We start from the raw sequence: 228,925 nt of genomic DNA on the forward strand, positions 1-228,925 counted from the left end.
AAGTTGGCCTCTGTTACGGCGCGTGCAGTCATGTGTGTCTCCTTCTTGGGTAACTTAGTACTGGTAAACTTAGGTTTTAGTAAAATCAGACGAGTTCGGGTTCACTGGCCGAGGCCAGCAGGTCCTGGGGAAGAGTGCTGAGGTAGTGCTCTGCATCGAGGGCGGCCGCGCAGCCGGAGCCAGCAGCCGTGATGGCCTGGCGGTAGCTGGAGTCGATCACGTCACCGGCCGCGAAGACACCGGCCTGGCTGGTCAGGGATGACCGGCCCGCGACGGCAATGGTGCCCTCGGGGGTGAGGTCGAGCTGCTTGTGCACGAGGTGCGTGCGCGGGTCGTTGCCGATCGCCACGAACACGCCGCCGACCGGAAGGCTGCTCTCGGTGCCGGAGACGGTGTCGCGCAGGGTCAGACCATCGACGGCCTCGGTGCCGGTGATACCGACGACTTCGGAGTTCCAAGTGAACTCGATCTTGTCGTTGGCGAAAGCACGTTCCTGCATGATCTTGGAGGCGCGCAGTTCACCCTTGCGGTGAATGACGTGCACCTTCGAGGCGAATCGGGTGAGGAAGGTGGCTTCCTCCATGGCGGAGTCGCCGCCACCGATGACGGCGATTTCCTTGCCCTTGAAGAAGAAACCGTCGCAGGTGGCACACCAGGAGACACCGCGGCCGGAGAGACGTTCTTCGTCGTTGAGGCCGAGCTTGCGGTAGGCGGAACCGGTGGCAAAAATAACCGTGAGTGCCTGCTCCACGTCACCATTACCGAGGGCGACCGTCTTGATCGGGCCGGACAGGTCGACCGATTCGACGTCGTCGTAGACGACCTCGGTGCCAAAGCGCTCTGCCTGCTCCTGCATCTTGGTCATCAGATCGGGTCCCTGGACGCCCTCCGGAAAGCCGGGAAAGTTCTCAACGTCGGTCGTGTTCATCAACTCACCGCCAGCCTCCACCGAACTGGCAATCAGAAGCGGTTTGAGGTTAGCCCGCGCGGCGTAGATTGCCGCGGTATAGCCGGCCGGTCCGGAACCGATGATGATGATCTGACGCACGCGCACACTCCTTGCAGTGGTGGGCAAGACGGGCAATATCCCGCCTCACGCTTCGATACAACACATCCTAATCCGATGCTATTCCGCGGCCTCCCAGCAAGAGCCGCCGGTACCCAGCCACCGCCAGCGAGGCGCACCACTCACAGGGGCGCTGAGCCGCGTGTCAGGCCGGGAACGCATCAGCGGCCGAAGCGGCGCTGCAGGGGCGCCAGAAAGGCCGTGAGCTCGCCGCTGCGCATGACCAGGAGCAGTCCGAAGTAGGCCGCGGACATGACGACCCCGATCAACACCATGGAGACCATGGCCGTGAGCCTCGAGGACACGGCGAATCCGCCGTCGACATTGCCCCCCAGGAGGGTCGTGAGGGTCAGGCCGGCAGCCACTGGAATTATCACAGCGACCAGATATTTCACGAGACTGCGCAGAATGCGTCGTCCGTCGATACCGTGCATTCGGCGGCGCAGGAGAATGGCGGCCAAGATTGCCTGCAGCGTACCGGTCACCGTGATCGACGCGGCGATGCCAACGGCGATCCATTCCGTGGGCAGCCACGCGCAGGCCAGCACGGCGCAAATCAGCAGAACGACCTGGAACAGGGTGAAAAAGAACGGTGTGCGCGTGTCACCGAGGGCGTAGAAGGTGCGCTGCAGAACGAACAACACGCAGAATGGCACCAGCCCCAGAATGAACGCGATGATGACGTTGCCGATCGACTGCACCTGGTCGAACGGTGTCACGAAGATCGCCGCAAACGGGTAAGCGCAGACCGCGATGACGGCCGCGGCGAGCACAATCACGAGCGACGTTCCCCGAATCGCGCTCGAGGCATCCGTTCGCACCAGTGACCAGCTTCCGAGTGCGGCATGTTCGCTCATGCGGGTGAAGTACGCCGTCGCGACCGACACCGTGATCACGGAGTGCGGCAGCATGAAAATTAGCCAGGCGGTGGCGAGAACGGCAACGGATGCCTCACCGTGTGCGAGCGTCACGACCTGCGTTTCGACAATGCCCGCGAAAGTCGTGAGCAGAAGCATCCCGAAGGTCCAGCTCGCCATTTTGCCGGCGGCACCGAGACCCACGCCGCGAAAATGGAAATCCGGGCGGTAGTGCAATCCGATGCGGCGCCAGAAGTAGAACAGCACGACGGCCTGGGTGATCACGCCGAGGGTGGCACTGCCGCCCAGTACGGCGACCATGGCCGACGTGATCTCGGCGGCCGATCGAGCACCGAACGGGTCAGGGCTGAACAGCGTCGCGAAAACGATCAGGCCGATAATGGCCACCAGGTTGTTGAGCACTGGCACCCAGGTGAACGGTCCGAAAGATTTGCGGGCGTTGAGCACTTCGCCGAGCAGGGTGTACAGCCCGTAGAAGAACATTTGCGGAAGGCACCAGTAAGCAAATGCCACGGCCAGTGCCTTCTCGTTCTGGGGGAGGTTCAAGCCGATGAACCCGGTGATGGTCGGGGCCAACAGGGTAGCGATGAGGGTCGTCGCAAACAGCACGACCAGGGCGAGGGTGAGCAGCTTGTTGATGTACGCCGTGCCACCGTCGGCGTGGAGGCTGGCTCGAACGATTTGCGGAACCAGAACGGCGGTCAGGATTCCGCCGGCCACGATCACATAGATGGTGTTCGGCAGCTGATTGGCGATCGCGAACGTGTCGGCCGCGGCACCGAACTGGCCGATGATGGCGGCCAAAACGATGACCTTCACGAAGCCGAGAATGCGCGACACGATCGTGCCGGAGGCCAAGAACGCACTGGCCCGGCCGATACCTCCACTGCCGCTGGGAGCCGGGTCAGGCATCGGGCACCGCCGTGGGTAACACCGTCTCTTCACTGACAGCGGATGCCTCGGCCGATTTCTCGCGGCGTCGGCGCACGATGTTGCGCCAGATACCAAAACCGAAGAAGCCGACGACGAGAATGGCGAAGATACTCGCGCCAACACCTTCCCAGTCGGCGCGCACGCTGACATCAATCGGAGCCGGCTGGCCGAGCGGGGTGCCATTCAGGGTGAACAGGGTGACCCGCAGGACGACATCGCCGTTACCGACAGCGGCGCTGAGGGGTACGGAGACGGCCTGCGCGGAGTTCGGCTGAATGGTCGTCTCGAGGGTTTCACCGACCACGAGTCGCCCGTTGGACGGCACGATCTCGGTGCGCACGGTGACGGCCTGGTCCAGGGCGTTGTTGAGCGTTATGCGCAGGTCGACCTTGCTGCCCACCACAATGATCGGCCCGCGGGTGGTCACGGTCACGGCGTGGATCAGGTCGAAGGAGGCAGCGAGGTTCGCCCGCACCTGGTCAGCCCAGGCCTCAGTCTGCGAGGCCCAGGTTGTGTCCAGAAGGGTCAGCAAATCCAATCGCGCCGGCGCGGTGAACGCCAGCGGATCGGCCAGAATGGTCGCGAATTCGGCGATTGCCGCCTCGCGCTGCAACAGCGATCGGGCGAGCGTGACCCGGTTGCTGTCAATGGCCTGGTCCCGAAAAGTCACCGTAGTGCCCGGGGCGGAATCCAGGGCAGCCTGCAGCGGGGCCGCGTTCGACCAGGTCGTCGAATCGAGGGCCGCAAGCGTCTGAGCGACCCGGGTCGCGCTTTCCGGACTGCTGCGGTTGAAGGTGACCAACAATGTGCGTGCCGAGTTGGGGTTCTCCGCAGACACGACCGCGAGCAGCGAAGCCGCCTCGGAGACGCTGACCCGCCACTCGTCCTCGGTCGTGGCTTCGGCCGCGGTACGGATGGCGGCCGACAGTGCGGAGTCGCTGACCAGACCAAGCCCGCCCGGAAGAGCGAACGCGGTATTCGGCGTGAAGACGTCTGACTGTTCGACGTTCCCGCTGGAGAGGATGGTCGTGGTCAGGCCGCTCGCGGCAAAGACGTCAAGATCGGCGCGCGCAACCTGCCCGGCGACCGGCCAGCCGATAGCGGTGCTCGTGTAGTTCCAGGCCAGCAGGTCGCTGGTCGAGGGAATGACCGTTGCGCCGGGTTCCGGCGTGGGTGTCGGGGTGGGTGTCGGAGACGCGGTGGCTTGGGCCCTGGCTCGTGACGTGACGCTGGGCACATCGGTCGGGTCGGTGGTGTCTTCCGGGAGCGGTGTGGCCGAGGGCACGACGAACAGGCTCGCGTCGATCGCCGACACGAAAGAGGTGGGCGCGAGCAGCGTCGTGGCGCCCGCCTGCGCTTGCAACGCGATGTCGGCATCCGCGTAGCCGAGCGGGAAGATGTCATTGCTCGCACCGGCCAGACGGTCGAGCCAGGCCACGGCCGACGCCGGAGCGGCCGTGCCGAGCACTCGAATCGAGGCGATGATCTGCGGATCTATGGCGATCGTCGCGGTGGGCGCATCAATGGCGACATCCAGTTGGCGCGAGAGCAGACCGACCGAGCTCGTGTACGACTCGAGTGCCTTCGAGGTGATCAGGCCGGTCGCGCTTTCCGGGGTCGTGATCGGCAAAATAGCGGCGAGAGCGACCGGGGTGATCGCGCTGCCCTGGGACCAGACAAACGTGCCGCGGCCCTCAGCTTGAATCACGTCACCCGCAACGAGAATCGCGGCGATCCCACGCGCTCCCCACGCGTTGTCATCTGTCAATCCCACGGCCGCAGCCGGAACCGTGACGCTCAGGTTCGTGCTGGCACCAGCCGGAATACCTTCCGTGGTGGGCACGCTCACCAGCTGGTCGCCGGAATTTGCGTCGTCATCGGGCCGGAGCCAGCTATCGAGTGCCGCCCGGGTGGTCAGCGCGAGCTGCGCGAGGTACACATCGACTCGGCCGATCGGAATGTCGGCGCTGGTGTTGTTGTGCACGGTCACCGTCAGAACCAGGTCCTGGCCAGGTACCAGCTGCGGCGACGTGGTCGGCGCGACCGTGACGCCGACGGTGTCAGCGGGGGTGGTGGCGCTCGCGACGGAGCCGGTCGCCGGGTCGGCCTGAGCCGACGCTAGAACGAAGATCGGTGCAAAAATCAGCGACGCCAGGGTCAGAGCTCCCACCAGAAACGCCGTAATCGGCCCGGGCCGGCGACGACTCATCGCGCGCCGTGCCGGGCGCACGGCGCTGCACGCGGCAGCCGGGAGCGCGGGCCGATGCGCGGAATCTGACTCGGCCACCATAGGGGGATTCTACGGCGTGTCAGCCTAGAGCCGCCTGCACCGAGTCTGCGTGCCCCCCTGATGGCAACTAATATGGGGCATATGCAGAGCGTCGCGGCAGCCCTCGCACGACTGGGCGACCTGGCTGCCACCCCCACCGTTTCTCGTCTCGCGAACGCATTTGCTGCGGGCGGCCACGAGCTGGCCCTGGTCGGCGGCCCGGTTCGCGATGCGTTCCTGGACCGCCCGCTGCACGACCTTGATTTCACCACGGATGCGACACCGGATCAGATTCTCGCGCTCGCCAAACCCCTCTCCGAAGCGCAGTGGGACATCGGTCGGGCGTATGGCACGATCGGTGCGAGCCTCGCCGGTGAAACCGTGGAGATCACCACCTATCGGGCGGACAGCTACGACGGCACCACCCGCAAACCCGACGTGGTGTTCGGTACCAGGCTGGAACCCGACCTGCTCCGCCGGGACTTCACCGTCAACGCCATGGCCCTGCGCCTGCCCCAGCTCACGCTCGTCGACCCGGCCGGCGGCATCGATGACCTGCTCGCCGGGCGCCTCCGCACCCCGAGCACTCCGGAGGTGTCCTTCGGTGACGACCCGCTGCGGATGCTGCGCGCGGCTCGGTTCACGGGCCAGCTGGGTTTCACGCTGGATCTGGATACCGCAGTGGCCATGGAGAAGATGCGGGAAAGCATCCGTATCGTGTCGGCCGAACGCATCGGCGACGAACTCTCGAAGCTGTTGGTCTCCAGGGACCCGCGCGCCGGCATCGAGGTACTGATGGAATCGGGCCTGGCCGAGATCGTGCTGCCGGAGATTCCCGGCCTGCGGCTCGAGATCGACGAGCACCACCACCACAAGGACGTCTACCAGCACACGCTCACGGTGCTGGAGCAGGCGATGGGCTACGAGACCTCGCGCGGCAACCTGGAGGCCCCAGACCTGATCGTGCGTCTCGCCGCCCTGCTGCACGACATCGGCAAGCCGGCCACCCGCAAGCTGGAACCCGGCGGCGTCGTGAGTTTCTACCACCACGACGTGGTGGGTGCCAAGCTCGCCAAGAAGCGCCTGCGCGCCCTGCGCTTTGACAACGACACCATCAACGCCGTCGCCCGTCTGATCGAGCTGCACCTGCGATTCTTCGGCTACACGGAGGGCGCCTGGACCGACTCGGCCGTGCGCCGGTACGTGCGCGACGCCGGCGACCAGCTGGAACGGCTGCATATTCTGACCCGCGCCGACGTCACGACCCGCAACCGGCGCAAGGCCGACCGTCTCGGCTTCGCCTACGACGACCTGGAACAGCGCATTGCCGCGCTGAACGAGCAGGAAGAGCTCGGAGCCCTGCGTCCCGACCTTGACGGCGAGCAGATCATGGTGGTGCTCGGCCTGAAGCCAGGCCGCGAGGTGGGAGAGGCCTACCGGTATCTGCTCGAGCAGCGTCTCGATGATGGCCCGCTGGGTGAGGAAAAAGCCACCCGCCGGTTGGTTCAGTGGTGGGCGGAGCGTGCGGAGTAGAGGGAGGCTCCGTCGACGCAGTGCGATCACCGGCTATGCCCTTCTCGCCCCCAGTTTGTTCGGTGTGGTCTGCTTTCTCCTACTCCCGGTGCTGGTCGTGCTCTGGCTCAGCTTTCAGAGCTGGGACCTGATCGGTCCGATCACCTTCGTCGGTCTCGACAACTACCAGTCCGTACTCAGCGACGGTGTCTTCGGCAATTCCCTGCTGGTCACGCTGATCTTCGTTGCCCTCGTCGTGCCGATTCAAACCCTGATCGGGCTCGGCGCGGCGACACTGCTCACCCGAGGTCTGCCGGGGTCGGCCTGGTTTCGCACCATCTACGTGTTGCCGTGGATTTGTGCTCCGCTGGCTCTCGGAGTCGTGTGGAAGTGGATTCTCGCGCCGACCGACGGAGCCCTGAACACCCTGCTCGGTCAGCGCGTTGAGTGGCTCAGCGACCCAGCGCTCGCATTGCCGGCCGTGGCTGCCGTGGTGATCTGGACCAACGTCGGCTACGTCACGCTGTTCTTCATGGCCGGGCTGCTCAACATTCCAGGGCAGATTCTCGAGGCGGCCCGCATCGACGGTGCCGGCGCGGTAAAGATGTTCTGGCACATCAAGCTGCCACTGCTGCGTCCGACCATGTTCTTCGTGCTCGTCACCACGGTCATCTCGGCCTTTCAGGTCTTCGACCAGGTGTACGCGCTCACCCAGGGCGGCCCGGCACGATCAACGGATGTCGTAGCGGCGCGCATCTACTACGAAGCTTTCGACGCCTTCGACCTCGGTCGTGCGGCCGTCATGGCGGTCGTTCTGCTGGTCATCCTGGTGGTCATCACCCTCGCCCAGCAGTTCTATTTTCGCCGGAGGGTCACCTATGAAATGGACTAGATTCTCCTCAACGGCCGCCGTCTACGTGGTGCTCGTGCTCGGTGCCCTGTTCACCCTCGGGCCGTTCCTGCTGAGCATCCTGACGGCGTTCAAGACCCGGGAGCAGTTCGCGCAGGAGCCAGCCCTGAGCTGGCCTGCCCCATTCACGCTCGACAATTTTGCGCTGCTGCTGACCGGACCGGCACAATTCGGTCGTGCCATCGTGGTCACGATCCTGGCGGCGGTACTGATTCTGGTCGGGCAGCTGATCTGCTCGATTCTCGCCGCCTATGCCTTCGCTCGGGTTGATTTTCCGGGCCGCCAGGTGTTGTTTTGGGTATACCTGTCGACCCTGATGATCCCACCCGTCGTGCTGGTCATTCCCCTGTACCTGATGATGACCGAGGCCGGGCTGCGCAACTCGTTCTGGAGTCTCGTGCTGCCGTTCGCGTTTGCTTCCCCCTACGCGATCTTCCTGCTGCGCGAATACTTTCGTGGAATCCCCCAGGAACTCATCGATGCTGCCCGGCTCGACGGTGCGAACACCCTCGACGTGCTGGTCGAGATCGTCGTGCCACTGTCGCGTCCGATTATTGCCACGGTGACCCTGATCACGATCGTGAGCCACTGGAACAGTTTCATGTGGCCGCTCGTGGTCACGACCGGAAGTGAATGGCGGGTCGTGACCGTCGCCACAGCGAGCCTGCAAAGCCAGTTCAATGGCAACTGGACCCTCGTCATGGCGGCCACGACGCTCGCCCTAGTGCCGCTGCTCCTGTTGTTTCTCCTGTTTCAGCGCAGCTTTGTGCGGTCGATCACCATCTCGGGATCTGCGTAGGCTGGTTCACTGGGGAAGGTTCGATCCGTCAATAAAGGACATCATGGCCAAGCGTTCCACCATCATTGCTGCCGGCGTTGCCGGCGTGTTGCTCGTCATTGCCGGGGCCGTCACGGCCCTGAACTTCTCCAGCTCCGAATCATCCAGCGATGTTACCACCGTGACCGTGCGTCTCTGGGATGAACAGGTCGCGGCCGCCTACGAGAAGTCCTTCTCCGCCTTCGAACGGGACAACCCCGACATCCAGGTCGGCGTCGAAATCGTGCCGTGGGACGACTATTTCGAGAAGCTTCGCACCGACGTCGCCGGTGCTGGGGCGCCCGACGTCTTCTGGGTCGACGGCGGCAGCTACCCCGCCTACGCCGACGCGGGGGCGCTGCTCGACATTACGACGGCCCTGCCAGCGGATGCCCAGGCCGGCTGGTCCGCACCCGTCGTCGCCCAGTACACCAGGGACGCCACGCTGTGGGGAGTGCCGCAGCTGGCCGACCCCGGCATTGCGGTGTATTACAACGCTGACCTGCTCGGTGATGCCGGCCTGACCGCCGACGACGTGTCCGCACTCACCTGGGATCCCACCGGTGACAACGACACCCTCATTGGCGTGCTGCAGAAACTCACCAAGGACTACAACGGGAACACGGCCGACAGTGCCGAGTTCGACGGTTCCAACCTCAGCCAATATGGCTACAACGCCGGCTACGACCTGCAGGCGATGGTGCTGAATTACCTGGCCTCCAATGGTGCCCAGTTTCAGGACGAGTCCAACCAGTATGCCTTCGCGTCCGACGCCGGCATCGCCTCGTTCCAGTACCTGGTCGATCTCATGAACAAGTGGCAGGTCGCTCCGTCGGCCGCCGATACGAACACCAACGGCGACTTCAGCCGCGAGCAGTTTCTGCAGGGCAAGATGGCCCTGTTTCAGAGTGGTGTCTACAACCTCGCCAACGTGAGCGCCGGGGCGAACTTCGATTGGGGCGTTGTGCGCCTGCCCAGCGGCCCGGCCGGTGCGATCAGCGGTGTCGATGGCATCGCGGCCGCCGGTAATGCGGCATCCCAGCATCCGGCCGAAACGCAGCGGGTCTTGGAATGGCTCGGGAGTGCCGCCGGATCAGAATTCATCGGGGCATCCGGTGCGGCGTCTCCGGCCGTGCTGGCCGCGCAGCCGGCCTACGCGGCCTATTGGGCTTCGGAGAATGTCGACATCAGCCCGTTCTACGACGTGCTGGCCGCCGGAACGGCGCCGGCACCGCGGGGAGCCGGTTGGCCGGCCGCCGAAAACGCCATGCGGCCGCTGCTCGACGAGGTATTCATCGGCCGCACGCCAGTGGACTCCGGTGTCCGTGCCGCCCAGAATGCCGCTAATGCCACTCAGACCGAGTAGGTCGACCCAACGACGGGCAGGTCGACTGGCGTATGCGCGCGGCATCCGGTAGTCTGGGCAGGCTGCCTGCGTGCCGGATTCCCGGCCTCCGCCTGCAGCACATGCACAACCCTCCTGTTGCAGAAATTCTGCAGCCGTTTTAGTCCGAAGGAGGTGGGTTAGTCATGCATCAGTACGAACTTATGGTTATCCTCGATCCCGAGATCGATGAGCGCACCGTTGCTCCCAGCCTTGACAAGTTCCTCAACGTTGTTCGCAACGATGGTGGCAGCATTGACAAGGTTGATGTCTGGGGTCGTCGTCGTCTCGCTTACGAGATCAACAAGAAGACCGAAGGCATTTATGCCGTTGTTGACTTCACCGCGAACGCCTCAGCCACGGTCGAGCTCGACCGTCAGCTGAAGCTGTCCGAGGCCGTCATGCGCACCAAGGTGCTCCGCGCCGAAGAGGGCATCGCCCAGGTCGTCGTCGCCACCAAGCTGGCCGCAGAGAAGGCTGCTCGCAAGGCTGCCAACCCGAAGGTCATCGCTGCCAAGGCTGACGCTGCTGCTGCAGCCGCTGCCGCTCCGGCCGCCAAGGTCGCCGCTGCTGCCAAGCCTGTCGTAGCAGAAGCCGTCGTTGCAGAGGCTCCGGCCGCTGCTGCGAAGGCCGATGCTGCTGCTCCGGTTGCTGCTGCCTCCACCGCGGTTCCCGCCGCAAAGGTTGCCGCTGCCAAGCCTGCGGCTGCCAAGGCGACTCCTGCGCCGGCCGCTGCCGACAAGGCAAGCGACAAGTAGCCCATGGCTGGCGAGACCGTAATCACCGTGGTGGGCAACCTCACCAGCGATCCGGAACTGCGTTACACGCAGAACGGGCTGGCGGTTGCCAACTTCACCATCGCTTCCACTCCGCGTACGTTCGATCGTGCGGCCAACGAGTGGAAAGATGGCGACGCGCTGTTCCTGCGTGCGAGCGTTTGGCGTGAATTCGCCGAGCACGTTGCAGGTTCACTGACCAAGGGGTCGCGTGTCATCGCTTCCGGGCGTCTCAAGCAGCGTTCGTATGAGACAAAGGAAGGTGAAAAGCGCACGAGCATGGAGCTCGAGATCGACGAAATTGGTCCTTCGCTGCGCTACGCCACCGCTTCCCTCACTCGTGCGCAGTCCTCCGGCCCTCGCAGTGGTGCACCCGCTGCCGGCGGCCAGGGCAACGATGAGCCATGGGCACCCAGCGCCCCCGCCAAGACTGCTGCGCCAGCAGCATCTGGTGGAGACGTCTGGAACAGCCCAGGTAACTTCAGCGACGAGACCCCCTTCTAAGCTCGCCTAGCGCGTAGCTAACACCTCTTTTTAGAAAGTAAGGAAATCATGGCTGGAAAGTCGAGCGGCGACCGCCGCAAGCCGCTTCGCGGAGCTAAGGGTGGCAAGAACGCTGCTCCCGCGAAGTCGATTCGGGTTGGTGTCATTGATTACAAAGATGTCCCCACCCTGCGCAAGTTCATCTCCGAGCGTGGAAAGATCCGCGCCCGCCGCATCACAGGCGTTTCCGTTCAGGAACAGCGCCTCATCGCCCGTGCCGTCAAGAACGCCCGCGAAATGGCTTTGCTGCCCTACGCAGGCTCAGGCCGGTAAGGAAACCAAATGTCGAAATTGATTCTGACGCATGAGGTCTCCGGCCTCGGTGCACCCGGCGACGTCGTAGACGTCAAGAACGGGTTTGCTCGTAACTACCTCGTTCCCAAGGGCTTCGCTGTAGCGTGGACCCGCGGTGGCGAGAAGCAGATCGAGCAGATCAAGGCAGCCCGCGCTGCGCGAGAGCACGCCACCTTCGAAGAGGCTGAGGCGCTCAAGGTCAAACTTGAGAACACCAAGGTCACCCTGGTCGTCAAGGCCGGCGCCGGCGGACGCCTGTTCGGTTCGGTCAAGACCACGGATGTGGCTAACGCCGTTGCAGCCGCAGGTCTCGGCACGGTCGACAAGCGCAAGATCGAACTCACCGCCATCAAGCTGACCGGTGAGCACACGGCAACGGTTCGTCTTCGTGACGAGCTCAGCGCCACGATCACTCTCGTGGTCGTCGCTGCCAAGTAGCATCGCACCTCGGCAGGCCGGGCTTTTTGGTCGGTCGCCTGTACCACTCCCATAGCGGGGGGTTCCGTAAGGAATCCTCCGCTATGGGGCGTTAAGAGCCACTTTTGGGGCATTGACCCACCGCTTTTGTGCACAGGTGAGCATTCCTATCGGCAAGGTTCAAGGGTTGATTGAGGCTACTTTATTCACACCCATGTGCAGAACTTAAACTCCTGATCAACCAGCAGTTATTTGCAAATATTTAAAATCTGTCCACAAGTGAGTGCACAGGTTCTGCACAATCTCCACGGCGTTTCCCGCAGATTTTCCACAGAGTTATCCACAGGGGTGTTTGTGGGTCGTGCTACTGGCTCCTTAGGGTGATCCAGTAGCGGAATCTGGCTCGGGCTGGGTGAGTGCGTCCCGTGTCGGTGGGTCCTGATACACCTAGAGTCACGACAGAGAAAGAGGTACCGAGTGTCGATCGCCCATTTGGGCCTGGCCAACCAGCCAGCGTCAAACGAGTACGGTTCGTCGACCGGTGGTGGGCAGGGCCGTCTGGAGCGGCCCGCTGAAGCGTGGAAGTCGGAGCGGGCGCTGCCCCACGACCTTCTCGCCGAGCAGAGTGCCCTCGGGGGCATGATGCTCAGCAAGGACGCCGTCGCTGACGTCGTCGAAACCGTGCGGGGCGGAGACTTCTACATCCCCAAGCACGAGATCATCTTCGACGCGATTCTCTCCCTCTACGCCCAGGGCGAGCCGACCGACGTCATCACGGTCACCGATGAGCTCACCAAGGTCGGTGAACTGTCCCGTGCCGGTGGCGCGGACTACCTGCACACCCTGACGAGCCTGGTGCCCACCGCTGCCAACGCGGGGTTCTACTCCACCATCGTCGCCGAACGCGCGCTGCTGCGCCGTCTGGTGGAAGCTGGTACGCGCATCGCGCAGATGGGCTACGCCGCCGAGGGTGAGGTGCTCGACCTCGTCAACACGGCTCAGGCCGAAATCTACGCCGTCACCGGGGGTACCCAGACCGAGGACTACGTTCCGCTCACCGACGCTGTGACGGCGGCCATCGAAGAAATCGAGGCCGCCAAGCTCAAAGACGGCCAGATGAGCGGCGTACCCACCGGCTTCGCCGACCTCGACGAACTCACCAACGGGTTCCATGGTGGCCAGCTCATCATCGTGGCCGCCCGTCCGGCACTGGGTAAGTCCACCCTCGCCCTCGACTTCGCGCGGTCGGCCTCGATCCACCACAACATGCCGAGCATTTTCTTCTCCCTCGAAATGGGGCGCAGTGAAATTGCCATGCGCCTGCTCGCGGCGGAGGCATCCGTTCCCTTGCAGAGCATGCGCAAGGGCACCGTCGAGGCCCGTGACTGGACCACTATTGCGGCCACCCGCGGTCGCATCAACGACGCGCCGCTCTACATCGACGACAGCCCGAACATGACCCTGGTCGAGATTCGAGCCAAGTGTCGCCGGCTCAAGCAGCGCGTCGGGCTCAAGATGGTCATCATCGACTACCTGCAGCTGATGACCAGCGGCAAAAAAGTCGAGTCGCGACAGCAAGAGGTCAGTGAGTTCTCCCGAGCGCTCAAGCTGCTTGCCAAAGAACTGCAGGTTCCGGTTATTGCGCTGTCCCAGCTCAACCGAGGTCCGGAGCAGCGCGCCGACAAGATGCCGGCCATCTCCGACCTTCGTGAGTCGGGTTCGCTCGAGCAGGACGCCGACATGGTGATTTTGCTGCACCGCGAGAGTGCCTACGAGAAGGATAACCCGCGCGCCGGTGAGGCCGACCTCATCGTGGCCAAGCACCGGAACGGCCCCACCCGCACCGTCACCGTTGCCTTCCACGGCCACTACTCCCGGTTCGCTGACATGGTGGCCGGCGGGTAGCTCGGCACTGCTTCATGCAGGAGCCTGATCGTGCCGGGCCCGGTTCGTCGCGGCCAAGCGCACCGCGTGCAGCCCGCTCGCAGATCCGCACGGTCTCGCCGCGTAGACTGAGCCTGACAAATTTTGCAACGAAAGAGGTCGTGCGTGGCAAACGCCCAGGCACCATCACACGTCGGTTCCGGGTACTGGTCCGTGGCCGTTGGGCGCGCCCTGATCGCCGTGGTTCCCGCAGCGATCATCACTTTCAACCGGGACCACTCGGCTCAGCTTGGTCTGCTCGTATTCGGTGTTTTCGCGCTCGCGAGTGGCCTGCTCCTCGTTCTCACCGGCCCGCGTACCCTTACCGTCGCTGCCGACCGCAGCCTGTTTCTGATCCAGGGCATCGTGAGCATGGTCGCCGGCGCGGCAGCGCTCGGTTTTCACGCCGGAGGCCACGGGTTCTTTCTCTTCATCGTGAGTGTCTGGGGAGCCGTCACCGGCTTTCTCGAGATCTATGCCGGCATCCGGGTGCGCAAACGCCCGCTGCCAGCCAAAGACTGGCTGTATACCGGAATCGGCACCGCGATCCTCGCCCTGCTCTTTCTGCTTCTGCCGCCCAATCCGGTCGTCTCGGTCGGCCTCTTCGGTGCCTACCTGGTCTTTCTCGCTGTTTTTCTGCCCATCGCCGGCCTCTCCATCAAATGGGATTCGCCCAGGCAGCGCCGCGACGCCGCCGTACCAACGAACACCGCACCAACGAACACCGCGCCTAAAGATTTGGACTCACTGTGACCAAGAAGACCCCTGGCACGCCCAACTCGGCGCACCAGCCCAGCCGCTCTGACCGACTGAAGCCGGTCGAATTGCTCGCCATTTCGGCCGGAATGGCCCTGTTCGTCGGGCTGACCATTCTGGGCACCACGCGCGAGGTCATGCTCTCCGTTATCGGACTCGGCGTGACGTTCATCGTGGCGCTCGTGGTGATCGCCATGCTCGTGCTCGGCATGAAGCCCAATGCCTCGGAGCAGACCGACCTCGACGAGCAGAACGGGCACTAGCCGGCACCGCAGCGCCAAAAAAGCACCTTCGTCCCTGTGGGCGAAGGTGCTTTCCTGTAACTGGTGACGACTACGGCAGGTAGTCAACCAAGGCGGCGGCGAGGCCGACGTAACTACCAGGGGTCAGGGCCCGAAGGCGGGTCTTGGCCGCTTCGCCAATATCGAGGGCCGAAACGAATGCCGCCAGGTCCGCGCTCGTGATGCGTTTGCCGCGGGTCAGCTCCTTGAGAAGGGCATATGGGTCTTCGATGGACGAGTGGCCGGCCGAGACTTCAGCGCGAATCACGGTCTGAATCGCCTCGCCCAGAATCTCCCAGTTGGAGTCGAGGTCGCTCGCCAGCAGCGCACGGTCTATGTCGATCTCGCCGAGGCCCCGCAGGATATTGTCGAGCGCGAGCAACGAATGCCCGAAGCCGACTCCGATGTTGCGCTGGGTGGTGGAGTCGGTGAGGTCGCGTTGCAGGCGGCTGGTCACGAGGGTAGCCGCGAGTGAGTCCAGGATGGCGCAGGACAGTTCGAGGTTGGCTTCCGCGTTCTCGAAGCGAATCGGGTTGATCTTGTGCGGCATCGTCGAGGAGCCGGTGGCACCGACCTGGGGAATCTGGCGGAAGTAGCCGATTGAAATGTAGGACCAGATGTCGGTGGCAAGGTTGTGCAGAATGCGGTTTGCGTGGGATGCGCGGGAGTACAGCTCGGCCTGCCAGTCGTGCGACTCGATCTGCGTCGTGAGCGGGTTCCAGCCGAGGCCGAGACCCTCGACGAACTCGCGCGAGACGGCCGGCCAGTCAACGGACGGATCGGCGACCACGTGGGCGGCGAAGGTTCCGGTGGCGCCACTGAATTTGCCCAGGTATTCGCCGGCCTCGATCTGCCGCACGATGCGTTCGAGGCGGTAGGCGAACACGGCGAGTTCCTTACCCATGGTGGTCGGCGTCGCGGGCTGCCCGTGGGTACGGGCCAGCATCGCATCCGCTCGAAATTCCAGCGCGTTGCTGCGAAGTGCTTCGATCACGAGGCGCAGCTTGGGCAGCCAGACGGTCTGCACGGAATCCCGCACGGTGAGGGCATAGGAGAGGTTGTTGATGTCCTCGCTGGTCGCCGCGAAGTGGGTGAGCTCGCTGATGTGATCGAGGCCCAGTGTGCCGAGGCGTCGGCGAACGAGGTATTCGACGGCCTTCACGTCGTGGCGGGTGGTGGCCTCGAGCTCGGCCAGTTCGTCGATCTCGGGCTGACCAAAGTCGGTCACGAGCGTGCGCAGGGCGAGTTTCTGCTCGTCATTCAGGGGCGCGGAACCGAACAGGCTGCGGTCGGTGAGGGTGATCAGCCACTCCACCTCGACGCGCACGCGGGCCCGGTTGAGACCGGCCTCGGACAGGAACTCGCCCAGATCGGAAACGGCGGCTCGGTAGCGGCCATCAAGCGGGCTCAGAACCTGTACGGGTAGGTGACTCATCGGACTCCCTGTCGAATTGCGGGTGCAAGTTGTTTCACAAGTGCGTGACTTGCCCTCTCAATCATGCCTAATACGGCGTCAAACAACGCATCGTCGGAATAGTAGGGGTCAGGCACGTCGAACAGGGCGGCCTGCTGGGCGTCAAAGCTCAGCAGCAGGCGCACCTTGGCGCGATCGCGATCCTCCAGGGCCCAGTTGCGCAGAATGCGCTCCTGGCTGCGGTCGAGCACGACGACGAGGTCGTGCTCGGCGAACCACAGCGGGTCAAACTGGCGGGCCCGATGGTGGCTGCCGTCGTAGCCGCGCTTGGCCAGGGCCGTGATCGTGCGACCGTCGGCTTGCTCACCCACATGCCAGTCTCCGGTGCCGGCCGAGCTGCTCGCGATGAGACGTCCGAGTCCGAGTTTCGTGACGAGGTCGCGCAGCACAACCTCGGCCATGGGCGACCGACAGATATTTCCGGTGCAGACGAAAATGATTCGAAACGGCGTCGACTCGTCGGGGGTGAGTGACGCGAAGGACATGTCTTCCATTCTGGAGCAGTTTCGCCTTCTCCACACGCCCAGTATTCGGTCTCTGTGCACAGATGGCGCGACGGGCAGCCGGATGCGTCGCGGATTCTGCGACGATTGTCGCGACCTGGAGGTGTCATGAACGCAGTGGGGCGGATGCCGGGTGGGCCATATAGTCCTGAGCACCTGGCGATGATGCATTCCCAGCGCGATCTCCTGCTCGGCCTGCATGCCGAAATCGAGGGCAAACGTCGCCAGTTGCTCGCCCTGGACCCCAGCGAATTCTGGAGTTCCAAATCTCAGCGGGCTTACTCGGGCTGCGTCGCAGACATCGTGCAACACCTCGATGTTGTGCTGCACTACCTGCACGAGGCGCTGGCCAGCGTGCGAAACCAGATCTACCTCGAGGAGGAGCTCTGTCCGGCGTGAGGGACGGCCTCGCTGACGGCGACCTGACCGTCTCGGTCGGAGGTACGACCATCGTTGCCACCGATGAAGTGTTGGCCCAGGCACAGTTCCTGAACGTTCTGCGAGATGATTTGGCCGACTGGGTGGGTCGCGCGTATCGGATCCGCAATCTGGACCCGTACTGGCCGACGAACTGGCTGGGCCAGGACTCCTGGCCTGATCTGCTCCAGGTGGCCGGCCGGCTGAATTCGCTTCACGAGTACTGCGGTGTTATCGCGGACAATCTCGTTGCAGCGGCTAGAAGTTACGGATACGTGGAGCGTGTCGCCCGGGAGGCTGCATTGATGGGTGCCGCAGATCTCGCGTATGGCCTGGGCCGGTTACTTCGAGGTGGCGTTTTTGCCCTTGCAGGCACGCCGTTCGGTGTCTCCATGGCCGGTGTTGCCAGCGTCGGGCACATAGGGCTTCATGGAAGTCTGCGTTCGCCCTCCCGGTCGCCGGCCGCCCGCAACGGTGCGGACGAGCTCGACCCCCGCCTTCTCACGAACCCGAACGTGGTAGCCCTGGTACGAGCTGCGGCCTCGTCGCTCGACGACGTAGCTTGGGGCCTGGCCGGTACACCGCGATCCGTTGGTCGGGCTTTCGGTGACGAAGGGCTGGGTGTCATCGGCATCTCACGCACAGCGCTCGGCGTTTTGGCCGTGGCGCGCAACGGAGGCGTGTTCCGGGAAAGTCCGGTGAGCGTGGCTGCCGTGGGAACTCCAACCCAACCGACGCCACCCACTGGTGTCGGTGACCTTGCTGCGCGAATCCCGAAGGCCGTCGCAGGGAAGCCGCAGGTGCGCATCGAGAATTATGGCGACGCCGAGCATCCGTCGTGGGCGGTCTACATCAGTGGAACCGTTGAATGGGATGCCATCGCCAAAACGGACCCCTTAGACCTCACCTCCAACATCACCGCGATGGCCGGGCAGACCGCGGGTTCATTCGAGACCGTGATAAGCGCCATGAAAGCGGCCGGAATCGCACCGTCCGACCCTGTTGTGCTTGCCGGCCATTCCCAGGGCGGCCTGATCGCCACCCAGGTGGCTGCGTACAGTTGGTTCAACGTGCAGGCGGTGGCCACCTTTGGGGCACCCGAATCCAAGGTGCCCGTGCCGGACGGCGTAGCCACCCTGACGGTCGAGCACAGCGACGACATCGTACCTGCGATGGGCGGAGACAGCCTGACCGACTCCGATGACCGGGTGACCGTGCGCCGTGAGGCATTCGCCTCCGAACCGCTGCCAGCCGGGGCCGCCCTGCCGGCTCACAACCTCGACACGTACCGCGAGACAGCGCTGCTCATTGATGCATCTCCGGAGGCGAACCTGCAGGGCTTTCGGGACACCGTGACCGACGTTCTGGGGAGCGAAGCGGGCGAGGCGGTCTTGTGGCGCGGCAGCCGCGTGCCGGAAGGGCCTGCGCCGCAGTAGGTTTCTTCCTGCCGCAGCTCAGTCGCGTGCGGTGACCGGGCGCAGAATCAGCCCGAGCAGCCAGGAGATGATGCCGAGTACGAGGGCACCCAGTACGCCCCACCAGAAGCTGTCAACGACGAGGCCGAAGCCCAGGAAACCGGAAAGCCAACCCACGAGCAGCAGGAGCAGGCCGTTGACGATCAACGCGAACAGTCCGAGCGTCAGAATGTAGAGCGGAAACGCAATGACGCGCAGCACCCCGCCGACAACGGTGTTCACGAAGCCGAAGATGAGCGCAATCAGAAGATAGGTGAGCACGCTGGCACCGGCATCCGGCGCGTAGGGCGTGACGTGCACCCCCGTCACGAGCAGGGCGGTGAACCACAGGGCTACCGCGTTGACGATCAGTTGGATCAGGAATCTGGCCATGCCCCTACTATCTCACTGGCTCGGGCCATGCAGGTCGTGGCGGCCGAAAGTCAAGCGAACATTCATTCTCAACAGCGAATATATCCGGGCGTAGACTCACCGAGTGAGCCTCTCAGACCGCCCCTCAGTCCGACTGCGCCCGGAGATCATCGCCCTCCCGGCCTACAAGCAGGGCAAACCGGCCGCCGCCAGTGCCTTCAAACTCTCCAGCAATGAGAACCCGTTCGACCCCCTGCCCGGTGTAATCGCGGCAGTCACGGCCGAAACGGCCTACAACCGCTACCCGGACGCCTCGGCGCTGGTTCTGCGCGAACGCCTCGCCGCCAAGTACAGCCTCGACCTTGACCAGGTGCATGTCGGCTCCGGCTCGGTGGCCCTGCTGGCCCAGCTCATTCTCGCTGCCGCCGGCCCCGGCGATGAAGTGCTCTACTCCTGGCGGTCGTTTGAGGCCTACCCCTCCCTCGTGGCCGTCGCCGGTGCTACCAGCGTGCGCGTGCCCAATCGCAGCGATCACGGCCATGATCTGCCCGAGATGGCCGCCGCGATCAGCGACAACACCCGGGTCATCATTGTCTGTTCGCCGAACAATCCCACCGGCACGATCGTCACGAAGGACGAATTCGAGGCCTTCATGGCCGTCGTGCCGACCGACCTCCTGGTCATTCTCGATGAGGCATATATCGAGTTCGTCACCCAAGCGGATGCCGTGAATGGCCCGCCACTGCTCGCCCGCTACCCCAATCTGGTCGTTCTTCGCACCTTCTCCAAGGCCTACGGCCTTGCCGGGCTGCGGGTTGGCTATGCGCTCGGCCCGGTGGATATTCTGAACGCCGCCCGATCGACCGCGATTCCACTCTCGGTCACCGCGCAGGCCGCAGCCGGCGCGATCGCGTCCCTGAAAGCGGAGAAGGAGTTGCTCGAGCGGGTTCGCGTCATCGCCGCGCGTCGCGATGCGACCTGGCAGGAGCTGACCCGACAGGGTTGGAACATCCCTGCGCCCCAGGGGAACTTTCTGTGGCTGCCGACCGGTGCTGAAACGACCACTGTGGCCGAGGCGCTGGGTGAGGCCGGCCTCGTCGTTCGTCCGTTCGCGCCCGAAGGTATTCGAGTTTCTATCGGTGAGGAGCAGGCTGTGGCGACACTCCTACTAATGAGCGCGGATCTTGTCGACGCTCTTCCCGCCGATCACCCAGCTCGGAAGATAGGTTAGTACGGTGTCAGCCACCCGAAACGACGCGACTGCGCCACGCCTTGCAGCATCCGCTCCCTTTGGCCTCGATGGGGCCGAGACCTGCGTGCGGATGATCTCTCCGAACGGCGCGTTCGAACCCAACGCCGCCGCCGAGGAGTTTCTTCCCTATCTCAACCGACTCACCGAGGCCGACCACCGCAGGTTTTACCACGACATGGTCGTGGTGCGTAAGTTCGATACCGAGGCGGCCAACCTGCAGCGCCAAGGCCAGCTGGCCCTCTGGGTGCCAAGCCACGGCCAGGAAGCCGCCCAGGTCGGGTCGGCCTACGCGACCAGGCCGCAGGACCACGTGTTCCCCTCCTACCGGGAGCACGTCGTCGGCATGATCCGCGGCCTCGACGTTGTGGACATCCTGCGCATGCTGCGCGGAGTCACCCTCGGCGGCTGGGTACCCGAAGAGCACGGAAACTTTCACCTCTATACCCTCGTGCTCGCCTCGCAGACCCTGCACTCCACCGGCTATGCCATGGGCATGCAGCTCGACGGGTCGACCGCGACCGGCAACCCAGAGACCGACCAGGCCGTCATCGTCTACTACGGCGACGGTGCATCCTCGCAGGGCGACGCCAACGAGGCGCTCGTCTTCGCGGCGAGCTACCAGACCCCGCAGGTGTTCTTTCTGCAGAACAACCACTGGGCCATCTCGGTGCCGGTCGCACGGCAATCCCGCACTCCGCTCTATCTGCGCGCCGGCGGCTTCGGCATGCCGGGCACCCAGATCGACGGTAACGATGTGCTCGCGAGCTTCGCCGTCACGGCAAAGTCGATGGATGACGCTCGCTCCGGCCAGGGCCCGTCCCTGATCGAGGCGCTCACCTACCGGGTCGGTGCGCACACCACCGCCGACGACCCCACCAAGTACCGCGACCCGGAGGAACTCGCCTACTGGGTGGCCCGCGACCCGATCGTGCGCTTTCGCAGCTACCTGCAGGGCCGGGGCATCGAGCAGGAATTCCTCGACGCCGTCGATGAAGAAGCGGCCGACTTCGCGGCCGATGCCCGTCGTCGCGCTCTGGAAATCACCGGCCCAGAGCAATCGGTGATCTTCGACAACGTCTACGCCGAACCGCATCCGCTCGTGGCTGAGCAAAAGGCCTGGCTGGAACGCTACGAAGCGTCTTTTGACGAGGGTAAGAACTGATGAACGCTGCGACCGACACGAGCGTGGCATCCGCTTCGCTGCCCATGACGAAGGCTCTGAATGCCGGACTGCGTCAAGCGATGCAGGATGACCCCAAGGTGCTGCTGATGGGCGAGGACATCGGCCCGCTCGGCGGCGTTTTTCGGGTGACAGAGGGGCTCATCGCCGAATTCGGCGACAAGCGGGTTCTTGATACCCCGCTCGCCGAATCCGGCATCATTGGCACCGCCATCGGCCTGGCCATGCGCGGCTTTCGCCCGGTTTGCGAGATCCAGTTCGACGGATTCGTTTTTCCCGGTTTCGACCAGATCACCAGCCAGCTGGCCCGCATGCGCAATCGCCATGAGGGCGGCCTGATCATGCCGGTGGTCATCCGCATTCCGTACGGCGGACACATCGGCTCGATCGAGCACCACCAGGAGAGCCCGGAGGCCTATTTCGCGCACACCCCCGGTCTGCGCGTGGTCAGCCCGTCCAACCCGCACGACGCCTACTGGATGATGCAGGAAGCTATCGCGAGTGACGACCCGGTAATCTTCTTCGAGCCGAAGAGCCGCTACTGGCCCAAGGGCGAGGTGCGCTTCGGTGAGAGCGGAACGCCGCTGCACGCCAGCCGCGTCGCGTCCGCCGGCACCGACGTCACCGTCGTCGGTCACGGCGCCATGGTGAGCGTGCTGCTGCAGGCCGCCGAACTCGCCGCCACCGAGGGCATCAGCCTCGAGGTCATCGACCTGCGCTCGATCTCCCCGATCGATTACGGACCAATCCTCGGTTCGGTGGCGAAAACCGGTCGCCTCGTCGTCACCCAGGAAGCGCCCGGCTTCGTGAGCGTCGGCAGCGAGATCGCCGCCACGGTCGCCGAGCGCGCGTTCTACACGCTCGAAGCGCCCGTGCTGCGGGTCTCCGGCTTCGACACACCGTTTCCACCGGCTGCCGTCGAGACGCACTTTCTGCCCAGCCCCGACCGGGTGCTCGAAGCCGTCGACCGCGCTCTCGCCTACTAATGAACGTCAGGAAAGGCCTCTTATGAGCGTTTCTAAATTCACCCTCCCCGACGTCGGGGAAGGCCTGACCGAGGCCGAGATCGTGGAATGGAAGGTCGCCCCCGGCGACACCGTGACGATCAACCAGGTGCTGGTCGAAATTGAGACGGCCAAATCGCTGGTCGAGCTGCCGTCACCGTTCGTCGGCGTGGTCGGGGAAATCCTGGTCGCAGCCGGAACCACCGTCGACGTGGGCACCCTCATCATCACGATCAACTCCGACGTCTCGGTTTCTCAAACGGATGCCGTTGCCCCCGTCGCCGAGACCACCGACGTCACCGACTTGGCCACCGACACCGGCAGCAGCATCAGCGATGAGGCGCCCGAACCCGTGCTCGTGGGCCGCGGCGCCGCCGCGACCATGCCGACCCGGCGTCGGCGCCACACCTCGAGCGTCGCCCACGAAACCCTGGCGCCCCAAGCGCCGGTGCGTGCGCGGGCCGAGCCGCTGGAACCGACGCGACGCGCGGCATCCGCTGGGCCGGTCATGGCCAAGCCGCCCATTCGTAAACTCGCCAAGGACCTCGGCGTCGACCTGTCTCTGGTCGAGGCGACCGGTCCGGTCGGCGACGTGACGCGGGAAGACGTGCTGCGCGGGGCGACCCAGGCCAGTGTGTTCCGCAACATTCAGACACCGGAATGGCCGACGGATCGCGACGAACACATCCCGGTGAAGGGCGTGCGCAAGGCCATTGCCCAGGCGATGGTGAAGAGCGCGTTCACCGCGCCGCACGTGAGCTTGTTCGTTGACGTGGATGCCACGCGCACCATGGAATTCGTCAAACGCCTCAAGGCCTCGACCGACTTCGCGGGCATTCGGGTGTCGCCGCTGCTGATCATGGCGAAGGCCATGATCTGGGCGGTGCGCCGCAACCCCACGGTGAACTCCACGTTCACCGATGAGGAGATCATCGTGCGGCACTACGTGAACCTCGGTATCGCCGCGGCCACACCGCGCGGGCTGATCGTGCCGAACATCAAGGAGGCGCAGGACATGAGCCTGCTCGAACTCGCTGCGGCGCTCGAGAAGCTCACCATAACCGCTCGTGACGGCAAGACCAGCCCGGCCGAGATGAGCAATGGCACGATCACGATCACCAATATCGGCGTGTTCGGCATGGACACCGGTACGCCCATTCTCAACTTTCCCGAGGCCGGAATCGTGGCCCTCGGCACGATCAAGCAGAAGCCGTGGGTGGTTGACGGTGAGGTGCGTGCCCGGTTCGTGACCACGATCGGCGCGAGCTTCGACCACCGCGTCGTCGATGGTGATGTCGCGAGCCGTTTTCTCGCCGACGTCGCGAGCATCATCGAGGAGCCGGCCCTGCTGCTCGAGTAATCGCAACGACCCGCTAATGGTTTTGACAATCATTATCAGCAAGGCTATTCTCGGGGGATGCACAAGAGATCCTTTATCGTTCCCGCACTCCTCGCGTCGACCGCCCTCGCCCTCTCGGGGTGCTCGGCTGGCACGACCGCGAGCGCCGACGGCGCGGACGCCGACCTCCAAATCGTCGCGACGACCACCCAGGTCGCCGACTTCACTCGTAATGTCATCGGTAACGCCAGCGGCGTGGATCTCACCCAGCTCATTCAGCCCAACCAGAGCGCCCACAGCTACGACCCGTCCGCGGCCGACCTGACCGCGCTCGGTGCCGCGGACGTGCTCGTCATCAACGGCGTCGGACTCGAAGAGTGGCTCGACGACGCCATCGCCGCCTCGGGCTTTGACGGCGTCACGATCGACGCCGATACCGGCATCACCATCTCAGAGGTCGGCGCCGGCGAGGATCACACCGCCGACGAAGCGGATGCCCACACCGATGAAGCCGATGCGCCCGCCACAGACGACGCGCACGCCCACGACGGCGACGACCCGCACATCTGGACTGACGTGCACAACGCCGAGACCATCGTGCAGACGATCACCGACGGCCTCGTGACCGCCGACCAGGGCAATGCAAGCGCCTTCGAAGCCAATGCCACCGCGTACACGGCACAGCTCACCGACCTTGATGAGTGGATCCGCACCAACGTCGACACCGTACCGGAGAGCGAGCGCCTGCTCGTGAGCAATCATGACGCCCTCGGGTACTTCACCGCGGCGTACCACATCGACTATGTCGGCTCCGTGATTCCGAGCTTCGATGACAACGCCGAGCCGAGCGCCGCCGAGATCGACGCCCTGGTCGCGGCCATCAAGGCCACCGGCGTCACGGCGGTCTTCTCCGAGGCGTCGCTCAGCCCCAAGACCGCCGAGACGATCGCGACCGAAGCCGGTGTCACCGTCTACTCCGGCGACGAAGCTCTCTATGTCGACTCGCTCGGCCCGACCGGAAGCGCCGGAGACACCTACATCAAGGCGCAACTGCACAATGCAACGCTCATGCTCGAATCCTGGGGCGTTACACCCTCGCCGCTGCCCGCCGACCTGCAATAGTTAACACGTGATCGAGAACACTTCTCAAGTAACCCCCCCAGCGAACGCTGCCGCCGCTCTTCGAGTGGTGGCAGCGTCGTTCGCGTACGGTCCCGAGGCCGCGTTGACCGGAATCGACTTCACCGTGTCGCCCGGCCAGGCCGTTGCCCTGATCGGCCCCAACGGCTCGGGCAAGTCCACCGTGCTCAAAGGCATTCTCGGGCTCATCACCCGCACGGCTGGCACTGTCGAGGTGCTCGGACAGTGGCCGGCACCGGCCGGCTACATCGGCTACGTACCGCAGACCGACCAACTCGACCCGCATTTTCCGGTCTCACTCGAGCAGGTCGTCATGATGGGCCGCTACCGGTCCCTCGGCTGGTGGCGCGTGCCCGCTCGGGCCGACCGCCGGGCCGTGACCGAGGCGCTCGAGACCGTCGGCCTGGGCAACCGCGCCAAGACACGCTTCGGTGAGCTGTCGGGCGGGCAGCAGCAGCGCGGTCTGCTGGCGCGCGCCGTGGCATCCGCCCCGCGTCTGTTGTTGCTGGATGAGCCGTTCAACGGCCTCGATCAGGTCAACCGGGACGCCCTCATCGAAACGGTGAAACGCCTCAAGCAACAGGGTGTCGCGGTGCTCGTGTCCACCCACGACCTCGACCTCGCTCGGGCCGTGTGTGAGAGCGTTCTGCTGCTCAACGGCGCCCAGGTGGCCTTCGGTCCGCGCGATGAGGTGCTGACCCTGGCCAACGTGCAAAGGGCGTTCGGCTCGGTCGGTGTGGAAATGGACGAGCACACCATCGTGGTTCCCGGCCACGGAGGTCACTGAGTGGATGCCCTCATCACAGCCTTCGACCTGCCGTTCATGGCCAGGGCGCTGCTCGTGCTCGTCGTGCTCAGCCTCGTGGCCGGGCTTGTCGGTGTGCTCGTCAACCTGCGTGGGCTCGAGTTCATCAGTGACGGACTCACGCACGCGGTCTTTCCCGGCGTGACCATCGGATTCGTCTGGGGCGGGCGCGACGGTCTGTTCGTGGGAGCACTGATCGCGGCCCTTCTTGCCGCTGTCGTGCTCACGGTGATCGTTAGACGGGCCGTCACCTCAGACGCCGCGATCGCGATCGTCTTCACGGCCATGTTCAGCGTGGGAATCATCGTTGTTTCACGGGAAACAAACTACGTCGGCCAGCTCGACGCACTGCTCTTCGGGCGTTTGCTCACCGTCAGCCCGGCCGAGGTCAACCAGACCGTCGTGGTCTGCCTGATCGCGCTGATCATCGTGGGGTTCACGCTCAAGGAGCAGGTGTTTCGCGCCTTCGACCTGGAGGGCACCGCGGCGGCCGGCTATCGGCCGCTCGTACTCGACATTCTGCTCAACGTTGCCATCGCCCTGGTCGTGGTGGCGGCCAGCAGCGCCGTGGGCAACCTGCTCGTGCTCGCCGTGCTGATCGTGCCGGGCGCCGTGGCGCGGCTGGTGACCAATCGCCTGTGGCTGCTCTTTCCGGTGGCCGCCGGCTTCGCGATCCTGGCCGCCTGGGTGGGGCTCGCGCTCGGCTACGAAGCGTCGGTGAACGGCGGAGTCGACCTGCCGAGCGGAGCCACCGTCGTACTCGTTCTTGTCGCCGGCTACGTGCTGGCCCTGGTACTACGGCTCGTCTTCGACCGAATCGGCGGCCCGCGTCGAACGCGGGTTGTTGCGGGATCGGCGGCGCACTGATGGGTTACTTCGAACAGGCTCTCCTGGCCGCGTTGCTGATCGGGGCACTCAGTGGCCTGGTCGGCACGCTCGTCGTGCTGCGCCAGCGCACGTTCTTCGCCCAGGCCCTCACCCACGCGACGTTTCCCGGAGCGGTCGGCGCGGCCATCCTGGGCGTGAGTATCCCGCTGGGGGCCGCGGTGGCGAGCGTGTTCATCGTGGGCATCATGACCATGATCGGGCGGGTGAAACGTCAGGGCAATCAGGTCGCCTCCGGCATTCTGCTCACCGCCGGCTTCGCTCTCGGGGTTCTGCTCCAGGGGCTCAACCCCTCGCTGCCGGTCAAGGTCGACTCCTACCTGGTCGGCTCCATCCTCACAGTGACCGACCAGGACGTGACCCTCGTGGCCGTCGTGCTGGGTCTCGCCGTGCTCTGCATCGTGCTGTTCGGCCGGCAAATCATGTTCTCGACCTTCGATGTTGGCGGTTTTCGCGCGGCCGGATATCACGAATGGCCCATGGAACTGCTCACGCTCGTGCTCATCACGGCCACGGTCGTCACGGCGATGCCGGCCGTCGGCGCCATCCTGGCCATCGCCCTGATCGCAGCCCCCGCTGCGGCAGCCCGCCTCGTGTCACGCACGACCACCCAGATGTTCGTCATCGCGCCCGTAATCGGCGCGGTGGCCGGTGTCGTTGGCGTGCTGCTGTCCCGCTCCCTCGACGTGGCGGCCGGCCCGGCGATCGCCCTGACGGCTGCCGCCCTCTTTCTGCTCGCCCTGGTTCTTCGACGGCTGGTCGCTGCAGCAGGCGCGCCCGGCCAAACGGATGCACGCCGACCCACGCGAACATCGTTACGGTTGAAAGCATGAAGCGAAACACCTGGCAGCGTGAGGCCGTACGGGGCGCCCTCGATGCAAACGACGGCTTCGTCAGTGCCCAGGCCCTGCACTCCGCTCTGCACGCCACCGGATCTCCGATCGGCCTGGCCACGGTCTACCGCGCTCTCGCCGACCTCGCCGTCAAGGGTGACGCCGACTCCCTGCAGTCGCCGGAGGGCGAGAGCCTGTACCGCGCCTGTAGCACCAATCTGCACCACCACCACCTGATCTGCCGCAACTGCGGCCTCACGGTCGAGATCGAAGCGGATGCCGTCGAGCGGTGGGCCAAAGACGTCGCCGCGAAGAATGGGTTCACCCAGGCCGCCCACGTCGTGGACGTCTTCGGGCTGTGCGCCGCCTGCACGGCCAAGGCCGCGGCATCCGAATGAACCGTTTCGCGAAAGCGGCTGCAGTGTTGCTTCGACCTCGCTGAAGCAACACTTCACCCGCCTCGCGGCCAGTTCAGTTTGCGAGAGGTGCGGGAATCTAGTAGCGTTGAGATCTGCTACGCCTGTGTGCGTACATTGCGGGCGATTCTCCCCCGGTTCTGAGTTTGCTCGGAGCTGATGTGGTTCTGCCCGTCGACAAGGGATCTTGGGAAGAGCAGTCGCTCTTCGGTAATGGAGGTAACCATGGCATCTGTATGCCAGGTGACCGGAGCTGTTCCCGGCTTCGGACACAACATTTCGCACTCGCACCGACGCACCAAGCGTCGTTTCGACCCGAACGTTCAGAAAAAGACGTACTACGTGCCGTCGCTTCGTCGCAAGGTCACACTGACCTTGTCCGCAAAGGGCATCAAGGTTATTGATGCTCGTGGTATCGAGAGCGTCGTCAAGGACGTTCTCGCTCGTGGGGTGAAGATCTAATGGCTAAGGCTCATGACGTACGTCCGATCATCAAGCTTCGTTCCACGGCTGGAACCGGTTACACCTATGTGACCAAGAAGAACCGCCGTAACGACCCCGACCGTCTGGTACTCAAGAAGTACGACCCGGTCATCCGTAAGCACGTTGACTTCCGTGAGGAGCGCTAAACATGGCGAAGAAGAGCATGATTGCCAAGAACAACCAGCGCAAGGTCATCGTTGAGCGGTACGCCGTCAAGCGCCTTGAGCTCAAGAAGGCCCTGGTCGACCCGGCCGGCACCGACGAGTCGCGTGAAGCCGCTCGCAAGGGCCTGCAGAAGCTGCCGCGCAACGCGAGCCCGGTGCGCCTGCGCAACCGTGACGCCGTTGACGGTCGTCCCCGTGGCCACCTCTCCAAGTTCGGCATCTCGCGCGTTCGTTTTCGCGACATGGCGCACCGCGGCGAGCTGCCCGGCATCACCAAGTCCAGCTGGTAACTTCTGCTGGCAGCCGCTGAAGCTTGTCTTCGACGGCCTCTGAATCATCCAAACGGGATGTCGACTTATTGTCGGCATCCCGTTTTGTGTTCGCGGATGTTTCGCGGAGAGCGAAAATCGAGTGCTCGAGAGGGTGAAACTGCCCTGAAATGGTCGAAAATCGCCGTAAATCCGGGGATTTTGGCGGATCAATGCTAGATTTCAACTCGGTCGAACCGACCAACGGGGCTTCTCTCTCGAGGAGCATCCGTATTACGAATATCGCTGTTTATACAGACGAAGGTCCGAGGAGGACACTCAATGGCTGACAAGTCGCTGAACAAGACCGAGCTCGTTGCCAAGGTTGCCGCTGACTCCGGACAGAGCCAGGCCGCCGTTGACGGCGTTCTGAACGCATTCTTTGCAACCCTGGCCGAGACCGTTGCCGCTGATGGCAAGGTCACCATCCCGGGATGGTTGGGCGTCGAGCGCACCGCAACCGCTGCTCGCACCGGCCGCAACCCGCAGACCGGCGAAGAGATCGCCATCGCTGCCGGCCACCGCGTCAAGCTGACCGCCGGAAGCAAGCTCAAGGCTGCCGCCAAGTAGCTTTTGCTGTAGAGAAGGGGCGTCGACTACGGTCGGCGCCCCTTTTTCAGGCCCGTGGCATCCGTTTCGCGTGTTCGGGTGGCTGCCTGGGTCCCCGGGCACTCTTCTGACGCCGAGCTGTGAGTTACCGACGCCGAGCCGTGAGTTTCGACCCAAGATGAGCGGCAAACTCACCGCTCGGCGTCCTCGTTGCTGCCCATGAACGCACCAGGCGCGACGGATGCCCAGGGTCGGGCGAATAAGCTGGGCAGGTGCCCCGTCTCGTCCGCGTTCTCGGACCGGCAGCCCTGCTGCTGGTCGCTGTGTTGTCCACCCTTGTTGCCCTGGCCTATGGCGGCGGAGCTTCGGCCCAGCTACTGGCCGACCCGGGACCGGTGGTGCGCTGGGGGCTCCCCATCGCCAAGCTCGTGGTCAACCTCGCGGCGGCCGGCACGATCGGTGCCCTCGTGCTCACTCTCTTCGCGCTCAGCCCCAAGGAACGCGAGTTCGGCACCGCCCTGGACTTCGCCGCGGCGTCGGCGGCCGTGTTCGCCGTCGCATCCGCTGTCACGGGCTTTCTGACCTTTCTGCAGGTCACCAACGTGCCCTTCGGAATCAGCGATCAGTTCAGCGCCACGGTCGGCCAATTCTTCAGCCAGATCGAACTGGGGCAGGCCTGGCTCGCCACCACACTGATCGCCGCCGGCGTCACGGTGCTGTGCTTCGCCGTGCGCAACCAGACCGCGTTGGTCTTCGTGACCGTGCTGGCTCTCACCTCGCTGCTACCCATGGCCCAGCAGGGGCACTCCGCGGGCGCTGCCGGGCACAACGCCGCTATCACCGCCCTCGGCCTGCACCTCGTCTTCGCGGCGATCTGGTTGGGCGGCCTGCTCACCATCATCGTGCTGCGCACCCAACTGGACGGCGAACGAATCCGCTCGGTGATTGGGCGGTATTCTTCGCTCGCGCTGATCTCCTTCATCGTCGTGGCTGCGTCGGGCTACGTCAGCGCCGAGCTGCGCATCGGTAGCTGGGACAACCTGTCGAGCCCCTACGGTATTCTCGTGCTGGTCAAGGTCACCGCCCTCATCGCCCTCGGTGGCTTCGGCATTCTGCACCGCCAATTCTTCATCAAACGGATGCAGCGCTCGGGACCGGCGCGCAGCCCGTGGTTCTGGTGGCTGGTCGTGACCGAGCTCGGTTTCATGGGCCTCGCCTCCGGTGTCGCCGCAGCCCTCGCCCGCACGGCCACTCCGGTCGCCCAGGTGGTCGCAACGGAGATTCCCCAGTCGACGCCGGCGCAGATTCTGACCGGTGAACTGCTGCCGCCCGAGCTGACTTTTTCGCGCTACTTCACCGAGTGGAACTTCGACCTCGCCTGGATTCTGTTCTGTGCCTTCGGCATCTTCTTCTACCTCGCCGGAGTCTGGCGACTGCATCGTCGCGGTGACGCCTGGCCGATCTACCGCAGCGTGCTCTGGATTCTCGGCATGCTCACCCTGTTCTACATCACCAACGGTGGCGTGAACGTCTATGAGAAGTACCTGTTCTCCACCCACATGCTCATGCACATGATGCTGACCATGCTCGTACCCCTGATGCTCGTGCCGGGCGCCCCGGTGACGCTCGCCGCGCGGGCCATCGCCAAACGGCAGGATGGAAGTCGTGGCGCCCGCGAGTGGATCCTCACCGCGGTGCACTCCCGCTTCGCCGGCATCGTCGCCAATCCGATCGTCGCCGCCATACTGTTCGGGGTCTCGCTCTGGGTGTTCTACTACACCTCGATCTTCAGCTGGGCGACCACGGACCACATCGGCCACCAGTGGATGATCGTGCACTTTCTCATCACCGGCTACCTGTTCGTGCAGTCCCTGATCGGCATCGACCCGGTGCCGTACCGGCTGCCCTACGCCTTCCGTCTGCTGCTGCTGCTCGTGACCATGGCCTTCCACGCCTTCTTCGGCCTCGCCCTGATGAGCGGCACCGGGCTGCTCCTGGCCGACTGGTACGGCGCCATGGGTCGCACCTGGGGGCTTTCGGCCATCGCCGACCAGCAGATGGGCGGCGGCGTCGCCTGGGGAATCGGCGAACTGCCCACCTTCGTGCTCGCCGTCGTCGTGGCCGTCATGTGGAGCCGCGATGACACCAAGGTCACCAAGCGGCTGGACCGCAAGGCCGACCGCAACGAGGACGCCGAGCTGATCGCCTACAACGCGAACCTGGCCCGTATCGCCCAGCGCGACGCTCAGACCCCGAGCAACTAGCCGGACCTAGTGCAGCTGGATGGCGAGGGCGCCGCTCGGCTGCACGACCACGCTGAGCCCCATCGTGAACGGTACGTCTTCGTCACGGGTGCTGACGTCGCCGTCGAACAGTGACTGCACGTCGACCACGATATGGGCCTGCCCGGGGGTGGCACCCATTTCAAACGACAGCTCGCCGGGCGTGAGCGCGACGGTGGGGTACGCGGTGATCGACCAGGCCGGAGTGCTCTCAATGCGGTCGTCGATGGTGATGCCCCACGGGCAGCTGGTCGGTTGCAGCACCGTCTGGGTGGCGCAGTCGTCGAGGAACTTGTTCAACTCCGACTGCACCTGGCCCACCATAGCCTCGTTCGGCAAGGCGTTGACCTCGACGGCGGTGGGACCGGCCACCGTCGCGCGCACGGTGGCCTTCTCGGCGGTCAGCATGGCCGACTCGTGTTCGAAGGTGTAGCGGTTCGGAGCGAAGGCGAGATACGCGGCGGACGTGGAGAACGTGGCGGGGGCATCCGCTGCGCTGTGGGCGCGCGTATCGAGGGTGAGGCCGTTGACCGTGAACGACCGTTCGTGCAGTACAGAGACCTGCAGTACGGCGAGGGGGCTGGTGCTGAAAGCCCAGGCGTTGAAAACGCCGCCGAAGGTACCCGCCCGCTCGACGGTGAACACCATGCTCGACGCGGTGCCGTTCAGGTCAAAGTCGAACACCACGGTCTGGGCGGTTCTGTCGTCGGTGGCGAGTGTGTCGGTCGCGCTGGCGAGTTCGATATTGTCGAGACCGCCCAAAACGGATGCCCGCAGCAGCGTCTCCGGCAGATCCTTCGCGACCTCGTCGGTCAGCCCCCAGGCCGCCAGATCGGCCGTGCTGGGCATGACGCCGCCGAGGGCGAGGGCTCCGACGGTGTCGCCGCGGGCGAGGGCGTCGAGGTACTGCTCTACAAAGCCGCCGGCGCTGTACACCGTGCGATTGAGGGCACTGATGGTGCCGGCGAGACCAGCCGCGAGCAGCCCGGCGACCACGACGATGGCGAGTACGGCCCGGAGCATACTGCCGCGGCGCCCGCTCGCCCGATGCTGTTCGGCCGGAATGGTCACTTGAATATTGTATGGGGAGGTGGGTCGGCCAGTCGGCCACGCGCCATCTCGCGCCAGTGCGGGCTGGGCGGTTACAGTGGGATGTCCCCTGCACTGGTCTTGTGCAGCATTTGACTGTCAGAGAGAGTGTGCCGTGTCAGAGATTCCGCTCAGCCGTGAACAGGCGCTGGTTTTCGCGGCAATTGAGGGCACCAAGCAGAACGTGTTCGTCACCGGCCGGGCCGGAACGGGTAAGTCCACGCTGCTGAACCACCTGTCGTGGAACACCAGCAAACAGATCGTGATCGCCGCGCCCACCGGCGTCGCCGCGCTGAACGTGGGCGGCCAGACCATTCACTCGCTCTTTCGCCTGCCGATCGGCGTGATCGCTGACAGTCCGATCGACCAGAACGACCAGGTGCGCAAGCTCCTGAACACCATCGACACCCTCGTGATCGACGAGGTTTCGATGGTCAACGCCGACCTCATGGACGCGATCGACCGCAGCCTGCGCCAGGCCAGGCAGCGGCCATTCGACGTGTTCGGCGGGGTGCAGATCGTGCTGTTCGGCGACCCGTACCAGCTCGCCCCGGTGCCGGGCGGCCCCGACGAGCGCGCCTATTTCGCCGACCACTATCGGTCGATGTGGTTCTTCGATGCGAAGGTCTGGCGTGACGCGGAGTTGCGTATCTTTGAGCTCACCGAGATTCATCGCCAGCGCGACAATGACTTCAAGCTGATGCTCAACGCTGTACGGCACGGCCAGGTCACTCCCGAGATCGGTGGTGCCCTGAATGGTGCGGGAGCACGAACGCCGCCGAGCGAGGGCCTGATCACCCTGGCGACCCGCAACGACGCTGTGAACCGCATCAACGCATCCGCTTTGAAGAAGCTGTCGGGCAAATCACTCACCGCGAAGGCTGACATCACCGGGGATTTCGGCGGCAAGCAGTTTCCGGCCGACGAGGTGCTCGAGCTCAAGGTGGGAGCGCAGGTGATGTTTCTGCGCAACGATTCACCGCTCGATGGAGGCCCGCGCTGGGTGAACGGCAGCATTGGCACGGTGACCAAGGTTACCGCGACGGTGTTCGTCGATATCGACGGTGACGTGCACGAGGTCGAGCCGACCGTATGGGAGAAGTACAAGTACACCTACAACGCCGCGACCAAAAAGCTGAGTCGGGATGTCGTGGCTGAATTCACGCAGTTTCCGCTGCGGCTGGCCTGGGCGGTCACGATTCACAAATCGCAGGGTGCGACGTACGAGCGAGCCATTGTGGATCTCGGTGCCCGGGTGTTCAGCCCTGGCCAGACCTATGTGGCATTGAGCCGGCTGACCAGTCTGGACGGGCTGTACCTGACCCGCCCGTTGCGGCCGAGCGACATCATCGTCGACGAGAACGTGAAGCGATTCATGAACATTGAGGTGGTACCGCCGGTGGCCGACCTGGCCGGACTGGGTGTGTCGGGATCGGCATCGACCGACCCGGAAACCGGGCTGCCCGCCTGACACTGCTGCCCGGCGGGGCCCGTTTCACTTGTCTGCGAGGAACCTAGTGTGACCCGTGGCCGCCCGAGTCCGGCACGATCAACTCGGTAACCCCGTGGGAACCATGGGGCACCGCGTGCGAGCCGACCTCGGTTGCGGCGAGGGCCGGGGTGGTGAGCGCCGAGAGCAGAAATCCTCCGACGACTAGTCCGGTGAGAAAACGCCAGCCGCCTGGTGTTGGTGAGCCGGGTGTTAACGTGCCGGGCGAGGCGGCACCGACGGCCGTAGGGATTCCGTTCGGTGCGCGCCGCAGGGCGATGGCCACCGTTGCGGCCAGGAAAATGTTGAATAGTGACGCCACGACCATCGGGTACAGCGGCAGACCGGTCTGGGCGCTTGTGACGCCGAGTCCGCTGCCGAGCGCGGCCGTCACGCCCCAGATGAAGACCGGGATGAGGGCCGCACCGACGACGATGCGCGGCGTGATGACACGGCCGGTGGCGAGGGTGGCGATTCCCCAGCCGAGTTCAGCGATGCCGAACCCGACCAGAAGAACCGACAGGGGAAACGGAGCCGTTACGCCCACGGCCAGATGGATCAGAGCGGCGCCGAGAGCGGCGAAGCCGAGCCAGGTGCGAATGACCGCGGACATGATGCTCCTTGGATGATCTGCTGCGAAGGGATGGAGTGTTGCCGGTTGTCAGGCCGTGGCGTGGGTGCGAACCGTCTTATCGGCGGTGAGGCCGACACCCAGAAGCACGATCGCGCTGGCGAGGTGCAGGAAGTGGTCGGCGGTGTTAAGCGCCAGGATGTTCAACGAGGTGCTCGCGATGAAGAACCCGACAATACCAAGGAGCAGGTAGACGGCACCGATAGTGGTGTTGGTGGCCTTGGCTGCCATGGCGTTGGAGAGGCCGGCAATGAGTAGGGCGGCACCGATCAAAAGGTGCGCAACGTTGTGCAACGGGTTGACCTCGAAGATGCCGAGGAGTAGTCCGCCCTGGGTGGCGATGAAGCCGACACTGCCAGTGACGGCAAAGCCAAGAAGTCCGACGAGAACGTAGACCGCGCCGAAGATGGTGGCGATCAGACGATTGGGTGATGTGCGCATTTCGGGTGCCTCCTATGTGATTCACGGGTCAACCCGTGGTTGCTATGTGTTCGGAGCTCCATCCGCTTCGGATTGGTACTAATTGTGGCCCCGATATCCCCAAATGGGTGTGGACACGTGTAACAGGGTCGGCACAAAACAGTGCGGCACCCAAAAACTGGGCGCCGCACTGGGTGGAGCGCCGCCTTTCGGCGGCGGACTGGGTCAGGCTTTGCGCCGGCTCGTGATCGCCCCGTAGATGAGAAGAACAATGAGCGATCCTACGATGGCGAGAATCCACGTGGTCAGGGAGAAGAAATCGCCCAGGTTCACGTTGAACAGGAGTCCGCCGAGCCAGCCGCCCAGGAATGCGCCGACCACGCCGAGTAACAGGGTGATGAACCAGCCTCCGCCCTGGCGACCGGGCAGGATTGCCTTCGCGATGGCGCCGGCGATGAGGCCGAGCAGGAGGAATCCAAGGAAACTCATGAGACTACCTTTCAGTCAGTCGTGCTGTCAGTGGGTGTGCGGGCGCAATGCAGGTGCGCTGTTCGCGTGAACGTACTCAGGTGCCTGCTTCTCGTCAATGGCGCAAAATCGCCGATTTGACGTTAATCCCGAACAGTGGCTGCAGGTCAGCGAATTCTGCGTGTGCCGTCGTGAAACGCTCAGTCGAGCCAATAGTCTTCATCGATATAAGTCGGTCCGACGATCGATGACCCTAAGTCGGCGTCGGGCAGGTCTTCTTCGGCAATGGTCTCAAGTTTCACCACCGAACAAGCAGTGATCAGCAGGGACACCTGCGCTTGCACGGAGCTGACGATGTCCACGAAGCCACCGCCGCTATGCACGGCGGAGGCCAGGGTTGCCTTCAAATCTGCGATGTTGTACTCGTTCGACAGGTAAAACCAGTCATCATTGATCGTCAACCGGTAGCTCTGCATCGCCTGATCCATTTCATTGTGGTGAGCTCATGGGCGCATAGGTCTGCGAGCCCCAGGTGGGGGCCACTGACTCACCGGATTGTCAAATATACGGCAAGTAACTCAAACTTTTAACTATTCACGTTGTGAGAAGCTTTAGGAATTGATCGCTCCGATACACTGGCGGAACGGAAAGCCCTGATACGGGCAACGACACGGACCTGCAGTGCGGGGAATTAGTAACGACCAGAGGTCAGGAACGCATGGATGAAGCAATCAACTTGGCACGCACCCAGGAGTGCCTGTCGGTACCGGCTCTCGCTTTCCTTCGCGCTATGGACCACAACCGCAGTCAGGTCGCGGCCGAGATCGGCGTGTCCAGCAGTGAATTGCGCGCCCTGTCCCGGGTAGCCGAGGCTGGAAGAATTACCCCCAAGATGCTCGCTGAGTCCCTGGAGATGACAACGGGCGCCGTAACTGCGATCTCCAGTCATCTCGTGGCCCTAGATATGCTCACCCGCGTGCCGCACCCCCACGACCGACGCAGCCTTCTGCTGGAACTGACCCCGGCGGCGCAAGCAACTGCGGCGAAATTTCAAAACGAATTTCAAGTGCTGTTCGCTCACGCCGCCCGCAACGTGACGCCGGAAGACCAGACTCGGCTCGGGTTGCTGTTGACTTCGATGGCAGTCATCATCGCATCGGGCTCCGAGGACGGCCCGGCCGGACCAACAACGTAGGTATTTCGGCAGGAGCGGGCCTAGCGGTGCCGCGTGCCTCGCCCGGAGAGAAGCGCTCGGTAGCCCTCTCGGTACGATGGATAGCTGAATGTAAACCCGGTTTGACGTAAGAGCTGGTTGCTGAGTAGCTTGTCGCCGCCGCGCTGGCTTTCGCGGTTCGAGGTCGGCTCGTTTGACTCATCGACGGTTGGCGCGGGCAGGCCGAGCTCGGCCGCGAGAAAGGTCAGCACCTCGTTGGCCGGCACCGGCGCGTTGTCGACGCCGAGGTAGAGCGGAGCCGGGTGCTCAGTGCGAAGAAGCAGATGAACGATCGCGGCGGCCGCATCGTCCCGGTGTATGCGGTTGGTGTGGCGCGACTGGGCGGAAAGCCCGGCACCGTTTTGTACCTGCTTGATCAGCCGTTCCCGGCCGGGGCCGTAGATACCGGCCAGGCGCAGTACCGTGGCGGCGGGCAGGCGCTGGTGGAGCATCCGCTCGGCGTCAAGCACGATTGAATCGGTGCCGGGTTTCGGGTTGGCGGGGGTCTGCTCGTCGACCCGGCTGCCGTCGTTGACGTCAAAGACGGCGGTCGATGACACCAGCAGCACGCGTCGCGGCGTGACCTGCGCGTCATCGATCGCATCCAGCAGGTTACGCAGGCCGTCGAGGTAGGCGGCACGGTAAGCCGTTACGGTGGGGCTGCCAGCGGAGATGGCGATGACGACGAACTCGGTGTCTGCTTGAATAACGGGTTTTGTGATGCTGAGGTCAACAGATTGCCCGTCAATTTCGGCGGGCAGTACGCTTGCGTTGCGCCGCAGTCCCACCACCCGGTGCCCCAGTTGGGCGAACCGCAGGCCCACCTCGGTGCCGAGGTCGCCGCATCCAGCAATGAGTACCGTCATCTGTCTCCCTATCCTGTCTCCACGGTATCGGGCGCACCATGACAGTTCGCCCGGAGCGCCACGCCGCTTGGTCGCTAACATGAAGCCATGCCTATTGTTCCTGACACGTCTGACTGAACCTGGGTGCTCGAACGCCCCTGCCCCGCTTGTGGTTTTCGGGCGAGCACGGTGACCCGGCTCGCTCTGGCTCCTTGACAGCGCGATCGTGGACGGCCAGCATGTCGGCACGTTCCGTTGCAAGGAGACCGTCATGGCCGGCCGCATCCACATCGACCTGTTCACCACGCTCGACGGAGTCGCGCAGGCTCCCGGTGGCCCCGACGAAGACACCGCCGGTGGCTTCGCTTTCGGCGGCTGGCAGGCGCCCCTGATCGACGCGACCGACGGCGCCCAGATCGGCGCGGGGATTGAGGCCATGGACGCTTTGCCGGTGCCGGTGCCGGTGCCGGTGCCGGAGACGGGAGAAATGGGCTGACTAGACAACTGTGTGGGGTCGGAGACCGGCAACACCGCGCGAAGTTGTCCAGTGAGAATGCGACCGGGCTTGCAGGGAGCGGATGACGGGAATCGAACCCGCGCTATCAGCTTGGGAAGCTGAAGTTCTACCATTGAACTACATCCGCGCGCCCGACCGTGGATGAACAACAATCGGAACCGTGCCAGCATATCAACCCCGCGCCGCTAGGCTGGCACCGTGCTGCTCTCCGATCGCGATATCAAGGCCGAACTCAATGCTGGACGAATCGGTTTGGAGCCGCTCGACCCGGCGATGATCCAACCCTCGAGCATCGATGTGCGCCTCGACCGCCTGTTTCGGCTGTTCGACAACCACAAGTACGCCTACATCGATCCGGCCGAAGACCAGCCAGAGCTGACCCACCTCATCGAGACCAAGCCCGACGAGCCGTTCATTCTGCACCCGGGCGAGTTCGTGCTCGGCGCCACCTACGAGCAGGTCACTTTGCCCGACAACGTTGCTGCTCGGCTCGAGGGTAAGAGCTCACTCGGCCGCCTCGGCCTCCTGACGCACTCCACGGCCGGGTTCATCGACCCCGGCTTCTCTGGCCACGTCACGCTCGAGCTCAGCAATGTCGCGACCCTGCCGATCAAGCTCTGGCCCGGAATGAAGATCGGCCAGCTGTGCTTCTTTCAGCTCAGCTCCCCAGCCGAGAAGCCGTACGGCTCGAGCGAATACGGCTCCCGCTACCAGGGCCAGCGTGGCCCGACGGCGTCGAGATCGTTCCAAAACTTTCACCGCACCGCCATCTCCCGCTGACGCGCCCATTTGGGGGTAAGCGGATGCCCGCGAGCCCCGCAAACGTAATACGTCGAACGTAACGTCGGTTCGGGTAAAATCTGGGTATGACCTCCATGCCCACCCGATTCGACGAGGCGCTCATCGCTGCCGGCCCAACCCCGGAATACCCCGGGCGCATGCATCGCTTCGGCCAGATGGTCGGCTCCTGGGCAGCCAAGGGCACCCGCCTCGACGAGGCCACCGGCGAGTGGATCGAACGCGACTTTGTCTGGACGGTCGCGTTCATTCTCGACGGCCGCGCCGTGCAAGACATCGAGGTGGTCGCGAGCACGACGCATCCGTCTGGGTTTGAAACCGTCGCCACCACCGTGCGCGTCTACGATTCCCTGGCCGGCGCCTGGCGCGTGAGCTACTTCGCGCCGACTCTCGGCGAGTACTGCCAGCTCATAGCCACCCCGTACCGTCACGGCGTGCGGCAAGAGGGCACCCGAACCGACGGCCGCCCGATCCGCTGGAACTTCACCGCCATCACCCCGAACAGCTACAAGTGGGAGGGCTGGGTCTCCGCCGACGAGGGCGCGACCTGGCAACTGATCGAGCACAACGAGGCCACCCGCATCCGCTGAGAAGCGGATGCTGATGGCCTCGATGCGCGGGCGGCTTACAGGGCGAACTTGAACCCGAGGTCGGCGGGGTACTCACCCAGTGCGGTGAGGTTCGTGGCCGCGGCCTGCAGGGCCGCGAGGGTTAGTCCTAGAGTGCCGGGGCCGAAGCTGACTCGGCTGATGCCGAGCTCGGCGAGGCGCTTCAGCGGCACGAGTCCCGGGGCGCCGATCACCGAGATCTTGCCGTTGACCTGCTCGATCGCGCGGGCCACCTTATCCTCGTCGGTCAGGCCGAGGAAGAAGATGACGTCAGCGCCGGCGCCGAGGTAGGCGTTGGCGCGGGCGACGGCTTCGTCCCAGTCGCCGCCGCCGGCCAGAGTGTCGACGCGGGCGTTGATGACGAGCGGAATGCCGCTCTGGTCGGCGCCGGCGCGAGTTGCGGCCACGCGGGCGGCGGCGGTCTCGATGTCGAACTGGGGCGCTTTCGGGGCGCCGACTGAGTCCTCGATATTGATGCCGACGATGCCGGATTCCTCGATGAGGCGACGCACGTTGCGGGTCACGCCCGCGGCATCCGGTGCATACCCCTTTTCGAAGTCGGCCGAGACCGGCAGATCCACCGCGCTGGCGATGATCGTGGCGGCAATGATGGCTTCATCGAGCGAGAGGCCTTCGCCGTCTGGCAGGCCGCGCACATTCGAGATGGAGTGGCTCGCGGTGGCGAGGGCCTTGACGCCGGGGGCGTCGGCCACGATCTTGGCGGTGATGGCATCCCACACGTTGGTCACGATGAGTGGCTCGCCGGGCACGTGCAGCGAGAGCAAGAGTTCGGCCTTCTGGAGCTGGGTAAGTGTCATGCGCTTCAGTCTGTCCGGCTTCTGGCCTCCAAGCGAGGGAACAGCCTCATTTCAGCGGATGCTCAGGCAAACGCCTGTTGGCGCCCAGCTACCGAATCTGCTGCTGTTTGGCCGAGACGGGAATGAGCAGCAGCAGTCCGAGCAGCAGCACGAGCATGATGCCGAGAATGCCCCAGTAGGTCTCGCCGAAGATGGTCACCGCCAGCGCGAAGGCAGCCGGGGCGAGAAAGCTCACGGCCCGACCAGTCGTGGCATAGAGCCCGAAGACCTCGCCCTCGCGGCCCACCGGGATGAGTCGGGCGAGAAAGGTGCGGCTGGCCGACTGGGCCGGACCGACGAACAAGCACAGTGCCAGCCCTGCGGTCCAGAACACGATCTGCCCACCGTCGTGCAGAAAGAACACCAGGAGCCCGCTCACCAGCAGCCCGACCAGAGCGGTCACGATCACGGGCTTCGCACCGAGGCGGTCGTCGAGCGCGCCGACGCTCATGGTGGCAATACCGGCCACCACGTTCGCCGCGATGGCGAAGATGATGACCTCGCCGGGGGAGAATCCGAAAACGGATGCCGCGAGTACTCCTCCAAAGGTGAAGACGCCGGCCAGGCCGTCGCGGAACACCGCGCTCGCGATGAGGAAGTACACCGTCTGGCGGCTGGTCTTCCACAACCGGGCAATGTCGTGGCCGAGCACAATATAACTTCGAAAGAAGCTGACTCTTTCGCGGCGTGCAGCCTGAGGCGCCCGGTACTCCGGCACCCGCAACAGCACGGGGAGCGCGGACAGGCCGAACCAGGCGGCCGCGAGCAACATGGACACACGCACAGCCAAGCCGTTGTCGCCCGTCACTCCGAACAGGCCAACCTCGGGCTGAATAAAGCCGAAGTAAACGATGAGCAGCAGCACGATGCCGCCGAGGTAGCCCATGCCCCAGCCGAACCCGCTCACCTTGCCGATCGTGCGCGGCGTTGATACCTGGGCGAGCATGGCGTTGTAGTTGACCGCGGCGAATTCGAAGAAGACGTTGCCTGCGGCGACCAGGAACAGGCCCAATACGAGGTAGCTCGGGCTCGCCTGCACGAAGAACATGGCTATGGTCAGTGCAACGACGATGAAGGTGTTGACGCCGAGCCAGAACTTGCGGCGGCCGGAGGTATCGGAGCGTTGACCGGTGATTGGGGCCAGCGCGGCGATCACGAGGCCGGCAATCGCCAGCGCCCAACCGAGCTGGGCCGAGATGACGTCTTCGTCGCCGAAGGATGAGCCTGTTATGTAGACCGTAAAGACGAAGGTCGTGACGACGGCGTTGAACGCTGCCGAGCCCCAGTCCCAGAACGCCCAGGCCACCACCCGCCCGCGCGTTGGAGCGGCACCAGCGTCTACGGCGACAGTCTCGGTCACGTGCACAATCTACTGCCCCGGGGTAAACAGGTGGGTTTGGCAGTCTCGCTGCTGAGGCGGCAGCATCCGCTCTTCTAAAGTTGAGTCACTCACACTCAACTTTCAGCCGCCAGAATTGACAGTGGCCAAGCCGGTCTGGGAGACTTGAGTCATCGAGGCTCAAGTCTTGAGATTACTTTGTAGTTCGTTTCGCACATGATTGAAGGAGAACAACCCACATGGCTCGTGCAGTAGGTATTGACCTCGGAACCACCAACTCTGTGGTGGCCGTGCTCGAAGGTGGAGAACCCACCGTCATCGCCAACGCTGAAGGCTTGCGCACCACCCCCTCGGTGGTCGCGTTCACCAAGGACGGCGAGGTTCTCGTCGGAGAAACCGCCAAGCGCCAGAACGTCACCAACGTCGACCGCACCATCTCCAGCGTCAAGCGCCACATGGGAACCGGCTGGACCGTCGGCATCGACGACAAGAAGTACACCCCGCAGGAGATTTCGGCGCGTATTCTCGCCAAGCTCAAGCGTGACGCCGAGCAGTACCTGGGCGAGAAGGTCACCGACGCCGTCGTGACCGTGCCCGCGTACTTCAACGACGCCGAGCGTCAGGCCACCAAGGAGGCCGGCGAGATCGCCGGACTCAACGTGCTGCGCATCATCAACGAGCCCACCGCCGCCGCGCTGGCTTACGGCCTCGACAAGGGCAAGGAAGACGAGCTCATCCTGGTCTTCGACCTCGGAGGCGGAACGTTCGACGTGTCGCTGCTCGAGGTGGGCAAGGACGACGACTTCTCGACGATTCAGGTGCGCTCGACCGCTGGTGACAACCGCCTGGGCGGCGACGACTGGGACCAGCGCATCGTTGATCACCTGATCAAGCGTTTCAAGGAGACCACCGGCGTTGACGTGTCGAAGGACAAGATCGCCAAGCAGCGCCTCAAGGAAGCTGCCGAGCAGGCCAAGAAGGAACTCTCTTCGAGCATGTCGACGAGCATCCAGCTGCCCTACCTGTCGCTGACCGAAAATGGTCCGGCCAACCTCGACGAGACGCTCACCCGCGCCCAGTTCGAGAAGATGACCGAAGACCTGCTCGACCGCACCAAGAAGCCCTTCCAGGACGTCATCCGTGAGGCCGGCGTCAAGGTCGGCGACATCGCCCACGTGGTTCTCGTCGGTGGTTCTACCCGCATGCCCGCCGTGTATGAGCTCGTCAAGAGCGAGACCGGCGGCAAGGACCCGAACAAGGGCGTCAACCCGGACGAGGTCGTCGCTGTCGGCGCCGCGCTCCAGGCCGGCGTGCTGAAGGGCGAGCGTAAGGACGTTCTGCTCATCGACGTCACCCCGCTGAGCCTCGGCATCGAGACCAAGGGCGGTATCATGACGCGCCTGATCGAGCGCAACACGGCCATCCCGACCAAGCGCAGCGAAACCTTCACCACGGCCGACGACAACCAGCCGTCCGTTGCGATTCAGGTGTTCCAGGGCGAGCGCGAGTTCACCCGCGACAACAAGAACCTCGGAACCTTCGAGCTCACCGGCATCGCTCCGGCGCCGCGCGGTATTCCGCAGGTCGAGGTCACCTTCGACATTGACGCCAACGGCATCGTGCACGTGTCCGCCAAGGACAAGGGCACCGGTACCGAGCAGTCGATGACTATCACGGGCGGTTCCTCGCTCGCGAAGGAAGACATCGAGCGCATGGTGCGCGAGGGTGAAGAGCACGCCGCAGAAGACAAGCGCCTGCGCGAAGTCGCCGAGACCCGCAACACGGCCGAGCAGCTCGCCTACTCGATCGAGAAGCTGATCAAGGACAACGTCGACAAGCTGCCCGAAGACGTGAAGAATGAGGTGCAGGCTGACGTCGACGCCCTCAAGTCTGCTCTCGCCGGCGACGACGAGGACGCGGTGAAGACCGCGTTCGACAAGCTCAACGAAAGCCAGGGCAAGCTCGGCGAGGCCATCTACAAGTCCAGCCAAGCGGATGCCGCAGCCGGCTCTGACGAAGCCGGCACCGACGAGACCGGCGCCGACGAGAACAAAGACGAAGACGTTGTCGACGCCGAGGTTGTGGACGACGACGAAGACGAGAAGAAGAAGTAGGCCGCAACTATGGCTGACAAGAAACATCCAGACAACGACGCTGCGGGGGTGCCCGATGACGGCACCGCCGCGGCGGGTGCGGGACTGCCGGAGGAATCGGCATCCGCTGCTGACGGCGATGCGGCGGCTTCGGCCGATGGCATCGAAGAAGACGAACTGACCGTTCAGGACATTCTGGACGCGGCGGAGCGCGAAGTTTCTGAGCCGACGAGCGAACACCTCGCCGACCTCAAGCGCGTCACGGCCGAGTACGCCAACTACCGTCGGCGCACCGAAGCCAACCGTGCCATCGAGAAAGAGCGCGTGACCGGGGATATCGTCAAGGTGCTGATTCCAGTACTCGACGACATCTACCGTGCTGAAAAGCACGGCGATCTCGTGCCCGACTCCGCCTTCGCCACGATCGCGGCCAAGCTGCGGGCGAGCGTTGAGCGTCTCGGACTGACCTCGTTTGGTACGGTCGGCGAACCGTTCGACCCGACCATGCACGAGGCGATCTTCCAGCAGCCCAGTGCCGCCGTCGACACCGAAACCGTGGGCGACGTCGCGGAGACGGGGTACTACCTCGGCTCCACGCTGCTGCGCGCGGCCAAGGTCGTCGTTCAGGTACCGAGCGATGGCTAGCCAGGACTGGTTCGACAAAGACTTCTACAAGGTTCTCGGGGTATCGAAAGATGTCACGCCGGCCGAGTTGAAGAAGGCGTACCGCAAGCTGGCTCGCAAGTACCACCCGGATTCCAACCCGGGGAACCCCACCGCTGAGGCGAAGTTCAAGGAGCTCAGCGAGGCGCACTCGGTATTGAATGACCCAGCCCAGCGCAAGGAATATGACGCCGTTCGGGCCATGGGCAGCGGGGCGCGGTTCGCCGCGCCCGGCGGCCGGGCCCAGAGCGGCGGGTTCGAGGACGCCTTCGGCGGCATGTTCGGCGGCGGAAGCCGTCAGCAGAGCTACACCTTCGAGCAGGGCGGCTTCGACGATATCCTCGGGGGTATGTTCGGGCGCGGTGGTGGCGGTGGGGGCGGCTTCGGCAACCCCACCGGCGGCTACCGCGGGTCGGGCGCGCCCACCCGCGGTCGAGACGTGATCGCTTCGACGACCATCGACTTCATCACGGCGACGCAGGGCGACCAGATCAGCCTGCAAACGCAGGATGGTCGACCGATCAAGGTTAAGGTTCCGGCCGGTGTCGCCGACGGGCAGAAGATTCGTCTGCGCGGCAAGGGCCAGCCCAGCCCCGATGGCGGCGAGACCGGCGATATCGTGCTCACGATCACCGTGCGCAAGCATCCGGTGTTCGAACGTGATGGCCTCAACTTGCGCGTGACCGTGCCGGTGACTTTCGTCGAGGCCAGCCTCGGCGCGACGATCGAGGTGCCAACGCTCGGTGGCAGCCCGGTCAAGCTGCGCGTTGCCCCTGGCACTCCCGGTGGCCGCGTGCTGCGGGTCAAGGGCCGCGGCGTCACCACGGCCAAGGGCACGGGCGACTTGCTTGCTGTTGTGCAGGTCGCGGTTCCCTCGCACCTCTCGAAGGATGCGGAAGAGAAACTTGCCGCGTTCGCCGAAGCGCTGCCCAAGGAAAACCCGCGCGATGAATTGATCGCGCGGGCGAAGGGCTGATCATGGACGAGACCACCCGGGTTTTCGTGATTTCCACGGCCGCTGAGCTTGCGGGAATGCACCCGCAAACCCTGCGCCAATACGATCGCCTGGGCCTCGTCAGCCCGGAACGCACCCCCGGCAAGAGCCGACGGTACTCGATGCTCGACGTGGCAAAGCTCCGTGAAATTGCGGAACTGGGCTCGGAGGGCGTGAGTTTGGAAGGCATCCGTCGTATCCTCGAACTCGAGGATCACGTGCGCGGTCTCGAAAACCGTGTGCGCGAGTTGGAATCGACGCTCGCCGATGAACTACTGAACCGTCCGGGCCGCCGCGTTTTCGCGGCTGGCTCGGCCGGCGACGTCATTTCAATGAAGGCGGGCACTCGCACCAGGCGCAGCAACCAGATTGTCATCTGGCGGCAGCCTAGACCATAGTCAGCTCCACGTTTTTGTTTCACAGCACGAACTGGTTGCACCAGCACCACTCTCAGGGGGAACCATGTCCGAATCGGGCACGCACGACCAGTCCGCGCCGCGGAACGCCAACACGTTTACGCCGTTGAAAGGCACAGTAGACAACGTGAAAGAATTCGATTTCGACCGACTGCGCCGCAGGCCTGACATCGAGGCCGAGAACCTCTTCGCCGTCGATGCCAGCGACCGGCTCATTCTCGATGAAGCTGCCGGCGCGCTCGCCGCCTACCGTTCCGGCGGAGTCGTCGTGCTCGAGGACCGCTACGGCGCCCTCACCCTCGGTGCCGCAGCGCTGCACAACGCGCGCGGTATTCGCGTCTACCAGGACGCGCTCTCGGGCGAATACGCGCTCGACAGCAACGCCTCCGGCGTCAACCTGACGGATGCCTACCGCTCCCTTCCGCTCGGCGAAGAACTGCTGAAGGACGCCCACGTCGTGCTGCTGCAGCTGCCAAAAAGCCTCGATGAGCTGGACGAGATCGCCGGCGCCATCGCGAAGTACGCCGCGCCCGATGTGATCGTCTTCGCCGGCGGCCGCATCAAGCACATGACCGTGAGCATGAACGAGGTGCTGCGCCGCCACTTCGGCGCCCTCAACGTGCGCCCGGCCCGCCAGAAGTCCCGCGTGCTGATTGCCTCGTCGCCCCTGGCCACGTCAACGACCGACTGGCCGCACAGTGAGAAGCACGACGACTTCGACCTGACAGTACGAGGCCACGGCGGCGTTTTTGCCGGAACCAGCATCGACATCGGCACCCGGGCGCTGCTCGAGGTGCTCGACCGCATGAAGCCCGACGCCGAACGTGCCATCGACCTCGGCTGCGGTACCGGTGTGCTCGCCGCGGCACTGGCCGCGCAGCGACCGCTGTTGCGAGTGCTGGCGACGGATCAGTCGGCCGTGGCCGTCGCATCCGCTCGCGCAACCGTCGATGCCAACGCGCTGGCCGATCGGGTCACCGTGGTGCGCGCCGACGGCCTGTCCGGCCAAGCGGATGACTCCGCCGACCTGATTCTGCTCAACCCGCCGTTTCATATTGGAGCGTCGGTGCATGCCGGCCTCGCCGAGAAGCTGTTCAACGACGCGGCCCGGGTGCTCGCGCCCGGCGGCGAGCTGTGGACAGTGTGGAACACGCACCTCGGTTACCGCCCGATGCTCACCCGCATCGTCGGTTCGACCCGCCAGGTTGGCCGCAACACCAAGTTCACCGTAACGGTGTCGACCGGCCGCTAGGGGATTGACCAGGTCAGGCGTGCACGAGCGGCTCACCGTTCAACACGTCGAGCTGCCAGACGATAGTGTCGTCGCCGTGCGCGTGGTGATGGTGCACGAGGTTGAGCGAGGCGTTGCTGATGCTCTCGATGCGCGCATCGAGAGCCTGCGCGAGGCTCAAACGAATGAGCGTGCCGTGCGCGACGACGATGATGCGGGCTCCAGGGTGCTCGCTGGCCAGCTCGCGCAGGGCGTCGATACCCCGAGCAGCGACAGCTTCCTCGGTCTCGGCGCCGTGGAATCCGCCGGGGAAACGCAGCGCGTCGAGTTCCGAGCCGGCGCTGAGCCCCTCGGCTGGCCCGTAGTTGCGCTCGATCAGACCCGGAATGCGCCGGGCCTCGTCGAGTCCGAGTTGTTCGCCGATGAGGTCGGCGGTTTCGGCCGCACGTGACAACGGCGACGAGACGATGAAGTCCCAGTCATAGCGTTTCAGGGGGGCGACGGCATCCGCTGCCTGGCCGCGCCCCACGTCGTTGAGCGGAATGTCGGTGGCGCCCTGGATTCGCGCGGCGGCGTTCCAATCGGTCTGGCCGTGGCGGATGAGGGCGAAGGTCGTCGTCGTGGTCACCCGTCTATTCTGCCTTGGCCGACTGGGAGTGTGCGACGGGTCAAGACCTCTCGACCCGGCGCAGCCCAGGGCAGTCGCGCCAGATGCTTGACCGACCAGCCGAACAGTACGACCAGTAGAGCGTTGCGCGCGGTGAGCAGCAGCAGTGAGAACAGGTCGCCGTCGATGAGCGGCAGGTAGAAGATCGGGAAGATCAGTGTTGTCAGTCCCGAGATAGCCAGCATCAGCACGGCGGGCACCCGCCACTCGGCCCAGCTGGTGCCCACACCCACCGCAACCACCGGCACCAGCCACAGCATGTACTGCGGTGACCCCACCTTGTTGAAGACGATGAAGGCGCTGACCAGGGCAAGGGCGCCGACCAGCAACAGCTGGGCGGCATCCGCTCGGCGGTGCTGAGCAATGAGCATCAGTACGAAGATCGCCGCGATGGTACCGAACATGACCGGCGTCATCAGTGAGGCGACGAGGGTGGTGCCTGGACCACTCACCTCGCGGGTGGCGATGGCGAAATTCTCGTAGATGACCGTGCCATGGTGGCCAAGTGTGGCCAGCCACACCCACGGAGTCGTGATGGGCGCTTCCAATTGCAGGGCACGGTCGGACTGTTCGGTGACGAATCCGGTGAGAAATTGCCAGCCACCCAGAAGCCAAACGGATGTCGCCACCCCCGCCGACACGGCCGCGCCGGTGAGCACCACCGTGCGACGGCGGGGCGAGACGGTGACCACCGCGAGCACGACGGCGGCCGGCCAGACCTTGATCCAGGTGGCGAGGGTCAGCACGGCTGCGGCGACAACCGGCCGTTTCGCGAGCAGCAGGAGAGAGACGATGACCAGTGGCGCCGTGATTCCTTCCAGCCGCAGCAATCCCACCGGACTCAGCAGAAACGACGCGAACAGCCAGTACCAGGCCGATTTGAAGCCGCTACGGCGCCGACCCCAGTCGGTGAGCGCCCCGACCGCGATGGCGTTCAACGCGGCCGTCATCAGAAACCAGAGCAGTTGGTAGAGCAGGGGCCGGCGATGCCCGCCAAGGCGATCGGCAGCATGGCGCCGATCGGGTACACCCACTCGGTGTCGATACCCTGCCACACGCCGTGCTCCAGGCCGAGTTCAGCCCAGGTACGGTACAGCGGCAGGTCTCCCAGAACCCCGCCGGTGAGGATGGTCGGCAGCAGCGCGAACAGGAACACCGTGTGGAGACCGAGAAAACCGAGCACGAGGGTGCGCGGCCGCTGCAGCATCAGGCGGCGGCTCGGGGTGAGCGTCGTCGCGAGTCGGGCGTCGATCCGATCGAAGATGTTGGACATAGGACCGTTTCTGCAGGGTGCGAGGTGGGGCCGTCGCGTGCAGTCTAGGGGTGCTGGGTGAACGCTGGGTGTCAGCTCTGGCTGCTCAGCCTGTATACGCCAGCGGGGCGTTCGGCGGTTGCCGGCCCACCTTGCGGCCCTGGGCCCAGTTTATAAACTGGGCCCTGGGCCCAGTCCCGGGCCCCGTCCATATAGGTGCGCCGGGAAGGCGAGCAGGGCGAGTCAGGCCAGGAGCTCGCGGATGTCGGCGGCCGTCAGGGCGGTGCCGGCTGGGGCGCCGTCGGTCATGACACTCTCGAACAGGCGGGCCTTGGTGGCTTTGAGGGCCATGACCTTCTCCTCGATGGTGTCTTTGGAGACGAGGCGGTAGACCATGACGTTCTTGGTCTGGCCGATGCGGTGCACTCGGTCGACGGCCTGGGCCTCGGTCGCCGGGTTCCACCACGGGTCGAGCAGAATAACGTAGTCGGCCTCGGTGAGGTTGAGGCCGAATCCGCCGGCCTTGAGGCTGATCAGGAAGACCGAGCTGGTGCCCTCTTTGAAGTCGCTGATGGCCTTGGCCCGGTTGCGGGTCTTGCCGTCGAGATAGGAGTAGCTGATGCCAGCGGCGTCGAGTCGGTCGCGCGCCTTGCCGAGGTATTGGGTGAACTGGCTGAAGATGAGCGTGCGGTGGCCCTCAGCGACGGTATCCTCCAGCAGTTCGAGAAGGGCATCGAGTTTGGTCGACGGGATCGCGTCATACTTCGCGTCGTACAGGCTTGCGTCGAGGCTGAGCTGGCGCAGCATGGTGAGCGAGCGAAAGATCTCGAACCGGTTCGCGTTCATGTCCTCGATCAGGCCGAGTACCTTTTGGCGCTCGCGGGCGAGGTGCATGTCGTAGACCTTGCGGTGCCGCGGGTGCAGGTCGAGTTCGAGCACCTGTTCCTGCTTCTCGGGCAGATCGCTGGCTACCTCGGCCTTGGTGCGCCGCAGCATGAATGGGCGGATGCGGCGGCGCAGCTGCGCAAGCCGGTCGGCGTCGGCATCCGTTTCAATGGGTTTGCGGTAGTAGTCGGCGAAGCGGCTGGGGCTCGGGAACAGGCCGGGCGCGGTGATGGAAAGCAGCGACCACAGTTCCATCAGGTTGTTTTCCATCGGGGTGCCGGTGATGGCCAGCTTGAACGGGGTGCGCAGGCGGCGCGCGCAGACGTGCGCCTTGCTCTGGTGGTTCTTCACGAACTGGGCTTCGTCGAGCAGCAGGCCGGCCCAGTCTTGGGCGTTGTACTCCTCGAAATCGAGGCGAAAGAGCGTGTAGGAGGTGATCACGACATCCGCTTGGCCCATTTCGTCTTGCAGGCTGGAGCCGCGCTTACCAGCGGTCTGCGTGATGGCGACCGTGGCGAGGTCGGGCGCGAATCTGGCGCACTCGGCGGCCCAGTTCGACACGACGCTTGTCGGGGCGACGACGAGGAACGGCTTGCGGGCGGTGCCTTCCGAGGCGCGCTGCGTGTCGCGAGCGTGGGCGATGAGGGCGATGGCCTGCAAGGTCTTTCCGAGCCCCATGTCGTCGGCGAGCACGCCGCCGAGCTGGTGGTCGTAGAGAAAACTGAGCCAGTCGAACCCGGTCTGCTGGTAGGCGCGCAGGGTGGCGTGCACGGCCGGCGGAAGCGGACGTTCGGCGATCGGTGCGGCCTCAGACAATCCCTCGACAGCGCTGCGCCAGGTGGCGGCCTGTTCGGCGACGACACCGAGCAGCTGAAGTTCGTCCCAGAGGTCGGCCTGAAAACGGCTGAGGCCGAGCGTACCGGCGTTGCTCTCTTGCAGACCGCGCGCCTCTTCGATCAGGCGTCGGAGCTGCTGCAGCTCGGGCCGGTCGAGGCTGAAATAGGTGCCGCTGTCGAGGATCATCAGGTCCTGGTCGGTGGCCAGCGCGCGAAAGAGGTCGTCGAAGGGAATGTCTTCGCCCTCGATCGTCACGGTGACGGCGAGGTCGAACCAGTCACGGGTATCGGTACTTTCGGAGGTGGCGAGGCTGATCACGGGCGCTTCGTCGGCTTCGCGGTAGCTCGGGGCGTCGGCCGAGACCTGCACGACGATGCCGGCCGCTTCGAGCTTCGGCACGGTCTCACCGAGAAAGCTGATCATGACGGCACCGCGCAGCTCGGAGTGCTCGAGCAATCGCGCCTGGCTGATCGGGGTGGCGGGCTGCCAGAGGGCGACGAACGACGCAATCGTGCGTTCGACCTCATGCAGGATGTCGCTCTCGCGGGTCGCATCGCGAAAGCGGGTGTCGCCCGGCGTGGGGCGCAGGGGGTGGCGGTACAGCACGGCTTCAATGGCGACCGCGGCAGTCGTGGTGTCGGCGTGGTCGGCAGCGGCAACAAAAGAGGATGCCTCCGCCGGGCCGGTCGCAGTAGCTCCGCCCAAGCCGCCGGTCGCAGCAGTGGTTGCCGCGGCGGGCTTGGCTGTGTCGGTGGGCGCGACGTACTGCCACTCCCAGGCGAGGGTGATGCGGGCATCCGTTTGGTGGGTGATGGTGAGTGCGAGCTGCGGACGGGCTGTCTTGGGCAGCTCAAATGAGGCGTCGTGGCTGGTCAGGCTCAGTTTTTGCTGGAGAAATGGGTAGTAGTCGGTGAGGAACGCGGCCTCATCGTCGGCCGGGATGTCGAAGCCGCCGGTGACCGCGAGGGCCCGAATCTCGGAGCTGACCTGCGCATTCAACGGGGCGAGCGTGAGCTGCTTGCCGGTCGCGAGCGGGTCGGCCGGGCTCATGAAGGTGTACGCACCGTGCGCAGGGTCCCCGATAAATCCGAATTCGGCACCGCGATGCAGTTGCTCGTTCAGTACGAGCAGTGGGGTCAACAGCAGCCCCTCGTCGTCGCGGCGAATGTCGATCTCGAGCGCCGCCGGCGTCGGGGAGAGCAGAACGGGATTCTGGGCATCCGTCGCGCAGACCATGGGCAGACCGCTCAACCGGGCTTCGTGCAGAAGGTCCCAGAGGGCCTTGTTCTCGAAGTTGTCGAGGTAGAGCCAGTGGTCGGTGTAGCTGTAATAGCGCTGACCGGTGGCCGAGAGGGCGTAGAGGGCGTTAAGAATCTTGCGGTGACCGCGGTTGTAGGTACCCGGGGTCCAAGACAGGTTGTCCCAGGTGAGGTTGCCCCGAATCCACTTGCCCTTCTTGCCCATGACCATGGGGCGGGCGCCGAGGCGACGGGGTCCAGGGCGCCGGTTGGGACTGTAAGCGGGGTCGAGCAGGTCGAATTGCAGCGCGAGGGCCGTGCTGATGGAGGCCTCGCCGGTCGGCTTGGCCAAAGGAGCCAGGGCGGCGCGCCAGGCGGGGACCGGCGGGCGAATGGGAACAACGGGGGCCGGGGCGGGTGGCTGGTAGGCGGCCGGCACGAAGGTCGATTCGAAGACGGGGGTGCGGCGGTCGCCGATGGCCCGCACGTTGGAGGCGGTGCGCTCGGCGTTCAGCTCGGCGGGCGTGCTGCGGCTGGCCAGAAGCAGAGCGGCGACGTGCTTGCAGTTGCTCCCCATCGGGCAGGTGCAGGTACCGCTGGCTCGAACGGCCTGGCCGGCGGCATTCAGCGTGAAAGACACGAGCACGGTGTATGGCTGCGGGCTGGTGCCGCTGACGCGACCGGTGAGGTGTGTTCCCGACGTGGCCCAAGACTGTTCGGTGACGTGTCCGTTGCGGGCGTATCGTTCACCGCGCGAGAACGACTGGCTGCCGACGATGCGGGCGATCTCGTGCGTGCTGAGGGAATGGGCCATAGGTGTGGGAGCTCCGTAAGAAAAAGGGACCAACCCTTATTATCTCACGGGAGGCTGCCCACCCGCGCTCAACCTGGTGTCTCACGGGGCCGCGCGGTGGCTAATTCAGGAGATCCTCCTGGGCGGGATGGTTTCGCCGCACTCGTCTGGGCGCCGCGAGCCGGAGGTCGCCAAATTTCCTGAATTAGCCACGAAAATCGGCCGGTCCGGGGGCGCTGGTGGGAGCGGCCGTGGCTTGCAACAGGGCGAGAGCCTGCGCCTCGATGTGGGTCTGGAGCACGATCACGCTCGAGGAGCGCACGACCGTCTGCGTCGCGACGATCAGGTCGAGCACCCGTTGCACGTCGGCGTTCGACCGGGCGACGACCCGAGCGAGCATGTCGCTGTCGCCGGAGACCGTGTGCAGTTCGAGAATCTCCGGAATCTTGGCGAGGGCCGCGACGACGACGGCGTGGCCGGCATCCTGCCGCACGGTGAGCGAGCAGTAGGCGGTGACCGGAAACCCGAACTCGCTCGGGTTGAGCGCCGGAGCCCACGACTTGATCACCCCGCGGCTCATCAGCCGGTCGAGTCGGGCTTGCACCGTTGCCCTGGCCACCTTGAGCCGGCGCGAGGCCTCGAGCACCGAGAGCTTGGGGCGCTCGCAGAACAGGGTGACGAGGCGGGAATCCAAGGAATCGATGTCCATGAGGTGACCTTTCGCGTGCCGGTAATGCTGTGGTGATGAATGTACTAACTGTACGGTGATTTGACTCAAATACGCACAATTATTCGCAGATTGTGCACTCCAATTAGTCACTGTGGCGAACGCTGGGCAAAGTCACTAACTTTACTGTTACCCGCCCATCGATGGAAGGAGCCAGCATGGCGCCTCGCGCACTCGCTGCCACGCTCGACACCCTGCCCCCTTCTCAAGCGGGTGCCGCAGCTCCAGGCCCGGCCCGCCTCCGCGACCTGTACCGAATGCTCGCGAACGTGCGCCAGCTCGATACCTCGGCCGTGGCCTGGCAGCGGCAGGGTCTCATTCCGGGCTACGCGCCGATGCTCGGCCAGGAAGCAGCCCAGGTCGGCGCTGGCTTCGCCGTCGACACGACCCGAGACTTCGTCTTCCCGACCTACCGCGAGATGGGCGTGGCGTACACGCTCGGCCTGAACATGGTCGAGTACATGTCGACCCACAAGGCCATCTGGCACGGCGGGCTCTACGACCCGGTCGCCAGCCACTTCGCGCCATTTCAGGCGGTTGTCGGCGGATCCGTGCTGCACGCGGTCGGCTGGGCGCACGGTCAGACTTTGAACGGGGCCTCGCCGGACGGTCTCGGCGTTGGTCTGGCGTTTCTCGGCGACGGCGCGAGCTCGCAGGGTGACGTGCACGAGGCCATGAACTTCGCCGCCATTCTGAAGGCGCCGGTGGTGTTCTTCGTGCAGAATAACGGCTGGGCCATTTCGGTGCCCACCGAGCAGCAGGTGGCCGGCGGCTCGGTCGCCGCTCGCGCTGCTGGCTACGGCATGCCGGCCCTGCGGATCGACGGCAACGACGTGCTCGCCGTGCTGGACGCCACTCAGCGCGCGGTCGCCCACGCCCGCGCCGGACTCGGCCCGGTCGTGGTCGAGGCCATGACCTATCGGCGCGGCCCGCACTCCACGAGCGACGACCCCGGCCGCTACCGCACCCTCGATGACGAGAAAATCGACGGCGGCGAAGATCCTCTCAGGCGGTTTCGTTCGGTGCTGGTCGAGCAGGGCGTGGCCGATGCGGCCTTCCTCGACAAAACCGACGCTGATGCCCAAACGCGGGCCGACGAGATTCGCGACGGCGTGGTGGCCCTCGAAAGCCGCCCCGGAAGCGAAATGTTCAACTTCGTTTTTCAAGAATCAACCCCGACGCTCGGCGCCCAGGCGCGCCAGTGGAGAGAGGAATCCGAGCATGTCTGACACGTTAGAACTCGTGCGGGAGACGCCGCTCCTGCAGCTCTCCATGCAGCAGGCCATCAACCGCGCGCTCGGCGAGATTCTCGACACCGACGACCGCGCCCTCATCTTCGGCGAAGACGTCGGCGTGCTCGGCGGTGTCTTTCGGGTGACAGACGGCCTGCAGCAGCGCTTCGGCGCGAACCGGGTCTTTGACACCCCGCTGGCAGAGTCCGGCATTCTCGGTACCGCGATCGGTCTGGCCATGGCGGGTTTTCACCCGATTCCCGAGGTGCAGTTCGACGGCTTCGCCTACCCGGCCGTGAATCAGATCATCACCCAGCTGGCTCGCATGAACTATCGCAGCCGTGGCACCCTGCCGATGCAGGTGACGCTGCGCGTGCCCAGCTTCGGCGGAATTCGCGCCCCCGAACATCACGGTGAAAGCCTCGAATCGCTGTTCGCGCACGTACCAGGACTCAAGGTCGTGTCGCCCGCCAACCCGCAGCAGGCCTATCACCTGCTCAAGCACGCCGCCTCGATGCCCGACCCGGTCATCTTCATGGAACCGAAGGCGCGCTACTGGAACAAGGCCGGGGTCGACCTGGCTGCTGACGAAGACACTTCCGCCCTCGAGGGCTCGGTGATCGCCCGCCCGGGCAAGCATGCGACCCTCATCGCCTGGGGCGCCATGGTCTCCCGCTGCCTCCAGGTGGCGGAGCTGGCCGCGGAAGACGGCATCGAACTCGAGGTGCTCGACCTGCGCTGGCTGAAGCCGATCGACGAAGCGGGGCTGGCGGCATCCGTTTCGCGCACCCGTCGCGCCATCGTCGTGCACGAGGGGCCGCACACCGCTGGCCTCGGCGCCGAGGTGGCCGCGCTCGTCTCGCAGAGCTGCTTCGACACGCTGCGCGCGCCGGTCGAGCGGGTGACCGGCTTCGACGTGCCGTACCCGTCCGGCGACCTGGAGGACGAGTACATTCCCAACATTGACCGAATTCTGTTCGGAGTTCAACGCGTATTGGAGTACCGCCGTGGCTGAAATCTCTTTTCCCCTGCCCGACCTCGGTGAGGGACTGCTCGAAGCGACCGTGCTCGAATGGCTCGTCAAGGTCGGCGACCAGGTCGAACGCAACCAGCCGTTCGTCGAGGTGGAAACGACGAAGTCGTCGGTCGAATTGCCGTCACCAATCGCCGGCATCGTGCTCACGCTGCACGGCGAGCCCGGCGACGTGGTGCTCGTTGACACTCCGCTGATCACGTTCACGGTCGCCGACGATTCTGCCGGCATCGTGGGAACCGTGCCGGCCGAGGCCGCGCCGAAACGCCGCGTACGCCTCTCGGCCGTGCTCGACGAGGACTAGAAAATGCTCACCAGTTGGCAGCAGCACGAACCCGCCGTCGACGCTGGCCTTGCCCCGGTGCTGCTCGTGCACGGTTTCGCCTCGTCGACCGCCCTCAACTGGGAGGCGACCGGCTGGCTGCGCGACCTCACAGCCGCCGGCCGGCGCGTATTTACTGTCGACCTGCTCGGCCACGGCGAGAGCGCCGCACCGCTCGAAATGGATGCCTACGCCCCCAGCCGCCTGCGCGCCGCCGTTCTCGAGGTGCTCGCCCTCGCCGGTGCCAGGCCACGCGAGGCGGGCGATCCAGCCTCCGGAGTCGACCTGGTCGGCTATTCCCTCGGGTCGCGCCTGGTTTGGGAACTCGCCGCCGAGCGGCCCGACCTGGTCAATCGCGCGGTCCTCGGCGGCATGAGCGCCGAGGATCCACTAGCCGACTTCGATCTCGATGCGGCTCTAATATTTCTATCCGACTCCGAGGAGATCGCCCACGAGTCGACCGCCTCGTTGATGACCCTGATGCAGCTTGCGCCGGGTGCTAACACCCCCGCGCTGTTGCGGCTGGTCGCTGCGATTAAGAAGGAACGTTTCGAGCCCGGCGCATCCGTTCCTGTGCGGCCTCTGCTGTTCGTCACGGGCGACCGCGACGTGCTCGCGACCGGAACCGCCGAGCTCGCGGCGCTGGCCGCCGACTCCGAGGTGCTCTGGCTGCCCGCCCGCACCCACATGAACGCGGTGAGCTCCCGCGCCTTCAAGCAGGCCGCGATCGAGTTTCTCGCCCGCTAAGCAGCTGAACCGCAAAAGCTGCTGACTTGGCCCGCGCACCAACGCAGCGCCGAGTCGGCGTTTCTCGTCGTCTCCAACTACCCGAGCAACGCCCGGTCGTCGAGGGACGCGCCCTTGATCTTGGCGAACTCGGCGAGCAGGTCGGGCACGGTCATGGTGGCCTTGCGCTCGGCGTCGACGTCGAGAATGATCTGCCCCTCGTGCATCATGATGAGCCGGTTGCCGAGGCGAAGCGCCTGTTCCATGTTGTGCGTGACCATGAGGGTGGTCAGGTGGTGCTTGGCGACGATGCTCTCGGTGAGCGTCGTGACCAGTTCGGCCCGCTGGGGGTCAAGCGCTGCGGTGTGCTCGTCGAGCAGCAGGATGCGCGGCTGGGTGAAGCTCGCCATGAGCAGTGACAGCGCCTGACGCTGGCCGCCGGAGAGCAGCCCGACCCGGGCCTTGAGCCGGTTTTCGAGGCCGAGCTCGAGCGAGAGAAGCTCTTCGCGAAAGAACTCGCGGCGCTTGTGGGTGACGCCCCAGGCCAGCCCGCGACGCTTGCCACGGCGAAGCGCGAGCGCCAGGTTCTGCTCGATGCTCAGGTCGGGCGCTGTGCCGGCCATCGGGTCCTGAAAAACGCGGCCGACGTACGCGGCGCGTGCGTAGTCGGGCATCCGCTTGACGGAACTGCCATCGATTGACAGGTCGCCGGAATCGATCGGAAGCTTGCCGCTGATCATGTTGAGCAGGGTGGATTTGCCGGCGCCGTTGCTGCCGATGACCGTGACGAAATCGCCGGTGTTCAGCTGCAGGGACACGTCGTTCAGCGCGACGCGTTCGTTGACCGTGCCGGGAAAGAAAGTCTTGGTGATGTTCTCGATGAGCAGCATGAGACTCCTAGTTGGCTTTCACGTAGTTAGGTTTCACGGCGGCGGCGGAACGCATCTGGCGCAGCGAGGGGATGCGTTTCAAGAAGCCCCAGCGCGGCAGCAGCAGCGCGGCGACGACGAGGAGCGCCGAGATGAGCTTCATGTCGTTGGGGTTGAGGCCGGCGCCGAGGGCGAAGAAGATCACCAGGCGGTAGATGACGGCGCCGCCGATGACAGCCAGCGACGCGAGGAAGATGTTGCGACGCCCAAAGACGGCCTGGCCGACGATGACCGAGGCGAGCCCGACCAGAATGAGGCCGATGCCCATGCTGACGTCGGCGAAGCCCTGGTACTGCGCGATGAGCGCGCCGCACAGGGCGACGAGTCCGTTCGAGATCGCCAGGGTGAGAATGGTCGTGCGGTGGGTGTTGACGCCGAGGCTGCGGATCATCTGCTCGTTGTTGCCGGTCGCCTGAATCGACAGGCCGAGGTCGGTGCTGAGAAACCAGTCGATCGCGAACTTGATAACGAGGGCGGCGACGGCGAAAATCAGGATGCTCCAGGCCCCGCCAAGCAGACCGGCGTCACGCAGCGGGGTCATCAGGGTATCCTCCCGCAACAGGGGCAAATTAGATTTGCCCATGATGCGCAGGTTGATCGACCACAGGGCGATCATCGTCAGGATGCCCGCGAGCAGGCCGTCGATGCGGCCTTTGGTGTACAGAACGCCGGTGACCAGGCCGGCCACCGCCCCCGACGCCGCCCCGGCAAGGGTGGCGAGGGGAGCGGGCACGCCGTTGATGATGAGCGACGCGGCTACGGCGGCCCCGGTCGTGAAACTTCCATCGACGGTGAGGTCGGGAAAGTTGAGGATTCGAAAGGTCAGGTAGACACCCAACGCCATGATTCCGTAGAGCAGGCCGAGTTCGAGAGCCGCGTTCATCTGGTTATTCCTTCGGTAGAGGAGTGGCTGTTATTCGATGATTCGGTCGGCCTTGGCGATGAGTTCCTCGGAGAGGGTCACGCCCATGCGCTCGGCAGCGACCGGGTTGAGAATGAATTCGATCGTGTCGAGGGTCTCCACCGGCATGTCGGCCGGGTTCTCGCCGTCTTCGAGGATGCGGATGGCCATCTGGCCGGTCTGGTAGCCGAGGTCGGTGTAGCTGATGCCGTAGGTCGCGATGGCGCCACGCTCGACCTGCCCGTTTTCGGCGCCGAACAGCGGAATCTGGTTCGCCTCGGAGTACTGGATGACGGCTTCAAGGCCCTCGGTGACGCGGTTGTCGGTGGGGATGTAGATGGCGTCGACGTCGCCGAGCGACTCGGTGGCTTGGGCGACCTCGCTCGAGTTGGTGACGGTGGCTTCCTTGATGGTCAGGCCGAGGTCCTTCGCTGCTTGCTTGGCGAGCTCAACCTGCACATCGGAGTTGACCTCGCCCGAGCTGTAGATCACGCCGACCGACTTGGCGTCAGGCAGAATCTCCTGAATCAGTTCGAGCTGCTCCTTGACCGGGTTCAGGTCACTGGTTCCGGTGATGTTGCTGCCCGGCTTCTCCCAGCTTGCGACCAGTCCGGCTTCTTCGGGCTCGGTCACCGCGGTGAACAGTACGGGGATGTCGATGATGGTCTGAGCGGCGGCCTGCGCGGTGGGCGTGGCGATGGCGAGCACGAGGTCGACCTTGTCGGCGGCGAACTTGGCTGCGATGGTGCTCGCGGTGGCCTGCTCGCCCTGCGCGTTCTGCTCGTCGAACTCGATGTCGGTGCCCTCGACGTAGCCGGCGTCGGCAAAGGCCTTCTTAAAGCCCTCGCGGGCGTCGTCGAGTGCTTGGTGCTGCACGATCTGGCTGATGCCGATCGTGATCATGTCATCTGCAGTGGATGCTGCCGGCTCGCTGGCCGCGCAGCCGCTCAGTGCGAAGGCGCTCGCGGCCACCAGGGCCAGGCCGGACAAGGATTTGGTGTGCTTCATGCTGGAAAATTCTCCTTTGAATTCATGCTGACACGGCGCGCGGGAACCTGCGGCCGAACGTTGAGGGTGGTTAGACGGCGGCGGGAGTGAGAGCGGCGCTCGCGGCGACCAGGAAACGGTCGTTCTGCTTTGCCGTGCCGATCGTCACGCGCAGGCCTTCGCCGGGAAAAGCCCGAGCCAGGATACCTTCGGCAATGAACACCGCGTTTACCCGGTCGGTGTCGTTGAAGGTGCGCAGCCAAACGAAGTTTCCCTGCGAGGAGGCGCCGCGCCATCCGCTCGCCCGTAGTGCGGCGAGCACCCTGGTGCGTTCGGCGACGATCTCGTCGATGCGCAGGGTGAGCTCGGCTTCGGCGTCGAGGGAGGCGAGGGCGGCGCGCTGGGCGAGGGCGGTCACGCCGAACGGCAGGGCAACGCGGCGCAGGTTGGCCGCGACCGCGGTGGGCGCGATCGCGTAGCCGATGCGCAGACCGGCCAGGCCGTAGGCCTTGGAGAAAGTGTGCAGCACGGCCACGTTCGGGTAGCGGCGAAAAAAGTCGATGCCAACGGCCGAGGCGGTGTCCCGGTTGAAGTGCACGTAGGCCTCGTCGACGACGACCAGCACGTTCTCGGGCACCCGCGCCATGAAGGCGTGCAGTTCGTCGGCCGTGACGAACGCACCGGTGGGGTTGTTGGGGTTGCAGACCAAAATCAGCCTGGTCTGGCTCGTGATGGCGTCGGCCATGGCTGGCAGGTCGTGGCACTCATCGGCGGTGAGGGCGACCGCGACGGGCGTCGCTCCGGCAACCTGCACCAGAATTGGGTAGGCCTCGAACGAACGCCAGGCGAAGATGACCTCGTCGCCGGCCCCCGCGCTCGCGTGGATGATCTGTGACAACACCTCGACCGACCCGGCTCCGAAGGCCACATTGTCGCTCGATACGTTGAACCGCTCCGCGATGCGCTCGGTGACCTCGGCGACGGCCATGCTCGGGTACAGGTGAATCTCCCCGAGAGCGGATGCGATGGCCTGCGTTACCGAGGCGAGCGGTGGGTACGGATTCTCGTTACTTGAGAGCTTGTACGCCCCCGAGTCGCCGGCCGCGGTGCCCTGCTTGTAGGCGGGCAGCCTGCTGATGGCTTCGCGTTGCTGCACCATAATCTCTCAACCTCACTCGTGACGGGCGTGCCAGACATGCCCGTCGAGTAGGACGTCGGCAATGACGGGTTGATTCAGAGCGTAGTGAACGGGCAGAAGTTTGACAATTCGACCAATATGAACGACACAAACTGCATTATTTGACTGGTTCCAGGGGCGATTTGCCGAACAAACTGCTCAATTATTTAGTCCTGGGCTGCCTATTTCGGTGGCCAGCCGTCTGGTACTAAACTTGAGTCAGTCAGGCTCAACTTTAGAGGAGACAGCTCATGCAAGCCGGTCAGCAACCACCGCAGCAAGACGCCAAGACGGCCCTCGAACTGTACGGGGTGAACCTCACCGACATCGCCCGCAGTGGCAAGCTCGACCCGGTGATCGGGCGCGACGCCGAGATTCGCCGGATCAGCCAGGTGCTCACCCGGCGCACCAAGAACAACCCGGTCCTCATCGGGGAGCCCGGCGTCGGCAAGACCGCCGTGGTCGAAGGGCTGGCCCAGCGCATCGTGGCCGGTGACGTGGCTGACTCGCTCAAAGACAAGCAGCTGGTCTCCCTCGACCTGGCCGCCCTCGTGGCCGGCGCCAAGTATCGCGGTGAGTTCGAGGAGCGGCTCAAGGCCGTACTCAAGGAGATCAACGACGCCGACGGGCAGATCATCACCTTCGTCGACGAACTGCACACCCTCATGGGGGCCGGCGGCGGCGAAGGTTCCGTCGCGGCCAGCAATATGCTCAAGCCCATGCTGGCCCGTGGCGAGCTGCGCCTGATCGGCGCCACCACACTCAACGAGTACCGCGAATTCATCGAAAAGGATGCCGCGCTCGAGCGCCGCTTCCAGCCCGTGCTCGTCGACGAACCGTCGGTGGAAGACACCGTCGCCATTCTCCGCGGACTCAAGGAACGTTATGAAGCCCACCACAAGGTGACGATCGCCGATTCTGCTCTCGTGGCCGCGGCATCCCTCTCGAATCGGTACATCACCGCGCGCCAGCTGCCCGACAAGGCCATCGACTTGATCGACGAGGCCGCGAGCCGGCTGCGCATGGAGATCGACTCCTCGCCGGTGGAGATCGATGAGCTGCGGCGCAGCGTCGACCGCCTGAAGCTCGAAGAGCTCGCCTTGAAGAAGGAGAAGGACGACGCCTCGAAGGCGAGGCTGGTCAAGCTGCGCGATGATCTGACCGAACGCCAGGCCAGCCTCAAAGAATTGCAGGCGCGCTGGGACAACGAGCGGGCCTCGCTCAACCGGGTCGGCGAACTGCGCGAGCGGCTCGACACCGCGCGCATCGAGTCCGACCGGGCCCAGCGTGAGGGCAACCTCGAAAAGGCCTCCCGGCTGCTCTACGGCGATATCCCGGTGATGGAACGTGCGCTCGCCGACGCCGAGAAGGAAGAATCCGTCGGCCCGCGCATGGTCAACGACCAGGTCACGAGCGAGGACATTGCCGCCGTGGTCGCCGCCTGGACCGGAATTCCGGTCGGCCGACTGCTGCAGGGTGAAACCGACAAGCTGTTGAACCTCGAAAATGAGCTCGGCCACCGCCTGATCGGCCAGAAGCGCGCCGTGCGTGCGGTGGCCGATGCCGTGCGACGTTCGCGCGCCGGCATCTCCGACCCCGACCGGCCGACCGGATCGTTCCTGTTCCTAGGCCCGACCGGCGTCGGCAAGACCGAGCTGGCCAAGGCGCTCGCCGAGTTTTTGTTTGACGATGAAAAAGCCATGGTGCGCATTGACATGAGTGAGTACGGCGAGAAGTTTTCGGTGAGCCGCCTGGTCGGAGCGCCTCCGGGGTATGTCGGTTACGAGCAGGGAGGGCAGCTCACCGAGGCCGTGCGGCGTCGCCCGTACTCGGTGATTCTGTTCGACGAGGTGGAGAAGGCGCACCCCGAGGTGTTCGACGTGCTGCTGCAGGTGCTCGACGACGGTCGCCTCACCGACGGCCAGGGTCGCACGGTGGACTTTCGCAACACCATCCTCGTGCTCACCTCAAACCTCGGTTCGCAGTTTCTGGTCGATCCGACCCTGTCGTTGGAGCAGAAGGAGGAGGCCGTGCTGGGCCTGGTGCGGCAGGCCTTCAAGCCCGAGTTCGTCAACCGGCTCGACGACATCGTGGTGTTTTCCTCGCTCAGGACCGAAGAGCTCGGTGAGATCGTCGAACTCGACGTCGACCGGTTGCAGAAGCGGCTCGCCGAGCGCCGCCTCGAGCTGGCCGTGACACCGGATGCCCGCCGCTGGCTGGCCGAGCGTGGTTACGACCCGATCTACGGTGCTCGTCCACTGCGGCGCCTGATGCAGCGCGAGATCGACGACCGCCTGGCGCGGGCCTTGCTCGCCGGCGATATTCGGGACGGCGACACGGTGCTGGTGGCGCTCGCGGAAGACGGTGACGCGCTCACCGTGGGATCCGCTCCCGCGCTGCTCGATGTTCCCCTCGAAGAAGACCTGCTCTAACCCGTGACGCGAGAGCGGGAAATTCGTCGCTTCAGCAGCACTGAAGCAGCACATTTCCCGCTCTCGCGCGAACAACGAACACGGAGGCGAGGCACAGGTTCGCCCGGATAGGCTCGAACAATGCTCGCAACTGTGATTTATGGCGAACGGGATGTTCGCCTCGAAGAAGTTCCCGAACCCGTCCTCTCGACCGGTGGCGATGCCATCGTTCGGGTGGTCGCCGCCTGCGTCTGCGGGTCCGACCTGTGGCCGTACCGGGGGATCGCCCCCACCAAAGAGCCGCACCGTATCGGCCATGAATTCGTCGGCATCGTCGAAGCCATTGGTGCCGGTGTTTCGACGATCAAGGTGGGAGACTTCGTCATTGCCCCCTTCTACGACTGTGACGGCACCTGCGTCAACTGCCAGAACGGCGTGAGCACCTCCTGCCTCAACGGCGGCTGGTGGGGCGCCGAAGACCAGCTCGGCGGATTCGCCGACGGAGCCCAGGGCGAGCGCGTGCGTGTTCCCCACGCCGATGGTTCGCTCGTTGCCACGCCCACCGTTCCGAGCGATGACCTCGTTCCAAGCCTGCTCACCCTCGCCGACGTCATGGGCACCGGGCACCACGCGGCCGTCTCGGCTGGCGTGGAGCCGGGCTCAACCGTGGTCGTCGTTGGTGACGGAGCCGTCGGACTCTGCGCCATCCTTGCCAGCAAGCGCCTCGGTGCGAGCCGCATCGTGGCCATGTCCCGCCACGCCGACCGCCAGGCTGTGGCCCGCGAATTCGGCGCGACCGACATTGTCGAAGCGCGCGGCGATGAGGGTGTTGCCGCCGTCAAGGCCCTGTTCGACGGTATCGGCGCCGACTATGTGCTCGAGTGCGTCGGAACCCAGGAATCCATGGACCAGGCCATTCGTTCGGCTCGCCCCGGCGGAATGGTCGGCTACGTCGGCGTTCCCAACGGCGGCGCCGAACTGCCGATCCGCACCCTCTTCGGAAACAACGTGGGGGTGAACGGAGGCGTCGCATCCGTTCGGAGCTATGTCGAGGAGTTGCTGCCGGAGGTTCTCTCCGGCCAGATCAACCCTGGCCGGGTCTTCGACCTGCAGCTGCCGCTGGCTGAGGTGGCCGAGGCCTACGCCGCGATGGACGAGCGCCGGGCCATCAAGGTGCTCCTCCGCCCCTAGCAGCCCCTCGAGAGCGCAAAAAGTGCCCGTTTGATGTGTTCAAACGGGCACTTTTTGCGCTCTCGCAAAACGGGCAGAACTAGTCGTTGCTGAGGAGCAACTCGCTGAGGGGGAGGCGGGTGCGGGGAGCAACCTCGCGCTCGCGCAGCTCGGCGGTGAGATCGTCGGCATTGCCAAGCACTCCCAGCGCCGTGACGGTGACGACGTCCTGCTCGGGGGTGAGGTCGAAGGCCGCCGCGATGGCAGCACCGTCGAATCCGCCCATCTGGTGCGTGTGCAGACCCTCGTGCTGGGCCTGAATCGACAGGTGCGCAACGGACTGGCCGAGGTCGTAGCGCGCCCACGGGTTCTGGCGTTCGCACTCCGCCGGCAGCTGCGCCACATTGACGATCAAAACGGATGCCGAATCGGCCCACACCTGGTTAAACCCCTTGAGGGCATCGTGGATCTTGACAAAACTCGCCGAACCGCGCCGAGCCACGATGAACCGGACCGGCTGCCGGTTGCTGCCCGAGGGAGCCCAACGGGCCGCTTCGAGCACGGTCGTGAGGGTGGCCTCGTCGATAACAGCGCTCTTGTCGTAGGCGCGCGGGCTCCAGCGCTCGGCCAGGATCTCGATGAGAGGAGATGCGGTGACGGCGCGACGGTTCGTGTCTGCAATGAGGGTCATGGGCGAATCCTTTGATCGAGGAACGTAGGCGGGGCTGCGTTGACCCACGATCTATAACGCTGCAGACTGCGCACTATTCCGTCTAGGGTGTCATTACGCGATGTGACGACAAGGGGTGGGACCGTGATGAATCAGGCCAGGTCTCGTTCCGTCGGAGTACTGGCAGTGGCGACCACGATCGTGGTCGCGCTGGCCGGCTGCAGCGCTTTCTTCCCTGCGGACGTGACGCCGACGGCATCCGTTTCGATCCCGGAACCGGTTGCCTGCAGCCAGCACGATGCGCAACTGACCTGGCACCCAATGCAGGATGCGGAGCCGGCCACGCTCGGTCACCGGGAGCTCACCGTCGCCGCCGACGGCACGGAGTCCGCTGTCGACACCGAGCTCACCTACACCTCCAGTCTCGTCAGCGACGATCTGCTCTCCCGCGACTATTTCACGCCCGAGTGGATCGATTTTCTGTTGGCGGAGTTTGAACGCACCGGGCAGACGGAGACGACGGACCTCGGGCATCCGCAGGTTGACTTCGAGGCGGCGAAACCGTCCGTTCCACTCGTGGGGACAACCATCATGGGTTTTCAAACCAATCAGATTCAGGTTGCCTTCGACCTGAGCTGCTCCGGCAGCGAGGTGGGCTCCGGACTGCTCACGACAACCACGAACGGCCTCATCGCCACCATGCTCGCGTGTGGGCAGCCGACGCCGGCGCCGACCATGGGGGAGGTGCAGGACTTCCTTCCGGAGACCCTGTACCAAAAGCAGCTACGGTCCTACTGCCCCAACCACGGTTAGCTGCGCCGGCTACTTGCCCTGCAGACGGTTTCGCACCTCGCGGCGCAGCACCTTGCCGAGCAGGCTGCGCGGCAGGTCGTCGACCTCCACGATGCGGCGCGGCACCTTATAGGCCGACAGGCGGGTGCGGCAGTACTCGCGCACCGCGGCCACGTCGAGTTCCGTACCGGACCGCAGTACCACCACAGCCACGACGTCTTCGCCGCCGTTCGCGCTCGGAAGGCCGACCGCGGCCGCATCGGTGATGTCGGGGTGCGACAGCAGCGCTTCTTCCACCTCGGACGGCGACACGTTGAAACCGCCGGTGATGATGAGCTCTTTCATGCGATCGACAACGGTGATGAAGCCGTCGGCGGAGACCCGCACGATATCGCCAGTGCGCAGCCAGCCGCCGGGCAGCAGCGCCTGGGCGCTCTCGGTGGGCCGGTCCCAATAGCCCGAGAAGACCTGGGGGCCGTGAACGAGCAGCTCGCCCTCTTCTTCGAAGCCGAGCTCAACCGTGGGGTCGTCGGGGTCGACGACGCGAATGTCGGTGCTCGGAAACGGCACGCCCACCGTTCCGGGGCGGCGGCTCGGGCCGATCGGGTTGCCGGCCACGATCGGTGACGCCTCGGTCATGCCGTAGCCCTCGACCAGCAGTCCGCCGGTGGCTTTCTCCCAGCGTTCCACGATCGACACCGGCAGGTTCATGGCGCCCGAAATCGCAAAGCGGATGCCGGCGAGGCTCACCCTTTTCTTTGCTGCGGCCGTGACCAGGCGGTCGTAGATCGGGGGCACTGCCGGAAGAAAGGTGGGCGGCGCATGCTTGGCGGCGTCGAGCACGAGCTTCTCATCGAACTTCGGAAACAGCACGAGGCGGGCGCCGATGCTCATCGCGAAGGTGAGGCACAGGGTGAGGCCGTAGGCGTGAAACATCGGCAATACGCCGTAGACGGTTTCATCGCCGGGGCGGAGGCCCGCCACCCAGGCGGAGCCCTGCGCGGCGTTGGCGCGCAGGTTGTAGTGGCTCAAAATGGCGCCCTTCGGGGTGCCGGTCGTGCCGCTGGTGTACTGCAGCACGGCGGTGTCGGTCAGCAGCGGGCGCTGGTGCGAGGGGTGCAGCTTGCGAGCGCCCGCGATCGACTCCCAGGTGATTGCGCCCTTTCCGGGTGCGGCGGTGAGCGAGGCGCGGGCATCCCGGGCTTTCTTGATCGGCAGTTTGAGAGCCAGCCGTTTCGAGAACGGCATCGCGCGGGTGAGGTCGACGGTAACGACATCCGCTACCCCCATATCACCCGGAAAAGTGCGCACTGACTCGTAGACCTTGTCCCAGACGATGGCGACCTTCGCGCCGTGGTCTTCAAACTGGTGGCGCAGCTCCCGGTCGGTGTAGAGCGGATTGTGCTCGACCACGATGGCGCCGAGGCGCAGCACCGCGTAGAACGCAGCGACGTGCTGCGGGCAGTTCGGCAGCACGATGGCAACGCGGTCGCCGGGGCTCACTCCGAGTTTGCGCAGGCCGTTGGCGGCGCGGGAGATCTGCTCGCCCAGCTCGGCGTAGGTGGTGGTCTCGCCGAAGAAGTCCAGGGCGATGCACGGTGCGAACCGTTCGGCCGAGGTCTCCATCATGTCGGTGAGGGTTTCGGTGGTCTCCTCGATCGTGCCGGGAACGCCCGGCGCGTACGAGGCGAGCCAGGGCTGGTCCCTGAAGGTCATGACAACTCCCGGGTGATCGCGGCGACGAACTGGTCGATGTCGTCCTCGGTGGTGTCGAAGCCGCACATCCAGCGCACCTCATTCTTCGACGCATCCCAGTCATAGAACCTGAACGACTCGCGCAACCGGTCGGCGACGCCGGCCGGCAGGGTAGCGAAGATGGCGTTGGCCTGGGTGGCCTGGCTGAAGGCCAGGCCGGTGATGGTGCCATCGGCAAGGGCGCCTTCGAGAGCGCCGCGCAGCCGGGCCGCCATTGCGTTGGAATGGGAGGCGTTTCGCAGCCACAGGTCGCGCTCGAGCAGCGCGATCAGTTGCGCCGAGACGAAGCGCATCTTGCTGGAGAGCTGCATGTTCGACTTGCGCAGAAACTTCAAGCCAGTGGATGTCGCCGGGTTCAGTACCACGATGCACTCACCCAGCATCATGCCGTTCTTCGTGCCGCCAAAGCTGAGCACGTCGACGCCGGCGTCACGGGTGAAGGCGCGGAGCGGCACCCCGAGGCTCGCGGCGGCGTTGGAGATGCGGGCACCGTCCATGTGCAGCGTCATTCCCTTGGAATGGGTGTGATCGGCGATGGCGCGCACTTCGTCAACGGTGTACGCGGTGCCGAGCTCCGTGGTCTGCGTGATGGCCACGACGAGCGGCTGGGCGCGGTGTTCATCGCCCCAGCCCCAGGCTTCCTGATCGATGAGTTCGGGGGTGAGCTTGCCGTCGGGGGTGACCACCGGCAGCAGTTTGAACCCGCCGACGTGTTCGGGGGCTCCGCCCTCGTCGTTGTGGATGTGCGCCGTGGCCGAGCAGATCACGGCGCCCCAGCGCGGCAGCATCGACTGCAGCCCGGTGACGTTGGCGCCGGTCCCGTTGAACACCGGAAAAGCTTCGACGCCGGCGCCGAACTGGTCGGCGAAGACCTCCTGCAGCCGCGCCGTATAGACGTCTTCGCCGTAGGCGATCTGGTGGGCGCCGTTGGCCTGGCTCATCGCCTCCAGAATTTCCGGATGAATGCCGGAGTAGTTATCGGAGGCGAAACCGCGGGAGGACAGATCATGGAGTTGGGTCACCCCTCCATCCTCCCGCATTCGGCTGGCTGTCCGCCCTACTTGTGCAGGGCTTCGCGCAGCGACACCCGGGCGCCCATGCGCAGCAGCGCGTTGGAGTAGATGCGCGACCCGATCAGAATCACCACGATCGTCGACAGGGCCAGCACGACAAGGGAGACCACGGGCTCCCACCACTCGGCGTCACCGAGGAAGATTCGCACCGGCATGCCGACCGGCGCGGAGAACGGAACGTACGACATGATCGCCAGCACGAGCGGGTTGTCGTTGAAGAAGACCACCAGAAAGTACGGGATCATGACGAGGAACAGCACCGGCGAGGTCGCCGAGCCGACGTCTTCCTGCCGTGACACCATCGAGGCGGTGGCCGCGTAGAGTGAGGCGAGCAGCACGAATCCGAAGGCGAAGAACACGGCGAACCAGATGATGGCCGGGCCCACATCGGCCAGCAGCACCCGTTGCCCAGTCACTGCCAAGCCCACGGAGACCAGCAATCCGATGGCCACGATCTGCCCGAACGCCATCAGGCTGTTGCCGAGCACCTTGCCGGCGAGCAGGGCCCGCACCGAGATGGTCGACATGAGAATTTCGACGATGCGGGTCTGCTTTTCTTCGACGACGCTCTGGGCGATAGTGGCACCGAACGTGGTCGCCGACATGAGAAAGATGATGCCGAAGCCAATGGCAACGAGGTAGGCGAGAAAACCGTTCTGCGAGGCCGGCTCGAGAATCTTCAGATCGGGGCTCACGCTGAGCGTGCCGAGAACATCGATCGGCGCTGAATCCAGGGCGATCACCGTGATTCCGAGCAGCGAATCGGCACTGCCAGAGGGCACAACGGCCGCGTCGACCGAGCCGTCGCGCACGAGCGCTTCGGCTTCCTTGACCGTGTCGGATTCGACGATGTCGAAGGCTTCGGTCTGTTCGACGACGCTGATGGCCGTGCCGACGACGGCGACCTTGGTCAGAGTCGTGTTCTGGCTGAGAAGACTGCCGACGACGACCGACGCCACGGAGATGAGCAGCAGAATGCCGGTCGCGATCAGAAAGGACTTGCTGCGCAGGCGGGCCGTGATCTCCCGGTTGGAGACCAGCCAAACGCTCTGGGCGAAGGTGGGCGCGGTGTGCACCGGGCGGGTAGCGTTGCTCATGCGATGACCTCCTTGAAGATGGTGGCGAGGGTGGGCCTCTGCTGGCTGAAACTGTGAACGGCGCCGAGCGTGATCGCGTGCTGCAGAACGGCCTGGCTGGCGGCATCCGTTTCGGCTTCAAAAACGGCGAAGTCGCCGTCGAAGTCGATCACGGTAATGCCCGGCTGCGAGCGGACCCAGCCAGTGTCGCCTTGCGTGCGAATTTCGAAGCGGGGGCTGCTGTGCTGCTCGCGCAGCGCCTCGCGGGAACCGTTCGCGCGAATCTCGCCGTCGGCGATGATGACGAGGTCGTCGCAGAGCCGTTCGACGATGTCCAACTGGTGCGAGGAGAACAGCACGGGCGCGCCCTGGGCGGCGTAGCCGGCGAGCACGCTCATCACGACCTCCACCGCGAGTGGGTCGAGGCCGGAGAATGGCTCATCGAGCACGAGAAACTCGGGATCGTGCACGAGCGCGGCGGCGATCTGCGCGCGTTGCTGGTTGCCGAGCGAGAGTGACTCAACGGTGTCGCCGGCGCGTTCGGTGAGCCCGAGACGCTCGAGCAGGTCGGCAGTATTGCGGCGAGCGGATGCCGGCGTCAGCCCGTGCAGGCGCGCCAGGTACACCAGCTGTTCGGCGACCTTCATCTTCGGGTAGAGGCCGCGCTCTTCGGGCATGTAGCCGAACCGGCGGCGGTCGCTCGCGGTGACCGGCACGCCGTCGATGAAAACGGTGCCCGTATCCGGCGAGAGTACGCCGAGAATGATTCGCATTGTCGTGGTTTTACCGGCGCCGTTGGCGCCGACGAAGCCGGTCATGCGGCCGTCCCCGACAGTGAAGCTCACGTCGGTGAGTACCTCTCTGATGCCATAGCTCTTGGTGACTCCCCTGATGTCGAGCATGCTCGCCCTTTCGTTGCGTGTGCCTTCACGGTAGCGCGGGGCGTTCAGGCGACGCATCCGCCTGGCGGGTGAACCGGTCTCCACCGGGCGGCGGAGCTACGCCTCGAGCGCGCCTCCGGGCACGATCACGCGGTGCTCGTAGGCGTAGACAACGGCTTGGATGCGGTCGCGCAGCCCGAGCTTCATCAGCACCTTGGAGACGTGTGATTTCACCGTGGCCTCGCCGAGAAAGAGCTGCGCGGCAATTTCGGCGTTGGCCAGGCCCTGGGCCAGCAGCGCGAAGACCTCGGACTCGCGCTCGGTCAGCTCCTGCAGCTCGCTCGGCACCGCTGCAACCGGTGAAACGGATGCCCCACCCGGGTTCACGCATCGCTCAATCACGCGCCGGGTCACGTCGGGGGCCAGCAGGGCATCGCCGCGGGCGAGCACCTGAACGGCCTCGATCAGCGCCTCGGGCGTGGAATTCTTCAGGATGAAACCGCTCGCGCCGTGTTGCAGTGCGGCAAAAAGGTATTCCTCGCGGTCGAAGGTCGTGAGCATGAGCACCGCGGCGTGGATCGACGGGTCGTCGACGATGGACCGGGTGGCGGTGAGGCCGTCGACGCCGGGCATCTGCACGTCCATGCAGATGACGTCGGGCTGAAACGTTCGGGCCAAAACGAGAGCGGCGGCGCCGTCGGCGGCCTCGCCCACGACGAGAATGCCCGGCTCGGACTGCAGAATGATACGAAACCCAGCGCGTACGAGAGCCTGGTCGTCGACGAGCAGCACGCGGATGCCGGCCGGCTCGCTCATGCGTTCTCTCGTTTCATGAGCGGAAACCGGGCACGCACGAGGTAGCCGCCGCGCGGTCGTCCCCCGAGGTGCAGTTCGCCGCCGACGGCAGCTACCCGTTCGCACATGCCCCGCTGTCCGAGCCCGGTGGTCTCGGCGCTCGCGCCGCCGGGCAGCGCCGCGGCGAATTGTCGCCGCGGGCCGACGCCGTCGTCGGTGATCTCGAGCTCGACGGCATCCGTTTCGTAGCGCAAGCGGAGGTCGGTGCTGACGCCGGGGCCGGCGTGTTTGCGGGTGTTGGTCAGCGCTTCCTGGGCGATGCGATAGATGCTCAGGCCGATCGTGGCGGGAATCGCACGTTCATCGCCCACGATCGACAAGCGCACGGGAACGCCGGCGGTGCGGCTCTCGTCGGCAAGTTCGCCGAGCTGGGCGATGCCGCGCGTGCTGCTGCTCTGGCTGGTGAGTTCACTACCCGGCGCATCGTCGCCACGCAGGGCTCCGAGCATGGTGTGCAGTTCATCGACCGCGCTGCGCGCGCTCTGTTCGATGATGGTGAGCGCGTCGGCCGCCTGCCCGGGGTCACTCGAGAGGATGCGCCGGGCCGCGCCGGCCTGCACGCCCATGACCGACACGTGGTGGGCGACGACGTCGTGCAACTCGCGGGCTATGCGCACCCGTTCCAGGGTGATGGCCTGGGTGGCCGTGCGCTCGCGCTCGGCTACGAGCTCCGCGGTGCTGCTTTTCAGGGCGGCGCCGTTGCGCGCGGAAATCCACGCGGATTCGCCGAAATACCAGGCCGCACCGAAATAGACCAGATTGATCAAGACCTGCAGAACGCCGAACGCCGCGTAGGGGGAGAAGAAGCCGTCGCGCGAGAGGTCGGGCATCATGGTGAGCTGGTTGGCCTGCACGATCAGTTGCGCGAACAGCCAGATGAACATGCCGGCCACGATCGCGACCCGCACCCACTTGGCGGCGATGCGGTGGCGGCTCCAGGCACCGACCGAATAGAGAGCAATATAGAGGCAGATATTGGAGAACAGCATGTCGCTGGCTTCGAGCATGGCGCCGGCGGCGAAAACCACCGAGGCCGTCAGAGCCACGACTTCGGGCCAGCGACGACGCAGCGCGAGCGGCAGGGTGATGAGTGCGACCCACAACGCCACGATCCACACCGGGGAGTCACTGAAGACGCCGGAGGTACGGGTGAGCGACACGCTCACGGCGGTCGCGGCGGCCAGAACCAGCGCGACCCACAGGTCCTTACGCAGGCTCGGCCCGCTGGGGGTGGGCCTCCGCCACTCGTCGCTGAGGGGGGAGTCTGTGGTGCTCATGACTACACGCTAGCGGGATCCTCCGACGCAAGCAGCACCCGGCTGCCATTAGCGGATGCCGCCGCCTCGTCCCACAAACCGCTCACGCGGGTAGCCAGCTCGGTCTCGAGCCCGTCCAGCGAACGCACGACGAAAATCACGGCCGCGGCCGTGTCGCCGGCTTTCGTAAATCCTTGACCGACCGCGCGCACCCAGGTCTCGGCCGCGGACTTCGCGGCCGCATAGTTTGCGCCGCCAGCTAGAGGCCGGTCGACGGACACGCTCGAGACAATGGCGAGCCGCCCGGCCGACGAGGCCAGCAGATCGGCATTGAAAGCCCGCGTGGTATTGCGCAGCGTGGTGACCACGTGCGAGTGCAGAAAATCCCAGTCCTCATCGGTCTGGCCAGCGAGCCCGCCGCCGCCGCGCCAGCCGCCGACGAGGTGGATGAGACCGTCGATGGGGGAGACCTGGGCCGCCAGAGCGGTCACTGCGGCAAAATCCGTCAGGTCGCACTCATACAACGCGGCGTCCGGCGCGACGTCGAGCACCGACTGGAGTCGTGCTCGAGCGGAGCCGACGGCAATCACGTGCGCGCCGGCATCCGCTAGTGAGCGCGCGACGGCCGAGCTGGCGCTCATCAGCCGACCGCGCTGCCGGTGATGCCGGCCGTGGATTCGATGACCGTGCGCATCTTCTTCTCGAGCGCTTCGAAGAACATCGACAGCGGAAATTCGTCGTCGAGAACCTGGTCGGTGTAGCCCTTCGGTGCGCCGGCGAGCACGTCGAGCGGCAGTCCGCGGGCCCAGGTCGACGCGGGGTTGGGCGTGAGGGTCTTCGAGATCATCTCGTAGGCCGCGAGCCAGTGTGCCTTCTTCGGCCGGTCGATCGACGCCCAGTACAGCTCGTCGATCTGCGCTCCGAGTGCAATGACCACCTCGGGCACGGCATCCCAGTCAAAGCTGAGGCGGGTGTCGGTCCAGTGCAGCACACCGTGCTGGTGCATCCAAGCGAACAATAACTGACCGCCGAGGCCGTCATAGTTGCGCACCCGGTTACCGGTGATGGCGAACCGAAAGATGCGGTCGAAGATGACCGCGTACTGCACCAGCTTCGCGTGCCGACGCGCCTCGGGGCTTGCCAGCTCACTGCCTTCGATCGTGACCGATTCACGAAACGCGGTCAGGTCGCAGCGCAACTCCTCGAGCGAATACAAAAAGAACGGCATGCGCTGCTTGATCATGAACGGGTCGAACGGCAGATCCCCGCGCATGTGCGTGCGGTCGTGGATGAGGTCCCACATCACGAAGGTTTCTTCAGTAAGGTGCTGGTCGCCCAGTAGCGCGGCGGCGTCGGCGGGTAGCTCGAGCCGGGTGATTTCGGCGGCCGCACGCACAACCCGGCGAAAACGGGCGGCTTCACGGTCGGCGAAGATCGCCCCCCAGGTGAACGTCGGAATTTCGCGCATGGCGACCGTCTCGGGAAACAGCACGGCTGAGTTGGTGTCATAGCCAGGGGTGAAGTCAAAAAAACGAATCGGCACGAACAGCTTGTTCGTGTAGCCGGCTTCGAGTTCGCCGACGAATTCCGGCCAGATGACCTCGATCAGCACGGCTTCAACCAGGCGGTTGGCGCTGCCGTTCTGCGTGTACATCGGGAACACCACGAGGTGGCGCAGCCCGTTCACGCGGTGCTGCTGCGGTTGAAAGGCCATCAGGGAGTCGTAGAAGTCGGGCACGCCGAATTCCTCCGACACCCAGCGATCGAAGTCGGTGACCAGGGCTGCTAGGTACGCGGCGTCGTGCGCAAAGTGCGGCGCGAGGTCGGTGATGGCTGCGGTGATGCGCGAAACGGATGCTGCGGCATCCGTGTGCCGTTCGGCGTCGGTGATCGACCCGTTCTGCGACTGCACACCCTGCAGTGCCGTCGCGGCTGCCTTGAGGCTGAGCCAGGAGGGGTGCTTGGCGAGGGTGTCTTCGAGAACCTCGGGCTCTCCGACCAGAGCGTTAGCTACGTGTGTTTTTTCAACAGATATCGACATGGGAACCTCCGATTCGAGTGTGTGCCGCGGTTGCGGCGGGCGTGCGCGCCAAAAAGACACACCTTCAGAATATCGGGCGCCGCGCGGCGTTTTCTTGCGATTTCTTGCAACGAACAACGTGCCTGGCCGGGTTTTCGCGCTGAGAATCGCCGCATTGGCCCCGTTCGCGCACTTCTTACCGGAGTGGCGGTACACAACTGCGGAGATTGCTCGCCGTCGTCGTGCACCGCACCCTTCGATACGCGCTCTGTGCAGCAGGCACGCCCGCACCGATTGAGAATCTCCGCAGTTCTGCACGAGCACCGCATGACTGGACTGCTGATTCTGGTTGCCCAATTCAAGCGGGCGAGCAAGCCCGCCTCCCGCGACGATGCGGCCCGCACGCGTTTGGCCGAGGAACGACAAGCAGCCGCTGATGCACAAAGCCGTCGGCTGGATGCTGCGCGAGGTCGGCAAGCGCATCGACCGAAACCTGCTGCTCGCATTTCTCGACCAGCACACCGCGCAGATGCCGCGCACGGCCCTGAGTTACGCCACCGAGCACCTCCGCCCCGAGCAGCGCGCCGCCTACCGCGCCGCCCGATAGAGGCTATTCGCCGATCAGCCGCAGGCCGTTGTACCAGCAGACGGCGCGCAGCCAGTCGTCGTCGAGCCGCGGTTCCCGGTCGCGCAGGCGTTCGAGGGACTCGAGCTGGTGCGCATACGGGTACGGAATGTTGGGAAAGTCGCTGCCGAGCACCACCCGGTCGGGCAGGTCGGCCAGCCGTGGAAGCAGGGCCGGGTCGAACGGTGCGAACTGCTCGAAGAAATCGGTGAAGACCATGGTGGTGTCCAGGTGCACCCACGGGTAGCGTTCGGCGAGATCGAGAAACTCGCCGTATTCCGGGGCGCCGAGATGGGCGACGACGGCCGTCAACAGCGGATGCCGCGCCAAAACTCCCGCAAGCTTGTCCGGCCCGGTGATCCCCGGCCGGGACACCGGCCCGCTGCCGACGTGGATCACGACCGGAATCCCGGCATCGGCGAGCAGCCCCCAGACCGGGTCGAGCCGGGGCTCGCGCAGGTCGAATCCCCCGATCTGGGCGTGAATCTTGAACACCCGAGCGCCGCGATCGAGGGCGGACTGCACCTGCTCGAGCACGCCCTCCTCCGGGTAGAACGTGGCGCTCGGCACGCAATCAGCGTGCTCCGCTGCCAGTTCGAGGGAGAAATCGGTCAGGGAAGCCGCCATTCCCGGGCGATGCGCGTAGGACAGCGCGGTGAAGCGCCGCACGCCCAGGCGCCGCATCGTCGCCAGGCGCGAATCCTGATCGTCGCGGTAGTGGATCGGCCACTCGTGGCCGATCAGCGGTTCGATCTCGTCGAAGTGCGCCCAGACGCGCCGCAGCATCCGCTCTGGCAGAAAATGGGTGTGCAGGTCGACCAGTCCGGGCAGGCCGAGGCCGCGCCACCAGGCCGGTACCTCGTTGTCGGTGAGCATCATTGCTTCAGGGCGGGCATGACCTCGCGCTCGAACAGTTCGATGCCGGAACGGTCGTAGGCCGCCTCGGGAAAATAGTGGATTGCGTAGCCGAGGCCGCGCTTCTTCATGGCGGTCAGACGCTCAACGACCTGTTCCGGCGTGCCAACGCCCTGCGCCTTGCCGCTTCGATACTCGGCCATGAACTTCTCGGCTCCCTCGGCACCGAGATAGGGGGCCACCCGGGCCTCGATCGCGTTCAGCCGTTCGGCAACTTCGGCCTCGGTCGCGCCGATCACGGTGTTGTAGTTCGCCGAGCGCACGATGCGCCCAAAGTCGGTTCCCTGAGCCACGCAGTGCTCGGCCAGGAGCGCGCTCTTCTGCGAAAAGCCGTCCGGTGAGCCGTCGAAGTTGGTGTAATCGGCGTACTGCGCGGCGATGCGAAGGGTGACTTTTTCGCCGCCGCCGGCGATCCAGATGGGAAGACCACCGGCTTGCAACGGAAGCGGCCGAAAGATCGCGCCATCCATTTGATAGTGCACACCGTCGAGGGTCGCCGTGCCCGTGGTCCAGGCCTGCTTCATGATCTGCACACCCTCGTCGAGCCGAGCGAGGCGCTCGCCTGGACCGGGAAACCCGTAGCCGTAGGCGCGCCACTCATGCTCATACCAGCCGGCCCCAATGCCCATCTCGATGCGGCCGCCGGAGATGATGTCGGCGGTCGAGGCGACCTTGGCCAGGTAGCCGGGGTTGCGGTAGCTCATGCAGGTGCACATCTGCCCGAGGCGCACCCGTTTCGTGGTCGCAGCGAAAGCGGAGATGAGCGACCAGGCCTCGTGGGTGGCCTGCTCGCTCGGCACCGGAACGGTGTGAAAGTGGTCGTACACCCAGATCGACTCCCAGGCGCCCGCATCAGCGTGCGCGGCCAGGCCGCTCATGGTGGCCCACTGCGCCGCCGGTTCGATTCCGACCAGATCGTGTCGCCAGCCCTGGGGTACAAAGAGTCCAAATCGCATGGATTCAGCCTAGACGGGCCTGCTGGCCTGACGTGAAACGATACGATTTAGCCAGTGGTGCTTGCGCCGCCAGGGAACCTCGATATATACGACCCACGTGACAACGGATGGCGGTGGCAGTGCACGCGCTCGACTTCGCCGGCATCATGAGCGAGATTCTCACACTCGTCGGCCTCATCATCGGTGCAGTCCTCTATATCGTCGGGCTGTCTGTGCGCGGCATCAGTGGCCGCTGGACGCGCACGACCGCCGTGATCGCAGCGTGGGGAACAACAGCGTCGGGAACAGCACAGGCGGGGCCGGCCACGGTCATCCGCTGGTTTGATAACGACGGCGATGTGCACGAGCGTTCAGCCGACACCCAGGAGACGCACCACCTGGCGCCCGGAGATGACGTACGCGTTTGGTTTCGCAATCGCCAGCCCGAGAAGTGCCGCACGCACGACCCCGACCTCGACGGCAAGGGTCTGCGCCTGATCGGCCTGGTGCTGCTCGGCATCGGTGTTCTCGCCGGTGTGGCCGGCATCGTGCTGATGTTCGTCTGAGGCCCACAAACGCGAATGGGCGTTTCCCAGGGCTGCTAACTACGCCCAGGACGATCGTGTGCAGCAAAGCGGATGCTGGCCCGAGATGCGCGCGCATTCTCGGTAGGCGGTGAAGGACTATACGGGGACGCGTGATGGAATCATTGGGGGCGGGGGCGGCAATGCCTCGGTTCCTGTTGACCGCTGACGAGTTGCACCTCGTGCAGGACCACGTGCCCACCCTGCGGTTACCCCCGCGATTCCGTCAGGAATGGGCCAGCGATCGTGACCCGGCCGAGTCCGCGGAGCGGGCGCAGGCGGCGATCGCCGGCTGCCGGTCAGACCGGCGAAACGGATGCCGCGCGCGGCTTGGCCCATCCGCTCGCCACCGCGGTCACCGCGATGGTCACGAGCGCGCCCAGCAGCAGGGCCGCTGCCTCCCCGGGGGCGAGCACGCGCAACTGGGTGCCGATCGTTGCCGCTGCGATCGGAATGCCGAGCTGGGCCGCCGACAGCAGTCCGAACGACAGGGGGAGTCCGAGCACGCGGGTGGTCGCGTGGGTGAGCAGGGTGGCGACACCGAGCACGAGGCCGAGCACGATCATCTCCGGGTGGTCCGCGAGGTCGCGCAGCGCGAGCGAGGCGCCGAGCCAGACGAAGAACAGCGGCCCGAAGAATCCGTCGGCGAGGGCGAACAGCTGGCGGGCCAGTCGGCGCGGTTCGCCGACCGCAGCGACGGCGAGGCCGAAAGCGAAGCCGGCGAGCATGACCGAGACGTGGCTGAACACGGCCACGGCCGACAGGGCGAACAGAATGGCCAGCTGGATGCGCAGCTCGAGAGCGAACTTGCGATTGGCCGACAGCTTGTGCAGCTTTACGCGAGAGCCGTTGCGTTCGAGCCTGGCCAACACAATGTAGATGACCACGGCCAGAAGCGCGACAGCGGCAGCGCCGAGGGCGGCGCGGCCGGCATTGGGCGGGTCGATGGCCAGCGGCAGGGCCACGATCGCTGCGATGTCGGCGATCGCGACTTGCGCGGTCAGCTCGAGCATCGATCGGCCGCGCAGCCCCAGCGAGTGAATGAGCGGCAGCACGAGCGCGGCGGACGAGGAGGCGAGCAACACTATATAAAGGGGTGCATGCTGGGTTCCGAAGACCATCGCGATCGCCACGCCGAGGGCGGTCGCCGAGACGGTCACGAGAATTGCCCTTACCAGGCCGGTGGCGAGGGCGGCGCGAATCGCACCGGCGCGAACGGGCACGTGCGTGCCGGCCACGAACATGATTAACGCGAATCCGACATCCGCTAGAAGAGTCAGCGTAGGGTCGGTCGCGTCGATGAGGCCGAAACCCGTGCGGCCGACGATCACGCCGGCGGCGAGCTGGCCGATCACGACGGGAATGTTCCAGCGGCGCGGTGTAGCCAAAAGCGGCCCGAGCAGGGCGACCACGGAGATGATCGCGAGGGTCCGAAAGTCCATACGCACCTCCCCACGGTCTGCCGCAATCGCGCGCTGCATCGAGCGTAGTCCCGCCAAGCCGCCGCAGGCGGCATGATGGGAGTATGAGTCGAACCGTCGCCGGAGCCCGCGTGCTGATTACCGGAGCAGCCATGGGAATGGGCCGCCTGTATGCCGAGCGCGCTGTCGCCGAGGGGGCGAAAGCGCTCATTCTCTGGGATCGCGACGGTGCCGCGCTCGCGGCGACCACCGCCATCCTGAACGATCGGTCTAACGGGCGCACGACGATCGCGCCCTACGTTGTCGATATCGCCGATCTGGGGGCCATCGCGCAGACGGCGCAGCGGGTGCGCACCGAGGTCGGCGACCCCGACGTGGTCATCAACAACGCCGGCATCGTGCGCGGCAAGTATTTCTGGGAGCACGACAACGGCGCCGACACCCGCCCGACGATGCAGATCAATGCGCTCGCGCCCATGTACATCGCCCGCGAGTTTCTGCCGGCGATGATTGCGAGCGGATACCGCGAATCACGCATTGTAAACATCGCGTCGGCCGCCGGCACCCTCAGCACCCCCCGCATGAGTGTCTATGCCGCCTCGAAAGCGGCCCTGATCGGCTGGAGCGATTCGCTGCGGCTCGAACTAGTGCAGCAGGGCCACGGGCAGGTCAAGGTGACCACGGTGTGCCCGAGCTACATCGACACCGGCATGTTCACGGGGGCGCGCGGGCCGTTGCTCACCCCACTGATGACGCCGGGATACGTGGTGGATCGGGTCTGGCGGGCGATGCTCGCCGGCAAGCCGCAGCTGTTACTGCCGTGGACGGTGAATCTGTCGAAGGTGCTCCGCGGCGTGTTGCCGCTGACCGCGTGGGACGCCGTCGCCGGCCGTGTTTTCGGCGTTTACCGGTCAATGGATCGCTGGGTCGGCCACGGATAACGTTCTGCGGCGCCGCCGGGGTGACAGAATCAAGGCAGACAAGCGCTCGCGGCGGGCCGACCGGTTCGCGGCCAGCACACCATCCGACGTCGCATCAGCGTTGACGTGAGCCGAAACAATCGGGGACACCATCACTACCACGCACCATCACCACACGCCGGATTCTCTGCTCAAAGTCCTTGGAAATCGAGATGCGCTCGCTCTCGGCTTCGGAGCCATGATCGGCTTCGGCTGGGTCGTGCTGACCGGCGGCTGGATCAACGACGCCGGCACGCTGGGTGCCGTCACGGCCATGATCGCCGGCGGCATCATCATGGGCATCGTCGGCCTCACCTACGCCGAGCTGACCGCGGCCATGCCCAAGGCCGGCGGCGAACACAACTTTTTGCTGCGAGCCATGGGGCCGCGCTGGTCGTTCGTCGGATCCTGGGCAATCACCGGCGGCTACGTCACCATCGTGGCGTTCGAAGCCGTGGCACTGCCACGCACGGCCGGGTACCTCTTTCCCGACCTGAGTCAGATTCCGCTCTGGCAGATCGCCGGCGAGCAGGTGTATTTGACCTGGGCGCTGGTGGGAGCGGTGGCCGCCGTCGTGATCACGGGCATCAACATCCGTGGTGTGAAACTGGCCGGTGTCGTGCAGACCTTCGTCGTATTGTTCCTGCTGATCGTCGGCGCGATGCTCGTGCTCGGGTCGTTCACCGGTGGTTCGACCGTGCACATGGAACCGTTTTTCACGGGCGGCATGGGCGGATTCTTCGCCGTGCTCGTCGTGGTGCCGTTTCTCTTCGTGGGTTTCGATGTCATTCCGCAGTCGGCCGAAGAGGTCAATGTGGCGCCGCGACAGATCGGCAAGCTTGTCGTCGTCGCTGTGATTCTTGCGACTATCTGGTACGTCATGATCGTACTCACCACCTCGTCGTCGATGCCGGCTGCCGCCATCGGCCAGGCCGATATCGCCACAGCGGATGCTATGGGCGCCTTGTTCGGCAGCGATGTCATGGCGAAGGTGCTCATCGCCGGCGGAATCGCCGGAATTCTCACTTCGTGGAACTCCCTGCTGCTCGGCGCTTCACGCCTGATGTTCTCCATGGCGCGTTCGGGCATGCTGCCGGCCTGGTTTGGCAGGCTGCACCCCAAGTTTCGTACCCCCACCAACGCGCTCTCCTTCATCGGTGCCCTGTCGTTTGTGGCGCCGTTCTTCGGCACGCAGATGCTCGGCTGGCTCGTGGATTCCGGTGCCCCGAGCATCGTCATGGCCTACATTCTGGTGGCCGTCGCCTTCGTGGTGCTGCGCCGCTGCGAACCGAAAATGGACCGCCCGCTGCGCGTGGGCGGCAAGGGTAATGGCGGAGTCGTGATCGGCGTCGCCGCTGCCGCCCTGTGCTTGGGCCTGCTCAGCCTGTATATGCCCGGGATGCCGGCGGCGCTGTCGTTCGAGCCTTGGGTGTTATTCGGGCTGTGGTGGGTCGGCGGCGTCTTCTTCTACCTGCGCATTCCGGCCGGAATCGCGCCCGGTCACGACGCCGAGGAGCGCCTGCTGGAGCGCCTGGGCGCGCGCCGCTCCTGACTCGGGTCGCCCGGTTCGGGTGTGGGAGAACCGGGCAGCGGTTTGTTTCTGCCCGGAGCAGGAGAGGAAGAGGGATCAGAGACTGTTGGTCGCGAGCCAGCTGATCAGTACGCGCTGAAACTCCAGCGGATGCTCGACGCTCGGCAGGTGCGCGGTGTCGCGGAACGTGCATCCGCTGGCCTGCGGCAGCATCTCCAACAAGAACTCGTACTGCGCCAGCGATGACGTGACGTCGAGCTCACCCACAGTGACCAGCGCGGGAACGTCGATGTCACTCACCCGGTCGAGCGCCGGCGGCTCCAACGGAATCAGGATCGGCGCTTCCGTGGCGTGGATGACGTTGCGCAGATTCAGTTCCTGCGCGAGGACCAGAAAAGCGGGATCTACGTCGGCCGCCTTGCGCGTGGGTCCAACCGCCCACAGCGCAACCTCGAGCCGCGCCAGCCGCGGCCACTGGCGGGCTTCGAAGGCCGCATCCAGCTTGTCGAACAGGGCATCTTCCTTCTCGGTGAGTTCCACATCGGGAAACCCGCTGGGCCCTGACCCGATCGTCACGATGCCCGCGACTCGCTCGGGCGTCGCCACGGCGAAGTCGATCGCGATCGTGCCTCCGCGTGAGCAGCCGATCAGGGTGGCGCGAGCGACGCCGAGATGATCGAGCAGCGCCGTGGCATCCGCTCGGTTGGAGAATTCCACATTCTCGGCCGTGGTCTGACCGAAACCACGGGTGTCGAAGCGGATGACGTAGTGGTGCGCTGCGAGGGCGGCTACCTGCGGATCCCACATGCGCAGGGTCGCGATGCCCGCGTGAATCAGCAGCAGGGCTGGCGAGGCGGGGTCTCCCTGAGTCTCGTAGTAGAGGGAAGCGCCAGGAACGTCGAGTCGGGGCATGCTTGGATCGTAGCAACGTCGATCGCACGACCGAAAGGGCCGCGCGGGAGATCAGCTGAGTGAACCCGTAGGCTCAACTAAATGGGCGGTGTTCTGGTCGGGTTTTCGATTATCGGATTTGTGATCCTGATCGGGTACTTCGCCGAGCGATTCAGTCTGGTCGGGGCGGGCGCCGGCCGGGTGCTCAACCGCATGGCGTACTTCGTCGCGACCCCCGCGCTGCTGTTCACCGTGCTCTCGCACGCTGACGTCTCGGTGCTGTTCTCCGAGTTTCTGGCCGCCATCGTCTGCACGGTCCTCGTGGGCGCTTTGCTCTATGTGGTGGCGTCCCGCTTGTTCTTTCGCACTCCGTTGGCCGAGACGGTGCTGGGTGCGTCGAGCGCGACCTACATCAATGTCAACAACATCGGATTGCCGGTGGCCATCTATGTGCTCGGCAGTGCCCAGTATGTGGCGCCAGTGGTGCTGCTGCAGCTGGTGATTCTGGCCCCGACCATTCTGGCGATTCTCGACCTGGCCACCCACGGCCGGGCATCCCTGCGATCGATCCTCACCCAACCGTTTCGCAATCCGATGATTCTCGCCTCACTCGCCGGTGTGGTCGTTGCGGTGTCCGGCATCACCCTGCCGGACCCGGTACTGGCACCGTTCGAGCTCATCGGCGGAGCAGCCATTCCCATGGTCTTGCTCTCGTTCGGCATGTCCCTGCACGGCCAGCGCCTGCTGCAGGCAGGCACCGGCCGCAAACAGGTCGTCGTGGCCACGGTGATCAAGGTCGTACTGGCACCGATCATCGCGTACCTGTTCGGTCATTTCGTGTTCGATCTCGACGGCGCCCAGCTGTTCGCGGTCGTCGCCGTGTCGGCCCTGCCGACCGCGCAGAACATTTTTAACTTCGCCTCGCGTTACGACCGGGCGATCGTCGTCACCCGCGACACCGTGTTACTCACGACGATCCTCTCAATGCCGGCATTGATCGTCGTCGCGGCCCTGCTGGCGTGACTGCGCTTTAGCGCGACTGGTCCACAACGGGATTCTGCAGAACACCGATCCCCGGGATGCGACACTCCGCGACATCCCCCGGCCGAACCTGCACCGCACCGGGCGTTCCGGTCGAAATGATATCGCCGGGATAGAGCGGCATGACCTTGCTGTGAAAGCTGATGAGGAAAGCCGGGTCGTAGCGCATGTTTGAAACGGTGTTACTGCGATGAACGGCACCGTTGATGACCGTTGACACCGTGACGTCGGCCAAAGAATCGTAGGACTCAAACACTTCTGACAACGGAACGATGCCCGGCCCGAAGGAGAAGAACCCGGGAAAGTTCTTCGACCGCGTCAGAAACCGGGGATTTCTCTGCAGGATATCTTCGGCCGTCTGGTCGAGGAGCGGAACCACGCCGGCCACATAGCCCAACGCATCGTCCGGTTCAACGTTGCGGCAGTATCGTCCGATCACGATGCCCAGTTCGGCCTCAGCGGTGGTGCGGATGCTTTGCCAGGGGATCGGGATGTTCTCGCCCGGACCGATGATGGTGTGGTCGCCCTTGATGAACGAGGCTGGCTCGTCCGGTACGCCCTCGGCGAGATCCGACGCATGTTCCACATAGTTCAATCCGATGCCCCACAACATGCGGGGGTGCCGATACGGCGCACCGAACGTCACGGAATCCGTCGGGCGAAAGATCGAAGCGTCAGCGGCGAGAGCTGCCGCCTCGATCGCATCCGCTGTGCCCGCAGTCAGGACCTCAAGCACGTCGCCCGTGAAGCCCGGCAGGAGATCGCGAATCAGCGCTGCTCCGCGGTCAGGAAGGATGACGGCGGCGATTTCAAACGAACCTTCACGAACAGTACAGAGACGCATGGGCAGCCTTTCACGTAGCGCGAAATGTGGTCTACAGGGTGAAGCGGGGGGCGACCAACACGCTTGGTCACCCCGCGGATCAGGCCGTGGCGCTGTGTGAGACTGCCGGTTCGGCTGTCTCGGCGGCCCGACGCCGACGCCCGATCAGGTGCACGACGATTCCCAGCACGATCATGCCGACCCCGATGGCCATGGGGAGGAGGGACAGGGTGACGAGCGGCAAGGCACCGCCACCGATCAGGAGCCGCTCCGGCAACTTCGCCGGGCCCCAGAGCCAGCCGCCGGTTGCGACAGCGAGAGCGGCGACAGCCAGCAGGGAAGTCACAGTCGCCAGCACGATTGACCAGACCCCACCCTGCAGGAGCAGGCCGATCCCGGCCTCGGACAGCACGAATACGAATGGCACCAGGAAGGCCGTGAGGGTGTACTTCCAGGTCAGCCACATCGTCGTGATGGGTTTGCCACCGGTAATAGCGGATGCTGCGAACGGCGACAGCGCCGTCGGCGGGGACACCTCGCTGAGCACCGAGTAGTAGAAGATGAACATGGCCGCGGCGAATGCCGGCACACCGACGTCCTGCAGGGCCGGACCGATGATGACCCAGGAGATGATGAAGCTCGCCGTGACCGGAACGGCCAGGCCGAGCAGGGTGACCGCGACAGCGGAGAGGATGGCCGTCAGCAGCAGGTTGCCGCCGGCGGCGGACACGATGATGCCCGCCAGCTTCAGCCCGAGGCCGGTGAGAGTGAGCACGCCGACGATGAGGCCGGCCGCGGCCATCACGGGGATGATCGACATGGCGCCGGCGGCTCCCGTGGCCAAGGCGTCCCAGATTCGACGTGGCGTCATCCACGACGAGCGATCAAAGAAGCTCAGCACGAGGGCAAGCACCGTGGCGTAGACAACGGCGCGGAACGGCGTCATCCCGAACGACATGAACACCACGATCGCAGCGAGCGAACTGAAGTGGTAGCCGAACCGCAGCAGGAGCTTGCCGATCGGCTTCACCTCCATCTTCACGTCGGTCGTCTTGAAGCGGCGCGAGTCCATTTCAATGGAGAGGATGAGTCCGAAGTAGTACAGGATCGTCGGAATGATGGCCCAGATCAGCACCTGCAGGTAAGAGACGCCGAGCAGAGCAGCGATGATGAAGGCCGCAGCACCCATCATCGGCGGAGCCATGATCGCGCCGATACCGGCAGCCGCGAGTAGGGCGCCGCCGTGCTCGCGCGGGTAGCCGGCACGGCGCAGCAGTGGCCAGGAGATTCCACCGAGGGTCACCGTGGTGGCAACGCCGGAACCGGAAACTGTGCCGAGCAGGAAGCCGGCCAGGGTGACAGTGCGACCAGGGCCTGCAGCGGATCGTCCAAAGGCTGCGAACGAGAGATCGATGAAAAATTTGCTCGCCCCGGAACCGGTCAGGACGGCGCCGTACAGGGTGAACAGAATCACGAAGGTGGCCGCCACATTGGTGGGAACGCCGAACAATCCCTGGGTGCCCATAATGTTGTGACCGACGAGGCGGGACCAGTCGAACGATGAGGTGCCGAACACGCCCGGAATATAGGAACCCCAATGGGCGTAGGCGAAGAAGACAATGACGGCAATGGGGATCATCAGACCCACGGTGCGGCGCGCGGCTTCGAGAGTCACCAGAATGGCGAGCGTGCCCATGATGACGTCGAGGTCGGTGGGAATGATCGCCCGACGAAAGAATGCGTCCCAGTCGGAGATGATGTACGCAAAGGGCACAACCGCGACCACGGCGAGTAACCAGTCCGCGACGCGGGGGTTGTCTTTCGCGCCCGGGGCCTTGGCCTTGTTCTTGCTGCCCCAACCACGGTAGGCGAGAAAGGTGGCCGACAGGGCGAGCATCAGGAATGCGGGGAGGTAGAACTGCGAGGCCATCGGGTTGAAAACCCAGTACAGACCGAACAGGGAAAGAGCGACCCCCATGATCTTGACCACGAGCTGGGGAACACCGCTGAGCTTGCGCGCGGGTATTTCAGCATCGAACTCCGCGAGTAGCGCTTCCTCATCGATTTTGGGATCGGCCTCGTCGAGCAGGTCCGATGCGGTGCCGCCCGGTGCGCTCGGCGGTGATTTGGTGTTGACGGCTGCGCTGCCGCCCGTTTCCTGGGTCATGGTGTCTCCTCGATCTCAAGTACTAGGTAGGGGGCGGCATCGTCGACAAGCTGCCAGAGTGCGTAGGGCGACGACCCGGGAATGTGAATGGTTCGTTCGCCGAGGTCGGTTGCCGCGATCGAGAGCGCCTCGAACACGGCCGGATGCCTGGGGTCCGGCTCGACGACATAGGCGCGTCGGTCGCCGGGCGATGCGCGGCGCGGAGCGTCGGGCACGGCGTAATACTCTTCGATCACGGCCAGCTGATCGGCCGCTATTTCGACCAGTTCGTATTTTCCGTCGGCGGCAACGACGTAGCGTTCCTCAGCCATGGTCTGGTAGATCGAATTGCGATAGCTGACGGAGAACGAGTCTCCGTTCAGCGGAAGGCTGGCCAGCACGTCGCCGTCCTGGTCACGGACCACGATCATCCGTTCGCCGCCCCCGTCGGCGCTGGCGCCGACCGGCCCGAAGGCGGTGACGAGGCCGAAAGCGCCGACGGTGAGTGTGACGAGCGCCGCCGCGATGGCAACGGCTGGCTTGCGCATCGCGGTTTAGCTGGCCTGGTCGAAGTACGTCTGGGCGCCCGCGCAGGTGGTGATGTAGGGAACGTTACCGGCCGTCGCGGCGTCCAGTTCCTCGGCTGCCGGATGCACCTGAATCAAGGCTTCCTTATTGTCGAAGATGGCTGCCGTGATCTGCTCCTGCAGGGTCTCGTCCATGTCATTGCTGGCGACCAGCAGGTTCGGCGAGACGATCACCGACACGGCTTCGGTCTGGCCCTCGTAAGTGTTGGCCGGGATGTCCTGTTCGACGTAGTAGGCACCGAATTCGGTGGCGAGAGCATCGGCGTATTCGCCGAAGTTCACCAGCACCATGTCGCCGGTGCTGGCATAGTCGACCAGCGCACCGGTGGGGAGGCCGCCAGACCAGAAGCCGGCGTCAATCGTGCCGTCGCGCAGTGCGTCGGCGGTCTCGGCGGCGCCGAGCTGGCGGCGGTCGATGTCGGTCTCTACGTTGATGCCGGCGGCTTCGAGAATGCGGACGGCGCCGACTTCGGTGGCCGAGGACGGGGATCCGACGGAGACGCGCAAGCCCTTCATGTCTTCAACGCTTTCAATGCCGGTGCCGGACGAGGTGACCAGCTGCATGTAGTTGTTGTAGAGGTTACCGAGCGAGCAGATGTCGGCAGGATTGTCCGCGAAGGAACCGACACCATCCACGGCATCGGAGACCACATCGCCCACCACGAGGGCCAAGTCGGCCGCGCCTGTCTGGATCAGAAGCAGATTGTCGACGGATGCGTTCGTTTCCTGGACGGTGGCGCTATACCCCTCGATGTCGTTGCCGATCATTGTGGCGATACCGCCACCCAGCGGGTAGTACACACCGCCGGTGCCCCCGGCCGCAATGGACAGGGCGGTGGAGCCGCCGGCCGCGCCGCCGCCGTCACTGCAGGCGGTGAGAAAGAGGGCCGGTACCGCGAGAGCGGCAATGGCAATGCGTACTGTGCGTCGTTGCGGGATTGAACGAGAGCGGATGGTCATGAGCTGTGTGCTCCAAACTTCATTGGTTCGAGCGGGCTTGGGAATGTGATCATCCCTCTGTACATTTATACATTCGTCGTACCATCTACGTCAACAAACCCGAATTATCGGCATGTAATTCCTCAACATTGACAGGATTGTCTAAATTTCGTACAGTCGGGATCAATGCAGTTAGTGCGAACCCAATCAATTCGATGGACAGGAACCCAATGAAGCTGGCCATCATCGGTTGTGGCGAGGTCGGACGGCTCTATGCTGCCGCCGCGGCAGCGGCATTCGACGTGGTGCTGTGCGATTCGTTCCCCTCATCGCAAGCCCGGGAATGCGCCCGGCACCTCGACGTCGAGTTGAAGGAAACCATTGGCGAGTGGCTCGGCGAGGTAGATCGGGTCTGGGCCTGCGTGCCCGGCGATGTCGCAGACAGCGCGGCCGAAGCCGCCCTGCCTTTTCTTCGTGCCGACACGGTCTACGTCGATCTGAGTACCGCGACCACCGCGGGCAAGAAAGAAATGGGCCAGCGGATGTCCGCCAGGAACGTCGCGTATGTCGACGCCGCGATCATGGGCGCCATCGCACTCACCGGGTTGCAGACCCCGATCCTGCTCGCCGGGCCTCGAGCGGAAACCGCGCTGGCCGATTTCGCGACGATTCAGGCCCCGGCCCGTGCACTCGCCGATGGTGAGCCGGGCGATGCCATGACGTTGAAGCTTTTGCGCACGGTGCTCACCAAGGGGCTGGAAGCACTCGGAGTGGAATGCCTGATCGCGGCCGAGAGCCAGGGTGTTCGGGACGAGCTGTACCTGGTTCTCGAAGACATCAACCAGGCCGGATTCACGCAATTTCTCAACGCCATCGTGCGCACGCACGTGATGCACGCCGAGCGGCGATCCCATGAGGTTCATCGGGCCATCGACCAGCTGAATGACATCGGCCTGCCGGGAACGGTACTCGCCGGCACCTCAGGGCGTTACGAGCAAACGATTCGTTCCCTGCGCGAGAACCCGGCACCTCCGGGCACGGCAGATCACATTGACTCAGCGGTAGCTTGGCTGCTCGAATCCACGCTCGCGCGCAACGAGAACTGACCGCCGGCACGTCAACGAAAGGATCACCATGGACCTAGGAATCGGAACGAAAACGGCACTCGTGCTGGGTGCCGGCGGTGGCCTGGGAGGAGCCATCGCCCGCGCCCTGGCCGCCGAGGGCGTTTCTGTCGCTGTCGCCAGCAGAACCCTGGCGGGGGCCGCTGCCACCGTCAGCGCCATCACCGACGCCGGAGGCCGAGCCGAAGCCTTCGCCTGGGACCTCGCCGATCTGGTCGAGATGGACCGACAGGTCAGCCTGATTGAACAGCGCCTGGGCGGAATCGACATCCTCATCAATATGACCGGCGGACCCAAACCAACGCCGGTCAGCGGAGTACCCGCCGCAGAGTGGACCAGCTACTTCCAATCGATGGTCCTTCCGGTGATCGCACTGACCGATCGAGTGCTTCCCGGAATGCGCGAACGACAGTGGGGTCGCATCATCACGAACACGAGTTCGGGAGTGATCGCCCCCATCCCGAATCTGGGATTGTCGAATGCCCTGCGGTCGACCCTGGTCGGGTGGTCAAAGACCCTGGCACGCGAAGTCGGTGGCGATGGCATCACCGCGAACACCGTGCTGCCCGGCCGCATCCTTACTGGCCGCATCGCCTTTCTCGACGAAGCGAAGGCGACACGCGAGAATCGTGCGGTGGCCGACGTGACCGCCGAGAGCGAAGCCGCTATTCCGCTCGGCCGCTACGGCACCCCCGATGAGTACGGCAAAACGGTCGCGTTCCTGGCCAGCGAGGCGGCTTCCTACATCACCGGGTCGACCATTCGTATTGATGGAGGATTGATCGCCAGTGTCTGAGCGGATGACTGCGCACACGGCTAGCACGATGGCGAAGGTGGGAGCATTTTCGCGTTCTACCGCCGGGGTCTACGCCATCGCCCCCACCCCCTTCCTCGAGGACGGGGCGGTGGACTACGTCTCGCTCGACCGCCTGATCGAGTTCTACAACGAGTCTGGTGTCGATGGGCTGACCGTTCTGGGACAGCTCGGCGAAGCACCGAAGCTCTCGGCCGAGGAAGCCGTGCGGATCGCCACGCGGTTCGTGGAACGCACGACCTTTCCCATCATCGTCGGAGCGTCCGCACCGGGCTTTGCGGCGATGCAGGCCCTAACGGCGGCCGTGATGGATGCCGGAGCGGCGGGCGTCATGATTGCCCCACCCGTTTCGCTGCGCACCGACGATCAAATCGTGGGTTACTACGCGGGTGCCAGTGCGGCCATCGGCGCCGAAACACCGTTCGTTATCCAGGATTACCCGCTGACCTTCTCGGTGGTGATGACGCCCCAGGTGATTCGACGGATTGCCCTCGAGAACGACAACGCCCTCATGCTCAAGCACGAGGATTGGCCGGGGCTCGAGAAGATCACCACCCTGCGCGGCTATGAAGCTGACGGCAGCATGCCTCGGCTGTCGATCCTCTGCGGCAATGGCGGCCTCTTTCTGGACTTCGAAACGGAACGTGGTGCCGACGGCGCCATGACCGGCTATTGCTTTCCGGAAATGCTCGTCGACACGGTGGCGTTGGCCGCTGCGGGGAACCGCGACGCGGCCCACGACCTGTTCGACGCCCACCTGCCGCTAATTCGTTACGAGCAGCAGCCGGGAATCGGTCTGGCGGTTCGCAAGTACGTCTTCGCGCGCCGTGGTGTTCTCGCTTCCGCAGCCCAACGGTCACCGTCCGGCCGAATGACAGAAACAACCAAGGCCGAGGTTGATTACCTGCTGGAACGTTTGTCGCACCATGACCCCCGGGCGAAAATGTCGCGAGAACACTGACGCTAAGCTACAGCTGCTGTACAGCAGCCGAGTCAACTGAGAACGGGAAGAACAATGGCAGGTGCAGACGACAGCGTTTACGCGGTGGTGCGGGGCCGCATCGTGTCGGGTGCCTATCCACCAGGCCAGCACCTGCTCGAGTCCGTTCTCACCGCTGAGCTCGGCGTCAGCCGTTCTCCCGTGCGTGCGGCCTTGCGCCGGTTGACCGAGGAAAGTCTGGTCATCACGGAACCCCATCGGGGTGCTTTCGTGGCGCAGCTGACCCGCTCGGACATCGACGAAGTCTTTGACCTGCGACAAAATTTGGAGTCCAAAGCGGCGGGGCTGGCCGCGCTCATCCGCTCGGACGATGAAGCCGATGCGTTGTTTGAATCGGTGCGGGCGATGGAGGCGATCATTGAAGCGCGGTCGCCGAGCTATCGCGCGGAACTCCTGACGAACAACCAGGAGTTCCACGATCTCATTCTGGCGGCGGCCAGAGCCCCCCGACTGGTTCAGATCGTGCGCACGCTCACGGCGTCGTCACTGTCGCTGGGTACCTTCTATTACTACTCCGACGAGGATATCGCCCGCAGCGTGGCGTTTCACCGTGATCTCGCCGTCGCCATCCTGAAACAGCACCCCGAGGTGGCGGCCGCGCTCATGGCTGCCCACCTCGGCATCGCCCATCACGCTTTCGTCGACCGCAGATTCGGCGACGCGCGCGCCTAGCGCCGTTCAACGGGAAGGGGCTAACCGTGGTCTTCGCCGTCGATCCGGCCCGTGACGCCGGTGTCCACCATTGTGCGGGTCGCATCGGCTGACCCGTAGGTCCAGAGGATGCGCATGGGGTTGACCAGCGACGCATTGCGAAAGTGATGCGGAATATCGGCGGGAACAAAGGTGGTGTCGAAGGTCGACAACCGTGTGTCAACGCCGTCGATGTTCACGACTGCTTCACCCTGAACGACGACCACGCTCTCGATACAGTTGTGGCTGTGGTGGCCGATCGCTGCCCCAGGTTCGAAGGTCGTCAGGCCATTGAGAAAAGTGTCTGCGCCAATCGCTTTGGTGACGAGAGCAACAGTGGATGCGCCGTTGCCGCGATCCCGCGCCGGCAGGGCGGCCGGAACCAGAATGCGCGGCAGCACCACGCGCGTCGGCTCGGTCATCGTAGGGCTGCCAATTCATCGGCAACAGCCCGGCCGATTTCCAGCCCGGCCGTCGCGGCGGGGGATGGCGCATTCAGCACGTGAATTTGCCGGGGGGCGCGTTCAAAGTAGAAATCGTCGACCAGGCTGCCGTCTCGTCGCATGGCCTGAGCGCGTACTCCGGCGTGGGTGGGCACCAGACTGTCGTCGGCCAGTGCGGGAACGAGCTCGCGCAGGCTCGCCAGAAAGCGCTTCTGCGACAGGGAACGGGCGACCTCATCGAGTCCGTTTCGCCAGAACTTCTTGCCCAACTTCCACAAACCTGGCCATCTGGCGCTTTCCCAGGTATCCCGGGGGTTGATCTGAAGCCAGGTATAGCCTTCGCGGGCGAGGGCGAAGACGGCATTGGGTCCGGCGTGAACGCCCCCCTTGACCATTTTGGTCAGGTGCACTCCGAGGAACGGAAACGCCGGGTTCGGCACCGGATAGATGAGGCCGTTCACCAGGTGCGTCGACTCGGGCGTGAGCTCAAAGTATTCGCCCCGAAACGGAATGATCCGCACGTCGGGTTTCAGGCCGGCCAGACTGGCGACCCGGTCGCTGTGCAGTCCGGCGCAGTTCACGAACTCGTCGGCGCGATATTCCGCCACTTTCGTGGTGACCGTCACCGCGTCCGGATGGGTCGTCACGCCGACGATCTTCTGGTCGAAGAGAACTTCACCGCCGCCCTGCTCGATCAGCCGACGCAGTGCGGCGCACACGCCGCGATAGTCCACGATGCCGGTGGATGGCACCTTCAACGCGGCCACGGCGTTGACGTGAGGCTCAACCTCGCGCGCCTCGGACGCGCTGACGATGCTGCAGCCCACTCCGTTGGCCTGGCCGCGTTCGTAGAGTCGTTCCAACGCTGGTATCTGAGACGCACTCGTGGCGACAACGAGTTTTCCGCAGATATCAATGGCGACTCCGTTGTCTTTCGCGAAGCGCTCCATTGAAATGGCCCCGGCCTGGCCCAGCGTCGCCTTCAGGCTTCCGGGGGTGTAGTACAGGCCGGAGTGGATGACGCCGGAATTGTTGCCGGTCTGGTGCGCCGCAACGCCGCGTTCCTTCTCCAGCACGGTCACGCGGTGGCCTCGGCGCGTGAGCTCGTACGCGGTGGAAAGTCCGACGATGCCCGCTCCGGCGACGATGACGTGAGTCTTCATTGATTCGATCCCGCCTATAGTTTGCTTACTGAGAGCATACTATAGTGAAATAATGCACCCGATCAATCCACTGTCTGCCGTCTCCTCGCCGCCGACCGCGCCCAGCCTTCCGATCATCGACTCGGATGATCGCTACTACCTGCGCCGGGTGTTCTGCGTGGGGCGCAACTATGCCGATCACGCGCGCGAACTGGGTAACGACCCCGATCGGGAGCCCCCCTTCTTCTTCGCCAAGCCGGCCGATGCCGTGTTCGCCGTCGACGAGGGTGTTCCGGAGTTCGGGATCGCCCCGCACAAGGTGCCCTACCCGCCGCAGACCGCCAATCTGCACTACGAGATGGAACTCGTCGTGGCGATCGGCGCCGGCGGCAGCGATATCACGGTAGCGGATGCCCTCAGTTACGTCTGGGGCTACGGCGCCGGGATCGACCTGACGCGCCGCGACCTCCAGGACGAGGCCAAGGCGCTGAAGCGGCCGTGGGATCTCTCCAAGGGGTTCGACTTCTCAGGCCCCTGCACCCCCCTTGTGGCAGCAGCCCGAATCGGCCATCCGGCTGCCGGAACCGTGTGGCTGAGCGTGGATGGCGACAGTCGCCAGCACGGCGATCTCGCCGACCAGATCTGGTCCGTTCCGGAAGTGGTCGCGTCGCTGTCGCGCTTCGTCACCCTCCGGCCGGGCGATCTGATCTTCACCGGCACTCCGGCCGGAGTGGGCGCCATCGTGGCCGGCAACGAGGTTCGTGGTGGTGTCGACGGAATCGGCGAGCTGAGCTTTCGCGTCGTCTGACCCGGCGAATCGCCGCTATTCGTTCGCGAGGATGGTTTTGCGATCACTGAGAGCGCGCAACCGGGCGCTCTCGATGTGGTGGCGCATCAGGTCGGCAGCGGCTTCGGGCGCACGCGCCACGAAAGCATCGTAGATCTGCCGGTGTTCTGCAGCAGCGAACCGGGCATCCGCTGAACCGAGTTTCACGAACAGGCGAAAGCGCTGCACCTGACCGCCGAGGGACCGATAGGCCCCCTCGAGAAAGGGGTTCGCCGACTGCTCGGCGATGAGAGAGTGAAAATCCTCGTCAGCCGACCAGTACTCCCGAAAGGAACGCACCACCTGGGACTCCGAGAGGCGCAGCAGGTCATCGATCGGCACCAGGAGTTTCGCGAGGAACTCCGGCGTCACCCGCCGGCCAGCCTCCAGAGCCAGGGCCGGCTCGAGCACGAGCCGGGCTTCCATCAGCTTATCCAGCTCGACTTCGCTGAACAGCGGTGCCACGAAGTAGCCCCGAAGAGCTTCGCGATGCACGAGCCCGGTGTGTTCGAGACGGGCGAGCGCCTCGCGGATCGGAGTCTGGCTCACCTCGAACTCGCGCGACAGCGTGGGAATGTTCAGCGCGGCACCCGGATCGAACGTGCCGTTCATCAACTGGCCGAACAAGAGGGCGTAGACCTTGTCAGCGTGCGTTGTGCGTTCCGGTGCGTCGTCTCGTGCCATAGTAAAATCCTACCGGCTATAGTTTGGACGAGTTTGGTGCTCTAAGTCAGCAGGGCACGGAGCGCGTTCGTGGCGTGTCGCCGGTGATCGTCCAGGAGCTGGATCAGCCGGTCGGTGTCGCCGGCGGCGAAAGCCTCCACCATTTGCGAGTGTTCACTCTCCACGCGCTCCCGGTTGCTGGGGGTTTCGTAGTACAGCAGCCGGTAGGCCTCGGTCGAGTCCCACAGGGCTCCGACAATACGTTCCAGCCGCGGCAGCCCGGCTGCCGCCACCAGCACGAAGTGAAACCGTCGATTGGCTTCGGTCATCGCCAGGAGGTCGCCACCGTCGCTGGCGATTTCGACCGCGCGGGCAGCGTCGCGAAAATCGCTCAGCACGCCGGCCGGCGGATTGGCCATGGTCGTGCGCACGGCTTCGGTCTCGAGCAGCTGCCGAAGTCGGTAGACCTCCAGCAGGTCGCCCAACGACAACCGCGCCACCCGGTAGCCACGGTGCGGCTCGTGCACCACCCGACCCTCGGCTGCCAGCGTGTTCAGTGCCTCGCGAACCGGCACCCGGCTCACCCCGAGGCGTTCGGCGAGCGTGTCCTGGCGAAGCGGCTGGTCGGGAACCAGCTCGCCGACGACGATCAGCCGCCGCAGCTCCTTGAGGACGAATTCCGGGGCCGTCGATGGCCGGGGGCCGGTCACCGAGGGGGGAGTTAGTCGTGTCACGGTCATGACTCTAACCCACCCCTCACTCACACTTACTCAGCGGAAGGCCGCGATGCCGGTGATGTGCTGCCCGAGAATGAGGGTGTGCACCTCATCGGTACCTTCATAGGTGCGCACGCTTTCCAGGTTGTTCGCGTGGCGCATCGGGGAATAGTCCAGGGTGATGCCGTTCCCGCCGAGCATGGCCCGCGCTTCCCGGCAGACTTCGATGGCCTCCCGGCAGTTGTTCAACTTGCCCACCGAGATTTGGTGGGTCGACAGCGTTCCGAGGTCCTTGAGCCGCCCGATCTGCAGGGCCAGCAGGGTTCCCTTGTTGATTTCGAGTGCCATATTGACGAGTTTCTGCTGGGTCAGCTGGTAGCCGGCGAGCGGCTTGCCGAACTGCATCCGCTCGCGAGAGAAGTCGAGAACGGTCAGGTAGCTGTCTCGGGCAGCGCCCATCGCGCCCCAGATGATGCCGTAGCGCGCCTCGTTGAGGCACTCGAATGGTCCGCGCAGACCGCGAGCCTTCGGCAGCATCGCTGACTCCGGCAGTCGCAGGTCGGTGAGCTGGATTTCGCACTGGATCGACGCCCGCATCGACAGCTTCGGCTCGATCGGGGTCGCGACGAAGCCGGGAGTGTCGGTGGGCACGATGAACCCGCGGATACCGTCTCCGGTCATCGCCCAAATGATGGCCACCTGGGCCACCGAGGCGAGTCCGATCCACCGTTTCGTGCCGTTCAGCACCCAGTCGGAGCCATCACGATGGGCGAAGGTGGTCATGCTTCCCGGGTCAGACCCGGCCGTCGGCTCGGTCAGGCCGAAGCAGCCGATGATCTCACCGGCGGCCATGCGGGGCAGCCACTCGTTCTTCTGCTCCTCGGAGCCGTGCTTGTGAATCGCGCTCATGGCGAGGGAGCCCTGCACGCTCACGAAGGTGCGCAGCCCGGAATCGCCTGCCTCCAGTTCCATCGCCGCGAGGCCATACTCCACCGACGTGCGCCCGGGGCAGCCGTAGCCCTTGAGGTGCATGCCGAGAAGACCGAGCTTGGCCATTTCCGGCACAATTTCGAGCGGAAAAATCGCCTTCTCGTACCAATTCGCAATGTTTGGTTTGATCGACGAGTCGACGAAGGAACGAACTTCTCCGCGCAGGGCGATCTCGGTGTCGGTGAGCAGGGATTCAATGCCGATGAGATCTGAGGTGTCAAGCATGGGCTGTCCTTCTGGTCGTGGTGGTTGCTGTGGTGTTGAACGTGGCTCCGGCGTGTTCGCCGAGCAACGGTGGCGGTCGCAGATAGCGCGCGGGGGTCTGGGAGAGGCGAATCGGGTTAGCGATCTGCCGACTGGTACGGGAGCCGTCTGTCACGTCCACGACGGGAGCAAGGCCGAGCGTCGTGGCAAGCTCGAGCGCTTCGAGAATCGAGTTCACCTTGCCGGCCGGTACTCCGGCCAAGAGCAGAGCGGCCGACCACTCTGCGGCAGGCCGATGCTGCAAGCGCTCCTCGAGCAGTTCCTTGAGCGCAGCCCGGTGGGCCAGACGCTCGGTATTGCTGCCGAAACGGTCGTCGTCGGCCAGCTCGGGCAGACCGAGTACGCGCACCAGGTTGACGAATTGTTTGTCGGTGCCGACCGCTACGGCGATCGGGCCATCCTGGGTGCTGAAGGTTTCGTAGGGCGCAATGCTCGGGTGTGCGTTTCCCATTCGGCGCGGCGCCGTTCCGGTGGCGAGCGTGCTCGACGACTGGTTGACCATGCCGGCCAGCAGCGAGGAGAGCAGGTTCACCTCCACGCGTTGCCCCTGCCCGGTGCGATCGCGCACCCGCAGTGAGGCGAGGATTCCCACGACGGCGTTTTGGCCGGTGATCACATCGACGAGCGCGACGCCCACCTTGCTGGGCTCGGAATCGGGGGATCCGGTCACACTCATGAGACCACCGACGGCCTGCACCAGCAGGTCATACCCGGGAAGGTGAGCCCCGGCATCCGTACCGAAACCGGTGATCGAACAGTAGACCAGATCCGGTCGCTCCAGTCGGAGCGAAGCATCGTCAAGTCCGTACTTTTCCATCACGCCCGAACGAAAATTCTCGATCACCACGTCGGCGGCGAGGGCGATGCTGCGGGCTTCGGCCAACCCAGCTTCCGTGCGCAGGTCGCAGACGATGGATCTCTTGTTGCGGTTCACGCTGGCAAAGTAGGAGCCCATGCCGTTCGCGTCGACCGGCGGAACCCAGGCCCGGGTGTCGTCCCCGGCCGGGTGCTCGATCTTGATGACGTCGGCTCCAAAGTCGGCGAGCATCATGGAGGCGAACGGACCGGCCAATACCCGGGAGAAATCGGCGACCTTGATGCCGCCGAGCGGCGACCCGGTATCGGTGTCGATCATGAGGAGACCTCCGTGACGCCAGACGGAGCGGGAACGTCGAACGCGATCAATAGACCGGCCAGCAGCTGGTAATACCCGGCCAAGATGGTGATCTCGACCAGGCCGGCGTGGCCGTGATGCTGTTCCGCCCGAGCGTGGGTGGCCGCATCGACGGCGCGGTCTCGCACGAGCGCCAGCGCGAAGGCGAGAGCGGATGCCTCCGCCTCGGTGGCCGTCTCGGGCGTCACCCCCTGGGCAAGCGCCCGCAATTCAAGCGGCGTGATGCCGACCGTGGCCGCCACTCGGCTGTGGGCGTACCACTCGTACTCACAGCCATATACGGCGGCGATCAAGCACACCAGCAGTTCGCGGGTGCGGTTCTCGAGCGTGCCGGCAAAACGCAGCGAGGCACCGAGGGCCGAAACGGCCTGACCCAGGGCGGGGGAGTACAGCAGCGCGTTGAACGGGCCGGCCAGCAGCCCGTCATCGTCGACCACGAGGAACGGCCCGTCGCCGCGCGGGGGAGCGATGATGTCGTCGTAGAGGCGTCGCCCGGCGGGGTCGAGGTCGGACGGGGACAGCAGCGGAAGACGCCCGCCCTGTGCGTGTTCGATCACGGCCCGATCAGACAAGGGTCCGCCCGCCGTCGATGAACAGCACCTGACCGGTGACGAAGGCCGCCTGGCGTGAGGCCAGAAAGAGCATGGAACCGGTGAGGTCATCCACGGTGCCGAGCCGGCCGGCCGGCACCAGCTCGGTGTAGTGGTCCCGCATTCCGGGCCGGTCCAGGTGTGCGCGGGTCAGCTCGGTCTCGGTGTAACCCGGCGCGATGGCGTTGACCGTGACGCCGGAGGCGGCCCATTCGCGCGCCATCACCCGCACGAGTTGGTTGAGGCCGCCCTTGCTCGCCGCGTACGGCGCGTGGTCGGCGTGGGCGAGGGTGCTCGAAACCGAGGAGCAGAATACCTGACGCCCGTAGCCGGCATCGATCATGATTCGGGCGGCAGCCTTGCCGAGACGGAATGCGCTGGAGAGGTTGACGTCGAGGATGCGTTGCCAGTCGTCGTCGTTCAGGTCGAGCACGGGAACCCGATGGTTGATCCCCACGGCGTGCACGAGCACATCGAGGCCGCCGAGGCGTTCCACCACCGTGGCGACCACACTCTCGCATCCGGCCGTGGTCGTCAGGTCTGCCTGTACGCCGATGATGCGGGGATCCAGCTCGGCGAGACGCTCTGGGCTGAGATCGGCCACGACAACCTGGGCACCAACCTCCAGAAAGGCGAGAGCGCAGGCGGTGCCGATTCCCCCGGCACCCGCCACGAGAACGCGCTGGGTGGCGAGGCCGAGCCAGTCATTCGTCGTGCCGGTCATCGCGTGCTCCGGCCACAGGGTGCCGGAACGTGCGCCGGAGCGAGTGTCGGTTGGATTGCATCGTTGCAAAGACTCATTTGGATACTGTATCCAATTTGAGGCGGGAGTCAAAGACTCGGGCCTAAGAACTTTCGGAGCGCATTGTGCACAATACGACGCCGGTAGCATTGCTACCCATGCACACCGTCGTCGCACAGCCGCAATCTCTGGCCACCGCTCTGCGCTCCCGGGGGGTGCGGCATGTGCGCGACGACGACACGACGAGGGCGGCGTATTCCTCGGACGCTTCGCTCTACCGCGTCGTTCCGTCGGCCGTCGTGCTGCCGCGCGACGTCGATGACGTGGCCACGACGTTGGCGCTCTGCCTAGACCGGGGCATTCCCCTCACCTCGCGCGGCGCCGGCACGTCGGTGGCCGGAAACGCCATCGGTGCCGGCGTCATCCTGGATTTCAGCCGGTACCTGAACCAGGTCGTGTCGATTGACGCCGAGGCCCGCACGGCGGTGGTGCAGCCGGGAACGGTGCACGCCACCCTGCAGCAGGCGGCGCTCAAGCTCGGTCTGCGCTTCGGCCCCGACCCGTCGACGCACACCCGCTGCACCATTGGCGGCATGATCGGCAACAATGCCTGCGGTTCGCGCACCCTGGCCTACGGCCGAACCGCCGACAACGTGACCCACCTTGACGTGCTGACCGGAACCGGCGAACGGCTCTTTCTCGGGGGCGACGGCACCCCCGCCTCGCCCCAAACCGACGCCCTCCGCGAACTCGTGCGCGGTGAGCTCGGCACCATCCGCACCGAACTGGGCCGTTTCGGCCGCCAGGTCTCCGGCTATGCCCTCGAACATCTGCTGCCCGAGCGCGATTTCGACCTGCGGCGCGCGCTGGTCGGCAGTGAGGGCAGCCTGGCGATCGTCTTGGAAGCCGGCGTCAGCCTGGTCGCCGACGCCGCTCACAAGCGGATGGTCGTGCTCGGCTTCTCCGACATCGGTTCGGCCGGCGACGCGGTCATGGCCGTGCTGCCCTTTCAGCCGACCGCCTGCGAGGGGCTCGACTCGCGCATCGTCGATGTCGTGCGCACCCGAAAAGGCCGAGAGGCCGTTCCCGACCTTCCGGCCGGCACGGCCTGGCTGTTCATCGAGGTGTGCGGCGGAGACCCGCAGGAGGTCAGTGACCGAGCCCTGCGCGTGAGCCGGATCGATTCCGCGGTGGACGCGAGGGTGATCACCGACCCGCGCCAGGCCGCCCAACTGTGGAAGATTCGGGAAGACGGCGCCGGACTGGCCGGTCGGTCGCCGGTGGGGGCACCGGCCCATTCCGGCTGGGAAGACGCCGCCGTTCCGCCGGAGCGCCTCGGCGCCTACCTGCGCGACTTCGACGAGCTTCTCCGCGGGCATGACCTGGTCGGGTTTCCCTACGGGCACTTCGGCGATGGCTGCGTGCACGTCCGCCTCGATTTTCCCTTCGGCCGCGCCGACGGCCGGGCCCGATTCCGGGCGTTCATGACGGATGCGGCCCGGCTCGTGGCCAGCTATGGCGGGTCGCTCTCCGGCGAGCACGGCGACGGCCGGGCCCGGAGCGAGCTGCTACCCATCATGTACTCCGAGGCTGCGCTCGCCCTGTTCGGCTCGGTGAAGGCCATCATGGACCCGGACAACGTGCTGAACCCGGGGATCGTCGTGGATCCGCGCCCGCTGGATGCGGACATCCGCTCGGCGCACGCGCCGTCGGTGCGCACCGGGCTGGCCCTGTCCTATGCCTCTGACGGGGGCGACTTCAGCCAGGCCGTGCACCGCTGCACCGGAGTGGGCGTGTGTCGCGCCGAGAACACCGGCGACAGCGTGATGTGCCCCTCCTACCTGGCGACCCGGGAGGAGAAGGATTCCACGCGGGGCCGGGCCCGGGTGCTGCAGGAGATGATCAACCAGGGTGGCGCGAACTGGCGTTCACCGGAAGTGCACGATGCCCTCGATCTGTGTCTGTCCTGCAAGGGCTGCGCCTCGGATTGTCCGACCGGGGTGGACATGGCGGCCTACAAGGCGGAGGTGCTGCACCAGAGTTTCAAGGGTCGGCTGCGCCCGATCACCCACTACTCGCTGGGCTGGCTGCCGCGGTGGGCTCGCCTGGCCTCCGTCGCCCCGAAGCTGCTCAACCGGCTGGTGCGGCTGCCCCTGCTGAGCCGACTGGCTCTTTGGCTGGCCGGCATCGACCACCGTCGCTCGATCCCAACCTTCGCCGAACAGACCTTCACTGACTGGTTTCAGGCTCGCGAGCCGCGCCCTAGCGCCGAGAATGCGCGCCCGGTACTGCTCTGGGCGGATTCCTTCACGAACTATTTCACGCCGGAGGTGGGCCGTGCCGCAGTGCGGGTGCTGGAAGCCGCCGGATGCACCGTGCAGATCCCCGAGCAGCCGCTCTGTTGCGGCCTCACCTGGATCTCCACCGGGCAGCTCGATGCGGCGCGCACCATTCTCGGCAAAACCGTCGGCCAGCTCGCCGCGGTCGCGCACGCCGGTATCCCGATCGTGGGACTCGAGCCCTCCTGCACCGGTGTGCTCCGCTCCGACGCCCTCGAACTACTCGGCCATGAGGCGGCGCAGCCGGTGGCCGCGGCCACCCATACGCTCGCCGAATTTCTGGCGACGCTGCCCGACTATGTACCGCCGAACCTTCAAGGCACCACCGTCGTGGCCCAACCGCACTGCCACCACCACGCCGTGATGGGCTGGAGCCCCGACGCTGCGCTGCTGCAGCAGGCCGGCGCCGAACTGACCCAACTGGGCGGATGCTGTGGGCTGGCCGGCAACTTCGGCGTGGAGCGCGGCCACTACGACGTGTCGATCGCCGTGGCCGAACAGCAACTTCTTCCGGCGGTGCGCGGCGCCGCGGCTGCGACCGTGATGCTCGCCGATGGCTTCTCCTGCCGAACCCAGCTGCAGGATCTCAGCGACCGCCGCGGCATCCACTTGGCGCAGTTGCTCGACCCGTCCTGACAACTAGCGCAACAGTATCTATTGCAGGAAGGCCAGATCGGCACCCTCTGGGGCCTGCAGAACCGTCGACGCGTGCAGTCGACTCCAGCCGCGCGCAGGCAGGGCCGGCAGCTGCAGGTCGGCACGCCGACGGGCGAGCTCCTCGTCGTCCACGAGCAGGTCGACTGTGCGACCGGGCACGTCGAGCCGAATCCGATCGCCGTCACGAACCAGGGCGAGCGGCCCGCCGATCGCGGCCTCCGGTGCACAGTGCAGCACGATCGTGCCATAGGCGGTGCCGCTCATGCGCCCGTCCGAGATGCGCACCATGTCGCGAACGCCCTGCCGGGCCAGATAGCGGGGGATGGGAATCGATCCGGCTTCCGGCATGCCGGCCCCGACCGGGCCGATGTTGCGCATGACCAGCACGTGATTCGGGGTCAGCGCGAGACTCTCATCGTTCAGCCGCGCCTCCACATCATCGAGGGAATCGAACACCGCAGCGATCCCCTCATGCACCAGCAGGTGAGCGGATGCCGCTGCCACTTTGATCACGGCGCCGTCCGGCGCGAGGGAGCCGGTCAACGCCACGAGCGCACCGGTCGGTCCGAGTGGATCGTCGAGCGCGTGCACCGTGCTCTGCCAGGCCTGGGGAGCAACGGCTCCGTCGAGGGCTTCGCCCAGGGTCTGGCCGGTGATGGTCAGCACATCGAGGTCGAGCAGCGGGGACAGGGTTTTGAGCAGGGCGGGCACCCCGCCGTCGCGGTGCATGTCCGGCAGGTAGTTCTGGCCGGCCGGTTTGCAGTCCACCAGCAGCGGAGTGCGCGCCGCGATCTCGTGAAAGTCGTCGAGGTCGAGCTCAATGCCGAGCCGCCGGGCAATCGCGGTCAGGTGGATGATCGCGTTCGTCGAACCGGAGATGGCAGCGAGTACGGTCACCGCGTTGCGGAATGCCCCCGCAGTCATGATCTGCGACGGTCGGCGGTCGGCGGCGGCGATCTCGACGGCCCGACGGCCGGTCTGCACGCCGAGCCGCAGCCGGTGGGCGGAGACGGCCGGTGCGGTGCCGGCGAAGGGGAGCGACATTCCCATCGCTTCAACGACGCAGGCCATGGTTGAGGCCGTACCCATCACCATGCAGGTACCGGCGGTCGGCGCGAGTTCCTGGTTGATCTCGCCGATGGTGGTCTCGTCGATCGCACCGGCGCGGAACTCCGACCACAGGCGGCGACAGTCGGTGCAGGCGCCGAGCCGTTCGCCCTTGTAGCTTCCGACGGACATCGGGCCGACGACGAGCGAAATCGCCGGGATATCGGCCGACGCTGCCGCCATGAGTTCGGCCGGCACGGTCTTGTCGCAGCCTCCCAGCAGAACCACCGAATCCATCGGTTGGCTGCCGAGCTGCTCTTCGAGTTCCATGGCCATGAGATTGCGAAAGAGCATGCTCGTGGGGGTGGTCAGAATTTCACCGATGGACACGACCGGAAAGACGAAGGGCAGGCCGCCGGCCTCGAGTACTCCGCGTTTCACGCTCTCGATGAGCTGAGGCATATCCCGGTGGCAGGTCGTGAAATCCGAGGAGGTATTGACGATGCCAACGACCGGTCGGTCGAGGTCTTCGGGGTCCAATCCGGCCGAGGCAAGAAAGGCCCGCCGAATGAATTTGCTGAAATCCCGGTCGGCATAATTGGTCAGTTTGCGGTCAACGCCGACAGCTCTGTCATTTGTGTGCATGACCACTCAGGATCGCACACCCTCGCGAGCTGGATGAGTAAATGGGGGACAAACAATAGTAAAAAGCCCGTGTTTCTGCGAGACTGGAGCTTTGAGCTTGCCCGGCACCTCGGGTAATCACGTCCAGTACGTCGGGCATCCCAACAAAGGAATCCCATTGACGGATCAAACATTTCAGTTAATCGCAATCGTTTTATACCTCGTTGGCATGGTCACCATCGGGTACTTTGCCTTTCGGCAAACGAAAGATCTTGACGACTATATGCTCGCCGGCCGAGGCCTCAAACCGGGCACAGCAGCCCTGAGCGCCGGAGCCTCCGACATGTCCGGCTGGCTTCTGCTTGGCCTTCCCGGAGCAATCTACGTGGGTGGCCTGGTCGAAGCCTGGATGGCCATCGGCCTGACCATCGGCGCCTGGCTGAACTGGAAGTTCGTGGCCCCGCGGCTCCGTTCCTATACCTTCGTGTCAAACAACTCGATCACCATCCCGAGCTTCTTCGAGAACCGGCTCAAAGACTCATCACGCCTGCTGCGCATCGTCTCCGGCGTGATCATCCTGGTGTTCTTCACCTTCTACGTGGCCTCCGGCATGGTCGCCGGCGGCGTGTTCTTCGAGACGTCCTTCGGCTCGACGTTCCTCACCGGCATGCTGATCGTCGGCGGAGTGACCCTGCTCTACACACTGTTCGGCGGTTTTCTTGGCGCCACCCTCACCGACGTCGCCCAGGGCATTCTCATGCTGGTCGCGCTGATTGCGATTCCCGTCGTGGCCCTCAATGCCACCGGCGGAATCACGGCCACCCTGGACTCCATTCGTGAGTTCAACCCCGACCTGCTCTCCCTCACGGCCGGTGGAACCGCCCTCGGCATCATCTCCGCCGCAGCCTGGGGCCTCGGCTACGTCGGCCAGCCGCACATCATCGTGCGCTTCATGGCCATGCGCACCCCGCAGGATGCAACGGCCGGTCGCCGCATCGGCATCGGCTGGATGATTCTCACCGCCCTCGGCGCCGTCGCAACCGCCCTCATCGGCATCGCCTACTTCCAGCAGAACCCGGACCTGACTCTAGCCGACCCCGAAACTGTCTTCCTGATGCTGGCTCAGACCCTGTTCCACCCGTTCATCGCGGGTCTGGTCCTGGCAGCCGTTCTCGCCGCTATCATGAGCACCATTTCCTCGCAGCTGATCGTCTCGTCCTCGGCGCTGGTCGAAGACCTCTACAAGATCGTCGGCAAGAAGAACGCCTCGTCGAAGCACCTGGTGATGCTCGGCCGTATCGGAGTTTTGCTCGTGGCAGTCGTCGCCGGCATCATCGCCTTGAACCGCGACACGACCATCCTCGCGCTGGTCGGCTTTGCCTGGGCCGGCTTCGGTGCCGCGTTCGGACCGGTCGTACTCCTCTCCCTGTTCTGGAAGAAGCTCTCCACCTGGGGCACGCTCGCCTCGATGGTCGCCGGCGCTGTCGTCGTGTTCATCTGGGGAAATTCCCCCCTGGCCGGCGTGATGTACGAGATCGTGCCGGGCTTCGCCGCCAGCCTGATCGTGGCCGTCGTCGTTTCGCTGCTCACCTACAAGCCCAACGCTGAGATCGACGCCGAGTTCGATCTGGCCGCCGAACAGGCGCACTCAAAGTACGTGGCGCCCGAAAAGGTGTCCGTCTAACGCACCTCGCGCTTCACACCTGGGCGGCATCCGTCGTAGGCTTCTCGCCGACGCCGGATGCCGTTGGTGTTGGCCTTGGTCAGCGGGGCTGTTTCTGCAGCCAGGGGCGCAGCATCCGGGTCACCCACGGCAGCACGAAGTAGGCCATCAGCGGCGTGAGCACGAGGGTGGTCAGCAGCACCTTGAGCGCCGTCGCGAGGTCGCCCCAGCCGGGAACGAACCAGGTCACGAGCAGGGTGAAGACGAGGTTGACCGGAAAGAAGCCGAACCAGATGCTGATCGCTTGCTTCCCGCGCGGCGGCGGCACCAGGGCAGGTTCTCCCGGCTCCGGTTGCATGCCGTCGAACCAACCCTCGATGCCGGTGCGTTTCTCCACGTGGGCGTCGAGCACCAGGTCGGTTCCGGCCTCGAGTCACTCGGTGCGCTCGTCGGAATTCTCCCAGGCCTCAAGACTCTCGGGGTCGGAGAAGCGGTACAGCATGTTCCAGGTCGCGGAATCTTCGCTGCCCCGCACCCAGCCCGACCCGAGAAACCCGGCGTATTTGTGGGCGAGGTTGATGCCGTACTGCACCCACTCGCTCGCCTCGGTGAAGCGCGCCGGATCGACCGTGCGGGTGATGGAAACGGTGACGGATGGTGACGCGGATGGGGGTGTGAGAGCCATCTAGAAAATCATCGGGCGGTCGTCGTCATCGCCGCCGAGATCGAGGTCGACGAGCACCGGCACATGGTCGCTCGGGGCGTCGCCCTTGCGTTCGTTGCGGTGGATGCTGGCATCCGTCACCAGATCGGCGAAGGCTGGGGAGCCGAGAATAAAGTCGATGCGCATGCCCTCGTTGCGCGGAAAACGCAGCTGCTTATAGTCCCAGAAGGTGAACCCTTCGGGCACGATCGGCCGCACGACGTCGGTCAGTCCTGCCCGTTCGAAGGCGTCAAACGCGGCCCGCTCGGCCACAGAGATGTGGGTCGAGAGCCCGGGCACGAAGCTCGGGTCGCCCATGTCTTCGTCGCGCGGCGCGACGTTCCAGTCGCCCATCATGGCCAGCGCGAGCGCGGGGTGCTGGCTGAGTTCCTCGGCCGTGTGGGTCTGGAGCGCCTTCAGCCAGGCCAGCTTGTAGGCGTAGTGCGGGTCGCCGAGCGCGCGACCGTTCGGCACGTAGAGGCTCCACAGCCGCAGGTCGGTCACGGTCACGCCGAGCGCGCGCGCCTCGAGCGGCTGGTCAGGGCCAACTGACCCCTTCTGGAAGCCGGGCATATTCGGAAAGGTGGTGACAACATCCGTCATCGGTTCCCGGCTCGCGAACGCCACACCGTTCCACTGGCTGAGGCCGTGAATGGCCAGGTCGTAGCCGGCATCCTCGAACGCCTGCGACGGAAATTGCTCCGGCTTGCACTTGATCTCCTGCATGGCGAGAACGTCGATGTCCTCGCGTTCCATCCAGTCGACGATTCGCCCGGAGCGGGCACGAACGGAGTTGACGTTCCAGGTGGCAATGCGCATTCGTCAAGCCTATAAGCCTGAAGCGGATGCCAGGCGGCGGTATCGGAAGCGGCCCCGGCCGTGGTGCGATTGAATGGGTACAACATTCTTGAGCGCGGAAAGGTCACAGTGACCCAATTGCAAATTGGCTATGCGGCCATGTTGGAGCAGTTTCCACCGGCCGAAGCGGTCGCACTCTCGGCGTACGCCGAGCAGCACGGTTTCACCGGTGTGATGGCGGCCGACCACTTTCAGCCCTGGGTTCCGGCGCAGGGGCAGTCGAGCTTTGTCTGGGGCGTGCTCGCCTCGATCGCCGAGCGCACCACCGGCAACTTCGGGCCCGGCGTGACCGCCCCGACGTTTCGCTGGCACCCCGCCATGGTCGCCCAGGCCTCGGCGACGCTCGCCTCGATGTACCCCGGCCGACACTGGCTGGGACTGGGCAGTGGAGAAGCTCTGAACGAACACATCGTGGGCGGCTACTGGCCCGAGGCCCCCGAGCGCATCAACCGCATGTTCGAGGCCATCGAGATCATCTCCAAACTGTTCGCCGGCTCACTGGCCGGCCGGGACGTCAAGCACGCCGGCCAGTTCTTCAAGCTCGAGTCGACCCGGCTGTGGACCATGCCGCCGGTTGCCCCCGAGATTCTGGTCGCCACCGCCGGCCCGGTCACCGCCAAGCGCGCCGGTCGGCTGGCCGACGGCCTGATCACGGTCGGCGCCCCGCTGGAGAAGATCTCGATGCTGTTCGGCAAATTCGACGACGGTGCGCGCGAGGCCGGAAAAGACCCCTCGACGATGCCCAGGGTGCTGCAGCTGCACCTGAGCTGGGCCGAGACCGACGAAGAGGCGATGGCCAATGCGCTGCACGAGTGGCCGAACGGCGGCATGCGATTTCCGAAGAGCGACATCCGTTCGCCATTCGAGTTCGAGCAGCTGGCCAAACTCGTGCGCCCGGAGGACTTCGAGGGTCGCATGATCATCTCGGCCGACCCCGACGAGCACCGCAAATACATTCAGAGGTTCGTCGACCTCGGTTTCGACCGTATCTACCTGCACAACGTTGGCCGTAACCAGAAGCAGTGGATCGACGTCTTCGGCGCATCCGTTCTGCCGAAACTGGTGCGCTAGATGCCGCACGATTCGCTGCCCGACGCTGCCGCCGCCGAAGTGGGCGCCATGGAGCTGTTCGGTCTCAAAGTATTCACGCTCGGGGGTTTCGGCGAGATCACTGCCGGCGACGACCTCGCGGACCTGATCGCTGAAGCCGCGCAGTCCCGCCTCGCCGACGGCGACATTGTGGCGGTGACCAGCAAGATTGTCTCCAAAGCTGAGGGACGCGTCGTTCAGGCCGCCGACCGCGAACAGGCGATCACCGACGAGACCGTGCGCGTCGTAGCATCGCGGGCGCACCCGGGCGGGGTCACCCGCATCGTCGAGAACCGGCAGGGCCTCGTCATGGCGGCGGCCGGCGTCGACACGAGCAATGCACCCGAGGGTGTGGTGCTGCTGTTGCCGGTCGATCCGGACGCGTCGGCGCGGGCGATCTGCTCGGCCCTCCGCGAACGCACCGGGCTGCGCCTCGGCGTGCTGATCACGGACACCGCCGGGCGCCCCTGGCGGGAAGGCCAGACCGACATCGCCATTGGCGCGGCAGGGCTCGCCGTGCTCGACGACCTGCGCGGCACAGCGGATGTCTCGGGTCGTCGCCTCGACGTCACCGTCGCGGCGGTCGCCGACGAGATCGCCGGCGCCGCCGATCTGGTCAAGGGCAAGACCAGCGGCAACCCGGTCGCCGTCGTGCGCGGACTCGGACGACTGGTCGGCGAGCTGGACGCCGCTGGCGCTCGGGCGCTGCAGCGCCCGAGCGCCACCGACATGTTCCGACTCGGCACAGCCGAAGCGCGCGCTGAAGGGTATGCCGAGGGGTTCGCGGCCGGCTTGGCTGCAGCGGCCGGTAAAAGCTAGATCGAGATGGTGAGGGCCTGGATCAGGCCGCTCTCGGCGTCGAGCTCGAAGCGGTAGTTCAGGTCGACGCTGCGGCCCGGAAAGTTGCCCTCGACGCGGTTGACGACGGTCGTCGACGACTCGTCCTTCTCGGTGCGCAGCTGGGTGGTCGTGTACTCGAATTCGGCGGCGCCGCCGGCGAGCCAGGCGGTGATGGCCGTCTCGCCCATGTAGGTCTTGCCGTCATCGATGACGACCGCATTTTCGGTGAAGGTTGCTCCAGCGGAGGCGGGCTTCGCGCTGGCGCTGCGTTCGAGGTAGATCATGATGGCCATCGGCAACGTGCGGGACTGAGTGGTGAGTGACATGGAACCTCCTGGGCCGTTCAAAGCGAACGTAATCGAGTCGACGGATGTTTGCAGTCGACCCTTGAGGCTACCGCGCGCCGGGCGCGCCAGGGATCGCCCTAGCTGGAGCGGGAAGTCGCTGGTAACGTATTCCCTATGGAAGTTTCCCTCGACGCGGTCGGGCGTCTCATGGTTCCCAAGGCCCTGCGCGATGCGCTGGGGCTCCATCCCGGTTCAACCGTGGATATTTCTCAGTACGGCAGCGGGCTGCAGGTTGTACCGGCAGGGCGAACGGCTCGGCTCGTCGACGAAGACGGGGTCCTCGTCGCTACGTCCTCGACGGCCATAGACGATGACACCATGTTCGGCCTGATCGATGCCGGACGTCGTTGAAGGTGCTCGCACTCGATACCAGTGTGGCGGTGCCACTGCTCGTCACGACCCACCCAGCGCACCACGCTGTCGTTGACTGGTGGCAGGGGCGTGAAGTCGCCTTAGCGGGTCACGCTCTGGCGGAAACTTATTCGGTGCTCACGAGATTGCCGAGCGAGGCCCGGCTTGCGCCTGAAACGGCAGCCCGGCTCCTGGCGTCGCGGTTTGCTCTGCCCCTTGTGATGACCGCCGAAACGGCCTTTCGTTTGCCAGCCTTACTCGCGAACTTGGGCATTGCCGGTGGTGCCGTCTACGACGCCGTGGTGGCCCTCGCGGCGCAGGAAAACGATTGTGTTCTCGCCACTCGGGATTCTCGCGCCAAGCCAACATATGACGCCGTTGGCGTTCGGGTTGAAATCGTTGGCCGATAACTGGGTCGTCGTCGTCCCGGTGAAGGGAAGCTCCGAGGCGAAGAGCCGGCTCGGTGTCGGGCCGGGGCGGGCGGCGCTCGCCGACGCTTTCGCGCTTGACACGGTGACGGCGCTGGTGGCAGCATCCGCTGTGGAGCGCGTGTTCGTGGTGACCGCGAGTGCGCGTTTGGGCGCGCTGCTCGGCAGGCTCGGTGCTGTCATCGTGCTGGAGGCGCCGGTCGTTGAAACGGGGCATGCCCGCTTGAACGCCGGGATCGTGCAGGGCATCGCTGCCGCTCGGCTCGCCTATCCCCAAGTAAATCTGGCGGTGATGACCGGGGATCTGCCCGCCCTGCGGCCAGGTGACATCGACGCTGCATTCGCGCTCGCCGCAGCGCAGCCGCGCTCGATGGTGCCCGATGCCGAAGGTGTGGGCACGACGACCCTGCTCGCCCGCGTAGGAGTCATGGTCACGCCGCGGTTCGGTCTCGGCTCCCGCGATGCGCACCAGGGCGACGGACACGTCGTGCTCGACCTGCCGCCGACTTCGTCTCTGCGGCGCGACGTCGACACCGCGGCCGACCTCGAAGCCGCGCGACTGATCGGACTTGGGCCGCACACGAGCGCTCTGTTCTAGTTCGTGATACTGAATCGTCTACTACTTCGAAACCGCACAAGTGGCACCACGACGCTGAGGCCGTGAATTGCGAGCGACGGTTTACGTATTGACGGGCGGGAGAGGCGCCAAGAGCGGCAATCATGGATTGATCGATCAACTTTGCTGGCAAGACTATTTCTGAGTTTCTCTCACTTTTGTGTTCGATTTGCGGTAAAATGGGTGTCAAGGAGGCAATGGCGCCCATGTTCATGGAAAACCCGAGTGAGTCCAGTTCGAACCCCGTCGTTGTGGCGGTGGAGCAGGCTCGGGAGATTCTGTTGGCGGCGTTGGGCGGGGTGTCGTTCGGGTTGCTGGGCGATGAAGAATCACTGACCCTGCTGCTGGCGGTGGAGAGCGTGGGCCGGGTCGTCGACGGGGCCCGGGTACTCTCCACGACCGACGTGCTGCGCCGTTCCCAGTACTTTGATGCTGCCGCAGCGAAAGCCGCCGCCCAGGCTGCTGTTGATCAGAGTGCCGCCGCCGCGCAGAATGCCGCCCGGGAGAAGGCTGGTTCGGGCAAGGCTGCTGCGGAATCCGTGATCCCGGAGGGTGCTGCGGCTGATGCGGCTTCTCCGAGCGTGGCGCGTGCGGCGGCGTCTCTGGCTGCGCCGACGCTGGCCCGGCGGCTCGGCTGTCGCAGCGGCGTCGAGCTGGTCTGCACCCTCGCCCGCCTCTCTCGCTCCGAAGTACGTCAGCGGGCCGTGCTCGGTGAGAAGGCTGGGCAGCGGATGCTGCTCGGCCGCCCGCTGGCCCCCACCTACCCGGTGCTCGACGGCCTGCGCTCCGAGGTGCTGGCCTCCGACCTCGACCGGGTCGAACGCTCCCTGGTGGCCAGCGGCTCCGGTGCGATCACTCCCGAAACTGAAGGCCTGCCCGGTGCTGGCATCGCGTTTGCGCCGGAGTTGCTGCGGCAGCAGGGCATCCAGTGGAAAGCTCGCCTCGCCCCCGACGGCACCGCGCCCGGCGAGGCCCCGACCGAGCGGCGCAGCTGGCTCACCTTCGGCACCCTCAATAACGGCGGCTACAGCCTCAACGGCTGGTTCACCACCTTCGACCGCGCCATCATCGGCAACGTCTGTGCCGGTCAACTGAGTGACGCGCACCTGTTCGCCGCCGCGGCCAACCCGGTTCCCGGCGCCGACGGCGCCGGGAACCGGGCGTACGACAGGATCAGTCCGCACCTCCTCAGTCCGTGCCCGCAGCAACCCGACGACATCCGCTCCCGTAGTGAGAAGCAGGCCGGCATCCTCCGCGCCGTGTTTGAAGCCGCAGCCCGACACCCGGGCACCCCGACGATGGGCGGCGCCGCCCCGACCGTGCTCGTGCACATCAACATCACCGACCTCCTCGCCGGCCGCGGTGCCGGCTGGATCGACGGCATCGACGGCCCCCTCACCCCCCACCAAGTCGACGAACTCATCTGCGCCGGCGGCTACCAACCCATCCTGTTCGGCCACACCGGCACAATCCTGCACCTCGGCACCAGCAACCGGTTCTTCACCGCCAGTCACCGCCGAGCGTTGGCCGCCCGCGATGGCGGCTGCGTCATCCCCGGCTGCACCGTGCCACCCCATCTCACCCAGGTTCACCACGTCGTCCCCTGGCGCCAGGGCGGCCTCACCGATATCGATAACGCCGTGCTGATCTGCAACGCCGCCCACTCAAGCATCGACACCTCAGGCTGGGACATCGACATGCGAGACGGACGCCCCTGGATCCGCGGACCCCTCATCTTCGACCCCACCCACACCTGGCGCCCCGCCGGCCAAAACCGCGCCGCCACCGCTGTTGAGAAGCCCACCTGGGAAAAGTAACGTCTAGCTCGCGACACCGGTCAAATCAATCAATCAATCAAGCTAGATCAATCAATCAATCAATCAATCAAGCCAGATCAGGTCAGCCGAATCAGGTCAGCCAGATCAACGCAGCCAGATCAACGCAGCCAGTTGAGCGAAGCCAGACCAATGCAGATTCGCGAGATTTCTTGTCAGACAAGAGCCAGCACGGCCGCGGCCATCGCGGTTGTCGCGGGCAGGTCGGTCATCCACAACGGCGCAGCAGCAGAGTGGATGCCAGCATGCAAGAGAGCGGGCAGCGCCGCGGCATCCGTTTCGTCGATCAGCCAGGCGTCCAGCACTCCGCCGTTCGTGCGCGCGCCGTAGTGCAGACCGACGGCGAGAGCATTGGTCTCGACGCCGATGGTGTGCAGGCAGGCATCGGCCATGCCGCGCACCGCCGCGCCGCCGATGATCGGGGATACCCCGACGACGCGCGCGCGGGTGGCACGCAGGGCTTGGCGCACGCCTGGCACGGCCAGGATCGTGCCGACCGACACGACCGGGTTCGACGGTGGTAGCACCACGAGGTCGGCTTCGGTGATGGCCGCGAGCACACCGGGTGCGGCGACCGAGTCGGCCAGTCCGCGCTGCTCGAACCCGGTGATCGCCACTCGAGCCCGATACCGAACCCACCATTCTTCAAAGTGAATATAGTCGCCCGCCGTGTGATCATCAATATTCTCGGTGAGGCATACGTGGGTTTCGACCGGCTGGTCGCTCATGGGAAGCAAGCGCACCCCGGGCTGCCAGCGGCGGCACAGAAATTCGGTGGCCTGCGACAGGGTTGAGCCGTTTCTCAGCAGGTCGGTGCGCACGATGTGCGTCGCCAGGTCGAGGTCGCCGAGGGTGAACCACGACCAGCCGCGGCCGTAGGCGGCGATCTCCGCCGACGCGCGCCGGGATTCGTCGGGGCGCCCCCAGCCCTGCTCCTCGTTGATGCCGCCGCCGAGTGTGTACATGACGGTGTCGAGATCGGGGCAGATTCGCAGCCCGTCGAGCCACATGTCATCGCCGGTGTTCACGATCACCGTCACGGCCGCGTCCGGGGCGACAACGGCGAGGTGCGCGAGCAGCCCGCGAGTGAAGCGGGCACCGCCGACGCCGCCGGCCAAAACCGTGACTCGCTTCACGCCGACACCGCCGCCGAATAGACGATGACCGGATGCCCGCCGCGCGGATGCTCCAGAATGAAGCAGTCCACGCCGTAGACGGCGCCGATGATCTCCGGGGTGAGCACCTCGGCGGGCGTGCCGGAGGCCACCAGCAGGCCGCCGTCGAGCAACAGAATGTGGTCGCAATACGCCGCCGCGAGATTGAGATCATGCAGGGCCATGATGGACGTCACCCCGAGCTCCCGTACCTGGCCGAGCAGCGAAAGCTGGGCGCTCACGTCGAGATGGTTGGTCGGTTCGTCGAGCAGCAACAGGCGCGGTTGCTGCGCCATGGCCCGCGCGATCTGCACGCGCTGCTGCTGCCCGCCGCTCAGGGTGTGCCAGGACCGGTCGGCGAGCGCTAGGGCACCTACCGCCTCGAGGGCATCGAGAGCGACGGCGCGATCCTCGTCGCCGCTGAAGGAGCCCATGAGCCTGGTGCGGTGCGGAATGCGCCCGAGCAGCACGACTTCGAGCACGGTCAGCTCCACGCTCGGTGCAGCATTCTGTTCCAGCAGGGCGATGCGTCGGGCCGCGTCGCGCCGGTTCAGTGACCCGACCGAGACGCCGTCGAGGGCGGCGGTGCCGGCATCCGCTTTGTCGATGCCGGCAATGAGCCGTAGCAGGGTGGACTTGCCGGCGCCGTTCGGGCCGAGCAGGCCGGTGACGCTGCCGGTGGGCAGCGACGCTGAGACGTTCCGCAGAATTCTGGTGCCGTCGATCGAGAACGACAGCTGGTCGAGGTCTACGCCCACAGGTGCGACTTCTTTCTCTTGATCAGCAGAATGAACACCGGCACGCCGATGAACGCCGTGATGATCCCCACGGGAAGCTCGCGCGGGTCGAACACTGTGCGGGCGAGCGTGTCGGCAATGACCAGGAACAGCCCGCCGCAGACGGCCACGAGCGGCAGCAGTCGGCGGTGTCCCGGCCCGCTGACGCCGCGCACGAGGTGCGGCAGGATAAGCCCCACGAACCCGATCGAGCCGCTGACGGCCACCATGGCACCGGTCAGCAAGGCCACCGATCCGAGCAGCGCCCAGCGGGTGCGGTTCACGTTGATGCCGAGGCTCGCCGCCGAGGTGTCACCGAACGCGAACGCGTCGAGCCGAGTCGCCGACAAGAGGATGCCGGTGCCCACGACCAAAACGGCCGTTCCGGCGATCGCGACACTCTCCCAGGTGGCGCCGGCCACGGAGCCGAGCAGCCAGTTGAGAATCTCCCGGTAGGAGTCGCCCTTGGCGGCCCAGAAGATGATGAACGAGGTCAGCGCGCCGGCGAGCTGGGCGATGGCCAGCCCGGCGAGCACGGCCCGCACCGGGGTGATCGTGCCACCGACCCGGGCGATGCTGAGCGTGGCGACAAGAGCGAGCAGCGCGCCGAGAAAGGCTGCGGCCGGCAAGGCGAATCCGATGCCGAGAATGACCACGCACACCGCTCCGACGGATGCCCCGCTCGACAACCCGAGCAGGTACGGGTCGGCGAGGGGGTTGCGCGTCACGCTCTGCATCACCGCGCCGCTGAGGGCGAGGCCGGCGCCGACCAGCGCGGCCGTGAGCACCCGGGGGAGCCGCAGCTGCCAGACGATCGAGTCGACCAACACTGGTACCGGCGGGGCCGCGAGCCCGAGGTGGGCGCCGATGCTGCCCGCCACCTGCGCGAGGCTGACGGCTGCCGGCCCAATGGTCACCGCGACCGCGCACACGAGAATGAGCGCGATAGAGGCCGCAACGAACCACCCGAGGTACGCACTCCGGGTCACGCGAGCCCCCGCCAGGTTCGCGACAGCGGGTGAATTGTTGCCTCAACCCTGCTGAAGCAACACTTCACCCGCTTTCGCGTCACGGGGGAGGAGATCACTCGTTCAGGTCGGCTAACTGGGTGATCGTCGACGACGCCGCTTCTACGTTGCGGATCCCGGCCTCGGTGGAGGCGAACGGCAAAATGATGTAGCGCTGGTTCTTCACCGCATCGAGGACCTGGGTGGCCGGGTCCGATTCGAGGTGGGCGATCTTCGAGGCGGCGGTGTTCCAGGTGGCGTCGACGAGCACGATGACGCTCGGGTTGGCCTCGATGATCGATTCCCAGCCCACCGAGGTCCAGGTGTCGCGCACATCGGCAAAGATATTGGTGAGCCCGGCGGCGTCCATGATCATTTCGGGTGAGCCGATGCCGGCGCCCACGTAGGGGGTGGTGGTGCCGCTGGAGTACCAGAGGGCCGTGGTGGTTCCGGCGGTCGACGGCGTCAGTCCGGCGAGGTCGTCGTTCAGGGTGCTGACCAGCTTGGCGGCGGCGGACTCGACGCCAAAGATTGCGCCGGCTTCCTCGATCTCGGTGAACACCGAGTCGAAGGTGAGCGGGTTCGGCATGAAGTCGCCCTTGCACGCTGCCGGTGAGACGTACGTGCCGACGCCGAGCGCCGTCAGGGCGTCGCGTTCGCCCACACCGTCGGTGCTGAAGTTGGATTCCCAGCCGCCGTAGATGAAGTCGGGGTTCAGGCCGAGTACCACCTCCTGGCCGGGCAGAAAGTCGCTGACCACGTTGAGGTCGGCGCCCGCGGTGGCGAGTTCCGAGGGCAGCGGACCGTCGAGAAAGGCCGACCCGACGATCCGGTCGCCGAGGCCGAGTGCGAGCAACAGCTCGGTCGCCGACGACTTGATCGACACGATCCGCTCGGGTGCCTTCGTGACGGTGAGGTTCGTGCCGCAATTTTCCACGGTGACCGGGTAGCTCGCACTGGCAGCGGGGGACTCGGCCGGGGTGGCGGCCGGTGTTGCGGCGGCGGCGCATCCGCTGAGCAGCAGAGCGGCGCTGGTGGCCACGCCGATGAACAGAAAACGAGAATGACGCATGCAGAACCTCATTATTTTGGGCACGGGAGACTGGATTGTCCAGAGACCTGCTGCCCAAATCGAGGCAAGCTCAACCAATAAAACCTAATTGGTGGTCACGAATACCGTAGCAGGGACCGGCCAGTGCGAATATTGGGTACGACAAGAGGGAGAGCGCATGTTGAAGCTGGGATTGAAAGCGTCGGCGGAGCAGTTCGCACCGCGAGAGCTAGTGGAACTCGGCGTCATGGCCGAAGAGCACGGGCTCGACAGCGTCACCGTGAGCGACCACTTTCAGCCGTGGCGCCACGAAGGCGGCCATGCGCCCTACGCGATGGCGTGGATGGCCGCGCTCGGCGAACGCACCAAGCGGGTGCAGATCGGCACGTCGGTGATGACCCCCACGTTCCGCTACAACCCGGCCGTGCTGGCGCAGGCCTTTGGAACCATGGGCTGCCTGTACCCCGGGCGAATCATGCTCGGTGTGGGAACGGGCGAGGCCCTCAACGAGATCGCCACGGGCTACAAGGGCGAGTGGCCCGAGTTCAAGGAACGTTTTGCGCGCCTGCGCGAGGCCGTCGACCTCATGCGGCAGCTTTGGACCGGCGAGCGCATCGACTTCACGGGTGAGTACTATTCCACCGTCGGCGCCACCCTCTACGACACTCCGGATGCCCCGGTGCCGGTGTATATCGCGGCCGGCGGCCCCGTCGTGGCCCGCTATGCCGGCCGTGCCGGCGACGGTTTCATTTGCACCTCGGGTAAGGGTATGGAGCTCTACACCGAGAAACTCCTTCCCGCCGTCGCCGAGGGGCTGGACAAGGTCGGTCGCGCTCAGGACGACATCGACCGCATGATCGAGATCAAGATCTCCTACGACACCGACGCGCAGGCCGCGCTGGAGAACACCCGGTTCTGGGCCCCGCTGTCGCTCACGCCCGAGCAGAAGCAGTCCATTCACGACCCGCTCGAGATGGAGGCCGCCGCCGATGCGCTCCCGATCGAGCAGGTCGCCAAGCGCTGGATCGTCGCCTCCGACCCCGACGAAGCCGTCGCTCTGATCAAGCCCTACCTCGACGCAGGCCTCAACCACCTGGTCTTCCACGCGCCCGGCCACGACCAGAAGCGTTTTCTCGACCTGTTCGAGCGTGACCTGGCCCCGCGGCTGCGCCAGCTGGGCTGAGGCCTAAGCGAACGAATCCGGCTACGACCAGCGCGCACCGATGGGGTGCACGGCCGAATCAAGCGGATGCGCCGCCGCAGCCAGCGCCTCGGCCACCGGTCGGATATCGTCGGGCAGGGCGCCGGCGGTCACGCGAATGAATGCGGGGCCGCCAGTGTTGGACAGATCCGGGGCGGCCAGAAACGGCGAACCGCCAGCCACGCGAATGCCGGAGGCGGCGAGCCGCACCATGGCATCCCGCTCGTTCTGCACGGGCAGCCAGGTGTTGATGCCGTCGGCCTGCACCACGTCAAGCCCGAACTCGGCTAGGGCATCAGCGAGGGCACGCTGGCGGGCGAAGTAGATGCGGCGGGCCTCGCTGACCTGGGCCATGCTCTCGCCGTTGGTGAGCAGGTCGTGCAAAATGGTCTGCAGCATGCGGCTGGTCCAGCCGGGGCCGAGCATGCGCCGCGATACGATCGGGTCGATCAGCGCGGCCGGGCCGCCGAGCGCGGCCATGCGCAGGTCGGGGCCGTGCGATTTGGAGAAGCTGCGCACGTGCAGGGTGCGTTCCGGCAGCCAGTGGCCGAGACTCACGTCGGGGGCGATGCTGATCTCGGCGGAGTGGTCGTCTTCGATCACGATGGTGTCGGCGCTCGCCGGCGTAGCGCGCAGCAGACGGGCCAGCTCCTCGGCCCGATGCGCCGTCATCGAGGCGCCGGTGGGGTTCTGCGCCCGCGGCTGCAGCAGCACCACGGTCGGGCCGAGCTTCAGCGCCGCGGCGAAGTCGGCCGGAACAATGCCGTGCTCGTCGACCGCTACCGGGAGTCGCTCGAGGCCGAGCTGGTCGAGCAGGTCGAAGAACGGCGGAAACGACGGGTTCTCCACGATGACCCGGTCGCCGAACCGGGTGACCGCGTCGAGGCAGCGCGAGATGGCGTCGAGGGCACCGTCGACGATGGTGATCGTCTCGACCGGGTACGGCCACGACCCGCGCAGCACCTCGAGCAACTCCGGAAGGATGGGCAGGTCCTGATAGCTCGGCGTCACCGCGCGCTGCGATACCCGGGAGAGGGCCGGCCCGAGCGCTGGCAACAACCGCGGGTCGGGCGTGCCGCGGGAGAGATCGAGGCGGGCCGGGCCGATCGGGCCGACCATTGACTGGCTGCGCGCCGGCAGCCACTTGGGCGCGGCATCCTGAACGAAGGTGCCGCCCCGACCACGCGACACGATCAGGCCGACGGCTGAGAGGGCCTGCCAGGCATGACTGACCGTGGCGGGACTCACGCCGAGCTCGCCGGCGAGCACTCGAACGGTCGGCAGACGGTCGCCCGGCGCGAGTCGCCCGGAGGCAATCAGTCGGCCGATGGCCGCGGCGATGCCTGCGGGCGTGCGTTGTTCGATTTCGTCGATAAAGTTCTGCATTGCTCTTGCCCCTGGCTGCGTCGGACGACAGGATGATTAATGCGTGCGATACACAGAGAAACACATTTGAAATGTTTACGTCAAATAATAACAATACGAACAGCGCGGTTCGTATCGGCCCTTGACTAACGAAAGCAAGTGGAAGGCACAGCATGAACACGGGTACGACCGGCACCAGCACCGACAAAAGAAACATTGTTCGAACCGCCATCACCCAGGCCACCTGGACCGGCGACGAAGAATCCATGATCGCGAAGCACGAAGGCTTCGTGCGCACCGCGGCCGCCCAGGGCGTGCAGGTGATCTGCTTTCAGGAACTCTTCCACGGGCCGTATTTCGGTATCGTGCAGGACGCCAAGTATTACGACTACGCACAGGCCGTGCCCGGCCCCATCGTCGAGCGCTTTCAGAAGCTCGCGAGCGAGTACAAGATGGTCATCGTCGTGCCGATGTATGAAGAAGAACAGCCCGGCGTGCTCTACAACACCGCCGCGGTCATCGACGCCGACGGAACCTACCTCGGCAAATACCGCAAGCACCACATCCCGCACCTGCCGCAGTTCTGGGAGAAGTTCTACTTTCGCCCCGGCAACACCGACTACCCAGTGTTCGACACGGCGTACGGCAAGATCGGCGTCTACATTTGCTACGACCGCCACTTCCCGGAGGGCTGGCGTGCACTTGGCCTGAACGGCGCCGAGATCGTGTTCAACCCCTCGGCCACCAAGCCCGGCCTCTCCAACCGCCTGTGGGAGCTCGAGCAGCCGGCCGCCGCCGTCGCCAACCAGTATTACGTCGGCGCCAACAACCGCATCGGCAATGAAGAGGCCGAGTTCGGCGACGAAGCCGTGACCTTCTACGGCAGCTCGTACTTCGTTGATCCCAAGGGCAACTACGTCGGCGAGGTCGCCTCGACCGATACCGAGGAGATCCTCGTGCGAGACCTCGACCTCGGCGTCATCCGCGAGGTGCGCAACTCCTGGCAGTTCTACCGGGACCGTCGCCCCGACTCCTACGAGCCCCTCGTCGCCCCCTAGTAACTAGGCCACAAGCGGATGCTGCCGGCCGGCCTGCAAAACGCAGCCGGCAGCATCCGCTACCCCTGACACTTTCAGCGAAGAGGATGCCATGAAGACTTTGATCAAGAACGGCACCGTGGTCAACGCCACGGGTCGAGGCCTCGCCGACGTGCTCATCGATGGCGAGAAAATCGTCGCCGTGCTCGCACCCGGCTCCACCCTGCTCGGTTTCGATGTGGCGAGCAACGTCGACCGCGTCATCGACGCCGGCGGCAAGTACGTCATCCCGGGCGGCATCGACGCCCACACCCACATGGAAATGCCGTTCGGCGGTACCCAGGCCAGCGACACCTTCGAAACCGGAACCCGCGCGGCCGCCTGGGGTGGCACCACGAGCATCGTTGACTTCGTCGTGCAGTACGCCGGCGAAGACGTGCTCGAGCGCTATGCCGCTTGGCAGCAGAAAGCCGCCGGCCAGTGCGCCATCGACTACGGCTTCCACCAGATCCTCAGTGACGTGCAAGACAGCTCCCTCACCGCGATGGACACGCTCGTCGACGAAGGCGTCTCGAGCTTCAAACTGTTCATGGCCTACAAGGGGGTCTTTCTCAGCGACGACGGCCAGATCGTCAAGGCCATGCAGCGTGCCGCCACGAACGGCAGCATGATCATGATGCACGCCGAGAACGGCAGCGTCATCGACCTGCTCGTGCAGCAGACCGTCACCGCCGGCAACACCGGCCCGCTCTACCACGGTCTCACCCGGCCCTGGCAGGCCGAAGAAGAAGCCACCCACCGAGCCATCATGCTCGCCAACCTCACCGGCGCTCCGCTCTACGTCGTGCACGTGTCGGCGAAGCAGGCCGTGGACCAGATTGCGCAGGCCCGAGACAACGGCCAGAACGTGTTCGGCGAGACCTGCCCGCAGTACCTCTACCTCTCGCTCGAGGACAACCTCGGCGCCGAGAGCGACGAGTGGGGCACCTTCGAAGGAGCCAAATGGGTCTGTTCGACGCCGCTGCGCGCCAAGGCTGAAGGCCACCAGCACCACATGTGGCAAAGCCTGCGCACCAACGACATTCAGATGGTCTCCACCGATCACTGCCCGTTCTGCATGAAGGGCCAGAAAGACATGGGCTTGACCGACTTCTCCAAGATCCCCAACGGCATCGGCTCGGTCGAACACCGCATGGACCTGCTCTACCAGGGCGTCGTCGACGGCAAGATCTCGCTCGAACGCTGGGTCGAAGTCTGCTCCACCACCCCGGCACGCATGTTCGGCATGTACGGCCAGAAGGGCGTGATTGCTCCCGGAGCCGACGGCGACGTGGTGATCTACGACCCGAACGGGCACACGTCTATCGGAGTGGGAAAGTCACACCACATGAACATGGACTACTCCGCCTGGGAAGGCTACGAGATCGACGGCCACGTCGATACCGTCATCTCCCGAGGCAAGGTCGTCGTCGACGATTTCGCCTATCTCGGCGCCAAGGGTGACGGTCGCTACATCAAGCGCGGCCTGAGCCAGTACTTGATTTAGGCCAAGAACCGGATAACAGGGACAGGACATGGATTTCGGAGCAGTACTTCAAACCAACCCGCCGTCGGCGCGCACCGTGCAACTGGCCAAACTGGCCGAGGCGCACGGTTTCAGCCACGTCTGGACCTTCGACTCGCACCTGCTCTGGCAGGAACCGTATGTGATTTATAGCCGCATCCTGGCCGAGACCAGCAAGATCATCGTCGGCCCCATGGTCACCAACCCGGCCACGCGGGACTGGACAGTCACGGCATCCACGTACGCGACCCTCAATGAGATGTACGGCAACCGCACCATCTGCGGCATCGGCCGCGGCGACTCGGCGGTGCGCACCACCAACGGTGCGCCCACCACGCTGAAGACCCTGCGCGAATCGATCCACGTCATTCGCGAGCTCGCCAACTCCCGCCCGGTGGAATACAACGGTGCCACGGTGCAGTTTCCGTGGAGCCGCGGGTCGAGCCTCGACGTCTGGGTCGCCGCCTACGGTCCCCTCGCGCTCAAGCTCGCCGGCGAGGTGGGCGACGGCGTCATCCTGCAGATGGCCGACCTCGACGTGGCCAAGTGGATGATCGAAAGCGTGCGCACCGCAGCGTCCAACGCCGGGCGCGACCCGCTGGAGATCAAATTCTGTGTCGCCGCCCCCGCCTATGTCGGTTCGAACAGGGAGCACATGCGCGACCAGTGCCGCTGGTTCGGCGGCATGGTCGGCAACCACGTGGCCGACATCGTGACCAAGTATGGTGCCGATTCCGCCGTGCCGAAGGCGCTCACCGACTACATCAAAGACCGTGAGGGCTACGACTACAACCAGCACGGCAAGGCCGGCAACGAGCACGCCGCGTTCGTGCCCGACGAGATCGTCGACCGGTTCTGCCTGCTCGGTACGGCGAAGGACCACATCGAGAAGCTCGAGGCCCTCAAGGAGCTCGGGGTCGACCAGTTCGCCGGTTACCTGCAGCACGACAACAAGGAAGAAACGATGCGCGTCTACGGCGAGACCGTGATTCCGGCTCTGACCGACGCCATCACGGCTAAGAAGTAATAAGAAATAAGCGGATGACCACCCAGACCGAGCAGAGCGCACCGCTTAATCGCGGCGCGCTTGGCGTACCCAAACCGCGCGTGTCCCGCCGCCGGAGCGCCGTCGTGCACCCGCGGCTGCGCGGCGGTCTGTTCGGCCTGGCCGGTCTCGTGCTGCTCGCCCTGATCTGGGAGCTCTACAAAACGCTCGGACCCGCCGACGGAGTGGTTCTTGGCGGCATCACGGTGTTGCCGCGCACGACCGACCTCGCCATGCCGCACCTCGCGGTCATGGCCGAGCGCTTGTTCGACCCGGTGACGGGCGCGGCATCCGCTCTGCCGTTGTGGCAGGCGGTGCTGCAGGGCTCGCTGTTCACCCTCGGCATCGCCGCGGTCGGCTGGCTGGTCGGCGTGACCGTTGGGCTCGCCCTCGCCCTGCTGATGCAGCGCTTTCGCCTGGCCGAGTCGGCGATTCTGCCGTGGATCATTCTGAGCCAGACCGTGCCGCTCATCGCGATCGCCCCGCTGGTGCGGCGCTGGGGCGCGCAGATCCAGTTCGGCGAATTCACCTGGGAAAGCTGGATGTCGGTGGCCCTGATCGCCTCCTACCTCGCGTTCTTCCCGGTGTCGATCGGCGCCCTACGCGGCCTCGCCTCGCCCGACGCCAACTACGTCGACCTCATGCACTGCTATGCGGTCGGCTGGTGGAAGACGCTGTGGCGGCTGCGCCTGCCGGCCAGCGTCGGCTACCTGCTGCCGGCCCTGCGCCTGGCCGCGGTCAGCGCGGTCGTCGGCAGCGTCGTCGCCGAGGTATCGATCGGGCTGCGCGGCGGCATCGGCCGGCTCATCGTTGAGTACGCCGGCGCGGCCGGCAACGACCCGGGCAAGCCCTGGGCACCCATCTTCGGATCGATCCTGGTCGGCCTCGTCGCCGCCGGCTTTGTGGGCCTGATCGGGCTGTTCCTTCGTCGTTTTCGCAGGGGAGAAGTAGCATGACCGACACACTGAATGTGCCCGGAGGCGATGTGCCCGCAGTCGATGTGCCCGCAGTGAATGTGCACGGCGTCAGCCGCATCTTCGCCGCCGGCAAGGGTCCAGGCGTCACCGCCCTCGACGACGTGAGCCTTGACGTCGCGCCCGGCGAATTCGTCAGCCTGATCGGGCCAAGCGGATGCGGCAAGAGCACGCTGCTGAGACTCATCGCCGACCTCGACGTGCCCACGAGCGGCAGCGTCGAGGTATTCGGCAAACCGGCCCGGCAGGCCCGCATCGACCAGGACTACGGCATCGCTTTTCAGCAGGCCGGCCTGCTGCCCTGGCGCACGGTCGCCGGCAATATCGAGCTGCCGCTCGAGCTGCACGGGGTCGGTAAGGCGGCGAGGCGGGGGCGTGCCGCCGAACTGATCGCGCTGGTCGGGCTCTCCGACTTCGCGGCGCACTATCCCGACCAGCTCTCCGGCGGTATGCAGCAGCGCGTGGCGATTGCCCGCGCGCTCGCCGAAAGCCCGAGCCTGCTGCTCATGGACGAACCGTTCGGCGCCCTCGACGAGATGACCCGTGAGCGCATGCAGAACGAACTCGTGCGCATTTGCGCCGAAACTCAGGCCGCCGTGGTCTTCGTCACCCACTCCATTCCCGAAGCGGTGTTTCTCTCCAACCGGGTGGTGGTGCTGGAGCCACGGCCCGGACGCATCCGTTCTATTGTGGGCGTTGGGCTTGGCGATATGAGTGGCCGCGGCGAAGACCTGCGCGAAGACGAGGGTTTCTTTCGTTCCCTCAGCGAGGTGCGCGATCTGCTGCACGGCGACCCCGATTCATCGGGCACGGGGTTGCCGACGGGAGTCGTGCCGAAGACCGGAGCTCGCGGGGTCGAGACGCGATGAGAACCGCCCAGCCCGGACTGCTGCAGACCGTACTCGCCCCGATCGTGTTCGGGGTGGCCGTTATTCTGCTGTGGCAGGGCCTGGTCACCGGGCTGGCGATCAAGGCGTTCATCCTGCCGGCACCGTTTGCGATCGGCGCCGAATTCGCCGGCAATCTGAACAATGTCGCCGGCGGAATGACGGTCACCGGCCGTAACTCCCTGATCGGCCTGGTCATCGGCGCCGTGCTCGGCATTGCGCTGGCGATCGTGGCGGCGCTCGCCCGCCTGCTCGATGAGATGGCCGCACCGATCGTCGCAGCCCTCTCGGTGGTGCCGATCGTGGCTCTCGCGCCGGTGCTCTACACGATGTTCGGCGCCGGCGCCGAGACCGCTCGGCAGCTGGTCGCGGCGCTCGCCGTGTTCGTGCCGGTCTACTTCAACACCCTCAAGGGCCTGCGCCAGGTGCGCCCGGTGCACCGTGACCTGATGCGTGCCTACGCCGTCACCAGCTGGCAGGCCACTCGGGCGGTCACCCTGCCCACCGCGCTGCCGTTCGTCTTCACCGGGCTGCGCATCGCATCGTCGCTCGCCGTGATCAGCGCCCTGATCGCCGAGTACTTCGGCGGACCGGTCGGCGGCCTCGGCAAGTCCATCACCTCGGCCGCGTCGAGCAGCAACTACGGGCTGGCCTGGGCCTACGTGCTCGGCTCGATCATTCTCGGACTCGCTTTCTATTGTGCAGCTCTCATCGTGGAGAAGCTTGTCACCCGCCGTTCCGGCGGCTAGACCACCCACCCCGCCACACACAGCACCAGTAACCAAGGAGGCACCATGAAACACCGCATCACATGGGTTGGCGCAATCACGGCCGTCGGCGCGCTCGTTCTCTCCGGCTGCAGCACGGCGAGCACTGCTCCCTCAACGGATGCCGCCGGCGATCTCACCCCGATCACCCTGCAGCTGCAGTGGTTCGCGCAGGCCCAGTTCGCCGGTTACTACGCCGCGCTCGACCAGGGCTACTACGAAGATGAGGGCCTCGACGTCACCATCGACGAAGGCGGCGCCGACATCGTGCCGCAGGACGTACTCGCCGCCGGCGACGCCGACTACGCCATCTCCTGGGTGCCGAAGGTGCTCGGCTCGATCGAGCAGGGCACCAACATCACCGACGTCGCCCAGATCTTCGAGCGCAGCGCCACCACCCAGATCTCGCTCAAGGACAAGGACATCACGACCGCGGCCGACCTCGCGGGCAAGAACGTCGGAAGCTGGGGTTACGGCAACGAGTGGGAACTTTTTGCCGGCATGCAGAAAGCCGGCGTTGAGCTCGGCGACATCAACCTCATTCAGCAGGCCTTCGACATGACCGGATTCCTCGCCGGCGATATCGATGCCGCCCAGGCCATGACGTACAACGAGTACGCCCAGGTTCTGGAAACCATCAACCCCGACACCGGCGAGCTGTTCCAGCCCGATGAACTCAACGTCATCGACTGGAACGACGAGGGCACCGCGATGCTCCAGGACTCCATCTGGGCCAACGCCGACAAACTCGAAAGTGACGCCGACTATGCCGACAACACGGTGAAGTTCATCAAGGCGTCGATCAAGGGCTGGATCTACGCGGCCAACAACCCGTCCGAAGCGGCCGGTATCGTCACCGCGGCCGGTTCGACCCTCGGCGAGAGCCACCAGCTGTGGATGACCAACGAGGTCAGCAAACTCATCTTCCCGTCGAGCAACGGCGTGGGAATGATCGACGAAGCGGCCTGGGCCAACACGGTCGACATCGCCATGAATACCAAGAATGAGACTGGGGCGACCATCATCACCACCGACCCGCCCGCCACCGCGTACTCCAACGAGTACGTGACCAAGGCACTCGATGAGCTGAAGGCTGACGGCGTCGATGTCATGGGCACCGACTGGAAGCCCACCGAGGTCACCCTCAACGAGGGCGGCAACTAGCTCACCTGCCGGGCGGCCCGCGAGGGCCGCCCGGCCCACAATTTTTCCGATTCACCAAACCACCCGTTCATACCAACACCACAGAAAGCCAGCGATATACGTGACTGACACCAGCACACAAACTCTCAACGCGCACACCAGCGAACTCGACCGGGCGCACGTGTTCCATTCCTGGTCGGCACAAGCGGCATTGAGACCGCTCGTCATCGCCGGCGGGTTGGGCTGCCGCGTCTGGGATCATGACGGACGTTCGTATCTTGACTTCTCGAGTCAGTTGGTGAACGTGAATATCGGCCATCAGCATCCGGCCGTGGTGCAAGCCATCACCGAGCAGGCCGCGCTGTTGACGACCATTGCGCCGTCCACCGCCAACCTGGCCCGCGGCGAGGCGGCCAAGCGCATCACCGACCGTGCCCCGGCCGGTTTCAACAAGGTCTTCTTCACCAACGGTGGAGCGGATGCGAATGAAAACGCCATGCGCATGGCCCGCGTGCACACCGGTCGCGACAAGGTGCTCTCCCTCTATAAGTCGTACCACGGCAACACCGGAGCTGCCGTGGTCGCCACCGGCGACTGGCGTCGCATTCCCAACGAATTCGCGCGCGGACACGTGCACTTCTTCGGTCCGTTCCTCTACCGCAGCGAATTCTGGGCCTCCAGCGAGGCCGAGGAGTGCGCCCGCGCGCTGCACCATCTCGAACGCGTCATCCAGGGCGAGGGTGTGGCCTCGGTCGCGGCCATTCTGCTCGAGTCGATTCCGGGAACCGCCGGAATCATGATGCCGCCGGCCGGCTACCTGCCCGGAGTGCGCGCACTGTGCGACAAATACGGCATCGTGCTGATTCTCGACGAGGTCATGTGCGGCTTCGGCCGAACCGGCCACTGGTTCGCCTTCCAGGCCTACGACGTCGTGCCCGACCTGATCACCTTCGCCAAGGGCGTCAACTCCGGCTATGTGCCCACCGGCGGCGTGATCATCTCCGATGCCATCGCTGCAACTTTTGACGAGACCGTCTTTCCCGGCGGGCTCACCTACAGCGGGCATCCGCTCGCTATGGCGTCGATCGTCGGCGCCCTCGACGCGATGGAGGCCGAGGGCATCGTCGAGAACGCGGCCCGCATCGGGCGCGACGTGCTCGAGCCGGGCCTCAAGGCCCTGCAGGCCAAGCACCCGATCATCGGCGAGGTACGCGGTGTCGGCGTGTTCTGGGCGCTCGAACTCGTCGCCGACCCGGCCACCCGCGAACCGGTGAGCGCCGCCGTCATGGCCCGGGTGAAGGCCGAACTGCTCGGCCGCGGCCTGCTGCCGTTCCTGATGGAGAACCGCATCCATGTCGTGCCGCCCTGTGTCGTCACCGACGCTGAGGTGGCCGAAGCGCTCGCCATCTACGACGAGGTGCTCAGCCTCGACCTTCTCGCCTAACCGTTCCAACCATTAAGGATTTTCACAATGACTGACACCCCGACCATTCAGCACTACATCAACGGCGAAGCCGCCGCCGGTACCTCGACCCGCACCGCGCCCGTTTACAACCCGGCCACCGGCACAGTCGCCAAGAACGTGCTGCTGGCGAGCACCGCCGACCTCGACGCAGCCGTCGCCGTCGCTCAGGCCGCCTACCCGGCCTGGCGTGACACGAGCCAGGCTCGCCGCCAGACCATCATGTACAACTTTCGCGAGCTGCTGAACGCGCGCAAGGGAGACCTGGCCGACATCCTCACCGCCGAACACGGCAAGGTCACCTCCGACGCGCTCGGCGAGATTATTCGTGGCCTCGAGGTCGTCGAATTCGCCCTCGGGATGCCGCACCTGACCAAGGGCGAGTACTCCGAGAACGTCTCGACCGGCGTTGACGTCTACTCGATTCGTCAGTCGCTCGGCGTGGTCGGCATCATCAGCCCGTTCAACTTTCCGGCGATGGTGCCGCTCTGGTACTTCCCCATCGCGATCGCGGCCGGCAACACCGTCGTACTCAAGCCGAGCGAGAAAGACCCTTCGGCGTCGAACTGGCTCGCCGAGCTCTTCACCGAGGCCGGCCTGCCCAATGGTGTGCTCAACGTCGTGCACGGCGACAAGGAGGCTGTCGACGCCCTGCTGGCGAACCCCACCGTGCAGGCGATTTCCTTCGTCGGTTCCACCCCGATCGCCCGCTACATCTACGAGACCGCGGCCAGAAACGGCAAGCGCGTGCAGTCCCTCGGCGGCGCGAAAAACCACATGCTGGTGTTGCCCGATGCCGATCTCGACCTGAGCGCGGATGCCGCCGTCAACGCCGGGTTCGGCTCCGCCGGTGAGCGCTGCATGGCCATCAGCGTCATCGTCGCCGTTGAGCCCGTGGCCGACGAACTCATCATGAAGATCGCCGAGCGGGTCAAGGGCCTCACGGTCGGTGACGGCACGCGCGGCTGCGACATGGGACCGCTGATCACGAAGGTGCACCGCGACAAGGTGGCTGGCTACATCGACATCGCCCAGGCAGACGGCGCCGACATCGTCATCGACGGCCGCGGCGTCAAGGTTGACGGTGACCCCAACGGCTTCTGGCTCGGCCCGACTCTGTTCGACAAGGTCAGCGTCGACTCCGCCGTCTACCTCGACGAGATCTTCGGCCCGGTGCTGTCGATCGTGCGCGTGGCCAGCTACCAGGAGGGTCTCGACCTCATCAACGCGAGCCAGTACGGCAACGGCACCGCGATCTTCACGAATGACGGCGGAGCTGCTCGCCGTTTTCAGAACGAGGTGCAGGTGGGCATGGTTGGCATCAACGTGCCAATTCCGGTGCCGGTCGCGTACCACTCCTTCGGCGGCTGGAAGAACTCGCTGTTCGGTGACGCCAAGGCCTACGGCCCCGCCGGAGTGAACTTCTACACCCGGGAGAAGGCGGTCACGAGTCGCTGGCTCGACCCGAGCCACGGAGGAATCAACCTGGGCTTCCCCCAAAACGCCTAGTCACACCCCGCGAGAGCGCAAAAAGTGCCCGATTGGCCCATCCAATCGGGCACTTTTTGCGCTCTCAACGAGCTGTTGCGGTGCTGTGGGATTGCTCAACCTTGGCGGCCTCGGATTGCAGGGCCTGGATGACGGTGCGCACGGCTAAGCGCTCGGCTCGGTCGGGGCGCATCAGAGCCACGATCTGCCGCTGCGATTCGATGCCGCGCAGCGGTTTGAGCACGAGTCGACCGGGCTGCCCGCCACCCGAGGTATACCGCGGCACGAGCGCAATGCCGAGCCCTGCAATCACGAACGATTCGATCAGCGCAAGGTCGGCGAACCGCTGCGACATCGACAGGCGGGCGCCGGCCTCCTGCTCGATCGCGTGCAGAATGCGTTCGAACGGGTAGCCGTCGGTCACGCCGATCCAGGTCTCGCCGATCAGGTCGCGTGGGCCAACCCAGGCGCGATCGGAGAGCGGATGCCCCACCGGCAGTCCCACATCCAGCGGCTCGGTCATGAGTGGAACAACCGTGAGGCCACGCCCGGCCCAGGAGAGCTGGCCGCTCATGGAGTGCGCGAGCACAATGTCGTACTCGGCAGTGAAGGCGGGAAAGTCGCTCAGCTCCGGGTCTTCATCGGCGCAGTTGAGCAGGAGGTCCGGCCCCAGAATCTTGATGACGCCGGGCAGCAGCATCTGGCCGGCCGTGGGAAAGGTGACCAGGCTCACTTCACCCGAGGCGTGGTTGCGGAATTCGTCCCAGAGCGCGGTGGCCTTCGCGAGCGACACCGCCACATCCGCTGCGCTGCGGGCGAGGGCGCGGCCAGCTGAGGTGAGCACGAGTCCGCGACCCTGACGCTGGGTGAGCGGCAACCCGGCTTCGCGTTCGAGCACCTTGAGTTGCTGGGAGACGGCCGACGGAGTGCGGTGAGTGGCCAGGGCGACCGCCGTAACGCTGCCGCGGTCGGCGAGTTCCCGGAGCAGTTCGAGTCGTTGCACGTCCATGTAGACAACCTACACAATGCATGCAGAATAATACGATTGTGCTGCACGGTCAGGAGTGGTCAAATGAGAGGGTCACACACGAGCAATGTCGCCTCCGTGCCGGGCCACGCCACCTCCTTCGAAAGGCATCTCGTGTTCATTCTTATCGCCATCCTGCTCGTTGCCGTTGTTTCCATCGCAGCCCTCGTCGTCGAGGTTCACCGCGACGGCTACCGTCAGACCGAGCGTCGCAACCTGGTTCGCATCTTCTAGGCTCCGCCCCCGAGATTCACGGGAGCGGCCTGCGAAAAGAGCCGCTTGCCGGCTTGTTTTGCGGCTTTTGCTTGTGTTTTCTGGGTGTCGGCGGGGGCGGGGGTCACCCGCTCCCCGCTCAGACATTGAGGCGTTCCGGAGGCCTCCGCGTGTTTCGACAAGCTCAACAATCGGCGTGCGCGGGACGCCGCCACACATCAAAACTCGCAACCCCGCGGAAAATACCCTGCCCCCGCCTCGTGTTCTGGACACGGAGGGGGCTGTCGGGCATGCCCTAAACTGGCGATTGTGACTGATACGCGGCAGAAACTCATCGACTTCATCTCGGCCGAGGCCGTTTTTCACGGAGACTTCGTTCTCACCAGCGGCAAGAAGGCCACGTACTACGTGGACCTGCGCCGGGTGAGCCTTGACCATCGGGTTGCCCCCCTAATCGGGCAGGTCATGCTCGATCTCATCAAGGACGTGCCCGATGTCGTCGCCGTCGGCGGCCTGACCATGGGCGCCGACCCGATCGCCGCCGCCGTCATGCACCAGGGCGCGGCCCGCGGCGCGACCTACGACGCCTTCGTCGTGCGCAAGGAACCCAAGGACCACGGTCGCGGCCGCCAGGTGGAGGGGCCAGACCTCGCCGGCAAGCGCGTGATCGTGCTCGAAGACACCTCGACCACCGGCGGGTCGCCCCTGGCCGCCATTGAAGCCCTGCTCAAGGTCGGCGCCGAGATCGCCGGCGTCGCCGTCGTGGTCGACCGCAACACTGGTGCTCGCGAAGTGATCGAGGCCGCCGGCTACCCCTATTACGCCGCGATTTCCCTTGAGGACCTGGGGCTCAACTAGTGGCATCAGACGACGAGCGGGGAATCGACTGGCTCGCGTCGCAGCTCGACCCGGAAACCACCGGTGCCGGGGCTGACTCGCCGGACGACTCAGCTGCCAAAGCTACAGGCGATGCTAAAACGGATGCCGCCAAACCGGATACCGCCGCACCCACGAGCCGCTTTGGTCGCCGCGCGCGCCGAGCCAAGCCGGTCGTCGACGAGCCCGAGGTCGCCGAGCCCGTTGAGCCGCCCGTTCCGGCAGTTCCGGCCGGGCCGGCTCCCTGGTGGACCACCCCGCTGCCGCAACCGGTCGAAGCAGAAGCCGCCGCCGCCGGCGCCGCTGATTTCGCGGATGACGCGGTACCGGCCATTCCTTCCGGGCACGAAGTCGTTTCGCCGACCCAAAGTGAGTCGGAGCTGGACCCGCAGCCGGCTCCAGGGGCCGAGCCCAGCGCGGCCGATGTCGTGGCGGCCGCAGCCGATCCCGCCCCAGCCATTCCAACGGCCGAAGTTCCGGCCGCAGTCATCCCGGCCGTCGTTGTGCCGGCCGTGAGCGAACCGATTATGAGCAAATCGGCAGCCGTCGAACCCGTCACGGACGGTCCGGTGACGGCCGCCCCAGTAAGGGCAGAGGTTGTTGCTGCTGAGCCCGTCGCGGCCGACCACGAAACGGCCACGGTCGCCTCTGTCGAACAGCTCGCGCCGGCGTCACCGGCCGTTGTCGCGCCTGAGCCTCTCGAGGCGCAGGCCACGGCCGCAACCGAGTTGCTGCCGGTATCTGCAACGGATACTCATGCGCCCGACGCGGGCGCGGGCATCCGCTTGGCCGACGCCAAAGCCAAAGCCGAGGCCGAAGCCGACCAGCCAACGCACACTGAGGGGCCGAGTCGACACCGGTCCCGGCGAGTCCTTGCCGGGGGAACGCAGGCCACCCTAGTCTGGACCGCCGTCGGGCTGCTTGCCCTCATCGTGCTGGTTGGGCTGTTTTATCTCGGCCAGCGTCTGGTCGCGAGTCCGGTAGCGGCTCCGGCACCGACCCAATCCGCGACGCCGACGCCCACGCCGACCCCTACGCCCACCCGGACCCCGGAGATCACCGCGGTGCAGGCCGCCGGTGCGCACGAGTGGAACAATCTGTTCGGTGGCGAGTGCCTCGAACCGTATGTCTCGCCGTGGGAGGAAGAGTTCACGGTGGTCGATTGCGCCGTCGCACACACCGCCCAGCTGGTCCATCGCGGCAGCTTCGGCGGCGACACGACCACCGTGTTTCCGGGCGAGGCCGCGCTCGCCGCCCAGATCAACCTGCTCTGCACGGCACCCGGCATCCTCGACCTGAACGCCGCCGGCGCCTACCCGAACCTGCAAATGCAGGGCAGCTACCCGATCACCGACGAACAGTGGACCACCGGCCCGCGCAACTACTACTGCTTCGTAAGCCGAGCCTCGGCCGAACCGCTGGCCGCGACCATCATGGGCACCGGCCCGGCCTGACCCGCGCGGCCGGCTGCAGGCGCGAGCGGATGCGGCCGGCAGGCCAGCCGCCGCCTGCAGCTTCTTTCAGCCTGAAGCAGGGCTAAAGCGCGGTGTAGCCACCGTCGATGACGATGGTCTGCGCGGTGATATACGCGGACGCATCCGAAGCGAGGAACGTCGTGAGTCCGTGCAGATCTTCGGGCTCACCCATGCGACCGAGCGGGATCGTGCTGGTCCATTGGGTGGCCAGGTCAGGATTCTCCGTGGTGAACTGCCGGGTCATATCCGACAGAAAGTAACCGGGAGCTATCGCGTTCACACGAATTCCGGACTGCGCCCATTCCACGGCTAGAGACTTGGCGAGGTGGCTCACCGCTGCCTTGGACGCGCTGTAGGACGCCTGAAACTGGGGGACATTGACGATGAGGCCCGACATCGATGCGATGAAGATAACTGATCCCGGTGCACCAGATGCGAGAAGTCGCCGCGCAAAGGACTGGCTGGCGAAGAAGGTCCCGTTCAGGTTCACCTCGATCACCTTGTTCCAGGCCGCCGGCGTCACGTCGACGCTATCGCCCCACAGCGTCATCCCCGCGGCGGTCACGAGCAGGTTAGCCGTTCCCAACTTCGACTCCAGTGCGGAGAATGCTGCATCCAGCGCCGCGGCATCGGTCACGTCGACCCGAACACTCGCGGTGGCCACACCATAGTCGCGGGCCAGAGTCGCTGCAGATTCGGCGACACCGTCGAGCAGGTCGATCAGGCCAACGGAGACACCCTGGGCTGCGAGAGCGGTCGCGAGTGAATAGCCGAGCCCGCGGGCTCCTCCGGTGATGACGGCGACTTTGCCGGTCAGGTCTGCATGCATGCGGTTACTCCAGGTCTGGTTGTGAGTTGAGGTCGGACGGAACGCGCCGATAACGCGCTCTAAACCGGCTGGCTCAACAGCCGTTGGGCCAAACCGGTATCGGTGACGAGCGAGGTGATGAGTCCGCTGTCGATTGCGCTGCGCACCGCCGCGGCTTTGAGAGTGCCGCCAGCCAGGCCGATTACGTCGGGAATGGCGCGCAGCTGAGCCGAGCTGACGGCCACCGACCGGTCGACGACGGTGTCGATCTCCTGGCCGTGCGGATCGAGCAGGGTGGCTGCTACCTCGGCCAACACGTTTCGGCTCAGCAAATCGTCGAGCACACCGATATTTCGGGCGTTGTCGTAGAGCTGGGAATCCGGTGGATTCCAGCTTCCGATGGCGACGACGGCCTTGGTGACGCCGTCGAAGCGGCGGAAGGTCTCATGAATAACCGGGTCGCTGCGCAGCGCTATAGCTGTCGCACGATCTTTCACCAGCAGGGGTGCAAAAATCGGGTAGGCGTTACCGCCGGATGCCTGGGCGATGCGACGCACGATGTCGATACCGTTCTCGCGTACCGGTCCGGCAACACCGGCGAGTTGCACAACCTCGCAGTGCGCGATCTCGCCAATGTGATGGGCCATGTGGCTGAGCGTACGACCGGCGGTGACGCCCAGCACGTCGCCGTCGACGACGATCTCGCTCAGAAGTTGGGCGCCGACTCGCCCCAGGGCTTCCTGCACTACCTCGGGGCGCGGGCTGGGGGTCATGACGGCGATGGCCCGCTTCAGACCAAAACGTTTCTGGAGGGCAATGGAGATGTCCAGATCGACGACGCCGGGCATTCCGATATCGATCGTGACGATCCCCAGCTCAATCGCCTGTTCCAGGAGCCGGGCAACCTTGAACCGGGAGATTCCGAGCTCTTCAGCGATCTCGATTCTCGACCGGTTGCCGATGAAGTGACGTGTCGCCACGTCGGCCATTTGTTCTTCATCATTCCGTTTCAACGCAACTCTCTTCCATTGACCTTGGCGGCGCTCAAGGTTAGCACTTCGCTCATTTGTGCACGCTAGTTTCTCATATGTATTTTTTGAGGTTAGAGTTTGAAAACATCCGTTTTACGTGGTTGATCGCAATGAGGCTCTGTCACCAGCACTCCTTGCGCGAAAGGTGAGGCTAATGACAGACGAATTGGGCACCCTGGAGTGCCGCGACCTGACCAAGGCATTCGGTGGCGTACCGGTGCTCAAGGGGATCTCGCTGTCGCTGGCTCCCGGAACCATCACTGCTCTGGCGGGTGAAAACGGCGCCGGCAAATCCACGCTCATGAAGATTGCGTCCGGCCAGTACCGGCCAGACTCTGGTGAAGTGCTGGTGCGTGGAGAGAGCCTGCCGAGCGGTAATCCGCAGGCGGCGTATCGTCTCGGGGTCGCCATCGTTCCGCAAGAACTCGCCTCTGTTCTCGAGATGACGGTCTATGAGAATATCTTCATCGGCCGCGAACTGCGCGGGCCGCTGGGCCTGCGGCGCCGGGCCATGATCGACTCCGCGCGGGAGATTCTGCACGTCTTCGGCGTCGATATTGAGCCGACTCAACGCATGGGGAGCCTGCCGGTCGGCCTGCGCCAGATCGTCGAAATCGTGAAGGCCACCAACACCGGAGCACGTGTCATTCTGCTCGACGAGCCCTCCAGCGCGATCGCTGAGCGTGAAGTTGGCCGGCTGATCGAGGTAATGCGCACCCTGCGCGACCGCGGAGTCGCCCTCCTGTTCACCACTCACAAGATGGAAGAAATGCGCGCACTCGCCGACCGCGTTCTGGTGCTGCGGGACGGTGAGCTCGTGCTCGATGAGCCCCTGCGCAACCTCACCGACGACGACATCGTCACGGCCATGATCGGTCGCGAACTCGAAGGCCTCTTTCCCGAACTTCCCGAGCCTGGAACAGAAATCGTGCTGGCGATCGACAACCTGCAGGTCATCGGTGCTGGCGCCCCACTCAGCCTCACCGTGCGCCGCGGCGAGATCGTAGGCCTGGCAGGGCTCGTCGGCGCCGGTCGAACGGAACTCTTGGAAACTGTGTTCGGCATTCGCAAGAGCACGGCCGGCTCGATTGCCGTGAAGGGTGTCACGGTCAAGGGAGGCACGCCGGCAGCGGCAATTGCGGCACGCATGGCCTTTGTACCGGAGGATCGCAAGGGTGCCGGTGCCATCCTCTCGATGAGTGTGCTCGACAACGCCACGCTGCCCCGGATCCAGCAATTCTCGGCGGGGGGACTGCTGCGGCAGGGCCTCCGACGTTCGCAGGTTCGCGAAGCCATGGACGCCGTGAAGCTGCGCAGCCGAGGCCTGGACCAGTCCATGGAGACGCTGTCGGGAGGTAACCAGCAGAAGGTGGTGCTCGCACGCTGGCTCACCTCCCCGGTTGACGTCCTCATCCTCGATGAGCCGACCCGTGGTGTTGACGTGGGTGCCCGTAGCGAGATCTACCGCATCATCGTCGACCTCGCAGCGGAAGGCATGGCCGTCGTCATGGCATCCAGCGATATGCCGGAAATTCTGAGCCTGTCGCACACGGCACTTGTCCTGCGAAACGGCATCATCGCCGGTGAGCTCAACGCCGAGCAGCTGGCGCATCCCGGGGTGCAAGACACGATCTTTCGGCTGGCCAGCGGACTCGATGGCATCGACCCCGCCGCATTGACCGTTCCCGCCAGTGCAGACCCGTCCACGAACAAGCAGAAGGACAACTGAGCATGACAATTACCCAGGACACCACGCGACGATTCTCCGGCAAATGGTTGCAGGACCTCGCGGTTCGCTACGCGATGGTGATCGTGATGGTTCTCATCATCTCGTTCTTCCTCTATCGCAGCGCACGATTCGGAACCGTCGACAATGTCGTCACGATCCTCATCGCTGCGGCGCCGTTTGCGCTGATCGCACTCGGTCAGACCCTCGTTATTCTCACCGGCGGTATCGACCTGTCCGTCGGCAGCATCATCGCGCTCAGTGCGATGTCGGGCGCCCTGACCGCCAAGACGTTCCCCGACCGCATCTGGCTGGCACTGCTCGTGGCCGTGGCCGTGGGCCTCATCGCCGGTTCGATCAACGGGTTGGTCGTCTCGGTGATCAACGTGCCACCGTTCATTGCGACGTTGGGCATGCTTACCCTGGCATCCGGCCTGGCCTTCGTCGTGGGCGGGGGCGCACCAATCAACGGGATGCCGGAAGCCTACGGCCAGATCGCCAACACTGAAATCTTCGGGCTGACGATCCCCGTGATCCTGATGATCGTCAGCATCGTGGGTTTCGGCATCATGATGAAGCGAACCGCCTACGGGATGCGCGTCTACGCCGTCGGCGGCAATCGTCTGGCCGCCGAGATCGCCGGTGTCAAAACCGGGCGCATCCTGTTCAGCGTCTACGCGATCAGCGGCGCGCTCGCGGGGCTCTCCGGAATTATGCTCTCCTCGCGCGTGATCAGCGGGTCGCCGAACCTTGGCCAGGGCTACGAACTCGACGCCATTGCGGCCGTCGTGATCGGCGGCGCCAGCCTGCTCGGTGGCCGCGGCACCATCTGGGGCACTGCGCTCGGGCTCCTGCTCATTCAAACCCTCAATAACGGACTCGATATCCTCACTGTCCCCGCCTACTGGCAGGACGTCATCAAGGGGGTGCTCATCGTCACGGCCGTCGCGGTCGACGTTTGGGCCTCCAAACGACGCGTTTAGCTTCGTCGCCACGCACTTGGCCCACGTGCATTCGCACTGGCGCCATCCACTCCCGGCACCGGGAAACTCAACACGGAGGAATCAATGAAGATCACAGGCAACATCCGTCGCGCGACCGGAATCGCGATTGCAGGGCTCACCGCGCTCTCGCTCACCGCGTGCGGCGCGGGCGACCCCACGGCCAATCAGGGCGCGGACGCCGGCGACCGGGTCACGATCGGTGTGACGGTTTACGACATGTCGTCGTTCATTACTGAGGGCAAGGAAGGCATCGACCGTTATGCGGAAGAGAATGACATTGACATTCTCTGGAATTCAGCGGGCATGGATGTCAGCACCCAGGCGAACCAGATCGACCAGTACATCAGCGCTGCCGTTGACGCCATCGTCGTCGTACCGGTGCAGCTCGAGACCCTCCAGCCGCAGGTTGCTGCGGCCAAGACTGCCGGCATTCCGTTCCTTGACGTGAACGCAACGCTGAACAATTCCGAAGTTGCCGGCAGCGTTCAGCCCGACGACGTCGCGGCTGGCGAGCAGGAAGCCGAGATGATGATGGAAGCCCTCGGCGGCTCCGGAAATGTCGTGATCCTGCAGGGCCCCCTCGGCGGATCCGGTGAAATCAACCGTGGCCAGGGAATCGACAACGTCCTGGCCGAAAACCCCGGAATCACCGTTCTGGCCAAGGACACGGCCAACTGGAGCCGCGACGAAGCCATCAACAAGGTCAAGAACTGGATCTCCGCGTTCGGCGGCGACATCGACGGTGTCATCGCCCAGAACGACGACATGGGCCTCGGCGCCGTGCAGGCGCTGCGCGAAGCCGGCATCGAGGGCGTGCCCGTTGTGGGTATCGACGGCATCGAAGACGGCCTGAACGCTGTTCAGAACGGTGACTTCATCGGCACGAGCCTGCAGAACGGTACCGTTCAGCTCGCCACCGGTGTCGCGGTCGCCGCAAAGATCGCCCGCGGAGAAGACGTCGACAAGAACCTCGTCTACCTCATGCCCCCGATCACGACCGACAACGTCGGTGACGCTATCGAGCACGTTGTCAGCGACCGTCCGACGTTCCTCGACGCGCTCAGTGAACTGATCGCTGGCAACCTCATCACGGGCGATATCGCCTTTGAAAACCTGCCGGGACAGGGCGAGTAGCTAGCGTCCTATTGACACAACGGTTTCGCCGCTGGCGAGAAAGTTTTCTCGCCAGCGGCGAAACCGTTTGCGTGTGCGCCGGGTCACTGAACTCGCTGGGCGCCGCCCAGAAGTCGTTGGGCCGTGTGGGAATCGGTCGCCAGAATCGTCACAATCCCGGTATTGAGCGCCGCCCGCAACGCCTCCGTCTTCTTCGCACCACCGGCCACGACGATGACCTCGGGAATATCACGCAGCTGGTCGATGTCGATCGCGAGCGTGCGGCCCTCGAGGGCCGGCACGCGCTGGCCTCGCTCATCGAGCAGGGTGGCGCTGATCTCGGCGCGTACGCCGCGTGCGAGCAGTTCGGCGCGCTCCTCGCCGCTGAGGCCATCACTGAGTTGCGACTCCGGTGGTTCCCAGCTGCCGACCGCGAGCACCGCCTTGGTGACTCGGCTCATCCGCTGAAATGTGGCTTGAATGGATGGCTGACGTTTGAAAGCTTCGGCAGCCTGCGAATCGGAAACGACGAGCGGGGCATAGATCGGGTACGGGCGACCGCCAGAAATCTCGCAGATTCGTCGCACCAGATCGCTGGAGGTCTGGCTAGGATCCCCGGCCAGGCCGGTGAGCTGCACGACATCGCAAGGCGCGAGCCGGTCGAGCTGATCCACGATGGCCGTGAGGGTGCGTCCACTCGCAATGCCCAGCACGTCGGACTCCGTGACGATCTCGATAAGCAGGTTGGCCGTAATCCGCCCCAGTTCGGTGCGAATGGCCGGGCTGAGATCGGTGGTCGTGTTGGCCACAATCGCCCGGTTCAGTCCGTAGGCCTTCGCCAGTCGAGAAGCGAGATCGGCGTGCAGGGTGCCGGGGGTATTCACCCGAATGGTGACGAGCCCGGTTTCTCGGGCGCGCGCGAGAAGACGAGCGACTTTGAAGCGTGACATGTCGATATCGTCCGCGATTTCGACGAGAGATTTTCCGGCGCGATAGTGCTGCTGGGCGACAAAAGCCATCTGAACAAGTTCGCTGGGACCGATATCCATGACTCTCCTTGACCTCGGGCTCTACGCGAGTATCCATTCTCGCACGCTAATTCTCTCATATGAGCGGGCAACTTGACATTTGAGTACGGCCCCATCAGGATAAAGATCTAGACAAAAGAGAGTGTCCGGGGTTCATGTGAGCGACAACGACGTTTCGGTGCTGGAAGCAGCGTGTGCCTTCATACGGCGAGCAGCACCCCGAGGATTCGTGGGCGACTTTCACCACGGCGATTGCCGCTGCGAAGGCCGGGGCGGGTTTGACTGACCCGATTGTGGGCCTGGCCATCGCAGGGCAATGCCACAGACTCGTCGCCCTCGACCGCACCCATCGGGTCGTTCGATTGGCGGATGTTGCCGGTCGGCGTTGACGGCGGCGTCACCTCAGTGGTGGCCGACTCCGCCCGCTCCCTGGGCGCCGAATACATCGTCTCCGGCCGAGCCCTATTTTTCAGTCCCTACGAATCCCACCCAGTTCAGAGAGAAGACTAGTCATGGCCAGTTCATCCACGCTCCCGGCGACAATGCGAACGAGCGTTTTGCTGAAACAACAGGACTTGACGATCGAGGACCGTGCCGTGCCCACGGCCGGCGCCGATGAGGTGCTTGTAAAGGTGGCCGCGGTCGGCGTCTGCGGCTCCGACGTGCACTACTACCGCGAAGGCCGAATCGGCGACTTCATCGTCGATGCCCCTCTGGTTCTGGGCCATGAGCTCAGCGGCACCATCGTGGCGGCCGGAGTGGACGTCGATCCCGCTCGCGTGGGGGAGCGCGTGGCCGTGGAACCGCAGCGCGCCTGCCGGCTGTGTCGGGAATGCCGCGCGGGCCGGTACAACCTGTGCTCCAAGATGGAATTCTACGCAACCCCGCCCATCGACGGTGCCTTCTGCGGCTACGTGACGATCCAGACCGAATTCGCCCACGCAATTCCCGACTCGGTGTCGTTTGAGGCTGCCGCCCTGCTGGAGCCGCTCTCGGTCGCCATCGCGAGCATCCGCAAGGCTGGTATCGTCCCCGGGTCATCGATTCTCATCGCCGGCGCCGGCCCGATCGGCATTATCACCGCCCAGACCGCGCGGGCCTTCGGCGCGAGCGAGATCATCGTCTCCGACCTGATTGCAGCCAAGCGTGAGCGTGCGCTAAAGTTCGGAGCCACCCGGGTCATCGACCCCGTGGCCGAAGACCCGGCAACGCTGGGCCTTGACGTGAACGCGTTCATCGACGCCAGCGGTTCCGCGCGGGCCGTGGACAGCGGCATCCGCTCGGTGCGGCCAGCCGGCACGGTCGTTCTGGTGGGGCTCGGCAACCCCGAGATGATCCTGCCGGTGTCGCAAATTCAAAACCTGGAACTGACCGTCACCGGCATCTTCCGCTACGTGGACACCTGGCCGACCGCTATCCACCTGGTCGCCTCCGGACAGGTCGACCTCGACTCGCTCGTGACCGGCAAATTCGACCTGGAGCATGTCGCGGAAGCCCTCGACAGTGATCGGAACGAAGACAGCCTCAAGTCCATCGTCTACCCGAACTAGTCCCGAGAGAAACGGAGCACCACCATGAATGTATTCAGCCTCGAAGGAAGAACAGCCCTGGTCACCGGCGGCAACCAAGGGCTCGGCAAGGCCTTCGCGTTCGCGCTGGCCCAGGCCGGCGCCCACGTCGCAATCGCCGGGCGAAGCGCCGAACGCAACGCCGCCGTTGCGGTGGAGGCCAAGGCTGCCGGGTATGACTTCGTCACTATCCAGGCCGACATCACCAAAGACGATCAGGTCGCCCGCATGACCGAGGAAGCCATCACCGGCCTCGGCAAGATCGACATTCTCGTGAACAACGCCGGCACCTGCTACCACGCACCGGCATTCGATGTCACCGACGACGAATGGGCCGCGGTCTGGGACCTCAACGTTCGCGCGCTCTGGAAAGCGAGCCTGTCGGTTGGTGCCCACATGCGCACCGAGGGCAAGGGCGCCATCGTCAACATCGGCTCGATGTCGGGGATCATCGTCAACCGCCCGCAAATGCAGCCCGCGTACAACGCCTCGAAGGCGGCCGTGCACCATCTCACCAAGTCTCTGGCGGCCGAATGGGCCCCATTCGGAATCCGCGTGAACGCGGTCGCCCCCGGCTATGTCAAGACCGAGATGGCACCGGTCGACCGGCCCGAATTCCAGCGTTACTGGGTTGAAGACGCACCGCAGCAAAGGTTCGCCCTGCCCGAGGAGATCGCGCCCTGCGTGGTCTTCCTGGCCAGCGAAGCAGCGTCGTTCATCACCGGTTCGATACTCGTCGCCGACGGCGGCTACACGGTCTACTGATCTGGCAGCCCTCAGCAATCGTTCGCGTCGTGGTCAACTCCGCCACCGATGTCGTGCTCGAGAATATCGAAATACCCGTTCCCGGCGCCAATGAGGTGCTCGTGTGCTCCACCGTGGTGGGAATCTGCGGGTCGGACATGCACGCCGCGCACGGGCGGCATTCGTTCATGTCGTTGCGGTTTCGGCCAGGCCACGAGGTCGTCGGCGTCGTCTCTGGTGCGGGAGCGGATGTTGACCCCGCATGGATCGGCGCTCGTGACCGTGGGAACGAGCGCCCCGTAGGTTCGACCGCGTGGCCGAAAGCTACACGCGCGAGCGGATGCTGCCGGCGCGGCCGGCCGCGCCGGCAGCTGTGGCCAGCCTGGAGCGGTCATGAGCACGAAGCACCCGAAAATGCGCGGGCTCGTGGCTGAGTTTTGAAGCCCTTCGGGGCTGACGTTGATTCTGTGGTCCCGGCGCAAACGTTTGGGCACATTCGTGATGAAAAATCAGTCATAAATTCGTAGGCTTGGCGCTTACAGTAGACGCTTCGACGATGAATCACGCCTGATGCTCCCTGTTTTTCCTCATAAACGTGGCCTCATTGGTGACGAGCGTAAATCAGGCGGCCCAATTTCTCGCGGGGATTATTTTTGAGGTTCTCTCGCTTTTGTATTCGATCTACGGTAGAATTGGCGTGAAGGAGGCAATGGCGCCCATGTTCATGGAAAACCCGAGCGAGGCCAGTTCGAACCCGGTCGTTGCGGCGGTGGAGCAGGCTCGGGAGATTCTGTTGGCGGCGTTGGGTGGGGTGTCGTTGGGGTTGCTGGGCGATGAAGAATCACTGACCCTGCTGCTGGCGGTGGAGAGCGTGGGCCGGGTCGTCGACGGGGCCCGGGTACTCTCCACGACCGATGTGCTGCGCCGTTCCCAGTACTTTGATGCTGCCGCAGCGAAAGCCGCCGCGAAGGCTGCTGTTGATCAGAGTGCCGCCGCCGCGCAGAATGCCGCCCGGGAGAAGGCTGGTTCGGGCAAGGCTGCTGCGGAATCCGTGATCCCGGAGGGTGCTGCGGCTTCTCCGAGCGTGGCGGGTGAGGGTGCGGCGGCGGCTCTGGCTGCGCCGACGCTGGCCCGTCGGCTCGGCTGCCGCAGCGGCGTCGAACTCGTCTGCACCCTCGCCCGACTGTCCCGCAGCGAGGTGCGTCAGCGGTCCGCGCTCGGTGAGAAAGCCGGCCAGCGAATGCTGCTCGGCCGCCCGCTGGCCCCCATCTACCCGGTGCTCGGGGAGGCCCTGCAGGGCGGGGAGCTCGGGTTGGAGCAGGCCCGGGTGATCGTGCAGGTGCTCGACGGCCTGCGCTCCTCCGTGCTGGTGGAGGACCTCGACCGGGTCGAACGCTCTCTGGTGGCCAGCGGCTCCGGGGCGATCACTCCCGAAACCGAGGGGCTCCCCGGTGCCGGCATCGCCTTCGCGCCGGAGTTGCTGCGGCAGCAGGGCATCCAGTGGAAGGCACGCCTCGCCCCCGACGGCACCGCGCCCGGCGAGACCCCGACCGAACGGCGCAGCTGGCTCACCTTCGGCACCCTCAGCAACGGCGGCTACAGCCTCAGCGGCTGGTTCACCACCCTCGACCGCGCCATCGTTGGCAACGTTTTTGATGCGTACCTGTCCGCCGCGGCGGCCAACCCCGTTCCCGGTGCCGGAGGCACTGCGACCCCGGCGTCCGGCACCGCCTCTGGCACGGCTTCCGGCGCGGCGTCCGGTACGAGTCGAGTTTCCGACGCCACTCCGCGCGCGCTGGTCGCGTTCCGTGAGACCGAACCCGAACCCGACACCACAAACGACAATGACGAGAACGGCGAGACCGAAGCTGGGGTCGACGGCGCGCAGATGGGTATCGACGGCCAGAACCGCCAGAACAACCAGAACTGCGACAACGAAGCGGCACAAGAAGCAACCAGCGAGGCGCGGAACGCCACCGCGGCGGGCCAAGCCACCGAAATTGGCCAGGCGGGCGAGGCGGGTGCGAAAATGGAGGGCAGCGACACGCTCGGCACCGACCCACCCGACCCGCTCAGCCCCGACAGGATCAGTCCCGCTGCGCTCAGTCCGTGTCCGTAGCAACCCGACGACACCCGCTCCCGTAGTGAAAAGCAAGCCAGCATCCTCCGCGCCGCGTTCGAAGCCGCAGCCCGGCACCCCGACACCCCCACCATGGGCGGCGCCGCCCCCACCGTGCTCGTACACATCAACATCACCGACCTCCTCGCCGGCCGCGGCGCCGGCTGGATCGACGGCATCGACGGCCCCCTCACCCCCCACCAAGTCGACGAACTCATCTGCGCCGGCGGCTACCAACCCATCCTGTTCGGCCACACCGGCACAATCCTGCACCTCGGCACCAGCAACCGGTTCTTCACCGCCAGTCACCGCCGAGCATTGGCCGCCCGCGATGGCGGCTGCGTCATCCCCGGCTGCACCGTGCCACCCCACCTCACCCAGGTTCACCACGTCGTTCCCTGGCAGAAAGGCGGCCTGACCGACATCGACAACGCCGTCCTGCTCTGCAACGCCGGCCATGCCAGCATCGACACCTCCGGCTGGGACATCGACATGCGAGACGGCCGCCCCTGGATCCGCGGCCCGCTCCTGTTCGACCCCACCCAAACCTGGCGCCCCGCCGGCCAAAACCGCGCCGCCACACCAGCCGAGAAACCCAACTGGGACAAGTAGCCCGAACTGCACTCGACCGACGGAATGGCTGGGCGGCGCAGCCAGCCATCGCAGGACTGTGGCGGTCTCGATAGGCTCGACCAGGGGTTGCTGCGGTTCTCGCGATCAGATACGGGGCTCTGGCCGGTTCGACCAACGGGGGTGTTCCCGAGATCGGATGCGGGGTTGCCTTGGCCCGCTCGACCCGGGGATGATGGCGTTCCCGAGATCGGCGCGGCGATCCCGTGGCTGCTCGACCATCCTCGACCAGCGGAGGGTGGTACCCGGGGCGTTCGGTGGTGGCTGTTCCGTGGCGATCTCAGGCGGGGCAACGCCGTAGGCCGGCGCCTGTGGAGGAGGCGCCTAGATCTCGTCACTCTCGATGAGCTCCGGCGAGAGCAGCTCGTGCACGCCGGCCACGATCTCATCGGGCCGAAACGGGTAGCGGTTGATTTCGGCTTCGTCGCTGATGCCGGTCATTACGAGAATGGTGTGCAGCCCGGCCTCAATGCCCGCGACGATGTCGGTGTCCATGCGGTCGCCGATCATGCCGGTGTTCTCCGAGTGCGCGCCGATCTTGTTCATCGCCGAGCGGAACATCATGGGGTTGGGCTTGCCGACGACGTAGGGTTCCATGCCGGTGGCCTTGGAGATCAGCGCCGAGATCGCGCCGGTCGCCGGCATCGGGCCGTCCTTGCTGGGCCCGGTCGCATCGGGGTTGGTCGCGATGAATCGCGCGCCGCCCAGAATCAGCCGGATCGCCTTGGTAATCGCCTCGAACGAGTAGTTGCGCGTCTCGCCGACGACCACGTAGTCGGGGTCGGTCTCGGTCATGATGAACCCGGCCTCGTGCAGCGCGGTCGTGATGCCGACCTCACCGATCACGAAGGCGGTGCCGCCGGAAACCTGCGACTTCAGAAAATCCGCCGTCGCGAGGGCGGAGGTCCAGATGCGGTCCTCCGGCACATTCAGCCCGCTCGAACGCAGCCGGGCGCTCAGGTCGCGCGGGGTGAAAATGGAGTTGTTGGTGAGCACCAGAAACGGCGTGCCCGAGTCGGTCCACTGCTGCAGCAGCTCGGCCGCCCCCGGAAGGGCCTGGTTCTCGTGCACGAGCACACCGTCCATGTCGGTGAGCCAGCATTCGATCTCGTCGCGTCGTGCCATCAGGCGCTCCTTTTCGTCGACTCTCAGCCTAGCTGCGCGACGTTTCCCCGCGGTTACGGGTATCGCTCAAATAAGCGGATGCCGCCGCGTGCTCCCACGTCGCCGCTCGACGGGCCTCAGCCACCAATTTCGGAAATAGTAAAGTACGGCCTCCGGAAACGGTAACGCACAGGGACTTGAAACAGTAAAGTATGAGCCCCAGAAATGGTAACTTAGCCCTATGGACTACTCGCCGCGCATCGTCGATGCCGAATTGACAGCCATGCTCGCCGGGTTGCCGGCCATCGCCCTCGACGGGCCAAAGGCTGTCGGAAAGACTGCCACAGCGTCGCGGAGGGCTGGGTCCATCATTCAGCTCGACGATCCGGATCAGCTCGCATTGCTGCAGGCAGACCGCGAGCGGATAACGAGGTTGTCGCGCCCGGTTTTGCTTGATGAATGGCAGACGTTTCCAGCGATTTGGGATACCGTTCGCCGCAGCGTCGACCACGATGCACGGCCAGGTCAGTACATCCTGGCCGGCAGCGCAAGCCCGACGAAGGCGCCTGCGCATTCCGGTGCCGGCCGTATTGTGCACCTGCGGATGCGACCGATGGCCTTCTCCGAGCGGCAGCTCACCCCGCCTACAGTCTCACTAGCGACTCTTCTTGCCGGCCCGCCTGCAGCAATAGAAGGCGCAAGCCCACTGGCTTTGGAGGACTATGCCTCCGAGGTGACGCGGTCGGGGTTTCCGGCGATCCGACTCCAAACGAAGGAATATAGATCGGCAACGCTCGACGGCTATCTCTCGGCAATCGTTGAGCACGATTTTCCCGAGGCGGGGTATGCGGTCAGGCGTCCGGCAACGCTCAGAGCGTGGCTGGCGGCCTACGCTGCAGCCAGCTCGACGACGGCGAGTTACGACAGCATTATCCGCGCGGCGACTCCGGGCGATGCAGTCAAACCCTCAAAAGCCACCGCGCAGGACTACCGGGAAATGCTCACCAAGCTGTGGCTCTTGGACCAGGTTCCCGGCTGGCTGCCGAGCAGAAATCGCCTCAAAGGATTGGGGCAGGCGCCCAAGCACCACCTCGCCGACCCTGCGCTGGCCGCGCGCCTCCTCCGTGTTTCAGCGGAGACGCTCATCAATAAGGCAGATATCGGCCCGGCTGAACTTCGCAACGGTCCGATGCTGGGCGCTCTGTTTGAATCCCTGGTGACTCTGAGCGTGCGCGTCTATGCACAAGCTGCGGGGGCATCTGTGCATCATTTGCGAACCCACGGCGGCGAGCACGAAGTGGATCTCATTATCGAGCGACCGGACGGCCGGGTGGTGGCGTTGGAAGTAAAGCTGTCCGGAACCGTAGACGATAAGGACACGCGGCATCTGAGATGGCTGGCCGATGAGATCGGCCCGGACCTCGTGGATTCGGCGGTTATCACGACCGGAAAAGTCGCCTATCGGCGCACTGACGGAATTGCGGTAATTCCCTTGGGGCTGCTCGGTCCGTGAAAGCTGCCCAGCCTCAGGCAGTCACCCAGATTGACGCGGCCGCAGCGGGCGTGACCAGGCGACTCTGGCCATCCGCTAGAACGATGGTCAAGGGCGCGCTGAGTGTGAACTCGGTGCCCGGCCCGATCAGGTCGGCGGCGAGCTCGCGCAGCACGGACGGGTCGCGGTCACTGATTCGCAGCACGGCAGCCCGGTGCCCGACCGTGGCGTCGGCCAGCAGCACGGCCGGCGGCCGCAGCACGGTGCCATCGGCGGCCGGAATCGGGTCGCCGTGCGGATCGTGCGCCGGAAAACCGAGCCGCGCGTTGATGGCTTCGAGCAGGCGATCCGAGATGGAGTGCTCGAGAATCTCGGCTTCGTCGTGTACCTGGTCCCAGCCATAGCCCATCTCGCCGACCAGCCAGGTCTCGATCAGGCGATGCCGCCGCACGACGGCGGTCGCACGCAGCCGGCCGGCATCCGTCAGCGCCAGTGGGCCGTAGGGAACGTGGGTGATGAGCCCGCTCGCGGCAAGCTTTTTGACCATTTCGGTGACGGATGACGGTGCCACGCCCAGTCGCACCGCGAGCGCCGACGGGGTGATCAAATCGGTCTGCCACTCGGTGTGGGCATAGATGGTCTTGAGGTAGTCCTCGGCCGCGCCGGTCGTGTGCGTCATAACCCTCTCAGGGTATCCGGGTCACGCGCCGGTGAACACCAGTACGAGCAGTACCACGTTCAACGCCACCAGCGCCAACGCGCAGACGACCCCGGCAGCGGTCGTGAACCAGCGATTGGTGAAGGTTCCCAGCAGGCCGCGCTGGGCGGTGAGCCAGACCAGCGGAATCAGCGCGAACGGAATGCCGAACGACAACACAACCTGGCTGAGCACGAGCGCCTGCGTGGGGTCGAACCCCACCCCGAGAATGAACAGCGCCGGAATCAGCGTGACCAGTCGGCGCAGCAGCAGCGGAATGCGCACGTGCAACAGGCCGTGCATGATCTCGGCCCCCGCATAAGCCCCGACCGAGGTCGAGGCGAGCCCCGACGCGAGCAGCCCGACGGCGAACAGGGTCGCAACGATCGGCCCGAGCGTGTCCTTCAGCGCCGCGTAAGCGCCCTCGAGCGTGTCGGTTCCATCCACACCCTGCAATGCGGATGCCGCGAGCAGCAGAATCGCCAGGTTCACCGTTCCGGCGATCGCCATGGCAATGGTGACGTCCCACTTCGTGGCCCAGAGCAGGCGACGCGTGGCCACGATGCCCTGCCACTCCGGAAACCGGTCACGGGTGAGCGACGAATGCGCGTAGATGGCGTGCGGCATGATCGTGGCACCCAGGATGGATGCGGCGAGGAGCACCGAGTTCGACCCCTCGAAGCGGGGCACCATTCCGGCGAGCACGCCACCGCCATCCGGCGGGGAGATAAAGACGCCGGCCGTGAAACCGATCGTGATAATGAGCATGAGCGCGATGATGACGCGCTCGAAGATGCGCGGCCCCCGTCGAGAATGCACCATGAGCACGACCATGGAGATGGTGCCGGTGATCACGCCGCCCCAGATGAGCGGCAGGTCGAACAGAAGGTTGAGGGCGACCGCGCCGCCGATGATCTCGGCCAGGTCGGTGGCCATGGCAACGAGTTCGGCCTGGATCCAGTACAGCCTGCGCGCGGTGGGCCGCTTCATGCGCACGCCGAGGATCTCGGGCAGGCTCGCCCCGGTGACGATGCCGAGCTTCGCCGAGAGGTATTGGATGAGCCAGGCCATGACGTTGCCGGCGACCACCACCCAGACCAGCAGGTAGCCGTAGCGGGCACCGGCGGTCATATTGCTCGCGACATTGCCCGGGTCGAGGTAGGCGACCCCGGCGACGAGGGCCGGTCCGAGCAGCCAGAGCAGGCGGCTGGAGGCGACCGTGGTGGGAGCCTTGGCGAGCACGCGGTCAGGGGCGGGGGCATCCGTTTTAGACATACCGAAACCCTAGCCAGAATTTAGGCGCACCGAAACCCCAATTCTGGGCGGAGTTGGCAGGATACGGTTGGGTAGTGCCAGAATCTGCAGTCGACAACTCCACGCCAGAGCGCTCAACCTACGGCGTCGGTCCCTGGCCGGGGGAACGGCCGAGCGAAGACCGTTACGACGCCGACCTGCTCGAGCACGGCGACACCCGCAACGTGATCGACCGCTACCGCTACTGGAATATGGCCGCGATCGTGGCTGACCTGGACGAGCATCGGCATCCGTTTCACGTGGCCATCGAGAACTGGCAGCACGACATGAATATTGGCTCGATCGTGCGCAGCGCCAATGCGTTCGGCGCCGACACGGTGCATATCATCGGCCGCAAGCGTTGGAATAAGCGCGGCGCCATGGTCACCGACCGTTACCAGCACGTGCTGCACCACGTGGATGTCGCCGCGTTCGTCGAGTGGTGTTTGAAGGGTGACTTGCCGATTATCGCCATCGACAATGTGCCCGGCAGCGTCATCATCGAGACGTTTATATTTCCCGAACGCTGCGTGCTTCTGTTCGGTCAGGAAGGCCCCGGCCTGTCGGAAGCGGCCATCGCCGCCGCCGATTCCATCGTCGAAATAAGCCAGTTCGGCTCGACCCGGTCGATCAACGCCTCGGCGGCCGCCGCCGTGACCATGCATGCCTGGGTGGTTCAGCACCGGTTCTGATCTTTACTGGTTTGCGGGCTGAATACGGGCTAGCGTGACGGTATGACTGCGATCACTGACGATCTTCCGGCCCGACTCCTCCACGAAGAAAACGCCGGATGGGAGGCCATTCTGGGCGGGAACGGCGGCGCCTACTACCAGCGCGAAATGACCGACGACGGTCTGATGATTGTGCCGGGGGCCGTCATTACGCGCGACCAGGTCACCGCCTACTTCGACCAGGCGGCTCCGTGGGAGAGCTACGGCATTCACGAACCCGCCATCATTCGCCTCGGCGAGCACGCCGGTGTCGTCGTCTACAAGGCGATCGCCCGTCGCGGCGAGGTCGTCGCCGAGCTGAACATGTCGACGACCTACCTGTTCGTCAACGGTGGCTGGCGGGTCGCGGCGCGGCAGCAGAGCCAGGCCTAACCATTTAGGGACTGGCGTTTCAGGCTCGTCTGGCCCGTCGCCGGGGAGACCGGCCCCGGGCTTGATAGCATTCAGTGTGACCGGCGACAATTTGATTTCAGAGCCCGAGACCCTTCTTCCCGCGGAACCGGAGGTGCTCGAAGCCCTGCGGCGAACCGCGAGGAGCGAGATCGCCGGCGTCGTGCAGGTGCATCCGACCTCTCCGCTCGCCTGGGCTGAACTGGCCGATGCGACCCACTCTGAGGGGCGCATCCTCGAGTCGTATGCCTACGCCCGCGTCGGGTACCACCGCGGACTCGACGCCCTGCGTAAGGCTGGCTGGCGCGGCCACGGCCCCATTCCGTGGCGCCACGAACCCAACCGCGGTGTGCTCCGCGCCCTGTTCGCGCTGCGCCGCGGTGCCGAGGAGATCGGTGAGGCCGAGGAGGTCTCCCGCCTGACGGCTTTTTTGACGGATGCTGACGTGGACGCCATCGACATTATCGGGGCCCTTTACACCGGCAGCCCGGGTTTCGACCCGGCGCCGCCCACCGAAGCTTTCGTTATTCGAGGAGAAGACTAAATGCCCGCGATCGTACTCATCGGAGCCCAGTGGGGCGACGAGGGCAAGGGTAAGGCCACCGACCTGCTCGGCAGCCGGGTCGACTATGTCGTCAAGTTCAACGGCGGCAACAACGCTGGGCACACCGTCGTCGTCGGCGACGAGAAGTATGCGCTGCACCTGCTGCCGTCGGGCATCCTGAGTCCTGGTGTTACCCCGGTCATCGCCAACGGCGTTGTCGTCGACGTCGAGGTGCTCTTTGAAGAGCTCGACGCTCTCTCGGAACGCGGCGTCGATGTCTCCCGGCTCAAGGTAAGCCTGAACGCCCACGTCATCACCGCGTATCACCGCACCCTCGACAAGGTCACCGAGCGTTTTCTCGGCAAGCGCCAGATCGGCACCACCGGGCGCGGCATCGGCCCGGCCTACGCCGACAAGATCAACCGGGTCGGCATTCGCGTGCAGGACCTGTTCGATGAGAACATTCTGCGCCAGAAGGTCGAGGGAGCCCTCGACCAGAAGAACCATATGCTGGTCAAGGTCTACAACCGCCGTGCCATCGAGGCCGAGGAGATCGTGAGCGAACTGCTCGGTTACGCCGAACGCTTACGTCCCATGGTTACCGACACCGCCCTGCTGTTGCACCAGGCCCTGAACGCCGGCAAGACCGTATTGTTCGAGGGCGGCCAGGCCACCATGCTCGACGTCGACCACGGCACCTACCCGTTCGTCACGTCGTCGAACGCCACCTCCGGCGGCGCGGTGACCGGCAGCGGCATCGCCCCGAACCGCATCGACCGCGTCATCGCCGTGGTCAAGGCGTACACGACCCGCGTCGGCAGCGGCCCGTTTCCCACCGAACTGTTCGACGAGTCGGGCGAATACCTGCGCTCCAACGGCTTCGAGTTCGGCACCACCACCGGGCGCCCGCGCCGCTGTGGCTGGTACGACGCCCCGATCGCCCGCTACACCGCGCGCATCAACGGCGTCACCGACTTCGTGCTGACCAAGCTCGACGTACTCACTGGTCTGGCCGAGATTCCCGTCTGTGTGGCCTACTCGGTCGATGGCGTGCGCGTTGAAGAAGTTCCGGTCTCGCAGAGCGACTTTCACCACGCCGTTCCGATCTACGAGAACTTCCCCGGCTGGACCGAGGACATCACCGGCGTGCGCACCTTCGACGACCTGCCGCAGGCCGCGCAGAACTACGTACTCGCCCTCGAGGGCATGAGCGGATCGCGCATTTCCGCGATCGGCGTCGGCCCCGACCGTGAAGCCATCGTGGTGCGGCACGACCTGATCGACTAGAAGTAATCGCCAACCGGGCCCCCAATCTGCCCGGTTGGCACAATCAGGGCACAATTCCTCACTTTGACCTGTCACACTAGGCGAGTGAACGCCGTGAGACCCCATTCCCTGACCTTGACCGGTCGTTTTGTGCAGCTGCAACCGCTCGGAAGTGCGGTGCTGCCCGACTTGGCGCGCGCCATCGCGCACCCCGAAGTCTTCGCCGCGGGCTATGGCGGCGGCCCGGCCACGCTGCACCGCGATGTCGACAGCTTCATCAAATGGGCACACGACTACTTTCAGTGGGAAAGCCTGCCCTACGTGGTGCGTCTGCTCGGCGGCCCCAACGATGGCGACGTCGTCGGCACCACGACCCTCGCCGACATCGACGAGGTAAACGAGTCGATCCACCTCGGCTGGACCGCCTACGACCCGCGGGTCTGGGGCACCGCTGTCAACGCCGAAACCAAACTGCTCGTGCTCGGCACCGCCTTCGAGAACGGCTTCGGCCGGGTCAAGATTCAAGCGGATGCCATCAACGAGCGTTCCCGCGCCGCCATCCTCGGCATCGGGGCCACATTCGAGGGCATCCTGCGCCGCGACCGCCCGCGCGCCGACGGAACCTGGCGAGACAGCGCCGTCTACTCGATCCTCGCCGACGAGTGGCCGGCCGTGCGCGCCGGGCTCGAGGCACGCCTTGATGCGTTCGAGGGCCGGTTCGTCACCTACCGCAGCCTGCGACCGGCCGGTCCAAGCGGCACCATCAGCGGCGGCGGGCCGCGGGGCGGCTTTGGTCCGAGCGCGGGAAGTGCTCCTGAGGCTGCTTCGGGTGCGGCCGGTCCGGTCCCGGAATCTGGAAGCGATGCGGAGCAGAGCGCCGGGGCCGACACGTCCCAGTAGGTGTTGTGTTCGGCACCTGGCTGGTGGCGAATTCAGAAAATCTGGGACGCGACGGCCGATTCGAGGCCGTTTCGGCCGGTCCTGGCGAGGACTTCCTGGCTTAGCCACCGAGGCAGCCCGAGCCATCCGTCATAATTCCTGCAAATTGCTCATGGCGGACTTTCAGTTCCGCATAATCAGGGGCACGGTACTGCCGCCGGCGACAGATTGCAGGAGTTATGCGGCGACGACCCGGCGAGACCGGGTTTCGTCGCCTTGACCGGGGTGGACGTCAGGCGGGGGGCGTGCAGCATCCGCTGCCATTCTTCGGCGCTTTTCCGACCTTGTGCTCTGGCGCCGGCACTGGTGCGCCGACGCCAGCTATAGGCTCGGAACGTGTCCCCGACCCCTCCCGCCAGCAAGAGCCTCATCCTGCTGCAATTTCTCGGTATGGGGCTGATCTGGGGCTCTAGCTTTCTGTTCATGAAAATCGCTCTCGACGGGGTCAGCTTCGGGCAGATCGCCTGGTCGAGGCTCGTGCTCGGTGGGCTGACCCTGGGGCTGATCGTGCTGGTGAACCGTCCGCGCATAGGCAACGGGCCGGTACTGCCGCGGGAAGGCGTGGTGTGGCTGCACTTTCTGGTGATTGCAATTAGCGGATGCGTGATTCCACACCTGCTCTTCGCCTGGGCCGAGCAGTACGTCTCCTCGAGCCTCGCGAGCATCTACAACGCCGTCACTCCGATCATGACCGCGCTCATGGCGACACTCGCGTTTCGGGTGGAGAAGCTCGTGCGTGCGCAGGTGGCCGGTGTCGTGCTCGGCATCATCGGTGTCGTCGTGATCATCGGGCCCTGGCAATATTCCTCGCTCACCGGCGACCTCTGGGGCCAGCTCGCCTGCCTCGGCGCTGCGGTCTGCTACGGCTTCACCTTCGGCTACACCCGCCGGTTTCTGAGTGGGCGCCCAATTGCCGCGAGCACGTTTGCTTTTCTCAATATCGGCATCGCTGGCGGGATCATGCTGCTGCTCACCCCAGTTCTGGCCTCGAGCCCGGTGCACCTGACGCTGCCGATCGTGCTGTGCCTGCTGGCCCTCGGCGCGCTCGGCACCGGCCTGGCCTACATCTGGAACATCAACGTTCTGCGCGCCTGGGGGCCGACCAACGCGTCCACGGTTACCTACGTGACGCCCGTCGTTGGCGTGGTGCTGGGGGTGCTCGTGCTGGCCGAAACATTCTCCTGGCACGAGCCGACCGGGGCGCTGTTGGTGCTGCTCGGCATCCTGCTGACGCAGAAACGCTTGCGATTCAGCTGGCTGCGGCCCGGCGGCCGGGAGGCGGCGGCATCCGCTTAGGCCATGCATTATCGTAAAAGTATGGTCGTACACGAGGAGTTACCCGGCGACGCTGACGCTGCTGCGATTGCGCAGCTGCACAGCATTCGCGAAAGCATCGACAATATCGACGCCGCGCTCATTCATCTGCTGGCCGAGCGATTCAAGTTCACCCAGCAAGTTGGGCGGCTCAAGGCAGCGCACGGGCTGCCGGCCGCCGACCCGGCGCGTGAACTCATGCAGATCGATCGGCTGCGCGGCCTCGCCGAGGAGGCCCATCTCGACCCGGCCTTCGCCGAGAAGTTTCTCAATTTCATCATCGCCGAGGTCATCCACCACCACGTGAAGATCGCCGGTGGGGATGCTGTGCAGCCGGGGCGGGCCGCCGGCTCTGCGCCGACTTCCGCTGCTGTCGCCGAGCAGGCCGCTCCCGCGCAGCCGCACCCGCTTCCGCACCCGCCGACCGCGCACGTACCGAGCTCGGCGTCGTGACTCCCGCCGGCTCGGAGATCTCGGCGCTGTGACCGTCGAGACAGACGTTTTCGGGCGTCAGCTCGTCGCCGAGCAGGACTCATGAACTGGAACCCGCGGGCTCTGCCCGACCAGACCGGCAAGACCTTTGTCGTCACCGGTGCCAACGCCGGCCTCGGCTACTTCACTAGCGAGCAGCTCGCCGGCGCGGGCGCCCACGTCGTGCTCGCCTGCCGTAACCCGGTGAAAGCGGATGCCGCGGCCTCGGCGATTCGCGCCCGCGTGGCGGGGGCATCCGTTTCGGTGTTGCAGCTCGATGTCGCCGATCTGCAGTCAGTTCGCGACGTCAGCGAAACCCTGCGCGCTTTTCCTCGCCTCGACGGCCTGATTCTCAACGCTGGAATCGTGCACCCGCCGACGGATCGCGCCGTGAGCCTCGACGGCAACGAGCTGGTCTTTGCGACGAACTTTCTCGGGCATTTTGCTTTGACTGCGGGGTCGCTCATGGCCTTGCGGCGTACTCCCGGCAGCCGGGTCGTGTCCCTCGGGTCGCTGATCTCCCGGCTGATGGATTCCTCGCTTGACGATTTGCAGCTGGCCACCACGTATAACGGGTGGAAGGCGTACGCGCAGTCCAAGATCGCAATGCAGGTGTTCGGGTTCGAGCTCGATCGACGGTTGCGGGCCAATGGGGCGGGCATGGTGCAGTCGCTGGTGGCGCATCCGGGATATTCGATTTCGGGGTTGACCCCCACCCTTCCCGGTGTCAACGAAATCACCCCGGCCAAGCGGGTCATCGACGGCCTGCAAACGCTGGTCGGCGCGCAGGGCAAGCATCACGGAGCCTGGTCGACAGTGCGTGCCGCGATCGACCCGGATGCCCACGGCGGCGACTACTTCGGCCCGCGCCTGCTCACCCGCGGTGCGCCAACCCGTCAGCCGGCGACCCGCACCTCCCGAGACCGAGCGGTCGCGAGTCGTCTCTGGGAGCGAGCTGAGACCCTCATCGGCGAGCCGTTCCTCTAGGTGTTCACGCGAAAGCGCAAAAAGTGCCCGATTGGACCTCTCAATCGGGCATTTTTTGCGCTCTCGTGAGACGGCACGTAACACGAGGGACCCCGAGGCACCGCGCGGCTATCCTGACAAGATGACTTCATCGCCCGCCATCCAGACCGCAGTCACACTGGGAGACGGACTCACCGTCAGCCCGCAGGGCTATGGAGGCATGTCGCTCACGCCGGTCTACGGCCCGATCGATCCCGACGATGCCCTGCGCACGCTGACGCACGCCGTTGACTCGGGCCTCACCTTCATCGACACGGCCAACGTCTACGGCAACGGGTTGAGCGAACGCACCATTGCCCGATTGATCGCCACCCGACGCGATGAGGTGCAGCTGGCGAGCAAGTTCGGCATCCTTTCGGGCGGGGGAATCGGTGCACGCGGCATCCGTGGTGATCGTGCCTACGTGTTCGAGCAGATCGATCTGAGCCTCGCGCGCCTCGCCACCGACCACCTGGACCTCTACTACCAGCACCGGGTCGACCCCGACGTGCCCATCGAAGAGACCGTCGGGGCCCTCGCCGAACTGGTTCAGGCGGGCAAGATTCGCCACATCGGTCTCTCCGAACCGACTGGTGACGAGCTGCGCCGCGCTGCCGCCATTCACCCGATCGCCGCAGTGCAGTCCGAGTGGAGCATTATCAGCCGAGACGTCGAGCGGCACGTTGTCCCTACCGCGATCGAGTTGGGCGTCGGGTTCGTCCCGTATTCGCCTCTGGGTCGCCAGTGGCTCACCGGGCGATTCGACCGCAGCGCGCTCACTGATGCAGACGGGCGGCATAAGTTTCCCCGGTTCACCCCGGATGCCCTCGCCGCCAACCAGCCCATTCTCGACGAGGTGATCGCGGTGGCTCGCGAGGCGGCAGTTTCACCAGCGCAGGTCGCGCTTGCCTGGCTCTATGACAAGGGTCGTACCCTCGGGCTTGCTCTGTCCCCGATCCCCGGGTCGCGTTTCACCGAGCGAGTGGACGAAAATCTCGCGGCCACGAACATCCGTCTCGATGCCGCACACGTAGCGCGCTTGGACGCGCTCGCGGACCGCATCGTCGCGGCCCGATCATTCAACCCCCAGTGGGTCTCAGCCGGTCGCGAGTAGCGACTCTCGTTCCTCGCGAAGGCGCAAAAAGTGCCCGATTGGGCCTCTCAATCGGGCACTTTTTGCGCTTTCGCGACAGGACGCCAGCCACCGGCCATGAGCGCCACCGTTACTCTGCGGATCACCTCTGGGGGATTGTGGAGGTGGGATTTGTTGATGCGGATCACCCGCCACCTCTCCTCCATGAGCGCGTCGAGGCGGTCAACATCCCAGTGGAACTGGTTCTCGTCGGTGCGATGCTGCCCGCCGTCGTACTCGAGCAGAACACGATATCGGCGAAAGACCAGGTCGCCGGTGGCGAGCTTCACCCCGGTGCGACTCATGATGATGGCATTGACCTCCGGTTCGGGCAGGCTGGCCCGCACGATGAGCAGCCGCAGGTCGGTCTCGCGGGGTGAATCGACGCCGGGTCGTATCCAGATCAGCGCCTCGCGCAGCAGCTTGACGCCCCGTCGCCCCGAATACCGTCGAACGGCGGCGAGCAGGTCACGCATCTCGGCGAACGGATGCTTGCGGCGCACGAGCGTGTCGCCAATCCGGATGAGGTCGTCGAGCCCAAGCATGGTGGACAGCTGGCACCAGGTGTCCACCGCACTTGTGACGCGCACGCCGCGCACCGCAACGACGGTGACCGTCTTGGGTGCGACATGGTGGCCGCGGACACCGAGTACCCGGTCGCGCAGGGTGGGTTCCTCCGTCGAGACATGAATAGTTTGCGTGTGTTCAACGGCAAAAGGCATCGGGAGCCCGTGCACGCGCGCAGCCGTCACATGGCTGAAGAAGTCTGATTCGGACATCCGCTGTGCGTAGGCGCGGATGAGAAGGTCTGCCGAGCTGCTATCTGCACGCGGGGTGCGCGTTGCAGGAAAGGGGCGCGCTAGGTCGGACGCGCGCATCCGCTTCTTGGACAGGCCCGCGTCACTGCCTTCGGCCGTGCTGAATGGACGCCCCTCGAAGTCCAGCGGCAGCCTGCGAGCTCGATTCATGCCAACAGTGTGTCGCGCCGTCTCGGTGTCAAATGAGTTATCCACACCCCAAAGCTCGTTCAGGTTCGCGAGAGCGCAAAAAGTGCCCGATTGGGCTTCTCAATCGGGCACTTTTTGCGCTCTCGCGAGCTGGGGAGTTAGGCGAAGGCGGCGGGGAGAGGGGATTGGTGACGATTGCGCATCTCGGAGAGAGTCGCAGCGAAGACGTCCTGTACCTCGAGGGCGTGCAGGGTGTTGTCCGTCACGCCGATGCGCAGCACCGGAATGTAGCGGCCGGCGCAGAGGCCCAGGAACTTCACGTCGTCTTCGCGCGGCACCGAAACGATGACGCGACCGGCCGATTCGGAGAACAGGGCAGTGGATGCGTCCACCCCGTCCCGATCCAGAATGTCACCCAGCCAGACGCGCGCGCCCACTCCAAAGCGCATGACGGCTTCGGCGAGGGCCTGGGCGAGCCCGCCCTCGCTCAAGTCGTGGGCGCTGTCGATGAGGGCTTCCTTCGAGGCGGCGTGCAGCAGGCCGGCCAGGGCCTTCTCGCGGCCGAGATCCACGACCGGCGGCGTTCCGCCAAGGTGGTTGTGCACGACGCCGGCCCAGGCCGAACCGTCGAGCTCGAGGCGGGTCTCGCCGAGCAGGTAGATGTTGTGCCCGTCGTCCTGCCAGCCGCTCGGAATGCGGCGGGCGACGTCGTCGATCACGCCGAGCACGGCCACGACCGGGGTGGGGTGAATGGGCTGGTCGCCGGTCTGGTTGTAGAACGACACGTTGCCGCCGGTGACGGGAATCTCGAGCTCCAGGCATCCGTCGGCGAGGGCCGTTACGGCTTCACGGAACTGCCACATGACCTCGGGGTTCTCGGGGGAGCCGAAGTTGAGGCAGTCACTGACGCCGGCCGGAACGGCGCCGGTCGCGGCGACGTTGCGGTATGCCTCGGCGAGGGCCAGCTGCGCGCCGCGGTACGGGTCGAGCTGGCAGTAGCGGCCGTTCGCGTCGGTCGCGATCGCGAAACCGAGCCCGCTCTCTTCGTCGACGCGGATCATGCCGCCGTCGTCGGGAAAGGAGAGCGCCGTGTTGCCCTGCACGTAGTGGTCGTACTGGTCGGTGATCCAGCTCGGGTCGGCCAGGTTCGGCGAGCCGAGCAGGTCAAGGAACTGCTCGCGCAGGGTCTCGCCGTCGAGCGCGCGGGGAAGTACGGAGGCGGTGTCGGCCTGCAGGGCGTCGATCCAGGTCGGGTACGCGAGCGGACGCTCGTAGACCGGGCCGTCGACGGCCACGGTGCGTGGCAGCACGTTGACGATTTCTTCGCCGTGCCAGTTGATGATGAGGCGGCCGGTGTCGGTGACCTCGCCGAGCACGCTGGTTTCCACGTCCCACTTGGTGGTGACGGCGAGAAAGCCCTCGAGCTTCTCGGGAGTGACGATCGCCATCATGCGTTCCTGGCTCTCGCTCATCAGAATCTCTTCGGCGGTGAGCGTGGGGTCGCGCAGCAGCACCTTCTCGAGTTCGATGAACATGCCGCCGTCGCCGTTGGAGGCGAGCTCAGAAGTGGCGCAGCTGATGCCGGCCGCGCCGAGGTCTTGAATTCCCTCGACGAGCTTGCCGGCAAACAGTTCGAGGCAGCACTCGATGAGTACCTTCTCGGCGAACGGGTCGCCGACCTGCACGGCGGGTCGCTTGGTCGGGCCGCCGGCGCTGAACGTGTCGGAGGCGAGAATGGATGCCCCGCCAATGCCGTCGCCGCCGGTGCGGGCTCCAAACAGCACGACCTGGTTGCCGACGCCGCGGGCGTTGGCCAGGTGCAGGTCTTCGTGGCGCAGCACGCCGACCGAGAGCGCATTGACCAGCGGGTTGCCCTGGTAGACCCGGTCGAACACGGTTTCGCCGCCGATGTTGGGCAGGCCGAGGCAGTTGCCGTAGAAGCTGATGCCGGAGACCACGCCGTGTACGACACGGGCTGTGTCGGGGTCGGTGATGTCGCCGAAACGCAGGGCATCCATCACGGCGACCGGGCGGGCGCCCATCGAGATAATGTCGCGCACGATGCCGCCGACGCCGGTGGCGGCGCCCTGGAACGGCTCAATATAGGAGGGGTGGTTGTGCGATTCGATCTTGAAGGTGACGGCCCAGCCCTCGCCGACGTCAAGCACGCCGGCGTTCTCGCCCATTCCGACCATAAGGTTCTTCTTCATGGCGGGGGTGACTTTGTCGCCGAACTGGCGCAGGTACATCTTCGAGCTCTTGTAGGAGCAGTGCTCGCTCCACATCACCGAGTACATCGCAAGCTCGCCACTCGTGGGGCGGCGGCCCAGAATCTCGCGAATCTTCGCGTACTCATCGGCCTTGAGCCCGAGCGCGCCGTAGGGCTGCTCCTTCTCGGGTGTCGCAATGGCATTGGAAACGGTGTCGGCGACGCCGCGGGAAGAGGTGTTGGAAACAGCGGTCACGTGTGGAATTCTCCCCGAGATAGCGGATGCTTGACCCGGCAAGTCTACCGGTCGCCTCGTTATGCCTATATCGGCATGGTGCGGCATACGGGAATCGGGCGCCTTCGACCCGCAGGGAGGACTACTCAGCTCTGCTCTGCCCCCAACGAAAAACGGGCGGGTCGGATGCCGAAGCACCCGACCCGCCCTGTTGGGTTCAGAAGGTCAGTCCCTACTTCTCCCAACCCATGTTCTCGACGGGCTGCACACCGAAGAGGTCCAAGCCAACGTAGGGCTCGGGCGTGAGGTTTGCGAGACCTTCCTTGACAGTCCAAATTTCTGGTCCGTTATACATCGGGAAGATGCCCCAGGTCTCGGCGAGGATCTCGGCTTCGAGCTTCATAGCCTGGACCGTCTGCTCCTTGGGGTCGGAGATCGTCTCGAGCTGGTCGTGGATCTTCGTGTCGATCTCGGGAGTTCCCGTACCTGACAGGTTGAGCCCACTGTCGGAACAGTAGATCTGGCAGAACCAAGCCGCACCGAAGGGGTCAGAGGCACTGAAGCGTAGTGAAAAGATGTCCCAGTTCTTCGTGGAGTAGTCGGTCGAGAAGTCCTGAGGCGAACGCGTGTCGATTGTCACAGCAAAACCGGCGGCCTTCAGCTGCTGCTGCAAAGCCTTGGCGGCAGCCTCCTGCACGGGGTCGTCGCTGAAGATGGGGTAGGTCAACGCGAGGGCGACGCCATCCTTCGCGCGAATTCCGTCCTCGCCCTCGACCCAGCCGGCCTCGTCAAGCAGACCCTTTGCGCCTTCGAGGTCAAACTTGTAGCCGGCCTCTTCGAGCGCGTTGACGTAGTCGGGCTGGAAGGCGTACAGCGTGAACGAACCAGCGGGGTCCTCTTCGTAGTTCAGACCGTTCCAGACGACCTTCTTCTGCTGCTCCACGTCAACAGCCATGAAGAATGCCTTACGAACATTGATGTCCTGGAACTGTGGCTTGTCGGAGTCAACCTGCAAAAGCGTGTTGGCCGTCTGCTGAGCCCGGTAGGTCACGACCCCATCCATATCCTTAACCTGCTCGAGGCGGTCCTTGGTGTTGGTATTGGCCATGTCGATCTCGCCGTTCTTAAAAGCGTTGATCGATGCTGCGCGGTCCAGCTGACGAAAGGTCACCTTGTCGAGCAGCGGCTTTTCGCCCCACCAATTTTCGTTTGGCTCAAACACCACCGTTCCGCCGTTGATGTCGAAGTTGCTGAGCTTGTACGGCCCGGCGCCCCACTCAGCATGCGGTTCGTCGATGAAGCCCTCGTTGAAGATATCGGGCGTGTTCACATTGGGGTTGAGCACAGTGGTGAAGAGCATCTGGGGCCAGGCGAATTCACCCTTGAATGTGACGACGGCCTGCTTATCTGTCTCGCCCCTGGTGACCGACTCGATCTCCTTGTAACCGTCGGTGGCATTGGGGCTGTAGCCCTCTTCGTAGGAGCGGTTCGCGATCCAGGTTGCTTCGAACGCTTTCCAGTCGATGGGTGCGCCATCGTTCCAGACTGCGTCGTCGTTGATTGTGAAGTTCACGAAGGTCTTGCCGTCCGTGGTGCCGAATTCCCAGGCGTCGAGGTAGGAATCGTTCTTGTATGGCGTGCCGTCCTCTTCCATGAGCAGAATCTGTGGCGTGTACCATGACGCGAGGCGTGAGGTGTCCGCGCTCGCGTCGCCGTTGAGAGGGTTCATCTGCGGGGTGATCTCCACGATCGGGAAGACCACCTCGCCACCCTGTTGAAGGTTCTCGCGTGGTTGGGGATTGTAGTCGGCTGACGAGACCGCAATGATGCTTTCGCCACTGTCACCGGAGTCACTTGCTGCGGTGCAACCGCTGATACCGAGGGTGAGAACACCTCCCAGCGCGACAATTCCAAGGAGTTTTCTGTGCTGATTCATACCGTTCCTTACTGTGTGGGTCTGGATGTAGGAAAATCAACTCCGGCCAGGATCCGTGACACCCGAGTGGTGCCAGTGGTCACTGAGTCGAGACGTTTTATCTGAAATGGCAAGCGTTGCGATGGGCGTTTTCTGGCCCGGTCAACGGCGGCACATCGCCGAGACAACGTGCCTGCTTCTCTGGTGGCAGAACTTTGAAGAGCTGGCACCTGCTGGCGAAGGAGCAGCCACCAATGTGATCGGTGGCGCTTGCCAGGTCACCGCTGAGCACGATGCGTTCGCGGGTGCGCTCGATGTCCGGGTCCGGGATGGGAATCGCAGAGAGCAAAGCCTGCGTATAGGGGTGCTGTGGGTTCTCGAATATCTCGTCGACGCTGCCATGCTCAACGAAAGCGCCCAGATACATGACGGCCACTCGATCGGCAATGTGCCGAACGACGGAGAGGTCGTGCGCGACGAAGAGGTAGGATAGGCCCAGCTTGGCCTTGAGTTCATCAAGCAGGTTGATCACGCCAGCCTGGATGGAAACATCGAGGGCCGAGACAGGTTCATCAAGCACCACTATTTTGGGGTTGGTAGCCAGGGCTCGGGCGATGCCGATGCGTTGGCGTTGGCCTCCCGAGAACGCGGACGGAAAACGGTTGCTGTGCGTTGGGTCGAGGCCGACCAAGTCCATCAGCTCATCGACCCGGCTTTCACCCTCAGCTTTCTTGGTTCCGATCGCCCGTAACGGCTCGGCGATGATATCGGCCACCGTCATACGCGGGTCTAGGGCGCCCATCGGGTCTTGAAACACGATCTGGATGTCCCGGCGCAGCGTGCGTTCGGCGTGTCCGGGGCGCACATCGGCGACGCTCGTCCCGCCGAGGAGGATGTCGCCATCGACCTGTTCGACCAGATCCATGATTTGCAGCAGCGTAGTGGTCTTGCCGCAACCCGATTCGCCGACGATCGCCATCGTCTCGCCCTCACGGATATCAAAGGATATTCCGCGGATTGCATGGACTTCCCCAACCTTGCGTTTAAGGAAGGCCCCCTTCATCAGTGGAAAGGTCTTGGTCAAATTGCGTACTTCGAGGGTCACCGGCCGATCCTCACGGGGGATGCCCGCCAGCGCGCGCTCGGGGATGTCTGGCAGGGGAAACACGGGGTGCCCATCGATGAGGCCACCATCGGTAATTTCGTGTGAACGGATACAGGCAGCGTGGTGTTCGCCCACCTCGTCGTTGCCAACGTTCACGAGATCGGGTTCGCGCGTATGACAGGCATCGATAGCGATCGGACAGCGCGCCGCGAATGGGCACGCATCCGGAAGATTTATCAGCAGCGGCGGGTTTCCCTTGACCGGTACGAGGGGCTGTTTCTCGGCCTTGTCGACCCGGGGGATCGCGCCAAGGAGACCTATGGAGTACGGCATGCGCGTGCGGTGGAAGAGCTCGTGCACGGGGGCCTTCTCGACCGGCCTGCCGGCATACATCACCAGCACATCGTCCGCGGTCTTAGCGACGACCCCCATGTCGTGAGTGATCATGATGACGGCGGCACCGGTCTCGCTCTGGGCTTTGGCGATCAGGTCGAGAATCTGGGCCTGGATCGTCACATCGAGGGCGGTTGTCGGCTCGTCGGCGATGATAAGTTTCGGCTTGTTGGCCATCGCGATCGCGATCACCACTCGTTGGCGCATCCCGCCAGAGAACTCGTGGGGGAAGGACTTCATGCGCCGTTCGGGATTGGGTAGCCCCACGGTCTCGAGTAGTTCGACGGCACGAGCCCACGCTGCACGCTTCGAGAGCTTGCGATGAACGGTGAGCGCCTCAATAAGTTGGTCACCAATGCTGAAGACCGGGGTGAGCGACGACAACGGGTCTTGAAAGATCATCGCCAAACCGTTGCCCCGGATCGCGGAAAGTTGCTTGTCAGACTGGCCGAGGAGCTCCTGGCCGTCGAAAGTGATTGAGCCAGAGACCCTGACGTTCTCGTCTAGCAGCCCCATGATCGCCAGCGACGTGACCGACTTGCCCGAGCCGGACTCGCCGACAATGCCGAGTGTGCGACCCGCCTTGAGGTCGAACGAGATGCCGCGTACAGCGTCGATGGTGCCCGTCTCCGACGGGAAGCTGACCTTGAGGTCGCGAACAGAAAGTAGGGGGTTGGTCATGCTCGCCCTCCAGCGGCCGAAGTCGGATCGAGTGCGTCCCGCAGGCCGTCAGCGACCAGGGCCATCGAGACCGTGAGTAGCGTGAGAGCGGCGGCAGGAAAATAGAACAACCATGGCGCGCTGGTTATGGTGTTTGCACCGGAGCCAATCAGTGAACCGAGCGAGACATCAGGGATTTTGACGCCGAAACCGAGGAACGAAAGACCGGTCTCGATCATCACCGCGGCGACCACACCGAGAGTGAAGTTGATCACCAGAAGCGAGCCAATGTTGGGCAGCATATGGCGAAGCACGATCTTCATGCCTGGAACGCCCATGTAGCGGGCGGCGTGCACATACTCACGTTCCCGCAGCGAGAGCGCCATCGTCCAGATCACGCGAGCGGGGAAGAACCACCCGATGAGAATCATGATGAGCGAAATAATGCGCCAGTCTCCGCCGGAGTCGTTGGAGAACATCGCCAGAAGCAGGAATGTGGGCACGACCATCAGAAAATGAATGAGCAGCAGGGTGAGCCGCTCGAACATGCCGCTGAAGTATGCGGCCGCGGTGCCGACCACGGCAGAGATCACGGTGGTTCCCACCGAGACTGCGACGGCAATCATGAGTGAGCGCTGCAGGCCGATTGCCACCTGAGCGAAGGTATCGTTGCCCGCGCTGGTGGTGCCAAACCAGTGTTCGCCGCTCGGCGGCTCACCGATGTTGAGAAAATCGAGCTCAATGTGGTCGTAGCGCGCGAGCAGGGGAGCAACCAGCGCGAACAGCACGAGGACGGCGAAGATCACCAGGCCCGCGACCGCCGGACGATTGCGCCGAAAACGCCTGGAGTAGAGCTCCCATTTCGACATCCGTTTTCGGGGAAGCCGAATGGCAGTGGTCTCTGGTCCGACGGCCGGTTGGATTGAATTCCTGGGCATCTCAGCTCACCCGCACTCTCGGATCGAGGACAACGACGGCGATGTCGGCGAGCAGCGCTCCGATCGCGGTGAGCACCGCGCCAAACGCGGCAATCGCGACGGTTCCATGGATGTCGTTCTTTGAAATGGTTTCGAGAAAGTAGCGGCCCATGCCGTTCCATCCGAAAATCGACTCGGTGAGGATCGCGCCCATAAACACGGTGGGGATTGTGAAGGCCACCTGTGTTGCGACCGGAATGAGCGAGGTGCGCAGCGCGTGCTTGCGAATGGCCTGCGCCTTCGTCAGGCCCTTGGCGCGGGCGGTGCGCACGTAGTCGGCGTTGATGTTGTCGAGCAGCAGTGAACGCTGAAGGAAATGGGTGCCGGCGTAACCAATGATCACGAGTGCGATGGTCGGCAGTATGAGATGTTGCAGGGCATCAATGATGATGGGAAAGAACCCCGTAACATTGGGACTCGCCGAGCCGGTGACGAAGAACACCGTCGTTCCGACCATTTTGTTGAAGCCGATCGCCAGTAGCACGATTCCGAGAGCCGCGACGACGATATTGATGTTCATCGTGACGATCGAGGTGGCCTGACCGATGCGGTCAGCAATCTTGTACTGTCTGGACGCGGTGTACACGCCGAGGGCAATGCCCAAGACGGTGGCGAGTATCGTGGCGCCAAGTACGAGCTCTGCGCTCACCCACATGCGATACGCCACTTGATCATTCACCGACTGGCCGACCGGGCTTACTCCCCAATCCCAGCGGAAGATGATGCTGGAGAACCAGCTCCACCAACGCTCCAGGAGCGGAACGGTATCGCTGAGGTTTCGTGGTTGGAGCAGTTGGACTATCTGTTCCTCCGACAGTGGTGGGCGACGTCCAACGTAGTTGTTGCGCGGATCTAGAAAACTCCAGGCCAAGAAGTAGGTCAAATTCGTCGCGACCACGATCATGAGCATCCAGCCGGCGAAGCGACGAATCAAATACTTGATCAAAAGTGTGTCTTTCTGCAGTGAAAGCGCGCGTCAGGATCGCCGACGCCACGCTGAGTCAGTCTTTGGTGTGTACACATACGCTCGTCCCTTTTGTCTGGCGGGTGAACGTGTGCAGGACATTCGTACTACCGAAGTGTGTCACGGCTGATGTCCGTCGCGATTGGTAAACCTCGCCGTCGTCTCTCTCGGGATGACGACAACTCTCTTGACGCGCCGAGCCCGGATGCTTGGGAAACAGCAGGAGAACGCCTCACTGACAGGTGAGGAACGTTCCTGAATGGCGGTCAGTGCCGGGAAAAATTACGACCGCTAATACCCCCCGTTTTGGGGGAGAAGCGTACGCCTCTGGTGGCCGTCAATAGCCAGTTGGGTGAATTCACCAGATCCAAAATTCGGGACCAATCCACCTGATTCAGCTTGTTCGACGGCACCAACGGTGGCGTTGGAACAGGCAGCCCAGCGGTGGGTTTCCGAGTCGCCGTGGCTCGGGCGGCCATAAGTGCTGTTTGTGAATGAGAGTCGGGCGCACTCGGACGCGCGACCGACAGCGGATGGGGATCTGCAGAGGAATGCAGTACAACGCTCGCCATAGGCTGGTCCCATGACAGACAGCGCACTCATCGGCCCCGTCGCCGCGCCGGATTTGCATGTCATGAGTTTCAACATCCGTCGCCGCCTGCCGCATCTCAACCCGCGCAGCCCCGATCGGTGGGTGCGCCGCCGGCCAATACTGAAACGTCTGCTCGCGGCGGAACAGCCCGCACTGATCGGCGTGCAAGAAGCACTGTTCGACCAGGCGAACTTCGTGCGCCACGCGCTCGGCGATCCTTACCGCTCGATCGGATATGGCCGGGAAGCCAACAAGGGCGGGGAAGGCTGCCCGATCTTCTACGATTCACGTCGACTGCGCGTGCTCGAATGGAAGCAGACGGCCCTCTCTGACACTCCGTTGCGGCCGGGCTCCACCTCGTGGGGCAATCACACTCCGCGCGTCGTCGTTGACGCGGTCTTTCACGATCTCGCCATGGGCGTCGATTTCCAGGCCGTGAACACGCACTTCGACCACCGCTCCCGTACCTCGCGGCTGCGATCCGCCGACGTAATTCGACGCATCGTGTTGGCGTCGCAGCTTCCCACTGTGGTGACCGGCGATTTCAATACGGATGCGAATACCGCCCCCTATGACCGCCTAACCGGCCAGGGCCTGCTTCTGGATGCCTGGAACACAGCAGACGAACGTCTCACCGAAGAGTGGGGAACGTTTTTGAACTATCGCTCGCCGCAGCGCAATCTCAAACGCATCGACTGGCTCCTCGTCACGCCCGGCGTCCCCGTGCGCAAGGCCGCCATCAACGTGAAGCGCTATGTCGGCGGCTGGCCGTCGGACCACGCCGCGGTGCAGGCCGTCGTGAATCTCGCGGCATCGCCTCCGAAAGGTGAGAAGTGAAAGCGATCCCTGACACGTCTTCACTGCGCCCTCACTGTCGCTCTCAGTGAGAGGGCAAGTCAGACCGAAGTGAAAAGTCGCGTCGCGCGCATGCCCGATTGGAACCGTATGTCCGGCAGCGGGTACTGGCTCGCCCGCACGGCTAGACGGCGGCCGCCTTTTCCTTGGCGCGCAGGTCCTTGCGCAGGATCTTGCCGGACGCCGACTTCGGGATCGCGTCGATGAATTCCACCGCGCGCACCTTCTTGTGCGGGGCGACCCGCTCGGTGACGTAGGCCATGATCTCCTCGGCCGTGACCGCCGACTCAGCCACGGCGACGACGAAGGCTTTCGGGATCTCCTGGCCGTCGGCATCCGCTGCACCGATCACCGCGGCATCCTTGATGCGCGGGTGGGTGAGCAGCAGCGCTTCCAGCTCGGCCGGAGCGATCTGGTACCCCTTGTACTTGATCAGCTCCTTGCTGCGATCGACGATGGTCACCTCGCCGAGCGCACTGACCGTGGCGATGTCGCCGGTGTGCAGAAATCCGTCGGCGTCGATGGTCTCGCGGGTGGCCTTCTCGTTGTTCAGGTAGCCGAGCATCACGTTCGGGCCGCGCACCAGCAGCTCACCGGGCTCGCTGACCCCGTCTTCGGGAATCTCGATCTCTTCGCCGGTTTCGGTCGACACGAGCTTGCAGTCCATGTTCGGCACGGTCACTCCCACGGACGCGCGCGACAGGTGTGGCGCGTCGATCGGAATCAGGTGGCTCACCGGGCTGACCTCGGTCATGCCGTAGCCCTGCAGAATGCGGCAGTCCAGCCGGGTGGCCACCGCCGCGGCGAGAGCACCGTCGAGCGGGGCTGCCCCCGAGAGGATGGTGTGCACGCTCGACAGGTCATACTCCTCTACTAGCGGATGCTTCGCCACGGCCACCGCAATCGGCGGCGCGATAAAGACGTAGCTGCAGCGGTGATCCTGGATCATGCGCAGAAACTCGACGAAGTCGAACTTGGCCATGGTGACCAGCGAGGCCCGCTGTTTGAAGGCGAGGTTCAGCAGCACCGTCATTCCGTAGATGTGGTAAAACGGCAGCAGCGCGAGCACTTTGTCGTCTGGAATAACCCCGATCAGATCGCGGGCCTGTTGCACGTTCGCCACGAGGTTGCGGTGGCTCAGCATGACGCCCTTCGGCGCCGCCGTGGTGCCCGAAGAGTAGGGGAGAACAGCCACGTGCGTGGCGGGGTCGATGCTGAGGGCGGGGGCGGCGGCATCCACTGCAAGTAAATCAGCCAGCGACGGATGCCCCGGCTCACCATCGATCACCACGATGTTCTCGTCGGAGATGCCCGCCGCGTGCGCTGCCGCCTTGGCGCCGGCCAGCAGCGGGGTGACGGTCACGAGCCAGGTCGCACCGGAATCGTGGAGCTGGCGCTGGATGTCGTCGGGAGTGTAGAGCGAGTTGATGCTGGTGACCGTGGCTCCGGCGCGCAGAATCCCGTGGAAGATGGCCGTGAATTCCGGCGTGTTCGGGCAGAGCAGGCCCACGACCGTGCCGGGACCGACGCCGTCGGCGGCAAGAGCGCCGGCCACCCGGGTGATCTGATCGACCAGGGTGCGGTAGCTGAGAGCGGCCCCGCTGGCACCGTCGATGACGGCGGTGCGATCCAGCTCGGCCTCGGTCAGGTCCCCGAACAGGTAGTCGAAAATGCTTTGCGTGGGAATCTCAACGGGGCCGTAGGGGCTCGTGAACACTTAGGATCTCCTTCGATCGGTGTGGCATGCACACGGTACCGCTCGGGGCTGCCGCGAAACTGTGCATGTGACCCGAGTGGCTTTGACCGGGCGGGGCATCCGTTTGAGTGAGCGGGCGCGGGCATCCGCGTGGGTGAGCGGATTCCTGCTCGCGCACTTGCCACGGCGCGTTCACCTGCCGGTTACCCCGGGCTCCCGTGCTGTTGGCGCGGCCTGCCTAACGTGGCTACACGTAATGCCCTCGACTCAGGAAGGTTTCACGTGGCAATCCACAGCGCTTTTTCACGCACCACTTCTCTCGGCGCCAAGACGGCCCTCGCCGCCGGCGCCGCAGTTCTGCTCACCCTGAGCCTGGCCTCCTGCTCGGCGGACACCGCCGACGCGGCCGGCACTGGCATCGACGGCGTCAGCTACGCCGCCGATGAGAACACCCTGGTGTTCGGTGTGGTTCCCGACTCGGTCGATACCCAGACCAACTACCAGCCGCTGATGGACTACATCGAGCAGGAGACCGGCAAGACCGTGGAATACCACGAGTCCACCGATTACGCCGCCCTCATCGAAGCCGCAATCGCCGGCAAGATCGACGTGGCCTCGTTCTCCGGCTTCACTTACATCACCGCCACCAACAACGGCGCGGCCATCACTCCGATCTCCTCGATCGTGACGACCGAGGGCGAGGTGCCCGGCTACTACTCGCAGGCGATCGTTCCGGCAGACAGCGCCATCACCTCCCTCGCCGAGTTCGCCGGCAAGAAGGTCTGCTTCGTCGACCCGTCATCGACGAGCGGATACCTGTTCCCCTCCTACAACCTGCTCGAAGCCGGCGTCGACCCGGTCTCCGATGTGACCCCGGTGTTCGCCGGCAAGCACGACGTGAGCGTGCAGAAGGTCGGCGAGGGCAAGGAGTGTGAGGTCGGTTTCGCCGAGGACAGCGAGGTCGCCAAGAGCGACAAGGTCAAGGTCATCGCCGAGACCATGGTTCCCGGTGCACCGATCGTCGTCTCTGACACCCTGCCGACCGAACTGAAGACCCAGCTCACCGAGGTGCTCGGCCAGGTCACCATCGACGACATCATCGCGTCGGGCGTGACGAGCGCCGACACCCAGGCCTTTCGCGATACGTTCTACGCGACCGAGCCGGTCGACGACAAGTATTACGACACCATTCGCGACATCTGCGTGAAGACGTCGGCCTCGCAGTGCCAGGGCTAACCAGTAAGTCCAGCGTCACCACCGGTTCCGCTTCGCGCGCGGAACCGGTGATCGACGTGAGCAACATCACCAAAACCTTCGGCGAGACGACGGCCCTCAATGACGTGTCGCTCACGGTCGGCCGCGGCGAAATTGTCGTATTGCTTGGGCTGTCCGGTTCGGGCAAATCCACCCTGCTGCGACACCTCGACGGCCTCGACCGGCCCGACTCGGGCTCGGTGACCGTGCTCGGCGCCGCGGTATCGAGACTGAAGGGCCGGCCGCTGCGTGCGCTGCGCGGTCAGGTCGGCTTCGTCTTTCAGCAGTTCGAACTGGTCGGGTCGCTGACCGTGCTCGAAAATGTGCTGACCGGCGCCCTGTTTCGGGTGCGTGGGCCAAGACTGGGCCTCTGGGGGTACCGCCGCGACCTCAAGCTGGCTGCGCTCGGCCATCTCGACCGGGTGGGACTACTCGCCCAGGCCTACCAACGCGCCGACACCCTGTCGGGCGGCCAGCAGCAGCGGGTCGGCATCGCGCGAGCACTCATGCAGAACCCGCGCATTCTGCTCGCCGACGAACCGGTGGCCTCGCTCGACCCGGAATCCAGCGCCCAGGTCATGGCACTGATCCGGGAGATCGCCATTGACAGTGGTCTCACCGTGGTGTGCAGCCTGCATCAGGTTGATCTGGCCCTGTCCTGGGGCGATCGCATCGTCGGCCTGCGCCACGGCCAGGTGGTGCTCGACACCATAACGCAGGGGCTGTCGAAGCAGAACGTGATGGAGATCTACGGCCGCGTCACGACCTCGACCGGTGAGCTCGACGCGATCGAGACCGAGTTGGGCACCGAGTTGGGCACCGGTGAAGCGGGCGAGCCCGACGAACAGGGCGAGCTCGACCTGGCGACCTTCAGCTCGGCGCGGGACAACCGCCGGTGACGCTCACGCTCGAACGCCCCCAAGCCAGCCAAGCGGATGCGGCCACGCCGGCCCCGCAACGCCGCGCTCACCCGCAGAAAATCGCGGCCGCACTCACCCTCGTGGCGCTGGTGGCGGCATCCGTTTTCTCGCTGATCAGCGTGGATATCTCGCTGCCGCAGATGGTAGCGAGCTGGGGGAATGCCCAGAACTTTTTCGCCCGCGTGGGAATCATAAGCTTTCCCGCGCCGGGTGAGCTGCTCTACCTGACCGCGCTCACGGTGGGCCTCGTGCTGCTCGGAACCCTGTTTGCCGCGTTCTTCTCGGTGCCGCTGTCCTGGCTCGCCGCCGCGAACACCTCGCCCGGTCGTGGGTGGATGGCCGTCGCCCGCTTTCTCGGCGTGCTGGCCCGGGCGGTGCCCGACGTCGTGCTCGCGATGGTGTTCGTGCTGATGTTCTCACTCGGCACCCTGCCCGGAATCCTGGCGATCGGCATCCACTCGATCGGCATGATCAGCAAGATGTTCGCTGACGCGATCGAGCAGATCGATGAAGGCCCCCGGCTGGCAATTCGGGCCGCCGGTGGGACCCGAATGCAGGAATTCTTCTCCGGCGTGCTGCCGCAGGTGCTTCCGTCGTGGGTAGCGACCGTGCTGCACCGCAACGACATCAACCTGCGCGGTTCGGTCATCCTCGGCTACGTCGGCGTCGCCGGGCTCGGTCTCGAGATGTCCTACGCCTTCAAATCGCTCAACTACTCGCTCGGACTCGGCATCGCGCTGGTCATTTTCGCACTCTGTGTGGTCATGGAGATCGTGTCGAGCGCCGTGCGCACCGTCATGCTCGGTCTCGCGCCCACCCGCCACGGGATCGGCGACCGGCTGCTGCGCCGTCTCGGAGTGACCGGCCAGAAAGCGGATGCCTCGCACCATCCCTGGACCTACGCCCGCCTGCGCAACGCGGTCTGGGGCCTGCTCGCCGCGTTCATCGTGATCGGCAGCGTCTGGATCTGCGATATTAAGTGGGGCGACTTTCTCACCGTCTGGTCGTATTTGCCCGAGACCGCCGCCAAGTTCTGGCCGCCGAGCTTCGGAAGTTATGACGCCCCGGTAATGCTCGCGGCGATGGGCGAAACCATCGCGATCGCCCTGGCCGCGACGATTCTCACGATCGTCGCCTCGATCGTGATCGGCTCGCTCGCCGCCCGCAACGTGGCGCCGTCGAGACGCGTGCGGGCCGGCTTTCGGCTGGTGCTCGTGACGATCCGCGGCATTCCGGAGATCATCCTGGCCATCGTGCTCATCGTCGTGACTGGTCTTGGTACCCAGGCCGGCACCATCGCCCTGGCCATCGGCGGCGTGGGCCTGCTCGGCAAGCTGCTCGCCGACTCGCTCGAAGAGGTCAGACCCGGTCCGGAACAGGCCCTCCGAGCGGCCGGCGCGACGAGGCTGCAGGTCTACGCCGGCGCCACGGCTCCCCAGGGTATGAAAGCCCTGATCGGACACAGCTTCTACATGCTCGACACCAATATTCGGGCGGCCACCATCCTCGGCCTGGTGGGCGGTGGAGGGGTCGGCTACTACCTGCTGAACGCAGGCCAGGGGTCTCGCTACGACCTGGTCACCACGATCGTGCTCATGATTCTCGTGACGGTGGTCGCGGTCGAAGGACTGGCCATGTGGATGCGGCGGGTGTTTCGATGACCAGCTTCGACGTGGTCGTCGTTGGCAGCGGCATCGTGGGCCTCGGGCACGCCCTCGCCGCCAGCGACCGAGGTCTGTCCGTGGCCGTCGTGGACCGCGCGGCGGCCATCGGCGGGGCATCCGTTCGCAATTTCGGGCATCTGTGTTTCACCCCGCAAAGTGGGCCGGCCCGAGAATTCGCTCTGCGGTCCCGCCCGCTCTGGCTGCGGCTCGAAGCGGACGCCGGAGTCTGGATGCGCGAGTCGGGCACGGTCGTGCTCGCCCGGCACGACGACGAACTGGCAGTGCTGCGGGAGCTGGCGGCGCAGCGCGGAGCCGAGTCGGTCTTCGGCGTCGGCGAGCCCGACGTCGTGCTGTTCGACGCAACGGAGGTGTCGGAGCGTCTGCCGCTCGCCGACGGCACCGCGGTGGGCGGCGCGCACCTGCCCTGGGACCTACAGGTCAATCCGCGCCAGGCCGCCGCCGGTCTGGCCGCGTACCTGGCCAGCCGGGGTGTCGACTTTCGCTACCGCACCGCGGTGACGGCCGTACGGCCAGGCCGGGTCACGACCACGCGCGGGCCGATCCACGCCGGAACGGTCATCGTGGCGGTCAACCACGACATCGACCAGCTTTACCCGGAGATCGCCGAGCGCGACGGCATTGTGCGGTGCGGCCTCGACATGCTGCGCGTCGACGCCGGCCTGCGCGCGCCGCTGCCCGCGCCGGTGCTGACCGGCTGGTCGCTGCTGCGCTACGGAGCATTTTCCAGCCTTCCGGCGGCAGCCACTTTGGGCGAACGGCTGCGGAGGGAGTATCCGCTGCTGGCCGAACTGGACCTCAACCAGATGTATACCCAACTGCAGGACGGCTCGCTGATCGTGGGGGACACCCACTATCGCGGGGCATCCGTTTCTGTATTCCAGAATGAGAATGCGTTCGAACAGCTGCTGCAGCTCACCTCCGAACTGTTCGGCGTGCGGCGCCCGCGGGTGCTCGAGCGGTGGCAGGGCGTCTATGCCTCCGGGCGTGCCGACTTTCTCATCGACCAGCCCGAACCCGGTGTCTACCTCGTAGCGGCCACCACAGGAATCGGCATGACCACCGGGCTTGGTCTGGCCGAACACGTCATCTCGACCGTCTGCAATTTCGCCATTCCCTCCCTCACCCTGAAAGGCACCCCATGAGCACCGCACCCCTTGATCTTGAGTTGGACCTTGATGATTTCGACACCGAAGACGTGGACGTTGAGCTCGTCGTCTTCGACATGGCCGGCACGACCGTGAGCGACGACGGACTGGTCGAGCGGGCGTTCGTGCTCGCCGCCGAGCGCAGCGGACTGGTCGATACCGCCGAGGACCTCGAGGAGGCCGTCGCTTTTGTGCGCGAGACCATGGGGCAGTCCAAGCTCGATGTGTTTCGTGAGCTGACCGACTCCGAAGAGGCGGCGGTCGCTGCGACGGCGGCCTTCGAAAAGGCCTACGGCGAACTCGTTGAACAGGTCGGGGTGACCGCGATCCCGGGCGCGGCCGACCTGTTCCAGGAGCTGCGGGACGCCGGCGTGAAAGTGGCCCTCGTCACCGGTTTCTCCCGTGCGACGCAGGACACGCTCATCGATGCGCTCGGTTGGAGCGACCTCATCGATGTGAGCCTCTGCCCGGCCGAAGCTGGCCGTGGCCGCCCATACCCCGACTTGCCGCTCACCGCGCTGCTCCGTACCGGCGCGTCAAGCGTCGCGGCCATGGTCGTCGTCGGCGACACGGCGAGCGACATGCTCTCCGGCCTGAGCGCTGGCGCCGGCCTGGTCGTGGGCGTGCTGACCGGCACGCACGACACCGACACCCTCGAGGATGCCGGGGCCGACGTCGTCGTCGCGAGCGTCGCCGACCTGGCCGAACTGCTCGGCCTGCGTGAGGAAACGATCGAGTAGCCATGCCCGAACACGATCCAATCGCTGAACCGGTGACGCTGCCGGCCCTCACTCTCGGCGTCGGCCGGGAGGTCGTGTTGCCGCGCGCCGCCGAAGCCATGGTCTGGTCGGGTGTCGGCCTGCCCCTGGAGTGCGTGGCGGTACCCGGGGTGCTGCTTCGGCCCGGCGACGTGCTGGTGGAGGTCGAATTGGCCACGATTTGCGGCTCCGACGTGCACACGGCTTTGGGCCACCGCCTCGCTTCGAAGCCGCTCGTGCTCGGGCACGAGCAGGTCGGCCGCATCGTGGCCGTCACCGATCAGTCATATGCCGCAAATGGAATGCCACTGCGGGTCGGGCAGCGGGTGGTCTGGTCGGTCGCCGTGAGCTGTGGAACCTGCGTGCGCTGCCGCCGCGGCCTGCCCCACAAGTGCCTCGAGCTGGTTAAATACGGCCACGAGCGTATGCAGCGCGGCTGGGAACTCAGCGGCGGATTCGCCACCCACGTGCAGGTGCGTGCCGGAACAGCGGTCGTGGTCGTCGACGAACACGTGCCGGCCACGGTTCTGGCGCCGGCCTCCTGCGCGACCGCGACGGTGGTCGCGGCGCTGGGGGCGGCATCCGCTCTTGTGCCGCTGGCCGGAGCGACCGTGCTGGTGACCGGCGCGGGGATGCTCGGGGTGACGGCCTGCGCGATGGCGACGGATGCCGGTGCTCTCGTGGTGGTCAGTGACCCGGACCCCGCCCGGCGTCAGCTCGCGCTCGCCTTCGGGGCCGCCGCCGTCGCCGACCCGAGCGCGCCGCGCGAGTCGCCGACCGGGGTGGCGAGCGTACTCGCCGCGATGCAGGATGCCGCTGCCGCCGAGCCGACGATCGCCCTCGAGCTGAGCGGCGCCCGGCCGGCCGTGCAAACCGCGCTGGACCTGATCGGCGTCGGCGGAGTGGTCGTGCTGGTCGGCAGTGTCTCGCCCGATGACCCGGTGCTGCTCGACCCGGAGTTGATAGTGCGCCGCCTGGTCACCGTGCGCGGCGTGCACAACTACACGCCGGGCGACCTGGCGCAGGCGGTGACCTATCTCGGGGGAGCCTGGCACCGGCATCCGTTCTCGGCCCTGGTTGGAACGACCTTCCCCCTCGCCCGAGCTGATGCCGCACTCGCCCTGGCCGCGACGGCCCGCCACCCCCGCGTGGGCCTCGCCCCGCAGCCGCCCGCGACCCTTGGCTGACCCGCCGGCTTCGCGCTCCGTCTCCTTGGACGGGGCCCAGGCCCCGTCCAAGGGCCCAGTTTATAGACTGGGCCCAGGGATGGGGCCTGGGCCCCGTCCGTATTGAGGGGAGGCTAGCTGGCGCCGCCGGGCGGGCCGATCCGGAGCAGGGTGGCCATGACCCCGACCAGGGCGATGCCCATGACCAGCGTCAGCAACACCGGGCGGGCCAGCATTTGCCGCAATAGAGCGCTCACCCGGGTGTGATCGCGGGGGTCGTCGGTGCGGGTGTGCCGCCAACCGCCGTCGAGCAGGCCGTTCTTCTCGAGCCCTCGGTCGAGGGGAATCGTGCCGAACGGAACGATCGCAGTGATCATGGCGATCAGAGTGAGGCGTACGCCCCAGTGCTGGTTCACGCCCACGAGCAGGGCCATCAGTCCAAAGGCGATGAAGACGAGACCGTGCACAAAACCACCGATCTGCACCCCGACCTCGTTGACCTCGAACACGTACTTCAGGAGCATCCCGGTGATCAACATCGCCCAGGTGACGGCTTCGGCAATGGCAATAGAACGAAACAGCAGGCGCGGGGTCATCGAGACTTTCCAGTGATGGCGGGGCATGGGCGCTGCCATCGTCGCAGCCGCACCTGAACAACCACCTGAGCATTCACCGAGAAACTTGCATCACTGTAAATGTGCAGTGGCGCAAAAAAGCACTGAGCGCAAGAATTATCCAGGTGATAACTGAACCGAACCTCGGCCTGCGTGACCGCAAGCGCCTCGAAACGCGCCTGCGGCTCGAAGACGCCGCGGTCACCCTCGTGCTCCGCGACGGCCTCGAGCACACCACGGTCGACGTGATCAGTGAGCTCGCCGATGTGTCGCCGCGCACCTTCTTCAACTACTTCGAGAGCAAGGATGCCGCGATCCTCGGCCTCCGCCAGGTCGAAATCGCAGAGTCCGAGCTTGCCGAACACTGCGACCGAGTGGCCGAAAACGGACTGCTCGACACCGTCATCCACCTGCTGCTGACCGTCATCGGCCCGCCGTCGACCCGACCGACCATGCGGGAAGACCGGCTAGAGATTCTGCGCCGGCACCCGCAGCTACTCACCACCCAGCTTGCCCAATTCACCCAACTGACCACCGAAGTCGCCAGCGCGGTCACCGCCCTTGTGGCGCGGGACGCGCGCTTCGCGGGCGACTCGCCAGCCGAGCAGGCGGCATCCGCTGACCTGGTGCTGTCCCTGTGCGGCGGGGCGGTGCGCGTGGCCGTCAAGGAATGGGCCGAAATGAACCCGACCGACGCCGAAGGTGCGGCCGAACAACTTGAATCACGAGCAATCTCGCTCGCCAGAGAGGTATCCGTAAAACTTTCATGACCACCACACTTGCCCCGCAGCCCGATGCGGCCGAGGCCGCCGCCAACCCCGGCAAGCGTCACATTCTGCTGGTTTTCGCCGGGCTCATGGTCACCATGCTGCTCGCCTCGCTCGACCAGACCATCTTCAGCACCGCGCTGCCGACCATCGTCGGCGAGCTCAACGGCGTCGACCACATGCTCTGGGTGACGACCGCGTACATTCTCGCGTCGACCATCATGTTGCCGGTTTACGGCAAGCTCGGCGACCTGATCGGCCGCAAGGGTCTGTTCATCGGCGCAATCAGCATCTTCATCCTGGGCTCAATCGTGGGCGGACTCGCTCCCGACATGACCTGGCTCATCATCGGGCGTGCCGTTCAGGGCCTCGGTGGCGGCGGGCTCATGATCCTCTCCCAGGCGATCATCGCCGACGTCGTGCCGGCACGCGAGCGCGGCAAATACATGGGCATCATGGGCGGCGTGTTCGCGCTGTCGTCCGTGGCCGGCCCGCTGCTCGGCGGCTGGTTCACCGAGGGCATCGGCTGGCGCTGGGCGTTCTGGATGAACATCCCCCTCGGCGCCCTCGCCATCGTGACCGCCGTCTTCTTCCTGCGGTTGCCGGTGAAAGACCATGCCAACCCCAAGCTCGACGTCGCCGGCATGGGCCTGCTCGCCCTGGCCTCGACCGGGCTCGTGCTCACCACCACCTGGGGCGGCACGACCTACGACTGGGATTCCCTGCTGGTCCTCTCGCTCATCATCGCGACCGTCGTCGCCGCCGTGGCCTTCGTCATGATCGAGCGTCGCGCCAACGAGCCGATCATGCCCCTGCACCTGTTCAAGGACCGCAACTTCAACCTCACGACCGTAGCCGGCCTCATCACCGGCATCGCAATGTTCGGCGCCCTCGCCTACCTGCCCACCTACCTGCAGATGGTCACCGGCGCGAACGCCACCGAGGCCGGCTTCCTGATGATCCCGATGATGGCCGCGCTGCTGATCAGCTCGATCGGCTCCGGCTGGCTGGTCAGCAAGTTCGGCCGCTACAAGTGGATGCCGATCGTGGGCACGATCATCGTCGGCGTCGCCCTCGTGCTGCTCTCCACCATGACCCCGACCCTGCCAATCTGGATCCTGTGCAGCTACCTCCCCGTCATGGGCCTCGGGCTCGGCCTGAGCATGCAGATTCTCATTCTGATCGTGCAGAACTCCTTCCCGAACTCCCAGGTCGGAACGGCGACCGTCTCGAACAACTACTTCCGCCAGATCGGTGCTTCCATCGGTTCCGCCGTGGTTGGCAGCCTGTTCGCCGCCCGACTGACCGAACTACTCACCGAGCGGATGCCCGCCGGTGGCGCCGGTGCCGCCAACTCCTTCACCCCGGCCATGGTGCGTGACCTTCCCGAGGCCGCCCACCAGATCATCATCAGCGGTTACAACGACGCGCTCACCCCGGTGTTCCTCTACATGGTGCCGCTCGTCATTGTGGCTGTCATCCTGCTCTGCTTCGTGACCGAGAAGCCGCTCGCCACCACGATCGAACGTGACATCCTGCCCGAAACCCTCGAAACGGATGGCGCCACCTACGTTCGCCTGGAAGCTTCGGCAGGAGCCGGCGCCCCGGCCGAGCAGGCAGCATCCGCTCGACCAACGTTGAACTGATCTGAACAGTGGCCCGCCGGGTCACGGGTGCCCTGCCACCCGTGACCCGCCGGGCCACTCTCGTATCGGCGCGCTGCTAGCGTGAACTCATGCGCACCAGTTCACCCCGACACCACGCATGATCAGCGTCGTCCTCGCCCTGGTTTCGGCCGCCGCTTACGGCATGAGCGACTTTCTCGGCGGCATCGCGTCGCGCCGGGTGGCCGCGCTGCGGGTTGTGCTCATGTCGTATCCGATCTCGGTGGTGATCATCACGATCGCCGCCGCGTTCGTCGGCGGGGAATTCTCCTGGCGGTCGATGCTGTTCGGCGCAGCGTCGGGCGCTGTGATGGCCCTGGCCATGTGGTGGTTCTATATAGCCCTCGCTGAGGGGCCGATGAGCGTGGTGTCGCCGCTGACCGCCGTGATCGTCGCCGGAATTCCGGTGATCGTCGGGGTGATCATCGGGGAGCGCCCCTCAGTGATCTCCTACGGCGGCATCGCCCTCGCCATCGTCGCGGTCATTCTGGTGAGCCGGGAACCGCCGGGAGTCGCCGACCACACCGTTTCGGGCGCGCGTGCGCCACGATTCACCCGCCGGGTCGCCTGGTTCACCGTGGGTTCAGGCGTCTCGTTCGCCCTGAGTTTCGTCTTCACCCACGAGATCGAGACCGGAACCGGACTGTGGCCGCTGGTGGTGTCGCGCACCGTGGCATCCGTGATCGTCATCGCGGTGGCGACCGGGGCGCGGCAGCTGGCGCGGCCGCCGCGGGCGATTCTCGGGTTCGCGTTTCTCGTGGCGGTGCTCGACGTGATCGGGGTCGTCACGATGCTCTACGCATTTCAGGGCGGCCTGCTGTCGCTCGTGTCGGTGCTTATTTCCCTCTATCCGGCCGTGACCGTGCTGCTCGCGGTGCTCGTACTCAAGGAGCGCGTCGGCCGGTTGCAAGTGGCGGGTATGGGCCTCGCCCTGGCCGCGGTCGCCGCCATCGCGGTCAACGGGTAGCACGCCCCGGGTACCGATGCTCGAGCAACCGCTGCTGCGCGGGCGAATCGGTGAGGCCGCGCGCCCGAGTCGCTGCAACGGCTGCCTCGGACTCCCGACCGAGGCGGCGCAGCAGTTCGGCCCGGGTGGCGTGCAGCCAGAAATAGTCGTCGAGACCGTGCAGCGCGTCGACGGCAACGAGGGCTTCCAGAACCTGCGCCTGCGCGGCCAGGGCCGGGTGGCAGCAGGTGAAAATGAGGCGCAGCTGGTCGTCGCGCAGTACGCCGATAGGAAAGTCGTCGGGAGCCTGCTGCAGTTCCATCAGGGCGGCCTCCCTCTCTTTGGCAAAGCGCGAACCCTCGCGGCGCAGCAAATCGATCGCTCGGTGCTTGCCCGTGACGATCATCCAGGCGCGCGGGTTTGGCGGAATGCCGGTGCCGGGCCAGGTCTGCAGGGCACGGATCGAGGCGTCCTGCACGGCGTCTTCGGCGATGCCGTGCTCACTGGCTGACGGTGTCTCTCGTCTTGAACGTGGGAACCTTCACGGTCATCGGCAGCGCTGGACGAATCTCGACGGCACCGTTCCACGCTCCCGGAATCATGGACGCGACCTTGATGGCCTCGTCGAGGTCGGTGCATTCGAGCAGGTAGAAGCCAGTAAGGGCCTCCTTGGTTTCGGCGTACGGTCCGTCGCTGAGCACGACGTCGCCACCCTTGCCTCCGGTCACCCGCACGGTCGTGGCCGTGGGGGTGTGGTGCAGCGCGGCGCCGCCGCGGATGACGCTCGCGGCGTCCTCGCCGAACTTCTGATATTCGGCCATACCGTCGGCGAACTCGGGCTGGCTCCAATCGATGTCGGGCGAGTAGATCAATGCGACATAGCTGGTCATGGTGCGCTCCTTTTTATGGTGAACCCATCCGTTGATGGATCTACCTTAGGAACGAACCAGCGCCCGTGGATAGGACAGCCGCAGAAACTTTTCTGAGGACGTTAGCGCGAGACGAGTGCCTGGGCGATGACCGAGGTGAAGAAGACGAGCCCGTCGACGCCGCTCGCCATGGCGGTATCGGTGTCGGGGCCGAAGCCGGCCTCGACGGCGTGCTCGGGGTGCGGCATGAGGCCGACGACGTTGCCGCGGGCGTTGGTGACGCCGGCGATGTCATTCAGCGAGCCGTTCGGGTTGCCGCCGATATAGCGGGCCACGATTCGGCCGTTGCCCTCGAGTGCTTTCAGGGTCTCGGCGCTGGCCATAAACGAGCCCTCGCCGTTCTTCAGCGGAATGACGATCTCGGCGTTCGCCGAAAATCCGGTGGTCCAGTCGCTCGCATTGTTCTCGATGCGCAGGCCCTGGTCGCGGCAGATGAAGCGGCCGGCTTCGTTGCGAATGAGACCGCCGTCGAGCAGATGGGCTTCGGTGAGCATCTGGAATCCGTTGCAGATACCGAGCACGGGCATGCCCTTATTGGCCGCGTCGATGACCTCGGTCATGATTGGGGAGAGGCTCGCGATGGCGCCGGCCCGCAGGTAGTCGCCGTAGCTGAACCCGCCGGGCAGCACGAGCGCGTCGACACCGTGCAGGTCGTGGTCGCCGTGCCAGAGGGCTACGGAGTCGGCGCCGGCCAGACGGATCGCGCGCGCAGCGTCACGATCATCGAGCGAGCCGGGAAAGGTGACGACGCCGATGCGCATCAGACGACCGCAGCCGAGGGCGCGTTCTGCACGTGGATGCCTACGACATCCTCGATCACGGAGTTCGACAGCACGGTGTCGGCGAGCTCGCGCACTGCCGCGAGGGTGGCCGCATCCGCTTCGCCGTCAATGGAAATCTCGAAGCGCTTGCCGACGCGCACGCCGGTGACGGTGGCCAGCGCTGACTGGGTCTGACCGAGGCGACCGAGGGCGCCGGCGACGGCCTTACCCTGGGGGTCAAGCAACTCAGCCTTGGGCATTACTTCGACGACGATCGTTGGCACAGGGAACTCCGCATACAGTATGGGGCTTATAGTCGTGGCAAATCACTGCAATTCTACAGGCCGCAGCTTGGGCGGCCCGGCGCGCGTCACTCGGAGATGCCGTTCTGGCCGAGCAGAATGCCGCGCAACACGTCACGCACGGCGGCCACTCCGTCGTAGGTTTCGACAAAGCTCGTGCTGAGCGGGGCGAGGCCGAGCCGCAGGCCGTTGGGGCTGCGAAAATCGGGAATGACATCGTTATCCCACAGAATTCTCGTGACCTGACGCATGAGCGGATGGTTGATTGTCACGTGACCGCCGCGATGCGTCTGCTCCCGCGGCGAGGCCACGGTGACGCCCATCGGTGCCAGCCACTCATCGACGAGGGTGATGGCGAACTCGGTCAGCGCCACCGACTTCGCCCGCACCGACCCGATCGTGGCCTCATCGATCATGGCAATCGTGTCCTGCATGGCGAGCATGCCCACGACTGCGGGAGTGCCGCTCATGAAACGACGGATGCCGGTGGCCGGCACATACCCCGGCCCCATCTCGAAGATGGCCTGCGCGCCCATCCAACCCTGGATTGGCTGGGAAAGCACCTCCTGCAGATCACTCTTCACATAGCCGAACGCGGGTGCGCCCGGCCCACCGCTCAGGTACTTGTAGGAGCAGCCGACCGCGAGGTCGACGTCGCAGGCATCGAGATCGACCGCAACCGACCCCACCGAGTGGCTGAGGTCCCAGAGCACGAGGGCCTCGTGTTCGTGGGCGACGGCGGTGATGGCCTGCATATCGGCGAGGTAGCCGGAACGGTAGGCCACGTGGCTGAGCAGCACGAGCGAGGTCTGCGGGCCGACCACGCTGCGCACCTGGTCGGCGGTTACCCCACCCTCAGTGTCGGATTCGATCCAGCGCAGGGTGAGACCGCGCTCGCGCGCAATGCCCTCCAGAATGTACCGGTCGGTGGGAAAGTTGTCGCTGTCGACCACGATTTCAGTGCGGCGCGGCCGCGAATCCACGGCGGCGCGGGCCAGTTTATAGAGCAGCACGGTGGTGGAATCGCCGACGAAGACCTGGCCGGCCGCGGCGCCGAGGCAGGTGCGGCCGAGGTCGTCGCCGATCTGCAGGGGAAGTTCCATCCACTGCTCGTCCCAGCCTCGAATGAGTCGGGTGCCCCAGTCGTTGGCGAGAAAGTCGGTGATGCGTTCGGCGCTGGCCCGCAGCGGACGGCCGAGCGAGTTGCCGTCGAGGTACGAGCGAGGATTGGCCGTGGCGGGGTCGGCGTCGGTGCCGAGGAACCGGGCGCGGTAGTGGGCGAGGCCGTCGATGCGGTCCATCCGTCGCGCGAAGGCGAGGTGGGCGCCCCGGCCGGTTGAGCTGGTGAAGCTGGGAGTCATGCGAGAACCTCGAGTTCGGGGCGGGTGAGGGCGCGGGCGGTGCAGAGCCAGTCGGTGAAGTCCAGGGGATCGCGCGGCCGTTCCCCCGGGATGAAGGTCACCCGGCTATCGGCCAGGGTCAGGCCGAGCGGTGCCGGCGAGCAGAGGGCGGTCAAGACCTCGCCGGGAGTCAGCCCCGCGTCGAGCAGCGCCGCGATCTCACCCGAGTTCAACCCGAGCGGCAGCGGGCCGTTGCCGAGGTCGGTGCCGTACAGCACCCGCCCGCCGGCCGCGTGGAACCGACGCAGATTGTCGCTGGCAATCTCGAACGCGGCAGTGGGGCGACCCCAGCCGTGAATGTCCAGGGTGCTGATCCAGGACATGCGGGCGGCCATCGCGGTCACGAGATCATCGGCGAGGCGCTCCGAAAAAGGGGTGTGGGCGAACGCGTCCACTCCAGCGGTAAACGCGCGATCGGCTTGACCCGCACCCTCGGCGTGCGCCACGACCGGCAGGGAACGTTCGTGCGCCCGCCCCACGAGTGCGGCCAATACCTCGGCGCCGAACACCGGGCCGGCGACCGAGTTGAGGGTAATTTTCAGAACGGATGCCCCAGCCGCGGCTTGCAAATCGACCACGGTGGTGGCATCCGCTATGGAGGCGACCGCGCAGCTCCAGGTGGGCTCGGCCCAGCTGGCCCGGCTGGGGTAGCCGCCGGGAGAGTTGATGAACTGGTGCGCATATGCCAGATCGGGCATAGATGTCCGGAGGCCGTCAGGCAGCCAGCCACCGAGGTCGATGGCCCGTGCGATTCCACCGCTCGGCAAAACTGTTCCGTCGATCAGGGCCAGGTGAAGGTGTGCGTCGAGAAAGCCCGGCAGCACGGTACCTCGGCCGACCAGAAAGTGAGTGGTCACGCGCCGATCTCCGTGCGCACGGCGAACAACTCGGGAAAGAAAGTGAGTTCGAGGGCCTTCTGCAGAAAGGCCGCTCCACTGGATCCGCCGGTACCGTGCTTCATACCGATGATGCGTTGCACCGTCTTGAGGTGGCGAAAGCGCCAGAGTTGAAAGTTGTCCTCAAGGTCGACGAGTTCTTCGCAGGCCTCATAGGCGGCCCAGTGCTCGGAGGCGTTCTCGTATATTCCCCGAAAGGTATGCACGAGTTCGGGGCGCAAGGTCCACGCCTCGGTGACGTTGCGCTCGAGCACAGCGGCGGGAATGTCGTAGCCGGCCCGGTGAAGGTAGCGCAGAAACTCGTCGTAGAGGCTGGGGGACTCAAAGGTGGCGGTCAGCAGGGTGTGGGCAGCGGCATCCGCTTCGAAAACCGTGAGCATGCGGCGGTTCTTGTTGCCGAGCGCGAACTCGACCGCGCGGTACTGATACGACTGAAAGCCACTGGAAGAGCCGAGAAAATTCCGAAACTGGGCGTATTCGGTGGGCGTGAGGGTCGCGAGCACCGACCACTGCTCGGTCAGGGTTCGCTGAATGTGCTTGACCCGGGCGATGCCCTTGAGAGCCGGAGCGAGCTGGTCCTGCCGCAGCGCCTCGATGGCAGCCTGCAGTTCGTGCAGCACGAGCTTGAGCCAGAGCTCGGTGGTCTGGTGCTGGATGATGAACAGCAGCTCATCGTGGTGTTCCGGTACGCTGACCGGCTTCTGGGCGTCGAGCAGGGTCGGTAGGTCGAGGTAGGCCCCGTAGCTCATCTTCTCTCGAAAATCGGTGACGATCTCGGGGTCGAAGTCACGGGTGTTGTTCTTGAGAGTCATCGGGTTCCGTTCGGCTTGTTCAAATTGTGCGCAGGTTGCGGCTGTCGGCGCAACACCACAGCGAACCGTGCACGTCAAAGTTCTAGACTGGAGCGCATGACCCCGCCGACCCGAAAGCCCCAGGATGGCGTGCCAGCCTCGTCTGCACCCGAGCGAACCGCAGCGAGTGCGCCCCGCCGCCGCGACGCCCGGCTGAACCGGGACCGTCTCGTAGTGTCGGCTCGCGCCCAGTTTGCCCAGTACGGGATCGACGCCTCACTCGAGGAGATCGCGCGTCAGGCCGAGGTCGGTGTTGCCACGCTGTACCGCAACTTTTCGACGCGCGACGACCTGGTTCGGGCGCTCTACGACCTGGCTCTGGCAGAACTGCACGCGGTGCGCGGGGAGATCGAGGCTGCCGCCACCCCGTGGGAGGCGCTCGTTGTCTACACCGAACGGGTCGCCGAATGGCTCGTCGCCGACCCGTCATTGCCGCCGATCCTGCGACGCATGGCACAGCTCGACCCGTCAGCCAGGCCCGCTGCCGAGTTCGACGGCTTCATCGCGAGCCTGGTGGCCCGCGCCAAGAAGGACGGCACCTTGCGCCGCGACGTCGACGCGGTCGACCTCGCCGTGCTCGTCACCATGGTCGGGTCGCTCGGCGGCCTCGGCGACGGTTACGCCGGCCAGTGGCGCCGTCAGCTCTCCATCGTGCTCGACGGCCTGCGTGCCGCCGCCGCGCCTCGGCCCAAGCTGCCCGGCCGCCCGCTCGACGTGAAGGACTATCAGGCCACAGTGCACGGCCTGACCCGTCGGGCGGCCCGCGCCGCCCGGTAAGGGTTAGACGGTCGCTGGGTCGGCTGCGCTCACTCGGATGCGGTTGGCCCACGGGTCGTCGAAAGCGAGGGTCTGGCCGTCGTGAGTGGTGTCGACTTTGTAGTGGGCCATCCGTTCGCCCAAGGCGCCCACGTCGTCGGTGCTGGGCACGATGATGCTGACCTCGCCGAGGCCGAGGGCCAGGCGACGCTTGCCGCTGCCCGAGCTTTCCCAGGTGTTCATGGCCATGTGGTGGTGGTAGCTTCCAGCCGAGACGAACAGCGCCGAGGGCCCGAAGTTCGCGGTCGCCTCGAAGCCGAGCCGGTTCACATAGAACTCCCGGGCGCTCGCGACGTCGCCCACCGAGAGGTGGATATGGCCGACGATGGCATGGCCCTCGCTCGGCTCAACCGACATATGCTCGGAAATGAATGCGTTCGGGTCGAGGTAGAGCGAGGCCATTTCGACCTGGCCGTGGGTCCAGCTCCACAGGGTGCGGTCGCGGTCCCAATACAGCTCGATGCCGTTGCCCTCGGGGTCGGTGAAGTAGAAAGCCTGGCTGACCAGGTGATCGGCGCTGCCGGTGAACGTTCCGGGGGCCTTCGTGCCGATCGAGTACACGGCGGCGGCGAGGTCGGCCTGCGTGTCGAACAGAATCGCTGTGTGGTAGAGCCCGGCCGAGCGTGCTTCGGCGGCCTTGAGCTCGGGGGCGTGCTGCAGGATCACGAGCGGGGTCTGGCCGCGCCCGAGTACCGCTACCGGGCCGTCGTGGCTTTGCAACTCCAGCGTCACGATGTCGCGGTAATAGGCGATCATGGCGTCGAGGTTGCCCACGCGCAGGGTCACCGCGCCCATTCCGGTGTCGGCGGCCAGCAGGTCTTTCGCAGTGAGGGTCACAGCAGGCTCAACGGATGCGCCGCCCCGGCTATTCCGCGATTCGCAGTGTTCGGATTCCCCCGTTTGCGACGGGATGGGCCGGCAGTGGTGTTGGTGTGCTGGTGTGCCGCTGTGCTGTGCTGTGGTGCTGGTGTGCCGCGGTGTTGGTGTGCTCAGGCGCCGGTGAGGCGTTCGAGAAGTTCTCGATAGCGGGCCGCGGTCTGCTGCACGATCTCCGTCGGCAGCTCGGGCGGAGTGCCGGTGCCGTCCCAGTTCGCCGCGAGCCAGTTGCGCACGATTTGCTTGTCAAAACTGGCCATGCGGGTTTCGGAGGTGGTGCCGGTTCGCCAGGCTGCGGCATCCCAATAGCGGCTGGAGTCGCTGGTGAGCACCTCGTCGGCGAGCACGGTCACGCCGGTGTGTCGGTCGGCACCGAACTCGAACTTGGTGTCGACGAGAATGACGCCGGCCTTCTCGGCGATCGTTCCGGCGGCCTGAAACAGGGCCAGCGAGAGGTCGCGCAGTTCGGCGGCAATGGTGGGCCCGACGAGTTCGACGGTGCGCTCGAACGAGATGTTCTCGTCGTGCTGGCCCATCGGGGCCTTCCAGGCCGGGGTGTAGATGGGTTCGGGCAGGCGGTCGCCGTTCTGCAGCCCGGCCGGAAGCGATATGCCGCACACCGACTGGGTTTCGAGATATTCCTTCCAGCCGCTGCCGGTGAGGTAGCCGCGCACGACGCACTCGATCGGGTACATGTCGAGGGTGCGGCAGAGCATGGCCCGGCCAGCGACGCTCGAGGGAATGAGCTCGCGCACGGCGCTGCCGACCTGCTCGTGGTCGGCGATGAGGTGGTTGGGCACACCGGTCAGCCGGTCGAACCACCACAGGCTCAGGGTGGTGAGCAGCTCGCCCTTGCCCGGAATTCCGGGCTCGAGCACGTGGTCGAACGCGCTCACCCGGTCGCTTGCGACCACGAGCACGCGGGCTGCGGTCGTGAGGGAGGGAGTATCCGTTGTCTCGCCGTTCTCGAGATACAGGTCGCGCACCTTGCCCGAGTAGACGCGGGTCCACCCGTCCAAGACGGCAACGGATGCGGGGGACTCGTGCTCAGATTGGCTCACCCGTTCATTCTCCCGCATCTCCACGCGGCATAACTCCTGCAGAAAATCTGCCCGACACATCGGACCCCTGAAATGACGGGCAAGTTTGGGCGCCGGTCAGCAGATTGCAGGAGTAATGCCGATGCCGATGCCGATGAGGGAGAGCGGTCAGGCCACGCGGGCGGCAATATCCGTGCGAAAATGGGCGCCGGCGAGGGATACGTGGCCGAGAGCCTCGTAGGCGCGAGCCCGAGCCTCGGCGAAGGAGGCACCGACGGCGACGACGCTGAGCACCCGCCCGCCCGTCGAGACGAGCCTGCCATCGTCAAGCCGGGTCGCGGCGTGCGAGATCGTGACGCCGTCCACGGCCAGGGCGGCCTCGAGCCCGGTGATTTCGCGGCCGATGAGCGGGGTGTCCGGGTAGTTCTCGCTCGCCAGCACGACGGTCACCGCCACGTCGGCGGAGAATTCGGGCCGGGGCAGGTCGCCGAGCACGCCGGTCGCGGCGGCCAGCAGCAGGCCGGACAGCGGCGTGACCAGGCGCGGCAGCACGACCTGCGTCTCTGGGTCTCCGAAGCGCGCGTTGAATTCGATCACGCGAATGCCGGCATCCGTCAAAATGAGCCCACAATAGAGCAGCCCGACAAAGGGAGTGCCCTCGGCGGCGAGCTGACGAACGGTCGGAAGCGCGACGGTCTCGATGATCTCGTCGATGAACGCGGTCTCGCTGCCGAATGAGGCGTCGAGCCAGGGCAGCGGGGAGTAGGCGCCCATGCCGCCGGTGTTGGGGCCGGCATCGTGGTCGAGGGCACGCTTGTAGTCCTGGGCGGGGGAGAACGGCAGCACGTTCTGGCCGTCGCTGAGCAGAAAGAGCGAGATCTCCTGCCCGTCGAGAAACTCTTCGATGAGCACGCTGCCGTGTTCGAGCCAGTACGTCGCGTGCGCGAGGGCTGCCGGCCGATCCGGGGTTACGAGCACGCCCTTGCCGGCGGCGAGTCCGTCGGCTTTGACGACGTAGGGGGCACCGAACTCGTCGAGGGCGGATTCGGCCTCGGCGAGGGTGCCGGCGCGCACGGCCCGGCCGGTGGGAACGCCGGCCTCATCCATGATGCGTTTGGCGAAGGTTTTGCTGCCCTCGAGCGCGGCGGCGGCTTTGTCCGGCCCAAACACGGCAATGCCGCGCTCGCGCAGGGCGTCGGCCACGCCGGCCACGAGCGGAGCCTCCGGGCCGATCACGACGAGCTCAACGCCGTGCAGCACCGCGTAGTCGGTCACGGCCACCGGATCGTTCGGGTCGAGCGCCACGACCGGCACCTCGGCGGCGATACCGGCATTGCCGGGGGCGCACTCCACGCTCGGACGCGGCTGCTCACGAAGCAGCGCGGTGATGATGGCGTGCTCGCGGGCACCGGAACCAAGGACCAGAATTTTCACCGTTTCAGGCTACCCGATGCCTCGCGCCCGCCTGATCCGGCAGACTGGGACCATGGCACGAGCGCGCATCGACGACGGAGCCGGCCGGGCGGCCGTGCGGGCCGCGCTCGCCGAAGGCGCCAGCGCGAGCCGGGATATCCGTGCCCAAGCCGTGCGCTACACCCTGCAACTGCTCGCGGAACAGGCCGAGGGCAACACCCTCGAAGTGCGGGTGCCGCCGTTCGGCGCCACGCAGTGCATTGAGGGACCGCGGCACACTCGCGGTACGCCGCCCAATGTGGTCGAAATGGATGTCGCCACCTGGCTCGGCCTCGCGACCGGCACCCTCGCTTTCGCCGACGGCGTCGCGTCGGGCGCCATCCATGCCTCCGGGGCCCGGGCCGACCTGACCGGGCACGTGCCGGTGCTGCCCCTGAATTAGCGCGTACCGAACTGCGGAGATTCCGGCCGATATCTGTGGAATAAGGCTGGAAACGCTCGTCGTGCTCGGTATTTCCGTGGTTATGAATCGCATCCCCAGTACGCGGGACTGATTCGGAGCGGCCCCGTCCGTTCACCGGGACGTCACAGGCCGGACCTTCGACGCCCCTAGCTTGAGCGAGACCGCCCATGAAACAAAGGCCTGCTCAGTGCGCATTCTCTCCCGTTCCTTCCGTCCGTCGCTGACCGCGCTGGGCCTCGTGCTGTTGATCGGCGGAGCGGGTGTGATCGCCCCGGCTGGTTCGGCCATGGCGGCCACCGACATGGCGACTCCCGCTCCCTCCAACGCCGACACCGCGCCGCTGCAGATCACCGAGATCACGCCCGACACGACCAACGTCGGATCGGCCGACGGCGGCGAGTTCATCGAGGTGTACAACGCCACGAATGCCACCATCAACTTCGGGGACTACACGCTCAACTACCTGTATCCGCTCGCCGACCTCACCAACAGCGGAGCGGTGCTCTGGCCAAGCACCCCGACCGACGTGGTCATCGCGCCCGGCGGAAACCTCGTCTTCTGGATCAAGAACGGCCAGAACGACGCCCTCACCGACTCTGATTTCAACGCCGCATTCGGCTCCAACCTCACCATGGGTCGTGATCTGGTCGAGGTCTTCAGCGGCGGAATGGCCAACGGTTCGGCGCGCGGCATCGAAATTCTGACCAACACGGGTTTCAGCGTCAACACGGCCTATTACAACCTCGCCGGCGCAGACGACGTCGACCCCAACGTCGGCATCCAATACGGCATCGACACTAGCAATCCCGGGCGGCAGCTGAACCTCGGTAAGGCCGCAGCCAATCCGGGCAACGTTTTCGCGGCACAGGTGCCGAGCGACCTCAAGAACGTCGCCGCCGACACGACCGCGCCCGTGATCACCGATCACACGCTCACGGAGATCGACCCGGCGTACAACTTCGCTCTGTCGGCCACCGTCACCGACATTGTGCAGGCACGAACCGTCGAGCTGCACCTCAAGAGCAATATCGACGCTGAGTACGCGACCACAAACCTGTCCACCGACGGCGCCGACGGCTACCGGTACGACTTGCAGCGGGTCGACCTCACCGGCAAGCGGTGGTACGAGTACTACTTCACGGCCAATGATGGCAGCAAGGAGTCCATCTCTCCGACAAAGCGCGTAGACCTCACCGGGGTCGACAACTCGCCGGTGCGCCTCAACCTCACCGACGGCCAATTCGTCGCCGGCAGCACGATGGTGTCGGCCGCCGGCGACAGCAGCACCGACGGTATGACCCTGGACATCGACGGCCAGACTGTAATAACGAACCCCGAGCTGGAGTTCGCACCCCAGTTCGTGTTCGAGGTCACCGCCGTGAACACCTTCTTTCAAAACGGCGTGCTCGTCGGCACCGACGTGCTGCGCATCTTCGACGACGGAATCCCCGAGGGCTGGGAAACCATCGGGACCCCGGTGCCGCTCAGCTACGTGACGCAGGGCGAGGACCTGGTCGTCAGCGTCTGGGCCGGCTCGAAAGTAGCCCCGGAGATCAACCCGAACGAAAACAACGACGACTTTCAAATTCGCAACCCGCGCCTCGTGCTGCCCGACGGCCGCAGCCTTCAACCCGACGGCTACACCGATCCCACCGCCGTGCTCAACATGGGCGACAGCGCCGGCCGGTTCGACTTCTACGACGCGAGCTTCACCATCCCGGACGACGCGTACATGGCCGTTGCCCACGCCTGGGACACCACCGCCGTCGCCGACGGTGCACACACCGTGCTCGCGAGCAACGGCGTCGACGCGGTGACCCGCACGATCACCGTCGACAACACGGCTCCCGTTGTCACGACATCCGCTGTGGCTGGCCAGCTCTACCAGGGCGAGTTCATGCTCAACGGTGCGGGGACGGATGCCGGTGCCGGCTTCGACTCGCTCGTCGCGACCCTCGACGGCCGAGTCATCGAGCTGCCCTATGCGACCTCGTCGATCAAGCTGGCCGACGGCGAACACACCCTGCTGCTGAGCGCCCGGGACACGGTCGGCAACGTCGGCGAGCTCAGCACCGTCTTCTCCACTCCGGTCGAGGAACCCGGCAACGAACTGATCACGCCACTCGACGGCGCCGTCGTCGATGAGGGGCCGCTCGGCCTTACTGCACGGGCAACCGACCCGACCGGTGACCAGCTCGACGTCACTTTTCGGCGGGGATTCGTGGCATCCGCTGCTGACGCCAGTGTGCGCGGCTATTCGGGTACCACGGCCATTGCGAACGGCACCGATCGGGGCACCAGAACACTGCTGACCGGGGACCAGGTCACTGCAATGGCGCGCCTGGATGGCGCGATCGAGCCGGTCACCTCGGACTCGCAATTTCCCTACCAACTGTTCGAGGTGGACGTGCCAGCGGATGCCGGCGCCGACTTCACCGCGCGGGTGCGCTGGGACGGCACGGCGAACGCCGACGCCAAGGTGCTGCTCTACGTGCAGAACCTGGCGACGGGAGTGTGGGAAGAATTCGACCGGCACGTGACCATCGGGGCCGGCGCGACCGAGTTCACTCTCGACGCCATGGTGCCCGCCGTGGACCACGTGCAGAACCAGGTCATGACCGTGCTGATCCAGCACTCCGAGGGCTTCGCTGGCGCCGACCTCTCCGATCGGTCGAGCACCTTGCCGGTCAACAATGTGAACGACACCGCACGGTCGAACTACGACTTCACCCTCGCCGTTGAATCGGACACCCAGTATTACAACGACACGTTCTACCAGCGCCAGCTCGACATCCACGACTACCTGCTCGAGCAGCGCGCCGCCGTCAACCTGCAGTATCTGTTCCACACTGGAGACATCGTCGACAATTTCGAAGACGAACACCAGTGGACCAACGCCAACGCGGCCTACAGCATGCTCGACGACGCCCAGTTGCCCTACGGTGTACTGGCCGGCAACCACGATGTCGGCCAAAAAGACGCCGACTACGCCGCGTACAAGACCAATTTCGGGGCCGAACGCTACGACGCCAACCCCTGGTACGGCGGCACTTTCGAAGACAACCGCGGCCACTACGACCTGATCACGGCCGGCGGAATCGACTTCATCATGCTCTACCTCGGCTGGGCGCCGAGCACGGAGGGCATCGCCTGGCTCAACGAGGTGCTGGCCCAGTATCCCGAGCGCACGGCCATTCTCAACCTGCACGAGTACATGCTCACCACCGGCGGCCTCGGGGCGGTGCCGCAGCAGATCTACGACGAGGTCGTCGCACCCAACGCCAACGTGGCCATGGTCTTCTCCGGGCACTACCACGACGCCTTCACGCGCATCGATCAGTTCGACGACAACGATGACGGCACCCCCGACCGCTCGGTCTACCAGATGCTGTTCGACTATCAGGGCCTGCCGGAGGGCGGCCAGTCCTTTCTGCGGCTGCTGCACTTCGACAACGCCGCCGAACAGATCAGCGTGCGCACCTACTCGCCCTACCTCAACGCGTACAACTCCGACGATCCCACTCTCGACCTCGAGCACCAGGAATTCACGGTTCCCTACGCGGCATTCGGCATGACATCGATGCAGAAAACCCTCGCGACGGATGCCTTCACCGTCGACATCCTGACGACCACCCCCATCGCCGCCTTCGAGGCCGTGGCCAGCGGCACCGCAGTCACCGCGAGCTGGAACCCCGGCATCGGCACCCACGGCTGGTTCGCCTACTCCGAAGATCCTCACGGAGCTGCCGCCTACTCCGAGGTGCGGCGTCTGACCGTAGCCGCGCCGGTCGTGCCAGAGGCGATCGTGCCCGAGGTTGTTCCACCCGCGGAACCTGGGCCCAGCACGTCCATTTCGTCGCGGGTCGTGGTTCCGGCCGTGCTCACGGCTGCCTCGCAGGCCCTCGCTGACACCGCCAGCGCAGCGCTCGCGGCCGAGATAGCCGCCGCACACACGGATGCTGCCGCCACCGCCCCATACGCCGCCCCCGGTGCCGACACCCCGAGCGACGATATCGGTGCCGCCGGGGAGGTCACCGTCGTCGATGACGTCGTGCCGTTCAACATCTGGATCCTGGCGCTGATCCTGCTCGGCGCAGTAGCTGCGGCCGCAATCGCCGTGGTGACAATCCGCGCGCGCCGCTAACGGGCCCAAGAGTCAGCACGGTCCTGAGACATCACGCGAGGTTTCGTGGGGCGGATGTGGCGGTGTGGCGCGAGTTGCCATCTTCGGCCCCTTGGCGGCGTCTCATGGGGCCGAAAGTGGCATCTCGCGCGCGCTGCGCAGCTGTCAGGTGAGGATTGCCGCGACTTCGGCCGAAACCGGCATCGAGGTGGTGGCGCCGGCGCGGGTCACCGCGATTGAGGACGCCACCGTGGCGTAGCGCACAGCCTCGATCATCTGATCGGGGGTCACGGCGGTGCCGCGCCCGGAATCGACCGCCAGGCGCGCTACGAGTGCTCCGACGAAGGTGTCGCCCGCCGCCGTCGTATCGACGGCCGTCACCGGGCGGGCCGGCGCGAGCCCGAGGGCCTCGCCGTCAAACGCCACGACCGACCCTTCCGAGCCCAGGGTCACGATCGCCCAAGTCTGCCCGGCGCTCAGCACCTCGGCGGCACGCACCGGGTCGCTTTCCCCGGTGAGCGCGGCGGCTTCGATCTGGTTCGGCACGACCAGGTCGACCGAGGCGAGAAAACCGGCGGGCAGCGACACCACCGGCGCCGGGGTCAGCACGGTGAATACACCCGCCGCGCGGGCAACCCGGATCCCCTCGACCAGCACAGAAACCGGCAGCTCGCACTGCATGACGAGAAAGGCTGAGTCGGCCACGATCGCGCGCTGCTCCACACTCAAGGTGGTCACGGTGGCATTGGCGCCCGACACCACGACGATCGAATTCTCGCCGCTGTCCACGACGGAGATGTGGGCGGTGCCGGTGGGGGCATCCGCTGTGGCCAGTTCGGTAGAACGGATGCCCTCGGTCGCCAGCAGCGCGCGCAGTTGCGTCCCGTAGGCATCCGCTCCTACCGCTCCCAGAAAAGTCACATCCGCTCCCAACCGGGCGGCGGCGACCGCCTGATTGAGCCCCTTACCGCCCGGAACCGTCGTGAAACTGGCCCCGAACATCGTCTCGCCGGGACGGGGGAGTCGCGCCTGGCGTACGACGAGATCCATGTTGGCGCTTCCGAGTACCGCAATCGTGTTCATATAGTCAGTCTCGCATCTGCCCATGGGACAATGAGCGGGTGAGTTCTTCCGAGCAGCCCAGCGCTGAACAACCCCAAGACCCCTCGACCAGCAACGGCGGTGCGACGGCACCTGGCAGCGCCGACGAGACCGTGCTGGCTGAGGCGACCGTGACCGTGCACCGGGCCCCGCGCTACCGCAACTTCATGCTGCTCGGAGCGGTCCTCGGTGTGCTGCTCGCCCTCATTCTCACGGTCTCCTTTCCGGAGAATGATGAGTACGACCGGGCACAGATTTTCGGCTTTCTGCTGCTCGGAGGCCTAGCCGTCGGCACAACCCTCGGTGCCGCTGCGGCGCTGGTGATCGACCGTATAGTGGGTCGATCGCGAATGACGGTGGTCGCCGATAGACTGGGCGCGAACGAACACAGCACCAACGACCGTGCCGCTGAGCCTGGCTCCGGCACCCCCAACGATGATTCCCAAGCGTTCAACGAGAAGTAAAGAGGCTGCGGCTTGCCCGGTGGCGACGGACTGTTAAATCACGATCTTCTTCCCAATGAGAAGGGCCCACAAGATGCTTGTGGTGTCTTCGGAGTGTGGGCTCCCGGCGAAGAGGTAGCGAAACTCAGCTACTTCGGCCTGTATGCCCTGCAACATCGAGGCCAGGAATCGGCCGGAATCGCCACGAGCGACGGCACCAAAATTCTCATTTACAAAGACATGGGACTCGTCTCGCAGGTCTTCAATGAGGCTTCGCTGAGCACCCTGCTGGGGCACATCGCCGTCGGGCACACCCGCTATTCCACGACCGGATCGTCGAGCTGGCAGAACGCCCAGCCGACGCTCGGGCGTACCGCGAGCGGAACGGTGGCCCTCGGCCACAACGGCAACCTCACCAACACCGCCGAGCTGCTGCAGCTCGTGCACGAACGCTACCCGCAGGTTGACGGTGAACTCGCCCGCGGCAACACCACCGACACCGCCGTGGTCACCGCGCTGCTCACCGGCGACCTCGACCACACCCTCGAAGCCACAGCGCTCGAGGTGTTGCCACGGCTCCGCGGCGCCTATTGCCTCGTCTTTATGGATGAAACCACCCTCTACGCGGCCCGCGACCCCCAGGGTGTGCGGCCGCTGGTGCTCGGCCGCCTGGAACGCGGCTGGGTCGTCGCCTCCGAGACCGCAGCCCTCGACATCGTCGGTGCCAGCTTCGTGCGCGAGGTTGAACCGGGTGAGCTCATCACCATCGACGAGAACGGGCTGCGCACGCAGCGCTTCGCTAAGGCCGACCCCAAGGGCTGCGTCTTCGAATACGTCTACCTCGCCCGCCCCGACACCACCATCGCGGGTCGCGGCGTGCACGAGGCCCGGGTCGAGATGGGCCGCAAGCTCGCCGCCGAGTACCCGGTCGAGGCCGACCTCGTCATCCCCACCCCGGAATCCGGCACCCCGGCAGCCATCGGCTACGCGCAGGCATCGGGCATTCCGTTCGGCCAGGGCCTCGTCAAGAACTCCTACGTCGGGCGTACCTTCATCGCGCCGTCGCAGACCATCCGGCAGCGTGGTATCCGCTTGAAATTGAACCCGCTCAAGAACGTGATCAAGGGCAAACGTCTCATCGTGGTCGACGACTCGATCGTGCGCGGCAACACGCAGCGTGCACTCGTCAGCATGCTGCGGGAGGCCGGCGCTGCCGAGGTGCACGTGCGCATCTCGAGCCCGCCGATCACCTGGCCGTGTTTCTACGGCATCGACTTCGCCAGCCGTGCCGAACTCATTGCGACTGGCCTCGAGATCGACGAGGTGCGCCAGTCGATCGGCGCCGACAGCCTCGGCTACCTCTCCGAAGACGGCATGATCGCCGCCACCGAGCAGCCGCGCGAACGCCTCTGCACCGCCTGCTTCACCGGCGTCTACCCGATCGCGCTGCCCGAAGCGCAGCACCTCGGCAAGAACCTGCTGGAGCGACCGGCAGCGGCAAACGGATGCGACCCCGGTCCGGATTCCGACCTGGAAGCCGTGCTGGCACCCGCCGCACGCAAAGAAGAAGCCCTGGCCCGCCTGGGCCAGGTGCCGTTCGGTGACCCGGGAAGACCAGAATGAGCAACTCCTCATATGCAGCAGCCGGAGTCGACACCCGGGCTGGTGACCTCGCGGTCGAGCTCATGAAGTCGGCCGTCTCTAAGACGCACGGCCCCGAGGTTTGGGGCGGTGTCGGTGGTTTCGCCGGATTGTTCGACGTGTCGTTCCTCACCAAGTTCCGTCAGCCCCTCCTGGCCACGTCAACAGACGGTGTCGGCACCAAGGTCGCTATCGCACAGGCCATCGACAAGCACGACACCATCGGTCAAGACCTGGTGGGCATGGTCGTCGACGACATCATCGTCGTCGGAGCACGCCCGCTGTTCATGACCGACTACATCGCCTGCGGCAAGGTCGTCCCCGAGCGCATCGCCTCAATCGTGGCCGGCATCGCCCGCGCCTGCTCCGAGACCGGAACCGCCCTCGTCGGCGGCGAAACCGCCGAACATCCCGGCCTGCTCGGCCCTGACGACTACGACGTGGCCGGCGCGGCCACCGGCGTGGTCGAAGCCGACCAGGTTCTCGGCGCCGACAGGGTCGTGTCCGGCGACGTCGTCATCGCCATGGCCTCGAGCGGCCTGCACTCCAACGGCTATTCGCTCGTGCGTCACATCCTGGCGCAGCGCGGCATCGGTTACAGCGACACCTCGGCCGACCTCGGCGGCATGGTCGGTGAGGTTCTGCTCGAGCCGACCCGGCTGTACACCGGGCCGCTGCTCGACGTGATCAACGATCCAGAGCTGGCAGGCGCTATCCACTCGCTCAGTCACGTCACCGGCGGCGGCATAGCGGCGAACCTCGCCCGCGTGCTGCCCGTCGGATCCTGGGTCGAGGTTGACCGCTCCACGTGGTCCCCGGCCCCGGTGTTCCGGGTTCTCGGTGACATGGCCGGCTCCACGCTGGAAAGCGCCGAGGGAACCTGGAACCTCGGAGTGGGCATGTTTGCGGTCGTGGATGCGGCATCCGCTTCGTCGGTCATCGCCCGGCTGGCCACGAGCGGCATTCCCGCCTGGGTCACCGGTCGGGTCTCGCGCGCCGCTCACGACCTGACCGGATTCGAACAGGGCGCTAAGGGCGTCAACGGTGGCGCTGTGCGTCTTGTCGGGGCCTACGCGAGCTAACCCCGCGCCCCAGCGCCTCGGGCGGTGCGAGCGCACGAGTGGGGGCGCGGGCTGCGCCGGGCCCGGTAGCGCCCGGCGCGGCCGGTTGGTGCACGCGCTGCAGCGGTCTGACTGCGCGCGTGGCGGGCCAGGCGCGCAAGCAGTGAACGGTTGCGCGACCCGTGATCAACGAATCGTGGCGACTACGAGTCGCGGCAGCGCGAGCGGATGCCGCGAACGGATGCTGCGAACGACGAGGGCGGCGTCAGGCGCGCTTCTTCTCGTCTTCGGTGGCGTAGTGGTCGACGTAACGGTCATCGTCACCGTCGGGATCGTCGTCATCGTCAGCGGAATCAGCGGTGCCAGCGTCAGCGGACTTCTTGGCCTTGTCCGCTTCGTACTCCGGCCACTTGGCGAGATCCTCGTCGAGACGCGGGTCGGACGGATGTCCGGTGAGCTCGCGTTCGAGCGCGTTGTAGTTGGTATCCGGGCTGAAATACTTCAACTCCCGAGCTACCTTGGTGTGCTTTGCTTTTTGACGGCCGCGCCCCATGCGTGACCCCCTTACGATGCCAGGCCGAGCGAGTCGCGAGACCCTCGGGATTTGCCGAACGGAATGTGTAAAAACTAGAGTTTAGTTTAGCATGATGGGCCTTGCGCCCCGCGGACGCCGTTCGCAAGGCTAATCCGTAGGAATGGGGCGATATGACGGGCACTGTCAGCATGCCCATCGTCATCATCGGCGCCGGCCAGGCCGGACTCTCCGTGGGTTTCTACCTGCGCCGGTTCGAGCTCGTGGCCGGCCGGGACTTCATCATCTTCGACCGCGGACCGGGCACCGGCGGTGCCTGGCAGCACCGCTGGCAGGCCCTGCAACTCGGGTCGGCGCACCGCGTCAACGATCTTCCCGGCATGAAAGACCTCGGCCTGAGCTTTGACACGGCCGACCGAAACCTGCCGGCCCGCGACGTCGTCAGCGACTATTACCGCGACTATGAGCAGCACTACGAGCTGAACGTGGTGCGCCCGGTCACCGTGACCAGCGTGGCACCGCTGCAGTCTGACCTGGTCGTAGCCACGAGCTCACCCCTCTTCGGCGACCAGAAGACCAACGCGCGCATGATCGTCAACGCGACCGGCACCTGGGGAGCGCCGTTCGTGCCGCACTACCCGGGCGCGAGCACGTTCGAAGGAACGCAGGTACACACCGCGAGCTATGTCTCGAGTGAGGCGTTCGCCGGCCAGCGGGTGATCGTGGTGGGCGGCGGCACGTCGGCGATCGGCTTTCTGCTCGAGCTTGAGGGGGTGGCCAGCGACCTGACCTGGGCGTCACGTCGCCCGATCGACTTCAGTCACACCGACGAGCTCGCCGAGGTGACCGCCGTCGCGGCCGTGATGCAACAGGATCGTGCGGCCCGTGCCGGCAAGGCCCTCCCGAGCATCGTCAGCGGCACCGGAGTGCCGGTCACCCGCCGCATCGCGGCCGGCATCGACCGTGGGCTGCTCGTGGCCCGGCCCATGTTTGCGAGCATCGAACCGACCGGGGTGCGCTGGAGCGACGGAACCTTCACCGAGGCCGACGCGATCGTCTGGGCATCCGGTTTTCGGCCGGAGCTGCGGCACCTGGCCCCGCTCAAACTACGGGAAAAGGCCGGCGGAGTCTCGGTTGGTTCCGGTGCGTCCTGGACCGATTCGCGCATCTTCTTCGCCGGGTACGGTCCGCAAGCCAGCACGGTCGGCGCCAACCGAGCCGGACGCATCATTGCGCGCCAGATCATGGCCAAGCTGTAACAGGCGCTATTTGCGCTTGCGCCGACGGGATGCCGAGGGTCGCGACTGCGGCGGAACGGTTCCGCTGGTCGTGGTCGACTTGGTCGCAGTGTCGATCGCTCCGTTTGGCGGTGCGAGCGGCCGGCGGGAAACCGGGCGCGAACGTACCGGCTCGCCGCGACGGTCCTGACCGGGAATGGGGCGGGATCTGCGGCCGTAGATGAGTTCGGAGGAGTCGAGCAGCCACGGCACAAGGGCGATCGTGACGCCGTGCACGAGCATCAGCTTCTGGCGCAGGCGGCGAGCCTTGTGGTTGTGCAGCAGGCCCTCCCACCAGTGGCCGACGATGTAGATGGGGGTGTACACGGTGATGACTTCGGAGCCGTGATCGTCGCGGCGGCCACGAATGTAGTTGATCAGCGGCCAGCTGATGTCGCGGTAGGGCGAGGCGACGATGCGCAGCGGAACCTGGATGTTCTGCTTCACCCAGGCGCGTTTGAGCTCCTTGGTCTCAATGGTGTCGATCGAGACGTGCACAGCCTCGAGGCTCACATGCCGCGCGGCGATGGCGTAGTCGAGTGCTTTGAGCACCGGCTTCTGCATCTTGCCGACGAGCACGATGGCGTGGTCGCCCTGCGAGCCGAAGGTGGTGATCGGGTCGACCTCGATCTCCTTGGCGACGTCGCGGTAGTACCGGTTGACGCCCATCATGAGAAAGAACAGCACCGGCATCATGACGAACACGAGCCAGGCGCCGTGGGTGAACTTGGTGATGGTGACGACGATGAGCACCACACCGGTCAGGGCGGCACCAAAACCGTTGATCGACAGGCTCAGGATGATCGAGCCCCGGTTCGGCGGGTTCTTCTTCAGCAGTTTGATCCAGTGCCGCACCATGCCGGTCTGGCCGAGCGTGAACGATACGAACACACCGATGATGTACAGCTGGATCAGTACGGTGAGGTTGGCCCGGTAGACCACCATGATCACGCAGGCCGCGAGGGCCAGCAGCACCACGCCGTTCGAGTAGATCAGGCGGTCGCCGCGGGTGCTGAGCGACTTCGGCGCATAGGAGTCGCGGGCGAGCACTGATCCGAGCAGCGGAAAGCCGTTGAAAGCCGTGTTCGCAGCGAGCAACAGCACGGCCGCTGTGGCCGCCTGCAGCACGAAGAACATGATCGAGAAGTCGCCGAACGTTGCCGCGGCGACCTGGGCGATCAGGCTGCGCTGCGGAGCTGTGGCGCACTCGGCCCAGCCGATCAGGTCGCAGGCGCGTTCCGCGTAGTGCACCTGGGAAATGAGCGCGAGGGTCGTTAGCCCGACGAACAGCACGATGGCGATACCGCCCATGAGGGTGAGCGTGCGCTGGGCGTTCTTGACCTTGGGGTGTTTGAAGGCGGGCACGCCGTTGGCGATGGCTTCGACGCCGGTGAGGGCGGAGCATCCGCTCGCGAAGGAACGCAGTAGAAGCAAGATGAAAGCGGCCTGCGCGAGGTTCTCGCCCTTCACGTCATAGCCGGCCGATTCGGCCACCGGCGCATCGCCGAGCAGCGCGCGAACCAGGCCGACGACGATCATGAGCAGTACGCTGCCGATGAACAGGTAGGTCGGAACGGCGAAGGCCTTGCTTGACTCCCGTACGCCGCGAAGGTTGGCTGCCGCGAGCAGGATAATGAACACGACGGCGAGTTCGACGCGCAGGGGGGCCAGCGCGGGTATCGCCGAGATGATGTTGTCCACACCACTGGCAACCGACACGACCACGGTCATCACGTAGTCCACCAGCAAAGCGGATGCGACGACCAGACCGGCCTTCTCACCCAGGTTCTTGTGCGCGACTTCGTAGTCGCCGCCGCCCGAGGGGTAGGCCTTGATCAGCTGGCGATAGGAGGCGACGACAACGACGAGCAGCACGACGACGACCGCGGCAACCCAGGGCGCGAAGCTCAGAAAGGCGAGCCCGCCGAGGGTCAGGATCATGAGGAGTTCTTGCGGCGCGTAGGCCACGCTCGACAGTGGGTCGCTCGCGAAGATGGGGAGGGCGAGGTGTTTGGGCAGCAGTTGGCCGTCCAAATGCTCGGTTGGGAGCGGATCGCCGATGATCCACCGCTTGGGTGAACGGCTTTCCGGTACTGGGGCGTTCGCCTCGGGTGTCACGAGGGACGACACTACACCTACGACGGCCCCTGTCAAATCCGCCTCTGTTCTTGGGCGATTCCTGGGGTCGTCGCCGGCGCTGCTAGGGGTGGAGGGTGGCGAGGATGCTTGCGCGCACGTCGGCCAGCTGCCGACGAAGCGACGGCACAGTTTGCGACGGGATATTGGAGTGGGCGGCCTGCGTTCGGAGGTCCGTGCGCAGCTGCTGCCGGAACTCGTTCAGCACCATGTCGGCTTCGTTCAGGGCGCGGCGGGAGTCCAGGCGAGCAGACGTGTCCTCGTCCGGGGAGGTCGGGGTCGGTGATGTGGGCGGTCCGTCGGGCGACGTTGGGGCCGCGTACGGGGGCGGGCCTGCGGACGGGGGCGTGGGGGCCTCCCAGGTGGACGAGCCCGTGGGGTCCCACAATTCCGGCGTGCCGTCGTAGCCACGCGGGGCCGAGGGCGACGACGCGTCGCGCGCCTGTCGGGCGGCCGAGGCGAGGTCAGCCCGCAGGGTCTTCATGGCGGAGTTGACTCCGGTGCGCACCTGGTCGGCCAGACGCCGCACCGAGTCGGTCACCTCGTCTTCGATTGCGCCGAGTTCACCTTCGCGGGCGTGCAGTTCGGCGCGGCCGGCGTCGGTGATCTCGTAGACGGTCTTGCGGCCATCCGCTTGCTTGGTGACGAGGCCCTCCTCCTCGAGCTTGGCCAGCCGCGGGTAGATCGTGCCGGCGCTCGGGCTGTAGGTGCCGCCGAAGCGGTCGCTGAGTGCCTGGATCAGCTCGTAGCCGTGCCGGGGTCGCTCGGCCAGCAGGCTCAGCAGGTATAGGCGCAGGCTGCCGTGGGCGAACATGGCACTCATGCCGGGTCCTGGGGAGAGTGGACCGCGGCGGGCGCTGCGGCATCCGCTTGCGTGGTCGATGCGGGGCTCGTGATCTCGCTGCGCACGACCGAGATGTCGCCGGACACCGAGTTGGAGCGCACGTCGACCCAGCTGCCGTCGAGGGCGCCGGTGGAGCCCTCGTAGCCCTTGCCGAACGCGGTGCGCACGGTGTGGTCGTCGAGCTGCAGCGTGCCGGAGAGGGTGTTCAGGTGGTAGCGCGCGGCGACGCCCGGCTCGAGCCGCACGGTGAGGTTACCGCTGACCGAGTTCGTGACGATCTGGTCTGGCGTGCCGGTGACGTCGAGGAACACGTTGCTCGAGACCCCGTCGAGCGTGAACTGACGGATGCTGCCGCTCGCCGTGATATCGCCGGATACCGTGTGCACGGTCAGCGCTCCCACGTGATTGCGCACGGAGATTTCGCCGTTCACCGCGTTGAGTTCGAGGTCGCCCAGCACGTCGTCGATCACCAGGTCACCGGAGACGGTACTGAGTTTGGCGTCATTGCGGAGGCCCGAGACAAGGGCGTCGGCCGAGACCACGCCAAAGCGCAGCGCGACGTCGCGGGGAACCGAGATGCTCACCTCGGCGCGTGCGGTACCGCGGAACGAGGCGAAGACCTCGATGAAGTTGTCCCAGCGCAGCTGCGGGTGGTCGATCTCGAGGCGGTCGCCGTCCATCGAGATCTTCAGGTCTTTGCCGGTAACGCCGTGCACTTCAATGCGAGCGCCGGGTTCGTCATGGCCGATGATGTCGACCGTGCCGGCGATGAGGCCGACCTTGAGCTTGCGCACCAGTTCGACATCGATAATCTTGGTCTGCCCGGGGGCGACCAGCCATTTTTCCAGTGACACTGGGTTGTCCTTTCAGAGGTAAACTCGCGCTATATCGCGTGTTCTAAAGGACACGATATATCGCGTTCCTGAGAGGCGCAAGAGGGTCAGTACAGAAAAATGTTCAACCAGTCGCGATTGTGAGCGTGCACGAGCACGAGGAACACCACGACGTCGAACAGAAGGTGCACACAGACCACGTAGGTCAGTGACCGGGTGCGGGCAAACGTATAGCCCTGCAGCAGCGCGAACGGCACGGTGAGCAGCGGCCCCCAACTCTGATATCCGAGCTCCCAGAGAAACGACGAGAAGATCACCGCCTGCAGAATATTGGCCTGCCAGTCGGCAAAATGCCGTCGAAGCAGGGCGAAGGCGATGCAGATGAAGAACAGTTCATCCCAGATGCCCACGAAGCCCACGCCCACGAACAGTCGGGCGATCTCATCGGGCTGGGTTACCGCCGGCCAATTCTGGTACGCGCCGCTTCCGATGAAGTAGCTCGGCAGAATCAAGTACCCGAGCAACACCACGATCGGCAGGTACGCCTTCTCGAGGGTGGTCCAGCGCTGCCCGGTGCGAATCGGAAACCGAATCGCGTGATCCTTGAAGTAGTACCGCGAGAGGAGGTACGGCACGAGCACCGAGAGACTCAGGACGGTGCCCATCAACGCGATGTTCGGGTAGCTGATGTTCGCCTCGACCGAGATCGTGCTGATGATGCCGAGGCCCACGGCAATGAGCAACAGGTCGCGAAACAGGGCCCGGTTGATCAGAAACGCGAGCACGAGTGCCGCGGCGAGCACGAAGTAGCCGGCAAGCGGCATCCTCACGGCAAACAACAGCACAGCGGATGCGCTCACCAGCGCCGCCGGAATCAGCCCCCACCGTGATGTTGTGCCCATGCTGCACCCTACCCAGCGCAGTTCCCAGTTCCCAGTTCCGCGAGAGCGGAAAAAGTGTTGCAGCAGCCCCCGGAAGCGGCGATTTTCCCGCTCTCGCGAGAGGGCCTAGATTCGAAGGATGTCCCGCTTACCCTCCGAGAGCGACCCGGTCGCGATTTTGCAGCAGCTCGTGCGCATCGATTCGGTCAACCCCGACCTCGTGCCGGGAGCCGCCGGGGAGGCCCGGATCGCGGCTTGGTGCGGCCAGTGGCTGCGCCAGCAGGGTTTCGAGGTCACCGTGCTGGAGCAGACCCCCGGGCGTCCGTCGGTCGTCGGCGTCAAGCGCGGCACCGGCACCGGCCGCTCGATCATGCTCAACGCCCACCTCGACACGGTCGGCGTCGCGACCTACGCCGGCGACCCGTTCAGCGGCGAGCTCCGGGACGGCCGGGTGCACGGGCGCGGGGCCGTCGACACCAAGAGCGGACTCGCAGCGATTCTTGTGGGAGCGGCGCGGGCATCCGCCGGCGAGTTGGCCGGCGATGTGATCGTGACGCTGGTCGCCGACGAGGAATTCGGCAGCATCGGCACCGAGGAGGTGCTGCGCACAGTGAGCGCCGACGCCGCCCTGGTGATCGAGCCGAGCAGCCTTGAACTCACTACCGCCCACCGCGGCTTCGCCTGGTTCGAACTCGAACTGACCGGCTTGGCCGCACACGGCTCGCAGCCCGAGCTGGGCGTCGACGCCATCTGGCATGCGGGCCTCGCGCTCGGCGCCCTCAACGGCCTGCGGCAGCGACTTCACGCGGAACCGGCCCACCCCACGCTCGGCCACGGCGCCGTGCGGGTGTCGAAGATCGCCGGCGGCGACGATGCGGCCACGGTCGCGGCCCACTGTGTGCTGACCCTGGAACGACGGATGCTGCCGGGCCAGTCCCCGGAGCAGGTCGAGTCCGAGCTGCGCGCGCTGTTCACTGCTTTGGCAGTGGAGGAGCCGAAGTTTCAGTTCACGCTGACGCGGCTGGTGGCGCGGGCGGCCTTCGAGGCCGAGCCACACTGGCCCATCGTTCGGGCGCTGACCGGCAACGCCGAGCGGGTGCTCGGACGCCCGGCGGTCACGCGCGGCGAACCGTTCTGGACCGATGCCGGGCTCATTCTCGAAGCCGGAATTCCCTGCGTCGTGTTCGGCGCTGACGGCGAGGGCCTGCACGCCGATACCGAGTGGGCCGACGCCGAGTCGGTGCGGGCACTCGCGAAGATTCTCGAGGGCACGATCACCGAGTTCTGCGGGCCTACAGCCGGCTGATTCGCTTCCACCCCCGGCCCTCGTGCCAGGACTCGATGATCAGGTGTGTGTTGTCGGGATCGATGTAGGTGAGCACGACCTCGTGCACCCGCAGCTCGAAACTCGAAGACCCCGGCGGATCGGCCGGGTTGGGCTCTTTGGTTACCAGCACGCCGGCCAGTTTCGCGTCGCCGGCCCAGTCCGACGGCTGACCTGCCGGGGGTTCCAGGGTGGGCGAGTGGATGGCCACCCGCCGGTCGCGCAGCACGTCGTGCAGCTTCTGCGAATCGGGCATCATGCCCAGGGTGATGCGCTCGGGCTCGAACACGAGCTCGGTGCCGCTGATGCGCGGGGAGCCGTCCCGGCGCAGGGAGGCCATCGTCTTGTTGGTGCCGGCGTCGAAAATTGCGCGAACCCTTGAAGCGAATTGCGGCGCATCCGCTTGAACTTCCTGCCACGTTGCCATGCCATAAACGGTACTCCGGGGCACCGACACTGAAACATGACATTGCCGCTTGACCTTGACGCCAGGCAGCCGCGGCGCGGGGCATCGACCCGGCTGGTGACGAGGCGCACGGATCGGCCAAGCGGCAGTTCGAGTGGTTGCGCGGCATTCCAGGGACGCCGGGTGGGTCACCCGCTCCTCGCTCAGAACTCACAACCCCGCAGGAAACCCAACCGCCTCGCTCCTTGCTTCGCAAGATTGCTCGGCCTCGCCTCGCTTCGGCTTCGGTGCGGCTCCTGCTACGGCGTGGGAACGAGGGCGGCGGGCGCGGGGCGCTTGATCGCAAAGAGAGGGAGAGTGCGCTGGCAGAGGGGGCCGATCAGCACGGCGAACAGCGCGGTGCCGATTCCCACGTTGCCGCCCAGGGCCCAGCCGATGCCGAGCACGGTCACCTCGATGCCGGTGCGCACGATCCAGATCTTCCAGCCGGTGCGCTTGTGCAGACCGGTCATCAGGCCGTCTCGCGGGCCGGGGCCGAAGTGTGCCCCGATGTAGAGGCCGGTGGCGACGGCAATCATCATCAGGCCGGCGGCGAACAAGAGCACCCGCAGCCACAGGTCGAGGTCGGCCGGAATGAGCCACAGGCCGACGTCGGCCGCCGGGCCCACGAGTACGGCGTTCAGCAGCGTTCCGGAGCCCGGCTTCTGGCGGATCGGAATCCACAGCACCAGAACGACCGCACTGGTCAGAATCGTGATCAGCCCGAAGCCCAGGTGGGTGTGGTTGTCGATTCCCTGGGTGAGCACGTCCCAGGGGGCCACTCCGATGCCGCCACGCACGATCAGAGCAATGCCGATTCCGTAGAGGAAGAGGCCAATAAGCAGTTGCGTGATTCGACGGGTCATAGTTGCCAATCCAATTGCATAACTGGCCTGTTATCAAGATGCCAATCTGACTAGGGTGGCCTCATGAGCGAGAATCACCTGAGTGCTCGGGGCCTCGATACCCTGTTAGGCGAGTGGCGCGGCGGAGCGAGCGCGTATCGAGCCTTGAGCGATCGCATCCGCTTGCTGACCCTCGACGGGCGTATCCCCACCGACAGCCGCCTGCCCGCCGAACGTGATCTGAGCGAGCGCCTCGGTGTCAGTCGAACCACGGTGACGGCGGCCTATCGTGAGCTGCGCGACGCAGGCTACCTGCGCAGTGTGCGCGGGTCGGGCAGCATCGTGCGGTTGCCGGGGGCCGGCGCGCCCAGCCCCACTCCGGAAACGGAGGGAATCCTGGACTTCAGCAAGGCCACGATGCCGGCGCTGCCCGGCCTGGCGGATGCCGCAGCGCACGCCGCCGCCGAGCTGCCGCGGCACCTGGATGACTCCGGGTTCGACCCCGTGGGCATTCCTGAGTTGCGGGCTGCGATTGCCGGCCGCTATACCGCTCGCGGCCTGCCGACCGCGCCGGAGCAGATCATGGTGACCCTCGGCGCCCAGCACGCCATTGCCCTGCTGGCCCGCGTGCTCGTCGGCCGCGGAGACCGCGCCCTGATCGAATCACCGACGTATCCGCACGCGGCCGAGGCCCTGCGTGCGGCCGGCGCCCGCCTCGCCGCCGTGAACGTGTCGGCCGGCGGGCCGGGCGACGACCCGGGCACACGGGGCTGGGATGAAGCCGCCCTGCTGCAAACGCTTCAGCGCAGCAGTCCGGTCGTCGGCTATCTCATGCCCGACTTTCACAATCCCACCGGCCAGAGCATGCCGGCCGAGCAACGCGAACGGGTGGCCTCTGCCGCTGCGGACGCGTGCACAACCCTCATCATCGACGAGACCATCGCCGAACTTGACATTGACCGAGCTGGCGAGTTTCTGCCGTTCGCGGCCTGCACCGACATGCGGTCGGCACCGCGAGTGGTGAGTGTCGGCTCGGTGGGTAAAACCATCTGGGGCGGCATGCGCATCGGCTGGATTCGCGCCGAACCGGCGCTCATTAGCAAGCTCGTGGCCGCTCGCTGCACCAATGACCTTGGCACCCCCATTCTCGAACAGCTCATCGTGACGCGGCTTCTCGCCGACATGCCCGCCATCCTGGCCGGCCGCCGTGAGCTGCTGCGCGTGGGCCGCGACCACCTGGAACGCCGCCTGGCCGAGACCTTCCCCGACTGGCAGGTGCCGCACGTCGACGGCGGCATCACCGCCTGGGTCAACCTCGGCCGTCCCGTGAGTTCGCAGCTCACGCTCGCCGCGCGCAGCCACGGCCTGCTCGTGCCTGCTGGTCCGCGGTTCGGCCTCGATGGCGCCTTCGAGCGGTTCCTGCGACTGCCTTTCTCACACTCCGCCCCGGACACCGACCGGGCCGTCGACGCGCTGGAGGCCGCCTGGGGGTCGCTGCTGCGGCATCCGTTCACTGATACCGGGTACCTGGCCGAGGTGGTCTGACCCGCGCGCACTGGCATACTGAGCGGGTGCATTTTCTCGCGGTAGTGAGCATGAAGAATCGGGCGTTGATCGCCCTCATCACCATTGTGGCGGCCGTGTTCGGCAGCCTGGCCCTGACCGGGCTCAAACAGGAGCTGATTCCGTCGCTGCAGCTGCCGCAGCTGCTCGTGTCGACGAGCTATCCGGGTGCGTCGCCGCAGGTGGTCAACGACGACGTATCGACCCCGATCGAGACGGCCATTCAGGGCCTGGTCGGCCTCGAAACGACGTCGACGACGAGCAGCACGAACTCCTCGTTGGTGAGCGCCACCTTCACCTACGGCACCGACCTGGTCAAGGCGGAATCCCGCATTGACCAGGCCATCAACCGCATCAAGAGCGTGCTGCCGGCCGACGTCGACCCGCAGGTGATCAGCGGCAGCATCGACGACTTTCCGGTGATCTCGCTCGCGGTCGCCTCAAGTGATACCGTGGCGCTTGCCGACCAGCTGAAACGCAGCGTGCTCGGCGATATTCGCGACGTGGCCGGCGTGCGCGATGCCGCGTTGGTCGGCGATATCGGCCGCCGCGTCACGATCACGCCCAACGCCGATGAACTCGCCGCCCGCGGCTTCAGCACCCAAAACCTGCGCGATGCGCTGCAGCAGAACGGGTCGCTGATTCCGGCCGGCACCATCACCGAGGGCGACACGACCCTGTCGGTGCAGGCCGGCGGCAAGCTCGGCTCGGTCGACGACATCAGCGCGCTCCCGTTGATTGCTGGTTCCACCGGTCTCACCGGTGTAGCGGATGCCGCCCCCGCGACCATCGGTGACGTCGCCACGGTCGCGCTCGTCGAAAACCCGATCACGAGCATCTCCCGGGTGAACGGCGAACCCGCCCTCACCATCGCCGTCACCAAGGTTCCCGCTGCGAACACGGTCGACGTGTCGAAGGCGGTGCGCGCGATTTTGCCGCAGCTTGAAGCCGCGGTCGCGCCCGCGACGTTCACGGTCGTGTTCGACCAGGCGCCGTTCATTCAGCAGTCGATCGACGCGCTCACCCAGGAGGGCCTGCTCGGCCTCGGCTTCGCGGTGATCGTGATTTTACTGTTCCTGTTGTCGGTGCGGGCCACCCTCGTCACGGCCATCTCCATTCCGACCTCGGTCCTGATCACCTTTATCGGGTTGCAGAGCGTGGGCTATTCGCTCAATATCCTCACTCTCGGCGCGCTCACAATCGCCATCGGCCGGGTCGTCGACGACTCCATCGTGGTGATCGAGAACATCAAGCGGCACCTCGTGGCGGGTGCGGACCGCGCCGCCACGATTGTCTTCGCGGTGCGCGAAGTGGCCGGAGCGATCACCGCCTCGACCATCACGACGGTCACCGTCTTCCTGCCGATCTCCTTTGTCGGCGGGTCGACCGGCGAACTGTTTCGACCGTTCGCGCTCACCGTGACGATCGCCCTGCTGGCCTCACTGCTGGTGTCGCTCACCATCGTTCCCGTGCTCGCGTACTGGTTTCTGCGGGCGCCCAAGGCCGTCACGGCTGACCAAACCGCGCTCGCCGCCGAACCGGAGCCGGCGATTCTGGAGACCGGCGGGCACTCGCGGCACGCGGCCGCGGCATCCGCTTCGACCGGCATGGCACCAAACCTGCCAACGCGACTGTCGGCGGCGGCCGAGGCCGGCGAGAACCCGGGGCGGCTGCAGAAGGGCTATCTGCCGGTCATTCGGTTCACCCTGAAACACGCCGTCGCGACGCTTTTGCTCGCCGTGCTCGTGCTCGGAGGAACGGCGGCGCTCGTGCCGTTCATGAAGGTGAATTTTCTCGGGTCGACCGGGCAGGACACGTTCCGGGTGACCCAGACGCTGCCGGTGGGCAGCAGTCTGGCCGCGCAGGATGCGGCATCCGCTTCGGTCGAAAAAGCGCTGCGTGACCTGGACGGAATCGACATCGTGCAGCTCTCGATCGGCGGAGGAAGCGCCGCGAGCGCGTTCCGCGGCGGGGCGCCCACGTCGAGCGCGGTGACCTATTCGATCACCACCGCCGACGGCGCCAACGCCGATACGGTGCAAAATCACGCGCGCACGGCCCTGGCCAAACTGGGCGACGTGGGCGAGATCTCGGTCGCCGCGGCGAGCGGTTTCGGGGCGTCCTCCGACATCGCCGTCGATATCACGGCCGCAACGGATGCCGACCTGCAGACCGCGACCACCGCCATTCTCAGCGCGGTACAGAAACTTGGTGCGATCAAGGAGAGCGCGAGCACCCTCGCCGCCTCGCTGCCGTATCTGGCCGTCACCATCGATCGGGAGGCGGCCGCCACGGCCGGTCTGAGCGAATTCGCTCTTGGAACGCTCGTGTCGCAGGCCATGCAGCCGAGCGCGATCGGATCGATCGTGATCGACGAGACCAACCTCACCGTCTACCTGTCGGCGCAATCGCCGCCGACGACTGTCGCCGATCTCGCGGCCCGGCAGATTCCCACGCGCACCGGAGCTGTGGCCCTGGATACCCTCGCGACCGTGGAACAAGTCGACGGTCCGAGCACGCTCACCACGGCGAAGGGGCTGCGCACGGCGACCGTATCGGCGACCCCCGCGAGCGATGACCTGGGCACGGCGAACGCGCAGCTGGGCCAGATGCTCGCCGACACGGCGCTGCCGACCGGGGCAACCGCAACCCTCGGCGGGGTCAGCGCCGATCAGGCCGAAGCCTTTTCGCAGCTCGGGATCGCGATGCTCGTGGCCATTCTCATCGTCTACATCGTGATGGTGGCGACGTTCCGCTCGCTACTGCAGCCGCTGCTGCTGCTCGTGTCGGTGCCGTTCGCGGCGACGGGGGCCATCGCACTGCAGGTCGTGACCGGCATTCCGCTGGGGGTGCCGTCGCTGATCGGCGTGCTCATGCTCATCGGAATCGTGGTCACCAACGCCATCGTGCTCGTTGACCTGGTCAACCAGTACCGTCGACGCGGCCTCTCGGTGCCCGACGCCCTCGTGGCCGGTGCCAGCCGACGGCTGCGGCCCATCCTGATGACCGCCCTGGCGACGATCTTCGCGCTGCTACCGATGGCGATCGGCCTCACCGGCCACGGCGGATTCATCTCGCAGCCGCTCGCCCTCGTCGTCATCGGCGGTCTGGTGTCGTCGACGGTGCTGACGCTGATCGTGCTGCCGGTGCTCTACCTGCTGGTCGAGGGCACGCGCGAGCGGCGTTCGGTGCGTCGGGTCGCCTGAATTCGGTGCGAGAGGCTAACTTCGGCCCCTTGATTCTTGCGAGATGCCATTTTCGGCCCCTTGGCCGGGGTCCAAGGGGCCGAAAATGGCATCTCACGGGTGGTGGACGGGTCCCGTGGGGCCGAAATGGCATCTCCTGCGTTGAATGTGACCTGCCGCAGCGGATGGCCGATAGCGGCCCCCGAGGATCGGCTGCCGGTGACGCAGTCGCGGTGCAACCAGCACGACGTGCAGATGCCGTCAGCCTCCGAGCACGACGCCGCGAAGTAGGAAGAAGGGCTGCGGGTCGATGCGCACGCCGTCGACCCGCACCTCGACGTGGGTGTGGCAGCCGGTGGACAGACCGGTGCTGCCGACACTGCCGATTCGTTGGCCAGCGGCGACGGGATCACCGACAGTGACGAGCGTTTCACCGGTGGCGAGGTGGGCGTAGCCCGTCTGCACCCTCTCACCGTGGTCGATCAGGATCCAGTTGCCGTAACTTCCCACGGAGCCCACTGCGCGAACGATTCCGGCGGTGGCGGCGAAGACGGGCGCTCCGCAGCTCGACCCGATGTCGGTGCCGTGGTGGAACGCGCCGACTCCGGGGAGCGGGCGAACCGGGCGCGGACCGTAGGCATCCGTGATGGGTCCGCGTGCCGGGTTGGCCCAGCCCTGGTCGCTCAGCTGCCCGACGTCGGTGCGCACGATCGGGCGCACGTCGATGGCGGCCAGGCTCGCGGCGGCGGTCGCGGCCTGCGTTGCTGCGGCGACCAGGTCGAGGCCGGCCCGCTCGAAGTCGCTCGTGGCCGCGTCGAGTGTGGCCTGGCTGGCGTCGACCGACACCGTGCTCGCGGCGGCGCGCGTCTCGGCATCTTGCTGGTTTAGCCGCTCTGCGCGCGCTGAGTCGGCCTCGGCGCGCGCCTGGATCGTCTCAATGTTCTCGCTGACGCGGTCCAGTTGGTCAAGGGTGCTGAGCTGATCGAGCACATTGCCCAGCGAATGCCCGCCGAGAAAGACGTCGGCGACGCCGGCACCGCTTTGTTGCTGGGCCAGCTTGCGCGCGAGGACCGCGAAGCTGCGCCGGGAGACGGCGGATTGCTGTGACGCCTCCAGCGCAAGGCGGTGCACGAGGGAAGCACGACCGAGAGCGATCGACTGGCTCGCGCGTGTTGATTCCAGTTCGCGGCGCGCGGTGTCAAGGGCGACCTGCGCGGTCTGCGAGCGGGTCAGCGCGGTCGCCAATACTGCGGCTCGCTGAACGGTCAGTTCCTGGGCGGCGGAGCGCTCGGCAGCGACCCGTTCGGCGGCCGTCCGCTGCGCCGCGAGTGCCTGGGCTGCGGCCGCGCGCGCCGTTGCCTGAGCGGATACCGTGGCCGCGGCTTGTGCCGCGGTTGCCGCGGTATCAATCGGTGTAACCAGGTTGGGGGCGACGGTTGGGTCGGGGGTTGGCTGCGGAGTTTCGGTCACCGGCGGGACGGGACCATCACTGGGTTCAGGAACGGGTGCCTCGGTCGGTGTTGGTGTGGATGTCGGCTCTGCGGTCGGTTCGGGGGTCTGTTCGGGGGTGGGCTCAGGGGTCGGCGCGACGATCGGTTCAGGCGTGGGCTCCGGCGTCGGTGTCGACGCCGGAGTAGGCGCCGACACGGGGTCCGGCGCGGGCGCGGTTGGTTCAGGCGTGGGCGTGGGCACCGGCTCCGTCATGGCGCTCACGACGGGCGTCGGCGTGGCCGACGAGCCCGCTGGCAGGTCGTCGGCGCTGGCCGCGATCGGTGCGCCGAAGAGTACGAGGGCCGTGACAACGACCGCGGCGAGCCAGCCGTCGCGACGAACCAGCATCCGCTTAACAGTGGCCCGATGCCGCGGTTTCGCTCGCCCGAACCGCACGGTGCGTTGGCGCTTCGCGGGTGGCAACATTGCAGAACCTGATCCATTTCGGGTAATGGATTTACGCGGCTCGGGCGGGCCAGCGTGGCGCAAGTATGGCACGGCACCGCTGCGCTCACAACGGGGCAAATTCACCGTACAAGGTCGATACAAGGTCGGTCGAGCGCTACACCAGTCCCGAGCCGGCAGCCAAGCGCACCGCGCCCGACGCCACGAGCGCCACGACCCTCTCAATTTCGGGGGAGAGAAAGCGGTCGTGCCCGGGGCCGGCGGCGACGGTGCGCACGAGGTCGCGCACCGCTCCGGTTGCCGCGGCGGGAGTGAGCGGTGCCCTCAGGTCGAGCGATCGGGCGGCGGTCATGATCTCGATCGCCAGCACCCGGCCGAGCCCGTCGAGCGAGCGGCGCAGCTTGCGGGCGGCGTGCCAGCCCATCGATACGTGGTCCTCCTGCATGGCCGACGACGGAATCGAGTCAACGGACGCCGGTGCAGCCAGCCGCTTCAACTCCGACACGATCCCGGCGGCGGTGTACTGGGCGATCATGAGTCCGGAGTCGACGCCAACTTCGTGCGCGAGAAACGGTGGCAGACCCTTGCTGCGGCTCGCGTCGAGGTGACGGTCGGTGCGGCGCTCACTCATGCTCGCGACATCCGCTGAGGCGATGGCGAGAAAGTCGAGCACGTAGCCGAGCGGGGCGCCGTGAAAGTTGCCGTTCGACATGACTCGCCCGCCGACGGTGACGACGGGGTTGTCGATGGCGCTGGCCAGTTCGCGGCCGGCCACGAGGGCGGCATGCGCGGCGGTGTCGCGCGCTGCACCGTGCACCTGTGGGGCGCAGCGCAGCGAGTAGGCGTCCTGCACCGACGTGTCTTCCGGGCCGGCGTGGCTGGCCAGCAGGCCTGAGCCGTGGAGCAGGCGGCGCAGATTCGCGGCACTGTCGGCCTGGCCGAGCTGGGGCCGCAGCTGCTGCAGATCGGCCGCGAAGACGGCATCCGTTCCAAGCAGTGCCTCCACGCTCATCGCCGCCGCGATATCGGCTGTCACGAGCAGGCGGGCGAGGTCGTCCAGGGCGAGCACGAGCATGCCGAGCATGCCGTCGGTGCCGTTGATCAGGGCGAGGCCCTCTTTTTCGGCGAGCACGACCGGCTTGATGCCGGCAGCTTTGAGGGCTTCGTCGCCGCCGAGCAGGGCGCCGGCCGCGTCGCGCGCCTGGCCTTCGCCCATCACGACGAGGGCGCAGTGGGCGAGTGGGGCGAGGTCGCCGGAGCAGCCGAGCGATCCATATTCGTGCACGACCGGGGTGATCTGGGCGTTCAACACGGCCGCGTAGGTCTCGGCGGTGGCCGGCCGCACGCCGGTGCGCCCGGTCATCAACGTCGAAAGCCGCAGCAGCATGAGGGCGCGCACGACCTCGCGTTCCACCTCCGGTCCGCTTCCGGCCGCGTGCGAGCGCACGAGGCTCGCCTGCAGCTGGGCGCGCCGGTCGGCGGTGATGAACGTCGTCGCGAGGGCCCCGAAGCCGGTGGAGATGCCGTAGTGCGGCTCGGTGTCAGCTGCGAGGGCGTCAATGATGGTGCGGGTCGCCCCGACCTGTTCCAGACTCGCCGGGTCGAGGGTGACGCGCGCTTTGTGGCGGGCGACGGCGATCACGTCGGCGAACGAGAGCGCTCCGACTCCCACAACGACGCTCGACGCGGATGCCCCGCTCGGGTTGGTCCGGTCGGTTCTGGGCGTGGCTGCAAGGGTCATACTTCGATTGGACACCCTCGCGGGCCCGGGCAACAGGGCGATACGCTGGACGGTGTCCGGGATACCGGACATGAGCATCCGCTCTGAAAGGATTCGTGATGGCTTCGAAGGTTCCGGCCGCGCAGAGCACTTTGCGGGTTTTGACGCATCTCGCCGCCCAGCGTGGACCGATCCCCGCGGCAGCGCTGGCGACCGCCCTCGGCCTGCCGCGCTCGACCGTATACCAGCTGCTCGACGTGCTCGTAGCGGAGGGGTTCGTCGTGCACCTGCCGGAAGAACACCGCTACGGGCTCGGCATCGCCGCCTTCGAACTGAGCTCGGGGTTCAGCCGGCAGGAACCGCTCTCCCGACTCGGCCGCCCGCTGATCGCCCAGCTCGTCGACCGGCTGGGGGAGAGCGCGCACCTCGTGGTGCTGCACGGGCGTGACGTGATCTACCTGGTCGAGGAACGCGCCGCGCACCGCCCGTCCCTCGTTTCCGACGTGGGGGTGCGGCTGCCCGCCCACCTCACCGCCAGCGGACGCGCCCTGCTCGCGGCCCTGCCCGCCGCCCAGTTGCGTGCGCTCTATCCGAACCAGGCGGCGCTCGAACAGCGCGACGGCCGTGGCCCGCACACGAGGCTCGAGCTGCGAGCGGTGCTCGACCGCGTCAAAACGGATGCCTATGCCACCGAAAACGGCGAGATCACGCCCGGCATCGCCTCCGTCGCGCTCGCCGTGCACGACCACGCCGGCTGGCCCGCCGCCGCCATTGCGGTGACCTTCGCGCAGGACCGGTTCGCGCCCGGGGATTGGCCGGCGCTCGCCGAAACCGTGGCGGCGACGGCCGCGGAGCTGTCCCGTCGGATCGGTGGCCGGCCGCGATGAGCCGGCCTCGGTGAGGCCCCCTGCGGTGAGCCTGGCCGCGCTGAGCGTCGTGGTACGCCTCCAGGAAGTTGGCACGTGTTCAAACCAGTGCCAACTTCTCAAACACGTGCCGCGACCGCTGCGAGGGCCGCGCGGCTAGCCCTGGCGTGCTTTGGCGCGCGGATTGAGCTTGTTGATCACGAACGTGCGTCCGCGTCGCCGCACGATCTGCGAGCCCGGAACCGCCTTGAGCGCCTTGAGCGAATTGCGTACCTTCATATTTCCCCGATTCAGATTTCTTATTGAGAACAAATATCAATTAGAGTAACAGGCATGCAGACAGAAACGTATCTTCGGGTGAATGTGGTGAGCGGCCTGGCCGGCGCGGGCAAGACGTCGGTGGCGCACAACCTCGGGCGCCAACCGTTCGCCCTGACCACATCGGCGTCCGACGTCCTGCGCACTGTGCTCATCGAAGCGGCCGACAGTGTTCCAACGGGCAGGGGCGAGGCATCCGCTCTCGACGTTTTCGTCGAGGCACCGACCGCGGTCGGGCCGCTCGAGATTGCCAGTTCCCTCGTCGAAACCGGTGACTCACCCGAGCGACTGGCCAACGGCCACGCCGTGCGTCTCGGCGACCTCATCACCGTGCTGGATGCCGAGCGATTCTGGTCCGACCTCCACCGCGAAACCCTCGCGCCGACTCCCGACGAACACGACGTGAACTATGGCCACGCCCACAACGACCCCGAGCGCACCGTCGGTGACCTGTTGATCGAGCAGATCGAGTGGGCGAGTATCGTCGTGATCAACAAGACCGACCTCGTGCCCATGAGCGATTCCGCCGATATTCGCGATTTCGTGCGCCTACTGAACCCGGCCAGCCACATCGTGTTCGCCGAACACGGCCAGGGCAGTGCCGACGGCTGGCCCGTTCCGCGCCGCGACATGTTCGCCTGGCTGCAGCGCAGCCCGGGCTGGGTGCGCCAACTCAACGGCGACGCCCTGCTCTCGCGCAGTCCGCAGGGGCTCACCTGTGTCGTTTACCGGGACGTGCGACCGTTCCACCCAGCGCGCCTGGCCGACTTCTTTCGCGACCGCGCCGAGCAGGCCGGCGAGATCCTGCGCTCCCGCGGACTGTTTCGTCTCGCCACGCGGCCCGCCACCGTCGGCTCTTGGAGCAGCGCCGGTCCCACCATCACCTTCGAACCCACCAGCATGGCGAGCCACGACCCCGAGTCCCCGCTCGGCCAAGAGATCGCCTTCTTCGGCCGCGACCTCGACGCGCGCCTGCTCAGTGCCAACCTTGACGACTGCCTGCTCACCGACGCCGAGTTTCTCGCCGGCCCCATGTTCTGGAACACACTGGCCGACCCGTTCCCGGCCTGGGTGCTCCAAGGTGCCGCCTGAGTCAGAGGCTCTTGGCGAAGCAGAGGCTGAGCTCTTCGCCGACATACGGGCCGAACAGGTCGATCTGCTCGTAGCCGCGACGACGGTAGAGCGCCACCGCCGCGTCCTGCAGCGTGCCGGTCTCCAACGCGAGCGAGCGGATGCCGCGGCCAGCGGCATCCGCTTCGATGCGGTCGAGCAGGCGGCCGGCCACACCGCGGCCCCGAGCCTCGGCGTGCACAAACAGTCGCTTCAGTTCGGCCGTGTCGGCGGAGTCCAGCGGAACCAGAGCCGCCATGCCGCAGGCAGCCCCGTGCGCATCGCGGGCCACATACACGGCGACGCCCGGACGCTCGAGTTCGTCAGTACTAAGTAGGAATGTGTTCTCCACGGGGTAGAGCGAGTATGCGAAGACGGTTCCGGCGGCCAGTAGGGCCTCGACGTCAGCCTGCCGGGGCTGCTCAATACTGATCGAAATGGTCATGTCATCAGAATAGAGCGAGACAATGTGCACACTTGCGCGTGACTTTTCCGGGTGTATCGGGTAGCGTAGACAAGTCGGCTCTTGACACCGCGCTGTGCGCGGATGGGTTTGTAAGTCAAGTTGGGCCGGTTTCCCAGTAATCCGCTGGTGAAAAATCACTGTATGTGAACGGCCCCGACCACAGATTGCTCGGGTTCTCAGTTACGTCGCATGTGCGATGTTGTTCTGCCATGTACTGAACACAACCCAGAGATATCTTTATGCCTCAAGGCAATTCGCACAACTCCACCGTCGGTCGTAATGGTAAGAACTTCGATCCCAAATACTCCAAGGGCGGATCGGGCCACGGCGGTTCCAACAACGCCGGCAGCAAGAGCCCCGGACACCGCGGCTACCGCGCTGACGAGGGAGCCCCCAAGAAGCAGCGCTGGAACGCTGACGAGCGCGCCGCGCGTTCGAACGAGCGCCCCTCGAGCGAGCGTCCGGCTTACGGCTCGCGTTCCGTTCGCCCCGAAAACGGTGGCCGTACCAACAGCGAGCGCAACGAGCGCCCTGCATACAACAACGACCGCCCCCGCACAGACCGTCCGTCGTATAATAACGACCGTCCGTCCTATGGCGACCGCAACAGTGCTCCGCGCACCGAGCGTCCCTCTTATGGTGACCGTGCCCCGCGCAGCGATCGTCCGGCCTATAACAACGACCGTCCGGCCTATGGCGACCGCAACAGTGCTCCGCGCACCGAGCGTCCTTCTTATGGTGACCGTGCCCCGCGCAGCGATCGTCCGGCCTATAACAACGACCGTCCGGCCTATAACAACGACCGTCCGGCCCGCACGGAGCGTCCGTCCTACGGTGACCGTGCCCCGCGCACAGATCGTCCGGCCTATAACAACGACCGTCCGGCCCGCACGGAGCGTCCGTCCTACGGTGATCGCGCCGAGCGTGCGCCCCGTCGCGACTTCGGTAACGACCGCCCGAGCGATGGCGACAGCAAGTTCTACCCGAAGCGCAGCGAACACGGCGCCAAGCCGAGCTTCGCCGGCGGCGACGACGTCGTACTCGAGCGTCTCGAAGCCATCGCGACGACGGCATCCGATGTCGTCGGTGTGACCTTCGGCGACCTGGGCCTCGGCGAGAACATCGTGCGCGAGCTCGCCGCCCTTGGTGCTCCGTCACCGTTCCCGATCCAGGCCGCGACCATCCCCGACGTGCTCGCCGGGCGCGACGTGCTTGGCCGTGGCAAGACCGGATCCGGCAAGACCATTGCCTTCGGTGCTCCCCTCGTCGAGAAACTCATGGAGAACAACGGAGCCAAGGACCGCAAGATGGCCCGCAAGCCCCGCGCGCTCATCCTAGCCCCGACCCGCGAACTCGCCCTGCAGATCGACCGCACCGTGCAGCCCATCGCCCGCAGCGTCGGCCTCTTCACCACCCAGATCTACGGCGGAGTTCCCCAGTACCGTCAGGTCAGCGCCCTCCAGCGCGGCGTGGACATCATCATCGGCACCGCCGGTCGCATCGAAGACCTCATCGACCAGGGTCGTCTTGACCTCTCCGAAGTTGTCGTCACCGTGCTCGACGAGGCCGACTACATGTGCGACCTCGGGTTCCTGGAGCCGGTGCAGCGCATCCTGCGCCAGACCAAAGCCGGCGGCCAGAAGCTCCTCTTCTCCGCGACCCTCGACAAGGGCGTTGCCTCGCTGGTCAAGGAATTCCTGACCAACCCGGCCGTGCACGAGGTTGCCGGTGAAGACCAGGCCTCCTCGACGATCGACCACCGCGTGCTCGTCATCGAGCACCGCGACAAGGGCCGCATCATTGAAGAGCTCGTCAACCGCGAGGGCAAGACGCTCATCTTCAGCCGCACCCGTGCCTACGCCGAGCAGCTCGCTGACCAGCTCGAAGACGCCGGAGTCAAGGCCACCAGCCTGCACGGTGACCTCAACCAGGCCCGCCGCACCCGCAACCTGCAGATGCTCACCAGCGGCCGGGTCAACGTTCTCGTCGCAACGGATGTCGCTGCTCGCGGAATCCACGTCGACGACATCGACTTGGTCATCCAGGCCGATGCCCCCGACGAGTACAAGACGTACCTCCACCGCGCGGGACGCACCGGCCGCGCCGGCAAGACCGGAACCGTCGTGACGCTCATTCCCAAGCAGCGCAAGCGCCGCATGGACGAGCTGCTCGACCGTGCCGAGATCGACGCGAGCTACACCTCCGCCACCCCCGGTGACGCGGCCGTGCGCGAACTCGCGAGCATCTAGCATCCGCTTGAAGATTCGTTTGTAGACAAGATGGGCATCCACCGTTCGGTGGGTGCTCATTTTGTTTTCTTCCCCATTAGGGGCACGATCAGTTGTAGGCAACCGGGGGAAATGCACGAGGATCGGCCGCACTGACGCAGCCGATGGGCTCCCCGGTCGCCCCGCCGGCACCCACTGAAAGGTCCTCATGACTGTCTCCACCACTGTTTTTCAGAATGCCCACGTTTTTGACGGCGAACGGTTCCTTCCCGAGCCGGCGGACATCGTGTTCACCGGAACCACTGTCGCGGCGGTTGGCCCGCAAGCAGGATCGGACCCGGCCTTCGCGAACGCCAGCGTGATCGATTGCAGCGGCAAGACGGTGCTGCCCGGGCTGATCGACCTGCACATTCACTCCACAACGTCGAATCCGGGCTCACTCCAAGCCTTCACCGAACCGTTCTCCCTGCAGTTTTACGAATCGGTGCGTAATCTCGAAGCCACCCTGCGCGCCGGAATCACCTCGGCACGCGACGCTGGCGGCGCCGATCTGGGCACCAAGCTTGCCGTTGACAGCGGACTGATCAAGGGTCCGCGCCTTCGGCTAGCCATCAGCATCATGTCCCAAACCGGCGGGCACGCGGACTTCTGGCAGCCGTCCGGCGTGGAGTCCCCGACCATGGGATCGCACCCCGGCCGCCCAAGCGGAATCGCGGACGGAGTCGAAGAAGTGCGCAAGGTCACTCGACGCATGCTTCGGGCCGGCGCCGACCAAATCAAGATCTGCTCGACCGGCGGTGTGCTCTCGCCCACGGACGACCCGCGCCACTCGCAATTCACCGAGGCCGAGATTCGGGTCATCGTGGACGAGGCCGAAGCGCAGGGCAAATACGTCATGGCGCACGCGCAGGGAGCTGCCGGAATCAAGAACGCTCTGCGCATGGGCGTGCGCACCATTGAGCACGGAATCTATCTCGACGACGAAGCCATCGCCCTGTTTCTGGAAAAGAACGCGTACCTCGTTCCCACCCTTGCCGCGCCGGAGGCTGTCATCCGCAAGGCGGCATCGGGACAGAGCGGACTTTCGCCGCTGGTCATCGCGAAAGCCCACCAGGTGATTGACATTCACCGCGAATCCATTCGGCGAGCAGTCGCCGCCGGTGTGCGCATCGCCATGGGCACCGACTCCGGGGTGGGCGTGCACGGCGAAAACCTGCAGGAGCTGGCCCTGCTCGCCGGAGTGGGCATGACACTCGAGCAGGTGCTCGCAGCCACGACGTCGGTGGCCGGAGAGCTCATCACTCCCATCGGATCCATTGGGCGATTGGCTCCGTCGTACCTGGCGGACGCCGTGGTTCTGAACACTCGCCTGGACTCCGTCGACCAGCTCGCCTCACTCCCCACCATGATCGACCAGGTGTGGAAGGACGGCCGAAACCAGTTCCCCGCGTAGCTGATTTCGCCCCGTTGCCTGTCGGAACGTTTCGCTCAGTGTTGAGAAGAAAAGGCCTGGATTGATGTTAGAACAACCGATTTATGTCGCTACGGTGATTATTCTGCTCCTCGCCGTCGGCGAGGTGATTTCCATTCTGTCGAAGGCCTGGATACCGTCCCTCCTGATTATCTTCGTCGGCTATCTCGTGCTTATCTGGACCGGCGTCCTGCCGGCCGACCTGATACCGAACTCGGCGTTTGCGGCCGTGGGCTCGCTTCTGGTGGCGGCCGTCATCACGCACATGGGCACGCTGATACCGATCAGTCAGCTCCGCTCGCAATACAAAGCGATCTTGATCGCACTGTTCGGAATCGTTCTCGGTGCGGGGCTGATCCTGCTGGTCGTGTCGCCGATCCTCGGTTACGCCACGGCCGTGGCCGGTGCCGGGCCGGTGACCGGGGGCATCCTTGCCTACATCATCACCGCTGAGCGACTGACCGAGTTGGGCCTGAATCATCTCGTCGTCATCCCCGCACTCGTGCTGGGCGTGCAAAGCCTCATCGGCATGCCGCTGGCGAACATTCTTCTGCGTAAGTACGCGGTGAAACTTCGTGACGGCGGACAGCTGCAACCGACCTCCGCATCAGACTCGATCGCATCAAGTGCCGATGGCGGCACCGACCGTGTGAGTGCCGCCGGTGCGCGCACCGCACTTGCCACCCACCTGCAGGCGCGCCCCGCGACCACCACAGCGAAAAAAATTCAGCTGCTGCCGGAACGCTTTCAGGAACCGACCATCATCCTGATGCTGTTGCTGGCTTCGGGAAGTTTAGCCACGTTGCTGGGATCGATCACCGGTGTCAACTATGGAATCTGGGCGCTGGCAATCGGGATCATTGGCCACGTGCTCGGAATTTTCCCGCCCAAGGCAATGCAGCGGGCAAATGCTTTCGGTCTCGCCATGGCGACGGTCATCGTGGTCGTCCTCGCGAGTATGAGCTCGGTCACCTGGAACGACATGCTTCAGGCATTCTGGCCCGTGCTGCTGATCCTCGGCGTTGGCGGAATCGGCATTATCGGCGGAGGGTGGATCGCCTCGAAAATTTTCAAGTGGGACCCGCTGAAGGGCATTCCCGTTGCTTTGACGGCAATGTTTGGCTTTCCGGGGGATTACATTCTCTGCCAGGAAATCAGCCGTTCCGTGGGGCGCACTGCAGACGAGCAAAAGGCGATTTTTGACGAGCTGATCACTCCCATGCTCGTGGGCGGCTTCACCACGGTCACGACGGCGTCGATCGTGGTGGCATCGATTCTGGTGCAGACCATTTAGTCGGCGTGACCGCTCGCGTCGGCACCGACTGAGAATTCGGGAGTTGCCGCGCGAGCATCCGTCTGCCAGAATTACTTTCCGAACGGTCGGTAAGTTACGACTCGTTTCCACACGCACACGCAGACACCGTCGTCAGGAGAAAACATGGCTGAGGCCTACCTCGTTGGAGGAGCACGCACCCCCGTAGGTCGGTACGGCGGAGCGCTGGCCACAGTTCGCCCCGATGACCTCGCCGCGCTCGTCGTCGGCGAGGCCGTGCGCCGCGCCGGCATCGATCCGGGCCTGGTCGAAGAGATCATCTTCGGCGCCGCCACCCAGGCTGGCGAAGACAACCGCAACGTCGCCCGCATGGCCGGGCTGTTGGCCGGGCTGCCCGACCACGTGCCGGGGATCACCGTGAACCGGCTGTGTGCCTCGGGCATGTCGGCGATCACCATGGCCGCGCAGGCAATCCGCGCCGGAGACGCCGATCTCATGATCGCCGGCGGCGTCGAGTCGATGACCCGCGCGCCCTGGGTGCAGGCCAAACCCGACCGCGCCTGGGCCAAGCCCGGTGCCCAGTTCGACACCTCCATCGGCTGGCGTTTCGTGAACCCCAAACTCGCCGCCCGCGACAAAGCCACCTTCTCGATGTCCGAGACCGCCGAAGAGGTCGCCCGCCTCGACGGCATCACCCGCGAAGAAGCGGATGCCTTCGCCCTTCGCAGCCACCAGCGCGCCGCCGCCGCGATCGACGCCGGCCATTTCATCGATGAGATCGTCGGCGTGCCTACCAAAAAGGGCGAGGTCCTCGTCGATGAGGGCTTGCGCCGCGAGACCACCCTCGAGGGCCTCGCCGCCCTGCGGCCCATTGTCGCCGGTGGCTCCGTCGTTACAGCCGGCAACGCGAGCTCGCTCAATGACGGCGCCTCCGCGGTTCTCGTGGCGAGCGGCGAGGCCGTGAAAAAGTACGGCCTCACGCCGCGCGCTCGCATCGTGGTCGGTGCCAACGTGGGCCTGGCCCCGGAGATCATGGGCCTCGGGCCGGTCGCCGCCACTCAGCGAGCCCTTGAGCGCAGCGGCCTGAGCCTCGCCGACCTCGGCGCCATCGAACTCAACGAAGCCTTCGCCACCCAGTCGATCGCGTGCATCCGCCGCCTCGGCCTCGACGAAGAAATTGTCAACCGCGACGGCGGCGCGATCGCGCTCGGGCATCCGCTCGGGTCAAGCGGTGCACGCCTGGTCGTCACCCTGCTCGCCCGCATGGAGCGGGAAAACGCCCAGCACGGCCTCGCCACCATGTGTGTCGGCGTCGGCCAGGGCTCGGCCCTCATTTTGGAGCGTGTCTGATGAGCGTGTCTGAACTTGAACTCGGTGACCGCGGCGAAAGTGGCGTGCCTGATCGCGTCGGCGTGCTCGGCGGCGGGCGCATGGGCGCCGGAATCGCCCACGCCTTCCTGCTCGCGGGAGCCCACGTGGCTCTGGTCGAGCGCGACGACACCGAGGCTGCGGCCGCCCGCGAGCGAGTGCTGCGCGCCGTCGACGCCAGTATCACCCGCGGCGCTACCGGGGAGACCCGCCCCGAGCTTGAGGCCCGCCTCGCCGTTGGCGCCGATTTCGGCCTGTTCAGCGACCGCGAACTCGTCGTCGAAGCCGTTCCCGAGGTACGCGCACTCAAGGTGGAAGCCCTGCAGAAGGTCGAGGCCCACCTTCCCGCCGATGCCGCACTCGCCAGTAACACCTCGTCGATCTCGATCGACGACCTCGCCGACGAGCTCAAGCGCCCGGCCCGCTTTCTCGGCCTGCACTTCTTCAACCCGGTACCCGCCTCGAACCTGGTCGAACTCGTCACCGGCAGCGCTACCTCGCCCGAATTGGTAGCGGATGCCCAGAGCTGGGTTTCCGCGCTCGGCAAGACTCCGATCACCGTCAGTGACGCCCCCGGATTCGCCTCGTCGCGCCTCGGCGTGGCCCTCGGGCTCGAAGCCATCCGCATGCTCGAGGAGGGTGTCGCGAGCGCCTCGGATATTGATGCCGCGATGATGCTGGGCTACAAGCATCCGGTGGGGCCGTTGAAACTGACCGACCTGGTCGGGCTCGACGTGCGGCTCGGCATCGCCGAATACCTGCACCAGCAGCTCGGCGCCCGCTTCGAACCGCCCGCGCTGCTGCGCAAGCTCGTCGCCGAAGGCAAGCTCGGCCGCAAGTCCGGCCAGGGCTTCTACCGCTGGGACGAAGCCTGATGCCCGCCCGCACCGATACCGCACCCCGCACGCGCATTGAAGGAGACCCCATGATGACCATCCTGCCCAGCTACGTTCAGGGCGCCTGGTGGACCCCGACTTCCACAGACGCCGCCGTCGACGTCTGTGACGCCTCGACCGGTGAGGTCGTCACCCGCGTCAGCACCCGGGGCCTTGACCTCGCCGCCGCCCTCGAGTACGCCCGCACCGTCGGCCAGAAATCGCTCGGCGAGCTCACCTTTCACCAGCGTGCCGTTCTGCTCAAGCAGATGGCGCTGCTGCTGACCGAGCACAAGCAGGAGCTCTACGCGCTGTCCAGCCGTACCGGCGCCACCAAGGTGGACTCCTGGGTCGACATCGACGGCGGCATCGGCGTGCTGTTCAGCTACTCCTCCAAGGGACGCCGCGAGCTGCCCAACGCCCGCGTCTACGTCGACGGGCCGGTTGAGCCGCTCTCCAAGGACGGCTCTTTCATCGCCCGCCACATCTACTCACGCCTGCCCGGAGTGGCCGTGCAGATCAACGCCTTCAACTTTCCGGTCTGGGGCGCGTTGGAGAAGTTCGCACCGGCCTTCCTCGCCGGGGTGCCGACTCTGGTGAAGCCCGCGACGCCCTCCGGCTACCTCGCCGAGGCCTTCGTACGCATCCTCGCCGACTCCGGCCTGCTGCCCGAGGGCTCGCTGCAGCTCGTGTCCGGCAGCGTGCCCAGTTTGTTCGACGACGTGCGCCTCGGCGACCTTGTTGCCTTTACCGGGTCGGCCTCCACCGCCGAGAAGCTGCGCGCGAGCGACTCCGTGCAGACCGGGGGAGTGCGCTTCACCAACGAGACCGACTCGATCAACGCCTCGATTCTCGGAACAGATGCCGCCGCCGGAACCCCCGAATTCGACGCCTTCGTCAAGCAGGTAGTCACCGAGATGACGGTCAAGGCCGGCCAGAAGTGCACCGCTATCCGCCGCGTCATCGTGCCGCGTGCGGCCATGGATGACGTCATCGCGGCCGTGCAGGCGCGCATCACCGAGCGCATCGTCCTCGGCGACCCGCGCGCCCAGGGAGTCACCATGGGCCCGCTCGCCTCCGCCGCGCAGCGCCTCGAGGTGCTCAAGCAGGTTGCCCGCCTGCAGGAGGCCGGCGGCAAGCTGGTCGTCGGCCAAACGGATGCTCCGCTCGTTCTCCACGCAGACGGCACGACCGCGCTCGCTCCCGACGGTGCCTTCGTCGAGCCGCTGCTGCTGCGCTTCGACGACGCCTCCGCTGCCGCCGTGCACGAGGTCGAGGCCTTCGGCCCGGTCTCGAGTGTGCTCGGCTACGACACCCTCGATGAGGCCATCGCCCTCGTGCGCCGGGGTGGCGGGTCGCTCGTGACCAGTATCGCCACCCACGACCCGTCAGTGGCCGTCGCCTTGATGACCGGCATCTCGGCCTTCAACGGCCGCGTGCTGGTGCTCGACCGCGATGACGCCCGCACCTCCACCGGGCACGGTTCGCCGGTGCCGCAGCTCGTGCACGGCGGACCCGGGCGGGCCGGCGGCGGTGAAGAGCTCGGCGGTATCCGTGCAGTGCTGCACCACATGCAGCGCACCGCCATTCAGGGCTCGCCCGAGATGCTCACGGCCATCACCGGAATCTGGCACCAGGGCGCGTCTGCGCGAGCCGGCGACACGCATCCGTTCCGAAAGAGCCTGGCCGAACTCGTGATCGGCGACCAGATCGTGTCCGATTACCGCACGGTCACCCTCGACGACATCGAAACCTTCGCCCAGTTCACCGGGGATACCTTCTACGCCCACATGGACGAGGAAGCCGCCGCCGCGAACCCGTTCTTCCCGGGCCGGGTGGCGCACGGCTACCTGCTGGTCTCCTGGGCCGCCGGTCTGTTCGTCGATCCGGCGCCTGGGCCGGTGCTGGCCAACTCGGGTCTCGAGAACCTGAAGTTCGTCACGCCGGTGTCGCCCGGCGACAGCATCCGCGTCGCGCTCACCGCGAAGCAGATCACCCCGCGCGAGACCGACGACTACGGCGATGTGCGCTGGGATGCCGTGCTGACCAACCAGAACGACGAGCTCGTGGCCTCCTACGACGTGCTGACCCTGGTCGCGAAGCACTAGGTAGGGATTCGAAAGCGGGCCCGCGCAAAGATCGTGGGCCCGCTTTCGTCATCCAGCTTGCACCTGGGCGCAGCGCGGATTACACCAGTACGGTGTCGGTGCGCGCTGTCGTGCGCGCCTCGATCGTGGTCTTCGGCCGCGAGGTTGGGGTCGTCGCGGGCAAGGAACCGGCCTCAGTGACGATGACGAG

At 65.5% G+C, this 228,925-nt stretch carries 216 protein-coding genes, 1 tRNA gene and 3 pseudogenes (2 of these 220 only partly in view); 122 read left to right on the plus strand and 98 right to left on the minus strand.

Features of this window, described 5'->3' with window-relative positions; all coding sequences use genetic code 11:
- The 4 genes from trxA to CXY77_RS06220 form a co-directional block, all read right to left on the minus strand.
- On the minus strand, positions 1–32 hold the beginning of the coding sequence (gene trxA / locus CXY77_RS06205; RefSeq protein ID WP_092338350.1) for a thioredoxin. It extends 292 nt beyond the left edge of the window; 32 of the gene's 324 nt are visible here — the first part of the coding sequence; it begins with the start codon at positions 30–32; the stop codon falls past the left edge of the window.
- Between the two features lie 53 nt (positions 33–85).
- Entirely contained in the window at positions 86–1,048 is a 963-nt protein-coding gene (trxB, locus tag CXY77_RS06210) for a thioredoxin-disulfide reductase (protein WP_092338349.1), read from the minus strand.
- Between the two features lie 179 nt (positions 1,049–1,227).
- Positions 1,228–2,856, minus strand: a complete 1,629-nt coding sequence (murJ, locus tag CXY77_RS06215; RefSeq protein ID WP_104129824.1) for a murein biosynthesis integral membrane protein MurJ — start codon at positions 2,854–2,856, stop codon at positions 1,228–1,230.
- The gene (locus CXY77_RS06220) at positions 2,849–5,167 is read right to left on the minus strand and encodes a DUF6049 family protein (protein ID WP_104129825.1); all 2,319 of its coding nucleotides are present in this window, start codon (positions 5,165–5,167) and stop codon (positions 2,849–2,851) included. The genes murJ and CXY77_RS06220 overlap by 8 nt, the downstream gene beginning before the upstream one ends.
- A gap of 81 nt (positions 5,168–5,248) precedes the next feature.
- Between CXY77_RS06220 and CXY77_RS06225 the strand changes: the two genes are divergently transcribed.
- The 11 genes and pseudogenes from CXY77_RS06225 to CXY77_RS06275 all read left to right on the plus strand — a co-directional run bounded on the left by CXY77_RS06225 (position 5,249) and on the right by CXY77_RS06275 (position 14,741).
- Entirely contained in the window at positions 5,249–6,679 is a 1,431-nt protein-coding gene (locus CXY77_RS06225) for a CCA tRNA nucleotidyltransferase (protein ID WP_104129826.1), read from the plus strand.
- Between the two features lie 64 nt (positions 6,680–6,743).
- Positions 6,744–7,550: a carbohydrate ABC transporter permease gene (locus CXY77_RS06230; RefSeq protein ID WP_369827319.1), complete on the plus strand. Its 807-nt coding sequence runs from the start codon at positions 6,744–6,746 to the stop codon at positions 7,548–7,550.
- Complete coding sequence (locus CXY77_RS06235) at positions 7,537–8,367, plus strand: carbohydrate ABC transporter permease (protein ID WP_104129827.1); 831 nt, start codon at positions 7,537–7,539, stop codon at positions 8,365–8,367. Before CXY77_RS06230 ends, CXY77_RS06235 begins: the two co-directional genes overlap by 14 nt.
- Positions 8,368–8,410: 43 nt before the next feature.
- A complete protein-coding gene (locus CXY77_RS06240; protein ID WP_104129828.1) occupies positions 8,411–9,751 on the plus strand; it encodes a sugar ABC transporter substrate-binding protein in 1,341 nt (446 codons plus the stop codon).
- Between the two features lie 164 nt (positions 9,752–9,915).
- A pseudogene (gene rpsF, locus CXY77_RS06245) lies at positions 9,916–10,284 on the plus strand (30S ribosomal protein S6); the annotation flags it as partial.
- Between the two features lie 246 nt (positions 10,285–10,530).
- A complete protein-coding gene (locus CXY77_RS06250) occupies positions 10,531–11,049 on the plus strand; it encodes a single-stranded DNA-binding protein (protein WP_092338335.1) in 519 nt (172 codons plus the stop codon).
- 48 nt (positions 11,050–11,097) lie between these two features.
- Positions 11,098–11,361: a 30S ribosomal protein S18 gene (rpsR, locus tag CXY77_RS06255; RefSeq protein ID WP_035835236.1), complete on the plus strand. Its 264-nt coding sequence runs from the start codon at positions 11,098–11,100 to the stop codon at positions 11,359–11,361.
- A 9-nt stretch (positions 11,362–11,370) separates the two neighbouring features.
- On the plus strand, positions 11,371–11,820 hold the full coding sequence (gene rplI / locus CXY77_RS06260) for a 50S ribosomal protein L9 (protein WP_092110565.1): 450 nt from the start codon (positions 11,371–11,373) through the stop codon (positions 11,818–11,820).
- A 456-nt stretch (positions 11,821–12,276) separates the two neighbouring features.
- Positions 12,277–13,704 (plus strand): replicative DNA helicase, encoded by a 1,428-nt coding sequence (gene dnaB, locus CXY77_RS06265; protein WP_104089998.1) that lies wholly within the window; start codon positions 12,277–12,279, stop codon positions 13,702–13,704.
- A 144-nt stretch (positions 13,705–13,848) separates the two neighbouring features.
- The gene (locus CXY77_RS06270) at positions 13,849–14,475 is read left to right on the plus strand and encodes a hypothetical protein (protein ID WP_092338331.1); all 627 of its coding nucleotides are present in this window, start codon (positions 13,849–13,851) and stop codon (positions 14,473–14,475) included.
- Complete coding sequence (locus tag CXY77_RS06275) at positions 14,472–14,741, plus strand: hypothetical protein (protein WP_104089999.1); 270 nt, start codon at positions 14,472–14,474, stop codon at positions 14,739–14,741. Before CXY77_RS06270 ends, CXY77_RS06275 begins: the two co-directional genes overlap by 4 nt.
- A gap of 70 nt (positions 14,742–14,811) precedes the next feature.
- Here CXY77_RS06275 and purB read toward each other — a convergent pair whose 3' ends face one another.
- Together purB and CXY77_RS06285 are read right to left on the minus strand one after the other, a co-directional pair.
- Positions 14,812–16,194: an adenylosuccinate lyase gene (purB, locus tag CXY77_RS06280; RefSeq protein ID WP_104129830.1), complete on the minus strand. Its 1,383-nt coding sequence runs from the start codon at positions 16,192–16,194 to the stop codon at positions 14,812–14,814.
- Positions 16,191–16,718, minus strand: coding sequence for a low molecular weight protein-tyrosine-phosphatase (locus CXY77_RS06285; protein ID WP_092338325.1), 528 nt, complete (start codon positions 16,716–16,718; stop codon positions 16,191–16,193). Before CXY77_RS06285 ends, purB begins: the two co-directional genes overlap by 4 nt.
- 180 nt (positions 16,719–16,898) lie before the next feature.
- Here CXY77_RS06285 and CXY77_RS06290 point away from each other — a divergent pair, with 180 nt between their 5' ends.
- Both CXY77_RS06290 and CXY77_RS06295 read left to right on the plus strand, forming a co-directional pair.
- Complete coding sequence (locus CXY77_RS06290; protein WP_104090002.1) at positions 16,899–17,135, plus strand: hypothetical protein; 237 nt, start codon at positions 16,899–16,901, stop codon at positions 17,133–17,135.
- Positions 17,132–18,589: a hypothetical protein gene (locus CXY77_RS06295; RefSeq protein ID WP_104090004.1), complete on the plus strand. Its 1,458-nt coding sequence runs from the start codon at positions 17,132–17,134 to the stop codon at positions 18,587–18,589. Before CXY77_RS06290 ends, CXY77_RS06295 begins: the two co-directional genes overlap by 4 nt.
- Positions 18,590–18,607: 18 nt before the next feature.
- On the opposite strand, the gene CXY77_RS06300 is transcribed toward CXY77_RS06295, so the two are convergent.
- The gene (locus CXY77_RS06300; RefSeq protein ID WP_092338319.1) at positions 18,608–19,000 is read right to left on the minus strand and encodes a phage holin family protein; all 393 of its coding nucleotides are present in this window, start codon (positions 18,998–19,000) and stop codon (positions 18,608–18,610) included.
- A gap of 103 nt (positions 19,001–19,103) precedes the next feature.
- On the opposite strand from CXY77_RS06300, the gene CXY77_RS06305 reads away from it, so the two are divergent.
- The 14 genes from CXY77_RS06305 to CXY77_RS06370 all read left to right on the plus strand — a co-directional run bounded on the left by CXY77_RS06305 (position 19,104) and on the right by CXY77_RS06370 (position 31,601).
- Complete coding sequence (locus CXY77_RS06305) at positions 19,104–20,210, plus strand: histidinol-phosphate transaminase (RefSeq protein WP_104129831.1); 1,107 nt, start codon at positions 19,104–19,106, stop codon at positions 20,208–20,210.
- Between the two features lie 91 nt (positions 20,211–20,301).
- Positions 20,302–21,393, plus strand: coding sequence for a thiamine pyrophosphate-dependent enzyme (locus CXY77_RS06310; RefSeq protein ID WP_092338316.1), 1,092 nt, complete (start codon positions 20,302–20,304; stop codon positions 21,391–21,393).
- Positions 21,393–22,397, plus strand: a complete 1,005-nt coding sequence (locus CXY77_RS06315; RefSeq protein WP_092338314.1) for an alpha-ketoacid dehydrogenase subunit beta — start codon at positions 21,393–21,395, stop codon at positions 22,395–22,397. The genes CXY77_RS06310 and CXY77_RS06315 overlap by 1 nt, the downstream gene beginning before the upstream one ends.
- A 22-nt stretch (positions 22,398–22,419) precedes the next feature.
- The gene (locus CXY77_RS06320; RefSeq protein WP_092338312.1) at positions 22,420–23,775 is read left to right on the plus strand and encodes a dihydrolipoamide acetyltransferase family protein; all 1,356 of its coding nucleotides are present in this window, start codon (positions 22,420–22,422) and stop codon (positions 23,773–23,775) included.
- Positions 23,776–23,832: 57 nt separating this feature from the next.
- A complete protein-coding gene (locus CXY77_RS06325) occupies positions 23,833–24,876 on the plus strand; it encodes a metal ABC transporter substrate-binding protein (protein WP_104129832.1) in 1,044 nt (347 codons plus the stop codon).
- 7 nt (positions 24,877–24,883) lie between these two features.
- Positions 24,884–25,681 (plus strand): metal ABC transporter ATP-binding protein, encoded by a 798-nt coding sequence (locus tag CXY77_RS06330; protein ID WP_233197269.1) that lies wholly within the window; start codon positions 24,884–24,886, stop codon positions 25,679–25,681.
- Positions 25,682–26,566: a metal ABC transporter permease gene (locus CXY77_RS06335; protein ID WP_233197270.1), complete on the plus strand. Its 885-nt coding sequence runs from the start codon at positions 25,682–25,684 to the stop codon at positions 26,564–26,566.
- Entirely contained in the window at positions 26,566–27,417 is an 852-nt protein-coding gene (locus tag CXY77_RS06340; RefSeq protein ID WP_092338306.1) for a metal ABC transporter permease, read from the plus strand. The genes CXY77_RS06335 and CXY77_RS06340 overlap by 1 nt, the downstream gene beginning before the upstream one ends.
- Positions 27,414–27,815 carry a Fur family transcriptional regulator gene (locus CXY77_RS06345; protein WP_104090008.1) on the plus strand — a complete coding sequence of 134 codons (402 nt, stop codon included), beginning with the start codon at positions 27,414–27,416 and terminating at the stop codon, positions 27,813–27,815. Before CXY77_RS06340 ends, CXY77_RS06345 begins: the two co-directional genes overlap by 4 nt.
- Before the next feature lie 243 nt (positions 27,816–28,058).
- Positions 28,059–28,295 (plus strand): 50S ribosomal protein L28, encoded by a 237-nt coding sequence (gene rpmB, locus CXY77_RS06350; protein ID WP_035835252.1) that lies wholly within the window; start codon positions 28,059–28,061, stop codon positions 28,293–28,295.
- Entirely contained in the window at positions 28,295–28,462 is a 168-nt protein-coding gene (gene rpmG, locus CXY77_RS06355; protein ID WP_035880539.1) for a 50S ribosomal protein L33, read from the plus strand. Before rpmB ends, rpmG begins: the two co-directional genes overlap by 1 nt.
- 2 nt (positions 28,463–28,464) lie before the next feature.
- The gene (gene rpsN, locus CXY77_RS06360; RefSeq protein WP_092110538.1) at positions 28,465–28,770 is read left to right on the plus strand and encodes a 30S ribosomal protein S14; all 306 of its coding nucleotides are present in this window, start codon (positions 28,465–28,467) and stop codon (positions 28,768–28,770) included.
- 300 nt (positions 28,771–29,070) lie between these two features.
- Complete coding sequence (locus tag CXY77_RS06365; RefSeq protein WP_035835256.1) at positions 29,071–29,358, plus strand: HU family DNA-binding protein; 288 nt, start codon at positions 29,071–29,073, stop codon at positions 29,356–29,358.
- Positions 29,359–29,609: 251 nt separating this feature from the next.
- The gene (locus CXY77_RS06370) at positions 29,610–31,601 is read left to right on the plus strand and encodes a cytochrome c oxidase assembly protein (protein ID WP_104129833.1); all 1,992 of its coding nucleotides are present in this window, start codon (positions 29,610–29,612) and stop codon (positions 31,599–31,601) included.
- 6 nt (positions 31,602–31,607) lie between these two features.
- Here CXY77_RS06370 and CXY77_RS06375 read toward each other — a convergent pair whose 3' ends face one another.
- Positions 31,608–32,690: a hypothetical protein gene (locus CXY77_RS06375; protein ID WP_104090011.1), complete on the minus strand. Its 1,083-nt coding sequence runs from the start codon at positions 32,688–32,690 to the stop codon at positions 31,608–31,610.
- Between the two features lie 133 nt (positions 32,691–32,823).
- Between CXY77_RS06375 and CXY77_RS06380 the strand changes: the two genes are divergently transcribed.
- A complete protein-coding gene (locus CXY77_RS06380; protein ID WP_104129834.1) occupies positions 32,824–34,179 on the plus strand; it encodes an ATP-dependent RecD-like DNA helicase in 1,356 nt (451 codons plus the stop codon).
- Between the two features lie 43 nt (positions 34,180–34,222).
- On the opposite strand, the gene CXY77_RS06385 is transcribed toward CXY77_RS06380, so the two are convergent.
- The 4 genes from CXY77_RS06385 to CXY77_RS06400 form a co-directional block, all read right to left on the minus strand.
- On the minus strand, positions 34,223–34,810 hold the full coding sequence (locus CXY77_RS06385) for a hypothetical protein (RefSeq protein WP_104090013.1): 588 nt from the start codon (positions 34,808–34,810) through the stop codon (positions 34,223–34,225).
- Positions 34,811–34,858: 48 nt separating this feature from the next.
- Positions 34,859–35,269, minus strand: coding sequence for a DUF4383 domain-containing protein (locus tag CXY77_RS06390; protein WP_092338294.1), 411 nt, complete (start codon positions 35,267–35,269; stop codon positions 34,859–34,861).
- A 204-nt stretch (positions 35,270–35,473) separates the two neighbouring features.
- A complete protein-coding gene (locus tag CXY77_RS06395; RefSeq protein ID WP_092338292.1) occupies positions 35,474–35,737 on the minus strand; it encodes a GlsB/YeaQ/YmgE family stress response membrane protein in 264 nt (87 codons plus the stop codon).
- A gap of 179 nt (positions 35,738–35,916) precedes the next feature.
- The gene (locus CXY77_RS06400) at positions 35,917–36,204 is read right to left on the minus strand and encodes a hypothetical protein (protein ID WP_092338290.1); all 288 of its coding nucleotides are present in this window, start codon (positions 36,202–36,204) and stop codon (positions 35,917–35,919) included.
- Positions 36,205–36,434: 230 nt separating this feature from the next.
- Here CXY77_RS06400 and CXY77_RS06405 point away from each other — a divergent pair, with 230 nt between their 5' ends.
- The gene (locus tag CXY77_RS06405; RefSeq protein ID WP_092338288.1) at positions 36,435–36,911 is read left to right on the plus strand and encodes a MarR family winged helix-turn-helix transcriptional regulator; all 477 of its coding nucleotides are present in this window, start codon (positions 36,435–36,437) and stop codon (positions 36,909–36,911) included.
- A gap of 20 nt (positions 36,912–36,931) precedes the next feature.
- Here the strand turns inward: CXY77_RS06405 and CXY77_RS06410 are convergent, their stop codons facing one another.
- Complete coding sequence (locus CXY77_RS06410; RefSeq protein ID WP_104090016.1) at positions 36,932–37,795, minus strand: NAD-dependent epimerase/dehydratase family protein; 864 nt, start codon at positions 37,793–37,795, stop codon at positions 36,932–36,934.
- A gap of 250 nt (positions 37,796–38,045) precedes the next feature.
- Here CXY77_RS06410 and CXY77_RS06420 point away from each other — a divergent pair.
- Positions 38,046–38,222, plus strand: a pseudogene (locus tag CXY77_RS06420) (deaminase); the annotation flags it as partial.
- Positions 38,223–38,347: 125 nt separating this feature from the next.
- Here the strand turns inward: CXY77_RS06420 and CXY77_RS06425 are convergent.
- Positions 38,348–38,418, minus strand: a tRNA-Gly gene (locus CXY77_RS06425).
- Between the two features lie 71 nt (positions 38,419–38,489).
- On the opposite strand from CXY77_RS06425, the gene dcd reads away from it, so the two are divergent.
- Together dcd and CXY77_RS06435 are read left to right on the plus strand one after the other, a co-directional pair.
- Positions 38,490–39,071: a dCTP deaminase gene (gene dcd / locus CXY77_RS06430; protein ID WP_104090018.1), complete on the plus strand. Its 582-nt coding sequence runs from the start codon at positions 38,490–38,492 to the stop codon at positions 39,069–39,071.
- An 86-nt stretch (positions 39,072–39,157) separates the two neighbouring features.
- Positions 39,158–39,679 carry a hypothetical protein gene (locus CXY77_RS06435; protein ID WP_104129835.1) on the plus strand — a complete coding sequence of 174 codons (522 nt, stop codon included), beginning with the start codon at positions 39,158–39,160 and terminating at the stop codon, positions 39,677–39,679.
- Between the two features lie 35 nt (positions 39,680–39,714).
- Here CXY77_RS06435 and CXY77_RS06440 read toward each other — a convergent pair whose 3' ends face one another.
- Positions 39,715–40,515: an isocitrate lyase/phosphoenolpyruvate mutase family protein gene (locus CXY77_RS06440; protein WP_092338280.1), complete on the minus strand. Its 801-nt coding sequence runs from the start codon at positions 40,513–40,515 to the stop codon at positions 39,715–39,717.
- 88 nt (positions 40,516–40,603) lie between these two features.
- Positions 40,604–41,914 carry an MFS transporter gene (locus CXY77_RS06445; protein WP_233197271.1) on the minus strand — a complete coding sequence of 437 codons (1,311 nt, stop codon included), beginning with the start codon at positions 41,912–41,914 and terminating at the stop codon, positions 40,604–40,606.
- A gap of 218 nt (positions 41,915–42,132) precedes the next feature.
- On the opposite strand from CXY77_RS06445, the gene dnaK reads away from it, so the two are divergent.
- The 5 genes from dnaK (at position 42,133) to CXY77_RS06470 (ending at position 47,311) form a co-directional block, all read left to right on the plus strand.
- On the plus strand, positions 42,133–44,007 hold the full coding sequence (dnaK, locus tag CXY77_RS06450; RefSeq protein ID WP_092338276.1) for a molecular chaperone DnaK: 1,875 nt from the start codon (positions 42,133–42,135) through the stop codon (positions 44,005–44,007).
- 9 nt (positions 44,008–44,016) lie between these two features.
- Positions 44,017–44,631 carry a nucleotide exchange factor GrpE gene (locus CXY77_RS06455; protein WP_104129836.1) on the plus strand — a complete coding sequence of 205 codons (615 nt, stop codon included), beginning with the start codon at positions 44,017–44,019 and terminating at the stop codon, positions 44,629–44,631.
- The gene (locus CXY77_RS06460; protein WP_092338272.1) at positions 44,624–45,625 is read left to right on the plus strand and encodes a DnaJ C-terminal domain-containing protein; all 1,002 of its coding nucleotides are present in this window, start codon (positions 44,624–44,626) and stop codon (positions 45,623–45,625) included. Before CXY77_RS06455 ends, CXY77_RS06460 begins: the two co-directional genes overlap by 8 nt.
- Before the next feature lie 2 nt (positions 45,626–45,627).
- On the plus strand, positions 45,628–46,041 hold the full coding sequence (locus CXY77_RS06465) for a heat shock protein transcriptional repressor HspR (RefSeq protein ID WP_092338270.1): 414 nt from the start codon (positions 45,628–45,630) through the stop codon (positions 46,039–46,041).
- Positions 46,042–46,186: 145 nt separating this feature from the next.
- Positions 46,187–47,311 carry a class I SAM-dependent methyltransferase gene (locus CXY77_RS06470; RefSeq protein WP_233197272.1) on the plus strand — a complete coding sequence of 375 codons (1,125 nt, stop codon included), beginning with the start codon at positions 46,187–46,189 and terminating at the stop codon, positions 47,309–47,311.
- Positions 47,312–47,324: 13 nt separating this feature from the next.
- On the opposite strand, the gene CXY77_RS06475 is transcribed toward CXY77_RS06470, so the two are convergent.
- The 5 genes from CXY77_RS06475 to CXY77_RS06495 form a co-directional block, all read right to left on the minus strand.
- The gene (locus tag CXY77_RS06475; protein ID WP_092338267.1) at positions 47,325–47,918 is read right to left on the minus strand and encodes a histidine phosphatase family protein; all 594 of its coding nucleotides are present in this window, start codon (positions 47,916–47,918) and stop codon (positions 47,325–47,327) included.
- Positions 47,915–48,907 (minus strand): glycosyltransferase 87 family protein, encoded by a 993-nt coding sequence (locus tag CXY77_RS06480; protein WP_104129838.1) that lies wholly within the window; start codon positions 48,905–48,907, stop codon positions 47,915–47,917. Before CXY77_RS06480 ends, CXY77_RS06475 begins: the two co-directional genes overlap by 4 nt.
- On the minus strand, positions 48,907–49,230 hold the full coding sequence (locus tag CXY77_RS06485) for a hypothetical protein (RefSeq protein WP_104129839.1): 324 nt from the start codon (positions 49,228–49,230) through the stop codon (positions 48,907–48,909). Before CXY77_RS06485 ends, CXY77_RS06480 begins: the two co-directional genes overlap by 1 nt.
- A 222-nt stretch (positions 49,231–49,452) precedes the next feature.
- Positions 49,453–52,983, minus strand: coding sequence for a DEAD/DEAH box helicase (locus tag CXY77_RS06490; RefSeq protein ID WP_140425488.1), 3,531 nt, complete (start codon positions 52,981–52,983; stop codon positions 49,453–49,455).
- 184 nt (positions 52,984–53,167) lie between these two features.
- Positions 53,168–53,671, minus strand: a complete 504-nt coding sequence (locus CXY77_RS06495; RefSeq protein ID WP_092338263.1) for an Lrp/AsnC family transcriptional regulator — start codon at positions 53,669–53,671, stop codon at positions 53,168–53,170.
- Between the two features lie 275 nt (positions 53,672–53,946).
- Between CXY77_RS06495 and CXY77_RS06500 the strand changes: the two genes are divergently transcribed.
- The 4 genes from CXY77_RS06500 to CXY77_RS06515 are packed head-to-tail and all read left to right on the plus strand — an operon-like array spanning position 53,947 to position 57,023.
- Complete coding sequence (locus CXY77_RS06500; RefSeq protein WP_233197291.1) at positions 53,947–54,918, plus strand: thiamine pyrophosphate-dependent enzyme; 972 nt, start codon at positions 53,947–53,949, stop codon at positions 54,916–54,918.
- Positions 54,911–55,936, plus strand: coding sequence for an alpha-ketoacid dehydrogenase subunit beta (locus tag CXY77_RS06505; protein WP_104129841.1), 1,026 nt, complete (start codon positions 54,911–54,913; stop codon positions 55,934–55,936). The genes CXY77_RS06500 and CXY77_RS06505 overlap by 8 nt, the downstream gene beginning before the upstream one ends.
- Positions 55,929–56,258: a biotin/lipoyl-containing protein gene (locus tag CXY77_RS06510; protein ID WP_092338258.1), complete on the plus strand. Its 330-nt coding sequence runs from the start codon at positions 55,929–55,931 to the stop codon at positions 56,256–56,258. The genes CXY77_RS06505 and CXY77_RS06510 overlap by 8 nt, the downstream gene beginning before the upstream one ends.
- Before the next feature lie 3 nt (positions 56,259–56,261).
- Positions 56,262–57,023, plus strand: coding sequence for an alpha/beta fold hydrolase (locus tag CXY77_RS06515; RefSeq protein WP_092338256.1), 762 nt, complete (start codon positions 56,262–56,264; stop codon positions 57,021–57,023).
- 77 nt (positions 57,024–57,100) lie between these two features.
- Here the strand turns inward: CXY77_RS06515 and CXY77_RS06520 are convergent, their stop codons facing one another.
- The 4 genes from CXY77_RS06520 to hisC all read right to left on the minus strand — a co-directional run bounded on the left by CXY77_RS06520 (position 57,101) and on the right by hisC (position 60,978).
- Positions 57,101–57,892 (minus strand): ABC transporter ATP-binding protein, encoded by a 792-nt coding sequence (locus tag CXY77_RS06520; RefSeq protein ID WP_092338254.1) that lies wholly within the window; start codon positions 57,890–57,892, stop codon positions 57,101–57,103.
- 7 nt (positions 57,893–57,899) lie between these two features.
- Positions 57,900–58,814, minus strand: coding sequence for an ABC transporter permease (locus CXY77_RS06525; RefSeq protein ID WP_104090026.1), 915 nt, complete (start codon positions 58,812–58,814; stop codon positions 57,900–57,902).
- 30 nt (positions 58,815–58,844) lie between these two features.
- The gene (locus CXY77_RS06530) at positions 58,845–59,840 is read right to left on the minus strand and encodes an ABC transporter substrate-binding protein (protein WP_092338250.1); all 996 of its coding nucleotides are present in this window, start codon (positions 59,838–59,840) and stop codon (positions 58,845–58,847) included.
- A 70-nt stretch (positions 59,841–59,910) separates the two neighbouring features.
- Positions 59,911–60,978 carry a histidinol-phosphate transaminase gene (hisC, locus tag CXY77_RS06535; RefSeq protein ID WP_198412762.1) on the minus strand — a complete coding sequence of 356 codons (1,068 nt, stop codon included), beginning with the start codon at positions 60,976–60,978 and terminating at the stop codon, positions 59,911–59,913.
- Between the two features lie 269 nt (positions 60,979–61,247).
- On the opposite strand from hisC, the gene CXY77_RS06540 reads away from it, so the two are divergent.
- Together CXY77_RS06540 and CXY77_RS06545 are read left to right on the plus strand one after the other, a co-directional pair.
- Positions 61,248–63,428: an ATP-dependent Clp protease ATP-binding subunit gene (locus CXY77_RS06540; protein ID WP_104129842.1), complete on the plus strand. Its 2,181-nt coding sequence runs from the start codon at positions 61,248–61,250 to the stop codon at positions 63,426–63,428.
- Between the two features lie 120 nt (positions 63,429–63,548).
- Positions 63,549–64,598, plus strand: coding sequence for a zinc-dependent alcohol dehydrogenase family protein (locus CXY77_RS06545; protein WP_092338245.1), 1,050 nt, complete (start codon positions 63,549–63,551; stop codon positions 64,596–64,598).
- A 79-nt stretch (positions 64,599–64,677) separates the two neighbouring features.
- Here the strand turns inward: CXY77_RS06545 and CXY77_RS06550 are convergent, their stop codons facing one another.
- Positions 64,678–65,268, minus strand: a complete 591-nt coding sequence (locus tag CXY77_RS06550; RefSeq protein WP_104129843.1) for a nitroreductase family protein — start codon at positions 65,266–65,268, stop codon at positions 64,678–64,680.
- A 165-nt stretch (positions 65,269–65,433) separates the two neighbouring features.
- Between CXY77_RS06550 and CXY77_RS06555 the strand changes: the two genes are divergently transcribed.
- Positions 65,434–66,060, plus strand: a complete 627-nt coding sequence (locus CXY77_RS06555; RefSeq protein ID WP_104129844.1) for a hypothetical protein — start codon at positions 65,434–65,436, stop codon at positions 66,058–66,060.
- 9 nt (positions 66,061–66,069) lie between these two features.
- Here CXY77_RS06555 and CXY77_RS06560 read toward each other — a convergent pair whose 3' ends face one another.
- From CXY77_RS06560 to CXY77_RS06595, 8 genes are all read right to left on the minus strand, one after another.
- Positions 66,070–67,755, minus strand: a complete 1,686-nt coding sequence (locus CXY77_RS06560) for a long-chain-fatty-acid--CoA ligase (RefSeq protein ID WP_104129845.1) — start codon at positions 67,753–67,755, stop codon at positions 66,070–66,072.
- Positions 67,752–68,834, minus strand: a complete 1,083-nt coding sequence (locus CXY77_RS06565) for a low specificity L-threonine aldolase (protein WP_104090032.1) — start codon at positions 68,832–68,834, stop codon at positions 67,752–67,754. The genes CXY77_RS06560 and CXY77_RS06565 overlap by 4 nt, the downstream gene beginning before the upstream one ends.
- 17 nt (positions 68,835–68,851) lie before the next feature.
- The gene (locus CXY77_RS06570; protein WP_104090034.1) at positions 68,852–69,964 is read right to left on the minus strand and encodes an ABC transporter permease; all 1,113 of its coding nucleotides are present in this window, start codon (positions 69,962–69,964) and stop codon (positions 68,852–68,854) included.
- Complete coding sequence (locus CXY77_RS06575; protein ID WP_092338769.1) at positions 69,961–70,845, minus strand: ABC transporter ATP-binding protein; 885 nt, start codon at positions 70,843–70,845, stop codon at positions 69,961–69,963. Before CXY77_RS06575 ends, CXY77_RS06570 begins: the two co-directional genes overlap by 4 nt.
- 96 nt (positions 70,846–70,941) lie before the next feature.
- Positions 70,942–71,640 carry a response regulator transcription factor gene (locus CXY77_RS06580; protein ID WP_092338234.1) on the minus strand — a complete coding sequence of 233 codons (699 nt, stop codon included), beginning with the start codon at positions 71,638–71,640 and terminating at the stop codon, positions 70,942–70,944.
- Positions 71,637–72,956 carry a sensor histidine kinase gene (locus CXY77_RS06585; protein ID WP_104129846.1) on the minus strand — a complete coding sequence of 440 codons (1,320 nt, stop codon included), beginning with the start codon at positions 72,954–72,956 and terminating at the stop codon, positions 71,637–71,639. Before CXY77_RS06585 ends, CXY77_RS06580 begins: the two co-directional genes overlap by 4 nt.
- Before the next feature lie 2 nt (positions 72,957–72,958).
- Positions 72,959–73,576: an SDR family NAD(P)-dependent oxidoreductase gene (locus CXY77_RS06590; RefSeq protein WP_104129847.1), complete on the minus strand. Its 618-nt coding sequence runs from the start codon at positions 73,574–73,576 to the stop codon at positions 72,959–72,961.
- Positions 73,576–74,976 (minus strand): DUF6421 family protein, encoded by a 1,401-nt coding sequence (locus tag CXY77_RS06595; RefSeq protein ID WP_104129848.1) that lies wholly within the window; start codon positions 74,974–74,976, stop codon positions 73,576–73,578. Before CXY77_RS06595 ends, CXY77_RS06590 begins: the two co-directional genes overlap by 1 nt.
- Positions 74,977–75,346: 370 nt before the next feature.
- On the opposite strand from CXY77_RS06595, the gene CXY77_RS06600 reads away from it, so the two are divergent.
- On the plus strand, positions 75,347–75,562 hold the full coding sequence (locus CXY77_RS06600) for a DNA alkylation repair protein (RefSeq protein WP_104129849.1): 216 nt from the start codon (positions 75,347–75,349) through the stop codon (positions 75,560–75,562).
- Between the two features lie 3 nt (positions 75,563–75,565).
- Here CXY77_RS06600 and CXY77_RS06605 read toward each other — a convergent pair whose 3' ends face one another.
- Positions 75,566–76,459, minus strand: coding sequence for an amidohydrolase family protein (locus tag CXY77_RS06605; protein WP_233197274.1), 894 nt, complete (start codon positions 76,457–76,459; stop codon positions 75,566–75,568).
- Positions 76,456–77,451, minus strand: a complete 996-nt coding sequence (locus tag CXY77_RS06610; protein WP_092338227.1) for an LLM class F420-dependent oxidoreductase — start codon at positions 77,449–77,451, stop codon at positions 76,456–76,458. Before CXY77_RS06610 ends, CXY77_RS06605 begins: the two co-directional genes overlap by 4 nt.
- A gap of 113 nt (positions 77,452–77,564) precedes the next feature.
- On the opposite strand from CXY77_RS06610, the gene CXY77_RS06615 reads away from it, so the two are divergent.
- Positions 77,565–77,996: a DUF3592 domain-containing protein gene (locus CXY77_RS06615; RefSeq protein WP_233197275.1), complete on the plus strand. Its 432-nt coding sequence runs from the start codon at positions 77,565–77,567 to the stop codon at positions 77,994–77,996.
- Between the two features lie 317 nt (positions 77,997–78,313).
- Here the strand turns inward: CXY77_RS06615 and CXY77_RS06620 are convergent, their stop codons facing one another.
- The gene (locus CXY77_RS06620) at positions 78,314–79,456 is read right to left on the minus strand and encodes a cation:proton antiporter (RefSeq protein WP_092338223.1); all 1,143 of its coding nucleotides are present in this window, start codon (positions 79,454–79,456) and stop codon (positions 78,314–78,316) included.
- An 83-nt stretch (positions 79,457–79,539) separates the two neighbouring features.
- Here CXY77_RS06620 and CXY77_RS06625 point away from each other — a divergent pair, with 83 nt between their 5' ends.
- Positions 79,540–80,376, plus strand: coding sequence for an SDR family NAD(P)-dependent oxidoreductase (locus CXY77_RS06625; RefSeq protein ID WP_104090040.1), 837 nt, complete (start codon positions 79,540–79,542; stop codon positions 80,374–80,376).
- A 166-nt stretch (positions 80,377–80,542) separates the two neighbouring features.
- Positions 80,543–81,946, plus strand: coding sequence for an APC family permease (locus CXY77_RS06630; RefSeq protein ID WP_255409993.1), 1,404 nt, complete (start codon positions 80,543–80,545; stop codon positions 81,944–81,946).
- Between the two features lie 75 nt (positions 81,947–82,021).
- On the opposite strand, the gene CXY77_RS06635 is transcribed toward CXY77_RS06630, so the two are convergent.
- Positions 82,022–82,837 (minus strand): alpha/beta fold hydrolase, encoded by an 816-nt coding sequence (locus CXY77_RS06635; protein ID WP_104129850.1) that lies wholly within the window; start codon positions 82,835–82,837, stop codon positions 82,022–82,024.
- Positions 82,838–82,918: 81 nt separating this feature from the next.
- Here CXY77_RS06635 and CXY77_RS06640 point away from each other — a divergent pair, with 81 nt between their 5' ends.
- The gene (locus CXY77_RS06640) at positions 82,919–83,839 is read left to right on the plus strand and encodes an AEC family transporter (RefSeq protein WP_092338217.1); all 921 of its coding nucleotides are present in this window, start codon (positions 82,919–82,921) and stop codon (positions 83,837–83,839) included.
- Positions 83,840–83,846: 7 nt separating this feature from the next.
- Here the strand turns inward: CXY77_RS06640 and CXY77_RS06645 are convergent, their stop codons facing one another.
- The 4 genes from CXY77_RS06645 to CXY77_RS06660 form a co-directional block, all read right to left on the minus strand.
- Positions 83,847–84,701, minus strand: a complete 855-nt coding sequence (locus tag CXY77_RS06645; protein WP_104090044.1) for a fumarylacetoacetate hydrolase family protein — start codon at positions 84,699–84,701, stop codon at positions 83,847–83,849.
- Between the two features lie 79 nt (positions 84,702–84,780).
- Positions 84,781–86,847, minus strand: a complete 2,067-nt coding sequence (locus CXY77_RS06650; protein WP_104090045.1) for a TRAP transporter fused permease subunit — start codon at positions 86,845–86,847, stop codon at positions 84,781–84,783.
- Positions 86,844–87,374, minus strand: coding sequence for a hypothetical protein (locus tag CXY77_RS06655; RefSeq protein ID WP_092338211.1), 531 nt, complete (start codon positions 87,372–87,374; stop codon positions 86,844–86,846). Before CXY77_RS06655 ends, CXY77_RS06650 begins: the two co-directional genes overlap by 4 nt.
- 6 nt (positions 87,375–87,380) lie before the next feature.
- Positions 87,381–88,373, minus strand: coding sequence for a TAXI family TRAP transporter solute-binding subunit (locus tag CXY77_RS06660; RefSeq protein WP_092338209.1), 993 nt, complete (start codon positions 88,371–88,373; stop codon positions 87,381–87,383).
- Positions 88,374–88,567: 194 nt separating this feature from the next.
- On the opposite strand from CXY77_RS06660, the gene CXY77_RS06665 reads away from it, so the two are divergent.
- Genes CXY77_RS06665 through CXY77_RS06680 form a run of 4 tightly spaced genes read left to right on the plus strand, consistent with a single transcriptional unit; the run spans position 88,568 to position 91,962 of the window.
- On the plus strand, positions 88,568–89,458 hold the full coding sequence (locus tag CXY77_RS06665; protein ID WP_199181895.1) for an NAD(P)-binding domain-containing protein: 891 nt from the start codon (positions 88,568–88,570) through the stop codon (positions 89,456–89,458).
- A 28-nt stretch (positions 89,459–89,486) separates the two neighbouring features.
- Positions 89,487–90,272, plus strand: coding sequence for an SDR family oxidoreductase (locus CXY77_RS06670; RefSeq protein WP_104090049.1), 786 nt, complete (start codon positions 89,487–89,489; stop codon positions 90,270–90,272).
- A gap of 4 nt (positions 90,273–90,276) precedes the next feature.
- Positions 90,277–91,251, plus strand: a complete 975-nt coding sequence (locus CXY77_RS06675) for a dihydrodipicolinate synthase family protein (RefSeq protein ID WP_199181896.1) — start codon at positions 90,277–90,279, stop codon at positions 91,249–91,251.
- 54 nt (positions 91,252–91,305) lie between these two features.
- Positions 91,306–91,962: a GntR family transcriptional regulator gene (locus CXY77_RS06680; protein WP_092338203.1), complete on the plus strand. Its 657-nt coding sequence runs from the start codon at positions 91,306–91,308 to the stop codon at positions 91,960–91,962.
- A gap of 20 nt (positions 91,963–91,982) precedes the next feature.
- On the opposite strand, the gene CXY77_RS06685 is transcribed toward CXY77_RS06680, so the two are convergent.
- Complete coding sequence (locus tag CXY77_RS06685) at positions 91,983–92,402, minus strand: cupin domain-containing protein (RefSeq protein WP_104090053.1); 420 nt, start codon at positions 92,400–92,402, stop codon at positions 91,983–91,985.
- Positions 92,399–93,586: an L-2-hydroxyglutarate oxidase gene (gene lhgO / locus CXY77_RS06690; RefSeq protein ID WP_104129851.1), complete on the minus strand. Its 1,188-nt coding sequence runs from the start codon at positions 93,584–93,586 to the stop codon at positions 92,399–92,401. Before lhgO ends, CXY77_RS06685 begins: the two co-directional genes overlap by 4 nt.
- A gap of 52 nt (positions 93,587–93,638) precedes the next feature.
- Here lhgO and CXY77_RS06695 point away from each other — a divergent pair, with 52 nt between their 5' ends.
- On the plus strand, positions 93,639–94,373 hold the full coding sequence (locus CXY77_RS06695; RefSeq protein ID WP_104129852.1) for a fumarylacetoacetate hydrolase family protein: 735 nt from the start codon (positions 93,639–93,641) through the stop codon (positions 94,371–94,373).
- Between the two features lie 15 nt (positions 94,374–94,388).
- On the opposite strand, the gene CXY77_RS06700 is transcribed toward CXY77_RS06695, so the two are convergent.
- Genes CXY77_RS06700 through CXY77_RS06725 form a run of 6 tightly spaced genes read right to left on the minus strand, consistent with a single transcriptional unit; the run spans position 94,389 to position 99,512 of the window.
- Positions 94,389–95,075, minus strand: a complete 687-nt coding sequence (locus tag CXY77_RS06700) for a GntR family transcriptional regulator (RefSeq protein ID WP_104090057.1) — start codon at positions 95,073–95,075, stop codon at positions 94,389–94,391.
- Between the two features lie 41 nt (positions 95,076–95,116).
- Positions 95,117–95,794 (minus strand): GntR family transcriptional regulator, encoded by a 678-nt coding sequence (locus CXY77_RS06705; RefSeq protein ID WP_092338193.1) that lies wholly within the window; start codon positions 95,792–95,794, stop codon positions 95,117–95,119.
- Between the two features lie 30 nt (positions 95,795–95,824).
- Positions 95,825–96,985 carry an acyl-CoA dehydrogenase family protein gene (locus tag CXY77_RS06710; RefSeq protein ID WP_104090059.1) on the minus strand — a complete coding sequence of 387 codons (1,161 nt, stop codon included), beginning with the start codon at positions 96,983–96,985 and terminating at the stop codon, positions 95,825–95,827.
- Positions 96,978–98,159, minus strand: coding sequence for a CaiB/BaiF CoA-transferase family protein (locus tag CXY77_RS06715; protein WP_104129853.1), 1,182 nt, complete (start codon positions 98,157–98,159; stop codon positions 96,978–96,980). Before CXY77_RS06715 ends, CXY77_RS06710 begins: the two co-directional genes overlap by 8 nt.
- Positions 98,156–98,755 carry a carboxymuconolactone decarboxylase family protein gene (locus CXY77_RS06720; RefSeq protein ID WP_233197277.1) on the minus strand — a complete coding sequence of 200 codons (600 nt, stop codon included), beginning with the start codon at positions 98,753–98,755 and terminating at the stop codon, positions 98,156–98,158. Before CXY77_RS06720 ends, CXY77_RS06715 begins: the two co-directional genes overlap by 4 nt.
- A 7-nt stretch (positions 98,756–98,762) precedes the next feature.
- A complete protein-coding gene (locus tag CXY77_RS06725) occupies positions 98,763–99,512 on the minus strand; it encodes an SDR family NAD(P)-dependent oxidoreductase (RefSeq protein WP_104129855.1) in 750 nt (249 codons plus the stop codon).
- Between the two features lie 176 nt (positions 99,513–99,688).
- Between CXY77_RS06725 and CXY77_RS06730 the strand changes: the two genes are divergently transcribed.
- Positions 99,689–102,505, plus strand: a complete 2,817-nt coding sequence (locus CXY77_RS06730; protein WP_104129856.1) for an FAD-binding and (Fe-S)-binding domain-containing protein — start codon at positions 99,689–99,691, stop codon at positions 102,503–102,505.
- Between the two features lie 18 nt (positions 102,506–102,523).
- Here CXY77_RS06730 and CXY77_RS06735 read toward each other — a convergent pair whose 3' ends face one another.
- On the minus strand, positions 102,524–104,218 hold the full coding sequence (locus tag CXY77_RS06735) for a dihydroxy-acid dehydratase (protein ID WP_104129857.1): 1,695 nt from the start codon (positions 104,216–104,218) through the stop codon (positions 102,524–102,526).
- Positions 104,219–104,375: 157 nt separating this feature from the next.
- On the opposite strand from CXY77_RS06735, the gene putP reads away from it, so the two are divergent.
- Positions 104,376–105,881: a sodium/proline symporter PutP gene (putP, locus tag CXY77_RS06740; RefSeq protein WP_104129858.1), complete on the plus strand. Its 1,506-nt coding sequence runs from the start codon at positions 104,376–104,378 to the stop codon at positions 105,879–105,881.
- Between the two features lie 79 nt (positions 105,882–105,960).
- On the opposite strand, the gene CXY77_RS21060 is transcribed toward putP, so the two are convergent.
- From CXY77_RS21060 to CXY77_RS06750, 3 genes are read right to left on the minus strand one after another with little or no spacing between them, the layout of a single operon-like run.
- Complete coding sequence (locus tag CXY77_RS21060; protein ID WP_369831292.1) at positions 105,961–106,272, minus strand: hypothetical protein; 312 nt, start codon at positions 106,270–106,272, stop codon at positions 105,961–105,963.
- Between the two features lie 21 nt (positions 106,273–106,293).
- A complete protein-coding gene (locus CXY77_RS21065; RefSeq protein ID WP_369831293.1) occupies positions 106,294–106,545 on the minus strand; it encodes an antibiotic biosynthesis monooxygenase in 252 nt (83 codons plus the stop codon).
- Positions 106,546–107,382: an exodeoxyribonuclease III gene (locus tag CXY77_RS06750; RefSeq protein ID WP_092338175.1), complete on the minus strand. Its 837-nt coding sequence runs from the start codon at positions 107,380–107,382 to the stop codon at positions 106,546–106,548. It abuts the gene before it with no gap.
- 108 nt (positions 107,383–107,490) lie between these two features.
- On the opposite strand from CXY77_RS06750, the gene CXY77_RS06755 reads away from it, so the two are divergent.
- Positions 107,491–108,492: a TIGR03557 family F420-dependent LLM class oxidoreductase gene (locus CXY77_RS06755; protein ID WP_092338173.1), complete on the plus strand. Its 1,002-nt coding sequence runs from the start codon at positions 107,491–107,493 to the stop codon at positions 108,490–108,492.
- A gap of 48 nt (positions 108,493–108,540) precedes the next feature.
- Positions 108,541–109,329 carry a coenzyme F420-0:L-glutamate ligase gene (locus CXY77_RS06760; RefSeq protein ID WP_104129890.1) on the plus strand — a complete coding sequence of 263 codons (789 nt, stop codon included), beginning with the start codon at positions 108,541–108,543 and terminating at the stop codon, positions 109,327–109,329.
- Here CXY77_RS06760 and CXY77_RS06765 read toward each other — a convergent pair.
- Positions 109,326–109,676 (minus strand): hypothetical protein, encoded by a 351-nt coding sequence (locus tag CXY77_RS06765; RefSeq protein WP_092338171.1) that lies wholly within the window; start codon positions 109,674–109,676, stop codon positions 109,326–109,328. The two genes, CXY77_RS06760 and CXY77_RS06765, sit on opposite strands and share 4 nt — an antisense overlap.
- 135 nt (positions 109,677–109,811) lie before the next feature.
- On the opposite strand from CXY77_RS06765, the gene CXY77_RS06770 reads away from it, so the two are divergent.
- The 4 genes from CXY77_RS06770 (at position 109,812) to CXY77_RS06785 (ending at position 112,909) form a co-directional block, all read left to right on the plus strand.
- Positions 109,812–110,048 carry an AbrB/MazE/SpoVT family DNA-binding domain-containing protein gene (locus CXY77_RS06770; RefSeq protein WP_092338169.1) on the plus strand — a complete coding sequence of 79 codons (237 nt, stop codon included), beginning with the start codon at positions 109,812–109,814 and terminating at the stop codon, positions 110,046–110,048.
- Between the two features lie 23 nt (positions 110,049–110,071).
- Positions 110,072–110,458 (plus strand): PIN domain-containing protein, encoded by a 387-nt coding sequence (locus CXY77_RS06775; RefSeq protein WP_255409994.1) that lies wholly within the window; start codon positions 110,072–110,074, stop codon positions 110,456–110,458.
- Positions 110,448–111,074, plus strand: a complete 627-nt coding sequence (gene cofC, locus CXY77_RS06780; protein ID WP_233197279.1) for a 2-phospho-L-lactate guanylyltransferase — start codon at positions 110,448–110,450, stop codon at positions 111,072–111,074. The genes CXY77_RS06775 and cofC overlap by 11 nt, the downstream gene beginning before the upstream one ends.
- A 215-nt stretch (positions 111,075–111,289) precedes the next feature.
- Entirely contained in the window at positions 111,290–112,909 is a 1,620-nt protein-coding gene (locus CXY77_RS06785; RefSeq protein WP_158252791.1) for an HNH endonuclease signature motif containing protein, read from the plus strand.
- Between the two features lie 173 nt (positions 112,910–113,082).
- Here the strand turns inward: CXY77_RS06785 and cofD are convergent, their stop codons facing one another.
- The 4 genes from cofD to CXY77_RS06805 all read right to left on the minus strand — a co-directional run bounded on the left by cofD (position 113,083) and on the right by CXY77_RS06805 (position 116,936).
- Positions 113,083–114,063, minus strand: a complete 981-nt coding sequence (cofD, locus tag CXY77_RS06790) for a 2-phospho-L-lactate transferase (protein ID WP_104090075.1) — start codon at positions 114,061–114,063, stop codon at positions 113,083–113,085.
- The gene (locus tag CXY77_RS06795; protein WP_104090077.1) at positions 114,060–114,839 is read right to left on the minus strand and encodes an ABC transporter ATP-binding protein; all 780 of its coding nucleotides are present in this window, start codon (positions 114,837–114,839) and stop codon (positions 114,060–114,062) included. Before CXY77_RS06795 ends, cofD begins: the two co-directional genes overlap by 4 nt.
- On the minus strand, positions 114,830–115,846 hold the full coding sequence (locus CXY77_RS06800; protein WP_233197280.1) for a putative F420-0 ABC transporter permease subunit: 1,017 nt from the start codon (positions 115,844–115,846) through the stop codon (positions 114,830–114,832). The genes CXY77_RS06795 and CXY77_RS06800 overlap by 10 nt, the downstream gene beginning before the upstream one ends.
- Positions 115,847–115,940: 94 nt before the next feature.
- A complete protein-coding gene (locus CXY77_RS06805) occupies positions 115,941–116,936 on the minus strand; it encodes a putative F420-0 ABC transporter substrate-binding protein (protein ID WP_233197281.1) in 996 nt (331 codons plus the stop codon).
- Positions 116,937–117,093: 157 nt separating this feature from the next.
- Between CXY77_RS06805 and fgd the strand changes: the two genes are divergently transcribed.
- Complete coding sequence (fgd, locus tag CXY77_RS06810) at positions 117,094–118,098, plus strand: glucose-6-phosphate dehydrogenase (coenzyme-F420) (RefSeq protein WP_104090078.1); 1,005 nt, start codon at positions 117,094–117,096, stop codon at positions 118,096–118,098.
- A gap of 21 nt (positions 118,099–118,119) precedes the next feature.
- On the opposite strand, the gene CXY77_RS06815 is transcribed toward fgd, so the two are convergent.
- Positions 118,120–119,502 carry a PLP-dependent aminotransferase family protein gene (locus CXY77_RS06815; RefSeq protein ID WP_104090079.1) on the minus strand — a complete coding sequence of 461 codons (1,383 nt, stop codon included), beginning with the start codon at positions 119,500–119,502 and terminating at the stop codon, positions 118,120–118,122.
- A 152-nt stretch (positions 119,503–119,654) separates the two neighbouring features.
- Between CXY77_RS06815 and CXY77_RS06820 the strand changes: the two genes are divergently transcribed.
- The 9 genes from CXY77_RS06820 to CXY77_RS06860 all read left to right on the plus strand — a co-directional run bounded on the left by CXY77_RS06820 (position 119,655) and on the right by CXY77_RS06860 (position 129,869).
- Positions 119,655–120,539: a nitrilase-related carbon-nitrogen hydrolase gene (locus CXY77_RS06820; protein WP_092338149.1), complete on the plus strand. Its 885-nt coding sequence runs from the start codon at positions 119,655–119,657 to the stop codon at positions 120,537–120,539.
- A 91-nt stretch (positions 120,540–120,630) separates the two neighbouring features.
- Complete coding sequence (hydA, locus tag CXY77_RS06825) at positions 120,631–122,064, plus strand: dihydropyrimidinase (protein WP_104129861.1); 1,434 nt, start codon at positions 120,631–120,633, stop codon at positions 122,062–122,064.
- A 28-nt stretch (positions 122,065–122,092) separates the two neighbouring features.
- Entirely contained in the window at positions 122,093–123,109 is a 1,017-nt protein-coding gene (locus CXY77_RS06830; protein ID WP_104129862.1) for a TIGR03842 family LLM class F420-dependent oxidoreductase, read from the plus strand.
- Positions 123,110–123,123: 14 nt separating this feature from the next.
- On the plus strand, positions 123,124–124,083 hold the full coding sequence (locus CXY77_RS06835) for an ABC transporter permease (RefSeq protein WP_104090084.1): 960 nt from the start codon (positions 123,124–123,126) through the stop codon (positions 124,081–124,083).
- A complete protein-coding gene (locus CXY77_RS06840) occupies positions 124,080–124,970 on the plus strand; it encodes an ABC transporter ATP-binding protein (RefSeq protein ID WP_104090085.1) in 891 nt (296 codons plus the stop codon). Before CXY77_RS06835 ends, CXY77_RS06840 begins: the two co-directional genes overlap by 4 nt.
- Complete coding sequence (locus tag CXY77_RS06845) at positions 124,967–125,737, plus strand: ABC transporter permease (RefSeq protein WP_092338139.1); 771 nt, start codon at positions 124,967–124,969, stop codon at positions 125,735–125,737. The genes CXY77_RS06840 and CXY77_RS06845 overlap by 4 nt, the downstream gene beginning before the upstream one ends.
- Positions 125,738–125,782: 45 nt before the next feature.
- Positions 125,783–126,919, plus strand: a complete 1,137-nt coding sequence (locus CXY77_RS06850; protein ID WP_104129863.1) for an ABC transporter substrate-binding protein — start codon at positions 125,783–125,785, stop codon at positions 126,917–126,919.
- Positions 126,920–127,019: 100 nt separating this feature from the next.
- Entirely contained in the window at positions 127,020–128,342 is a 1,323-nt protein-coding gene (locus CXY77_RS06855) for an aspartate aminotransferase family protein (protein WP_233197282.1), read from the plus strand.
- 27 nt (positions 128,343–128,369) lie between these two features.
- Positions 128,370–129,869 carry a CoA-acylating methylmalonate-semialdehyde dehydrogenase gene (locus CXY77_RS06860; protein ID WP_104090091.1) on the plus strand — a complete coding sequence of 500 codons (1,500 nt, stop codon included), beginning with the start codon at positions 128,370–128,372 and terminating at the stop codon, positions 129,867–129,869.
- Positions 129,870–129,933: 64 nt separating this feature from the next.
- Here the strand turns inward: CXY77_RS06860 and CXY77_RS06865 are convergent, their stop codons facing one another.
- A complete protein-coding gene (locus CXY77_RS06865; RefSeq protein WP_104090092.1) occupies positions 129,934–130,857 on the minus strand; it encodes a LysR family transcriptional regulator in 924 nt (307 codons plus the stop codon).
- Between the two features lie 63 nt (positions 130,858–130,920).
- Between CXY77_RS06865 and CXY77_RS19905 the strand changes: the two genes are divergently transcribed.
- From CXY77_RS19905 to CXY77_RS06875, 3 genes are all read left to right on the plus strand, one after another.
- A complete protein-coding gene (locus tag CXY77_RS19905; RefSeq protein ID WP_134505220.1) occupies positions 130,921–131,109 on the plus strand; it encodes a hypothetical protein in 189 nt (62 codons plus the stop codon).
- A gap of 288 nt (positions 131,110–131,397) precedes the next feature.
- On the plus strand, positions 131,398–131,946 hold the full coding sequence (gene pyrE, locus CXY77_RS06870) for an orotate phosphoribosyltransferase (protein ID WP_104090094.1): 549 nt from the start codon (positions 131,398–131,400) through the stop codon (positions 131,944–131,946).
- On the plus strand, positions 131,946–133,418 hold the full coding sequence (locus CXY77_RS06875; protein WP_104129864.1) for a hypothetical protein: 1,473 nt from the start codon (positions 131,946–131,948) through the stop codon (positions 133,416–133,418). Before pyrE ends, CXY77_RS06875 begins: the two co-directional genes overlap by 1 nt.
- Before the next feature lie 82 nt (positions 133,419–133,500).
- On the opposite strand, the gene CXY77_RS06880 is transcribed toward CXY77_RS06875, so the two are convergent.
- Entirely contained in the window at positions 133,501–134,268 is a 768-nt protein-coding gene (locus CXY77_RS06880; protein WP_104090097.1) for an SDR family oxidoreductase, read from the minus strand.
- 59 nt (positions 134,269–134,327) lie between these two features.
- Complete coding sequence (locus CXY77_RS06885) at positions 134,328–135,260, minus strand: sugar-binding transcriptional regulator (protein WP_140425489.1); 933 nt, start codon at positions 135,258–135,260, stop codon at positions 134,328–134,330.
- 172 nt (positions 135,261–135,432) lie between these two features.
- Here CXY77_RS06885 and CXY77_RS06890 point away from each other — a divergent pair, with 172 nt between their 5' ends.
- The 3 genes from CXY77_RS06890 (at position 135,433) to CXY77_RS06900 (ending at position 139,142) form a co-directional block, all read left to right on the plus strand.
- On the plus strand, positions 135,433–137,007 hold the full coding sequence (locus CXY77_RS06890; protein ID WP_104090100.1) for a sugar ABC transporter ATP-binding protein: 1,575 nt from the start codon (positions 135,433–135,435) through the stop codon (positions 137,005–137,007).
- A gap of 2 nt (positions 137,008–137,009) precedes the next feature.
- Complete coding sequence (locus CXY77_RS06895) at positions 137,010–137,987, plus strand: ABC transporter permease (RefSeq protein ID WP_104090102.1); 978 nt, start codon at positions 137,010–137,012, stop codon at positions 137,985–137,987.
- A gap of 84 nt (positions 137,988–138,071) precedes the next feature.
- Positions 138,072–139,142 carry a substrate-binding domain-containing protein gene (locus CXY77_RS06900; RefSeq protein ID WP_104090104.1) on the plus strand — a complete coding sequence of 357 codons (1,071 nt, stop codon included), beginning with the start codon at positions 138,072–138,074 and terminating at the stop codon, positions 139,140–139,142.
- Positions 139,143–139,225: 83 nt separating this feature from the next.
- On the opposite strand, the gene CXY77_RS06905 is transcribed toward CXY77_RS06900, so the two are convergent.
- On the minus strand, positions 139,226–140,170 hold the full coding sequence (locus CXY77_RS06905; protein WP_104090106.1) for a sugar-binding transcriptional regulator: 945 nt from the start codon (positions 140,168–140,170) through the stop codon (positions 139,226–139,228).
- Positions 140,171–140,661: 491 nt separating this feature from the next.
- On the opposite strand from CXY77_RS06905, the gene CXY77_RS06915 reads away from it, so the two are divergent.
- From CXY77_RS06915 to CXY77_RS20850, 6 genes and pseudogenes are all read left to right on the plus strand, one after another.
- Positions 140,662–141,699, plus strand: a complete 1,038-nt coding sequence (locus tag CXY77_RS06915) for an NAD(P)-dependent alcohol dehydrogenase (RefSeq protein ID WP_104090109.1) — start codon at positions 140,662–140,664, stop codon at positions 141,697–141,699.
- Positions 141,700–141,723: 24 nt separating this feature from the next.
- Positions 141,724–142,482 (plus strand): SDR family NAD(P)-dependent oxidoreductase, encoded by a 759-nt coding sequence (locus tag CXY77_RS06920; RefSeq protein ID WP_104090110.1) that lies wholly within the window; start codon positions 141,724–141,726, stop codon positions 142,480–142,482.
- A 137-nt stretch (positions 142,483–142,619) separates the two neighbouring features.
- Positions 142,620–142,895 carry a hypothetical protein gene (locus tag CXY77_RS06925; protein WP_233197294.1) on the plus strand — a complete coding sequence of 92 codons (276 nt, stop codon included), beginning with the start codon at positions 142,620–142,622 and terminating at the stop codon, positions 142,893–142,895.
- A gap of 275 nt (positions 142,896–143,170) precedes the next feature.
- On the plus strand, positions 143,171–144,580 hold the full coding sequence (locus CXY77_RS06930; protein ID WP_104090113.1) for a DUF222 domain-containing protein: 1,410 nt from the start codon (positions 143,171–143,173) through the stop codon (positions 144,578–144,580).
- Positions 144,581–144,598: 18 nt separating this feature from the next.
- Positions 144,599–144,901, plus strand: a pseudogene (locus CXY77_RS20845) (hypothetical protein); the annotation flags it as partial.
- Between the two features lie 39 nt (positions 144,902–144,940).
- On the plus strand, positions 144,941–145,192 hold the full coding sequence (locus CXY77_RS20850) for an HNH endonuclease (RefSeq protein ID WP_255409995.1): 252 nt from the start codon (positions 144,941–144,943) through the stop codon (positions 145,190–145,192).
- A 342-nt stretch (positions 145,193–145,534) separates the two neighbouring features.
- Here CXY77_RS20850 and CXY77_RS06940 read toward each other — a convergent pair whose 3' ends face one another.
- On the minus strand, positions 145,535–146,335 hold the full coding sequence (locus CXY77_RS06940) for an HAD-IIA family hydrolase (protein WP_104090116.1): 801 nt from the start codon (positions 146,333–146,335) through the stop codon (positions 145,535–145,537).
- Between the two features lie 220 nt (positions 146,336–146,555).
- Here CXY77_RS06940 and CXY77_RS06945 point away from each other — a divergent pair, with 220 nt between their 5' ends.
- The gene (locus CXY77_RS06945; RefSeq protein ID WP_104090118.1) at positions 146,556–147,827 is read left to right on the plus strand and encodes an ATP-binding protein; all 1,272 of its coding nucleotides are present in this window, start codon (positions 146,556–146,558) and stop codon (positions 147,825–147,827) included.
- Positions 147,828–147,840: 13 nt separating this feature from the next.
- Here CXY77_RS06945 and CXY77_RS06950 read toward each other — a convergent pair whose 3' ends face one another.
- Entirely contained in the window at positions 147,841–148,485 is a 645-nt protein-coding gene (locus tag CXY77_RS06950; protein ID WP_104090120.1) for a metal-dependent transcriptional regulator, read from the minus strand.
- Positions 148,486–148,506: 21 nt separating this feature from the next.
- Positions 148,507–149,778, minus strand: coding sequence for an Nramp family divalent metal transporter (locus tag CXY77_RS06955; RefSeq protein ID WP_104090121.1), 1,272 nt, complete (start codon positions 149,776–149,778; stop codon positions 148,507–148,509).
- 74 nt (positions 149,779–149,852) lie between these two features.
- On the opposite strand from CXY77_RS06955, the gene CXY77_RS06960 reads away from it, so the two are divergent.
- The 9 genes from CXY77_RS06960 (at position 149,853) to CXY77_RS07000 (ending at position 157,570) form a co-directional block, all read left to right on the plus strand.
- Positions 149,853–150,488 (plus strand): TrmH family RNA methyltransferase, encoded by a 636-nt coding sequence (locus CXY77_RS06960; RefSeq protein ID WP_104129865.1) that lies wholly within the window; start codon positions 149,853–149,855, stop codon positions 150,486–150,488.
- A 42-nt stretch (positions 150,489–150,530) separates the two neighbouring features.
- Complete coding sequence (locus CXY77_RS06965) at positions 150,531–150,899, plus strand: nuclear transport factor 2 family protein (protein ID WP_092338114.1); 369 nt, start codon at positions 150,531–150,533, stop codon at positions 150,897–150,899.
- Between the two features lie 76 nt (positions 150,900–150,975).
- Complete coding sequence (locus CXY77_RS06970) at positions 150,976–151,461, plus strand: DUF3151 domain-containing protein (protein ID WP_092338112.1); 486 nt, start codon at positions 150,976–150,978, stop codon at positions 151,459–151,461.
- Positions 151,462–152,748 (plus strand): adenylosuccinate synthase, encoded by a 1,287-nt coding sequence (locus tag CXY77_RS06975; protein ID WP_104090125.1) that lies wholly within the window; start codon positions 151,462–151,464, stop codon positions 152,746–152,748.
- Positions 152,749–152,832: 84 nt separating this feature from the next.
- Complete coding sequence (locus CXY77_RS06980; protein WP_104090127.1) at positions 152,833–153,627, plus strand: GNAT family N-acetyltransferase; 795 nt, start codon at positions 152,833–152,835, stop codon at positions 153,625–153,627.
- Between the two features lie 375 nt (positions 153,628–154,002).
- On the plus strand, positions 154,003–154,962 hold the full coding sequence (locus tag CXY77_RS06985; RefSeq protein ID WP_338061534.1) for a DMT family transporter: 960 nt from the start codon (positions 154,003–154,005) through the stop codon (positions 154,960–154,962).
- Between the two features lie 21 nt (positions 154,963–154,983).
- Positions 154,984–155,433, plus strand: a complete 450-nt coding sequence (locus CXY77_RS06990; RefSeq protein ID WP_092338106.1) for a chorismate mutase — start codon at positions 154,984–154,986, stop codon at positions 155,431–155,433.
- 81 nt (positions 155,434–155,514) lie between these two features.
- Complete coding sequence (locus CXY77_RS06995) at positions 155,515–156,438, plus strand: SDR family NAD(P)-dependent oxidoreductase (protein ID WP_092338104.1); 924 nt, start codon at positions 155,515–155,517, stop codon at positions 156,436–156,438.
- A gap of 121 nt (positions 156,439–156,559) precedes the next feature.
- A complete protein-coding gene (locus tag CXY77_RS07000; RefSeq protein WP_092338102.1) occupies positions 156,560–157,570 on the plus strand; it encodes an aldo/keto reductase in 1,011 nt (336 codons plus the stop codon).
- 47 nt (positions 157,571–157,617) lie between these two features.
- Here CXY77_RS07000 and CXY77_RS07005 read toward each other — a convergent pair whose 3' ends face one another.
- The 6 genes from CXY77_RS07005 to CXY77_RS07030 all read right to left on the minus strand — a co-directional run bounded on the left by CXY77_RS07005 (position 157,618) and on the right by CXY77_RS07030 (position 166,975).
- Complete coding sequence (locus CXY77_RS07005; RefSeq protein WP_092338100.1) at positions 157,618–158,556, minus strand: hypothetical protein; 939 nt, start codon at positions 158,554–158,556, stop codon at positions 157,618–157,620.
- A 137-nt stretch (positions 158,557–158,693) separates the two neighbouring features.
- On the minus strand, positions 158,694–161,000 hold the full coding sequence (gene purL, locus CXY77_RS07010; protein ID WP_233197283.1) for a phosphoribosylformylglycinamidine synthase subunit PurL: 2,307 nt from the start codon (positions 160,998–161,000) through the stop codon (positions 158,694–158,696).
- Positions 161,001–161,211: 211 nt separating this feature from the next.
- A complete protein-coding gene (locus CXY77_RS07015) occupies positions 161,212–162,915 on the minus strand; it encodes an ABC transporter family substrate-binding protein (RefSeq protein ID WP_104129867.1) in 1,704 nt (567 codons plus the stop codon).
- Between the two features lie 97 nt (positions 162,916–163,012).
- A complete protein-coding gene (locus CXY77_RS07020) occupies positions 163,013–165,073 on the minus strand; it encodes an ABC transporter ATP-binding protein (protein ID WP_104129868.1) in 2,061 nt (686 codons plus the stop codon).
- Positions 165,070–165,921, minus strand: a complete 852-nt coding sequence (locus tag CXY77_RS07025) for an ABC transporter permease (protein WP_104129869.1) — start codon at positions 165,919–165,921, stop codon at positions 165,070–165,072. The genes CXY77_RS07020 and CXY77_RS07025 overlap by 4 nt, the downstream gene beginning before the upstream one ends.
- Before the next feature lie 70 nt (positions 165,922–165,991).
- A complete protein-coding gene (locus CXY77_RS07030) occupies positions 165,992–166,975 on the minus strand; it encodes an ABC transporter permease (protein WP_104129870.1) in 984 nt (327 codons plus the stop codon).
- Positions 166,976–167,576: 601 nt separating this feature from the next.
- On the opposite strand from CXY77_RS07030, the gene CXY77_RS07035 reads away from it, so the two are divergent.
- The gene (locus tag CXY77_RS07035; RefSeq protein WP_092338096.1) at positions 167,577–168,422 is read left to right on the plus strand and encodes an endonuclease/exonuclease/phosphatase family protein; all 846 of its coding nucleotides are present in this window, start codon (positions 167,577–167,579) and stop codon (positions 168,420–168,422) included.
- A 142-nt stretch (positions 168,423–168,564) separates the two neighbouring features.
- Here the strand turns inward: CXY77_RS07035 and CXY77_RS07040 are convergent, their stop codons facing one another.
- Positions 168,565–170,157, minus strand: coding sequence for an AMP-binding protein (locus tag CXY77_RS07040; protein ID WP_092338094.1), 1,593 nt, complete (start codon positions 170,155–170,157; stop codon positions 168,565–168,567).
- Between the two features lie 261 nt (positions 170,158–170,418).
- Here CXY77_RS07040 and CXY77_RS07045 point away from each other — a divergent pair, with 261 nt between their 5' ends.
- The 6 genes from CXY77_RS07045 to CXY77_RS07070 are packed head-to-tail and all read left to right on the plus strand — an operon-like array spanning position 170,419 to position 177,085.
- Positions 170,419–171,372 (plus strand): phosphate/phosphite/phosphonate ABC transporter substrate-binding protein, encoded by a 954-nt coding sequence (locus CXY77_RS07045; RefSeq protein ID WP_233197284.1) that lies wholly within the window; start codon positions 170,419–170,421, stop codon positions 171,370–171,372.
- Between the two features lie 47 nt (positions 171,373–171,419).
- Entirely contained in the window at positions 171,420–172,289 is an 870-nt protein-coding gene (gene phnC, locus CXY77_RS07050) for a phosphonate ABC transporter ATP-binding protein (RefSeq protein ID WP_369831295.1), read from the plus strand.
- The gene (locus CXY77_RS07055; protein WP_092338090.1) at positions 172,286–173,971 is read left to right on the plus strand and encodes an ABC transporter permease; all 1,686 of its coding nucleotides are present in this window, start codon (positions 172,286–172,288) and stop codon (positions 173,969–173,971) included. Before phnC ends, CXY77_RS07055 begins: the two co-directional genes overlap by 4 nt.
- A complete protein-coding gene (locus tag CXY77_RS07060; RefSeq protein WP_104090134.1) occupies positions 173,968–175,137 on the plus strand; it encodes a TIGR03364 family FAD-dependent oxidoreductase in 1,170 nt (389 codons plus the stop codon). Before CXY77_RS07055 ends, CXY77_RS07060 begins: the two co-directional genes overlap by 4 nt.
- Positions 175,134–175,880 carry a phosphonatase-like hydrolase gene (locus CXY77_RS07065; RefSeq protein WP_092338086.1) on the plus strand — a complete coding sequence of 249 codons (747 nt, stop codon included), beginning with the start codon at positions 175,134–175,136 and terminating at the stop codon, positions 175,878–175,880. Before CXY77_RS07060 ends, CXY77_RS07065 begins: the two co-directional genes overlap by 4 nt.
- 2 nt (positions 175,881–175,882) lie before the next feature.
- On the plus strand, positions 175,883–177,085 hold the full coding sequence (locus tag CXY77_RS07070) for an alcohol dehydrogenase catalytic domain-containing protein (protein WP_092338085.1): 1,203 nt from the start codon (positions 175,883–175,885) through the stop codon (positions 177,083–177,085).
- A 113-nt stretch (positions 177,086–177,198) separates the two neighbouring features.
- Here the strand turns inward: CXY77_RS07070 and CXY77_RS07075 are convergent, their stop codons facing one another.
- Entirely contained in the window at positions 177,199–177,687 is a 489-nt protein-coding gene (locus CXY77_RS07075; protein ID WP_233197285.1) for a DUF3817 domain-containing protein, read from the minus strand.
- Between the two features lie 116 nt (positions 177,688–177,803).
- Between CXY77_RS07075 and CXY77_RS07080 the strand changes: the two genes are divergently transcribed.
- The 3 genes from CXY77_RS07080 (at position 177,804) to CXY77_RS07090 (ending at position 181,076) form a co-directional block, all read left to right on the plus strand.
- Positions 177,804–178,448 carry a TetR/AcrR family transcriptional regulator gene (locus CXY77_RS07080; RefSeq protein WP_158252792.1) on the plus strand — a complete coding sequence of 215 codons (645 nt, stop codon included), beginning with the start codon at positions 177,804–177,806 and terminating at the stop codon, positions 178,446–178,448.
- The gene (locus tag CXY77_RS07085) at positions 178,445–180,091 is read left to right on the plus strand and encodes an MDR family MFS transporter (protein ID WP_104129873.1); all 1,647 of its coding nucleotides are present in this window, start codon (positions 178,445–178,447) and stop codon (positions 180,089–180,091) included. Before CXY77_RS07080 ends, CXY77_RS07085 begins: the two co-directional genes overlap by 4 nt.
- A gap of 118 nt (positions 180,092–180,209) precedes the next feature.
- Positions 180,210–181,076, plus strand: coding sequence for an EamA family transporter (locus CXY77_RS07090; RefSeq protein ID WP_092338077.1), 867 nt, complete (start codon positions 180,210–180,212; stop codon positions 181,074–181,076).
- Here CXY77_RS07090 and CXY77_RS07095 read toward each other — a convergent pair.
- The 7 genes from CXY77_RS07095 to kynA all read right to left on the minus strand — a co-directional run bounded on the left by CXY77_RS07095 (position 181,066) and on the right by kynA (position 186,155).
- Entirely contained in the window at positions 181,066–181,548 is a 483-nt protein-coding gene (locus CXY77_RS07095; RefSeq protein ID WP_104129874.1) for a sigma factor, read from the minus strand. The two genes, CXY77_RS07090 and CXY77_RS07095, sit on opposite strands and share 11 nt — an antisense overlap.
- Before the next feature lie 7 nt (positions 181,549–181,555).
- Positions 181,556–181,945, minus strand: coding sequence for a YciI family protein (locus tag CXY77_RS07100; protein WP_104129875.1), 390 nt, complete (start codon positions 181,943–181,945; stop codon positions 181,556–181,558).
- Positions 181,946–182,046: 101 nt separating this feature from the next.
- Positions 182,047–182,745, minus strand: coding sequence for a phosphoribosylformylglycinamidine synthase subunit PurQ (purQ, locus tag CXY77_RS07105; RefSeq protein ID WP_104129876.1), 699 nt, complete (start codon positions 182,743–182,745; stop codon positions 182,047–182,049).
- The gene (locus tag CXY77_RS07110) at positions 182,745–183,029 is read right to left on the minus strand and encodes a phosphoribosylformylglycinamidine synthase subunit PurS (RefSeq protein ID WP_092338071.1); all 285 of its coding nucleotides are present in this window, start codon (positions 183,027–183,029) and stop codon (positions 182,745–182,747) included. Before CXY77_RS07110 ends, purQ begins: the two co-directional genes overlap by 1 nt.
- 86 nt (positions 183,030–183,115) lie before the next feature.
- Positions 183,116–184,408 (minus strand): kynureninase, encoded by a 1,293-nt coding sequence (locus tag CXY77_RS07115; protein ID WP_104129877.1) that lies wholly within the window; start codon positions 184,406–184,408, stop codon positions 183,116–183,118.
- Positions 184,405–185,304, minus strand: a complete 900-nt coding sequence (locus CXY77_RS07120; protein ID WP_104129878.1) for an amidohydrolase — start codon at positions 185,302–185,304, stop codon at positions 184,405–184,407. The genes CXY77_RS07115 and CXY77_RS07120 overlap by 4 nt, the downstream gene beginning before the upstream one ends.
- Entirely contained in the window at positions 185,301–186,155 is an 855-nt protein-coding gene (gene kynA / locus CXY77_RS07125) for a tryptophan 2,3-dioxygenase (RefSeq protein WP_104129879.1), read from the minus strand. The genes CXY77_RS07120 and kynA overlap by 4 nt, the downstream gene beginning before the upstream one ends.
- A gap of 96 nt (positions 186,156–186,251) precedes the next feature.
- Here kynA and CXY77_RS07130 point away from each other — a divergent pair, with 96 nt between their 5' ends.
- Positions 186,252–186,971 carry a TetR/AcrR family transcriptional regulator gene (locus CXY77_RS07130; RefSeq protein ID WP_104129880.1) on the plus strand — a complete coding sequence of 240 codons (720 nt, stop codon included), beginning with the start codon at positions 186,252–186,254 and terminating at the stop codon, positions 186,969–186,971.
- Between the two features lie 3 nt (positions 186,972–186,974).
- Here CXY77_RS07130 and CXY77_RS07135 read toward each other — a convergent pair whose 3' ends face one another.
- The 3 genes from CXY77_RS07135 to purD form a co-directional block, all read right to left on the minus strand.
- Entirely contained in the window at positions 186,975–187,805 is an 831-nt protein-coding gene (locus CXY77_RS07135) for a VOC family protein (protein ID WP_092338756.1), read from the minus strand.
- A gap of 194 nt (positions 187,806–187,999) precedes the next feature.
- Positions 188,000–188,965 carry a phosphoribosylaminoimidazolesuccinocarboxamide synthase gene (locus tag CXY77_RS07140; RefSeq protein WP_104090200.1) on the minus strand — a complete coding sequence of 322 codons (966 nt, stop codon included), beginning with the start codon at positions 188,963–188,965 and terminating at the stop codon, positions 188,000–188,002.
- 129 nt (positions 188,966–189,094) lie between these two features.
- Positions 189,095–190,360, minus strand: coding sequence for a phosphoribosylamine--glycine ligase (gene purD, locus CXY77_RS07145; protein ID WP_104090146.1), 1,266 nt, complete (start codon positions 190,358–190,360; stop codon positions 189,095–189,097).
- A gap of 52 nt (positions 190,361–190,412) precedes the next feature.
- Between purD and CXY77_RS07150 the strand changes: the two genes are divergently transcribed.
- Positions 190,413–190,781: a sterol carrier family protein gene (locus CXY77_RS07150; RefSeq protein WP_092338059.1), complete on the plus strand. Its 369-nt coding sequence runs from the start codon at positions 190,413–190,415 to the stop codon at positions 190,779–190,781.
- A gap of 208 nt (positions 190,782–190,989) precedes the next feature.
- Complete coding sequence (locus CXY77_RS07155; RefSeq protein WP_104090147.1) at positions 190,990–194,946, plus strand: lamin tail domain-containing protein; 3,957 nt, start codon at positions 190,990–190,992, stop codon at positions 194,944–194,946.
- Positions 194,947–195,090: 144 nt separating this feature from the next.
- Here CXY77_RS07155 and CXY77_RS07160 read toward each other — a convergent pair whose 3' ends face one another.
- Entirely contained in the window at positions 195,091–196,008 is a 918-nt protein-coding gene (locus tag CXY77_RS07160; protein WP_104090149.1) for a ribokinase, read from the minus strand.
- Between the two features lie 38 nt (positions 196,009–196,046).
- Here CXY77_RS07160 and CXY77_RS07165 point away from each other — a divergent pair, with 38 nt between their 5' ends.
- From CXY77_RS07165 to purM, 3 genes are read left to right on the plus strand one after another with little or no spacing between them, the layout of a single operon-like run.
- Positions 196,047–196,490, plus strand: a complete 444-nt coding sequence (locus tag CXY77_RS07165) for a hypothetical protein (protein WP_104090150.1) — start codon at positions 196,047–196,049, stop codon at positions 196,488–196,490.
- A 12-nt stretch (positions 196,491–196,502) separates the two neighbouring features.
- The gene (gene purF, locus CXY77_RS07170) at positions 196,503–198,092 is read left to right on the plus strand and encodes an amidophosphoribosyltransferase (protein ID WP_233197286.1); all 1,590 of its coding nucleotides are present in this window, start codon (positions 196,503–196,505) and stop codon (positions 198,090–198,092) included.
- Positions 198,089–199,192, plus strand: a complete 1,104-nt coding sequence (gene purM / locus CXY77_RS07175; protein ID WP_104090152.1) for a phosphoribosylformylglycinamidine cyclo-ligase — start codon at positions 198,089–198,091, stop codon at positions 199,190–199,192. The genes purF and purM overlap by 4 nt, the downstream gene beginning before the upstream one ends.
- 244 nt (positions 199,193–199,436) lie before the next feature.
- Here the strand turns inward: purM and CXY77_RS07180 are convergent, their stop codons facing one another.
- A complete protein-coding gene (locus tag CXY77_RS07180; RefSeq protein WP_092338049.1) occupies positions 199,437–199,724 on the minus strand; it encodes a DUF3073 domain-containing protein in 288 nt (95 codons plus the stop codon).
- 152 nt (positions 199,725–199,876) lie between these two features.
- Between CXY77_RS07180 and CXY77_RS07185 the strand changes: the two genes are divergently transcribed.
- The gene (locus CXY77_RS07185; RefSeq protein WP_092338047.1) at positions 199,877–200,962 is read left to right on the plus strand and encodes an NAD(P)-binding domain-containing protein; all 1,086 of its coding nucleotides are present in this window, start codon (positions 199,877–199,879) and stop codon (positions 200,960–200,962) included.
- A gap of 6 nt (positions 200,963–200,968) precedes the next feature.
- Here CXY77_RS07185 and CXY77_RS07190 read toward each other — a convergent pair whose 3' ends face one another.
- The 4 genes from CXY77_RS07190 to CXY77_RS07205 form a co-directional block, all read right to left on the minus strand.
- Complete coding sequence (locus CXY77_RS07190) at positions 200,969–203,098, minus strand: APC family permease (RefSeq protein WP_092338752.1); 2,130 nt, start codon at positions 203,096–203,098, stop codon at positions 200,969–200,971.
- Positions 203,099–203,180: 82 nt separating this feature from the next.
- Positions 203,181–203,939, minus strand: coding sequence for a PadR family transcriptional regulator (locus tag CXY77_RS21070; protein WP_369827324.1), 759 nt, complete (start codon positions 203,937–203,939; stop codon positions 203,181–203,183).
- Complete coding sequence (locus CXY77_RS07200; protein ID WP_104090153.1) at positions 203,936–204,814, minus strand: DUF4097 family beta strand repeat-containing protein; 879 nt, start codon at positions 204,812–204,814, stop codon at positions 203,936–203,938. The genes CXY77_RS21070 and CXY77_RS07200 overlap by 4 nt, the downstream gene beginning before the upstream one ends.
- A gap of 86 nt (positions 204,815–204,900) precedes the next feature.
- Positions 204,901–205,695: a CPBP family intramembrane glutamic endopeptidase gene (locus CXY77_RS07205; protein WP_092338043.1), complete on the minus strand. Its 795-nt coding sequence runs from the start codon at positions 205,693–205,695 to the stop codon at positions 204,901–204,903.
- A 118-nt stretch (positions 205,696–205,813) separates the two neighbouring features.
- Between CXY77_RS07205 and CXY77_RS07210 the strand changes: the two genes are divergently transcribed.
- A complete protein-coding gene (locus CXY77_RS07210; protein ID WP_092338041.1) occupies positions 205,814–206,980 on the plus strand; it encodes a M20/M25/M40 family metallo-hydrolase in 1,167 nt (388 codons plus the stop codon).
- On the opposite strand, the gene CXY77_RS07215 is transcribed toward CXY77_RS07210, so the two are convergent.
- Complete coding sequence (locus tag CXY77_RS07215) at positions 206,967–207,425, minus strand: pyridoxamine 5-phosphate oxidase (RefSeq protein ID WP_092338039.1); 459 nt, start codon at positions 207,423–207,425, stop codon at positions 206,967–206,969. The genes CXY77_RS07210 and CXY77_RS07215 overlap by 14 nt on opposite strands.
- A gap of 278 nt (positions 207,426–207,703) precedes the next feature.
- A complete protein-coding gene (locus tag CXY77_RS07220) occupies positions 207,704–208,309 on the minus strand; it encodes a YitT family protein (protein ID WP_092338037.1) in 606 nt (201 codons plus the stop codon).
- 63 nt (positions 208,310–208,372) lie between these two features.
- Between CXY77_RS07220 and CXY77_RS07225 the strand changes: the two genes are divergently transcribed.
- Entirely contained in the window at positions 208,373–209,833 is a 1,461-nt protein-coding gene (locus CXY77_RS07225; protein ID WP_104129881.1) for a PLP-dependent aminotransferase family protein, read from the plus strand.
- A 26-nt stretch (positions 209,834–209,859) separates the two neighbouring features.
- Complete coding sequence (locus CXY77_RS07230; RefSeq protein WP_104129882.1) at positions 209,860–213,057, plus strand: efflux RND transporter permease subunit; 3,198 nt, start codon at positions 209,860–209,862, stop codon at positions 213,055–213,057.
- Between the two features lie 240 nt (positions 213,058–213,297).
- Here the strand turns inward: CXY77_RS07230 and CXY77_RS07235 are convergent, their stop codons facing one another.
- Positions 213,298–214,953, minus strand: a complete 1,656-nt coding sequence (locus CXY77_RS07235) for a peptidoglycan DD-metalloendopeptidase family protein (RefSeq protein ID WP_134505219.1) — start codon at positions 214,951–214,953, stop codon at positions 213,298–213,300.
- A 136-nt stretch (positions 214,954–215,089) separates the two neighbouring features.
- Entirely contained in the window at positions 215,090–216,673 is a 1,584-nt protein-coding gene (gene hutH / locus CXY77_RS07240; protein ID WP_092338029.1) for a histidine ammonia-lyase, read from the minus strand.
- Between the two features lie 98 nt (positions 216,674–216,771).
- On the opposite strand from hutH, the gene CXY77_RS07245 reads away from it, so the two are divergent.
- Positions 216,772–217,539 carry an IclR family transcriptional regulator gene (locus tag CXY77_RS07245; RefSeq protein ID WP_104129883.1) on the plus strand — a complete coding sequence of 256 codons (768 nt, stop codon included), beginning with the start codon at positions 216,772–216,774 and terminating at the stop codon, positions 217,537–217,539.
- Between the two features lie 135 nt (positions 217,540–217,674).
- Here the strand turns inward: CXY77_RS07245 and ykgO are convergent, their stop codons facing one another.
- Positions 217,675–217,797, minus strand: a complete 123-nt coding sequence (gene ykgO / locus CXY77_RS07250) for a type B 50S ribosomal protein L36 (protein ID WP_092338025.1) — start codon at positions 217,795–217,797, stop codon at positions 217,675–217,677.
- Positions 217,798–217,851: 54 nt separating this feature from the next.
- Between ykgO and CXY77_RS07255 the strand changes: the two genes are divergently transcribed.
- Positions 217,852–218,928, plus strand: a complete 1,077-nt coding sequence (locus CXY77_RS07255) for a GTP-binding protein (RefSeq protein ID WP_104129884.1) — start codon at positions 217,852–217,854, stop codon at positions 218,926–218,928.
- Between the two features lies 1 nt (position 218,929).
- On the opposite strand, the gene CXY77_RS07260 is transcribed toward CXY77_RS07255, so the two are convergent.
- Complete coding sequence (locus tag CXY77_RS07260) at positions 218,930–219,391, minus strand: GNAT family N-acetyltransferase (RefSeq protein ID WP_092338750.1); 462 nt, start codon at positions 219,389–219,391, stop codon at positions 218,930–218,932.
- A 260-nt stretch (positions 219,392–219,651) separates the two neighbouring features.
- Between CXY77_RS07260 and CXY77_RS07265 the strand changes: the two genes are divergently transcribed.
- The 6 genes from CXY77_RS07265 (at position 219,652) to paaZ (ending at position 228,735) form a co-directional block, all read left to right on the plus strand.
- Positions 219,652–221,661 carry a DEAD/DEAH box helicase gene (locus tag CXY77_RS07265; protein WP_104090162.1) on the plus strand — a complete coding sequence of 670 codons (2,010 nt, stop codon included), beginning with the start codon at positions 219,652–219,654 and terminating at the stop codon, positions 221,659–221,661.
- Positions 221,662–221,848: 187 nt separating this feature from the next.
- Positions 221,849–223,093, plus strand: a complete 1,245-nt coding sequence (locus CXY77_RS07270) for an amidohydrolase family protein (RefSeq protein ID WP_092338020.1) — start codon at positions 221,849–221,851, stop codon at positions 223,091–223,093.
- Positions 223,094–223,157: 64 nt separating this feature from the next.
- On the plus strand, positions 223,158–224,405 hold the full coding sequence (locus CXY77_RS07275) for a hypothetical protein (protein ID WP_104129885.1): 1,248 nt from the start codon (positions 223,158–223,160) through the stop codon (positions 224,403–224,405).
- A 144-nt stretch (positions 224,406–224,549) separates the two neighbouring features.
- Positions 224,550–225,734 (plus strand): acetyl-CoA C-acyltransferase, encoded by a 1,185-nt coding sequence (locus CXY77_RS07280; protein ID WP_104129886.1) that lies wholly within the window; start codon positions 224,550–224,552, stop codon positions 225,732–225,734.
- Positions 225,734–226,627, plus strand: a complete 894-nt coding sequence (locus CXY77_RS07285; protein WP_092338014.1) for a 3-hydroxyacyl-CoA dehydrogenase family protein — start codon at positions 225,734–225,736, stop codon at positions 226,625–226,627. Before CXY77_RS07280 ends, CXY77_RS07285 begins: the two co-directional genes overlap by 1 nt.
- Before the next feature lie 50 nt (positions 226,628–226,677).
- The gene (paaZ, locus tag CXY77_RS07290; protein ID WP_092338012.1) at positions 226,678–228,735 is read left to right on the plus strand and encodes a phenylacetic acid degradation bifunctional protein PaaZ; all 2,058 of its coding nucleotides are present in this window, start codon (positions 226,678–226,680) and stop codon (positions 228,733–228,735) included.
- 79 nt (positions 228,736–228,814) lie between these two features.
- On the opposite strand, the gene CXY77_RS07295 is transcribed toward paaZ, so the two are convergent.
- Positions 228,815–228,925, minus strand: the final stretch of a protein-coding gene (locus CXY77_RS07295; protein ID WP_233197287.1) for an ATP-dependent DNA ligase. It continues 267 nt past the right edge of the window; the window shows 111 of its 378 coding nt (coding positions 268–378); the start codon falls outside the window, past its right edge; it ends in the stop codon at positions 228,815–228,817.

The organism is Cryobacterium sp. N21, from assembly GCF_002929575.1.
In the GTDB taxonomy this organism is placed as follows: domain Bacteria; phylum Actinomycetota; class Actinomycetes; order Actinomycetales; family Microbacteriaceae; genus Cryobacterium; species Cryobacterium flavum.

Coding starts and splice junctions, on each gene's coding strand:
- CXY77_RS06570 (WP_104090034.1), bottom strand. CDS start 69,964: ATGAGCAACGCTACCCGCCCGGTGCACACCGCGCCCACCTTCGCCCAG.
- CXY77_RS06250 (WP_092338335.1), top strand. CDS start 10,531: ATGGCTGGCGAGACCGTAATCACCGTGGTGGGCAACCTCACCAGCGAT.
- CXY77_RS07265 (WP_104090162.1), top strand. CDS start 219,652: ATGCCTCAAGGCAATTCGCACAACTCCACCGTCGGTCGTAATGGTAAG.
- CXY77_RS07070 (WP_092338085.1), top strand. CDS start 175,883: ATGCCCGAACACGATCCAATCGCTGAACCGGTGACGCTGCCGGCCCTC.
- CXY77_RS06410 (WP_104090016.1), bottom strand. CDS start 37,795: ATGACGGTACTCATTGCTGGATGCGGCGACCTCGGCACCGAGGTGGGC.
- CXY77_RS06455 (WP_104129836.1), top strand. CDS start 44,017: ATGGCTGACAAGAAACATCCAGACAACGACGCTGCGGGGGTGCCCGAT.
- CXY77_RS07000 (WP_092338102.1), top strand. CDS start 156,560: ATGACTTCATCGCCCGCCATCCAGACCGCAGTCACACTGGGAGACGGA.
- CXY77_RS06580 (WP_092338234.1), bottom strand. CDS start 71,640: ATGAGCGAGCCGGCCGGCATCCGCGTGCTGCTCGTCGACGACCAGGCT.
- CXY77_RS07150 (WP_092338059.1), top strand. CDS start 190,413: ATGGCACGAGCGCGCATCGACGACGGAGCCGGCCGGGCGGCCGTGCGG.
- CXY77_RS06830 (WP_104129862.1), top strand. CDS start 122,093: ATGGATTTCGGAGCAGTACTTCAAACCAACCCGCCGTCGGCGCGCACC.
- CXY77_RS06895 (WP_104090102.1), top strand. CDS start 137,010: ATGACAATTACCCAGGACACCACGCGACGATTCTCCGGCAAATGGTTG.
- CXY77_RS07260 (WP_092338750.1), bottom strand. CDS start 219,391: ATGACCATTTCGATCAGTATTGAGCAGCCCCGGCAGGCTGACGTCGAG.
- CXY77_RS07185 (WP_092338047.1), top strand. CDS start 199,877: ATGACGGGCACTGTCAGCATGCCCATCGTCATCATCGGCGCCGGCCAG.
- CXY77_RS06595 (WP_104129848.1), bottom strand. CDS start 74,976: ATGTCGATATCTGTTGAAAAAACACACGTAGCTAACGCTCTGGTCGGA.
- CXY77_RS06950 (WP_104090120.1), bottom strand. CDS start 148,485: ATGACGCACACGACCGGCGCGGCCGAGGACTACCTCAAGACCATCTAT.
- CXY77_RS07225 (WP_104129881.1), top strand. CDS start 208,373: ATGAGCGAGAATCACCTGAGTGCTCGGGGCCTCGATACCCTGTTAGGC.
- CXY77_RS07130 (WP_104129880.1), top strand. CDS start 186,252: ATGACCCCGCCGACCCGAAAGCCCCAGGATGGCGTGCCAGCCTCGTCT.
- CXY77_RS06300 (WP_092338319.1), bottom strand. CDS start 19,000: ATGGCCAGATTCCTGATCCAACTGATCGTCAACGCGGTAGCCCTGTGG.
- CXY77_RS06340 (WP_092338306.1), top strand. CDS start 26,566: ATGGGTTACTTCGAACAGGCTCTCCTGGCCGCGTTGCTGATCGGGGCA.
- CXY77_RS06400 (WP_092338290.1), bottom strand. CDS start 36,204: ATGGATCAGGCGATGCAGAGCTACCGGTTGACGATCAATGATGACTGG.
- CXY77_RS06480 (WP_104129838.1), bottom strand. CDS start 48,907: ATGACGGCCGCGTTGAACGCCATCGCGGTCGGGGCGCTCACCGACTGG.
- CXY77_RS06890 (WP_104090100.1), top strand. CDS start 135,433: ATGACAGACGAATTGGGCACCCTGGAGTGCCGCGACCTGACCAAGGCA.
- CXY77_RS06345 (WP_104090008.1), top strand. CDS start 27,414: ATGAAGCGAAACACCTGGCAGCGTGAGGCCGTACGGGGCGCCCTCGAT.
- CXY77_RS06710 (WP_104090059.1), bottom strand. CDS start 96,985: ATGCTTGACACCTCAGATCTCATCGGCATTGAATCCCTGCTCACCGAC.
- CXY77_RS06750 (WP_092338175.1), bottom strand. CDS start 107,382: ATGCGCATTGCCACCTGGAACGTCAACTCCGTTCGTGCCCGCTCCGGG.
- CXY77_RS07270 (WP_092338020.1), top strand. CDS start 221,849: ATGACTGTCTCCACCACTGTTTTTCAGAATGCCCACGTTTTTGACGGC.
- CXY77_RS06505 (WP_104129841.1), top strand. CDS start 54,911: ATGTCTGACACGTTAGAACTCGTGCGGGAGACGCCGCTCCTGCAGCTC.
- CXY77_RS06625 (WP_104090040.1), top strand. CDS start 79,540: ATGAGTCGAACCGTCGCCGGAGCCCGCGTGCTGATTACCGGAGCAGCC.
- CXY77_RS06905 (WP_104090106.1), bottom strand. CDS start 140,170: ATGGATATCGGTCCCAGCGAACTTGTTCAGATGGCTTTTGTCGCCCAG.
- CXY77_RS06435 (WP_104129835.1), top strand. CDS start 39,158: ATGACCTCCATGCCCACCCGATTCGACGAGGCGCTCATCGCTGCCGGC.
- rplI (WP_092110565.1), top strand. CDS start 11,371: ATGTCGAAATTGATTCTGACGCATGAGGTCTCCGGCCTCGGTGCACCC.
- CXY77_RS06485 (WP_104129839.1), bottom strand. CDS start 49,230: ATGTCCAACATCTTCGATCGGATCGACGCCCGACTCGCGACGACGCTC.
- CXY77_RS06655 (WP_092338211.1), bottom strand. CDS start 87,374: ATGCGCAAGCCAGCCGTTGCCATCGCGGCGGCGCTCGTCACACTCACC.
- CXY77_RS06900 (WP_104090104.1), top strand. CDS start 138,072: ATGAAGATCACAGGCAACATCCGTCGCGCGACCGGAATCGCGATTGCA.
- CXY77_RS06815 (WP_104090079.1), bottom strand. CDS start 119,502: ATGCAGAACTTTATCGACGAAATCGAACAACGCACGCCCGCAGGCATC.
- CXY77_RS07060 (WP_104090134.1), top strand. CDS start 173,968: ATGACCAGCTTCGACGTGGTCGTCGTTGGCAGCGGCATCGTGGGCCTC.
- CXY77_RS06660 (WP_092338209.1), bottom strand. CDS start 88,373: ATGACCATCCGCTCTCGTTCAATCCCGCAACGACGCACAGTACGCATT.
- CXY77_RS06320 (WP_092338312.1), top strand. CDS start 22,420: ATGAGCGTTTCTAAATTCACCCTCCCCGACGTCGGGGAAGGCCTGACC.
- CXY77_RS07275 (WP_104129885.1), top strand. CDS start 223,158: ATGTTAGAACAACCGATTTATGTCGCTACGGTGATTATTCTGCTCCTC.
- CXY77_RS07005 (WP_092338100.1), bottom strand. CDS start 158,556: ATGAATCGAGCTCGCAGGCTGCCGCTGGACTTCGAGGGGCGTCCATTC.
- rpmB (WP_035835252.1), top strand. CDS start 28,059: ATGGCATCTGTATGCCAGGTGACCGGAGCTGTTCCCGGCTTCGGACAC.
- CXY77_RS06805 (WP_233197281.1), bottom strand. CDS start 116,936: ATGCGTCATTCTCGTTTTCTGTTCATCGGCGTGGCCACCAGCGCCGCT.
- CXY77_RS06440 (WP_092338280.1), bottom strand. CDS start 40,515: ATGACACTTACCCAGCTCCAGAAGGCCGAACTCTTGCTCTCGCTGCAC.
- CXY77_RS06560 (WP_104129845.1), bottom strand. CDS start 67,755: ATGACCTTCAGGGACCAGCCCTGGCTCGCCTCGTACGCGCCGGGCGTT.
- kynA (WP_104129879.1), bottom strand. CDS start 186,155: ATGACTCTCAAGAACAACACCCGTGACTTCGACCCCGAGATCGTCACC.
- CXY77_RS07210 (WP_092338041.1), top strand. CDS start 205,814: ATGTCCCGCTTACCCTCCGAGAGCGACCCGGTCGCGATTTTGCAGCAG.
- CXY77_RS06920 (WP_104090110.1), top strand. CDS start 141,724: ATGAATGTATTCAGCCTCGAAGGAAGAACAGCCCTGGTCACCGGCGGC.
- CXY77_RS06765 (WP_092338171.1), bottom strand. CDS start 109,676: ATGTCACTCACCACTCAGTCCCGCACGTTGCCGATGGCCATCATGATC.
- CXY77_RS06860 (WP_104090091.1), top strand. CDS start 128,370: ATGACTGACACCCCGACCATTCAGCACTACATCAACGGCGAAGCCGCC.
- CXY77_RS06915 (WP_104090109.1), top strand. CDS start 140,662: ATGGCCAGTTCATCCACGCTCCCGGCGACAATGCGAACGAGCGTTTTG.
- CXY77_RS06770 (WP_092338169.1), top strand. CDS start 109,812: ATGGAAGTTTCCCTCGACGCGGTCGGGCGTCTCATGGTTCCCAAGGCC.
- CXY77_RS06995 (WP_092338104.1), top strand. CDS start 155,515: ATGAACTGGAACCCGCGGGCTCTGCCCGACCAGACCGGCAAGACCTTT.
- purQ (WP_104129876.1), bottom strand. CDS start 182,745: ATGCGCATCGGCGTCGTCACCTTTCCCGGCTCGCTCGATGATCGTGAC.
- CXY77_RS06955 (WP_104090121.1), bottom strand. CDS start 149,778: ATGTCTAAAACGGATGCCCCCGCCCCTGACCGCGTGCTCGCCAAGGCT.
- CXY77_RS06550 (WP_104129843.1), bottom strand. CDS start 65,268: ATGACCCTCATTGCAGACACGAACCGTCGCGCCGTCACCGCATCTCCT.
- CXY77_RS21070 (WP_369827324.1), bottom strand. CDS start 203,939: ATGAGTGCCATGTTCGCCCACGGCAGCCTGCGCCTATACCTGCTGAGC.
- hutH (WP_092338029.1), bottom strand. CDS start 216,673: ATGACCCTTGCAGCCACGCCCAGAACCGACCGGACCAACCCGAGCGGG.
- CXY77_RS07285 (WP_092338014.1), top strand. CDS start 225,734: ATGAGCGTGTCTGAACTTGAACTCGGTGACCGCGGCGAAAGTGGCGTG.
- CXY77_RS07180 (WP_092338049.1), bottom strand. CDS start 199,724: ATGGGGCGCGGCCGTCAAAAAGCAAAGCACACCAAGGTAGCTCGGGAG.
- CXY77_RS06495 (WP_092338263.1), bottom strand. CDS start 53,671: ATGGACATCGATTCCTTGGATTCCCGCCTCGTCACCCTGTTCTGCGAG.
- CXY77_RS06635 (WP_104129850.1), bottom strand. CDS start 82,837: ATGCCCCGACTCGACGTTCCTGGCGCTTCCCTCTACTACGAGACTCAG.
- CXY77_RS06465 (WP_092338270.1), top strand. CDS start 45,628: ATGGACGAGACCACCCGGGTTTTCGTGATTTCCACGGCCGCTGAGCTT.
- CXY77_RS06565 (WP_104090032.1), bottom strand. CDS start 68,834: ATGCGGGAGGATGGAGGGGTGACCCAACTCCATGATCTGTCCTCCCGC.
- CXY77_RS06670 (WP_104090049.1), top strand. CDS start 89,487: ATGGACCTAGGAATCGGAACGAAAACGGCACTCGTGCTGGGTGCCGGC.
- CXY77_RS06405 (WP_092338288.1), top strand. CDS start 36,435: ATGGATGAAGCAATCAACTTGGCACGCACCCAGGAGTGCCTGTCGGTA.
- CXY77_RS21065 (WP_369831293.1), bottom strand. CDS start 106,545: ATGGCTCTCACACCCCCATCCGCGTCACCATCCGTCACCGTTTCCATC.
- CXY77_RS06225 (WP_104129826.1), top strand. CDS start 5,249: ATGCAGAGCGTCGCGGCAGCCCTCGCACGACTGGGCGACCTGGCTGCC.
- CXY77_RS07135 (WP_092338756.1), bottom strand. CDS start 187,805: ATGGGCGCGGTGACCCTGCGCGTGGGCAACCTCGACGCCATGATCGCC.
- CXY77_RS06310 (WP_092338316.1), top strand. CDS start 20,302: ATGATCTCTCCGAACGGCGCGTTCGAACCCAACGCCGCCGCCGAGGAG.
- CXY77_RS06285 (WP_092338325.1), bottom strand. CDS start 16,718: ATGTCCTTCGCGTCACTCACCCCCGACGAGTCGACGCCGTTTCGAATC.
- CXY77_RS07140 (WP_104090200.1), bottom strand. CDS start 188,965: ATGCGGGAGAATGAACGGGTGAGCCAATCTGAGCACGAGTCCCCCGCA.
- CXY77_RS06590 (WP_104129847.1), bottom strand. CDS start 73,576: ATGAGCGCCAGCTCGGCCGTCGCGCGCTCACTAGCGGATGCCGGCGCG.
- CXY77_RS06665 (WP_199181895.1), top strand. CDS start 88,568: ATGGACAGGAACCCAATGAAGCTGGCCATCATCGGTTGTGGCGAGGTC.
- CXY77_RS06290 (WP_104090002.1), top strand. CDS start 16,899: ATGATGCATTCCCAGCGCGATCTCCTGCTCGGCCTGCATGCCGAAATC.
- CXY77_RS06620 (WP_092338223.1), bottom strand. CDS start 79,456: ATGGACTTTCGGACCCTCGCGATCATCTCCGTGGTCGCCCTGCTCGGG.
- CXY77_RS06600 (WP_104129849.1), top strand. CDS start 75,347: ATGCGGCCCGCACGCGTTTGGCCGAGGAACGACAAGCAGCCGCTGATG.
- CXY77_RS06525 (WP_104090026.1), bottom strand. CDS start 58,814: ATGAACGCGGCTCTCGAACTCGGCCTGCTCTACGGAATCATGGCGTTG.
- CXY77_RS06575 (WP_092338769.1), bottom strand. CDS start 70,845: ATGCTCGACATCAGGGGAGTCACCAAGAGCTATGGCATCAGAGAGGTA.
- CXY77_RS06610 (WP_092338227.1), bottom strand. CDS start 77,451: ATGCGATTTGGACTCTTTGTACCCCAGGGCTGGCGACACGATCTGGTC.
- lhgO (WP_104129851.1), bottom strand. CDS start 93,586: ATGAAGACTCACGTCATCGTCGCCGGAGCGGGCATCGTCGGACTTTCC.
- CXY77_RS06760 (WP_104129890.1), top strand. CDS start 108,541: ATGGAGCTGTTCGGTCTCAAAGTATTCACGCTCGGGGGTTTCGGCGAG.
- CXY77_RS07205 (WP_092338043.1), bottom strand. CDS start 205,695: ATGGGCACAACATCACGGTGGGGGCTGATTCCGGCGGCGCTGGTGAGC.
- ykgO (WP_092338025.1), bottom strand. CDS start 217,797: ATGAAGGTACGCAATTCGCTCAAGGCGCTCAAGGCGGTTCCGGGCTCG.
- CXY77_RS07215 (WP_092338039.1), bottom strand. CDS start 207,425: ATGGCAACGTGGCAGGAAGTTCAAGCGGATGCGCCGCAATTCGCTTCA.
- CXY77_RS07075 (WP_233197285.1), bottom strand. CDS start 177,687: ATGCCCCGCCATCACTGGAAAGTCTCGATGACCCCGCGCCTGCTGTTT.
- CXY77_RS06840 (WP_104090085.1), top strand. CDS start 124,080: ATGACCGACACACTGAATGTGCCCGGAGGCGATGTGCCCGCAGTCGAT.
- rpmG (WP_035880539.1), top strand. CDS start 28,295: ATGGCTAAGGCTCATGACGTACGTCCGATCATCAAGCTTCGTTCCACG.
- murJ (WP_104129824.1), bottom strand. CDS start 2,856: ATGCCTGACCCGGCTCCCAGCGGCAGTGGAGGTATCGGCCGGGCCAGT.
- CXY77_RS06880 (WP_104090097.1), bottom strand. CDS start 134,268: ATGCATGCAGACCTGACCGGCAAAGTCGCCGTCATCACCGGAGGAGCC.
- CXY77_RS07160 (WP_104090149.1), bottom strand. CDS start 196,008: ATGAACACGATTGCGGTACTCGGAAGCGCCAACATGGATCTCGTCGTA.
- CXY77_RS06490 (WP_140425488.1), bottom strand. CDS start 52,983: ATGGCCCATTCCCTCAGCACGCACGAGATCGCCCGCATCGTCGGCAGC.
- CXY77_RS06730 (WP_104129856.1), top strand. CDS start 99,689: ATGCACACCGTCGTCGCACAGCCGCAATCTCTGGCCACCGCTCTGCGC.
- CXY77_RS06395 (WP_092338292.1), bottom strand. CDS start 35,737: ATGAGTTTCCTTGGATTCCTCCTGCTCGGCCTCATCGCCGGCGCCATC.
- CXY77_RS07115 (WP_104129877.1), bottom strand. CDS start 184,408: ATGACTCCCAGCTTCACCAGCTCAACCGGCCGGGGCGCCCACCTCGCC.
- CXY77_RS06695 (WP_104129852.1), top strand. CDS start 93,639: ATGCACCCGATCAATCCACTGTCTGCCGTCTCCTCGCCGCCGACCGCG.
- CXY77_RS06530 (WP_092338250.1), bottom strand. CDS start 59,840: ATGAAGCACACCAAATCCTTGTCCGGCCTGGCCCTGGTGGCCGCGAGC.
- CXY77_RS06680 (WP_092338203.1), top strand. CDS start 91,306: ATGGCAGGTGCAGACGACAGCGTTTACGCGGTGGTGCGGGGCCGCATC.
- CXY77_RS06650 (WP_104090045.1), bottom strand. CDS start 86,847: ATGACCCAGGAAACGGGCGGCAGCGCAGCCGTCAACACCAAATCACCG.
- CXY77_RS06930 (WP_104090113.1), top strand. CDS start 143,171: ATGGCGCCCATGTTCATGGAAAACCCGAGCGAGGCCAGTTCGAACCCG.
- paaZ (WP_092338012.1), top strand. CDS start 226,678: ATGATGACCATCCTGCCCAGCTACGTTCAGGGCGCCTGGTGGACCCCG.
- CXY77_RS07100 (WP_104129875.1), bottom strand. CDS start 181,945: ATGACCAGCTATGTCGCATTGATCTACTCGCCCGACATCGATTGGAGC.
- CXY77_RS06990 (WP_092338106.1), top strand. CDS start 154,984: ATGGTCGTACACGAGGAGTTACCCGGCGACGCTGACGCTGCTGCGATT.
- CXY77_RS07280 (WP_104129886.1), top strand. CDS start 224,550: ATGGCTGAGGCCTACCTCGTTGGAGGAGCACGCACCCCCGTAGGTCGG.
- fgd (WP_104090078.1), top strand. CDS start 117,094: ATGTTGAAGCTGGGATTGAAAGCGTCGGCGGAGCAGTTCGCACCGCGA.
- CXY77_RS06845 (WP_092338139.1), top strand. CDS start 124,967: ATGAGAACCGCCCAGCCCGGACTGCTGCAGACCGTACTCGCCCCGATC.
- CXY77_RS07015 (WP_104129867.1), bottom strand. CDS start 162,915: ATGAATCAGCACAGAAAACTCCTTGGAATTGTCGCGCTGGGAGGTGTT.
- CXY77_RS06785 (WP_158252791.1), top strand. CDS start 111,290: ATGGCGCCCATGTTCATGGAAAACCCGAGTGAGTCCAGTTCGAACCCC.
- CXY77_RS07255 (WP_104129884.1), top strand. CDS start 217,852: ATGCAGACAGAAACGTATCTTCGGGTGAATGTGGTGAGCGGCCTGGCC.
- CXY77_RS07035 (WP_092338096.1), top strand. CDS start 167,577: ATGACAGACAGCGCACTCATCGGCCCCGTCGCCGCGCCGGATTTGCAT.
- CXY77_RS06850 (WP_104129863.1), top strand. CDS start 125,783: ATGAAACACCGCATCACATGGGTTGGCGCAATCACGGCCGTCGGCGCG.
- CXY77_RS06715 (WP_104129853.1), bottom strand. CDS start 98,159: ATGATCGACACCGATACCGGGTCGCCGCTCGGCGGCATCAAGGTCGCC.
- CXY77_RS06220 (WP_104129825.1), bottom strand. CDS start 5,167: ATGGTGGCCGAGTCAGATTCCGCGCATCGGCCCGCGCTCCCGGCTGCC.
- CXY77_RS06235 (WP_104129827.1), top strand. CDS start 7,537: ATGAAATGGACTAGATTCTCCTCAACGGCCGCCGTCTACGTGGTGCTC.
- CXY77_RS06520 (WP_092338254.1), bottom strand. CDS start 57,892: ATGCTGCTCATCGAGAACATCACCAAGACTTTCTTTCCCGGCACGGTC.
- CXY77_RS06645 (WP_104090044.1), bottom strand. CDS start 84,701: ATGCGTCTCTGTACTGTTCGTGAAGGTTCGTTTGAAATCGCCGCCGTC.
- CXY77_RS06865 (WP_104090092.1), bottom strand. CDS start 130,857: ATGGACGTGCAACGACTCGAACTGCTCCGGGAACTCGCCGACCGCGGC.
- CXY77_RS06540 (WP_104129842.1), top strand. CDS start 61,248: ATGCAAGCCGGTCAGCAACCACCGCAGCAAGACGCCAAGACGGCCCTC.
- CXY77_RS07065 (WP_092338086.1), top strand. CDS start 175,134: ATGAGCACCGCACCCCTTGATCTTGAGTTGGACCTTGATGATTTCGAC.
- CXY77_RS06975 (WP_104090125.1), top strand. CDS start 151,462: ATGCCCGCGATCGTACTCATCGGAGCCCAGTGGGGCGACGAGGGCAAG.
- CXY77_RS06605 (WP_233197274.1), bottom strand. CDS start 76,459: ATGATGCTCACCGACAACGAGGTACCGGCCTGGTGGCGCGGCCTCGGC.
- purM (WP_104090152.1), top strand. CDS start 198,089: ATGAGCAACTCCTCATATGCAGCAGCCGGAGTCGACACCCGGGCTGGT.
- CXY77_RS07025 (WP_104129869.1), bottom strand. CDS start 165,921: ATGTCGAAATGGGAGCTCTACTCCAGGCGTTTTCGGCGCAATCGTCCG.
- CXY77_RS06940 (WP_104090116.1), bottom strand. CDS start 146,335: ATGGCACGACGCGACGAGATCGAATGCTGGCTCACCGACATGGACGGT.
- CXY77_RS19905 (WP_134505220.1), top strand. CDS start 130,921: ATGAGAGGGTCACACACGAGCAATGTCGCCTCCGTGCCGGGCCACGCC.
- CXY77_RS07245 (WP_104129883.1), top strand. CDS start 216,772: ATGGCTTCGAAGGTTCCGGCCGCGCAGAGCACTTTGCGGGTTTTGACG.
- CXY77_RS06640 (WP_092338217.1), top strand. CDS start 82,919: ATGGGCGGTGTTCTGGTCGGGTTTTCGATTATCGGATTTGTGATCCTG.
- rpsR (WP_035835236.1), top strand. CDS start 11,098: ATGGCTGGAAAGTCGAGCGGCGACCGCCGCAAGCCGCTTCGCGGAGCT.
- CXY77_RS07090 (WP_092338077.1), top strand. CDS start 180,210: ATGATCAGCGTCGTCCTCGCCCTGGTTTCGGCCGCCGCTTACGGCATG.
- CXY77_RS06945 (WP_104090118.1), top strand. CDS start 146,556: ATGGACTACTCGCCGCGCATCGTCGATGCCGAATTGACAGCCATGCTC.
- hisC (WP_198412762.1), bottom strand. CDS start 60,978: ATGGTGCAGCAACGCGAAGCCATCAGCAGGCTGCCCGCCTACAAGCAG.
- CXY77_RS06545 (WP_092338245.1), top strand. CDS start 63,549: ATGCTCGCAACTGTGATTTATGGCGAACGGGATGTTCGCCTCGAAGAA.
- CXY77_RS07085 (WP_104129873.1), top strand. CDS start 178,445: ATGACCACCACACTTGCCCCGCAGCCCGATGCGGCCGAGGCCGCCGCC.
- CXY77_RS06325 (WP_104129832.1), top strand. CDS start 23,833: ATGCACAAGAGATCCTTTATCGTTCCCGCACTCCTCGCGTCGACCGCC.
- hydA (WP_104129861.1), top strand. CDS start 120,631: ATGAAGACTTTGATCAAGAACGGCACCGTGGTCAACGCCACGGGTCGA.
- CXY77_RS06835 (WP_104090084.1), top strand. CDS start 123,124: ATGACCACCCAGACCGAGCAGAGCGCACCGCTTAATCGCGGCGCGCTT.
- CXY77_RS06925 (WP_233197294.1), top strand. CDS start 142,620: ATGCACGCCGCGCACGGGCGGCATTCGTTCATGTCGTTGCGGTTTCGG.
- CXY77_RS06460 (WP_092338272.1), top strand. CDS start 44,624: ATGGCTAGCCAGGACTGGTTCGACAAAGACTTCTACAAGGTTCTCGGG.
- CXY77_RS06725 (WP_104129855.1), bottom strand. CDS start 99,512: ATGACCGGCACGACGAATGACTGGCTCGGCCTCGCCACCCAGCGCGTT.
- CXY77_RS06705 (WP_092338193.1), bottom strand. CDS start 95,794: ATGACCGTGACACGACTAACTCCCCCCTCGGTGACCGGCCCCCGGCCA.
- CXY77_RS06390 (WP_092338294.1), bottom strand. CDS start 35,269: ATGCGCACATCACCCAATCGTCTGATCGCCACCATCTTCGGCGCGGTC.
- purB (WP_104129830.1), bottom strand. CDS start 16,194: ATGAGTCACCTACCCGTACAGGTTCTGAGCCCGCTTGATGGCCGCTAC.
- dnaK (WP_092338276.1), top strand. CDS start 42,133: ATGGCTCGTGCAGTAGGTATTGACCTCGGAACCACCAACTCTGTGGTG.
- CXY77_RS07220 (WP_092338037.1), bottom strand. CDS start 208,309: ATGACCCGTCGAATCACGCAACTGCTTATTGGCCTCTTCCTCTACGGA.
- CXY77_RS06735 (WP_104129857.1), bottom strand. CDS start 104,218: ATGCACACAAATGACAGAGCTGTCGGCGTTGACCGCAAACTGACCAAT.
- CXY77_RS06820 (WP_092338149.1), top strand. CDS start 119,655: ATGAACACGGGTACGACCGGCACCAGCACCGACAAAAGAAACATTGTT.
- CXY77_RS06515 (WP_092338256.1), top strand. CDS start 56,262: ATGCTCACCAGTTGGCAGCAGCACGAACCCGCCGTCGACGCTGGCCTT.
- CXY77_RS06685 (WP_104090053.1), bottom strand. CDS start 92,402: ATGACCGAGCCGACGCGCGTGGTGCTGCCGCGCATTCTGGTTCCGGCC.
- rpsN (WP_092110538.1), top strand. CDS start 28,465: ATGGCGAAGAAGAGCATGATTGCCAAGAACAACCAGCGCAAGGTCATC.
- CXY77_RS06240 (WP_104129828.1), top strand. CDS start 8,411: ATGGCCAAGCGTTCCACCATCATTGCTGCCGGCGTTGCCGGCGTGTTG.
- CXY77_RS06385 (WP_104090013.1), bottom strand. CDS start 34,810: ATGTCCGCGGTCATTCGCACCTGGCTCGGCTTCGCCGCTCTCGGCGCC.
- CXY77_RS06675 (WP_199181896.1), top strand. CDS start 90,277: ATGACTGCGCACACGGCTAGCACGATGGCGAAGGTGGGAGCATTTTCG.
- CXY77_RS07020 (WP_104129868.1), bottom strand. CDS start 165,073: ATGACCAACCCCCTACTTTCTGTTCGCGACCTCAAGGTCAGCTTCCCG.
- CXY77_RS06315 (WP_092338314.1), top strand. CDS start 21,393: ATGAACGCTGCGACCGACACGAGCGTGGCATCCGCTTCGCTGCCCATG.
- CXY77_RS06965 (WP_092338114.1), top strand. CDS start 150,531: ATGACTGCGATCACTGACGATCTTCCGGCCCGACTCCTCCACGAAGAA.
- CXY77_RS06365 (WP_035835256.1), top strand. CDS start 29,071: ATGGCTGACAAGTCGCTGAACAAGACCGAGCTCGTTGCCAAGGTTGCC.
- CXY77_RS06700 (WP_104090057.1), bottom strand. CDS start 95,075: ATGGCACGAGACGACGCACCGGAACGCACAACGCACGCTGACAAGGTC.
- CXY77_RS06585 (WP_104129846.1), bottom strand. CDS start 72,956: ATGAGCACCACAGACTCCCCCCTCAGCGACGAGTGGCGGAGGCCCACC.
- CXY77_RS06500 (WP_233197291.1), top strand. CDS start 53,947: ATGCTCGCGAACGTGCGCCAGCTCGATACCTCGGCCGTGGCCTGGCAG.
- CXY77_RS07235 (WP_134505219.1), bottom strand. CDS start 214,953: ATGTTGCCACCCGCGAAGCGCCAACGCACCGTGCGGTTCGGGCGAGCG.